At 66.9% G+C, this 179,670-nt stretch carries 173 protein-coding genes, 1 tRNA gene, 1 other RNA gene, 2 pseudogenes and 1 riboswitch; of the genes and pseudogenes, 88 read left to right on the top strand and 89 right to left on the bottom strand.

Annotated elements, in window-relative coordinates:
* The 5 genes and pseudogenes from E5679_RS13540 to E5679_RS13520 all read left to right on the top strand — a co-directional run.
* Nucleotides 1-125 (top strand): annotated as a pseudogene (locus E5679_RS13540) (xylose isomerase); the annotation flags it as partial.
* A 37-nt stretch (nt 126-162) separates the two neighbouring features.
* Nucleotides 163-1,620, top strand: coding sequence for a xylulokinase (locus E5679_RS13535; protein WP_138416698.1), 1,458 nt, complete (start codon nt 163-165; stop codon nt 1,618-1,620).
* Nucleotides 1,617-2,861, top strand: coding sequence for a D-arabinono-1,4-lactone oxidase (locus E5679_RS13530; RefSeq protein ID WP_138416696.1), 1,245 nt, complete (start codon nt 1,617-1,619; stop codon nt 2,859-2,861). The genes E5679_RS13535 and E5679_RS13530 overlap by 4 nt, the downstream gene beginning before the upstream one ends.
* A gap of 148 nt (nt 2,862-3,009) precedes the next feature.
* Nucleotides 3,010-3,444, top strand: a complete 435-nt coding sequence (locus E5679_RS13525) for an SRPBCC family protein (protein WP_138416694.1) — start codon at nt 3,010-3,012, stop codon at nt 3,442-3,444.
* Nucleotides 3,445-3,711: 267 nt separating this feature from the next.
* Nucleotides 3,712-3,960, top strand: a complete 249-nt coding sequence (locus E5679_RS13520; RefSeq protein WP_138416692.1) for a hypothetical protein — start codon at nt 3,712-3,714, stop codon at nt 3,958-3,960.
* Nucleotides 3,961-3,986: 26 nt separating this feature from the next.
* Here E5679_RS13520 and E5679_RS13515 read toward each other — a convergent pair whose 3' ends face one another.
* From E5679_RS13515 to E5679_RS13505, 3 genes are read right to left on the bottom strand one after another with little or no spacing between them, the layout of a single operon-like run.
* Nucleotides 3,987-5,357 carry an MFS transporter gene (locus E5679_RS13515; RefSeq protein ID WP_138416690.1) on the bottom strand — a complete coding sequence of 457 codons (1,371 nt, stop codon included), beginning with the start codon at nt 5,355-5,357 and terminating at the stop codon, nt 3,987-3,989.
* A 2-nt stretch (nt 5,358-5,359) separates the two neighbouring features.
* Complete coding sequence (locus E5679_RS13510) at nt 5,360-6,373, bottom strand: PDR/VanB family oxidoreductase (RefSeq protein ID WP_138416687.1); 1,014 nt, start codon at nt 6,371-6,373, stop codon at nt 5,360-5,362.
* 2 nt (nt 6,374-6,375) lie between these two features.
* A complete protein-coding gene (locus E5679_RS13505) occupies nt 6,376-7,485 on the bottom strand; it encodes an aromatic ring-hydroxylating oxygenase subunit alpha (RefSeq protein ID WP_138416685.1) in 1,110 nt (369 codons plus the stop codon).
* Nucleotides 7,486-7,604: 119 nt separating this feature from the next.
* Here E5679_RS13505 and E5679_RS13500 point away from each other — a divergent pair, with 119 nt between their 5' ends.
* Nucleotides 7,605-8,219, top strand: coding sequence for a PadR family transcriptional regulator (locus tag E5679_RS13500; protein ID WP_138416683.1), 615 nt, complete (start codon nt 7,605-7,607; stop codon nt 8,217-8,219).
* A 57-nt stretch (nt 8,220-8,276) separates the two neighbouring features.
* Here the strand turns inward: E5679_RS13500 and E5679_RS13495 are convergent, their stop codons facing one another.
* The gene (locus E5679_RS13495; protein WP_138416681.1) at nt 8,277-8,732 is read right to left on the bottom strand and encodes a MarR family winged helix-turn-helix transcriptional regulator; all 456 of its coding nucleotides are present in this window, start codon (nt 8,730-8,732) and stop codon (nt 8,277-8,279) included.
* Nucleotides 8,733-8,867: 135 nt separating this feature from the next.
* Between E5679_RS13495 and E5679_RS13490 the strand changes: the two genes are divergently transcribed.
* From E5679_RS13490 to E5679_RS13465, 6 genes are all read left to right on the top strand, one after another.
* Nucleotides 8,868-9,803 carry an SDR family NAD(P)-dependent oxidoreductase gene (locus tag E5679_RS13490; RefSeq protein WP_138416679.1) on the top strand — a complete coding sequence of 312 codons (936 nt, stop codon included), beginning with the start codon at nt 8,868-8,870 and terminating at the stop codon, nt 9,801-9,803.
* Nucleotides 9,804-9,805: 2 nt separating this feature from the next.
* Nucleotides 9,806-10,693: an amidohydrolase family protein gene (locus E5679_RS13485; RefSeq protein ID WP_138416677.1), complete on the top strand. Its 888-nt coding sequence runs from the start codon at nt 9,806-9,808 to the stop codon at nt 10,691-10,693.
* Nucleotide 10,694: 1 nt separating this feature from the next.
* Nucleotides 10,695-11,930: an acyl-CoA dehydrogenase family protein gene (locus E5679_RS13480; RefSeq protein WP_138416675.1), complete on the top strand. Its 1,236-nt coding sequence runs from the start codon at nt 10,695-10,697 to the stop codon at nt 11,928-11,930.
* A 67-nt stretch (nt 11,931-11,997) separates the two neighbouring features.
* Entirely contained in the window at nt 11,998-12,459 is a 462-nt protein-coding gene (locus tag E5679_RS13475) for a MaoC family dehydratase (protein WP_138416673.1), read from the top strand.
* Between the two features lie 42 nt (nt 12,460-12,501).
* A complete protein-coding gene (locus tag E5679_RS13470) occupies nt 12,502-13,827 on the top strand; it encodes an MFS transporter (RefSeq protein ID WP_138416671.1) in 1,326 nt (441 codons plus the stop codon).
* A 10-nt stretch (nt 13,828-13,837) separates the two neighbouring features.
* Nucleotides 13,838-15,412: an acyl-CoA synthetase gene (locus E5679_RS13465; protein ID WP_138416669.1), complete on the top strand. Its 1,575-nt coding sequence runs from the start codon at nt 13,838-13,840 to the stop codon at nt 15,410-15,412.
* 198 nt (nt 15,413-15,610) lie between these two features.
* On the opposite strand, the gene E5679_RS13460 is transcribed toward E5679_RS13465, so the two are convergent.
* Nucleotides 15,611-16,417, bottom strand: a complete 807-nt coding sequence (locus E5679_RS13460) for a DUF1206 domain-containing protein (protein ID WP_249336127.1) — start codon at nt 16,415-16,417, stop codon at nt 15,611-15,613.
* 202 nt (nt 16,418-16,619) lie between these two features.
* Between E5679_RS13460 and E5679_RS13455 the strand changes: the two genes are divergently transcribed.
* The 3 genes from E5679_RS13455 to E5679_RS13445 all read left to right on the top strand — a co-directional run bounded on the left by E5679_RS13455 (nt 16,620) and on the right by E5679_RS13445 (nt 19,554).
* Complete coding sequence (locus tag E5679_RS13455; protein WP_138416665.1) at nt 16,620-17,906, top strand: adenylosuccinate synthase; 1,287 nt, start codon at nt 16,620-16,622, stop codon at nt 17,904-17,906.
* A 182-nt stretch (nt 17,907-18,088) separates the two neighbouring features.
* Entirely contained in the window at nt 18,089-18,670 is a 582-nt protein-coding gene (locus E5679_RS13450) for an RNA polymerase sigma factor (RefSeq protein ID WP_138416663.1), read from the top strand.
* Nucleotides 18,667-19,554: a hypothetical protein gene (locus E5679_RS13445; protein ID WP_138416662.1), complete on the top strand. Its 888-nt coding sequence runs from the start codon at nt 18,667-18,669 to the stop codon at nt 19,552-19,554. The genes E5679_RS13450 and E5679_RS13445 overlap by 4 nt, the downstream gene beginning before the upstream one ends.
* On the opposite strand, the gene E5679_RS13440 is transcribed toward E5679_RS13445, so the two are convergent.
* Complete coding sequence (locus E5679_RS13440; protein WP_138416660.1) at nt 19,551-20,300, bottom strand: FadR/GntR family transcriptional regulator; 750 nt, start codon at nt 20,298-20,300, stop codon at nt 19,551-19,553. The genes E5679_RS13445 and E5679_RS13440 overlap by 4 nt on opposite strands.
* 222 nt (nt 20,301-20,522) lie before the next feature.
* Between E5679_RS13440 and E5679_RS13435 the strand changes: the two genes are divergently transcribed.
* From E5679_RS13435 to E5679_RS13415, 5 genes are all read left to right on the top strand, one after another.
* Entirely contained in the window at nt 20,523-21,911 is a 1,389-nt protein-coding gene (locus E5679_RS13435) for an MFS transporter (RefSeq protein WP_171042380.1), read from the top strand.
* A gap of 104 nt (nt 21,912-22,015) precedes the next feature.
* Nucleotides 22,016-22,453 carry a CoA-binding protein gene (locus E5679_RS13430; RefSeq protein WP_138416656.1) on the top strand — a complete coding sequence of 146 codons (438 nt, stop codon included), beginning with the start codon at nt 22,016-22,018 and terminating at the stop codon, nt 22,451-22,453.
* 72 nt (nt 22,454-22,525) lie between these two features.
* The gene (locus tag E5679_RS13425) at nt 22,526-23,356 is read left to right on the top strand and encodes a polysaccharide deacetylase family protein (RefSeq protein WP_249336126.1); all 831 of its coding nucleotides are present in this window, start codon (nt 22,526-22,528) and stop codon (nt 23,354-23,356) included.
* A gap of 106 nt (nt 23,357-23,462) precedes the next feature.
* Nucleotides 23,463-23,861, top strand: coding sequence for an MmcQ/YjbR family DNA-binding protein (locus E5679_RS13420; RefSeq protein ID WP_138416654.1), 399 nt, complete (start codon nt 23,463-23,465; stop codon nt 23,859-23,861).
* The gene (locus E5679_RS13415; RefSeq protein ID WP_138416652.1) at nt 23,858-24,481 is read left to right on the top strand and encodes a tetratricopeptide repeat protein; all 624 of its coding nucleotides are present in this window, start codon (nt 23,858-23,860) and stop codon (nt 24,479-24,481) included. Before E5679_RS13420 ends, E5679_RS13415 begins: the two co-directional genes overlap by 4 nt.
* An 81-nt stretch (nt 24,482-24,562) precedes the next feature.
* On the opposite strand, the gene E5679_RS13410 is transcribed toward E5679_RS13415, so the two are convergent.
* Both E5679_RS13410 and E5679_RS21295 read right to left on the bottom strand, forming a co-directional pair.
* Entirely contained in the window at nt 24,563-25,963 is a 1,401-nt protein-coding gene (locus tag E5679_RS13410; protein WP_249336125.1) for an NAD-dependent succinate-semialdehyde dehydrogenase, read from the bottom strand.
* 41 nt (nt 25,964-26,004) lie between these two features.
* Nucleotides 26,005-26,934 carry a hypothetical protein gene (locus E5679_RS21295; protein ID WP_249336124.1) on the bottom strand — a complete coding sequence of 310 codons (930 nt, stop codon included), beginning with the start codon at nt 26,932-26,934 and terminating at the stop codon, nt 26,005-26,007.
* 25 nt (nt 26,935-26,959) lie between these two features.
* Here E5679_RS21295 and E5679_RS20885 point away from each other — a divergent pair, with 25 nt between their 5' ends.
* Together E5679_RS20885 and E5679_RS13405 are read left to right on the top strand one after the other, a co-directional pair.
* Nucleotides 26,960-27,133 carry a hypothetical protein gene (locus E5679_RS20885; protein WP_171042379.1) on the top strand — a complete coding sequence of 58 codons (174 nt, stop codon included), beginning with the start codon at nt 26,960-26,962 and terminating at the stop codon, nt 27,131-27,133.
* Nucleotides 27,093-28,517 (top strand): outer membrane protein assembly factor BamB family protein, encoded by a 1,425-nt coding sequence (locus E5679_RS13405; RefSeq protein ID WP_138416649.1) that lies wholly within the window; start codon nt 27,093-27,095, stop codon nt 28,515-28,517. Before E5679_RS20885 ends, E5679_RS13405 begins: the two co-directional genes overlap by 41 nt.
* Nucleotides 28,518-28,587: 70 nt before the next feature.
* Here the strand turns inward: E5679_RS13405 and E5679_RS13400 are convergent, their stop codons facing one another.
* From E5679_RS13400 to sfnG, 3 genes are read right to left on the bottom strand one after another with little or no spacing between them, the layout of a single operon-like run.
* Nucleotides 28,588-29,088 (bottom strand): CoA-binding protein, encoded by a 501-nt coding sequence (locus E5679_RS13400; RefSeq protein WP_138416647.1) that lies wholly within the window; start codon nt 29,086-29,088, stop codon nt 28,588-28,590.
* Nucleotides 29,085-30,479 (bottom strand): O-acetylhomoserine aminocarboxypropyltransferase/cysteine synthase family protein, encoded by a 1,395-nt coding sequence (locus E5679_RS13395; protein WP_138416645.1) that lies wholly within the window; start codon nt 30,477-30,479, stop codon nt 29,085-29,087. Before E5679_RS13395 ends, E5679_RS13400 begins: the two co-directional genes overlap by 4 nt.
* On the bottom strand, nt 30,479-31,663 hold the full coding sequence (sfnG, locus tag E5679_RS13390) for a dimethylsulfone monooxygenase SfnG (RefSeq protein ID WP_212746951.1): 1,185 nt from the start codon (nt 31,661-31,663) through the stop codon (nt 30,479-30,481). The genes E5679_RS13395 and sfnG overlap by 1 nt, the downstream gene beginning before the upstream one ends.
* A gap of 275 nt (nt 31,664-31,938) precedes the next feature.
* Between sfnG and E5679_RS13385 the strand changes: the two genes are divergently transcribed.
* Nucleotides 31,939-33,159 carry an acyl-CoA dehydrogenase family protein gene (locus E5679_RS13385; protein ID WP_138416643.1) on the top strand — a complete coding sequence of 407 codons (1,221 nt, stop codon included), beginning with the start codon at nt 31,939-31,941 and terminating at the stop codon, nt 33,157-33,159.
* Nucleotides 33,160-33,174: 15 nt separating this feature from the next.
* On the opposite strand, the gene E5679_RS13380 is transcribed toward E5679_RS13385, so the two are convergent.
* Nucleotides 33,175-34,164 carry an ArsR/SmtB family transcription factor gene (locus tag E5679_RS13380; RefSeq protein ID WP_138416641.1) on the bottom strand — a complete coding sequence of 330 codons (990 nt, stop codon included), beginning with the start codon at nt 34,162-34,164 and terminating at the stop codon, nt 33,175-33,177.
* Between the two features lie 92 nt (nt 34,165-34,256).
* Between E5679_RS13380 and E5679_RS13375 the strand changes: the two genes are divergently transcribed.
* Complete coding sequence (locus tag E5679_RS13375) at nt 34,257-34,655, top strand: hypothetical protein (RefSeq protein WP_138416639.1); 399 nt, start codon at nt 34,257-34,259, stop codon at nt 34,653-34,655.
* 54 nt (nt 34,656-34,709) lie between these two features.
* Here E5679_RS13375 and acs read toward each other — a convergent pair whose 3' ends face one another.
* The gene (gene acs / locus E5679_RS13370) at nt 34,710-36,662 is read right to left on the bottom strand and encodes an acetate--CoA ligase (RefSeq protein WP_138416637.1); all 1,953 of its coding nucleotides are present in this window, start codon (nt 36,660-36,662) and stop codon (nt 34,710-34,712) included.
* Nucleotides 36,663-36,841: 179 nt separating this feature from the next.
* Nucleotides 36,842-36,953, top strand: a riboswitch (SAM riboswitch).
* 40 nt (nt 36,954-36,993) lie between these two features.
* On the opposite strand from acs, the gene E5679_RS13365 reads away from it, so the two are divergent.
* From E5679_RS13365 to E5679_RS13350, 4 genes are all read left to right on the top strand, one after another.
* The gene (locus tag E5679_RS13365; RefSeq protein ID WP_138416635.1) at nt 36,994-37,479 is read left to right on the top strand and encodes a flavin reductase family protein; all 486 of its coding nucleotides are present in this window, start codon (nt 36,994-36,996) and stop codon (nt 37,477-37,479) included.
* 96 nt (nt 37,480-37,575) lie between these two features.
* Nucleotides 37,576-38,484 (top strand): oxygenase MpaB family protein, encoded by a 909-nt coding sequence (locus E5679_RS13360; protein WP_138416737.1) that lies wholly within the window; start codon nt 37,576-37,578, stop codon nt 38,482-38,484.
* Nucleotides 38,485-38,573: 89 nt separating this feature from the next.
* A complete protein-coding gene (locus E5679_RS13355; RefSeq protein ID WP_138416633.1) occupies nt 38,574-38,867 on the top strand; it encodes a DUF503 domain-containing protein in 294 nt (97 codons plus the stop codon).
* A 290-nt stretch (nt 38,868-39,157) separates the two neighbouring features.
* A complete protein-coding gene (locus E5679_RS13350) occupies nt 39,158-39,958 on the top strand; it encodes a hypothetical protein (protein ID WP_249336131.1) in 801 nt (266 codons plus the stop codon).
* Nucleotides 39,959-39,999: 41 nt separating this feature from the next.
* Here the strand turns inward: E5679_RS13350 and purL are convergent, their stop codons facing one another.
* The 3 genes from purL to purS are packed head-to-tail and all read right to left on the bottom strand — an operon-like array spanning nt 40,000 to nt 43,336.
* On the bottom strand, nt 40,000-42,315 hold the full coding sequence (purL, locus tag E5679_RS13345; RefSeq protein WP_138416631.1) for a phosphoribosylformylglycinamidine synthase subunit PurL: 2,316 nt from the start codon (nt 42,313-42,315) through the stop codon (nt 40,000-40,002).
* A complete protein-coding gene (purQ, locus tag E5679_RS13340; RefSeq protein ID WP_138416629.1) occupies nt 42,312-43,088 on the bottom strand; it encodes a phosphoribosylformylglycinamidine synthase subunit PurQ in 777 nt (258 codons plus the stop codon). The genes purL and purQ overlap by 4 nt, the downstream gene beginning before the upstream one ends.
* A complete protein-coding gene (gene purS / locus E5679_RS13335; protein WP_138416627.1) occupies nt 43,085-43,336 on the bottom strand; it encodes a phosphoribosylformylglycinamidine synthase subunit PurS in 252 nt (83 codons plus the stop codon). Before purS ends, purQ begins: the two co-directional genes overlap by 4 nt.
* 88 nt (nt 43,337-43,424) lie before the next feature.
* On the opposite strand from purS, the gene E5679_RS13330 reads away from it, so the two are divergent.
* On the top strand, nt 43,425-43,811 hold the full coding sequence (locus E5679_RS13330) for a YchJ family protein (protein ID WP_138416625.1): 387 nt from the start codon (nt 43,425-43,427) through the stop codon (nt 43,809-43,811).
* Here E5679_RS13330 and E5679_RS13325 read toward each other — a convergent pair.
* The 3 genes from E5679_RS13325 to E5679_RS13315 all read right to left on the bottom strand — a co-directional run bounded on the left by E5679_RS13325 (nt 43,808) and on the right by E5679_RS13315 (nt 50,260).
* On the bottom strand, nt 43,808-44,758 hold the full coding sequence (locus tag E5679_RS13325; RefSeq protein ID WP_138416623.1) for a 3-methyladenine DNA glycosylase: 951 nt from the start codon (nt 44,756-44,758) through the stop codon (nt 43,808-43,810). The genes E5679_RS13330 and E5679_RS13325 overlap by 4 nt on opposite strands.
* 173 nt (nt 44,759-44,931) lie before the next feature.
* The gene (locus E5679_RS13320) at nt 44,932-49,752 is read right to left on the bottom strand and encodes an NAD-glutamate dehydrogenase (RefSeq protein ID WP_138416621.1); all 4,821 of its coding nucleotides are present in this window, start codon (nt 49,750-49,752) and stop codon (nt 44,932-44,934) included.
* Between the two features lie 46 nt (nt 49,753-49,798).
* Nucleotides 49,799-50,260: a MarR family winged helix-turn-helix transcriptional regulator gene (locus E5679_RS13315; RefSeq protein WP_249336123.1), complete on the bottom strand. Its 462-nt coding sequence runs from the start codon at nt 50,258-50,260 to the stop codon at nt 49,799-49,801.
* 77 nt (nt 50,261-50,337) lie between these two features.
* On the opposite strand from E5679_RS13315, the gene E5679_RS13310 reads away from it, so the two are divergent.
* The gene (locus E5679_RS13310) at nt 50,338-50,562 is read left to right on the top strand and encodes a hypothetical protein (protein WP_138416617.1); all 225 of its coding nucleotides are present in this window, start codon (nt 50,338-50,340) and stop codon (nt 50,560-50,562) included.
* Nucleotides 50,563-50,676: 114 nt separating this feature from the next.
* Nucleotides 50,677-50,868: a hypothetical protein gene (locus E5679_RS13305; RefSeq protein WP_138416733.1), complete on the top strand. Its 192-nt coding sequence runs from the start codon at nt 50,677-50,679 to the stop codon at nt 50,866-50,868.
* A 97-nt stretch (nt 50,869-50,965) separates the two neighbouring features.
* On the opposite strand, the gene E5679_RS13300 is transcribed toward E5679_RS13305, so the two are convergent.
* From E5679_RS13300 to E5679_RS13275, 6 genes are all read right to left on the bottom strand, one after another.
* A complete protein-coding gene (locus E5679_RS13300; RefSeq protein ID WP_138416615.1) occupies nt 50,966-52,279 on the bottom strand; it encodes an aspartate kinase in 1,314 nt (437 codons plus the stop codon).
* A gap of 72 nt (nt 52,280-52,351) precedes the next feature.
* On the bottom strand, nt 52,352-53,374 hold the full coding sequence (locus tag E5679_RS13295) for an isopenicillin N synthase family dioxygenase (protein WP_138416613.1): 1,023 nt from the start codon (nt 53,372-53,374) through the stop codon (nt 52,352-52,354).
* Between the two features lie 75 nt (nt 53,375-53,449).
* Nucleotides 53,450-54,049, bottom strand: coding sequence for a recombination mediator RecR (recR, locus tag E5679_RS13290; protein WP_138416611.1), 600 nt, complete (start codon nt 54,047-54,049; stop codon nt 53,450-53,452).
* A gap of 41 nt (nt 54,050-54,090) precedes the next feature.
* Entirely contained in the window at nt 54,091-56,775 is a 2,685-nt protein-coding gene (locus E5679_RS13285) for a DNA polymerase III subunit gamma and tau (RefSeq protein ID WP_476712889.1), read from the bottom strand.
* Nucleotides 56,776-56,881: 106 nt separating this feature from the next.
* Nucleotides 56,882-56,978: signal recognition particle sRNA small type (gene ffs, locus E5679_RS13280), an RNA gene on the bottom strand.
* Between the two features lie 44 nt (nt 56,979-57,022).
* Nucleotides 57,023-57,664 carry a hypothetical protein gene (locus E5679_RS13275; protein ID WP_138416607.1) on the bottom strand — a complete coding sequence of 214 codons (642 nt, stop codon included), beginning with the start codon at nt 57,662-57,664 and terminating at the stop codon, nt 57,023-57,025.
* A 72-nt stretch (nt 57,665-57,736) separates the two neighbouring features.
* On the opposite strand from E5679_RS13275, the gene E5679_RS13270 reads away from it, so the two are divergent.
* Both E5679_RS13270 and E5679_RS13265 read left to right on the top strand, forming a co-directional pair.
* Nucleotides 57,737-58,492 carry a response regulator transcription factor gene (locus E5679_RS13270; protein ID WP_275092553.1) on the top strand — a complete coding sequence of 252 codons (756 nt, stop codon included), beginning with the start codon at nt 57,737-57,739 and terminating at the stop codon, nt 58,490-58,492.
* Nucleotides 58,489-59,835 carry a HAMP domain-containing sensor histidine kinase gene (locus E5679_RS13265; RefSeq protein ID WP_138416605.1) on the top strand — a complete coding sequence of 449 codons (1,347 nt, stop codon included), beginning with the start codon at nt 58,489-58,491 and terminating at the stop codon, nt 59,833-59,835. The genes E5679_RS13270 and E5679_RS13265 overlap by 4 nt, the downstream gene beginning before the upstream one ends.
* On the opposite strand, the gene E5679_RS13260 is transcribed toward E5679_RS13265, so the two are convergent.
* The gene (locus tag E5679_RS13260; protein WP_138416603.1) at nt 59,813-60,148 is read right to left on the bottom strand and encodes a hypothetical protein; all 336 of its coding nucleotides are present in this window, start codon (nt 60,146-60,148) and stop codon (nt 59,813-59,815) included. The two genes, E5679_RS13265 and E5679_RS13260, sit on opposite strands and share 23 nt — an antisense overlap.
* A gap of 109 nt (nt 60,149-60,257) precedes the next feature.
* Here E5679_RS13260 and E5679_RS13255 point away from each other — a divergent pair.
* The 4 genes and pseudogenes from E5679_RS13255 (at nt 60,258) to E5679_RS13245 (ending at nt 62,194) form a co-directional block, all read left to right on the top strand.
* Nucleotides 60,258-60,342, top strand: a tRNA-Ser gene (locus E5679_RS13255).
* A 272-nt stretch (nt 60,343-60,614) separates the two neighbouring features.
* Nucleotides 60,615-61,166, top strand: a pseudogene (locus E5679_RS21605) (M23 family metallopeptidase); the annotation flags it as partial.
* Nucleotides 61,167-61,285: 119 nt separating this feature from the next.
* Nucleotides 61,286-61,684, top strand: coding sequence for a hypothetical protein (locus E5679_RS21290; protein ID WP_249336122.1), 399 nt, complete (start codon nt 61,286-61,288; stop codon nt 61,682-61,684).
* 9 nt (nt 61,685-61,693) lie between these two features.
* Nucleotides 61,694-62,194 carry a glutathione peroxidase gene (locus E5679_RS13245; RefSeq protein WP_138416601.1) on the top strand — a complete coding sequence of 167 codons (501 nt, stop codon included), beginning with the start codon at nt 61,694-61,696 and terminating at the stop codon, nt 62,192-62,194.
* A gap of 10 nt (nt 62,195-62,204) precedes the next feature.
* Here E5679_RS13245 and E5679_RS13240 read toward each other — a convergent pair whose 3' ends face one another.
* Complete coding sequence (locus tag E5679_RS13240) at nt 62,205-63,095, bottom strand: hypothetical protein (protein WP_138416599.1); 891 nt, start codon at nt 63,093-63,095, stop codon at nt 62,205-62,207.
* 69 nt (nt 63,096-63,164) lie between these two features.
* On the opposite strand from E5679_RS13240, the gene E5679_RS13235 reads away from it, so the two are divergent.
* The 3 genes from E5679_RS13235 (at nt 63,165) to E5679_RS13225 (ending at nt 64,793) form a co-directional block, all read left to right on the top strand.
* Nucleotides 63,165-63,764, top strand: a complete 600-nt coding sequence (locus E5679_RS13235; RefSeq protein ID WP_138416729.1) for a TetR/AcrR family transcriptional regulator — start codon at nt 63,165-63,167, stop codon at nt 63,762-63,764.
* A gap of 72 nt (nt 63,765-63,836) precedes the next feature.
* A complete protein-coding gene (locus E5679_RS13230) occupies nt 63,837-64,136 on the top strand; it encodes a type II toxin-antitoxin system VapB family antitoxin (RefSeq protein WP_138416597.1) in 300 nt (99 codons plus the stop codon).
* Between the two features lie 15 nt (nt 64,137-64,151).
* Nucleotides 64,152-64,793, top strand: coding sequence for a LytR C-terminal domain-containing protein (locus E5679_RS13225; RefSeq protein WP_138416595.1), 642 nt, complete (start codon nt 64,152-64,154; stop codon nt 64,791-64,793).
* Here the strand turns inward: E5679_RS13225 and E5679_RS13220 are convergent.
* From E5679_RS13220 to E5679_RS13180, 9 genes are all read right to left on the bottom strand, one after another.
* Entirely contained in the window at nt 64,790-66,250 is a 1,461-nt protein-coding gene (locus E5679_RS13220; RefSeq protein WP_138416593.1) for an aminotransferase class I/II-fold pyridoxal phosphate-dependent enzyme, read from the bottom strand. The genes E5679_RS13225 and E5679_RS13220 overlap by 4 nt on opposite strands.
* Nucleotides 66,251-66,300: 50 nt before the next feature.
* Nucleotides 66,301-67,101: a sigma-70 family RNA polymerase sigma factor gene (locus E5679_RS13215; protein ID WP_138416591.1), complete on the bottom strand. Its 801-nt coding sequence runs from the start codon at nt 67,099-67,101 to the stop codon at nt 66,301-66,303.
* A gap of 229 nt (nt 67,102-67,330) precedes the next feature.
* Complete coding sequence (locus E5679_RS13210; RefSeq protein ID WP_138416589.1) at nt 67,331-67,975, bottom strand: TetR/AcrR family transcriptional regulator; 645 nt, start codon at nt 67,973-67,975, stop codon at nt 67,331-67,333.
* A gap of 129 nt (nt 67,976-68,104) precedes the next feature.
* Nucleotides 68,105-69,148 carry an NAD(P)-dependent alcohol dehydrogenase gene (locus tag E5679_RS13205; RefSeq protein ID WP_138416587.1) on the bottom strand — a complete coding sequence of 348 codons (1,044 nt, stop codon included), beginning with the start codon at nt 69,146-69,148 and terminating at the stop codon, nt 68,105-68,107.
* A gap of 97 nt (nt 69,149-69,245) precedes the next feature.
* Nucleotides 69,246-70,133 (bottom strand): TolB family protein, encoded by an 888-nt coding sequence (locus tag E5679_RS13200; protein ID WP_138416586.1) that lies wholly within the window; start codon nt 70,131-70,133, stop codon nt 69,246-69,248.
* A 57-nt stretch (nt 70,134-70,190) separates the two neighbouring features.
* Nucleotides 70,191-71,195 carry a sugar phosphate isomerase/epimerase family protein gene (locus E5679_RS13195; RefSeq protein ID WP_138416584.1) on the bottom strand — a complete coding sequence of 335 codons (1,005 nt, stop codon included), beginning with the start codon at nt 71,193-71,195 and terminating at the stop codon, nt 70,191-70,193.
* Nucleotides 71,196-71,275: 80 nt separating this feature from the next.
* Entirely contained in the window at nt 71,276-72,421 is a 1,146-nt protein-coding gene (locus E5679_RS13190; protein WP_138416582.1) for a Gfo/Idh/MocA family protein, read from the bottom strand.
* Nucleotides 72,418-73,536 carry a Gfo/Idh/MocA family protein gene (locus E5679_RS13185; protein ID WP_138416580.1) on the bottom strand — a complete coding sequence of 373 codons (1,119 nt, stop codon included), beginning with the start codon at nt 73,534-73,536 and terminating at the stop codon, nt 72,418-72,420. Before E5679_RS13185 ends, E5679_RS13190 begins: the two co-directional genes overlap by 4 nt.
* On the bottom strand, nt 73,533-74,294 hold the full coding sequence (locus tag E5679_RS13180) for a sugar phosphate isomerase/epimerase family protein (protein WP_138416578.1): 762 nt from the start codon (nt 74,292-74,294) through the stop codon (nt 73,533-73,535). The genes E5679_RS13185 and E5679_RS13180 overlap by 4 nt, the downstream gene beginning before the upstream one ends.
* 233 nt (nt 74,295-74,527) lie before the next feature.
* Between E5679_RS13180 and E5679_RS13175 the strand changes: the two genes are divergently transcribed.
* A complete protein-coding gene (locus E5679_RS13175) occupies nt 74,528-75,709 on the top strand; it encodes an ROK family transcriptional regulator (protein ID WP_138416727.1) in 1,182 nt (393 codons plus the stop codon).
* Between the two features lie 24 nt (nt 75,710-75,733).
* On the opposite strand, the gene E5679_RS13170 is transcribed toward E5679_RS13175, so the two are convergent.
* On the bottom strand, nt 75,734-76,372 hold the full coding sequence (locus tag E5679_RS13170) for a nucleoside/nucleotide kinase family protein (protein WP_138416576.1): 639 nt from the start codon (nt 76,370-76,372) through the stop codon (nt 75,734-75,736).
* A 95-nt stretch (nt 76,373-76,467) separates the two neighbouring features.
* Nucleotides 76,468-77,109 (bottom strand): SAM-dependent methyltransferase, encoded by a 642-nt coding sequence (locus tag E5679_RS13165; protein ID WP_138416574.1) that lies wholly within the window; start codon nt 77,107-77,109, stop codon nt 76,468-76,470.
* Between the two features lie 138 nt (nt 77,110-77,247).
* Between E5679_RS13165 and E5679_RS13160 the strand changes: the two genes are divergently transcribed.
* From E5679_RS13160 to E5679_RS13145, 4 genes are all read left to right on the top strand, one after another.
* Entirely contained in the window at nt 77,248-77,436 is a 189-nt protein-coding gene (locus E5679_RS13160) for a DUF1918 domain-containing protein (protein ID WP_138416572.1), read from the top strand.
* Between the two features lie 106 nt (nt 77,437-77,542).
* Nucleotides 77,543-78,637 carry a baeRF2 domain-containing protein gene (locus E5679_RS13155; protein ID WP_138416570.1) on the top strand — a complete coding sequence of 365 codons (1,095 nt, stop codon included), beginning with the start codon at nt 77,543-77,545 and terminating at the stop codon, nt 78,635-78,637.
* Between the two features lie 28 nt (nt 78,638-78,665).
* Entirely contained in the window at nt 78,666-79,634 is a 969-nt protein-coding gene (locus E5679_RS13150) for an aldo/keto reductase (protein WP_138416568.1), read from the top strand.
* A 118-nt stretch (nt 79,635-79,752) separates the two neighbouring features.
* Nucleotides 79,753-80,331 (top strand): hypothetical protein, encoded by a 579-nt coding sequence (locus E5679_RS13145; RefSeq protein ID WP_138416566.1) that lies wholly within the window; start codon nt 79,753-79,755, stop codon nt 80,329-80,331.
* Between the two features lie 78 nt (nt 80,332-80,409).
* Here E5679_RS13145 and E5679_RS13140 read toward each other — a convergent pair whose 3' ends face one another.
* Nucleotides 80,410-81,264 (bottom strand): type IV toxin-antitoxin system AbiEi family antitoxin domain-containing protein, encoded by an 855-nt coding sequence (locus tag E5679_RS13140; protein WP_138416564.1) that lies wholly within the window; start codon nt 81,262-81,264, stop codon nt 80,410-80,412.
* Between the two features lie 82 nt (nt 81,265-81,346).
* Nucleotides 81,347-82,066, bottom strand: coding sequence for a DsbA family protein (locus tag E5679_RS13135; protein ID WP_138416562.1), 720 nt, complete (start codon nt 82,064-82,066; stop codon nt 81,347-81,349).
* 73 nt (nt 82,067-82,139) lie between these two features.
* On the opposite strand from E5679_RS13135, the gene E5679_RS13130 reads away from it, so the two are divergent.
* Nucleotides 82,140-83,279: an acyl-CoA dehydrogenase family protein gene (locus E5679_RS13130; RefSeq protein ID WP_138416561.1), complete on the top strand. Its 1,140-nt coding sequence runs from the start codon at nt 82,140-82,142 to the stop codon at nt 83,277-83,279.
* A 124-nt stretch (nt 83,280-83,403) separates the two neighbouring features.
* On the opposite strand, the gene aceB is transcribed toward E5679_RS13130, so the two are convergent.
* Together aceB and aceA are read right to left on the bottom strand one after the other, a co-directional pair.
* Nucleotides 83,404-85,083: a malate synthase A gene (aceB, locus tag E5679_RS13125; RefSeq protein WP_138416559.1), complete on the bottom strand. Its 1,680-nt coding sequence runs from the start codon at nt 85,081-85,083 to the stop codon at nt 83,404-83,406.
* 44 nt (nt 85,084-85,127) lie between these two features.
* Nucleotides 85,128-86,429, bottom strand: a complete 1,302-nt coding sequence (gene aceA, locus E5679_RS13120; protein WP_249336121.1) for an isocitrate lyase — start codon at nt 86,427-86,429, stop codon at nt 85,128-85,130.
* A 128-nt stretch (nt 86,430-86,557) separates the two neighbouring features.
* Here aceA and E5679_RS13115 point away from each other — a divergent pair, with 128 nt between their 5' ends.
* Nucleotides 86,558-88,048 carry a helix-turn-helix transcriptional regulator gene (locus E5679_RS13115; RefSeq protein WP_138416555.1) on the top strand — a complete coding sequence of 497 codons (1,491 nt, stop codon included), beginning with the start codon at nt 86,558-86,560 and terminating at the stop codon, nt 88,046-88,048.
* Between the two features lie 12 nt (nt 88,049-88,060).
* Here the strand turns inward: E5679_RS13115 and E5679_RS13110 are convergent, their stop codons facing one another.
* The 3 genes from E5679_RS13110 to E5679_RS13100 are packed head-to-tail and all read right to left on the bottom strand — an operon-like array spanning nt 88,061 to nt 92,466.
* The gene (locus E5679_RS13110) at nt 88,061-90,385 is read right to left on the bottom strand and encodes a hypothetical protein (protein ID WP_138416553.1); all 2,325 of its coding nucleotides are present in this window, start codon (nt 90,383-90,385) and stop codon (nt 88,061-88,063) included.
* Between the two features lie 6 nt (nt 90,386-90,391).
* Nucleotides 90,392-91,033, bottom strand: a complete 642-nt coding sequence (locus E5679_RS13105; protein ID WP_249336120.1) for a peptidoglycan-binding protein — start codon at nt 91,031-91,033, stop codon at nt 90,392-90,394.
* A gap of 56 nt (nt 91,034-91,089) precedes the next feature.
* On the bottom strand, nt 91,090-92,466 hold the full coding sequence (locus E5679_RS13100; protein WP_138416551.1) for an MFS transporter: 1,377 nt from the start codon (nt 92,464-92,466) through the stop codon (nt 91,090-91,092).
* A gap of 163 nt (nt 92,467-92,629) precedes the next feature.
* On the opposite strand from E5679_RS13100, the gene E5679_RS13095 reads away from it, so the two are divergent.
* The 3 genes from E5679_RS13095 (at nt 92,630) to E5679_RS13085 (ending at nt 95,715) form a co-directional block, all read left to right on the top strand.
* On the top strand, nt 92,630-93,334 hold the full coding sequence (locus tag E5679_RS13095; protein WP_138416549.1) for a response regulator transcription factor: 705 nt from the start codon (nt 92,630-92,632) through the stop codon (nt 93,332-93,334).
* Nucleotides 93,331-94,752, top strand: coding sequence for a sensor histidine kinase (locus E5679_RS13090; protein ID WP_138416547.1), 1,422 nt, complete (start codon nt 93,331-93,333; stop codon nt 94,750-94,752). Before E5679_RS13095 ends, E5679_RS13090 begins: the two co-directional genes overlap by 4 nt.
* Before the next feature lie 81 nt (nt 94,753-94,833).
* Nucleotides 94,834-95,715, top strand: coding sequence for a TAXI family TRAP transporter solute-binding subunit (locus tag E5679_RS13085; protein ID WP_138416545.1), 882 nt, complete (start codon nt 94,834-94,836; stop codon nt 95,713-95,715).
* Nucleotides 95,716-95,718: 3 nt separating this feature from the next.
* Here the strand turns inward: E5679_RS13085 and tgt are convergent, their stop codons facing one another.
* Nucleotides 95,719-96,951: a tRNA guanosine(34) transglycosylase Tgt gene (tgt, locus tag E5679_RS13080; RefSeq protein WP_171042377.1), complete on the bottom strand. Its 1,233-nt coding sequence runs from the start codon at nt 96,949-96,951 to the stop codon at nt 95,719-95,721.
* Nucleotides 96,952-97,005: 54 nt separating this feature from the next.
* Here tgt and E5679_RS13075 point away from each other — a divergent pair, with 54 nt between their 5' ends.
* The 3 genes from E5679_RS13075 to mctP all read left to right on the top strand — a co-directional run bounded on the left by E5679_RS13075 (nt 97,006) and on the right by mctP (nt 100,395).
* Nucleotides 97,006-98,259, top strand: coding sequence for a serine hydrolase domain-containing protein (locus E5679_RS13075; RefSeq protein WP_138416541.1), 1,254 nt, complete (start codon nt 97,006-97,008; stop codon nt 98,257-98,259).
* 118 nt (nt 98,260-98,377) lie between these two features.
* Entirely contained in the window at nt 98,378-98,728 is a 351-nt protein-coding gene (locus tag E5679_RS13070) for a DUF3311 domain-containing protein (protein ID WP_138416539.1), read from the top strand.
* Complete coding sequence (gene mctP / locus E5679_RS13065; RefSeq protein WP_138416537.1) at nt 98,725-100,395, top strand: monocarboxylate uptake permease MctP; 1,671 nt, start codon at nt 98,725-98,727, stop codon at nt 100,393-100,395. The genes E5679_RS13070 and mctP overlap by 4 nt, the downstream gene beginning before the upstream one ends.
* Nucleotides 100,396-100,398: 3 nt before the next feature.
* Here the strand turns inward: mctP and E5679_RS13060 are convergent, their stop codons facing one another.
* From E5679_RS13060 to E5679_RS13045, 4 genes are all read right to left on the bottom strand, one after another.
* Nucleotides 100,399-101,538 (bottom strand): DUF6707 family protein, encoded by a 1,140-nt coding sequence (locus E5679_RS13060; protein WP_138416535.1) that lies wholly within the window; start codon nt 101,536-101,538, stop codon nt 100,399-100,401.
* 91 nt (nt 101,539-101,629) lie between these two features.
* Nucleotides 101,630-102,169: an NUDIX hydrolase family protein gene (locus E5679_RS13055; RefSeq protein WP_138416533.1), complete on the bottom strand. Its 540-nt coding sequence runs from the start codon at nt 102,167-102,169 to the stop codon at nt 101,630-101,632.
* Nucleotides 102,170-102,179: 10 nt separating this feature from the next.
* Nucleotides 102,180-102,833 carry a VOC family protein gene (locus E5679_RS13050; protein ID WP_138416531.1) on the bottom strand — a complete coding sequence of 218 codons (654 nt, stop codon included), beginning with the start codon at nt 102,831-102,833 and terminating at the stop codon, nt 102,180-102,182.
* 40 nt (nt 102,834-102,873) lie between these two features.
* On the bottom strand, nt 102,874-104,316 hold the full coding sequence (locus tag E5679_RS13045) for a DUF5129 domain-containing protein (RefSeq protein ID WP_249336119.1): 1,443 nt from the start codon (nt 104,314-104,316) through the stop codon (nt 102,874-102,876).
* Nucleotides 104,317-104,407: 91 nt separating this feature from the next.
* Between E5679_RS13045 and E5679_RS13040 the strand changes: the two genes are divergently transcribed.
* The gene (locus E5679_RS13040) at nt 104,408-104,998 is read left to right on the top strand and encodes a YdeI/OmpD-associated family protein (protein ID WP_138416528.1); all 591 of its coding nucleotides are present in this window, start codon (nt 104,408-104,410) and stop codon (nt 104,996-104,998) included.
* Between the two features lie 34 nt (nt 104,999-105,032).
* Entirely contained in the window at nt 105,033-105,314 is a 282-nt protein-coding gene (locus tag E5679_RS13035; protein WP_138416526.1) for an acylphosphatase, read from the top strand.
* A gap of 7 nt (nt 105,315-105,321) precedes the next feature.
* Here the strand turns inward: E5679_RS13035 and E5679_RS13030 are convergent, their stop codons facing one another.
* The 5 genes from E5679_RS13030 to E5679_RS13010 form a co-directional block, all read right to left on the bottom strand.
* The gene (locus E5679_RS13030) at nt 105,322-106,104 is read right to left on the bottom strand and encodes an MBL fold metallo-hydrolase (RefSeq protein ID WP_249336118.1); all 783 of its coding nucleotides are present in this window, start codon (nt 106,102-106,104) and stop codon (nt 105,322-105,324) included.
* 22 nt (nt 106,105-106,126) lie between these two features.
* Entirely contained in the window at nt 106,127-107,341 is a 1,215-nt protein-coding gene (locus E5679_RS13025; protein WP_249336117.1) for an ABC transporter ATP-binding protein, read from the bottom strand.
* Nucleotides 107,338-108,828, bottom strand: a complete 1,491-nt coding sequence (locus E5679_RS13020) for an ABC transporter permease (protein WP_420821073.1) — start codon at nt 108,826-108,828, stop codon at nt 107,338-107,340. The genes E5679_RS13025 and E5679_RS13020 overlap by 4 nt, the downstream gene beginning before the upstream one ends.
* A gap of 132 nt (nt 108,829-108,960) precedes the next feature.
* Nucleotides 108,961-110,016 (bottom strand): iron ABC transporter substrate-binding protein, encoded by a 1,056-nt coding sequence (locus E5679_RS13015; protein ID WP_138416524.1) that lies wholly within the window; start codon nt 110,014-110,016, stop codon nt 108,961-108,963.
* Nucleotides 110,017-110,195: 179 nt separating this feature from the next.
* Nucleotides 110,196-111,308 carry a glycoside hydrolase family 76 protein gene (locus tag E5679_RS13010; RefSeq protein ID WP_138416522.1) on the bottom strand — a complete coding sequence of 371 codons (1,113 nt, stop codon included), beginning with the start codon at nt 111,306-111,308 and terminating at the stop codon, nt 110,196-110,198.
* A 210-nt stretch (nt 111,309-111,518) separates the two neighbouring features.
* Here E5679_RS13010 and E5679_RS13005 point away from each other — a divergent pair, with 210 nt between their 5' ends.
* Both E5679_RS13005 and E5679_RS13000 read left to right on the top strand, forming a co-directional pair.
* Nucleotides 111,519-112,316, top strand: coding sequence for an SDR family NAD(P)-dependent oxidoreductase (locus E5679_RS13005; RefSeq protein ID WP_138416520.1), 798 nt, complete (start codon nt 111,519-111,521; stop codon nt 112,314-112,316).
* A complete protein-coding gene (locus tag E5679_RS13000; RefSeq protein ID WP_138416518.1) occupies nt 112,313-113,494 on the top strand; it encodes an acyl-CoA dehydrogenase family protein in 1,182 nt (393 codons plus the stop codon). The genes E5679_RS13005 and E5679_RS13000 overlap by 4 nt, the downstream gene beginning before the upstream one ends.
* Before the next feature lie 120 nt (nt 113,495-113,614).
* On the opposite strand, the gene E5679_RS12995 is transcribed toward E5679_RS13000, so the two are convergent.
* On the bottom strand, nt 113,615-114,451 hold the full coding sequence (locus tag E5679_RS12995; RefSeq protein ID WP_138416516.1) for a DUF1684 domain-containing protein: 837 nt from the start codon (nt 114,449-114,451) through the stop codon (nt 113,615-113,617).
* A 48-nt stretch (nt 114,452-114,499) separates the two neighbouring features.
* Nucleotides 114,500-115,162 (bottom strand): LysE family translocator, encoded by a 663-nt coding sequence (locus E5679_RS12990; protein ID WP_249336116.1) that lies wholly within the window; start codon nt 115,160-115,162, stop codon nt 114,500-114,502.
* Between the two features lie 34 nt (nt 115,163-115,196).
* Here E5679_RS12990 and E5679_RS12985 point away from each other — a divergent pair, with 34 nt between their 5' ends.
* Nucleotides 115,197-115,505, top strand: coding sequence for a hypothetical protein (locus E5679_RS12985; RefSeq protein ID WP_138416514.1), 309 nt, complete (start codon nt 115,197-115,199; stop codon nt 115,503-115,505).
* Nucleotides 115,506-115,577: 72 nt separating this feature from the next.
* Here the strand turns inward: E5679_RS12985 and E5679_RS12980 are convergent, their stop codons facing one another.
* From E5679_RS12980 to E5679_RS12970, 3 genes are all read right to left on the bottom strand, one after another.
* On the bottom strand, nt 115,578-116,084 hold the full coding sequence (locus E5679_RS12980; protein ID WP_138416512.1) for an O-acetyl-ADP-ribose deacetylase: 507 nt from the start codon (nt 116,082-116,084) through the stop codon (nt 115,578-115,580).
* Between the two features lie 111 nt (nt 116,085-116,195).
* Nucleotides 116,196-116,921 (bottom strand): SDR family oxidoreductase, encoded by a 726-nt coding sequence (locus E5679_RS12975; RefSeq protein ID WP_249336115.1) that lies wholly within the window; start codon nt 116,919-116,921, stop codon nt 116,196-116,198.
* Between the two features lie 10 nt (nt 116,922-116,931).
* On the bottom strand, nt 116,932-117,849 hold the full coding sequence (locus E5679_RS12970; protein WP_138416510.1) for a pseudouridine synthase: 918 nt from the start codon (nt 117,847-117,849) through the stop codon (nt 116,932-116,934).
* Nucleotides 117,850-117,991: 142 nt separating this feature from the next.
* Between E5679_RS12970 and ppc the strand changes: the two genes are divergently transcribed.
* Nucleotides 117,992-120,823, top strand: a complete 2,832-nt coding sequence (gene ppc, locus E5679_RS12965) for a phosphoenolpyruvate carboxylase (RefSeq protein WP_138416508.1) — start codon at nt 117,992-117,994, stop codon at nt 120,821-120,823.
* 127 nt (nt 120,824-120,950) lie between these two features.
* Entirely contained in the window at nt 120,951-121,373 is a 423-nt protein-coding gene (locus tag E5679_RS12960) for an Hsp20/alpha crystallin family protein (protein ID WP_138416506.1), read from the top strand.
* A 30-nt stretch (nt 121,374-121,403) separates the two neighbouring features.
* Here E5679_RS12960 and E5679_RS12955 read toward each other — a convergent pair whose 3' ends face one another.
* The gene (locus E5679_RS12955; RefSeq protein WP_171042376.1) at nt 121,404-122,084 is read right to left on the bottom strand and encodes a response regulator; all 681 of its coding nucleotides are present in this window, start codon (nt 122,082-122,084) and stop codon (nt 121,404-121,406) included.
* Nucleotides 122,085-122,209: 125 nt separating this feature from the next.
* Here E5679_RS12955 and E5679_RS12950 point away from each other — a divergent pair, with 125 nt between their 5' ends.
* The 3 genes from E5679_RS12950 to E5679_RS12940 all read left to right on the top strand — a co-directional run bounded on the left by E5679_RS12950 (nt 122,210) and on the right by E5679_RS12940 (nt 123,953).
* Nucleotides 122,210-122,539, top strand: coding sequence for an SHOCT domain-containing protein (locus tag E5679_RS12950; RefSeq protein WP_249336114.1), 330 nt, complete (start codon nt 122,210-122,212; stop codon nt 122,537-122,539).
* Between the two features lie 89 nt (nt 122,540-122,628).
* Nucleotides 122,629-123,234, top strand: coding sequence for an ArsR/SmtB family transcription factor (locus E5679_RS12945; protein ID WP_138416502.1), 606 nt, complete (start codon nt 122,629-122,631; stop codon nt 123,232-123,234).
* Entirely contained in the window at nt 123,231-123,953 is a 723-nt protein-coding gene (locus E5679_RS12940; RefSeq protein ID WP_138416500.1) for an SRPBCC family protein, read from the top strand. Before E5679_RS12945 ends, E5679_RS12940 begins: the two co-directional genes overlap by 4 nt.
* 4 nt (nt 123,954-123,957) lie before the next feature.
* Here the strand turns inward: E5679_RS12940 and E5679_RS12935 are convergent, their stop codons facing one another.
* From E5679_RS12935 to E5679_RS12925, 3 genes are read right to left on the bottom strand one after another with little or no spacing between them, the layout of a single operon-like run.
* Nucleotides 123,958-124,761, bottom strand: a complete 804-nt coding sequence (locus E5679_RS12935; protein ID WP_138416498.1) for a DNA-formamidopyrimidine glycosylase family protein — start codon at nt 124,759-124,761, stop codon at nt 123,958-123,960.
* Complete coding sequence (locus E5679_RS12930; RefSeq protein WP_138416496.1) at nt 124,754-129,559, bottom strand: ATP-dependent helicase; 4,806 nt, start codon at nt 129,557-129,559, stop codon at nt 124,754-124,756. Before E5679_RS12930 ends, E5679_RS12935 begins: the two co-directional genes overlap by 8 nt.
* 37 nt (nt 129,560-129,596) lie before the next feature.
* Nucleotides 129,597-130,241: a DUF4232 domain-containing protein gene (locus E5679_RS12925; RefSeq protein WP_138416494.1), complete on the bottom strand. Its 645-nt coding sequence runs from the start codon at nt 130,239-130,241 to the stop codon at nt 129,597-129,599.
* A gap of 449 nt (nt 130,242-130,690) precedes the next feature.
* Between E5679_RS12925 and E5679_RS12920 the strand changes: the two genes are divergently transcribed.
* Nucleotides 130,691-132,049, top strand: a complete 1,359-nt coding sequence (locus E5679_RS12920; protein ID WP_138416492.1) for a wax ester/triacylglycerol synthase domain-containing protein — start codon at nt 130,691-130,693, stop codon at nt 132,047-132,049.
* Here E5679_RS12920 and E5679_RS12915 read toward each other — a convergent pair.
* The 7 genes from E5679_RS12915 to E5679_RS12885 all read right to left on the bottom strand — a co-directional run bounded on the left by E5679_RS12915 (nt 132,022) and on the right by E5679_RS12885 (nt 138,137).
* Nucleotides 132,022-133,137 carry a sulfite oxidase gene (locus tag E5679_RS12915; RefSeq protein WP_138416490.1) on the bottom strand — a complete coding sequence of 372 codons (1,116 nt, stop codon included), beginning with the start codon at nt 133,135-133,137 and terminating at the stop codon, nt 132,022-132,024. The two genes, E5679_RS12920 and E5679_RS12915, sit on opposite strands and share 28 nt — an antisense overlap.
* 118 nt (nt 133,138-133,255) lie before the next feature.
* Nucleotides 133,256-134,416, bottom strand: a complete 1,161-nt coding sequence (locus E5679_RS12910; protein WP_138416488.1) for a cation:proton antiporter — start codon at nt 134,414-134,416, stop codon at nt 133,256-133,258.
* Between the two features lie 9 nt (nt 134,417-134,425).
* Nucleotides 134,426-134,812 carry a hypothetical protein gene (locus E5679_RS12905; protein WP_138416486.1) on the bottom strand — a complete coding sequence of 129 codons (387 nt, stop codon included), beginning with the start codon at nt 134,810-134,812 and terminating at the stop codon, nt 134,426-134,428.
* A gap of 76 nt (nt 134,813-134,888) precedes the next feature.
* The gene (locus tag E5679_RS12900; protein ID WP_138416484.1) at nt 134,889-135,299 is read right to left on the bottom strand and encodes a low affinity iron permease family protein; all 411 of its coding nucleotides are present in this window, start codon (nt 135,297-135,299) and stop codon (nt 134,889-134,891) included.
* A 125-nt stretch (nt 135,300-135,424) separates the two neighbouring features.
* Complete coding sequence (locus tag E5679_RS12895; RefSeq protein WP_138416482.1) at nt 135,425-137,047, bottom strand: GMC family oxidoreductase; 1,623 nt, start codon at nt 137,045-137,047, stop codon at nt 135,425-135,427.
* Nucleotides 137,044-137,688, bottom strand: coding sequence for a gluconate 2-dehydrogenase subunit 3 family protein (locus tag E5679_RS12890; RefSeq protein ID WP_138416480.1), 645 nt, complete (start codon nt 137,686-137,688; stop codon nt 137,044-137,046). Before E5679_RS12890 ends, E5679_RS12895 begins: the two co-directional genes overlap by 4 nt.
* A complete protein-coding gene (locus E5679_RS12885) occupies nt 137,685-138,137 on the bottom strand; it encodes a hypothetical protein (RefSeq protein WP_138416478.1) in 453 nt (150 codons plus the stop codon). Before E5679_RS12885 ends, E5679_RS12890 begins: the two co-directional genes overlap by 4 nt.
* Before the next feature lie 78 nt (nt 138,138-138,215).
* Here E5679_RS12885 and E5679_RS12880 point away from each other — a divergent pair, with 78 nt between their 5' ends.
* The gene (locus E5679_RS12880; RefSeq protein WP_249336113.1) at nt 138,216-138,701 is read left to right on the top strand and encodes a MarR family winged helix-turn-helix transcriptional regulator; all 486 of its coding nucleotides are present in this window, start codon (nt 138,216-138,218) and stop codon (nt 138,699-138,701) included.
* Between the two features lies 1 nt (nt 138,702).
* Here E5679_RS12880 and E5679_RS12875 read toward each other — a convergent pair whose 3' ends face one another.
* The 3 genes from E5679_RS12875 to E5679_RS12865 are packed head-to-tail and all read right to left on the bottom strand — an operon-like array spanning nt 138,703 to nt 141,049.
* The gene (locus tag E5679_RS12875) at nt 138,703-139,020 is read right to left on the bottom strand and encodes a hypothetical protein (RefSeq protein ID WP_138416476.1); all 318 of its coding nucleotides are present in this window, start codon (nt 139,018-139,020) and stop codon (nt 138,703-138,705) included.
* Nucleotides 139,017-140,036, bottom strand: a complete 1,020-nt coding sequence (locus tag E5679_RS12870) for an SDR family oxidoreductase (protein WP_138416474.1) — start codon at nt 140,034-140,036, stop codon at nt 139,017-139,019. Before E5679_RS12870 ends, E5679_RS12875 begins: the two co-directional genes overlap by 4 nt.
* A 35-nt stretch (nt 140,037-140,071) precedes the next feature.
* Nucleotides 140,072-141,049, bottom strand: a complete 978-nt coding sequence (locus E5679_RS12865; protein ID WP_212746950.1) for an aldose 1-epimerase family protein — start codon at nt 141,047-141,049, stop codon at nt 140,072-140,074.
* Nucleotides 141,050-141,198: 149 nt separating this feature from the next.
* Here E5679_RS12865 and E5679_RS12860 point away from each other — a divergent pair, with 149 nt between their 5' ends.
* The gene (locus tag E5679_RS12860; protein WP_138416472.1) at nt 141,199-141,771 is read left to right on the top strand and encodes an ATPase; all 573 of its coding nucleotides are present in this window, start codon (nt 141,199-141,201) and stop codon (nt 141,769-141,771) included.
* A 25-nt stretch (nt 141,772-141,796) separates the two neighbouring features.
* Here the strand turns inward: E5679_RS12860 and E5679_RS12855 are convergent, their stop codons facing one another.
* Entirely contained in the window at nt 141,797-142,834 is a 1,038-nt protein-coding gene (locus tag E5679_RS12855) for a LacI family DNA-binding transcriptional regulator (RefSeq protein ID WP_138416470.1), read from the bottom strand.
* Between the two features lie 122 nt (nt 142,835-142,956).
* Between E5679_RS12855 and E5679_RS12850 the strand changes: the two genes are divergently transcribed.
* From E5679_RS12850 to E5679_RS12835, 4 genes are all read left to right on the top strand, one after another.
* A complete protein-coding gene (locus E5679_RS12850) occupies nt 142,957-144,300 on the top strand; it encodes an NAD(P)H-dependent oxidoreductase (protein ID WP_138416468.1) in 1,344 nt (447 codons plus the stop codon).
* Nucleotides 144,301-144,389: 89 nt separating this feature from the next.
* Nucleotides 144,390-145,421, top strand: a complete 1,032-nt coding sequence (locus E5679_RS12845; RefSeq protein WP_138416466.1) for a DctP family TRAP transporter solute-binding subunit — start codon at nt 144,390-144,392, stop codon at nt 145,419-145,421.
* 26 nt (nt 145,422-145,447) lie between these two features.
* A complete protein-coding gene (locus tag E5679_RS12840; protein ID WP_249336112.1) occupies nt 145,448-147,346 on the top strand; it encodes a TRAP transporter large permease in 1,899 nt (632 codons plus the stop codon).
* Entirely contained in the window at nt 147,343-148,242 is a 900-nt protein-coding gene (locus E5679_RS12835; RefSeq protein WP_138416464.1) for an NAD(P)-dependent oxidoreductase, read from the top strand. Before E5679_RS12840 ends, E5679_RS12835 begins: the two co-directional genes overlap by 4 nt.
* 2 nt (nt 148,243-148,244) lie before the next feature.
* On the opposite strand, the gene E5679_RS12830 is transcribed toward E5679_RS12835, so the two are convergent.
* The gene (locus E5679_RS12830) at nt 148,245-148,775 is read right to left on the bottom strand and encodes a hypothetical protein (protein ID WP_171042375.1); all 531 of its coding nucleotides are present in this window, start codon (nt 148,773-148,775) and stop codon (nt 148,245-148,247) included.
* A 150-nt stretch (nt 148,776-148,925) separates the two neighbouring features.
* Between E5679_RS12830 and E5679_RS12825 the strand changes: the two genes are divergently transcribed.
* Nucleotides 148,926-149,660 (top strand): class E sortase, encoded by a 735-nt coding sequence (locus E5679_RS12825; protein ID WP_171042374.1) that lies wholly within the window; start codon nt 148,926-148,928, stop codon nt 149,658-149,660.
* Between the two features lie 162 nt (nt 149,661-149,822).
* On the top strand, nt 149,823-150,401 hold the full coding sequence (locus E5679_RS21600; protein ID WP_420821072.1) for a DUF6993 domain-containing protein: 579 nt from the start codon (nt 149,823-149,825) through the stop codon (nt 150,399-150,401).
* On the opposite strand, the gene E5679_RS12820 is transcribed toward E5679_RS21600, so the two are convergent.
* The gene (locus E5679_RS12820; protein WP_138416457.1) at nt 150,402-151,115 is read right to left on the bottom strand and encodes a CPBP family intramembrane glutamic endopeptidase; all 714 of its coding nucleotides are present in this window, start codon (nt 151,113-151,115) and stop codon (nt 150,402-150,404) included. It lies immediately after the preceding gene.
* 91 nt (nt 151,116-151,206) lie between these two features.
* Here E5679_RS12820 and E5679_RS12815 point away from each other — a divergent pair, with 91 nt between their 5' ends.
* From E5679_RS12815 to E5679_RS12795, 5 genes are all read left to right on the top strand, one after another.
* Nucleotides 151,207-152,637, top strand: a complete 1,431-nt coding sequence (locus E5679_RS12815) for a tyrosine-protein kinase domain-containing protein (protein ID WP_138416455.1) — start codon at nt 151,207-151,209, stop codon at nt 152,635-152,637.
* 2 nt (nt 152,638-152,639) lie between these two features.
* Nucleotides 152,640-153,221 (top strand): arsenate reductase/protein-tyrosine-phosphatase family protein, encoded by a 582-nt coding sequence (locus E5679_RS21595; protein ID WP_138416453.1) that lies wholly within the window; start codon nt 152,640-152,642, stop codon nt 153,219-153,221.
* A gap of 33 nt (nt 153,222-153,254) precedes the next feature.
* On the top strand, nt 153,255-154,373 hold the full coding sequence (locus tag E5679_RS12805; protein ID WP_138416451.1) for an acyltransferase family protein: 1,119 nt from the start codon (nt 153,255-153,257) through the stop codon (nt 154,371-154,373).
* A 39-nt stretch (nt 154,374-154,412) separates the two neighbouring features.
* Nucleotides 154,413-155,156: an SGNH/GDSL hydrolase family protein gene (locus E5679_RS21590; RefSeq protein ID WP_138416449.1), complete on the top strand. Its 744-nt coding sequence runs from the start codon at nt 154,413-154,415 to the stop codon at nt 155,154-155,156.
* 84 nt (nt 155,157-155,240) lie between these two features.
* Nucleotides 155,241-156,551: an O-antigen ligase family protein gene (locus E5679_RS12795; protein WP_171042372.1), complete on the top strand. Its 1,311-nt coding sequence runs from the start codon at nt 155,241-155,243 to the stop codon at nt 156,549-156,551.
* A gap of 327 nt (nt 156,552-156,878) precedes the next feature.
* Here E5679_RS12795 and E5679_RS12790 read toward each other — a convergent pair whose 3' ends face one another.
* The 9 genes from E5679_RS12790 to E5679_RS12750 form a co-directional block, all read right to left on the bottom strand.
* Nucleotides 156,879-157,376, bottom strand: coding sequence for a serine O-acetyltransferase (locus E5679_RS12790; protein ID WP_138416445.1), 498 nt, complete (start codon nt 157,374-157,376; stop codon nt 156,879-156,881).
* Between the two features lie 20 nt (nt 157,377-157,396).
* Entirely contained in the window at nt 157,397-158,206 is an 810-nt protein-coding gene (locus tag E5679_RS12785) for a glycosyltransferase (protein WP_138416443.1), read from the bottom strand.
* Nucleotides 158,203-159,240: a glycosyltransferase gene (locus E5679_RS12780; RefSeq protein ID WP_138416442.1), complete on the bottom strand. Its 1,038-nt coding sequence runs from the start codon at nt 159,238-159,240 to the stop codon at nt 158,203-158,205. The genes E5679_RS12785 and E5679_RS12780 overlap by 4 nt, the downstream gene beginning before the upstream one ends.
* Nucleotides 159,218-160,456, bottom strand: a complete 1,239-nt coding sequence (locus E5679_RS12775) for an MATE family efflux transporter (protein ID WP_138416439.1) — start codon at nt 160,454-160,456, stop codon at nt 159,218-159,220. Before E5679_RS12775 ends, E5679_RS12780 begins: the two co-directional genes overlap by 23 nt.
* Before the next feature lie 161 nt (nt 160,457-160,617).
* Nucleotides 160,618-161,727: a glycosyltransferase gene (locus E5679_RS12770; RefSeq protein ID WP_171042371.1), complete on the bottom strand. Its 1,110-nt coding sequence runs from the start codon at nt 161,725-161,727 to the stop codon at nt 160,618-160,620.
* 29 nt (nt 161,728-161,756) lie between these two features.
* Nucleotides 161,757-162,617, bottom strand: a complete 861-nt coding sequence (locus E5679_RS12765) for a glycosyltransferase family 2 protein (RefSeq protein WP_249336111.1) — start codon at nt 162,615-162,617, stop codon at nt 161,757-161,759.
* A gap of 77 nt (nt 162,618-162,694) precedes the next feature.
* Nucleotides 162,695-164,170 carry a sugar transferase gene (locus E5679_RS12760; protein WP_138416435.1) on the bottom strand — a complete coding sequence of 492 codons (1,476 nt, stop codon included), beginning with the start codon at nt 164,168-164,170 and terminating at the stop codon, nt 162,695-162,697.
* 138 nt (nt 164,171-164,308) lie between these two features.
* A complete protein-coding gene (locus tag E5679_RS12755) occupies nt 164,309-165,541 on the bottom strand; it encodes a glycosyltransferase family 4 protein (protein ID WP_275092552.1) in 1,233 nt (410 codons plus the stop codon).
* Between the two features lie 104 nt (nt 165,542-165,645).
* Nucleotides 165,646-166,116, bottom strand: a complete 471-nt coding sequence (locus E5679_RS12750; protein ID WP_249336109.1) for an LbetaH domain-containing protein — start codon at nt 166,114-166,116, stop codon at nt 165,646-165,648.
* Nucleotides 166,117-166,512: 396 nt separating this feature from the next.
* Here E5679_RS12750 and gmd point away from each other — a divergent pair, with 396 nt between their 5' ends.
* From gmd to E5679_RS12725, 5 genes are all read left to right on the top strand, one after another.
* On the top strand, nt 166,513-167,556 hold the full coding sequence (gene gmd / locus E5679_RS12745; protein ID WP_138416429.1) for a GDP-mannose 4,6-dehydratase: 1,044 nt from the start codon (nt 166,513-166,515) through the stop codon (nt 167,554-167,556).
* A gap of 19 nt (nt 167,557-167,575) precedes the next feature.
* A complete protein-coding gene (locus tag E5679_RS12740; protein ID WP_138416702.1) occupies nt 167,576-168,520 on the top strand; it encodes a GDP-L-fucose synthase family protein in 945 nt (314 codons plus the stop codon).
* Between the two features lie 95 nt (nt 168,521-168,615).
* Nucleotides 168,616-170,346, top strand: a complete 1,731-nt coding sequence (locus tag E5679_RS12735) for a DUF4012 domain-containing protein (RefSeq protein ID WP_171042370.1) — start codon at nt 168,616-168,618, stop codon at nt 170,344-170,346.
* A gap of 78 nt (nt 170,347-170,424) precedes the next feature.
* The gene (locus tag E5679_RS12730; protein ID WP_138416425.1) at nt 170,425-171,018 is read left to right on the top strand and encodes a hypothetical protein; all 594 of its coding nucleotides are present in this window, start codon (nt 170,425-170,427) and stop codon (nt 171,016-171,018) included.
* A 174-nt stretch (nt 171,019-171,192) separates the two neighbouring features.
* Nucleotides 171,193-172,539: a UDP-glucose dehydrogenase family protein gene (locus E5679_RS12725; RefSeq protein WP_138416700.1), complete on the top strand. Its 1,347-nt coding sequence runs from the start codon at nt 171,193-171,195 to the stop codon at nt 172,537-172,539.
* 9 nt (nt 172,540-172,548) lie between these two features.
* Here E5679_RS12725 and E5679_RS12720 read toward each other — a convergent pair whose 3' ends face one another.
* Together E5679_RS12720 and E5679_RS12715 are read right to left on the bottom strand one after the other, a co-directional pair.
* A complete protein-coding gene (locus E5679_RS12720; RefSeq protein ID WP_138416423.1) occupies nt 172,549-173,415 on the bottom strand; it encodes an SDR family oxidoreductase in 867 nt (288 codons plus the stop codon).
* Nucleotides 173,412-173,867: a nuclear transport factor 2 family protein gene (locus tag E5679_RS12715; protein ID WP_138416422.1), complete on the bottom strand. Its 456-nt coding sequence runs from the start codon at nt 173,865-173,867 to the stop codon at nt 173,412-173,414. Before E5679_RS12715 ends, E5679_RS12720 begins: the two co-directional genes overlap by 4 nt.
* Nucleotides 173,868-173,942: 75 nt before the next feature.
* On the opposite strand from E5679_RS12715, the gene E5679_RS12710 reads away from it, so the two are divergent.
* From E5679_RS12710 to E5679_RS12695, 4 genes are all read left to right on the top strand, one after another.
* Entirely contained in the window at nt 173,943-174,611 is a 669-nt protein-coding gene (locus tag E5679_RS12710; protein WP_138416420.1) for a TetR/AcrR family transcriptional regulator, read from the top strand.
* Between the two features lie 182 nt (nt 174,612-174,793).
* Entirely contained in the window at nt 174,794-175,726 is a 933-nt protein-coding gene (locus E5679_RS12705; RefSeq protein ID WP_138416418.1) for a patatin-like phospholipase family protein, read from the top strand.
* 30 nt (nt 175,727-175,756) lie between these two features.
* Nucleotides 175,757-176,083 (top strand): ArsR/SmtB family transcription factor, encoded by a 327-nt coding sequence (locus E5679_RS12700; protein ID WP_138416416.1) that lies wholly within the window; start codon nt 175,757-175,759, stop codon nt 176,081-176,083.
* Nucleotides 176,080-176,997 (top strand): cation diffusion facilitator family transporter, encoded by a 918-nt coding sequence (locus tag E5679_RS12695; protein WP_138416415.1) that lies wholly within the window; start codon nt 176,080-176,082, stop codon nt 176,995-176,997. Before E5679_RS12700 ends, E5679_RS12695 begins: the two co-directional genes overlap by 4 nt.
* Nucleotides 176,998-177,003: 6 nt before the next feature.
* Here the strand turns inward: E5679_RS12695 and E5679_RS12690 are convergent, their stop codons facing one another.
* Nucleotides 177,004-178,236, bottom strand: a complete 1,233-nt coding sequence (locus tag E5679_RS12690; protein ID WP_138416412.1) for an MFS transporter — start codon at nt 178,234-178,236, stop codon at nt 177,004-177,006.
* 221 nt (nt 178,237-178,457) lie between these two features.
* Here E5679_RS12690 and E5679_RS12685 point away from each other — a divergent pair, with 221 nt between their 5' ends.
* Both E5679_RS12685 and E5679_RS12680 read left to right on the top strand, forming a co-directional pair.
* Nucleotides 178,458-178,763: a hypothetical protein gene (locus tag E5679_RS12685; RefSeq protein WP_138416411.1), complete on the top strand. Its 306-nt coding sequence runs from the start codon at nt 178,458-178,460 to the stop codon at nt 178,761-178,763.
* A 176-nt stretch (nt 178,764-178,939) separates the two neighbouring features.
* Nucleotides 178,940-179,670: endolytic transglycosylase MltG (locus tag E5679_RS12680; RefSeq protein WP_249336108.1), on the top strand; the 731-nt coding region annotated here is incomplete at its 3' end.

Here is a 179,670-nt window from a genome sequence, read left to right as displayed (position 1 = left end):
CGGCTGACCTGCTCGCGGACGCGTCCGCGTTCGAGGCCTTCGATGCCGAGAAGGCCGCCGAGCGCTCCTACGCCTTCATCCGCCTCAACCAGCTCGCCCTCGAACACCTCACCGGCGCACGCTGACCTGCCCCTGCTAGACCTGCCCCCGAAGGACGCGAACATGCCGCTCGTTGCCGGAGTCGACAGCTCCACCCAGTCCTGCAAGGTCGTGATTCGCGACGCCGAGACCGGGGCGCTTGTGCGCTTCGGCTCGGCGCCGCACCCGGCCGGAACCGAAGTCCACCCGGACGCGTGGTGGGACGCGCTCCAGACCGCCATTGCGGCCGCGGGCGGGATCGACGACGTCGCCGCCATCTCAGTCGGCGGGCAACAGCACGGCATGGTCTGCCTCGACGAGGACGGTGAGGTTGTCCGGCCTGCGCTGCTGTGGAACGACACGCGGTCTGCGGCGGCGGCTGACGCCCTTATCAAGGAGGCGGGCGAAGGCGACGCGGTCGCCGGAGCACGCTGGTGGGCCGAAACGACGGGCACGGTTCCGGTCGCGTCGATCACCGCGACCAAACTGCGGTGGCTCGCCGACCACGAGGCGGAGAACGCCGCGCGCACCGCGGCGGTGTGTCTCCCGCACGATTGGCTGTCGTGGCGGCTGGCCGGCCACGGGCCGAAGAGCCAGGGACTCGAGGCTGTCCTCGGGGCCCTCACGACGGATCGCTCCGACGCGTCGGGCACGGGCTACTTCTCTCCCGTGACGAACCAGTACCTCCCGGAGGTCCTCGAACGGACCCTCGGCCACGTCCCTGTGCTTCCGCGGGTGCTGGGGCCGCTCGAGTCGGGAGGGCAGAGCCCTGCCGGAGCCCTCATCGGCCCCGGCGCAGGCGACAACGCGGGCGCGGGCCTCGGCGTGGGCGCCTCGGTGGGCGACGTCGTCGTCTCTATTGGCACCTCGGGGACGGTCTTCGCCGTCGCCGTCCAGCCGACGTCGGACCCCTCCGGGCTCGTCGCCGGCTTCGCCGACGCGACCGGGCACTACCTCCCGCTCGCGTGCACGCTCAACGCGTCGCGGGTGCTCGACGCCACGGCCAAGCTGCTCGACGTCACCCTCCCCGAGCTCACGCAGCTCGCGCTCGCGGCGCCCGTCGGCGCCGGTGGGCTCACGCTCGTGCCGTACTTCGAGGGTGAGCGGACACCGAACCTGCCGGATGCCACAGGCTCGCTGCAGGGCATGACGCTGGGCAACTTCACGCGGTCGAATCTCGCCCGGGCCGCCGTGGAAGGCATCGTCTGCTCGCTCGCCGACGGCCTCGCCGCGCTCACAGCGCAGGGAGTGACTGCGGAACGCATCATCCTGGTCGGCGGCGGAGCGCGGTCGGAGGCGGTCCAACTCGCCGCGGCGGCAATCTTCGGGCTCCCGGTGCTGGTTCCGGAGCCGGGGGAGTACGTGGCCGACGGCGCAGCACGCCAAGCCGCGGCCGTCCTCCTCGGGCGGTTCCCCGAGTGGGAGAATGCGGGGGCGACGACGATCACCGCGCCTTCCGCACCAGACGTCCTCGCGCGATACCGTGCCGCGGCAGCTGCTCTCTACCCGATGACCGCTTCGTCCCCGAAGGAAGCACAATGAAGAACTGGGCTGGGAATCTCGAGTATTCGGCCGCATCCGTAGAGCGGCCGGAGTCCGTCGAGGAGCTCGCGGAACTCGTGGGCTCCGCGCAGCGGGTCAAGGCGCTCGGCTCGCGGCACTGTTTCAACGACGTGGCGGATACGGACGGCCTGCAGGTCGTGCTGGACCGTCCGGCCGGTTCGGTCGAAGTGGATTCCGAGCGGCGCGTCGCCCGCGTCCCGGGCGGGATCACGTATGGCGACCTGGGTCTCGCGCTCGAACGGGAGGGATTCGCCCTGCACAACATGGCTTCGCTCCCGCACATCTCCGTCGCGGGGGCCGTGCAGACCGGGACCCACGGTTCGGGGATTTCCAACCCAGCGCTCGCCTCGGCTGTGAAGGCCGTCGAGTTCGTGCGTGCCTCGGGCGAGGTGGAACGGCTCGAGGAGGGCGACGGCGACGAATTCCTCGGCAGCGTCGTGGGGCTTGGCGCCCTGGGGATCGTGACGGCGCTCGAGCTCGCGGTCGAACCGACCTACAAGGTGCGGCAGCAGGTCTTCGAGGACCTGCCCTGGGAGACTGTGCTCGCCGATTACGACGCAGTGGCCGGGGACGGGTACAGCGTCTCGCTGTTCACCGACTATGCCGGGGACACCGTGCCCCAGGTGTGGCGAAAGGTGCGGCTCGATTCGGAGCCCGGCCCCGCCCCGTCGTCATTTTTTGGAGCGCGGCCCGCGACCCGCGCGCGCCACCCCCTGCCCGAGATGGACGCGGTGAACTGCACCCAGCAGCTCGACGTGCCGGGGCCGTGGCTCGACCGGCTGCCGCACTTCCGGCACGAGTTCACGCCGAGCGCTGGCGACGAGCTGCAGACCGAGTACCTGCTGCCGCGCTCTTCGGCCGCCGAGGCGCTGCAGGCCGTGCGCGGCCTGGCGGGCAGACTCGCGCCGTTGCTGTTCGTCTCGGAGGTTCGGACGATCGCCGCAGACGAGTTCTGGCTCAGCCCCTCGTACCGGCAGGACAGTGTGGCGTTGCACTTCACGTGGCGGCCGATGCAATCCGAGGTCGAGGCGTTCCTTCCAGAACTGGAGGCCGCGATCGCCCCCTTCGCCGCTCGACCGCACTGGGGGAAGCTGTTCACGGTTCCGTCCGCTGACCTCGCTGTGCTGTATCCGCGTTTCGCGGACTTCCGGGAGCTCGTCGCCAAGCGCGATCCGGACGGCAAATTCCGCAACGCGTACCTCGACCGCATCCTCGCCTAACCCCCCCCGTCTCGGGTACGCCAACTCACCCTTTTGGGCGTTTCGGGTGCGCCAACTCACCCCTTTTCACCGTCTCAGGTACGCCAACTCCACCAGTCCTTGGCGCGCTCTGTCCGTCGGAGTACTTTGTGGCTCGAAGGAGGTTGGCATGACGGACTCAGCGAGGGATGCGATGGCATCGGCGACAATCGCAGCAAGCCCTGAGGCAGTGTGGGATGCCCTGACGAACCCGGATCAGATCAAGAAGTACTTCTTGGGCACGAACGTCGAGACGACGTGGGAGACGGGGAGCCGAATTACTTTCAGCGGCGAATGGCAGGGAAAGGAATATCAGGACCACGGTCAAATTCTCCATTTCGAGCCGCCCCGTCGGCTGCGCATCAGCCACTACAGCCCCCTGAGCGGAAAGCCGGATATTCCCGAGAATTACCACACTGTCGAATACCGCGTTGAGGACGATGGGGATGGCACCACCAGGGTGACCATCATTCAGGGGAACAACAGCAGTGAAGGGGAAGCGGCCGAGTCGGAGAAGACCTGGCGGCTCGTCCTCGGCAATCTGAAGGAGCTGCTGGATCGATGAAGAGAATCTTCCGCGCCGTGCTGGTGGCCGCCCTGCTCGTTGGGGTCCGTTTCGCAGTCGCCTCCCTCCGCAAGAGGGCCCGACGGAGTATCAAGCATTCTCGTCGGAACATGAAGGGTTCCCGTCGGAGGATGAAGCGTTCGCTCCGTCGCCTGCGGAAATGAGGGGTCCGTCCTGCCACCCCGGCCCGACGTCTGTGGGTACAACCACGTCTCCTCCGGGTATCAGTGACCCATAGGGGCATCTCTTGCTGGGAGGGCGTGTGCGATGAACGAGATGGAAGCGTGGTTCGAAGCGCAGAGGGTGGCGGGCGAAGCACGCGTCAGTTCCGGCATCGAGATCGCTGCCATCGGTATCGTTCTCTTCTTCTTTGGGATCACCGTGCCGATGCGCCCGAACGTGAGCATTCTGATGTCCTTCGCCTTGGTCATGATGGCGTTCGTCATGATCGTCTCCGGCCGGAAGAAGGCGCGGCTGGCGATGGAGGGCCTTATGCGCGAGTTGCAGCGCGGGTGACCCCGCAATGGGTCATGTCATTGACGCTAGCGGGTGTGTGGCAGGCTCACGGATGACGGTTCGCCTTGGGAGACGCCCGAGGGAGAGCCGGATCGCGGCAGGAGGAAGACGGCCGCCGTGGCGATGAGCACGATGGCTCCCACGCCGAGGTACAGGCCGCTCGGGGTCCACCCGGCGTCCAAGAGTGCGCCGGTGGCGGTGGGCGCGAGGATCGCGCCGGCTCGGCCGATCCCAATCCCCCAGCCCACGCCCGTACTCCTGATAGCCGTCGGGTAGACCGACGGGGCGATCACATACAAGCCCGCAATGCAGCCGTTGATCAGACCGCCAAGCACCACGCCGATCGCAAAGGCGAGAACCAGAATTCCCGCGGCAGAGATGAAGACCGCTGTCGCGATGGCGGCAAGGACTGTGAACCAGATCATCACGGTTCGACTTGCCCATTTCGAAGCGAAAGCTCCAAAGAGAACCGAGCCGACGGTGCCCCCAAGAGTGAGCGCCAGGCCGCCGACCACGCCTTGGCTCTCGGTCATTCCCGCGGTGACGAGAAGTTTCGGTGTCCAGCTGTTGACGAAGTAGAAGCCGAACATCACCGCGAAGAAAGACACCCAGACCAAGAGGGTGGAGCGACGATTGGAGGCATCGAACAGGCTGCTCAGGGGGTTCCGGGCCGGGGCAGCCGAGCCGACGCGCACTGTCGGTGCTCCTTCCACGAACGCCGTCTCGGCGAGTCGGAGCCGGCGAGCGAGCCGCCTGAGCTTCGCGTCATACCCCCGCGGCCGCCGAGTGAGCAGGAAGTCGACGCTTTCGGGGGCAAGCCCGAACGCGAGCGCGAGCAAGAGGACCGTCACGAGTCCACCGCCGAGGAAGACCGCATGCCAGCCGAACTGCGCCTGCAGCCACACAGCAGCCCCTCCGCCGAGGGTCGCCCCGAGCCCATAGCCTGCGGTGACGATGCTGATGGCCAGGCTGCGCGAGCGCGTGGACGAGAATTCGCTGACCAGTACGTTCGTGCACGCGAGAATGCCGCCGACGCCGAGCCCTGTCACAACCCGCCAGAGGCCCAGGGGGACAGCGCTTGTGGCGGTCGCGGACAGGAGCATGCCGGCGGCGGAGGTGGCGACGGAAGCGAGGAGCGTGGGACGTCGGCCGAACCTGTCCGCAATCGGGCCGATGAGAAGGGACCCGAGGGCCATGCCGACAAGCCCCGCGCTGAGCAGGAGGCCGAGCTCGCTGCCAGTCAGACCGAAGTCCTTGGACACTCGCGCGGACGTGAACGCCATGGCGAGGACGTCGAAACCGTCTACGGCGTTGAGGAGCGTGCAGAGGGCGACGATGGCCCACTGGCCTGCGCCCATGGGGGACGTTTCGATGCGCGCCCGGAGATCGGTGGTCATGTTCAGCTCACCTCGATGCTGACGACGGCGCGCCCGTTGCCACTGAGGACGGGGGAGGAGCCGAGGGGATTCTTGGCAATGACACGGGAGACGCAGCAGCACATCTTGGCGGAGGCCTGCTGCTGGCGTTCGCTGTAGAAGACGTCGCGGTGGTCGATGTCGCCGCGAAGCTCCAGCACGTCGACCTCGCAAAGGCCGCATTCGCCTTTTCGGCAGTCGAACATCATGTCGGCTCCCGCGGCTTCGAGGGCTTCGAGCATGGAGCGGTCTTTGGGGACGAGGGCTTCGATGCCGAGCCGGGGAATCCGTACAACGAACTCCTGAGGGTCGAACCATCCGCTGTTGCCGAACGTCTCGTAGCGAAGGTTCGGCAGACTCAGCTCGAAGTCCTGCCAGGAGCGCCGGACGGCATCCATGAGCCGGATCGGACCGCACATATACAGCTCGGTGTCCAGATCGAGGCCGCTGACCAGCGCCGGCACGTCAAGCTGCGTTCCTTCCGCGTCGACGTGCACCTCAAGCCGGTCACCATGCTCAGCAAGGAGCTCGTTGAGGTAGGCCATCGCGTCGCGGCTGCGTCCGGCGTAGACGAACCGGTAGTCGGCGCCGAGTCGGGCGAGCTGGCGGGCCATGCCGAGGACGGCGGTCACCCCGATTCCACCGGCGAGGATGACGTATCGCGGGGCCCCGACGCGAAGTGGGAAGTTCTGCATGGGTTGGGTGATGGCCACGTCGTCCCCGGCCACGAGTCCGTGCATGAAGATCGATCCGCCGCGGGAGGCGGGCGTCCGGAAGACTGAGAGCGCAAGGCGCCTGCCGTCGTCGTTCGTTTCCACCACGGAGTAGGACCGCACCTCCCGCTCCCCATTGACGACGACGGCGACATCCACGTGGGTGCCGGGCGCCGCCGCCACGGGGGCATCCGGCTCGATGACGATGCGCCGGATCCCGCGGGCGACGTCGAGGGTTTCAACGACCCGGCCCTTCTGCCAGACGGCGCTGGAGTTGGCGGCCATGATCAGGCCCCGACCGGCGCGGGCTGCTCCGCCGTGGAGGATGCGAGGCGCCCCTCTGCCTCGAGCATCCGCTCGATGAGCCTCCGGACCCACATGCCGCCAGCGTCGATATTGAGGCTGTAGAACTCGTAGTCGGGATTGGCGTCAATGGCCGCCTGTTGGGCCTTGAGCATGGCCTCGTCCTCTCCGAACACACCGTGCACGCCGTTGCGGAGTTGAGTGGTGATGAGCTGGCTCTCAAGGCAGTAATTGCGCATAAACGCCCAGAAGTAGTGGCACGTCTTGTCCGTTTCCGGGGAGATCGTGTTCATGACGTAGCCGTTCACGCCTTGGCTGCGGTCGCCGTCGAACGCTCCCGTCCCGGCCCTGGCGACGCCGACGTCGATGGTGATGGTCGACGGCGCCTCGAAGCGGATGATCTGCCAGCGGTCCACCCGGCCCTCGAAGCCGGGAAATTTGTCGCGCATGTTCTTCAGCCAGAACGGCGGTGCCTCAATGTCGAACATCCAACGCGAGACGGTCACGGTGCGTTCGTCGTGGGTGACCTTGAAATCTGAGGCGCTGAGCTCCTCCTGCCCGATCGAGGAGGAGTGGACGAACTCCTCGTGCGTGAGGTCCATCAGGTTGTCGAGCACGAGCTGGTAGTTGCAGGGGGCGTAGATCGTCTCGCCGTCCCCGGCCCAGTCCGGGGAGCTCATCTGATGCATGTCCGGGATGAGGGCCGGGTCGGCCTCCTTTGGATCTCCCAGCCAGACCCAGGCGAAGCGGTAGCGGTCCACGATTGGGAACGAGGGAACCGTGGCGGAGGGGTTGATGGTCTCCTGCGCCGGCATCGACGTGCACCTGCCGGCGGAGTTGTAGGTGATGCCGTGATACGGGCACTGGATCTCATCACGGCCCACCGTCTTTCCCATCGAAAGCGGGGCGAGGCGGTGCCAGCAGGCGTCGGCCAGAGCGACTGGACGGCCGTCCTCGGTACGAAAGAGCGCGAGCGGGCGGCCAGCAATGGTGCGCGCGAAGGGCTTGCGGGTGAGCTCGTAGTCCCAGCCGGCGACGTACCAGGCGTTGAAGGGGTGGGCGAGGGTCTTGTTGGTGGTGCGAGTGGTAGACATCGGTGTCCTTTCCGTCCGCGTTGACGGTGCCGACTATCTATCGCCATAGATAGTCTGTGAAGTAAAACACACTCTATCTATGGATATAGATAGTTGCAAGAGGCGGATAGGGTAGCCACGTGAGCCTCAGGAACGCGCTCTTGGCGATGCTGACGTCGCAGCCCATGACGGGCTACGACGTGTACAAGAACTTCCAGACCTCGGTCGGCTACGTGTGGCATGCCCCCGACTCACAGATCTATCCCGAGCTGCGCCGCATGGAGCAGGACGGCCTCATCCGCGGCGAGAGCGTGGCCTGGGGGAAGCGGGGCACGAAGAAGCGCTACTCCATCACCGAGGCTGGAGTCGAGTCATTTCAGCGCTGGCTCAATGAGCCGCCCGATTATCAGCGGGAGCGCGATCCTATCCGCCTGCGGGCCGCCTACCTCGAGTGGGCTGACCCGAAGGCGTCCATGGATTTCTTCACGGCGCATATCGCCTATCACTCCGCTCGAATCGATGACTGGAAGGAGATGATCCGCACCCTTCGCGACCACTCGAATCCGACGCTCGCGAAGCGCATTGAGGGCAAGCCTCCAGAGGACGCAGATCGGATTACCGCCTACAAGGTCTTCGCTTATGAGGGCATGATTGCCCGGGCGCGCGCCGAGATCGAATGGGCCGAGGGCGGGTTGGACTTGGTCGGCAAGCTGGAGAAGACCGACCAGGCGAAACCGCTAGATGACCCGCAATAAGGGCAGCCCATTTCGGGGCCCGATCTGATATCCGAAAGAGATAGTCATCGTCAGGCGTTAGGCCCAGAGGGCCTTCCGCAGGAGCTTCCGCAGGGTCGCCGCCTCCGCATCGGTGAGTGCGGCGAGCTGCTCGTGCTCGCATGCGGCAATCGCGGCGGAAGCCCCAGCATGCAGGCGCTCGCCTTCGGGTGTCGCGAGCACGATCTTCTGCCGTCGGTCGGTGCGCCCCTGTTCCCGGTATACGAGTCCGCGTCCCTCGAGTTCGTCCACGAGTGCCACGATCTGGCTCGGGTCCAGGCTCAGGAACTCCGCGAGCTCGCGCTGGGTCGGTTCAAGTCCGCTGCAGGCGAGTCGCAACACTGAGTACGAACGCTCCCGCAGACCGAACTCAGCCAGCGCCTTGTTGTTGAGCACCGACCCAGCGGCGTGCAGCTTTGCAAGGAGGAGGCCGACGTCGTCGGCAATCGCCGCCTCCGCAAGCCGCGGCACCACAGCCTCGTCCTGCACACTCACGCGAGCCTCCAAACATCCTCAGAACCAATCGTTGACATTTTCAATGATCCGTCCTTTCATGGATCGTGACAAGGGTCTCATGGCCGAGGAGCCGAACCAATGAGACCGAGCAGCACGAGTGCGAGGGAGCACGGGATGAGCCTGGCAGGCAAGGTAGCGATCGTCACCGGAAGCGGGCAGGGGCTCGGCCTGGCCTACGCGAGGCAGCTCGCCCGGCAGGGGGCCGCCGTGGTCGTCAACGACGTCAACGAGGAGACGGCGGCTGCTGCGGTCGCGCAGATCGAGGCCGACGGCGGCAAGGCGACCGCCGTCGTCGTCCCCGTTGGCTCGACGGAAGCCGCGAAGGCGCTCGTGGACGGCGCGGTGAACGCGTTCGGCCGCCTCGACATCCTCGTCACGAACGCGGGGATCCTGCGGGACAAGAGCCTGCTGAAGATGACGGACGAGGACTTCGACCTCGTGATCAACGTCCACCTCCGCGGCACCTTCACCTGTGTCCGCGAGGCGTTCTCCTACTTCAAGGCCAACAGCATCCAGGGCCGGATCATCACGATCGGTTCCCCGACCGGACAGCGCGGGAACTTCGGCCAGACCAACTACGCCGCCGCGAAGGCGGGCATTGTGGGCATGGTGCGCACGTGGGCGCTGGAGATGAAGAAGGCCGGCGTGACGGTCAACGCCGTCATCCCCGTCGCTGCGACCGCGATGACGAAGACCGTCCCGTACTTCGCCAAGGCTGTCGAGGCCGATGAGCGCGGCGAGGCCATGCCGGCGTTCTTCCGGCACGGTCTCGGCTTCGGAACGGCCGACGACGTCGCCGGCCTCATCGCGTACCTCGCCTCCGACGAGGCAGCCGGGATCACCGGCCAGGCCATCGGCGCCGGCGGCGACCGCCTCCAGGTCTGGACCCACCCCGAGCCGGCGACCACCGACTACCGCGAGGGCGGCTGGACCTACGAGGCGCTCCAGGAGCGCGGCGCCGAGATCATCGGCGGGCACCTGCAGAGCGTGGGCGAGGAGTTCCTGCCGCTGCCCGAGAACCTCCAACCCGCCCCCGCAGAGGCCCACTGACCATGCCCCGCTACGAGCTCGGGATCGACGTCGACAAGCTCGACGCGATCGACATGCACGTCCACCTCGAGGTGGACTCGTGCGGGCACACGTCCCTCCCGGCGGCCCTGACCGAGGCCTCGGCAAAGTACTTCAAGGCCGAGGACCGCTCCCCGAGCCTGGACAAGATCGCGGACACGTACCGCGAGCTGAACATGGCCGCCGTCGTCTTCACGGTCGACGCACGGACGCAGCTCCGCCACGAGCCCAACAGCATCGAGGATCTCATCGAGGGCGCGGCACGCCACAACGACGTCCTCATCCCGTTCGGCTCCGTGGACCCGCGCACCGGGGAAGAAGCGATAGCCCGCGCGAAGCACCAGGCGCTCGAGCTCGGCGCGCGCGGTTTCAAGTTCCATCCGTCCCTGCAGGGCTTCGACCCCTCCAGCGAGGAGTTCTACCCGCTGTGGGAGGCGCTCCAGGAGCTCGGTCTCCCGGCCGTCTTCCACACCGGGCAGAACGGTATGGGCGCGGGCCTGCCCGGCGGGCACGGGATCAAGCTGCGGTACTCGAACCCGCTCCTGCTCGACGACGTGGCCGCCGACTTCCCCGGCCTCACCGTGATCATGGCCCACCCATCCGTGCCGTGGCAGGAAGAGGCGAACTCGATCGCCACCCACAAGGCGAACGTCTTCATCGACCTCTCCGGCTGGTCGCCGAAGTACTTCCCCGAGTCGCTGGTGAAAGCCTCGAACTCGGTCCTGCAGGAGAAGGTCCTCTTCGGCACCGACTTCCCGCTCATCACCCCGCAGAAGTGGCTCGGCGCCTTCGCCGACCTCCCGCTCAAGGACGAGGTGCGCCCCAAGATCCTCAAGGGCAACGCCGTGCGCGTGCTCGGGCTGGGGGAGTGAGATGAGTGCGACGACGGAATTCGCCGCAGGCGTGGTGAGCGCCGCGGGCCTGGGGAGTCGCCTCTACGAGGTGGCCGACTGGTACGACGCCGAGTCCCTCCTCACGGACGACGAGCGCCGGGTCCTTGGCCGGCTGCGCACGTTCCTCGACGAGAAGGCGCGCCCGCTTCTGAGCGAGTACTGGGAGCGCGGCGAGTTTCCCGAGGAGCTGCGGCAGCCGCTCGTCGATCTGGATCTCATGGAGCCGGCCGAGCTCGTCTCTGACGGACAGCCAGCCCGGGGGATCTACCAGGGCTTCCGCATCTTCGAGCTCGCCCGCACCGACGCATCGCTCGCGACGTTCTACACGGCACAGGCCGGGCTGTTCCGCACCGCGATCCGGGTCGGCGCGTCGCCGGAGCAGCAGCGGGAGTGGATGCCGCGCGTCGTCGACTTCTCGCTCAAGGGGGTCTTCAGCCTCACCGAGCCTGAGCACGGATCCGACATCGCGGGAGGGCTGGCGACGACGGCCAGGCGCGAAGACGACGGCGGGTGGGTCATCGACGGGGCGAAGCGCTGGATCGGCGGGGCCGCCACGGCGGACGTCCTCGCCGTCTTCGCGCGCGACGTCGCCGACAGCCAGGTCAAGGCGTTCCTCGTCCCGCGCGAGGCGCCCGGCGTCGTCGTCGAGAAGATCCACCGCAAGACGGCGCTGCGGATGATGCAGAACGCGCACATCACCTTGGACGGCGTCCGCGTCACCGAGGCGGACCGGCTCCACAACGTGAACTCGTTCAAGGACGTCGCCGCGATGCTGCGAGCCATGCGCTCGGACGTAGCGTGGATCGCCACGGGCATCCAGGCCGGCGCCTTCGAGGCCGCTCTCAGGTACGTGCGCGAGCGCGAGCAGTTCGGGCGGAAGCTGGGCTCCTTCCAGCTGGTCCAGGAGAAGCTCGCCCGGATGCTGGGCAACGTGACGGCGAGCCTTTCGCTCGTCGTCCGGCTCACCGAGCAGCAGGAGCGCGGGATCTACCGCGACCAGGACTCCGCGCTCGCGAAGATGCAGACGTCCCTCGCCATGCGCGAGACCGTCGCCTTGGCGCGGGAGGTCGTCGGCGGCAACGGGATCACGCTCGACACCGACGTTGCCCGCTTCCACGCCGACGCCGAAGCCGTCTACTCCTACGAGGGCACCCACGAGATCAACGCCCTCATCGTCGGCCGGGCACTCACCGGCGCCAGTGCCTTCGCCAAGTAGCTGTACCCGAAACGCCTTTCCCGCCAATTAGCTGTACCCGAAACGGACAGAAAACAGGAGACCTTCCATGACCCAGCCCCGGCTCGTCGTCGACTTCGACAAGCTCCTCACCATGACCGGCGCCGACCTCGGCGCGACTGACTGGCTTGAGATCACCCAGGACCGCGTGAACCTCTTCGCCGACGCGACCGACGACCACCAGTGGATCCACGTCGACCCCGAGCGTGCGAAGGATGGCCCATTCGGTGCCCCGATCGCGCACGGCTTCCTCACCCTGTCGCTGCTGATCCCGTTCTGGGGCGAGCTGTTCGACGTCGAAGGTGTCACCACGAAGGTCAACTACGGCCTCGACCGTGTCCGCTTCACCTCACCGGTGAAAGTCGGGTCGAAGGTGCGCATGGTCGGCCAGATCGCCGAGGTGACCGAGGTCAAGGGCGGCGCCCAGATCAAGGTCAACGCGACGATCGAGATCGAAGGCCAGGAGCGTCCCGCCGTCGTCGCCGAATTCCTCGCCCGGTTCTACAAGTAACCCCTGGTTCAACAACCAACCCCTCCTCCCATAGGACGAACCATGTCTGGAACGACCCAGCTCACGCAGATGAGCACGGCCGCGCGCCGCAAAGAAGCCCGCACGGTCATCCTGTCCAGCTACTTGGGCAGCACCATCGAGTTCTACGACTTCCTTCTCTACGCGACGGCCGCGGCGGTCGCCTTCCCCAAGGTGTTCTTCGCCGGCGCCGACCCGTGGGTCGGCGTCATTGAGGCCTACGCGACTTTCGCCGCCGGTTATGTGGCCCGGCCTCTCGGCGGCGTCATCTTCGGCCACTTCGGTGACCGGATGGGGCGCAAGGGGATGCTCATCGTCTCGATGACGCTCATGGGCCTTGCCTCAGCGGCGATTGGCCTCATCCCGGGAGCCAACCTGATCGGGCCGTGGGGCGCCGTCGTCCTTGTACTCCTGCGCGTGCTGCAGGGAATCGCCGTCGGCGGCGAGTGGGGCGGCGCCGCGCTCATGGCGCTCGAGCACTCGGATCCGAAGCGGCGGGGGTTCGCCGCGTCTTTCGTCAACGCCGGCGCCCCGACGGGCGCTGTCCTGGGGACCGTCATGATGGGGATCGTCTCCGCGCTGCCCGGTGACGCGTTCCTCGCATGGGGTTGGAGGATCCCCTTCCTTACTTCGTTCGCGCTGCTTCTCGTCGGTCTCTTTGTCCGCCTGAGGATTTCGGAGAGCCCCATCTTCGCTGCCGCGGTGACGGCAGAAGCGAACGGGCCGGCCAAGCGGAAGCTCCCGCTGCTCGAGGTGCTCCGTCGGCCCAAGGCGCTCGTGTTCATCATGCTCGCCGGGGCGGCCGGATTCGGCCTGCAGGTCGTGCTGCCGACGTTCTCGGTGACGTACGCGGTCTCGAAGGGAGCCCCGCAGCAGGGCGTGCTGTACGCATTTGCCGCGGCGTCGGCCATCTCCATCGCCTTCGTGCTCTTCGGGGGCCGCCTCTCAGATCGCTTCGGTCGCCGTCCCGTCATGGTCACCGGCCTTGTGCTGTTTGTCGCGTTCCTGTTCCCGATGTTCGCGCTGCTGGGCTCGGGCAACGTGTGGCTCGTGCTGCTGGCCTTCACGCTCGCGCTCATGTTCCACTCGACGCTCTACGGCCCGCTCGCGGCGTTCGTCTCGGAGCAGTTCGGGACGACGTCCCGGTACACCGGTGCCGCGCTCGGCTACCAGCTTGCGACCCTCATCGGGGCCGGCTTCACCCCCGGCATCGTGGCCTCGCTGTTCCAGGGCTCGGGCCACAGCATCGGTGCCGTCGTCGGCTTCCTCGCCGCCCTGTCCCTCGTCTCCGCGGTCTTCATCCTCCTCACCCGCGAATCGAAGGACAATGACCTCACCACCGTCCGTTAGGAGGGACGCTGTGCACAACAACGGAGTTGGTTCGTGGCTCGAGCGGCGCCTCGCAAAGTCGGGCCCCAAGGCGGCGCTGATCGCGGGGGAGCGGAGCATCACCTATGGGGAACTCGCCGAGCGGGCGCGCCGGCTCGCGCAGGCGCTGCGCCGCCGCGGCGTGGCTCGCGGGGATCGGATCGCGTACCTCGGCGAGAACGATCCGGCCTTCGTCGAGACGTTCTTCGCGACTGGGCTCCTGGGGGCCGTTTTCGTGCCGCTCAACACGCGGCTCGCCGCCCCCGAGCTGCAGTTCCAGCTCGACGACGCCGGTGTCCGGCTCCTCGTCAACGCCGGTCGCCTTGAGCCGTTGGCCGCGGCCGCCGTCGAGGCCACCGGGGTGCAGCGGCGGCTCGTCGTCGCCGAGCCCGCCGAGGTCGGGTCCGCTGGCGCCGAGGTCGGGTCGCCTGAGCGCGAGGTCGGGTCCGCCGTCGTCGAACGCTATGAGGAAGCGCTGCAAGCAGCGCCCGCCGAACCGATCGACGAATCGGTGTCGCTCGACGACGGCGCGATGATCCTCTACACCTCGGGCACCACTGGGCGGCCGAAGGGTGCGCTGCTCACGCACGGGAACATCACGTGGAACTGCTACAACGTCCTGGTGGACACGGATCTCGCCTCCACGGATGTCGCTCTCATGATCTCGCCGCTGTTCCATGTGGCCTCGCTCGATATGGGCCTGCTGCCCATCCTGATCAAGGGCGGCACGGCCGTGCTGGAGCAGAAGTTCGAGCCGGGCCGGGCGCTCGAGCTGATCGAACGCCACAGGGTCACGACGCTCAACGGCGTGCCCACCACGTTCCAGATGCTCGCCGAGCACCCCGCGTGGCCGACGACGGACCTCACCTCGCTCACGAAGCTCACCTGCGGCGGCTCCGCGATCCCGGCGAGCGTCCTGGCCGCGTACGACGCACGCGGGATCGAGTTCGCCAACAACTACGGCATGACCGAGACCGCCCCGGGCGCGACAACGCTCCCGCGCGGGCGTTCCCGCGACAAGCTCGGCTCGGCCGGCCTGCCGCATTTCTTCACCGATATCCGCATCGCCGACCCCCTTGGTGAGGTCCTCGCCCCGGGTGAAGTCGGGGAGATCCAGATCGCCGGGCCGAACGTCATCAAGCAGTACTGGAACCGGTCCGACGCGACGAGAGATTCGTACGCGGACGGGATCTGGTTCAAGTCCGGCGACATGGGCTACCGCGACGACGAGGGCTTCCTCTACGTCTCCGACCGGCTCAAGGACATGATCATCTCCGGCGGCGAGAACATCTACCCGGCCGAGGTCGAGGCCGTGATCGTCGAGCTTCCGCAGGTGGCGTCGGTCGCCGTCATCGGGGTGCCCGACGAGAAATGGGGCGAGGTCCCGCGCGCGATCGTCACCTTGCGCGAGGGTGCGGAGCTTACGGACGACGACGTACGAACTCACCTCGACGGACGGCTCGCCCGGTACAAGATCCCGAAATCGGTCGTGTTCGTGGAGGAGATGCCCCGGACGGCCAGCGGGAAGATCCGCAAGGCAGAGCTCCGCAAGCAATACGCCCTCTGACCGTTTCGGGTACAGAACGTTTCTGTACCTGAAACGCCTGAAAAGGGGGAGTTTCAGTACCCGAAACGCCTAGAAAAGGGGGAGTTTCAGTACCCGAAACGCCTGAAAAGGGGGAGTTTCAGTACCCGAAACGCCTGAAAAGGGGGAGTTTCAGTACCCGAAACGCCTGAAAAGGGGGAGTTTCAGTACCTGAAACGGCTAGAAGTTGGCGTATCTTGCCCTGGCCGCCGAGTAGACGCCGTAGCAGGCGAGCCCCACGGCGACTGCGCCCAGGATCCAGCCGCCGTAGGGCTGCCCGGCGAGACTCTTGAGAGCGCCGTCGAGCCCGCTTTGCTGGCCTGGGTCGTGCCGGAAGGTCGCCACCAACACCAGAATGCCGACGACGGCGAGCGCCACGCCCTTCGCCACGAAGCCCACGCAGCCGACCACCTTGACCCACGACGGAACGTGCGGCGTGGGCTGGGCGTCCTTGCCGAGGAACGAGCGCGTCACGCCCCGGAAGCCGAAGTACCCGCCGGCTCCGAGGAGGATGAGGCCCGCAACGACGAGGACGACAACGCCGAACGGCGCGCCGAGCAGCGTCGCCGTGATCTCCTTCGACTTCTCGCTCGAATTCTTCCGGTTCCCCAGCGCGAAGCTGACGAAGAGCGCGGCCAGAGCGAGATAGGCGATGCCGGTTCCGAGCGGCCCGAGTCCCTTGACCGGCGAGCCGTGCCGCTGCCACTCGGCGACCCATTCGAGGACCATCCACACAGTGAGGGCTGCGCAGCAAACGGCCCCGCCCCACAGGATCACGGGGCCGCCCGGCGCGGAGGCGATCTGCTCGACGGCACCCGTCTGATCCGCCTGGCTGTTCTGGCCGAGGGCAATCTGGGCGGCAAGCCACGCAATGAGCACGTGGAGGAGCCCGACGAAGACGAACCCGGCCCTCGCCACGCCCTTTGCGAGAGGTGAACGCGTGACCTTCTCGGCCTCGCGCTCCGCATTCCGAGCATCGTTCTCCACCGTGGCCTCCCGGGGGTGCGTGTTTCCGGGTATGTTTCCCCGTCTTCGGCAGACCATGCACGCTTCGGTAGACTTGGGTGGCAAGAGCCCCGGCACTCTTGCCGCGCAGCGTTATCCGTGGCGAGCTGCGCGAGAGAGGCGGGGCTTTACGCATGCAGGCTGTCGGCCACACGGGCCACAGGCGGTACCCGGGGAGGAATCCATGCCAGCAATCGTGATCGTCGGAGCCCAGTGGGGCGATGAGGGCAAGGGCAAGGCGACGGATCTTCTCGGCGGTCGCGTGGACTATGTCGTGAAGCCGAACGGCGGCAACAACGCGGGGCACACCGTCGTCGTCGGCGGCCAGAAGTACGAGCTCAAGCTCCTGCCAGCGGGCATCCTCAGCCCCAACGCGATCCCGATCATCGGCAACGGCTGCGTGGTGAACCTCGAGGCGCTCTTCGAGGAGATCGACGGGCTCGAGGCGCGCGGCGGCGACACCTCCCGTCTGCGCATCTCGGCGAACGCCCACCTCGTTGCGCCTTTCCATCAGACGCTGGACAAGGTCACGGAACGCTTCCTCGGCAAGCGTGCCATCGGGACCACGGGGCGTGGCATCGGCCCCGCGTACATGGACAAGGTGGCCCGTCTGGGGATTCGCGTCCAGGACGTCTTCGACGAGTCGATCCTGCGCCAGAAGGTCGAGGGCTCGCTCCGCCAGAAGAACGAGCTGCTCGTGAAGGTCTACAACCGCCGCGCCGTCGGCGTCGACGAGACGGTGGATTACTTCCTCGGGTTCGCGGATCGCCTGCGCCCCCTCATGATCGACTCGACGTACGAGCTCAACAAGGCGCTCGACGACGGCAAGGTCGTTCTCATGGAGGGCGGCCAGGCGACGTTCCTCGACGTTGACCACGGCACCTACCCGTTTGTGACGTCGTCGAATCCGACGGCGGGCGGCGCCTCGGTGGGCTCGGGCATCGGCCCGACCCGCATCTCCCGCGCGATCGGCATCATCAAGGCGTACACGACCCGCGTGGGTGCCGGCCCGTTCCCGACCGAGCTGTTCGACGAGATGGGCGCCTACCTGCAGAAGACCGGCGGTGAGTTCGGCGTGAACACGGGGCGCCCGCGCCGCTGCGGCTGGTACGACTCCGTGCTCGCGCGCCACGCCTCCCGCGTCAACGGCTTCACGGACTACTTCCTCACGAAGCTCGACGTGCTCACCGGCATCGAGCGGATCCCGGTCTGCGTGGCGTACGACGTCGACGGCGTGCGCCACGACGAGATGCCCATGACGCAGACGGAGTTCCACCACGCCAAGCCGATCTTCGAGTACTTCGACGGCTGGACCGAGGACATCTCGGGGGCGAAGTCGCTCGACGATCTCCCCGCCAACGCGCGCGACTACGTCCTCGCCCTCGAGAAGCTCTCCGGCACCCGCTTCTCGGCGATCGGCGTCGGTCCCGACCGCGACCAGACGGTCGTGGTGCGCGACCTCATCGACTGACGAGGCGCCGGAAACCGGAAGAAGTCGGGACGAAAGGCCCTCAAAAAAAGTTCTGCCACCGCGTAACCTCCGCGGCGCTTCGAGCGATAACCTAGTTGAAGCCGGGTTGGAATCTGTCCCCCATCATGTTCCAGCCCGGCTTCTCTGTGTCCGGGGACCTCTCCCTTTAGACTGGGACGGCCATGGCGAGTACTCAACGGAGCGGCCGCACCGGGCCCGATGCGCTCACAGACGACGACCTTGTGGCGGGCGCCCATGAGGAGCCCGAGCTCTTCGCGCGCATTTACGCCGCGCTCGCCCCGGCGGTCGTCGGCTACTTCACGGGGAGGGGTGTCGAGGACCCCGAAGCGCTGATGCAGGACGTGTTCCTCAGTGTTCTTCCGCGGGTGGGAAGCATCGCCGGAGGTGTCGCGGGGCTGCGGACATTCGTGTTCTCCGTGGCGCACGCGCGAGTCGTCGACCATTACCGAAGAGTCGAGCGCCGGCCCCAGAGCGTGGACTACGACCCGCTCCTAGACGAGAGGGCCGCGCCGTCCGCGGAGGCGGAGGCGCTCATGCGCACGGGGCAGACGGACGCCCAGCTGCTGATCGGCGCCCTGAAGCCGGAGCAGCGTGACGTCCTCATGCTCCGGATTGTGGGGGAGTTGAGCGTCGACGACGTCGCCAACGTGCTCGGCAAGACGCCGGGCGCCGTCAAACAGCTTCAGCGGCGGGGGCTCAAAGCCCTCCGCGAGATGGTTTCGGAAGGGGTGAGCGCACTGTGAGCAGCGAACGTGGACATGAGGCTCCGCACGAGGTGGTGGCGGAGATCCTCGCCGACGCAGGGTTGGCGTACGACGACGATCTGGGCCTTGCGCTCGAATCCCTCCGCGCGCTGCGCCCGGCCGCGGCGCCGAAACCGAGCGGTGCACTGGCCGAGCTCCTCGCACTCGGCACGTCGGGGAATGGCGCAGGGACCGCCTCCAGCCGGGCCTCGCGCCGTGCGGCAGACGTGGCCCTGGAGAAGCTCGCGCCGCGGGAGCCCGCCGTCGTCCGTTTCGCGCCCCGCAAACGGCACAGGGGTGCCATCATCAGCGCTGCCGTTGTTGCCGGCGTCGGCCTCGGCGCGTCCGGCGTGGCCGCACTCGGCGGGGTGGACTATTCGGCAGATGGCCCTCAGGCCGTGGGGCCCGTCGTCACGGCGCCGCTTGCGAACGGGCCGGACATCCGACCTCAAGTGCCCGTCTCGACCCCGCAGGAAGCCCCAGTCCCGGCGCCATCGGTCGGCATTCAGTCCGCGCAGACGCCCGCTCCTGCAGGAGCTACGGCCGTGGGTGAAGCTGTGGCCAGCGGCCCCCGCCATCGTGCGACACCTGCAGACGAGGTCGTCGCGGAGGCTGCCGTGGCCGTCGAGCGGGTGACTCCCGCCGCGCCGGCGGTTCCTGCTGGGCGCCATGTTGCCGCCGCTGTGCCCGCTCCTGATGTTGTCGCCGTCCAGAACGCGGCGGCCAGGGCGATTGCGGCTCAGGTGTCGGCTGCAGTCTCCAGAGCGGCCGGTGCCGCTCAGGCGGCGGGTGCGGCCAAGACGGTTGCGGTTCAGGCGGCAGGTGCAGCACGTGCCGCAGTCCACGCTCAGGCGGCTCGCAGCGCTCGCCACGTCTGGCGCTAGGAGCGTTCCTCCGGCGGCCGCGAGAGCTCCCGCATCTCCGCGATCGCCCGATCCATGATCGCCTCCATCGCAGCGTGGGCGTCATCGGGACGCGAGTGCTGGATGGCCACGGCCACATCCATGTGCCGCTGGAGCGCCTCGAGGTGCGGACGCTCGGGCATGAGCCCATAGTGAGTCCGGCCAGCCAGGCCCTCAGCGATGAGCGGGTGGAGGGCCGAGAACATCTCGTTGCCGGACGCCACGAGGATCAGCCGATGGAACTCGATGTCGAGCTCGAGGAATCTCTCGCTGGCCGTCTCGTTTCCGGCGACCCATAGCTCGCCCGCAAGGGCGAGGATCTCAGCCGCCTGCTCTTGGGGCGCACGCGTCGCGGCCAGCTTGGCGGCCTCGGGTTCCACTGCGATGCGGAGCTCGGTCAGCGACTGGATCTGAGCAAGCCGGCCCGAGGTTTCGAGCCGCCAGCGGACGACTTCCGGGTCGTACACATTCCATTCCGAGCTCGGGAGGACTTGAACACCGACTCGGCGCCGCATGGTGACAAGACCCATCGACGCGAGCACCCGAACGGCCTCGCGCACCACTGAACGGGAAACGGCGCAGCGTTCTTCGAGCTCCTCGATCTGGAGCACGCTGCCCGCAGCGAGGCTCCCGTCGGCGATGGCCGACCCCAAGTCCTCGAGCACCTTCGCATGGAGACTGCCCGAAGGCGGGCCCTGAGCGGACGAATGGTGGGGGCCTGAGGGCATTGGAACTCCTGGGAACTGCCTCGATCACATCCTCAACATCATAGCTGTTGCGGTTGTCACACATTTAGGTATGATCTAAGCCGCATCTGTGGGGACATAAGCAGATGTAATCCACCATCAAGGAGTGACTATGGCGTCAACCCAACCCGCCTCGCCGGCTGGTGCAGCGCGCGCCAGTCTCCTGCGAGAAAGGCAATGATGGACCAGGCCACCCTGAGAAGGTTGTCCGATAAGGCAACCGAGGTCCTCCTCAACAAGAACGGCACGGCATCCAGCGTCCGCGGCGGCTGGATGATGATTGCCACGATCCTCATCGAGGCGTGGGATCTGTATGCGATCTCCTTCGTCCTCGTCTTCATCAAGGCCGAGTACCACCCGAACGACTTCGAACTCGGCCTCCTCACCGCTGGCGTGCAGGGCGGTGCGCTCATCGGTGCCGTCATCGGCGGATTGATTGCCGACCGGCTGGGGCGCAAGCGCGTCTTCATCCTCACGATGGTGCTGTTCATCGTGCTCGCGATTGCTCAGGGCTTCTCCCACAGCGTGTGGGATCTGATCATCATGCGTATCCTGATCGGCATCCCGCTCGGGTCCGACATTTCCAACGGATACGCCTACATCATGGAGTCGATGTCGAAGGGCGCCCGCGAAAAGATGGGCAGCCGTTGGCAGGCGATGTTCGGCCTCGGCGAGGTCTTCTCGATCGTTGTCATCACGATCATGTACATCACGAACATGGACCACGGTGTCCTGTGGCGAGTCGCCCTCGCCATTGGTGCGGTTCCCGCGTTCATCCTTCTCCTGGCCCGCCTCGACCTGCCGGAGACGCCGCTCTCGCTCATTCAGCGCGGCAAGTTCGTGAAGGCCAAGGAAGTCTCCCTCAAGCTGTTCCAGGATCCGCTCGAGATGCTCCCCAACCAGGACTACGAGCTCGAGAAGCCCAAGGTCGGCGACTTCCTCAAGGTCATCTGGGCTGACAAGACCAAGCGTCGGGCCACGATCTTCGCCTGGATCTCCAACGCCTGCCAGGGTGCTGAGTTCACGGCGTTCGGGTTCTACCTGCCGGTCATCCTCGTGACCGCCGGAGTGGGCGTGGCCTCGAACTCGAACATCACGGGCACGAACCTCGTGACCGCGCTGATCTATGTTCTCGCCACCGTTTCCGGCTTCCTTGCTCCGACCATGATTGCCAAGACCGGTCACCGCGGCGTGGCGATGTGGGGCTACGGCCTCGCATTCGCGGGCCTCGTGGTCGGCGCGTTCGCGCTCGGCGCGAACATCCAGTGGCTCATCGTCCTGGGCGCGGCAGTGCTCATGTGGGGCCACTACTGGGATGCCTCGAACGGCATGACCATCGCATCGATGGTCGCGCCCGCGCGCTTCCGGGCCACGGCGTCGGGCTTCGGCTACGTGTTCGTGAAGGCTGCCTCGTTCTTCGGCGCCTTCGTGTTCCCGCTCATGACCACCGGCTGGGGCAAGGTCGGCGCGACACTCGCCGTCGCCGTCCTCTCCCTCATCGGATTCCTCGCAGCCAAGTTCATCCTCCCCGAGGTCTACGGCTACGTGGAGCGCGAGGCGACGGCCAGCGAGCTCGAGGCAGAGCGCGCCTAACCCCGCCCGAAGTGCACGGCGGCGTGGCCCCCACGAGGGTCGCGCCGCCGTCGTTCGTTCAGATTCTGGCTTTATTTCCAGCATCTCCGGGTAGTGTTTCGGGTATGGGACACGTCAACGATCCCGAGGTCATCGAACGGCTCATGTATGAGCCGGGGCGATGGGCGGTGGTGGGCCTGAGCCAGAACCACTGGCGTTCCGCCTATTCGGTGTCCGAGTTCCTGCGTGACGATCTGGGACATCAGATCATCCCCGTGAACCTCCGCGGAGAGGACGTCCACGGTGAGAAGGGCTACGCGAAGCTCGCCGACATCCCTGCCGAGCTGCAGCCAATCGACGTCGTGGACTGCTTTGTGAATTCGCAACGGGTCGGTGACGTCATCGACCAGGCGATTGCCGTCGGGGCCAAGGCAGTCTGGCTCCAGCTCGGAGTCAATGACGAAGCCGCGGTGGAGCGTGCGAAAGCAGCCGGGCTTGACGTTGTTGTCAACGCCTGCCCCGCCCAGGAAGCGTGGCGACACGCCCGACGTCGTCACGTTTGACTTGTTTCCCCGTAGTTCATGCGCTGTGCGTAATCTCGGATTGATCCGTTCGCTCCTCCTCCTAGGGAAGCCATGCCCGCCGCCCCCTTTTCTGCGCCGCTGTCACGTCGCAAGGCACTGACGTTCCTGGGCACCGCCGCCCTCGGCGGGACGCTTGCCTCGTGCGCGAGCGCGCCTGCGCCCCAGTCCGCCCCCTCGAGCGCTCCGAGTCCGGATGATCCCAACGTCCTCCTGACGGTCCATGATCCCGATGCGACGACCGATCCGGTGCCGGCCGCCCCCCAGTTCGCGTCGGACTTCAAGCTCCCGCCGATCCAGAACGGCTTGGTTCCCGTGATCACCCGGGTGGCCACGAAGCAGCCCGTCGTATTCCTCACCATCGACGACGGCGTGACAAAGCGACCGGAGGCCGTCGCGCTCATCAAGAAATACGGCTATCCGATCACGATGTTCCTCGCCAAGAACTTCGTCCAGGACAATCCCGACTTCTTCCGGGACTTCATGCGGGATGGGGACTTCGTCGAGAACCACACGGTCAGCCACGACACGGGCATGTCCACGAAGCCGTACTCCTATCAGCTGGCTGAGATCCAGGGGATGCAGGAGTACGCGAAGGCCACCTTCGGCAGGCTCCCGACGCTGTTCCGCCCGCCCGGCGGCGCCTACTCGAACACCATGCGGAAGGCCTGCGCCGACGCTGGTATCCGCGCGCTCATCGACTGGGAGACCAAGTCGAACGCCGGGAAGATGGACTACCAGTACGGCAATGGGCTCCGCCCGGGCGACATCGTCCTCATGCATTTCCGGCCCGAATTCGCGGACGACCTCGCGGCGTTCCGCGCGGCCCAGCTGTCCGCAGGGCTGACGGTGGTGAACCTCGAGCGGTTCATCGGGGCGGAGTAGGTCCCTCTTCCCCTGGTATCGACTGCTCCATAACTGTCGTTTTCGCGGCTCAAAACGTCACTTGTGGAGCAGTCGATGCGCCGGCTTCGAGGCTAGGCTGAGGCTCATGGATGCCGATGCTGTGAGAGAGCTCTGCCTGTCCTTCCCCGGTGCCTACGAGGACTATCCCTTCGGCCCCGAGACAGCCGTGTTCAAGGTGCGCCCGCCCGCATCGGCGGGGTACGCCGTCGAGCCCAAGGTGTTCGCGCTCATGCGCCCGGAACAGCGGCCACTGTCCATCTCGCTCAAATGCGACCCAGTGCTCGCCGTCCAGCTTCGTGCTGCGCACCCAGAGATCACCGGCGCATGGCATCTCAACAAGAAGCACTGGAACGGGGTGCGGCTGGACGGGGACCTGAGCGACGAAGCGATCCGGGACATGGTCGAGGACTCCTACGACCTCGTGGTCGCGTCGCTCCCCAAGGGGCAGCGCGAGGCGCTCGGCTGGTCGGGGCTGGTCCGATGACGCTGGATCAGTCCGCGTTGGACCACCTGTGGGACTTCCAGGATCCGGCCGCGTCTGAGAAGGCCTTCCGCCGCGCACTGGAGGATCCAAGGTACGACGGCGTCGAGCGGGCTGAGCTGGCCACGCAGCTTGGGCGGGCCATCGGCTTGCAGGGCCGCTTCGAGGAGGCCGACGCGCTTCTCGACAGCATCAGCAGCGAGCAGGACCCCACGATTGCCGTGCGGGTCCTCCTTGAACGAGGCCGGGTGCTGAACTCCGCCGGGCATGCTGCTATGGCCGTTCCCCTCTTCGAGCAGGCGGCCGAGCTCGGAGAGCACCTCGGCGAGGAGTTCCTCACTGCCGATGCGTTGCACATGCTGGCCATCGCCGACGAGGCACATGCCGAGTCGTGGGCGCGCGCCGGGATCGAGTACGCTTCTGGCGCCCACAGCCCTCGAGCGCAGCGCTGGTGCGTCTCGCTCCACGGGAATCTCGGCTGGCATCTTCTTGACGCGGGCGAGGCGCATCGCGCGCTCGTCGAGTTCCAGCTGGCGGAGCAGTGGGCGGAGCGCGTCGGGACGCCCGATCAGGCTGAGTGGGCCCGCGAGGGTGTTGCCGCGTGCCGGACGGCGGGCGCCTGACATCCCTCATCGACTGCTCCAGAACTGTCGTTCTGAGCGCTCAAAACGACAGTTTCGGAGCAGTCGATTGGGGTGGGGGCATCAGCTGGCGACGTAGAAGAGGCGCTTGTTGACGAATTCGTCCATGCCGAGGGGGCCGAGTTCGCGGCCGAAGCCGGAGCGCTTGACGCCGCCGAAGGGGATCTCTGCGCCCTCGCCGGCGGGGGTGTTGACGTTGGCCATGCCGACCTCGAGACGCTGGGCGAGGCGGGCAGCGCGGTCGGTGTCGGTGGAGAAGACGGAGCCGCCGAGGCCGTAGGGGGTGTCGTTGGCCAGACGGAGGGCTTCCTCCTCGTCGGAGACCTTGTAGACGACCGCGACGGGCCCGAAGAGCTCCTCGCGGTACGCGCGCATCTCGGGGGTGACGCCGGTGAGCACGGCGGGGGAGAAGTAGGCGGTGCCGTCGTCGGCGAGGTCGCCGCCGGCGTGGAGGGTTGCGCCCTTGGCGACGGCGTCGCGCACCTGTTCTGCGATCGTCTCCGCAGCGCCGCGGGAGGACAGCGGGGCGTACGTGCCGTCGTCGTCCTTGCTGGGGTCGCCGGGGGTGAGGTTCTGGGCGCGCGCGGTGAGCTGGGCGACGAAGTCCTCGAAGATGCCCTCGGTGACGATCATGCGCTTGTTGGAGTTGCAGGCCTGGCCGGTGTTCTCCATACGCGTGTCCCAGGCGGTGTCGGCGATGGCCTTGGGGTCTTCGGCGTCCAGGACCACGAAGGGGTCGGAGCCGCCGAGTTCGAGCACGGCCTTCTTGAGGTTCTTCCCGGCGAGCTCGCCGATGATGGCCCCGGCGCGCTCGGAGCCGGTGAGCGAGACGCCTTGGATGCGGGGGTCGGCGATGATCGCAGCGATCTGGGCGTGGCTGGCGAAGAGGTTCACGTAGGCGCCCTCGGGCGCGCCGGCGTCGGCCAGGAGCTGCTCGATCGCCAGAGCGGATCGGGGGCAGTTCTCGGCATGCTTGAGGATGATGGTGTTGCCGAGCATGAGATTCGGCGCCGCGAATCGAGCCACCTGATAGTACGGGTAGTTCCAGGGCATGATGCCCAGGAGCGGGCCGATGGGGAGCTTCTGCACGACCGCCCGGCCGCCCGAGAACGTCTTGATCTCCTGGTCAGCCGCCAGCGTCGGGCCCTCCGTGGCGAAGTAGCGGAAGATGTCCGAGGCGAACTCGGCCTCGGCCTTCGCTTGGGAGAGGGGCTTGCCCATCTCGGTGGTGATGATCCGGGCGAGTTCCTCGGCCCGCTCCGTGAACAGCTCGGCGGCGCGGAGGACGACCTTGCCGCGGTCCTCGATCGGAACGTCCTTCCAGCTCTGGTACGCGTTCGTGGCGGAGGAGAGTGCGTTCTCGACATCGGCGTCGGTGGCGGTCGGGAACGTCTCGACGACTTCTCCAGTGGCGGGGTTGAGGACTCGGTAGCCGGGTTCGGCGGAGGTTGTGGTGGTAGTCACAGACCAAGCATGGCATGCAACTTCTGTCACCTGCCAGTGCCTCAGCTCAACCCGTGCATCCCTCGAACCCGCACGCCGAACAGGATGAGCCCGCGTTCGTCCTCGATTGTCTGCCCCTGAGCCTGAGCCTCGCGCGAGAGCCTGAAGGCCTCTGGCACGGCGTCCGGCGGGATCTTCGCGGCGAAGTCCGCCCCGTGCCTGGACGCGAGGTGGTAGAGACCCTGCTTGACCTCGCTCGGAGTTGACGCGTCGATTCTGAACCGCTCGATCCATTGGCTGATCGCTTCCGCCGGGATCGCCCGGCCTCGGTCCGCCTGCAGGGCGGCAAGCATCTCGGCCAGCGTGCCGTCGTCGTCCTCTGCTTCGAGGAAGCGCGTGATGCCGATCTGCAGAAGGTCCTGCAGCGCGATCCTGCGCTCTTTGATCGCCGCCCAGACCTCCTTGTCCGAGCGAAGCTTGGCCAGCAGATCCTCGCGCAGCTTGCCCTCGAAGCCCTCGGGGTCCTCGTAGAACGTCTCGGGGGAGTGCTCGAACCGGTCGAGCACGTCGCGTGGCAGGGCGGACCACCGCAGGGCTGCCTCGGCCACCTCCGCATTGTCCTCGATGAGGTCGTCCAGCTCGGCCTCTTCGAGGAACGCGACGGCCTCGTCGGCATCGATTATTCCGGCGTCGAGAAGCGCGACGGCGGTCTCCGGAGTCGCAACCGACAACACCTCGCAGAACGCGTACGGCGTCGTGGCGAATTCGAACTCGACTTTGCGCCCGCTCGTCGTCGAGCGCCTGGCGAGGGCATCGAGCAGGGCATTGCTGTGCCCGAGGTCGCGGGCGTGCGTGGTCACCAGGCGGTGGTGCACGTCGTACGACGGAACGTCTGGGAATCGGTTCTGGGCTGGAGAGGGACCCACTCCTTCGAGGGTAGTCCAGCCGTGGCCAGAAGTTTTGGCGCCTGTCAGGAAGGGCAGGTGGATCATGAAGGTATCGACGGAAGGATGGACCATGACTGAGGAACCGCGCGAGGAAGGGACCCCCGCAGAGGGCCAGGAGCGGCTGGACGGACTCCAGCGGGACACCGGCGTCGCCTCGGACAAGGGCAACGAGAAGGCCGAGGACCTCGAGGACAAGGCCTACGGTGGCGACGACGACACCCCGGACGTTCCCCTGCCCGGGTAGGGGAGGCCGGGCGCTTGCGCTCGCGGCGGCCATGCTCGCCGTCGTCCTCTCCGCCTGCTCAGGGCAGACGACGACGGCGGCACCCACCGCTTCTGCGGTCAGCCCCCTGACCGCGTCCCCCGGGGTGCGTACTCCTCAGCCGCTCGACGACGGCGACTGGCCCACCTACCACCGGGACTCAGCCCGCACCGGTGCGGCGCCGTCGTCGCCAGCTTTGGGCACGCTCCGCGACGCGTGGTCCGCTCAATTGGACGGCGCCGTGTACGCCGAGCCTCTCGTGGTGCACGGCCGGGTCATCGCCGCGACCGAGGCGAACACGGTCTATGCCCTTGACGCCTCCGACGGGCACGTCGTGTGGAAGCGGAACGTCGGACCGCCCATGCCGCTCTCTGCCCTTCCGTGCGGGAACATCGACGCGCTGGGCATCACGGGCACGCCCGTCTACGATCCGGCGACCGGACTGGTCTTCGCCGTGGCGGAGCTCTCTGGGGGCAGTCACGTGCTGGTGGGGCTCGACGCCGCGGACGGTTCGCTCGTGGTGCAGCGCGAGGTTGAGCCGCCGCGGGGCGACCGCCTCGCGTACCAGCAGCGGGCGGCGCTCGCGCTCCTCGACAACCGCGTCTACATCGCCTACGGCGGGCTGTACGGAGACTGTTCCGACTACACCGGCACCGTGCTCTCGGTGCCGACGACCGGCGACGGCACGATCGATTCCTACGTGGTGCCGACCGCTCGCGAGGGCGGGATCTGGGCGCCGGGCGGGCCGGCGGTGGACGGCTCGCGGCTGCTCGTGGGGGTCGGCAACGGCGAGTCGACCACCAGCTACGACGGCTCGGACTCCGTCCTCTCGCTCGACGCCTCGCTCAAGCGAACGGACTTCTTCGCGCCTTCCGGGTGGGCCCAGGAGAACGCGAGCGACACTGATCTGGGATCGATGACTCCGGTTCGCGTGGGCTCTTACGTCTTCATGGACGGAAAGGGAGGCACCGGCTACCTTCTCGCCGCCGATCACCTTGGGGGCATCGGTGGCGAGGCAGCGAAGGCGCAGGTCTGCCGGGCGTTCGGTGCGCCTGCCGTCACGGGCATGACCGTCTACGTCCCCTGCATCGGCGCGCTGCGGCAGGTGAACGTCACCTCGCCTGCCGGAATCCAGCTTGGCTGGCGGTTCCCCTTGGGCGCGGCGGGCTCGCCCGTCACCGGCGGCGGGGCGGTGTGGGTGGTCGACTACGAGACCGGGAATCTCTTCGCACTTGATCCGGGAGACGGTCATGTTCGGCAGCAGACCCAGCTCGGGCCCGTTCCGCACTTCGTGACCCCGACGATCTCCGGAAGTCATGTCTTCGTGGGGACCCTTAAGGGCGTCACAGCCTTCGCATGGGGTTAAGACCTTGCGCCGTCAGCTTTGCGGGGTGTGCACCCTGCAAAGCTGACGGCGCAACAGGAGAGACGGCGAGCTAGGCGAGGACCTGCCGCTTGCTCGAGATGACACCCGTGTTGAAGCCCGCCAGGTGCAGGCCTCCGTGGAAGCGGGCGTGTTCGATCTTGACGCAGCGGTCCATGACGACGTTCATCCCGGCGGCCTCGGCGTCCGCCGCAACCCCTTCGTGCCAGGAGCCGAGCTGCAGCCAGATCGTCTTCGCGCCGATGGCCTTGGCCTCCTCGAGGACGCCGGGGAGGTCGTCGTGCTTGCGGAACACCTCGACGAGGTCCGGGGTCTCGGGAAGATCCGCGAGCGAGGGGTAGACCGGCTGGCCGAGGATCGTCTTCACGACCGGATTCACGAAGTACACCCGGTACTTCGTCGACGAGAGCAGGTACGTCGCGACGAAGTAGCTCGCGCGGCTCGGCTTGTCCGAGGCCCCGACGATCGCAATGACCTTGGTCTCCCGCAGGATCCGGAGGCGCTCCGGAGCCGAGGGGCCTACCCAGGCGCGTTGGCTGAGAGCGGTGGTCACTTTGCGCCTCCCTTCGAAGCTCCGGCGACGCTTCGGTCTTGGACACTAGGCACAGCGCAGGCCTCGCCGTCGTAGGTCGGGGCGGCGAACTCCGCCTCCAAGTCGTCCAGCTGCGAAGCCTCCAAGGCCTGGTCCAGGTCCCAGAGGATGTCCTCGACGTCCTCAAGCCCGACCGACAGTCGGATGAGGTCCTCCGGGACGCCGGCAGCGACGAGCTGATCCGCGGAGAGCTGCTGGTGAGTGGTCGACGCCGGGTGCAGGACGAGCGTGCGCGCGTCGCCGATGTTGGCCAGATGGCTTGCGATCTGGAGCGCCTCGATGAAGCGCGCACCCGCCTCGCGGCCGCCCTTCACGCCGAAGCTGAATACCGACCCGACGCCGAGCGGGAGGAGCTCCTTCGCGCGCTCGTGCTGCGGGTGCGAAGGCAACCCGGCGTAGTTCACATAGGTGACACGCGGGTCCGCGGCGAGCCATTCCGCGACGCGTTGCGCGTTGGCGAGGTGGGCGTCCATGCGCTGCGGGAGCGTCTCGACGCCCTGCAGGAGCTGGAACGCCGACTGAGCCGGGAGCGAGGGCCCGATGTCGCGCAGCTGCTCCGAACGGAGCTTCGTCAGGAAGCCGTACTCGCCGAAGTTGCCCCACCACGAGACATTGCCGTAGCTCGGCACGGGCTCGGTCATCGAGGGGAACTTGCCGTTGCCCCAGTTGAACGTCCCGCTTTCGACGACGACGCCGCCCAAGGTGGTGCCGTGCCCGCCGATGAACTTGGTCGCCGAGTGGATCACGATGTCGGCACCGTGCTCGATGGGCCGCAGGAGGTACGGCGGGGTGAGCGTCGAGTCGACGACGAGCGGGACTCCGTGCTCATGTGCGACGGCGGCCAGCCCGGGAAGGTCGGCGATGTCGCCGGAGGGGTTGGCGACGACCTCGGTGTAGATCGCCTTCGTGTTCTCCCGGAGCGCTGCCTTGAAGTCAGCTGCCTCGGTGCTGTCCACGAACGTCGTCTCGACGCCGAAGCGGCGCAGCGTCACGTCGAGCTGCGTGATGGTGCCGCCGTACAGCTTCGAGGACGCGACGATGTGGTCGCCCGCTTGGGCGAGCGCGGCGAACGTGATGAACTCGGCGGCCATGCCCGACGACGTCGCGACCGCGCCGATGCCGCCCTCGAGTGAGGCGATGCGCTCCTCGAAAGCTGCGACGGTCGGGTTGCCGATGCGGGAGTAGATGTTGCCGTACTTCTGGAGCGCGAAGAGGTTGGCGGCGTCGTCGGTGTCCTTGAAGACGAACGACGTCGACTGGTAGATCGGGACGGCGCGGGCTCCGTGCTCGGCGTCCGGCGTGCCGCCGGCGTGCAGAGCGCGGGTCCGGAAGCCGAATTGACGCTCGGCCATCAGGCGCTCGCCCCCGCTTCGGCGAGATCGGTGACCGGCAGCAGCTCGGTGTTGAGCTCCGTGCCGTTCTTGCGGGCCAGGTCCGCCTCGAGCTCGCGCACGATCGGGAGCACGTCGCGGCCGAACGCCGCAAGCTCCTCCTGGAAGTGCAGGTAGCCCGTGAGGAACAGGTTCACGCCGATCTTCTTGTACTCTACGATCCGCTCGGCGATCTGCTCCGGCGTGCCGATGAGCTTCGTGCGGAACCCGTCGTTGTACTGGACGAGGTCCTCGAACGTCGAGTCCTCCCACATGCCCTTGCCGTCCTTCGTGGACTGGCCGGCCTCCTTCACGGCGGCGGCGAAGCCCTCGACGGCGGGACGGTGGGCCTTCTCGATGATCTCGCGCAGGGTATCGTGCGCTTCCTTCTCGGTGTCGCGGGCGATGACGAAGCCGTTCAAGCCGAACCGTGGCGCTTGGGGAGCCTTCCGGCCCTCCTTCGCGGCAGCCAGCACGCCCGCAATGTTGGCCTTGAATCCTTCGATGTCGCGACCGTTCGAGAAGTACCAGTCGGCGGTGCGGCCTGCGGCGGCCTGAGCGGCGGTGGAGTTGCCGCCGAAGAAGATCTCGGGGTGCGGTCGGCCCTCGACGCTCACGGGCGCAGGGTTCAGCGTGAAGTCCTTGATGTTGTAGTACTTGCCGGACTGCGAGTAGCCCTGCTCGGTCCACAGGCCGCGGAGCACATTGATGAACTCCTCGGTGCGGACGTAGCGCTCGTCGTGCTCGAGCCACTCGAGGCCGAAGTTCACGAACTCGTCCTTGAGCCAGCCCGAGACGATGTTGACGGCCGCACGGCCGTTCGAAATGTGGTCCGCCGTGATGACGAACTTCGCGAGGACGCCCGGGTGCCACATGCCCGGGTGCACGGCGGCGATGACCTTGAGCCGCTCGGTCGCGCCGAGGAGGGCGAGCGAGAACGAGGTGGCCTCGTGCTGCTTGTCCGCGCCGTAGCTCGCAGCGTAGCGGGTCTGCGAGAGGGCATACTCGAAGCCCGAGTTCTCTGCGATGCGTGCGAGCTTCTTGTTGTACTCGAACTCCCAGTTGGTGCGCTGCTCGATCGTGGAGACGACGAGGCCTCCCGAGACGTTGGGCACCCAGTAGGCGAACTTGAGGGGGGTCTCGAAATCGATGACGTGATCGGACACGGTTGCGCTCCTTAACTCGGGCGCGACGCGAGCGGGGGACACTCACCATCGCTTCTGGCAGTAGCACCTTTGACGTCGCCGGCTTTGGTCGGCGGACGAGCCAGGGTTGCTGCGGCGTCACAGATCCAGATCTCTCAGCCGCTCGGGATGGGTCATTGCGATTGTGCTGAATCACACCGTAACGATGCAAATTATTTCGTCACACTCCGATCGGGCAACCCCTGCCGAATATAGTTCGACGGCGCGCCCGGGGGTGGCGGGCAGGAGGAGGGAACATGACAGGCTCGTCTCGGCACGAACAGGCCTACATCCAGCTCGCGGAGCGCTTTCGGCCGGTGTTCGCGCGGATTGCAGAGGGCGCTGTGGAGCGCGAGCGGAACCGGACCCTGCCCTTCGAGCAGGTCGGTTGGCTCAAAGACGCTGGGTTCGGGCGGCTTCGCGTCCCGGTGGAGTACGGGGGCTTCGGGGCTTCCGTGGAAGACCTCGCGCGGCTGCTGATCGAGCTCGCAGCCGCGGACTCGTCGGTGGCCCACCTGCTGCGCTCGCACTTCGCGTTCGTTGAGACCGTGTCCCTTCAACCCGAGGCATTCCGCACCCGCTGGTTCAGCCGCATCGTAGAGGGGGCGATCTTCGGCAATGCCGCCACCGAACGCGGCGGCAACGCGCTCGGCACGGTCCAGACGCGCCTGGTCCCAGCGGCGGGCGAGGGCTACCTCCTGACCGGCGAGAAGTACTACACGACCGGAACGATCTTTGCCGATTACGTGGCGGTCATGGCCTCGATCGAGGGAGAGTCCGGCCGCCTCTACGCGATCGCGCCCACAGATCATCCCGGCGTCGAGATCCAGGACGACTGGGACGGTTTCGGTCAGCAGATGACCGGCACGGGTACCGCCGTCTTTCGCGATGTGCCGGTCCCGGGCGAGGACACCGTTCCCCGCACCGAATCAACCACGCACGAGCCGGCGTTCCTGCAGCTCATGCTCCTGACCGTCCTCGCAGGTATCGGCAAGGCGGTCGTGGCCGACGCCTCCCAGCTCGTCGCCAACCGCACGAGGACGTTCAGCACCGGCTCGGGCCAGCTCTACCGCGAAGATCCACTCATCCTCCAGCTTGTGGGACAGCTTGCGGCGAAATCCTTCGCTGCCGAGTCCGCCGTCGTCGCGGCCGCGCGCGAGCTTGACGCCGCCATTGCCTTGGGCGAGCAGGCGACCCCGGAGGAACGCTATGCGCGCGGCGCCGTCGCCGTCGACCTCGCCCAGGTCGCGGTTCCGCAGCTCGTGATTGACGCAGCCCAGCAGCTCTTCGACACCGCGGGCGCGTCCGCAGTAGCTCGCGGGAAGGCGCTCGACCGGCACTGGCGCAACGCCCGAACGGTGGCCACGCACAACCCGGTGGTCTTCAAGGCCCGGGGGCTTGGCGACTGGTTCGTGAACGGAATCTCCCCCGTCGCACTGCACAGCATCGGTGAGGCGAAGGCCGCCGCGGTGAGCTGAGGCGCGTCCTCCACCTCACGCGCGGGCCAAGAGCTGCTCGCCCACCTTGCCACGCTGGTAGAACACTTCGCGGCCCGCTCGCACCGGCTCGGTGAGCCCCGACTCGGCGAGGATCTTCAAATGGCTGCTGACCGTCCCGGCGGCAAGGTCAAGAGCGCAGGCGAGCTGCGTCGTCGTCATCGGGACGTCGAGCTGCGCGAGGATCTGGGCGCGCGTCCGCCCGAGAAGCCGGGAAACGGGGCTCTCCTGCGTCTCCCGCGTCTTCTCCCAGAGGCGCCCCACGCCGCGCGGTGCGTACGTGATGGTCGGCACGAAGGGCGCCGTGTGGAGCACGAGCGTGGAGGGCCAGACGAACGCGGTCGGGACCAGGACGAGGCCGCCCCCGGGCTTGGGGCGGTCGCTCGCTTCGCAGTCGCGCATGATCTCGAGGCCCTGCTCCGTGGGCCGGATGCTCGGGTGCAGCGTCTTGAAGACTTCCTGGATGCCGTAATGCGCGAGGTCCTCGAGCCGTGAATCGATGTCCGCGAGCAGCACCGAGCGCAGGCGCGGCCAATAAGGATCGACGGCGGTCGCCCAGTACCAGCCGAGGGCGGCGGTCACGCGGCGGACGCCGGCGTCGACGTCGTCGCGGAACTCAGCGATGACCCGTCGCCCGTAATCGGGGAGCTCGCGCTTCTCGAGGAACGCGATGTCCCGCCGCCACAGTTCGGCGGGCACGGCCGCCACGGCGGCGAGCGTCTCCGGGAATGAGTCCTGCCGCGTCGGTGTGGGAGTGAGCGAATCGGCGATGAAGCCCTTCGGCTGCACGAGCGTCGTGAGGACCCGGAGGTGGTCCTTGGCTTTTCTCTCGGTGGAGTCTGCCAGGCGCTTCTTCGCCTCCTCGATCCACGGCCGGTGCAGCGGCGTACCCTGCTGCAAGGCGCGCAGGCTCGTGACGGTCTCCCACATCGGGGACGCCTCGAAGCGCACGCGGGTGAGGTCTTCGCTCGTGAGTCGGATGAGCATGGAACCAGCGTAAGAACGGCGCGGCGCCGGGTCGAGGATTCGGGGAGAACCGAATCGTTTCGCCCTTCTCGACCGGCGCGCAGACTGCTGACATGAGCACCACAGACACCCGCACTCCCGCCTCTCACGCCGTCGAATCACGGGCCGCAGCGACTGCTCCCGTCCGCCATCCGCTTCGTCCGATTCCGCGTCGCCTGGCCCGAAAGCCGCATGGCGACGGCGGTGGTGTCGCCTTGGTTGCGCCGTCCTCCGTTCCTCGCCGGCTCGAAAGCCGTCCGCTCGTCGCGCCCACGGCGCTCCCTGACCACGCCGGCGATCTGATCGGCATGCCGGACTTCGTCCGCGTTCGCCGGGCTCTGGGGCGGGCGTGGTCGTGGCTGCGGGAATCGTTCGAGGCGGCAGGGGCCGTCGACGCGCGGCTGCGCGAGCGCCGCGACGACGACGCCCTGCGGATGGCGCACTCCGGCGCCTCCCCGGCACGGCTCTTCTGAGCCCGGACCCTGCGGAGGTGACGGCGCAGCGCTTGCGCCGTCACCTTTGGAGGGTCAGCGCGCCGCGAGAACCTTCTCGATCTCCGCGATGCAGGGCTCGTTCTGGAGGCTCGTGGTGTCGCCCAGCGGCGTGCCTTCGAAAAGCTGGGTGAGCAGCCGCCGCATGATCTTCCCCGAGCGCGTCTTGGGAACATCAGGGACGACGACGATCTCCCGCGGCTTCGCGATCGGACCGATCTCCCGTGCGACGTGGGCGCGGAGGGCGCTGGCGACGCTGTCCCCTTCGGTCTTGGCATCGTCGGCCGCGGCGCTGGCCGCCTCGCGGGTCAGCACAACGAACGCCGCGATGGCGTGGCCCGTCGTCGGGTCGGCGACCGGGCACACGCCGGCCTCGACGACCGAGGGATGCGAGACGAGCGCCGATTCGATCTCGATCGTCGACATGCGGTGGCCGGAGACGTTGAGCACGTCGTCGGTGCGCCCGAGGATCCACGTGTCGCCGTCGTCGTCGAACTTCGCGCCGTCGCCCGCGAGGAACCAGCCTTGCGCCGCGTACTTGCGCCAGTACGAGTCGAGGTAGCGCCGGGGGTTGCCCCACACGGTGCGCGCCATCGCGGGGCCGCTCTCGGTGACCACGATGTTGCCCTGGACGCCCGGCGGGACGCGGACGCCGTCGTCGTCCACGATGTCCGTGGCGAGCCCGGGCAGAGCCCTCGTAGCACACCCGGGCTTGAACGAGGCGTCGGTGGGCCACGGTGATAGCACGGTTGCGCCAGTCTCGGACTGCCACCAGGTGTCCACCATCGGCACGCCGCCCGGCACATCGCCGCCCGCCTCGCGCCCCAGGTTCGAGCGCAGCCAGCGCCACGCCTCCGGATTGACGGCCTCGCCCACGGTGCCGAGGACCCGGATGGAGGAGAAGTCGTAGTCGGCGGGCACGCCGTCGGGGAACCAGCCCATGAGGGAGCGCACCAGCGTCGGCGCCGTGTAGTAGCTCGTCACGCCGTAGCGCTGGATGATCTCGAAGTGGCGTCCCGGGTGCGGGGTGTTGGGCGTGCCCTCGAAGATGACTTGCGTGACGCCGTTCGAGAGCGGCCCATACATCTCGTAGGTGTGGGCCGTGACCCAGGCGAGGTCGGCGGTGCACCAGTGCACATCGGCGTCCCGCAGCGCGGGGTCCGGGTTCGAGAAGAGGAACTCGTGGCTCCACGACGCCTGCGTGAGGTAGCCGCCCGTCGTGTGGACGAGGCCCTTCGGCTTCCCCGTCGTGCCGGAGGTGTACATGATGAAGAGCGGCGTCTCGGCGTCGAACGCCTCCGGTTCGTGGGTCTCGGGCTGCCCGTCGACGAGCTCGTGCCACCACACGTCACGGCCCGGGGTCCAGGCGATGTCGGAGCCGGTGCGCCGGATCACCACGACGTGCTCGATGCCGTTGTCACCCGCCGCAGCGCCTCCGCGCACCGCTGCATCGGCGTTCGCCTTGACGGGCACGGCCTTCCCGCGGCGGTACTGGCCGTCCGTCGTGACGAGGAGCTTGGCGCCGGTGTCCTCGACCCGGAAGCGCAGTGCCTCAGCAGAGAAGCCGCCGAACACAAGCGAATGGACGGCGCCGATGCGCGCGCACGCGAGGGTGACCACCACCGTTTCGACGAGCACCGGGAGATAGACGACGACGCGGTCCCCCTTCCGCACGCCGAGCGCCTCCAGCGCGTGGGCGGCCTGGGCGACTCGGCGCTGGAGGTCCGCGTAGGTCACAGCGAGGCGGTCGCCCGGCTCGCCCTCGAAGTACAGGGCGACCTTCTCCCCTCGGCCCGCGGCGACGTGCCGGTCAACGCAGTTCACGGCGGCGTTGAGCTTGCCGCCGTCGAACCAGCGGATCTCGGGCGGAGTGTCACTTTCGAGATCCGCAGGCGTCCACGAATGTGCCGAATGCCAAGGCTCAGCCCACTCGAGCCGCCGCGCGGCGTCCTCCCAGAAGGCGATGCGGTCGGGCGTGGCAGCGGTCATGGAGGTCCTCCGAAAGGTGTGGCGGTGCCTCCACTAAACGCCCACGCAAGTCCAGCAGCCAAAGCCCGCTGCGCAACACAGCGTCACGGAAAGTCACGAGTGGACGACCACTAAGTTGTGTGTCCGTGTTACGGACAGGCTTTACCTCTCCAAAGTTGCTTCCGTAGGGTGAATATCAGGATCAAGAGTCCCGGCGTGAAGCTCTGGCTGGCCGGGCGGCAACCCTCTCCCGTAGTGGGGTGCCCCAGATGAGGATCCGGTCGCGGCGACCGTCCGCGGCAAGTACGGCGCCCGGCCACCCGGGCGTCCGGCCGATTGCTGGAGGAAAGCCATGACCGTCACATCCGTGGACCAAGCCGTCACCGGGGCGGACCTGCGCCGCGCCATGGGGCATTGGGCCACCGGGATCTCGGTCATCACGACCCAGAGCGAAGGAACCCTGGCTGGCCTCGTGAGCAACTCGTTCACGTCAGTCAGCCTCGACCCGCCTCTCGTCTCGTGGGCCGTGGACAAGCGCTCCTCGTCGTTCGATGTATGGAACACGACCGACAACTTCGCCGTGCACATCCTGTCCGAGGCCGATCGGGGACTCGTGCAGCGCTTCGTGGCGAAGGGAACGGACAAGTTTGCGGGACTGGCCTGGGAGCCCGGCGTGCTGGGCTCGCCGATCGTGGCCGCCGACGTCCCGCGCATCGAGTGTCGCCTCTGGCAGCGGGTGGACGCGGGGGACCACGTGATCCTGATCGGCGAGGCAGTCAGCGTCTCGGATCCGGAGAGCTTTCATCCCCTGACCAACCACGTCTACTGGGCCAAGTAGGCCCGCCCGCCGGGGACGAGGGCGCCCTCGTCCCCGGCAGGCGTCCGCCCTGTGTTGCCGGGTCAGCCCCCACCGCGCCACCCTTGAAATGTGAGCATCGACGTTCTCGCACCGCTGCGCCGCCGACTGCGCCTGACGTTTTCCGGCCAGACCGACGGTGTTCCCGACTGGGAACTCGCCCTCGAGGACGGGGATGATGCAGGCTTCTTCCCGCCGGACTCGGTGACGTGGCGGGTCCACAGCGACATGACCCCGATCATGGGCGGCATCCGCGCCCTCCTCACCCAGGCCCTGCACCCCGGAGTTCTCGCGGGCGTCGTGGACCACTCGCACTACCGCGAGGATCCGCTCGCTCGGCTCGCGGGCACGATCCGCTGGATCTTCACCGTCACCTACGGGGACACCGTCGCCGCGCGACGTGCGTCCCAGCACGTGCGGCGGGTGCACGAGGCCGTGGTCGGGCAGTACGTCGACGGGCGTGGGGTCCGGCGGCGTTATTCGGCGAACGAACCCGAACTTCTCGAGTGGGTGCACCTCGCCTTCACCGACGCGTTCCTCGGCTCCTACGAATACGTCCGCGGCCCGCTTCCGGCCTCCGAGGCAGACGCCTACGTCGCCGAGTGGGCCATCGCTGCGGAGCTCATGGGCGTTCCCGATCCGCCCAGATCCTTCGCCGGCCTGCGCGAGCGGATGGACGCGTACGACGACGGTGCCCGCCTTTCCGGCGGCCCCCGCGTCGACGACGTGGTCGGCTTCCTCCGGAACCCGCCCCTCGACCCGTTGCTCGTCCCAGGCTACCGACTGCTCTTCGCGGCTGCTGTTGACTCGATGAACGATCGGTATCGTGACCTTCTCGGACTGCGCCGCTCGTCGCTCGGCCCCCTCCCGCTCCCGGTGCGACCGGCCGCCCAAGCCACGCTCGCCGTCGTCGGCCGCGCTTTGGGGAGCACCGGCCCCAGTGAGGCTGCCGCGCGCCGCCGCCTCGCACGCCTGGGCGCCCTCTAACCCCACCCACCCCGTTTCGGGTACACCAACTGCGCCCCTCATCCATCTCAGGTGCACCAACTGTCACGGGCACGGGAAGAATGGGCAGCATGTGGATCGCGTGGATCGAATTCGACCTGCTCCTCGGAGACGTTCACTCGCTCAAGGAGAAACGCGCAGTCGTCCGCCCGATCGTAGGGGAACTGAGACGGCGCTTCGACGTCTCAGCTGCGGAAGTGGACGATCAGGACCTCCACCGCCGCGCCCGCATCGGCGCCGCCCTCGTCTCCGCAGACCGAGCCCATGCAGTCGAGGTGCTCGACGCCGTCGAACGCTTCGTCGCCGGACGCCCGGAGGTGGACCTTCTGAGCGCGCGGCGGCGGGAGCTGCACAGCGAGGACTAGTCCCCCTTGCATCGACTGCTCCATAGGTGTCGTTTTGAGCCTCCAAAACGACACCTATGGAGCAATCGATGAGGGGCTGTGGATAACTCTGATGCCGTCGGCCGGGCTTCTGATCGGATTGGTCTATGAAGACTCCTCAGCCCCTGCCCGGAGCCCTTGCACTTCGCCCGTTCACCGTGACTGAGGCGGTCGCTTCGGGCGTTAGCTCCCGACGCTTGCGTCATCCTTCCTTGCGTCCCCTCGGGCGTGGAATTCGGGCGCCCAGCACGACGACGGAGCTCCCCTTGAGCGTGTCCGTGCGGCCGTTCGTCGAGGTCAACGATCGATGCGCGGCTTCGCACTGGACCGCGGCGGCGCTGTTCGGGCTCCCTGACTTTCCAAAACGCGGTCCGGACGGGTACCACGTGATTCGGCCTGAACGCGCGGCCCACCTGAATCGGCCGCACATTGTGGTCCACCGCGCGAAGCTCTTCGAAGACGAGGTGACTCTGAAGGAGGGCATCTGGGTCACGACCCCGGCACGTCTCTGGCTCGATCTCGCCGAGACTCTGAGCCTGGACGACCTCGTCGCGCTGGGCGACGCGTGTGTCCGGGTCCCGTATCCCGAACTGGACGACCGATCTGAACCATGCTGCACAGTCGAGGACATCAGACGGATCATCGCTCGGCACAGGGGCAAGCGCGGGATCCGGAAGGCGAGGCTCGCCGTCGAACTCATCAGGGTGGGCGCAGACTCTCCCCAAGAGACGCGCCTGCGTCTCGCATGCCTGCGGGGAGGGCTTCCGGAGCCGCAACTCAACGTGCAGCTTGTGGGCCCGGGCGGCATCCGCGGGCCGAAACCGGACGTTGCCTTCACGGAGTTCCGAGTAGGGGCCGAATACGAAGGCGAACACCACGGCGGCGGGGACCAGGTGGTCCGCGACATCACGAGGTCAGAGCGCTATGCCGAAGTTGGCTGGACCGAAGTGCGCATCTCGAAACGACACATGACAGACGACTGCAAAGCTGCCGTGGACAAGATTCGTCGGGCGCTGTTTGCGAGGGGCTGGCGTCCGGGCGGAAAAACGACTGCTCCGCAACTGTCGTTATGAGCGCTGAAAACGACAGTTACGGAGCAGTCGATGCTGATTTCTCAGCCGAAGTACTTCGGCAGCGTTCCCTCGTGGGCCTCGCGGAGCTCCGCGATCGGAAGGTCGAACTGGCCCTGCACCTCAAGCGAAGTGGCGAGGACGTCGACGACGCCGAGGCGCACCACCGGGAAGCGGCGGGCAGTCGCCATGTCGTTGAACCGCACCTCTTCGGAGCGGGGGACGGCGACGACGGCACGCGCCTGCGACTCGGAGAACAGCGCCGTGAAGGCGTCGACCCCGTCGCGCTCGCAGAGCTCCTCGAGGGCCACACGCGCGCCGACGCCGAAGCGCAGCACCATCTCGGACAGGGCCGCGGCGAGGCCGCCCTCGGAGAGGTCGTGTGCGGCGTCGATCATGCCGTCGCGAGAGGCGTTGATGAGGATCGCGGCGAGCGTCTTCTCGGCCTCGAGGTCGAGCTTCGGCGGGAGGCCGCCCAGGTGACCGCGCAGGTTCGCGAACTCCGAGCCGTCGAGCTCGTCGCGCGTGGTGCCGAGCAGGTAGATGGCCTGGCCGTCCGCGTTCTGCTGCCAGCCCGACGGCGTGCGGCGGGCGACGTCGTCGAACTTGCCGAGGACGCCGACCACAGGGGTGGGGTGGATCGCCGTCGTGCCCGTCTGGTTGTAGAGCGAGACGTTGCCGCCGGTGACCGGGATGCCGAGGGTCTGGCACGCGTCGGCGAGGCCGCGCACAGCCTCGGCGAACTGCCACATGACCTCGGGGTCCTCGGGGGACCCGAAGTTGAGGCAGTCAGTGACGGCCATGGGGACGGCACCCGAGGTGGCGACGTTCCGGTACGACTCCGCAAGGGCGAGCTGCGCGCCCGTGTACGGGTCGAGGTAGGCGTAGCGGCCGTTGGCGTCCGTGGAGATGGCGACTCCGAGGCCGGTCTCCTCGTCGACGCGGATCACGCCGGCGTCGTCGGGGGAGGAAAGCGTCGTGTTGCCGCCCACGTAGCTGTCGTACTGCTTGGTGACCCAGGACTTGTCGCACATGTTCGGCGAGGCCATGAGTTCCAGGACGGCTGCCTTGAGCTCATTGCCGGAGGCAGGGAGGCCCTTGCCCGCCGCGGAAGAACGGAACGCGTCCTTCTGGACCCCGTCGAGCCACTCCGGCCGGTTGAACGGCCGGTTGTAGACCGGTCCCTCATGCGCGACGGTGCGGGGATCGACGTCGACAATCGTCTCGCCGTCCCAGGTGATGACGAGGCGGCCCGAGTCGGTGACCTCGCCGAGCCACGAGAACTCGACGTTCCACTTCTCCATGACCTTCTCGAACTCGGCCACGTTCTCCGGAGTCACGACCGCCATCATGCGCTCCTGCGACTCGGACATGAGGATCTCGCCCGGGGTGAGGGTGGGGTCGCGGAGGAGGACGTTCGTCAGCTCGACGCGCATGCCGCCGTCGCCGTTCGAGGCGAGCTCCGACGTCGCGCACGAAATGCCAGCGGCGCCGAGGTCCTGGATGCCCTCGACGAGCGAGTGCTTGAAGAGCTCGAGGCAGCACTCGATGAGGACCTTCTCAGCGAAGGGGTCGCCGACCTGGACCGCGGGGCGCTTCGACGGTTTCGTGTCGTCGAAGGATTCGGACGCCAGGACCGAGGCGCCGCCGATGCCGTCGCCGCCCGTGCGGGCGCCGAAGAGCACCACGCGGTTCCCCACGCCGGACGCGTTCGCGAGGCGCAGGTCCTCGTGGCGCAGGACGCCGACGGCGAGTGCGTTCACGAGCGGGTTGGCCTGGTAGACGGAGTCGAAGACGACCTCGCCGCCGATGTTCGGGAGGCCGAGCGAGTTGCCGTACCCGCCGATGCCCGAGACGATCCCGTGCACGAGGCGCGGGGTGTCCGGGTGATCGATCGCGCCGAAGCGCAGCGGGTCCATGACAGCCACAGGGCGCGCGCCCATCGAGATGATGTCGCGGACGATGCCGCCGATCCCCGTCGCCGCGCCCTGGTACGGCTCGACGAACGAGGGGTGGTTGTGGGACTCGACCTTGAACGTGACCGCCCAGCCGTCGCCGAGGTTGGTCACACCGGCGTTCTCGCCGATGCCGACCATCATGTCCTTCTTCATCTCGTCGGTGAGCTTCTCGCCGAACTGGCGGAGGTGCACCTTCGAGGACTTGTACGAGCAGTGCTCGCTCCACATGACCGAGTACATCGCGAGCTCGGCAGCGGTGGGTCGGCGGCCGAGGAGCTTGACGATCTCCTCGAACTCGTTCTGCTTGAGGCCCAGCTCGGCCCACGGCAGCTCGACGTCCGGCGTCTCGGCGGCGTGCTCGACAGTGTCGATGTTGAATTTGGGGGCAGTCTGCGTGCTCATTTTGCCTCCACGAGCTGGCTCAGGACGGACGTGAAGAAGCCAAGGCCGTCGGTGCTGTAGTGACCGTCCGCGCCGAGGGGAGCGAAGCCGGGCTCGACGGCGTGCTCGGGGTGCGGCATCAGGCCGACGACGTTGCCCGCCGCGTTCGTGATGCCGGCGATTCCGCGGCGCGAGCCGTTCGGGTTCCAGCCGACGTAACGGAACGCAACGCGACCCTCGCCCTCGAGCTCGTCGAGCGTCTTCTCGTCGGCGACGTACTGGCCGTCCTGGTTCTTGAGGACCACGGTGATCTCCTGGCCCTCGTCGTACTGGTTGGTCCACGCAGTCCGGTTGTTCTCGACGCGCAGGACCTGGTCGCGGCAGATGAACTTCAGGTGGTCGTTCTTGACCATCGAGCCGGGAAGCAGGTGCGCCTCGGTGAGGATCTGGAAGCCGTTGCAGATGCCCAGCACGGGGAGCTTCGCGTCCGAATTGGCAGCATCGACGATCTTCGCCATGAGCGGCGCGAATCGGGCAATGGCACCGGCACGCAGGTAGTCGCCGTAGCTGAAGCCGCCGGGGAGGACCACGGCGTCGACATCGCCCAGTTCAGTGTCCGCGTGCCACAGAGCGACCGGCGTTCCGCCGGCGAGCTTCACGGCGCGGGCGGCGTCGCGGTCGTCGAGGGTGCCGGGGAAGGTCACCACTCCGATCTTCGCTCCAGACAGTCCGCCGGAGAGGGGAGCTTCCTCGGGCTTCCCCCCGAGGTCGGCGATCAGGGGAGTCTCGCTCATGCGTCGAGCACCTCGACGTTGACCACGTCCTCGATGACCGGGTTGGACAGCATGGTCTCGGCGGCGTTACGGGCCTGCTCGAGGATCTCGTCCGTGACCGGGCCATCGACGGTGAGCTCGAAGCGCTTGCCCTGGCGGACACCGCTGAAGGCCGTGAAGCCGAGCCGCGGCAGCGCCCCGACGATCGCCTTCCCCTGAGGGTCGAGAATCTCGGGTTTCGGCATGACATCGACAACGATCCGGGGCATCAACGGGCTCCTGTGATTGGGGGGAGTTGCAACCCGATTCTACCGGAGCGGCCAAGGGGCGCCGGAATCGCGGCAGTAGTGTAGCCCCATGACCCTCGACCCCGGTGCACGCTGCCCCTGCGGCAGCGGTGACACCTACGGTGACTGCTGCGGCCGCTTTCACGCCGGGACCCCCGCTCCCACCGCCGAAGCCCTCATGCGGTCCCGCTTCAGCGCCTTCGCGACGGGGAATCCGGAGTACCTTCTCGCCACCTGGCATCCCTCAACCCGCCCAGCCACCCTCGATCTCGACGATGATACGCAGTGGCGACGCCTCGTCGTCGTCCGTACCGAGGCCGGCGGCCCCTTCGATGACCGTGGGATCGTCGAATTCGCAGCGCATTATGCGGGCGACGGCGGTCGTGGGGTTCTGCGCGAGACCTCGCGCTTTGTGCGTGAGGACGGTCGCTGGTTCTACCTCGACGCCTTGGCTTAGGGAAGCACGCCCACCAAGGGTGCGATCGCCGTCGTCAGGCGTTGCCGCAGAGCGGAAGCCTCGGCCGCGAAGGACCGCTGCGCCTCGACGTACTCGGCCTTCCCTGCCGCAGTCTCGATGCGGATGGGTTCGTAGCCCCAGTCGGCGAGGTCGTAGGGCGACGCCTTCATGTCCATCTCCCTGACGCGCCACGCGAGCTCGAAGCAGTCCATCAGGAGCTCGCCCGGCACCGCCGGACCGAGCTTGTAGGCCCACTTGTAGAGGTCCATGTTTGCGTGGAGGCAGCCGGGCTGCTCGAGGTGCCGCTGGGTCTCGCGGGTGGGCTGCAGCTCGTTCCGCGGGGCGGCGTCAGGGGTGTAGAAGCGGAACGCGTCGAAGTGGGTGCAGCGGATCTTATGGTCCTCCACCACCTGATCCGTCCCCTCCGCCCCGAGTCGCAGCGGCAGGTACTCGTGCCGGATCCCGAACTTCTCCGAGTGGTACACCATGGCCCATTCGTGAAGCCCGAAGCACCCGAATTGCGCGGGCCGCGACGCCGTCCCCCGCAGGATGGTGTCGCAGAACCGCACCGTCTCCTCGCGCTCGCCGAGGTAGGCGGCGGCGTCGAGCACGACGGCGGACGTCCGCTCCGCGACCTCCGCCGCCTCCCGCTCGGCGTCCGTGAGGGGGCGGTAGTGCTTCCACCCCGCACGGGCGACGGCGGCGTCCCCCAGGAGCGCGACCCCCGCGCCCGGGTGCCAGCGCCCGAGCTGCCCAGGTTTGTGCGTGTAATACGTGAAGAGGAAGTCCTCGACGGGGTGCTTCTTCCGCGCGTTCCGCCGCTGGACGAACGGCTCCGCGAATCGTGCCGCCCGCGCGGCGTGGGCCTGGGCGCGCGGGAGCCAATCGTCCTCCGGGAGGGCGACGAGAGGTACGACGGCGGGCGCGGCCTGAGCGGAGAAGGGCACCGATCCATTATCCCCGCTCGTCAGGTTCCCCAACTTTTGGGCCTTCCTCACCAGCTTTAAGCTTCAATCCGCGGCGGGTTGCTCGAGTTCACCTGCGGGTCGCACCGTCGTCGTTCTCAAAGCTGGGGAAGTTGGGCGCGTCTCTGGGGACGTCGGCCAAGGGACCGTGCCGTTCAGGTCCGGACAAGGGTCCTCAGGAGCTTGAGCACCACCGACAGCGACGTGATGCTGACCGGTCCGGGACGGATGACCTCCGCGAGCGAATCCTTGATCCTGGCCAGCTGCTCCTGATGCCCGCGCTCCCATTCGATGATCCGGTCAGCCGGGTCGGCGAACAGGGCGTGCTCGGCGTGGCCGGTTGTCTGCATCACTGCGATCGTGATGTCGGCGACCACGGAGTACACGTCGTCGCGCAAGGCCGCCCTGGCGAGCGCCTCCCACCGGTCCTCGCGGGGCAGGTCGGTGATGCGCAACAGCAATTGTGCTGCCCGGAGCCGGGAGAACACGGCCCAGTAGAGGTCAGCGATCCGCTCGACAGGCTCGTCGACCTGCTCGGAGATGAGCGAGATGTCCAGGAGCCCGAAGCTCTCGAGGATGTCGGCCGCTCGGCGGGCCATGTCGTGAGGCAGCCCGAGAGCGTCCCAGTACGCCAGCCGCGCCTGAACCCGGTCGGTGTCTTCCCCGAGGAGGTAGTCCGCGGTCGAGGTGCGCAGCCGTTCGAGGGTGGGCAGGATGCGGGCGAGCGCTTGGTGCAGGGGTTGGTCGCGGTGGTCGTGGGTGACGTACCAGCGCGTTGCGCGGTCGAGGGTCCTCCGCATGTGAACGGCCAGTTCGGCGGCGTGTTCGCTGGGGAACTCGGGCGGCAAACCGGCGACGCGATCCACGAAGCCCTGGAGGTCGTAAGCCTCCCGCGCCACGATGAATCCTCTGGCGACGGCGGCTGGGGTCGCCGTCGTCTCCTCGATGGCCCGGAAGGCGAAGGTGATGCCGCCGAGGTTGATGATGTCGTTGGCCAGGACGGTGCAGATGATCTGCTGGCGCAGCGGGTGGGTGGGCAGGTCGGGGCCGAAGCGTTCGACGATCTGGCGGGGGAAGTAGTCCTGGAGGGTGCGGTCGAACCAGGGGTCGTCGGCGAGGTCGGTCTCGCCGAGTTCGCGGGCGAGTTCGATCTTGGCGTAGGCGGCCAGGACGGCGAGTTCGGGAGCGGTGAGGCCGTGGCCGGCAGCGAGGCGGGCGTGGAGCTCGGCTGTGGTGGGCAGGGCCTCGAGGGTCCTGTCGAGGTCGGCGGCCTTCTCAAGCCAGTCCATGGCACGTTCGAAGCCCGGGCTCCAGTTCAGCACGAGGGCCTGGTCATTGCGGAGCAGGGTGTTCTGGTCGCGGTTGTTCTTCAGCACGTGGGCGGCAACGTCGTCGGCGAGGGAGTGCAGCAGGGGCGCGCGTTCGGCGGGGTCGAGTTTCCCGGCGGCGATCATGCGGTCCAGGAAGATCTTGATGTTGACCTCGTGGTCGGAGCAGTCCACACCGGCGGAGTTGTCGATCGCGTCGGTGTTGAGCAGGACCCCGTTCAGGGCGGCCTCGACACGGGCGCGCTGGGTGAGTCCGAGGTTGCCGCCCTCGACCACGACCCGGGCGCGCAGCTGGGCGGCGGTGATGCGGATGGCGTCGTTGGCCTTGTCCCCGACCTGAGGGTTGGCCTCGGCGGTGGCCCTGACGTAGGTGCCGATCCCGCCGTTGTAGAGCAGGTCCACCGGGGCGGAGAGGATCGCCTGGATCAGCTCGTGGGGTGGCATGGCCGCCGCCGTGCCGGGGATGCCGAGGGCCGCCCGCACCTGAGGAGTGAGGGGGATGGACTTGGCGGTGCGCGGGTAGACGCCGCCGCCTTCGCTGATCAGGGCTTGGCTGTAGTCGGCCCAGGAGGAGCGGGGGAGGTCGAAGAGCCGCCGCCGTTCCTTGAACGAGAGTGCCGGGTCGGGGTCGGGGTCCAGGAAGATGTGGCGGTGGTCGAACGCGGCCACCAGACGGGTGTGCTCGGAGAGGAGCATGCCGTTGCCGAACACGTCCCCCGACATGTCCCCGATTCCGACGGCGGTGAAATCCTGGGTCTGGCAGTCCACCCCGAGCTGGCGGAAATGGGCCTTGGCGGATTCCCAGGCGCCGCGGGCGGTGATGCCGAGGCGCTTGTGGTCGTACCCGATGGAGCCACCGGACGCGAACGCGTCCCCGAGCCAGTACCCGTACTCCGCGGCGACGGCGTTGGCGGTGTCGGAGAACGCGGCGGTGCCCTTGTCCGCGGCCACGACGAGGTACGTGTCGTCCTCGTCGTGCCGCACGACCCGTTCAGGGGGCACGATGCGGCCCTCGGGCAGGGCCAGATTGTCCGTCACATCCAAGAGGCCGCGGATGATGTCCCGGTAGGCCTCGGTGCCCTCGGCCAGCCACGCTCCCCGGTCCGTCTCGGGGTCGGGGAGCCGCTTGGGGTAGAAGCCGCCCTTGGCCCCGGTGGGGACGATCACGGAGTTCTTCGCGATCTGGGCCTTGGCCAGGCCCAGGACCTCGGTACGGAAGTCCTCCCGCCGCTCGGACCACCGGATGCCGCCGCGGGCAACCGGCCCGAAGCGCAGGTGCACCCCTTCCACGCGCGGGGAGTAGACCCAAACCTCGAACCGGGGCCGCGGGTACGGGGCCCAAGGCAGGTGGGAGGGCTGGAGCTTGAAGCTCACGAATCCCCGCCCCCGGTAGAAGTTCGTCCGAGTGGTGGCCTCGATCAGGCCCAGGAACGTCCGCAGCAGCCGGTCCGCGTCCAGGGAGGCCACCGCCTCGATCGCCTCCAGCGCCGCCGCCCGCGCGCCCCCGGTCTCCCGCAGCCGCTCCGCCGGGCGCACCTTCGGATCGAACCGGGCCCGGAACAGGCCTAGCAGCGCGTGCGTCGCCTCCGGATTCCCCAGCAGTGCATCGATGATGAAGTCGTACGAGTTCGTCGTCCCCAGCTGCAGCAGATACTTCGCGCACGCCCGCAGGATCGACACCTGCCGCCAGTCCAGGCCCTCTCGCAGGATGAGGGCATCGAAGCGATCGGATTCGGAGTCGCCACGCATTGAGGCATCGAATCCCTCTGCGAGGAGAGAGCTGGTCGCCCCCGGATCCACTCCCCGTGGATAGGTGACGCCCAGGTCGTAGAGGAACAGCGGGCCAGCGTTCGCGCGCCGGATCTCGAACGGCCGCTCGTCCTGCACCTCCAGTCCCAGATTGTGGAAGAACGGCAGGATGCGGGTCAGGCTCGGCGCGCTCGTCAGATACAGCCGGATCCTGGCTCTGCTCCGCGTCTGAGCCAGGGCCGAAGTTGGGGCCGAAGTCGGGCCCGAAGCCTCGGCCCGCATGACGGCCAGAAGCGGATCTCCCAGCGGCCTCCCACCGGTGCCGTCCAGGTCGAACTCTTCGAACCGCCGAATGTCCTCGACTGCGTCCTCGGGCTCAAGCTCCGCGCGGTAGCTCGCCGGGAACGCGTCCGACCACAGCGGCGACAGCCGCGCCGCCCGGGACGCCGGAAGCTGGGCCCGGAGCGCTTCGTCCAAGCCCTCGCCCCACGTTCGTGTGGCCCGCACGAGGCTCTTCTCGAGCGTCGGCGCGTCGACGTCGGGGGATGAGCCCTCGGACGGCATCAGGAGGCGGAAGAAGACTCGCGCCAGGAGGCCTTCGCTCAACCGAACGTCGAATTCGAGGGAGGCAGGCCGGAATGCGTGCCGGAGCTCCTGTTCCATGCGCAGCCGGGCCGCGGTGCTGTATCGGTTCCGCGGCAGCAGGACCAAGGCCGTCACGAGCCGCCCGCGAGGATCGGGACGCAGGAAGAGCCGCGTCTGACGGCGCTCCTGCGCCCGGAGGATCTCGCTGGCGAGACGGGCCAGCCCCGGGACGTCGATCTGGAACAGCTCGTCGATCGGGAAGGACTCGAGCGCCGTGAGCAGCTCGGTCGACTCGTGCGAGCCGCGCGCGAACCCGAGGAGTTCCTGGACGGCGGCGACCTTCTCCCGCACCACCGGAACCCGCCGCAGCGACGGTCCCGCGGCCCGCAGGGCGAATAGCCCGACGAAGCGGCGTTCACCCTGGGTAGCCCCATCCGGAGCGAACACTTTCAGCCGCAGCTCATCCAGGTACCTGGGGCGTTCCACCGAGGAACGGAGCTCCGATGTCACGAGTGAGAGGACTTGGTCCGAGCCGTCCGGCAGGTCGTCGTGCTCGGGAGGGCGATGCCGGCGCAGCAGACCCAGCCCCGAGCCGGGCCGTCGCTTCAAGACCTCGCGGCCCTCCGCCGTCGTCCGTTCGTAGTCGCAGGCGCCGAGGAGGATGAAGTTGCCGCGGTCCATCCACGCGAGCAGCTCGGCGAGCTGGTCGGCGGGCGGCATGCCGGCGCTGGGGAGGGTGTCCAGGGTATCGACGGCGGACGCGAGTCGGTCTCGGAGCGCACCCGCATCTTGGGCAACGGCGCGCACGTCCGCGATGATCCGCTCGAGGCGCAGCCGGAGCTTCTCGGCGCTCGCCTCGTCAGGCAGCCTCGGGATTTCTGCTGCGATCCAAGCTTCGGCCCGATCCCCGTCCTCTCGGCCGGGGTGTCGGTCGCGTGTCGGCGGGCCCACTGGCAGCCCAGATCGGCGCGCAGCGCGGCGGACGCCCAGCAGTTCGTGGTTGGCCGCATCGCGCGACACCACCAGGATCGGATGGATCAGGAGTCGGATGCTTGCGTCGTGTCGCGTGAGTTCCGCGGTCACCGAGCGCACGAGGTGCGGCAGGTCGTCCGCGACGACGAACACCACGCCGGCCTCGCGCTCATTGACGACGGCGACCCTCGCCTCCCCGGGTGCCCGCACCGAGGCGAGGGAGAGATGCGCGCGGGCCCTGTGCTCGAGGACTTCCAGACTGTAGTCCTGGAGGTCCTCGACGGCCACGTGCTCGTAATAGTCGGCGAGGAACTCGTCGTCCGTCTCGAGTGGACCGTCCACACTTCATGATGGTCACGTCGGTGCGCAGCGTCCAGAGGACGTGGGATCAGGTGCGGCTGGCCTGGGCTGCGGAGATGAGCTTCATCATCGACTGGTGCAGCTCAGACGCGTCCTCCCGTGTGATGCCGAGGCGCGCCATCATGGTCGGCGGGACGCCGAGGGCCTTCTCCCGCAGCTTCCGTCCCTTGTCGGTGAGGGCCACGTCGAGTGCTCGCTCATTCCCGGCCTGCCGCGAGCGGGTGACGAGGCCGGCTTCCTCGAGGCGCTTGAGCAGCGGCGTGACGGTGGCCGGTTCGAGCAGGAGCGCGTCGCTGACGTCGCGGACGGTGCGCGGGCTGCGCTCCCAGAGCGCCAGCATCACGAGGTACTGCGGGTGGGTGAGTCCCATGGGCTCGAGGACCGGTCGGTAGGCTGCGACGACGCTCCGGCTTGCGACGCTCAGCGCGAAGCAGAGCTGCCGCTCCAGCAGCAGGTCGTCCTCCGCACGCAGGTCGTTGTCGACGCTCACGCTGAACTCCTCCATTAGTTAGTGCACTAATAATCAGGGTACTATGAATGCGCACCCGAGGATGAAAGGCGGAAGACATGGCCGAGGAGAATTTCGCGCAGCGATTCATGCGCGTCACGGGGAAACTCCGATACTTCTTCGGCCCGGCTCACCGCGGCACCACCGAGGGCGAGATGACGGCCGAGAACAAGGCCCTGCTGGCTCAGCGAGAGGCTGAGGCGCAGCAGTGGGAGACCGTCACGCGGCCCGATGGCAGCACCTACGTGGTCCCCAAGGACCCGGAGGATCGCTCCTTGCGTTGATCGGCCTCTGAGACTTGCGTCACCTCCGGCGTAAAATGACCGGTGCGGGAGGGGGTGATGACATTGCCCGATTCGCAGAAGAAGAGCGAGCACGCACGCGAGGCTGAGCACCGCATGCTGAACAAGTTCATGCACGCGGCGGAGCACGCTGCAGCCGTGTGGGGCCCCGCGGCCCATGGTGACCCCGACGCCCCTGTGGTGCACAAGCACGACGCCTTCGAGGACGCGTCCGAGGAAGATCTCCGAGGCTTCGAGATCGTCACGGATTCGGAGGGCCACCATTACGCCGTGCGGAAGAACCCCTGACTGCCTGCTAAGAAGCCTCAGCAAAGACAAACGGACGACGGCGGGTGCGCACCCGCCGTCGTCCGCCTTCCTGTGCCCATCGGCACCCGGGCGAGGCTCAGCGGCCGGTGCCGCCGTAGACGGTTGCCTCGGTCTCGGCGTCGAGCTCGAACGCGCTGTGGATCGCCCGCACTGCGGCGTCGAGCAGGTCGGCGCGGGTCACCACGGAGATGCGGATCTCCGACGTCGAGATCATGTCGATGTTGATCCCGGCATCCGAGAGCGCCTTGAAGAAGGTGGCCGAGACGCCGGGGTGCGAGCGCATGCCCGCTCCAATGAGCGAGAGCTTGCCGATCTCGGCGTTGTACTCGATGTCTTCGAACCCGATCTCGTCCTGGGCTGCCCGGAGCGCGTTGAGCGCGGTGGCGCCCTCGATGATCGGAAGCGTGAACGAGATGTCCGTCTTGCCGCGGCCGAACGTCGAGACGTTCTGCACGATCATGTCGATGTTCGAGTTCGCCTTGGCGATCACCTGGAAGATCGCGGCCGCCTTGCCCGGGATATCGGGAACGCCGACGACCGTGACCTTGGCCTCGGAGCGGTCGTGCGCGACACCGGAGATGATGGGCTGTTCCAAGGCGACTCCCTCGCTGATCTTGATCTTGTCCTCGGGGGAGGGCAGCACCCACGTCCCCTCGTTGTGGCTGAAGGAGGACCGCACGTGCAGCGGCACTCCGAAGCGGCGCGCGTACTCGACGCAGCGCAGGTGGAGGATCTTCGCGCCCGAGGCGGCGAGCTCGAGCATCTCCTCGCTCGAGATCGTCTCGATCTTCTTCGCGGACGGCACTACGCGCGGATCGGCGGTGTACACGCCGTCGACGTCGGTGTAGATCTCGCACACATCCGCCTCGAGCGCCGCCGCAAGCGCGACCGCCGTCGTGTCCGAGCCGCCGCGGCCTAGGGTCGTGATGTCGTGGCTCTCGCGGCTCATGCCTTGGAACCCCGCGACAATTGCGATGTTGCCCTTGTCCAGCGAGGTGCGGATGCGGTGCGGGTCGACGTCGATGATGCGTGCCTTGCCGTGCGTCCCGTCCGTGATCATGCCCGCCTGGGAGCCCGTGAACGACTGGGCTTTGTGGCCGAGCTTGTTGATGGCCATCGCCAAGAGCGCCATGGACATGCGCTCGCCGGCGGAGAGGAGCATGTCCATCTCGCGGGCAGGTGCACTGTCCGTGATCTCCGCGGCCAGATCGAGGAGCTCATCGGTCGTGTCGCCCATGGCAGACACGACGGCGACGACCTCGTGGCCCGCCGAGCGGTAGTCCACAATGCGCTGCGCGACCCGCTTGATGCCCGCCGCGTCCGCGACGGACGAGCCGCCGAACTTCTGGACGACGAGTTGCTTGGCGGGCAGCACAGGCGGAAGCGACATGCGGGCACACTCACAGTGATGTAGGAAGGGATAGGCAATCGCCCCACATTCTATCGGAGCGTCGAAAAGCGCCTAAACCAACTCCGGATAATGAAGCCGCGCCGTCTCCGGGTGGGCGCGCAGCCAGCCCTTGAGGACGTTCTCGCCGTACACGGACAGCATGGGGTTGTTCGGGTCGTCCGAGACGCCGCGGGCCTCGGCGGCGAGTTCAGCGGGAAGGATGACCTTGTCCACCTTCGCGTCAAGGCGCGGGGACCAGAAGAACGGGACCGAGTACCGGTCCACGTTCGCGGGCGGAGCCGTGACACGGTGGATGGTCGCCATGAGGTACCCGTCGGTGGCGACCTCGAGCATCTCACCGAGGTTCACCACGAGGGCGCCCGGCGTCGGCGGGACGTCGATCCATTCCTCCTGGCCGTACGGCTGCACCTCGAGTCCGCCCACGGAGTCCTGGAGCAGGAGCGTCACGAAGCCGTAGTCCGCGTGCGAGCCCACGCCCTGGTCGCCGGCCTCCGGGACCACGCCGCCACCCACGTAATGCACAAGCTTGCCCATCCACGCCGGCGTACCCGAGAACTCGTTGTCGAAGTAGTCCTCCGGGAGGCCGATCGCCACCGAGATGGCCGACAGCAGTTCTGCTCCCACCTGTGACATCAGCTCGGCCCACTCCATGGCGGCCTTCTCGAGGGCCGGGAAGTTCGCGGGCCACTGGTTGTGACCCTGAAGGCGTAGGTAGGGCTGGTCCGCCGGGACGCTGTCGAGGGGCTCCCGGTCGGGGCCGTAGTCGATCTGCTCGCGCGAGTCGGCGCGGCCCTGCGTCACCTCGGTGCCGAGGCGGGTGTAGCCACGGAACTGGGCCGATGACCGGTTGTCCAGCGCGAGGCGGTCCTCGAGCGGGAGCTTGAAGAACTCGGCGACCGTCTTCAGGAGTTCCTGGTCCTGCCCGGGGCGCCCCCCGTAGCCCACGACTTGGAAGAACCCGACGTTGTGCGCCGCATCCCGCAGCGCGTCGATGAACTCGGGGGTGAACGAACCGTTCTCATCCCTCGCGGTAGCCAGATCGAGGACGGGGACTGACGTGCGTGGTGTGCTCATGCCTTCCAGCATGCTCCCCATCAAGATGGCGTCGTAACGTTTTGTCACACGTCATCTGGCGTCATCTTGGCCCGATTAGCCGATAGCGCTGCGGCGTCCCTCGAACGCACGGCCGAGCGTGATCTCGTCGGCGTACTCGAGGTCGCCGCCCACGGGCAGTCCGGAGGCGAGGCGGGTCACCTTGATGCCGATGCTCTGCAGCATTCGGGCGAGGTAGGTCGACGTCGCCTCGCCCTCCAGATTCGGGTTGGTCGCGATGATGATCTCCGTGACGGCCTCATCGTTGAGGCGGGTGAGGAGCTCGCGGATGCGGAGCTGGTCCGGCCCGATTCCCGCGATGGGGTTGATCGCGCCTCCAAGGACGTGGTATCGGCCCCGGAAGGCTCGCGTGCGTTCGACGGCGAGCACGTCCTTCGACTCCTCGACGACGCAGATGACGCTCGGGTCCCGCCTCGGGTCCCGGCAGATTGCGCACGTCTCCTGCTCGGACACGTTGCCGCAGATCTGGCAGAACTTGACGCGTTCCTTCACCGCGGTGATCGCGGTGACGAGCCGCTTCATGTCGTCCGGATCGGCCTCGAGGATGTGGAAGGCCAGCCGTTGAGCCGACTTCGGTCCGATGCCGGGGAGCCTTCCGAGCTCGTCGATCAGATCCTGGACTGCGCCTTCATACACCCCCTAACGCTACCGCCTCGCGCTCCTGCCGGAGCACGCTGCTACCGCGGAGGGATGACCGTGCCGTCCAGCCCGCGCTCCTCGATCAGCTTCCCGCCGAGAATCCGCTCCACGGCGGCACGGCCGAACAGACCGGAGGCCTCGATCGTCTCATCGTCCGCGCTGGGGATGTCCTCGACGATCGGCTGCTTCTCGCGCTCCACCGTCCGAACGGGCGCCGACGATTCCACCTGCTGGGCGGCCCGCCTGGACAGGCGCTGGTACATGCTCAGACGCTCGCCGCCGCCGTCCGTCTGCGGAGGGCCCTGCCGCTCCGGGGCGGGCGGCTGGGCCGCCGCGGGCGCGTACGACGGCGGCGCTGCGGCGGGTGCCGACCCCTCGGGGGCGCTGTCATTGGCTTGTTCGCCGCGCGCGGTGTTCGGCTGGTTCCCTACGGTCCAGACGCCCGGCGACGATTCCTGCGCGTAGGCCCACGGGTCGCGCGACGCGGTCTTGGTCTCGGGTTCGTCACGGCTCTTGGGCGCGGGCCCGGGCTCGGGCTTGCGCGCGGGCGCGCTGGGAGCGGGAGTCCGCCGTGCGCCGGTGTCCTCTGGCAGAGGTTCGTCCCAGTCGGCAGGGGGCTCCTCGTCGGCATAAGGGATGTCGGCGTAGGGGTCCGCCGATCGCGAAGGCTGAGCTGTCCCGCGCGGAGCTGCCTCCGCCTCTCGGGGTTCCGAGGGGGCTGGTTCTGGTTGGCCGGCTTTGGGCCGAGGCGGCTCTGTCGCTGGGACCGTGGGCACCGGGGCATCAGAAACCGGAGCCGCAGGGGCAGGGGCAGGAGGCGCAGGGGCAGGGGCAGGGGCAGGGGCGGCGGGCGCGGGGGCGAGGCCCCAGGCGATATCGGCCTCCGAGGGTGCGGCAGGCGGGGTTGGGGCCGTGGGTGCTGCCGACGCCGATGGCCGCGCCGGGGCGGGCGAAGGGGACGCCGGAGCGCTTGTGCGCGCGCGGGAGTCCGTGGGTCTTTCAGACGGTGCTTTTGGGCCCGCCTCAGCCCCTCTCGCGGGAGCGGGAGAAGGACCGTTGCCGCCGACTGTCGCATCGACCTGAACGTCGACACCGAGCACCTGCTGAACGGCCTTCCGCACATTGTCGGGATGATCGCTGCGGGTGAACGAGTTGACTGAGCCGGAATTTGCGAAGGCGAGGGTGAGGGTCTTCCCGTCGAACCCTGCGATGTTCGCGTTCTGGCTGACCAGAATCCAGGTGAGGCGCTTGATCGACGTGAGGGCGTCGAGGATCTCCGGCCACGCGCGGCGGAACATCTCGACGCTCCCGGCGCCGCCGCTCGTCGCGCCCTGTGGCGCCGAGGTCGGGGTGGGCGCCGCCGAGGTCGGGCCCTGTGCCGCCGAAGTCGGTGCGGGTGCCGCCGAGGTCGGGCCCTGTGGCGCCGAGGTCGGGGCGGGTGGCGCCGACATCGGTGCCTCCTCACGCACCGCTCCCTGAGGAGGCGCCACGGGAGCAGGAGGCGCCACGGGAGCAGGAGGCGCTGCGGGAGCCGGGGGCTCCACGGGCGCAGGCGCCACCGGAGCCGCGGCAGCCGGCGCCGCCTCGGTGGGGGCCGTCGTCTGGGGCTGCTCGAAGGAGAGCCGCCGTTCGAGCCGATCGAGTCGCGCCGCCACGCCGTGATCGCCATCGGCGCCGGGCAGCATGAGCCGCGCACACAGGAGCTCGAGATGCAGTCGGGGCGAGGTGGCGCCGGTCATCTCGTTGAAGGCAGCGTTCGTCACGTCGGCCGCTCGCGAGAGCTCGGCGGCGCCGAGGGCCTGAGCCTGGGTCCGCATGCGCGCCAGCTGGTCCGCGGGGACACCGCGGAGAATCGACTCGGCGGCGTCGGGAAGGGCGCGCACGATGAGCAGGTCGCGGAAGCGCTCCAGCAGATCCTCGACGAAGCGCCGGGGGTCGTGCCCCGTCTGGATCACCCGGTCGACGGCACGGAAGACCGTAGCGGAATCGCCGGCCGCCACCGCGTCGATGACGTCGTCGAGCAGCGCCGCGTGAGTGTATCCGAGCAGCGCGACGGCGAGCTCATAGTCAATGCCGCGGCTGCCGGCTCCGGCCATGAGCTGGTCGAGCACGGACAGTGAGTCGCGCACGGAGCCGCCGCCAGCCCGCACGACCAGCGATAGCACGCCGGGTTCGACGGCAACATGCTCCTCGGCGCACAGCTTCTCGAGATAGGCCATGAGCGGCTCGGGCGGAACGAGCCGGAAAGGGTAGTGATGCGTGCGCGAGCGGATGGTGCCGATGACCTTGTCCGGCTCTGTCGTCGCGAAGATGAACTTGATGTGCTCCGGCGGCTCCTCGACGATCTTGAGCAGCGCGTTGAAGCCGGCCGACGTGACCATGTGGGCCTCGTCGATGATGAAGATCTTGTAGCGGTCCCGCACAGGGGCGAAGGTCGCGCGCTCGCGGAGGTCCCGCGCGTCGTCGACGCCGCCGTGGCTCGCGGCATCGATCTCGATGACGTCGAGCGACCCGGAGCCGCCGCGCGCCAGCTCGACGCAGCTCGGGCACACGCCGCATGGCTCCGGCGTCGGGCCCTTCTCGCAGTTGAGGCAGCGCGCAAGGATGCGGGCCGACGTCGTCTTGCCACAGCCGCGCGGCCCGGAGAAGAGGTAGGCGTGGTTGACGCGGTCCTTGCGCAGCGCCGTCATGAGCGGCTCGGTGACGTGCTCCTGCCCGATCACGTCCTGGAACGTGTCCGGCCGATACCGGCGATAGAGGGCAGTCGGAGAACTCACAGAGAAAACCCTACCAATCCGGACCGACACCGAAGCCGGTTATCCACAGGCATGAAAAGGCCCCTCATGCACCCGCCAGAGCCCACCTACCCTTGCTACCTTCCGGTCCTGGGGGAGTTCAGCAGGATGACGCCACATGAGGGGCTGGGTTTCATCTTAGCGGAGTTCCGCGCGGGCCTCGAATCGGCCGGTTTCAGCTCCCCGCCGAGGGGCTTGGCGACGGCGCGGGAGACTTTGCCGGCGCCTTCTGGATCGCTTGGGCGAGCTTCTGAACTTCCGGTCCGTAGGTTCCATTCAGCGCGTTGTCCTTGACCGCCTGCGCATCAGAGACCTCTTGGTCTGCTGCTGCGCCGGCGAGCGTCCAGAGGTCCTGCTGCATCTTCGCCGGCAGATGCCGGAAGGCAGCGGGGAAGCGGTTGACGGCGGCACGGGCAGCCTTCTGCGCGTTCGGGCCGTACTGGGCAGTGCCATCTTGGCGGATGATGACGGCGAGCACTCGCCGCAGTGCCGCCCGCGCCGGATGCTTCGCCGCCCCAGCTGCCGCCCCAGCGGCAGAACCACTGGCCGACGGCGACGGCGTGGCTGCCGCTGCCGGCTCCACGAGCGCGGCGGGCTGGGCGACATCGGGGGCGAGGTCGTCCAGCGAGGTGAGGCTCGCGAGGCTTTCGTCGTCGCCGGCGGCCTGCGTCGTGCTGTCGGCTGCGGCCTGCGGCTGAGCCTCTTGAGCGTGGAGGGCCACGGCGATGCCTCCTCCCGCGAGGAGTGCTGCCGCGAGCGTCGAGGCGATGCCCGCGGCCCAGCGGCGTCCGGATTTCCTGGTCTGGTTTCCTTCCATGGCGTCGATGGTGGCAGCGGTCCGCAAGCGCGGTGTTCGGCCCGTGTTCGAGGAATGTAAAGTCTCGCGTCGGTGCCCCTCGAGACTGAGCCGAGTGGCGTCGTCGTGCGCTTGAATGGTCCCGTGGACAACTCCGGCGAGGGGCGCGGGCTCGTGCTCGTGGTGGAGGACGAGCACGCCATCGCCGACCTTGAGCGTCTGTATCTGGCCCGCGCAGGCTTCGGCGTGCACGTCGAGCGCGACGGAGCCGCGGCGCTCGCGAGGATCCGTCAGCTGAGACCGGTGGCGATCGTGCTCGACGTGGGCCTCCCCGGGCTCGACGGCGTGGAGATCTGCCGCCGCCTCCGTGAGGAGGACGATTGGACGCCCGTCATCTTCGTGACCGCGCGGGACGACGAGGTGGACCGTGTGCTCGGCCTCGAACTGGGCGCTGACGACTACCTGACCAAGCCGTTTTCGCCCCGCGAGCTCGTGGCCCGGGTGCGAAGCGTCCTCCGGCGAGCCTCCGGACCCCAGGGACCGCGCATCCTCACGGTCGGACGGGTGCGTCTGGACCTGGGACGCCGCACGGTGGAGGCAGACGGCCTGCCTGTGCAGCTCACCGCCATGGAGTTCGACCTTCTGGCCCACCTCATGTCCCAGCCCGGCCGCGTGTTCAGCCGCGAGCAACTCCTCTCTGCGGTGTGGGGACAAGCGGACTATGGCGGCGGGCGCACGGTGGACGTGCACGTCGCGCAGCTCCGCGCGAAGCTCGGCGAGGCGAGCCCGCTGCGCACCACGCGTGGCGTCGGCTACAGCGCGTCGACGGACGGTTCGGCCGCGCCGTGAAGGCCTGGCTCCGATCGCTGTATGCCCGGGTCACCCTTGTGACGGCGGCTGTGGCCGCGGTGGCCACGCTCGTGGCCGGGCTGGTCGGCGCTCAGCTCATCCGCGCCGCGGCTGTCGACCAAGCCCGCACGAGTCTCGCGCGCGAGGCCCAGGCGCTCAGCGCTTCCGGTTCCGTGACGGACCTCGCGTCGTTGCGCGAGGTCGCGGTCGGCGAGGAGGGCCGCATCGCGCTCGTCGAGCCGGACGGGACGGTCACGGGGGCCGGCCGGCGCCTGGTGAGCCAAGCGGCGATCAAGAAGATCCTTGCGGGCCAACCGGTCTCTCAGACAGAAACCGTCGCCGCGACGCCGGTCGTCGTCGAGGCCCGGCCGCTCGCTTCTGGGGGCGGACTCGTGCTCGTGGAGCCCGTCTCGGCCGTCAACCAGGCAGCGGGCGCGCTGGTCACCCGGCTCCTCTGGGCGCTCGTCCTCGGGTTCGCGTGCGCCGTCCTCGGCGGTGCGCTGGTGGCACGTTGGGTCGCCAAGCCGCTCGTGCGTCTCGCGGGTGCGGCACGGCGGCTCGCCGACGGCGAGCGGGGCGTAGCGGTCGACGGCGGAGGCCCCACCGAGGTTGCGCAGGTGTCGCATGCGCTCGCCTCGCTCGACGCGTCGCTCGCGGCGAGCGAAGGTCGCCAGCGGGAGTTCCTCCTCTCGGTCTCGCATGAGATGCGCACGCCACTCACCGCCCTCCGCGGCTACGCCGAAGCGCTCGCGGACGGCATGATCCCGGAGGAGGACGTCCCCCGTGTGGGCCAGACACTGGGGTCCGAGGCGGGCCGGCTCGACCACTTCGTGAGCGACCTGCTCGAGCTCGCGCGACTCGAAGCGGACGACTTCCGCGTGGACGTTCAACCCGTGGACGCTGCCCTGATTCTGCCGGCCGTCCTTGAGGCGTGGCGCGGCGTGGCTGGGGCCGCCGGCGTGCGACTCCGCGTGGACGTTGCCGGACCGCTTCCGGTCCTCACCGACGCACGGCGCCTCCGACAGCTTCTCGACGGGCTCGTCGAGAACGCGCTGCGTGTCGCTCCCGCCGGCGCGCCCGTGGTGCTCGCCGGGCGGCGGGAAGGCAACGCCGTCGTCCTCGAAGTGCGCGACGGCGGTCCGGGCCTCAGCGAGGACGACCTCGCCCACGCTTTCGAGCGCGGCGCGCTCCGAGCGCGCTATGCGGGGGAGCGTGCCGTGGGAACGGGGCTGGGACTCTCAATCGCGCACCGTCTCGCGTCCCGTCTCGGCATCCAGCTCACGGCTGGTCGCGCACCGGAGGGGGGCGCGTGCTTCTCGCTCAGGCTTCCGACGGCAGGCTGATGTCAACGGGGAACGTCATGAACGCGGGCGTTTCATATGGATGTGCCGCGATGAGCGCGCTGACGATCCTGTTCCGCTGACCGCGCGGGTAGATCGCTTCGATGCGCGTCTCGGGGACCTGTTCCGGCTCGCCCACCGTTCCGATGGCAGGGCTCGCGCCCTGGAGGGGAGTGAAGCGTCCCATGCCGTCGACGCTGAAGCTGCAGGCCGCGTAGTTGCCGAGCCGACCAGCGCCCGCAGCGGCGAGCGCGCTGCGGAGGGCGTCGGCGTCCGGCGTCGGGACGTAGACCACAAGGCAGTCGAACTCCTCCATGCCGGACAGTCTGGCACGGGTCGATTCGGCGCTTCTGGGAACCTCGGGTATTCTAGAGTCTGCTCTGCACGGGGTGCTCGTTCGGGTACGGCTGTGCGCGGAGCAATCTGGAGGATTCGCCTAGCGGCCTATGGCGCACGCCTGGAACGCGTGTTGGGTTCACGCCCTCGGGGGTTCAAATCCCCCATCCTCCGCTTTCGTGGCAGAACACCCCCGGGCTTCGGCTCGGGGGTGTTCTGTCTTTCAGAGAGTGCCTAGGCCGTGGCGCAAAAGTGCACCTCTGCTGTCAGTTGTTTGACAACCTAGAGAAGCGCTGTGTGACGCTGAGCAGTGCTAGCGGTAAGCCGAGGCTACGCCCAACAATGGAAGCATTCGGCCCATGGCGCAAGACTGATTGGGGAGTCGCGTGGAGCTGTCACAGCGTAGAAGCGGTCACATCGGCCGACGGGATTTCGTCCGCATCGTGATGCCCGTGGCATTCATCGTGGGCTGCGGAGCCACTCCCGCGTTTGCCGATTCGGGTGCCAGCGATTCGGTGAAGGCCGATCCCAACGCTGTGCTGGTCTTCGATCGTGCCGGGGTCAGTTCGATCCCCGCAGGCAATCACTCTGGTGCTGTAGTCGTCGCCTCCTCCGATCTCCCGCGTCCCGCTCAGGGGCAGCTCTATGCTCCTCTCGAGACGCTAGTACCCACTTCTCCCTTCGGCTATCGCATCAATCCCCTGACCGGGCAGCCGGGGGAGTTCCACTGGGGCCAGGACTTCGCCGCTGCCGACGGCACCAGGATCTACTCGGCCGACGCCGGAGTGGTGCGTGCCGCCGGGTGGCATCCGTGGGGCGGCGGCAACCGGGTTGAAGTCGACCACGGGAACGGCCTCGTCACCACGTACAACCACATGAAGGCCGCCGCGGTGAAAACCGGGGACAGCGTCGAGTCCGGGCAGGTCGTGGGTGTCGTGGGGCAGACGGGGAGCGCCACCGGGCCACACCTGCACTTCGAGACAATCCTGAACGGCCACTACGAGGATCCGATGCAGTGGAAGTTCCTGCCCCTCCAGCAGAAGAATCCCGTCGGCGACCTCACCCTCACGGACTACACGCCCAAGGACGGGCAGCCGGCACCGGGCCAGCCGACGCAGTGGAGCATCCCCACCCAGCTCAGCGAACCGGCTCCGAACGAGCAGATCCAGAAGGCGCCGGCTCCGACGCCGCCCGCACCTCCCGCTCCGGCGGCTCCGACGAAGTCCACCACGCCGAGCCCGTCGCCCTCGGGCACGGGAAGCTCTGCGGCGCCGTCGCCTACTCCGTCCTCGACGCCGACGTCAGCTCCGCCTCAGACGAGCACGCCTACCCCGACGCCTACGAGTTCCCCCACCGCCGCGCCGAGCCCGACACCGACGCCAACCGCCACGGCATCGCCGACGACTGCGGCCGCGTCGTCGCCCACGACCTCCTCATCGACGCCCGCGGCGACCGTCACCTCAACGCCAACGCCGGCCCCATGACCAGCGATGGCTCGGCGAACGGCCGCGGCTAGACTTGTCCGGTGACTTTGCACGAAATTCCTCTGACGCTCAATGACGGCACCGAGACGACTCTCGGCCGCTTCGAGGGCTCTGCTGTCCTGGTCGTCAACGTCGCCTCGAAGTGCGGCTACACGAAGCAGTACGACGGGCTCGAGAACCTCAACCGCACCTACCGCGACCGCGGGCTCGTGATTCTCGGCGTCCCGTGCAACCAGTTCGCGGGGCAGGAACCGGGATCTGACGAGGAGATCGAGGAATTCTGCCGCCTCAACTTCGGGGTCACGTTCCCGCTCGCCGCGAAGGCGAACGTTCTCGGGAGCGACCAGCATCCGCTGTACGCGGCTCTGACCCGTTTCCCGGCCGGCGACGAGCACGGCGAGAAGGTTCGGTGGAACTTCGAGAAGTTCTTGATCGATCCCTCGGGTGAGGTGGTCGGCCGGTTCCGGTCGGCGGTGACCCCAGACGCTCCGGAGCTCCTCGACGCCATTGAGGCGGCCCTTCCCGAGCGAGTACGCGCCTAAGCGGCGCAGCCTAGCGCGTGGCGAGCAACGCCTTGCGCCACTCGCGTAGGAAGGCCAGCCCGGCGTCGTCGTGAATTACCTCGGCGCCCAGCCCCAGATAGCCGGCGGTGAGGATGTCGTAGGGCTTCTGGGGGACGCCGTCCTCGGGCCGGACGTCCACGTGGGCAACCTCGTGGTCGTTGTGGTGCAGCCAGTCGGCCATCGCGTAGTCGGTGCGCGAATCGCCCATGGTGAACCAGGCCTGCGGGACGATCCCATCACGACCCAGCAGTTCGCATGCCCGGCTCGCGCCCAGATCCTTGCCTAGCCGCACCGACTCGATGTCCGTGGAGATGATGGTGGGGTCGACACGGAAGTCGACGGTGTCGTCCTGGCCGGGGGCATGGTGGTCCAGCCGAACGGCGCCGAGACCGCGGCGGGCCATCATCGCCATGGCGTCGGCGTCGAAATGCTCCTGCACCTCGCGATACCTGCTGTTGTGGACGTCGAGACGCTGCTCCACGGACACCATCGCCCGCTTCGTCTCGTCGAAGAACATGAAGTCTGAGTAGGACTCGGCTACGAGCTGCCGGATGTCGTCGGCGAAGTCGGACGGGACGGACAGTTCACGGTCCACGTGGACCGGACCCGCCCCTGAGCTGGTGAACGAGAACCACGTGGCGCCCTTCTCGCAAATGGCGTGCACAGTGAGGGAATCGGGCATCCCGGCTGCGGTCATGGGCTCCATGACCTGCTGTGCGATGAACGTGTCGGACCGCCCGGTGTTGAAGATCAGCGGGATTCCGGCCTCCCCCAGTTCCAGCAGGAGCGCGATGATTTCTTCTTGGACGGTTCGGGTGACGGGGCTCGCGATGGGTCCATCGACGTCGAGAAGGAGGGCAAAAGGGGGACGGGTCTCCATGAGCTCATTCTTTCAGCCCCAAGATGGGTTGCCGACGCGCGACGTGGGTAGGTAATCGGGGTGGCGGCGATGACTGGGTCCGGTCGGGCGGCGACCAAGAGCAGGCAAGCGCACCAGCGCATCCTCGATGCCTCGTTCGAGCTGTTTGCGAAGCGGGGCATTCGCGCGGTGGGCGTCGACGAACTCATCGAACGTGCAAATGTGGCGAAAGCCACGTTCTACAGCCATTTCCATTCCAAGGACGAACTCGTCCTGGCCTATCTCGAGCGCCTTCACGAAGCGCGCAGCAAGTCGATCGACGCGGCGATCCGCGCGACGGACGACGGCCCCACTGCGTTGCTGGCGGTCTTCGACGTGTTCGCCGAGGCGGTCAGGCCACACATCAACGATGGAAGTTCGTTCGTCCATGTGCTGCTCGAAATGGGCCCTGAGCATCCCCTGGGGCGGGCAAGCGCGGAATATCTCACCCGCACCCGGGAACAGATCGCGGCCCTGGCGCGCTCAGAGGGGCTGCGCGACCCGGAGGGGTTCGCGCGCAAGGTTCTCATCCTCCTCGAAGGGGCCGTGGTCGCGGCCGTCGAGGGGGACGAGGAAGGAGTCGAGCAGGCACGCCAGATGGGCGCGCTGCTCATCGGCCTGCACAGCGGGCCGACCAGTACTGGCGCGTAACCGTTCGGCCACAATCCTCCGGGGCGCGCAGTTCGGCATGACGCGTGAGGCAGCCGTGCCTACGCTAGTCGCGTGATCTTCAAAGCAGTGGGGGACGGGCGCCCGTATCCGGACCACGGGTACCACACGCCCAAGGACTGGGCCGCGCTTCCTCCGCGACCGGTACGGCTCGACGAGCTCGTCACGACGAAGCGGACCTTGGACCTCGAAGCCCTCCTCGCCGAGGATTCCACCTTCTTCGGCGACCTTTTCCCGCACGTGGTGCAGTACCGCGGGGTTCTCTACCTCGAAGACGGGCTCCACCGCGCACTGCGCACCGCCCTGCACCAGCGGACCGCGATCCACGCCCGCGTCCTGGACCTGGACGCCTGACGCGGAGGCATCACGGTGAGCCGGAAGCCCAAGGACCTCACGGTATGGCATGGGCACCACGTGGTCGACGGAAGCGAGCTGCGCTCGCAGTTCGCACCGGATCCCGACAGTCCGCGGCTGCTCCGCAGGATCTGGCACGGCTTCATGCTCACGCTGCTCGTGGCGATCGTCGTCTCGGGTGCTTGGACGGCGTGGGCGATCCTGACCGGCAACCTGGTTCTCCCGCAGGCGGCCCCTAGCGCGTCTGCGACGCTCGGCTGTCCCCAGGGCCCCTTCGACTACGCCGCGCCTGACTCGGTGCACGTCAACGTCTACAACGCGGCCGCGAAGGAGGGCCTGGCCCGTGCCGTCGCGGACCAGCTCGCCCAGCGGAAGTTCGCCGTCGGGAAGGTGGACAACGCGAAAGGGGCGGGTTCCACCTCTGCCCTCATCGTGTCGGGACCTGCGGGCGAGAGTGCAGCGTTCACGCTCCAGCGCAACGTCCCGGGGAGCGTCTTCTCTCTCGACTCGCGAGGCGACGCGAGCGTCGACCTCGTCCTCCTGCCCTCGTTCAAGCAGCTCCAGGAGGTCTCTCTCGTGGACCAGACTCCCGGGCCGCTGATGTGCGCGGGCGCCACGCAGAGCCCTCAGGTCCCGGTGACGCCCGCGCCCGGCTAGGCCCTCACGACGCGGATCGTCTTGACTGTCGGGTCAGCGGGGTCTGGCAGCACCATTCCGGCTTCCGCGCCCGTGCGGAGGTACTCGACCACGGCCGCGTTGATCCGCTCGCCGGGCAGGATGGCAGGAATTCCCGGCGGATACGGGGTGATCTGCTCGGCGGCCACGCGGCCGGCCGCCTCGTCTGCGGGCACAACCTCGACAGGTCCGAAGAACGCCTCCCGGGGCAGCATCACGGTGTCCATTTCAAGGTCCGCAGAACTCGGCAGGGATACCGGCGAGGGCGTGGGCAGCGACGGTGCTGCCTTGGCGAGGTCGGTCAGCGCCTGCACCAGACGGTCGGCCGTGTCGTCGTCGTCGGACTGGCTCAGGGTCGCTTCGATCCGTCGGTGGTCGTTGAGGCCGACGTCGACCCGCGGTTCAGCGCGGAGCCAGTCCGCGGCCTGATAGCCACTGATCCCCAGCTCTGCCACGTCGATGAGGACGTGCAGCGGGTCAAGGTCGTGCGACGCTTCGGCGCCGACCAGCTCCTCGGTCACCGTGTGCAGCCCGTCGATGGCGTCGATCTTGGTGCGCAACCCCCGGGCCAGGTCCAGGGCTCGCCCGAGAAGGTCGTGGCCGCGCTCGACCATCTGTCGCCGCCAGCCGTCGATCGCCGCGTAGAGCATGACGTTCGAGCTTGTCGTGGCAAGCAGGTCCGCGCACTGGGAGAGCCTGATCGGGTCCACCAGACCGCCCTGGAGGTGGTACACCGAGCCCTGTTCGAAGCCCATGCCCATCTTGTGCACGCTCGCCACGCAGATGTCTGCGCCGGCCGACATGGCCCACGTGGGAAGGTCCTCGTGGAACGGCAGGTGGGCCCCCCACGCCTCGTCGACGATCAGCGGCTTCCCGCGCCGGTGGCAGATCTCCGCGATTGCCGAAAGGTCCGCGCAGGTGCCGTAGGGAGTTGGACTGACGATGAGCGCGGCTGAGGCGTCAGGGTAGCGCTCCCACATTGCCTCAACGGTCTCCGCCGACGGCGGATGGGCGATGTGCAGTTCCTCGTCCCAGGTCGGCCGGATCCAGCGCGGCTGCAGTCCGGAGAGGATGAGCCCGGCCGTGACGGACTTGTGGGCGTCGCGGCCGATGAGGATTTCGCCTGATCCCCGGGTGACGGCGAGGATCGCCGCCTTGACCGAAAGCGAACTGCCGCAGGTCGAGAAAAAGGCATGCTCGGCGCCCACGGCGTCGGCCATCAGCTCCTGAGCCTTCTTGAGCAGCCCGCCGGAAGACTTGCGATCGTCGAGCCCGGCGGTGGCCAGCAGGTCGGAACGGAAGGGATCGAGGCCCAGTGCTTCGACCGTGCGCTCATCGGCGCCCCTGCCCTGCCTGTGCCCGGGTGGGGTGAACCCGTACCTGTCCAGGCGATGGTATTCGTTGATGCCGTCAAGGATCGGTGCCTCGCTGTGGTCCATACTCCAACCCTTACCCGGCCAGCCCCCGGCCCACCAGCGGGCGGTTTCCCTCAGGCCGACATGCGACGGCGGAGCCGGTCCAGGAGGCGGCGCAGGAGCCGGGAAACCTGCATTTGGCTGATCCCCAGCTGCTGGGCAATCTCCTCCTGCGTCAGCTCCTGGCCGAAGCGCAGCCGCAGCAGGCGGAGGTCTTGATCGGAGGCGCCCTCGAGAGCGCTCGCGAGGGCGTGCAGGGACTCGACGCGCTCGAAACCGGGATCTTCCGAGGCTGGGACGACGCTCAACCGGCGGCTCTGAGGTTCCCCCGGGTCGTCGGTGTGCTCGATCGTCTCGGGGACCATCGAGGCGTCGGCGATCTGGGCCTCGGCGACTTCCGCGACGCCGACGTTCAGCTCGCGGCTGAGCTCGAGGGTCGTCGGCTCGTGGCCGAGTGATTGGGCCAGACCGGGGCGAGCAGCGTTGACCTTCAGCCGCATTTCCTGAATGCCGCGCGGGGGGCGGACGATCCAGGACTGGTCGCGCAGGTAGCGCTTGATCTCCCCGCTGATGGTGGGCACGGCGTAGGGGACGAACCCGTGGCCCAGATCGGCGCGGTAGCGGTTGGCGGCCTTGATGAGTCCTAGCCGGGCGACTTGGCGGAGGTCTTCGGGATCGTGGCCCGGGCAGTGGAAGCGCCGGGCTACGGCATCGGCCACGCCCAAGTACTCGATCGCGAGATCGCCTGCGGCCTGCGCTCTGGCCAGGGTCTCCGGGGGTGCAGTCTCGGGAGGGGGCGTGGTCTCGGTCCACGGCCCCGAGAGCGTCTCGTCGATGGGGCGCACGGTCGCGTACAGAGGATGAACGAGAGTCATGGTGGTCTCCAAGCTGGGGCGAAGCGGAGAACCGAGAAGAAGCACCAAGTCGGCCCGTCCCAGTGGAGGTCGACTGCTGCGAGGCCTGAACCGAAACCGGCCAGATGCCTCGTGCCCCGAGGTCCGCGCAGCTCCTGCATGACTGCGCCTGTTCTCATGACGCTAAGAGCAGACAGACGATTCTGTCTACCCCTGAACGTATGTTCGAGCAGCAGAGCTTCTTAGGGTGTCAGAGGAGCTGGGAGCTTTCCTGTGCCCTGATGGGGCGGCCGTCCTCGTCGAAGCGTGCGCCCACCCCCAGTTGGATGAAGCGGACTGTGGCCTCGGTGTGCCGCGCGGTGTCAGCATCCCTGCGTCCGCGATCCGCGCTTGCGGCAAGGGATCCGAGGACGAGCTGGGCAAGCTCCTCGAGATCGGCCTGGGGGATGAAGCCCTCCTCCATGCACGAGAGCAGGATGTTGCGCAGCACGGTGTTGAGCTCACCGACGTGGTCGCCGAGTTTTGCGAACGACGACGGCGACAGCACCGCCCGCATAGCGGGCCCGGGCGGGAGGTGGCGCTGCGAGAGGTCCTCGACCTGCGCCCGGATGTAGACGGCGAGGCGGTCCACCGGGTTGTCGAGTTTGCGCAGCTCGTCCTTGAGCTCGCTCAGGAACCTGCCGGTCTCATCGAGGGCGTAGCCGATCAGCAGCTCCTCGATGTCGGCGTAGTAGTTGTAAACCGCTGTGCGCCCCACCCCGGCCTGACGCGCGACGTCCGTCATCGTGAGCCCCGGGAGGCCGCGCGTGAAGAGGAGCTCGCCGAAGGCATCGAGAATCCGACGCTGGGTGATGGCTCGTTGCGCGGCGTTCGATTCGGCCTGAATTCGGGGCATAACCACATTTTAGGTCGTTGTGTCACTAAAAGGGTGAGCACAAGCTGTGACTCGGCCAAGGACGACGACGGCCCCGCACCGCGCTGGCTGGGGCCGCCGTCGTCGTTGGTTCCTGGAGTCTGGTTTCGCTCAGGCGAAGGTCGCCGCGTCGATGACGAAGCGGTAGCGGACGTCGGAGGAGAGCACCCGCTTCCACGCCTCGTTGATGTACGAGGCGTCGATGAGCTCGGTGTCCGGGACGATGTTGTGCTCGGCGCAGAAGTCGAGCATCTCCTGGGTCTCGCGGATTCCGCCGATGCTCGAGCCGGCGAAGGAGCGGCGGTTGCGGAAGAGCGTGAAGACGGTCACCGGGAGGGGCTCGGCCGGGGCGCCAACGTTCACCATCGTGCCGTTCCTGCGGAGGAGCCCGAGGTAGGCGGCGAGGTCGATCGGTGCAGAAACCGTGTTGACGATGAGGTCGAAGCTGTTCTTGAGCTCCTCGAACGTCGTCGCGTCCTCGGTGGCGAAGTAGTGGTCCGCGCCCAGGCGGAGGCCGTCGTCCTTCTTCGACAGGCTCCGGGAGAGCACGGTGACTTCGGCGCCCATGGCGTGGGCGAGTTTGACTGCCATGTGGCCCAGGCCGCCCATGCCGACGACGGCGACCCGCTTCCCGGGTCCGGCCCCCCAGTGGCGCAGGGGCGAGTAGGTCGTGATCCCGGCGCACAGGAGTGGGGCGGCGGCGGCGAAATCGAGGGACTCGGGAACGCGAAGAACGAAGTCCTCGTCCACCACCACATGGGTGGAGTAGCCGCCCTGGGTGATGGTGCCATCGCGATCGACGCTGCCGTAGGTGCCGACGTTGCCGTTGAGGCAGTACTGCTCCTCTCCGGCGAGGCAGTTCTCGCATTCCTTGCAGGAGTTGACCAGGCAGCCGACGCCGACCCGGTTGCCTACCGCGTGCTTGGTCACCTCGGAGCCGACCTCCGCGACGAGCCCGACGATCTCATGCCCTACGACGAGCGGGTGCTTCACGGGTCCCCACTCCTCACGGACGGTGTGGATGTCGGAGTGGCAGATGCCGGCGTACCTGATCTCGATCAGCACGTCTTTCGGGCCGACGTCCCGGCGGGTAATGGTGACCGGCTCGAGAGGGGTGTCGGAACTGGGGGCTGCGTAGGCGTTGACGGTGAGCAAGGGTTCTCCTTGAGTCGTTGGTCTTGCCCTTCCATCCAACCCGGTGCGGGCGGATCCAACGAGGGCTCTGATGATCCGGGGTCTGGCAGTACCCCTTTCACCCCTGTACCCGGTGGAGGGGATAGGCAACGAAGGCGAAGCGGTCAGAGCCGGGGGACCAGCTGTTCACGTTCATCGTGCCTTGTCCCCCGAACAGCGCGTAGTTCTCGATCGAGGTCGGCCAATCCTCGGTTGAGACCACGTTCACGCGAACGTCGAGGTCAGCGGGGTGCCCGCGAGTTCCTGGTGGGAAGGACACGTAGGCGGCGAAACGGCCGTCGGGGGAGAGGTGCGGGAACCAGTCGACCGAACCGCTTTTCACCAATAATTCGGGAAGGCCGCCTTGGGCATTGATTCTGGCCAATTGCGCATGACCGGGGTCGGTGGTGAATGATTCGGTGTTGAAATAGATCCACGTGCCATCGGGCGACCATTCCGGACCGTCAAGGTGGCCGGGGCCCGTGTCGATTGTCCTGGAATTGCCCCCGGGAGAGGACGAACCGATCACGAGCCGACCGGGCTCCGAGAAGTCGGACATTTCAACCCAGGCGAGTTCGCCGCCGTCGGGACTGACGCCGTGGAGGAAGTGCCACACTCCGTCGTCCGCCGTGAGGCGCTCCACCGGGCCTCCGTTCAGGGCTCCCTTGTAGATCTGTCCGTCCGCGGCGGACATGTAGATGGATCTTCCGTCGGGCGAGAGGACGTGATCGTTGTTGATCTCGGGGAGGCGGTCGAACGGGACTTCGCGGAGATCAGCCGTGTCAACATCAATGGTCCAGAGAACGCCGTGGCCATTGACATAGAGGAAGCGCCCGTCGAGGGACCAATTCGGAGCCTCGAGCAGGATGTCGTCGGTTTCGAGGAGCAAAGTCGGGGTCCGCATTGTGGGGCCGCCGATCCAGACCTGAGAACGCTGTCCTGAGCGCAATTCACGATAAGAGTTCATGTGCTCTCTCCAAAAGGTGCGCCCTCCCAAACGGTTGCTGACGGCGCAACGACGGGGTCAAGCTTGGTTGCTGAAGGCGGCGTCGAAGGAGGCGGTGGAGGGGGCGAAGTCGAACTTCTTCAGGGCCGTGAGGGCTTCGGGGGCGCCTTGGAGGCGGTCCATTCCGGCATCCTCCCATTCGATGCTGATCGGCCCGGTGTAGCCGATCGCGGTCAGGGCGCGGAAGGCGTCCTCCCAGGGGACGTCGCCGCGGCCGGCGGAGACGAAGTCCCAGCCGCGGTGGGGGTCGCCCCAGGGCAGGTGGGAGGAGAGGATCCCGGCCCGGCCGTTGCCCATGCGCATCCGGGTGTCCTTGCAGTCCACGTGGTAGATCCGGTCCGCGAAGTCGGAGATGAACGCGACCGGGTCGATGCCCTGCCACATCATGTGGGAGGGGTCCCAGTTCAGCCCGAACGCCTCCCGGTTCCCCACCGCCTCCAGGGCCCGCCGGGTGGACCAGTAGTCGTAGGCGATCTCGCTCGGGTGGACCTCGTGGGCGAAGCGGACCCCGCATTCGTCGAAGACGTCCAGGATGGGGTTCCAGCGCTCGGCGAAGTCCCGGTACCCGGCCTCGATCACCTCGGCCGGGACGGGCGGGAACATGGCCACGTACTGCCAGATTGAGGAGCCGGTGAACCCGACCACGGTGTCCACCCCGAGGGCGCGGGCGAGGCGGGCGGTGTTCTTCAGCTCCTCCGCCGCCCGCTGCCTGACGCCCTCGGGGTCCCCGTCGCCCCACACCCTGGAGCCGACGATGGCCTGGTGGCGGAAGTCGATCGGGTCATCGCACACGGCCTGGCCCTTGAGGTGGTTCGAGATCGCCCACACCTTCAGGCCGTGCTTCTCCAGGATCCCGAGCCGCTCGGCGATGTACGCCTCGTCGTCCCACCGCCACGCGTCCAGATGCTCGCCCGAGACGGCGATCTCGAGCCCGTCGTACCCCCACCCCGCCGCGAGCCCGGCGACCTCCTCCAGAGACAGGTCGGCCCACTGGCCGGTGAACAGAGTGAACGGGCGGGGCATGAGGTTCTTCTCCTTGCGTCGGTATCTGTACCCGAGTCGGTGTGGGGCGTCGGTATCTGTACCCGAGTCGGGGAGGGGGTCTACAGCTGGACGGCGGTGGACTTGGCGGCGGCGGATTCCTCGATCGCGGCCAGGACGCGCTGGACCTGCAAGCCCTCCTCGAACGACGGCGAGGGCGGGTTCCCGTCGCGGATCGCGAGCAGGAAGTCGCGCGCCTGGTGGACGAAAGTGTGCTCCCAGCCGATGATGTGGCCCTGCGGCCACCACGCGTCCAGATAGGGGTGCTCGGGCTCGGTCACCACGATCCGACGGAAGCCCTGCTCGGGCGCGGGGGCGGTGGCGTCGAGGAACTCGAGCTCATTGAGCCGCTCGAGGTCGAACGCCAGTGCCCCGTCCGTGCCGTAGACCTCGACCCGCAGCGAGTTCTTCCGCCCCAGCGCGACCCGGGAGGCCTCGACCGAGGCGATCGCCCCGCTGGCCAGGGCCAGCGTGGCCCAGGCGGCGTCGTCGACTGTGACCTCTTCCAGGGCACCGTCCCGTCCCGGCCGCTGTCCCACGAAGGTGTGCAGCCGGCCCGAGGCCTCGGTGACGGTGTCGGAGAGGAGGAACTGGACCTGGTCGATCGCGTGCGAGGCGATGTCCCCCAGCGCCCCGGACCCGGCCGTCTCCTTCCGCAGCCGCCACGTCATGGGCGACTCGGAATCGGCGAGCCAGTCCTGCAGGTACGCCGCGCGCACCTCCCGGACCGTGCCGAGCCGGCCGTCGGCGATGAGCTGGCGGGCGTAGGCAAGGGCCGGGACCCGGCGGTAGTTGAACCCGACCAGTGACTGCACTCCGCGGGCCCGAGCCGCAACGGCGGCGGCGACCATGGCCTCGGACTCGGCGAGGGTGTTCGAGAGCGGCTTCTCCACGAGCACGTGCTTGCCGGCCTCGAGCGCGGCAATCGCGATCTCGGCGTGCAGCCACCCCGGGGCGCAGATGTCCACGATGTCCACATCGTCCCGGGCGATCACCTCGCGCCAGTCGGTCGCGGACTCCGCCCACCCGTAACGGGCCGCGGCCTCCGCCACGGCCTCGGGGTCCCGGCCCACGAGCACGCGCTGCTCCACGGCGGGGACGTCGAAGAACGCCCCCACGTTCCGCCACGCCTGCGAGTGGGCCTTGCCCATGAACGCGTACCCGATCGCGGCGACCCCCAGGGGGCGGCCTGCCTGCTGAGGGCTCACGCGAGCACCCCGTCGAGGGTCGCCTGCTCAGGCGCCCAGTCCTCGGGCAGGGGAGCGGACGAAGGCGCCGAGCTGACGACGTCGGTGAACGCGCCGGACTCGATGGATTCCGAGACCGAGACCATGGTGTCCAGCACGTGGTAGGCGAGCTGGCCCGTGGCCCGGTGGGGGACGCCGGTGCGGATCGAGCGGGCCATGTCCAAGACCCCCATTCCGCGCCCGTTGGCCGGTCCCGTGGTGGGGACCTTGGTCCACTCGTGCTCGCCCGCCTTGCAAATCTCCAGGTCTCCGTCGAAGTAGTTCGGGTCCGGCAGCGACAGCGTGGCCTCGGTTCCGGTGATCTCCACGAAGCCCATCCGGGTCCGAGGGGATTGGAAGCTGAAGATGCTGTGCGAGGAGGCACCGGATTCGAACTCGGCCAGCGCGCTCACGTGCGTGGGGACCTCGACCTCGAATTCCTCGCCAGCCTTCGGCCCGGACCCGATCACCCGGGTGGCCTTCGCCATATTGCCCAGCGCCGCGACGCGTCGGATGCTGCCGAAGGTCTGGATGAGGGCGGTGAAGTAGTACGGACCCATGTCGAACAGCGGGCCAGCCCCGCGCTGGAACAGGAACGCAGGATTCGGGTGCCACGACTCCGGGCCGGGGGTCTGGAAGACCGTCTGGGCGGTGAGCGGGGTGCCGATGTCGCCGCGCTCGATCACGCGCCGCGCCGTCTGCAGGCCCGCCCCCAAGAAAGTGTCCGGGGCGCACCCGAGGCGCAGGCCGGCGTCGTCCGCCTCCTTCAGCAGACCCAGCCCGCTCTCCCGGTCAAGGGAGAACGGCTTCTCGCTCCACACATGCTTGCCTGCGCGGACCGCGGCGGTGGCGACCTCGACGTGCGCTGCGGGGATCGTGAGGTTGACGATGATGTCCACGTCGGGATGGTTGAGGGCCAGCTCCGGCGTCCCGTGCTCGGCGATCCCGTACTCCTCGGCGCGGGCCTTTGCCGCTTCGGGGAACAGGTCCGCGATCACATGGACCTTCAGGTCAGGGAACTTGGTCAGGTTGTCCAGGTACTGCTTGCTGATGACGCCCGCGCCGATGACGGCGACGCCCACCGGGCCGCGGCTCATCGCGCCGCCTCCGAGGTGCTTGCCGCGGCGGCGCCCGCTTCGAGATACCGCAGTGAGGCCGCGACGCCTTCGAAGATGTCACCGGAGTAGTCGTCGAACTCCACGACGCCGACCTCGAGGTTCTTCGCGGCGGCAATCACGCCCCAAATGTCGACCTCGCCCTGGCCTGCGGGAAGCTGGGCCTTCCTGTCGTCGTTCACTGGGCCGTCCTTGATATGGATGGCGACGACACGATCGCCCAGACGCTTGAGCAGCGCCACGGGATCTTCCCCGCCGACGGCGGCCCAGTAGGTATCCACCTCGAGGACGACCTCGGGGTCGAGCAGAGACGCGAAGTATTCGAGCGCCGTCGTGCCCTCGATCTTCGAGGCCAGCTCCCAGGCGTGGTTGTGGTACCCGACGCGGATTCCGTGCTCCGCGCCCTTCTTCGCTGCCGCGTTGAGCCGCTCGGCGGTGTCGCGGATCGAGTCGGCGTCCTGCCAGTGCTCTGCCGGGATGTATGGATCGATCACGGTGCCGATGCCGAGGCGCTTGGCCGCTGCGAAGATCTCCTCCTGATCCGACGAGAGCAGCGGGGCGTGGCCGGTGGGAGCCGTGATGCCGTTCTCCTCGAACGCCGCGGCGAACTCCTCGGCGCGCTCGGCGAACTTGTAGGGCTCGACTTGGGTGTAGCCGATCTCGGCGAGACGTCTGATGGCGCCGGGCAGGTCCTTTTCAATTGCGTCACGGACGGTGTAAAGCTGGACTGAATAGGCCATGGGGACAGTGTCCTCTCGCTGGAGTGAGTGGTCGAGACGATGACCGGCGGGACCGTGAGCTGCTTCACTTTGAGCCTAAAGACACTTTTGACGATTGGCAAGCAAAAGTCCTCCTATGTGGACAACCTTTAGCATGGTGGATTTGCGGAAGTGCCTGTGAAACACTGACCGTCATGGCTGACGAGCGACGCGGTGGGCGCCGAGTCTCCGAAGAGGCAACGCCCAGCGAGCAGATGCTCGCTGCGGCCATCTCGCGCACCGGCGACTTATTCCAGCTCTTGCGCGACGGAAAGCCGTGGACCCGGGCCGAATTGGCCATGACGACCGGGCTTGCCCGGTCAACGGTCGCTGGCAAGGTCGATCTCCTGCTGAATTCGGGCTTGATCGTCTCGGTCGGCGAGGCGCTCTCCAGTGGAGGCCGACCTCCGTCACGCTTCGCGTTCCACGCTCAGGCACGTTCAGTGCTCGCGGTCGACGTCGGGGCGAGCCACGTCCGGGTCGCCCTGACCGATCTCAAAGGCGAGGTCCAGGCCGAGGAGCGCACTGCCTTGCCGGTCGCAACGGGACCCGAGCCGGTCCTCGGTCACGTTGTGGAAGCGGGAAAGCGCCTTCTGGCCTCGTCGCGCAGACCCGAGAGGCTGCTGGCCGGCGTCGGCATTGGACTTCCCGGGCCCGTGGAACATGCAACGGGCCGACCCGTCAAACCGCCGATCATGCCCGGCTGGGACGGCTTCGACGTCGTCGGCTTCGTCCAGCGCGGCTTCGCGGTGCCAGTCCTTGTGGACAACGACGTGAACATCATGGCGCTCGGAGAGCGGGCCGCGTTCTGGCCCGACGTCGATGACCTCCTGTTCATCAAGGTCGCCACCGGCATCGGGTCTGGGATCATCAGCAGCGGTCAGCTGCAGCGGGGTGCCGATGGAACGGCAGGCGACCTCGGGCACGTCCGGGTCTCCCGCGGCGACGGCGTGGTCTGCCGGTGCGGCAACATCGGGTGCCTCGAGGCGCTCGCCTCGGGCGCCGCCGTCGCCAGCTTCCTCGCCGCGGAAGGTGTGGATGCCAGCAGGGGCGCCGACGTCGTCGAACTGGCCGCCCATGGAAACCTCGCGGCGATCCAGGCCTTGCGGCAGGCCGGGCGCGACATCGGCGAGGTCCTGGCCACGTGCGTCAACCTCCTCAACCCCAGCGTGATCGTCCTCGGAGGATCGATGGCTGCGGCGGGAGAGCACATCATGGCAGGAGTCCGCGAAGTCGTGTACCACCGTTCGCCGCCGCTTGCGACGACGAATCTCCGCATCGTCCTCTCGCGCGCTGGCGAGCGGGCGGCCGTCATGGGCGCCAGCCAGCTCGTCTCGCAGCACGTGCTCTCGCCCTCCGGCATCGAAGCGACGCTGACGGCGATGGCGACTGCGTGACCGCCTGGGAGGCGCAGCTTTCCCTCACAGGACCCGGAGCACGCGGTCGGCCCGCGACGCCATCGCCTCGATGAGCACGGCGTTCTCCTCGTCGGAGCCGAGCGCCCAGGCACGGGCGTCGTCGGGAGCCTTCCCGAAGGCGACGTGCCGGGCTACGAGACGCTCCCTTCGCAGCTCCGGGTCCGCGTCCAGGAACCAGCACTCGGTGAGGGACGCGCGGACCCGGGGCCACGCCCCCGAGTCGGCGAGGAGATAGTTCCCTTCGGTGACCACAAGCGGAACCTCAGCCGGAACAGGAATGCTGCCCGCAATGGCCTCCTCGAGCGCCCGATCGAAGCTCGGCGCGTATACGGTCTCGCCGGGAAGCTGGCCTCGGAGGCGCTCGAGGAGCACGGCGTAGCCTGCGTCGTCGAACGTCTGGATCGCGCCCTTGACGTTGCGGAGCCCGCGGGAGGCGAGCACCGCGTTCGCCAGATGGAAGCCGTCCATCGGCACGAGGACGGCACGATCAGGACCGAGCGCCGAGACGATGCGTTCCCCGAGCGTCGACTTCCCGGCGCCGGGTGCGCCGGTGATGCCCAGAATCGCCCTCTCTCCCGACGCAGCCAATGCGGCGGCGAGGTCAACCAGCTCGGCGGCGTTCGCCGTCGTCGTGCTTCTCACGCCATTGCCATCCCTGTGCACCTCGAAGAAGAAGGGGCTGCTGCCTACGAGCCTAGCTCCGAGCTCCCATCTTCACGGGGAGTTCGGCGGGGCGGTTAGCGGCGCCGGGCTTTGAGCACCGCGTCCGTCATGATGGCGGTCTGGCCTTCGGGACCCGTCACCTCGCGCCCGTCGGAGGCACTCGTCTCGACCTCCCACGCGTCGGCGCGGAGGCCCAGCGAGACGGCGAGCTCCTCCGCCGTCGGAAGCTGTGCCTGCTCGGCCTCGTCGTGCCCGTGTCGGGACCACGGCGGGAACGCGACGTGCCCCACGACGAACAGCAGCCCGCCCGGAGCCACCGCCTCCGACGCCCGGCGGAGGATCTGCTCGCGCGGGAGCTCGATGGGGGAGTGGAGGAACTCGGCCGAAATGAGGTCGAACTCGCCCTCCGGCGTCCACTCGGTGAGATCACGGCGCAGCCAGGTGATCCGCTGGGCCACGCCAGCCTCCTCCGCGTGCTGTGCTGCGCGATCGAGGGCGACGGCGGAGATATCGACCGCCGTGACCGTCCAGCCGCGCTCGGCGAGCCAGATCGCATCCGCCCCCTCCCCGCAGCCGAGGTCAAGGGCCCGGCCGGGGGCGACCATGGTGATTTCTCGGACGAGCGACGCGTTCGGTTTTCCGCTCCACACACGGTGGCGCTCGCTGTAGAACTCGTCCCAGAACTCGGAAGGGCGCGGCTTGTCGGCGGTGTCCATGCACCACTCCTATCGGTGGAACGGCCGCAGCGCAAGGGAACCTGCGGCTTCGTCGGAGGCCCTCCGCAAGGGCTTCGCGGGCCCTTCCGCGCGGCGGTGACCCTACGTAGGCTCGTGGGTCTAAGGAGGTGATCCACGATGAACGCAGTGCAAGGTGATCGGATCGTCATCCGCGGCCGAACCGTAGAATCGGCGGATCGGCACGGAGAAATCGTCGAGGTCAAGGGTGCCAATGGAGAGCCGCCCTACCTGGTCCGCTTCGACGATGGGCACGAATCTGTGGTGTACCCCGGAGGGGATTTCGCCGTCGAGAAAGCACACAGCTGATTCCTGCGCCGGCCGATTCCCGCGTGGCTCTTTTGCCGCGGGAATCGCCGTGCGTGAGATCGCTCCGCGCGGGTAGGGCGAACGTATCGAATCGAGGAGGAAGCACATGCATGCCCTGAGGGACTTCGCCGAATCGCTTCGGGAGAGCGGCCCGTGGTGCACAGTCCACGCGGACGTGAGCACAGGGACGGTCAGCAGCCTCGAAGCCACCGAGGTGCTCGGTGAGAACATGGCCCGCCAGCTGGTTGATGCGGGGGCGCGCGAGGAAGACGCCAAAGCGGCCGAAACCCTCGTCTGGTCGGCGAAGGGGACGGCGGGCCCCGTCTCCCGCTTCGTCCTCATCCGGCAGGGCGAGGTGGTGGTCAACGAGATCCTTCCCGGCGGGACGACGCAACCCCTCGTGGAATGCGCGCCGATTCCGAACCTCCTGCCGCTCGCCGCCGTGCGGGGGTCCGACGTCGAGTACCTCGTGGTGGAGGCGGAGCGTGCCGAGGCGAAGATCAGCCGCTTCCGCGCGTCCACCCGGTCGCCCATCGAGAGTCAGGAAGTGACCGGCGAGACGGAGAACATCCGGAAGGTCCCGGTGGGAGGCTGGTCTCAGGGCAAGTACCAGCACCGGACCGAGGAGATCTGGAAGCGCAACGGTGCCGATGTCGCCGCCGAGGTCAACCGCCTCGTCGAGGACGGAGGCATCCAGCTCGTGGTCCTTGCGGGCGACGAGCGGGCGCGCCTCATGGTGCAGGACGCGCTGAGCGAGCGGGCAGCCGGGCTCGCGCAGACCGTGGACATGAATTCCGCCGCCGCCGGCGCTGACCGCGACCGGTTCGAGGAAGCGGTGGACGCCGTCGTCGCGGGCGTCGCCGCACGGCGCCAGCACGAAATGCTCGAGCGGCTCGTCGGCGGGCTCGGGAGCGTTGCGGCCGGCGGCTGGGCCGAGACCCTGCGCGCCCTCCAGGAGGCGCGGGTGGACACCCTGCTCCTCTCGCCCGAGGCGGCCGAGGGGCGCAGGCTTCTGGCGCTCGGGGCTGAACCCTGGATCGCGAACGACGAGTCCGAGGCCCTCGGTGCTCCGGTCCTCGGGAGCGTGGACGCCTCCGCGGCGCTCCTCCGGGCTGCTGTGCTCACGCGCGCGGACACCGTGCTGTTCCCGCGGGGCGCCCTCGATTCGGGCGAGGCCGCGGCCGCAATCCTGCGCTGGTAGAGCTCTGCCCCTCAGAAGAAGGAGAACTGTGCATTACACGCGTCTCGGAAAGACTGGCCTCGAGGTCTCGCGCCTCGCGATCGGCTGCATGAGCTTCGGCGATCCGCAGCGGGGGAACCATCCCTGGAGCCTCCCCGAGGAGGAGAGCCGGACCCTCATCAAGCAGGCCGTCGAGGCTGGTATCAACTTCTTCGATACCGCAAACGTCTACTCGGCGGGCAGCAGCGAGGAGATCGTGGGCAGGGCCCTGAAGGACTTCGCCGACCGCGACTGGCTCGTGATTGCGACAAAGGTTCACGGCCGGATGCACGAAGGTCCGAACGGCGGGGGCCTCTCGCGCAAGGCGATCATGTCGGAGATCGACGCGAGCCTGCAGCGCCTCGGCACCGATTACGTGGACCTTTATCAGATCCACCGCTGGGACCCGCACACGCCGATCGAGGAGACCCTCGAGGCCCTCCACGACGTGGTCAAGGCTGGAAAGGCCCGGTACATCGGGGCGTCGTCGATGTGGGCCTGGCAATTCTCTAAGGCCCAGCACCTCGCGCGGGCCAACGGCTGGACGCCCTTCGTCTCGATGCAGGACCATTACAACCTGCTGAATCGGGAAGAAGAGCGGGAGATGCTCCCGCTCTGTGCAGACGAGGGAGTGGGCGTAATCCCGTGGAGTCCGCTCGCCCGCGGTCGCCTCACCCGCGAATGGGGCACGACGACGGCCCGCACCGAGAGCGATGCGTTCGGGAGCCGGCTCTATCCGGAGGGCGACAAGGAGATCGTCGAGGCCGTGGGCCGCGTGGCCGAGCGCAGGGGCGTTCCCCGCGCGCAGGTCGCGTTGGCGTGGGTCCTGCGGAATCCCGTGATCACGGCGCCGATCGTCGGCGCGACCAAGAGCTCGCACCTCACCGACGCGATCGCCGCCCTCGACGTGCAGCTCGACGATGCCGAGGCGGCGGAGCTCGAGCAGCCGTACACCCCGCACGAGTCCGCGGGATTCTGAGATGACTAACTTGTAAACATTGCAACAAGTTCCGTTTTGTCCCTTTCGCCATTCAGTTGATTTTGGCTACGGTGAGCGTGCCTGACGTCAATCGACCGAATCTGTGGGGGACCCAAAAATGTTGAAGAAGGCTTTCGCTGCCCTGATCTTCGCGCTCGTCGCCTTGGTGGGGATTCAGCCCTCGGCCGCGACCGCCGCCGACAACACGCACACCGGCTACGTTCCGAACCGCACCATCACCATCACGGGGCTGCCCATTCCGGGTGGGACGATCGTCATCATCTTCGCCCCTGGGTCCTTCCGCCCCGGGGAACACGTGACGGTCATCGTCGGGGGCCGAACCGTAGGCGGGGGACATGGCCACGGCGTGACTCTTGGCGCCTTGAAGGCGGAGGTCCCGGGTCTGGACAAGGAGGCCTCGGCCGACGGGTCCCTCAAAGTCACCATGACGCTCCCCGAGGACGCGGTCGGAACTCAGACCATCACGGCGACGGGGGCCGAGTCCGGCAACGTCGGCACGGCAGCCACCACCGTGGTGCCGCAGGACGTGACGCCGAACCCCGCCCCGCCCGCCGTCGTCGGCGCCAACGCGCCGCTGCCGCTGCTGCTGGCCTGGGTCGGCGCCGGGGCGCTCATCCTGGCCGCCGCAGCCGCCGGGACGCTCGCGTTCCTGCGGCGCCAGCGGCGCGCCGTCTGAGGAGCCCGTTTGATTTCGACCGGGATCGAAATCCCTGCATCGGCGTGTCCGCGCGACACGCCGATGCAAGGGCCCAATTCACCGATCGATCCCGGTCGGAAACCCGAGCATCCGGGTCACCTCTGAGACGAAGAGCTCCGGCCGGTACACCACGTCGGCGTACCCGTAGCGGAAGACTGGATAGCCGGCCAGCTGGGCCGCTCGATCCCGACGTCGGTCCTTGTCCCGCTGACGACGCTCCTCGTGCGTCTTCCCGTCGAGTTCGAGGATCAGCCGTCGCTCAACGAGCGCATCCACCCATCCGACTCCCGAAATCTCCACCTGCGTTTCAACCTGCAAGCCGGCTCGCCGGAGGTGGGTCCGCCCAAGGGTCTCGAGGGGCGACTCCGATCCCGTGTCGACGAGGTCCAAGACGCGCCGGGCTGCGGCGTTCCGGCTACCGGGCAGACGCTCCCGGATGAAGTCCAAGGAGAGGCCCCGATTCCCAGCGGACTCGGCGATGAGCAGGGCCTCCAGCTCCGGGAGGCACCGGAGCGAGTGAAGTACGACGTCGGCCAGCCCCGCCACCGGCGCGTACGGATCGGGCGGCACCCACGTGTCCCGGTGAACCACGGCATCGGGCCGGCCTTCGCCCGTTCGCCGCAAGAGGTGGAAACGGTCTGGCAGCTGACCCGGGGGCACGAGCGTCCACAGGCCGTGGAATGTCGCGCCGGAGACGCAGGTCAGAAGCGAGCGAGTCCGCCTCGCTGCGACGTACACCGGGTCCGCACCCGGGACGGCATAGAGCCCCTTGCGCACGCGAACGAGTTCCCCTCGTCCGACGGCGTCCGCCACCTCGCGCTCGGAGACTCCCCTTGAGAGCAGATCGCGGAGACGGCAGACGCCGTGGAACAGCCTCATGACATGGTTCAGCCGGTCGAAAGAATCCCCCATGAGCCCATCCTCGGGGCCTTCGCCATCGCATCACCGCCGGATCGGCGACTATGTGGACAAGTCCCGGTCGGAACCCGGGCGGTCAGCAGCCGTCCGGGCCGCAGACCTCGCCGTTGAGCTCGTCGGTGTGCGTGCGGTCGCCCACCATCACGAGCGGGTTCGACTCCCGCCACGCCGTCTCGAGCGCCTGCGCGAACAGCTCCGACGGCTGCGCGCCGGAGATGCCGTACTTGTTGTCGAGGACGAAGAACGGCACCCCCTGAATGCCCAGCACCTGTGCCTGCCGAATGTCGGCGCGGACAGCGTCGCGGTACGTGCCGCCGTCGAGCGCTGCGGTGATGTCCTCCTCGGCGAGCCCGGCGGCGCTGCCGATCTCCACGAGAACCTCGCGGTTCCCGATGTTGCGCCCCTGCTCAAAGTGCGCCGAGAGCAACGCCTCCTTGACGGCGTCGGCCGCACCCGCCGGACCACGCGCGGCGGACAGGTGGATCAGCTCGTGGCCGGGGAAGGAATTGGCGACGACGATGTTGGCGAAGTCGTAATCGAGGCCTTCGGCGGCGGCGACTTGGGTGACGTGGTCGAACATCTGCGCAACTTGGGCGGGCTGCATTCCCTTGCGCTGGCTGAGGTACTCAAGCTCGGTCCCGTCGTAATGCTCGGGGAGCGAAGGGTCGAGCTGGAAGCTGTGCCACGTCACCGTGACCTGGTCCTTGAAGGGGAACGCCGCGAGGGCTTTTTCAAAACGGCGCTTGCCGATGAAACACCACGGGCAGGCGATATCGGACCAGATGTCTACGTTCATGAAAGCTTCAAGTAATCCGTGCGCGGGGATATTCCCTCTGTTCTTGCGGCCCATCGCGGGCAAGACTGACGTCATGACGTTCCAGCTCACGGAGGACCAGCAGGCACTCATCGACACGGTCCGCGATTTCGCCGCCGACAGGATCGCCCCGCACGCGCTCCAATGGGACGCAGAGAAGCACTTCCCGGTGGACGTGCTGCGGGAGGCGGGCGAGCTCGGACTCGGAGGCCTGTACGTGGCCGAGGACTACGGGGGCACGGGACTCTCCCGGGCCGACGCCGTCCTGATCTTCGAGGAGCTCGCGAAAGCCGACCCCACCATCGCGGCCTACATCTCCATCCACAACATGATTGTGTGGATGGTCGATTCGTTCGGCACCGACAAGCAGCGCGAGGAATGGGTGCCGCAGCTCGCGTCCATGGAGTCGCTCGGGAGCTACTGCCTCACGGAGCCCGGGGTGGGTTCGGACGCCGCGGCCCTCATCACCAAGGCGACCCGCGAGGGCGATGACTACGTCCTCAATGGCGTCAAGCAATTCATTTCGGGGGCGGGAACGTCGGCTCTGTACATCGTCATGGCGCGGACGGGCGCGCCCGGCGCGAGGGGGATCAGCGCGTTCCTGGTGCCGGGCGGCGCTCCCGGCCTGTCGTTCGGCCTCAACGAGAAGAAGATGGGCTGGAACGCCCAGCCCACGAGCCAGGTGGTCTTGAAGAACGTCAGAGTCCCCGCGGAGAGCCGCCTCGGCGAGGAGGGCGCGGGCTTCGGGATCGCGATGAAGGGGCTCAACGGGGGCCGGCTCAACATCGGCGCCTGCTCCTTGGGCGGAGGCCAGGCGGCGCTCGAGAAGACGGTCGCCTACCTCAAGTCGCGCACCGCCTTCGGGGGCCGGCTCGCCGACAAGGAGGCTCTCATGTTCGACCTAGCGGACATGGAGATGAAGCTCGAGGCCGGCCGCAGCCTCCTCATGCGCGCCGCGGAGGCCCTCGACCGGAACGATCGGGACGCACTCCGGCTCTGCGCGATGGCGAAGCGCGTGGCCACGGATGCGGGCTTCGAGGTGGCCAATCAGGCGATCCAGCTGCACGGCGGCTACGGCTACCTGCACGAGTACGGCGTCGAGAAGATCGCCCGCGACCTTCGCGTCCACCAGATCCTTGAAGGCACGAACGAGATCATGCGCCTGATCGTGGGGCGCATGCTGGTGGAAGGCTGAGGGGCCGACCCGCGCAGCACCACTACGCTGATCGACCCCTCAACTGTTTTTCCCTGACGCCGGCCCCCGACTTTCGGGGTGCGTGTTGCGAGTGGCGCGTGCCGGCGTCGGGAAGTCTCCGCCCCTACACGACGGCCAGCGCACGCTCCGGCTCGGGCAGCCCTGCCTCGTACTCGTCCTCCTTGCCCGCGGTCTCGCACAGGTAGCGGGCGTAGGCCGGGAGGGTCAGGAAGGTCGGGAACTCGGGCGCGAGGGCGACTTCCTCGAAGATCTCGTGGGCATCGCGGAAGCGGTCGCCGTCGAAGCGCTCGAGCTTGGCGAACTCCTCCTCGAACAGCTCCTTGACCCACTCGCGGGTGATCACCTCGCCCTGATCTGTGATGGCGTGCGCGTAGATCCACTGCCAGATCTGCGAGCGGGAGATCTCCGCCGTCGCCGCATCCTCCATGAGGTTGTGGATGGCGACGGCGCCGCTGCCGCGCAGCCACGCTTCGATGTACCGGACGCCGACCTCGATGTTGTTCCGGATGCCGGCCTCGGTGATCGTGCCGGTGCAGGTGCTGAGGTCGATCAGAGCCCGGTCGTCGGGGATGACGTCCTCGCGGAGGCGGTCGATCTGGTTGGGCTTCTGGCCGAGCACCGAGTCGAAGACCTCGCGCGCCACGGGGACGAGGTCCGGGTGGGCCACCCACGAGCCGTCGAAGCCGTCGTTTGCCTCGCGCGCCTTGTCGGCGCGGACCTTCTCGAAGGCGATCGCATTCGCCTCGGGATCCTTCCGGTTCGGGACGAACGCGGCCATCCCGCCGATCGCTGCGGCTCCTCGCCGGTGGCAGGCGCGGACAAGTTGCTCCGTGTAGGCGCGCATGAACGGCTGGGTCATGGTGACCTGGCCCCGGTCGGGGAGCACGAACCGCGGCCCGCGGGTGCGGAAGTTCTTGATGATGGAGAAGATGTAGTCCCACCGGCCGGCGTTCAAGCCCGAGGCGTGCTCGCGGAGCTCGTACAGAATCTCCTCCATCTCGAATGCCGCCGTGATCGTCTCGATCAGCACGGTCGCCCGGATGGTGCCCTGCGGGATGCCGAGCAGGTCCTGGGCGAGGACGAACACGTCGTTCCACAGCCGGGCCTCGAGGTGGTTCTCGATCTTGGGCAGGTAGAAATACGGGCCCTTGCCGGCTGCGATGAGGCGCGCGGCGTTGTGGTAGAAGAACAGCCCGAAGTCCACGATCCCGCCCGCGATCGGCTTGCCGTCGATGAGCATGTTCTTCTCCGGCAGATGCCACGCCCTTGGCCGGACGACGATGGTGGGTCGCTCCTCGGCCGGGCGCAGCCGGTACTCCTTGCCCTCGGGGGTGGTGAAGTCGATGCGGTCGGTGAGGGCGTCGATGAGGTTGATCTGGCCCTGGATGACGTTCCGCCACGACGGCGTCAGGGAATCCTCGAGGTCCGCGAGCCAGACCTTCGTGCCCGAGTTGAGCGCGTTGACGGTCATCTTCCGTTCCACGGGACCCGTGATCTCCACGCGGCGGTCCTCGAGGCCCGGCGCGGGCGGGGCGACCCGCCACGACGGGTCGTTGCGGATGTGGGCCGTCTCGGGCAGGAACTTCGGGTCCTGCCCCTTCCGAATCGACGCCCGGCGCGCGTGTCGGGCCTCGAGCAACTCCTGGCGCCGCTCCGCCGTCGCCCTGTGAAGCTTGGCGATGAACTCGAGCGCGCCCGAGGTGAGGATCTCGTGCTGCCGCGCGAGCGGCTGCGCGGTGAGCGTGATGCCGTTGATGGTGAAGCCGTCACTGTAGGTGTTCATGGGAGGTCTCCTGGTGAACCGTGAGCTCAGCGAACTGAGCGCTGTCAGTGGAATTGGCCCTCTTCGGTGGATCCCACCAGGGCAAGGGTGCTGGCGTTCGGGTTCAGCGCCGTGGAGACCAGGTCGAAGTAGCCGGTGCCCACTTCGCGCTGGTGCTTGGTCGCGGTGTAGCCGCGGTCCTCGGAGGCGAATTCGCGCTCCTGGAGCTCGACGTACGCGCTCATCCCGTTGCGGGCGTAGCCGTGGGCGAGGTCGAACATCGAGTAGTTCAGGGCATGGAAGCCCGCAAGGGTGATGAACTGGAACTTGAAGCCCATCGCGCCCAGCTCGCGCTGGAACTTCGCGATCGTGGTGTCGTCGAGGTGCTTCTTCCAGTTGAACGAGGGCGAGCAGTTGTAGGCCAGCATCTGGTCCGGGAACTCGGCCTTGACCGCCTCGGCGAACTTCCGCGCCAGGGCCAGGTCCGGGGTGCCGGTCTCCATCCAGATCAGGTCCGAGTACGGGGCGTAGGCCTTGGCGCGGGCAATGCAGGGCTCGACGCCGTTGCGCACCTTGTAGAAGCCCTCCGGCGTGCGCACCGGCTGTCCCCCTTCGCGGAGGATGAATTCCTGGTCCCGCTCGTCCACGTCCGAGGTGATGAGGGTCGCGGCCTCGGCGTCGGTGCGGGCGATGATGACGCTCGGCACGCCGGCGACGTCGGCGGCGAGCCGAGCAGCATTGAGGGTGCGGATGTGCTGCTGGGTCGGGATGAGCACCTTGCCGCCGAGGTGGCCGCACTTCTTCTCCGAGGCCAGCTGGTCCTCCCAGTGCACCCCGGCGGCGCCGGCCTGGATCATCGACTTCATGAGCTCGTACGCGTTCAGCGGCCCGCCGAAGCCGGCCTCCGCGTCCGCGACGATCGGTACCAGCCAGCCCTCGACTGAGGCCTTCCCCTCGGAGAACTCGATCTGGTCAGCCCTAAGGAGCGCGTTGTTGATCCGGCGCACGACGGCGGGCACGGAGTTGGCGGGGTACAGCGACTGGTCCGGGTAGGTGTGGCCCGAGAGGTTCGCGTCCGCGGCGACCTGCCAGCCCGAGAGGTAGATGGCCTTCAGTCCGGCCTTGACCTGCTGCACCGCCTGGTTGCCGGTCAGGGCGCCGAGGGCGTTGATGTAGCCGGTGCCGTTCTCGCGGCCCTCGGTCACGGCCTTCCACAGCTTCTCCGCGCCTCGGCGGGCCAGTGTGTGCTCCTCGACAACCCGCCCGCGCAGCTTCACGACGTCCTCCGCCGTGTAGTCACGCTGGATTCCATCCCAGCGGGGATCGGCGGACCACTCGAGCTTGAGGGCTTCAGCTGCTGCGTTCATCGTTGTCTCCTTCGACCTGAACCTCATGAACGGGAACTTCTTCGTGACATCAACTTTTCCGGCTCTGCAACCCCTCCGGTAGAGAAAAGTTCTGGAAAGAAACGCCGTTCTTCACGTATTCTCAAAAAATGTTGCCTGCAGCCTCGTGGACTCGCCCTGCCGAACTGTCCGCCGCCGCCCGGAAGGGCGGAGACGTCGACGTGATCAGCCTCGGCCGCCGAGTCCGTCACCTCCGCAAGGCCGCCGGCCTGACGCTCGAAGAGCTCGGCACCGCCGTGGGCGCGGCGGCGAGCCAACTGAGTCTCATCGAGAACGGCAAGCGGGAGCCGAAACTCGGGCTGCTGCAGCAGCTAGCGGGCGCTCTCGGCGTGGGCGTTGACCAGCTGCTCGGCGCGGAGCCGCCCAACCGGCGGGCGGCGTTGGAGATCGAGCTTGAGCGCTACCAGCGCAGCCCGCTGTACGAATCGCTCAATCTGCCGAAAATCCGTATTGGCTCGAGGACGCCGTTGGACGTTCTCGAGTCCCAGCTCGGCCTGCTCAAGGAGCTCGAGCGCAAGCTCAACGAACAGATCGCGACGCCGGAGGAAGCCCGGCGTGCGAACGGCGAGTTGCGCCGCATGATGCGCGAGCGGGGGAATTACTTTCCTGAGTACGAGGCCCAGGCGCAGAAGGTCCTGAAGGCGGTCGGCTATGCGGGGGGCCCTCTGAGCCAGCATCTCATTTCGGACGTCGCGAGCCACCTCGGCTTCACCCTTCACCATGTGGGCGATCTTCCGCATTCCACGCGTTCCGTGACTGATTTGAAGAATCGCAGGATTTATCTCACGCACAATCAGCGCTCGGAGCACGACCCCCGCTCGGTCCTCCTTCAGGCGCTCGGCCACTACGTCCTGGGCCATGAGACGCCGCAGAGCTATGGGGACTTCTTGGCCCAGCGCGTCGCTACGAACTACTTCGCCGCCGCGCTCCTGCTGCCCGAGCACACGACGGTTGAGTTCCTCCAACAGGCAAAGGCCCGCAAGGAGATCTCGGTCGAGGACCTCCGCGACGCCTTCGCTGTCAGCTACGAGACCGCAGCACATCGGTTCACCAATCTCGCGACGCAGCACCTCGGTATCACGACGCACTTCCAGAAGACCCATCAGAGCGGCATCATCTACAAGGCCTACGAGAACGACGGTGTCAATTTCCCCATGGACCACACCGGGGCCATTGAGGGCCAGCCGGCGTGCAAGGCCTGGACGAGCCGCGCGGTCTTCGACGTCCCGGACAAATTCAGCTCGTACAGCCAGTACACCGACACGGTCAACGGAACGTTCTGGTGCACGGCCCGCACCGAGCGGAGCTCAACAGGCGAGTTCTCCCTGAGCGTGGGTGTCCCCTACCAGCACGTCAAGTGGTTCAGGGGGCGAGAGACGACGGCGCGCGCCACCTCACGCTGTCCCGACCCCTCGTGCTGCCGGCGCCCTCCCGCCGAGCTGAGCGACCACTGGGCCGGAAGCGCCTGGCCCTCTGCGCGGGCTCATTCCCACCTGCTCGCAGCCATGCCGCCGGGCGCCTTCCCCGGTGTCGATGAGACCGAGGTCTACTCCTTCCTCGAGGCCCACTCGGGCACCTGAGGGATCCTGGAGTCAGCTCGGAGAGGCGGTTGCCACAGGGACGGGAGTCTCGGCGGGAGCCGGAGATTGCGGTGCCGCGGTGGGTGCAGGGGCCACCGTCCCGGAAGAAGCATCGATGCCGGGTGCAATCGGAAGTTGAGGCTCTGGCGTCGTTGGCGCGGTGGCCGTGCCCGGCGCAGCCGGTGAGGCACTGGAACCGCCGCTCGCCGACGTGCCGGTCGCTGCCGTCACCGTCGGCGTCGGGCTCGGCGTAGGGCTAGCCGAAGTCTGATGAGTCGCCGACGGGTCCTGCTCGACAATCTGCCGAATCCGGGAAATGTACTGGTTCAGCTGATCCTGTAGCTGCGAGAGCGGAACGGTCTGGATGGAGGCCTCGAACCTGCCGATCTCGTCCCACACCTTCGCCAGTTCTTCCATTCCGGCAGGGCTGAGGGGTCCATCCAGAGTCAGGACGAGCTGATTTGCGAGGGCGACGGCGAGGCACTGGGCGCAGTTGTAATTGGCGGCCACGGCCAAGTTCTCGGGGACCACGGCGTTGACCTGCCCCACGATCAGCACCACCTGGAACGCGACGGCGACCGCGGCGCAGTCCCGACAGCTGGCAAAGGCGTACGCCTCGTTGGTATTGAGCGCCACCCCGTCCTCGACCCACACCATTGCGAACGCGACGTCGTAGACCACCGATCCGTCCTGGGTGTTCACTGCCAAGGCCTGGTTCCCGCCGCTCTGGGGCGGCAGCGGCTTGCTGAAGGGAAAGACCCAGGCCGGGGCGTGAGCGGGACCGGTTTTCGTGGTGGTCGTCTGGCTTGGCCGAGGGACGAGCACCATGGCCAACCGCGGCTTGTCCGCCGTCGGCCTGGCAACTCCCTCGGGCCAGACGGCGGCGAGGCGGCCCTTTTGTCCCTGCACGAGCCGGTCGGTCCTCGGAGGGGCGACGCTGAAGGCATCGGTGACAGCGCCGCGCTCGTAGGGCTGGATCGGCCGATAAGTTGATCCCGTCGGCCACCAGACGGCAGCGAGCACTGCAAGGACCGTGACCCCCGCGACGGCTGAGAGCGTGCGCTGAACCGGGTGCCCCCGAGTCTTCCGCCATGTCCTTTGGACACCTTGGCTGGCCATCCGAAGGAAGATGAGCCCCATTCCGAGGACGGGGAGGGCCGCGGCGAGGATCATGACAAGTTGCGCCCCGGCCTCCATCAGGTCGCCACGGCTCGAAGCCGCAGTCAGGGCTGCACCCCGGTGCGCAACGCTCGCCCAAGCGGTGGCCAACACTCGCGGGAGCGTGATGGCCATGAGCACAACGCTCCCCAGCAGGACGGGGACTACGACCAGAACCCAGAGGGTGACGATGGCCCGGGCCCATGGCTTGAGAACCTTTGTCTCGGGGTGGCTCCAACGCCACGGCAGCAGGCCGAGCAGAGTCGGCCGGATGCGGTGGAAGAGATCGGGGACTCCGGTGACGTCCGCGAGCACGTGGTACCCGTCGAAACGGACCAGCGGCGTGAGCTGGCGGAGCATCTGCAGGATCTGGGTGAGGATGACGAGGAGCAGCGCGTCGTAGCGGGTCACCCACCAGACGCCGCCGATCAGGACCGTGACAATGGCGTTGAAGTAGAGGCCGCCGAGGTCGGTGCGGATGCGGCCGCCGCGCCCCAAACGGTAGGAGTCCGTCACATCGGTGTAGAAGGCGGGCCAGAAGAGGTAGAGGCCTGCGCCCATGGCCCCCGGCGTGGCCCCGCCGTAATGTGCGGCAGCGGCATGCCCAAACTCGTGGAATCCGGCGGAGAGAATGGTGACGGCGACGACGAGCAGCAGAAAGCCGGGGTTCTCGAAAGCCTGATAGGTCGCCGAGGCCAGGCCCTTCTCGGCCAATAGCCACCAGCAGACGAACAGGAAGACCGCCACTACAGGGGCCACAACGAGTGGCTGGAACAGAGGCGCAAAGGGTGCCGTCAGTCGACGCGTCTTCGCTTCATCGGTCACCGTGTACCGGAAGCGCAGGCTGAGCAGCGGATTCGACCGTTGCACCTTCGGCTGCGACCCGTCCGCCAGCGTCAGCAGCCCCAGCGGGCGCAGCCGTGAATCGATGAGCGTCTGGATGTTCTCCGCCGTCACGCGGCGGCCGAGCTCGTGGCTCACTCGGTCCGCTAGCTCGGTGATGCTGCTGTTGCCGTCCACGGCGGACAGGACGGAGTAAAGCAGCGGCGTCAGCTGAAGGGTCTGGCCATCCCCGCGCCGCACGAGCGCGGGAGCGGTCCGGTAGCCAGAGCCCTTCAGCTCGCCGATCAGTTCGAGGCCGTCGGCACGAGCCGGCACATGCTCTTGGACGACCGCCATGCCGGCCTACTGCTGAAGATCCGAATGCTGCTCAGACGTCGCCGTAGCAGCTCCGTCGATGTGTTGGGTGATGATCGCCTGCTGCTGGGCATCGGCGACGGCAGTGCTGTCGACGGTACCGATGTTCGCTGCGACCCCGGCATTGATCGGAGCGGCCACATTGGCATTCGCTGCCACTGCACCGTTGATCGGAGCAGCGATACCGGCATTCGCGTCGAGGTTCACGTCGACGTTCAGGAGGCTGCCGTCGGCAACAGCGGTCGGGTCGGTGGTGGTCGTGGTGGTGGAGGTCGGATCGCTGGTCGGAGCCGGCACCGGAGCTGTTCCTTGATCGATGTTGCTGTCCTGGACGGAGTTGGCCGTCGCGTCGGCGTTGATGCCCTGATCGATCAAGGTGCCCTGATCGGCAATCCCCGCAGAGGTGGACCCCACCGAGAGGACATTGGCTGAGGCCGAGGCATCGATGGGCGCCGCCACATTCGCATTGGCGGCGACCCCCAAATCGATCGGCGCCGCAGCCTCGATCCCGAGATTCAGGTCTGCGTTGAGGTCAAGGATCGAGGCCACCTCCTTGTCCGGCAGGGGGGTGATGCCCTCTGCCGCGAGCTCCTCGTCGGACAACGGCTCCATGTTCTGATCGTCCTTCATCGCATGCTCCCTTCGGACGCGCTCCTGCCGCCGTTGGTTTCCCAGAAGAACGCCGTTCAATCAAGCCGGCTCGTCGCTCGCGTGCTGAAGGCTTCGCCGAATTCGTCGTCGAGCGGAGTCTGCTTCTTGTTCCCCAAGAAGAACACGTAGACGACGAGTGAGATCACGATCGTGATGGTCACGTACGTGAAGAGCCACTCGTTGTGGCCTGAGCTCGAGAGCCACTCGCCGATGAACGGCACCGTTCCGCCGAAGAGGGAGTTCGCAACGGCGTAGCCCAGCCCGACGCCGAGCGCGCGCACCGAGGAGGGAAACAGCTCGGCCTTCACGAGGGCGCTGATTGAGGTGTAGTTCACCACGATCACCAGGCCTGCGAGCATGAGCAGGAACGCCATCACAGGGTCCTTGACCCCGGCGAGCGTTGACATGATGGGCCAGGTGAAGATCGCGCCGAGCACGCCGAACGCGATGAGCTGGGGCCGGCGGCCGATCTTGTCCGAGAGGAGCCCGAACACGGGCTGGAGCAGCATGAAGACGAAGAGGGCCCAGAAGTTGATCACCGAGGTCTGGGTCTTCGGGATCTTCGAGACGCTGTTCATGAAGCTCAGGATGTACGTGGTGTAGAGGTAGAACGCGCACGTTCCGCCCATCGTGAGGAAGACGACGACGAGGAACGCCTTCCAGTGCTTGGTGAAGAGCAGCTTGAGGGAACCCGGCTCAGTGCTGCTGGGCGTTTCGGCGGCTCGCGCCTGCGCCGCCTTGACCTGTTCGTTCGGGATGGTCTCGTCCATGGTGCGGCGCAGCCACAGGACGATGAGGGAGGCGATGGCGCCGATCACAAACGGAATCCGCCAACCCCACGCCTTGAGCTCCCCTTCGCCCAGAAGGCCCTGGAGCACGACGAGTGAGAGGAGCGCGAGCACCTGACCGCCCACGAGGGTCACGTACTGGAAGCTCGAGAAGAAGCCACGGCGCTTCGCCGTCGCCACCTCACTCATGTAGGTTGCGCTCGTTCCGTACTCGCCCCCCACGGAGAAGCCCTGGAGGAGGCGCGAGAAGTACATGAGAATGGTGGACCAAACGCCGATCTGCGCCATTCCCGGCAGGACCGCCACGAGGAGCGAGCCAACGCCCATGAGGCTCACGCTGAGGGTCAGCGCGGCACGACGACCGCGACGGTCCGCGAATCGGCCAAAGAACCACGAGCCGACGGGCCGCATGAGGAACGTGAGCGCGAACGTCAGATACGCGTCGATCTGGGCCTGGACTGGATCCTTCGCGTTGAAGAAGTAGCTCGCGAAGTACGCCGAGAACGCCGCGTAGACGTAGAGGTCGTACCACTCGATGAGGTTGCCTGCTGATCCCTTGAGCGTGTTGGCGATGGCGCGCCGCGTCTGCGCGGCGCCGCTCATCGCCTCATGGGTGATGGTCATAGCTGTACTCCCTGCTCGGCGCCGCCCTCGGCGCCTGTCACCCGTTCACGCTAGGGGTGACACGGAACACAGCCCAAGCTCGGCCGTGAAGTCCTAACACTTCCTTAGGACTCGGGCCTTCCGGGCAAGGAGTAGTCTCTGCCAAGGAGCCGGAGGTAGGGGTATGCGCGTGCTGATCGTCGAGGACGACGACGCAATGGCCGGCGCGCTCACGGCCTCCGTGCGCTCGGCGGGCCATCAGGCAACTCGGGTGAGCCGGGGCGCGGACGCCCTCCTCGCCCACCGCGATCAGGAAACGATCCTGCTCGACCTGGGCCTGCCGGACCTGGACGGCCTCGACGTCCTCCGGAAGCTGCGGCAGGTCACGCACGTGCCGATCCTCATCCTGACGGCCCGCGACGACGAGCGCAGCGTGGTTCTCGGCCTCCGCTCGGGCGCGGACGACTATCTGGTGAAGCCCGTCAAGCTCGTCGAACTCCTGGCGCGCATCGAGGCCGTCGCCAGGCGAGTCGTCCGCGGTAGCGGGGTCGAGCGGCGGCAGTTTCACGTGGGCGAGGTAAGCATCGACCTCGACAGGCGAGCGGCCGCCGTCGGCCGCCGGGAACTCCAGCTGACCGCCACCGAGTTCGACCTCCTCGCACTCCTTGCGAGGCATGCCGGTCTAGTGGTGACGCGCGAGCAGATCCTCGACGCGCTCTGGGGGGACGCGTTTCTTGCCAACTCCCGTTCCCTCGACGTGCACCTCACGGGGCTGCGGTCCAAGCTCAAGCTCCCGGGATTCATCATCAACGTCCGCGGAGTCGGGTACCGGGTCGAGGGAGACGCCAGCGAGGGCACTGCGCATGAGGACGGGAGCGCAGCCCGATGAGGCTGCGGGTACTCGGCATCTTGAGCCTGTTCTCGATCCTCGTGGTGGCCGCTGTGTCCGCCTCGATCCTCGCCTCGGTTAGCAGGGAACTCACCCAAGAACTGCAGATCAACCGCGTTGCGACGCTCAACCGGTTCGCTCAAGTCGCCGACGACGCGACGTCGAGCGGAGACAGCAACCAGCTCCAACGCGAGATGGCCCGCTACTCGGAGCTCTACGGAGAGGGGATCGTGGTCCGCACTCCCCAGACCACCCTGAGCTCGGGCGGCGTCAGCGCTGACCAAAGGGAGGTGCGAGACGCCCTCGCCCGCGCGCGCCTCAACCTCAACGACACGACGCTCGAGCCCCTCCAGCCATTCGGCCCACGCTCGGAGGTGATTGCCCGCTCGTTCGGGACGGCGAACCAAGTGCTGGGGGCGGCGGCGCTCGACGTCGATCTGGGTGCTGCCCAGCAGAAGCTGCGGGAGCGCTGGCTGCAGGTGCTCCTGGGAGCGTTCGCCGTGTGGGCGCTCCTGCTCGTCGGGGCGGAGCGGGTCACCGCGTGGGTCCTGCGGCCAGTGCACAGGCTCACAGCCGCCGTCGTCGACTTCGAAGAGACCGGGCGAGCCGCGCGCCTACGCGAGGAGGGACCGCCGGAACTCCAGAGGCTGAGCAGCGCGTTTTCGACGATGGCCGAGCACATCGGCGCAAGCATGCAGGCCCAACGCCAGCTCATCGCGGACGCCTCGCACCAGCTGCGCAACCCGATCGGCGCCCTCCGCCTGCGGGCGGACCTCCTTGCCCTCGAGCTCGAGACCTCTGCCCAGCGAGCGGCGGCGGCAGGCGTGACAAGCGAACTCGAGCATGTCGAGGAGATCCTCGACGGGCTCCTTCGCCTCGCAGCTGCCGAGCACCGGGTCCAGGAAGGCAAGGCGCCGGGTAGAGCGGGCCCAGATTTCGATGAGGGCGCCCGGCCGCTGGATCCATGGACCGTCCTTCAGGAGGCCGTCGAGCGGGCGGAGCCAGCGGCCTTTCGGGCTGGCGCCCGGCTTGTGCTCGCCGATCCGCCCGAACCGCCGGTGAGGATCTCCTGCAACAGCATGGACCTCTCAGACATCATTCGGGAACTGCTTGAGAACGCGATCAAGTACGCCTCGGGCGCGAACATCCGGGTCAGCGTCAGTGAGCGGGAGGGCACTGTGACGCTTGAGGTGGCCGACGACGGCCCCGGGCTCTCCGCGGACGAGCTCGCTGCCTCGACCACGCGGTTCTGGCGGTCTCCGCAACACCGGGACACGCGGGGCACGGGCCTCGGACTCACGATCGTCGAGCGTCTGGCCGACGCGAACGGCGGGCACTTGGTCCTGACCCTGGCGGAGCCGCACGGGCTCGTGGCGAAGGTCGAGTTCCCTCTTTACGAGGAAGCCGCCAATGCCTGAGACGGTGTCGCGTCGCCATGCCCTGCGGCTCGGTCTCGCGGCAGGCGTCGCGGGCCTCGAAGCTGCCGCTCGACCGCCTGCATGCCCGGTCCACGCCTCGACTCCCTTGTGGTGGCGGGTGGCGAGTCAGGCGGTTTCTACCTTGAGTTCGCCACCCTTCTCGCGGCATCCCTCGAACGCCATGGCCTCGTGCGAAAGCCATCAGCGCTGGTCACCGGCGGAAGCCTGGACAACATGGACCGGTTGGCACGCGGCGAAGCGACTGTGGCCATCGCCCTCGCCGACGCCGCCACAGAACGCATCGGAGCGGAGGCGCAGGCGGAGTCCTCATCGGCACCGAGGCTCGTCGCCCTCGGAAGGGTGTACGAGAACTATGTCCACTGCCTCGTGCGCGCGGACAGTGGGATCACCGCGATGGGCGACCTCGGAGGACGCACCGTCGGCCTCGGGGCTCCCGGGGCAGGGACCGCGCTCACGGCGCGCAGGCTGCTCTCAACGGCGAGGCTCAGTGTCCGCGAGGAAAACCTCGGCCTCAACGACGGGCTCGCGGCCCTGCGGAGCCAGAGCATCGAGGCGCTCTTCTGGTCGGGAGGCGTGCCCACAGCGGCTGTCGCGGCAGCCGCGAAGGAGATCGGCCTCAGGCTCCTCGACCTCTCGGCGCTCATTGCACCCGTCCGGGCCCGCTACGGGGAGTTCTACGATCGGGTGTTGGTCCCGGAGGGTGCCTATGAGGGAGTGCCGTCCACGTGGACGGTGGGAGCAGCCAACCTCCTGCTCTGCCGGGCCGACCTCGACGGCGACGTAGTCCGCGGCACAGTCGACCTTCTCCTGAGACGCGCGAACGAGTTGGTGCCCGCGTCAAGCCTCGGTGTCCAGTTCCTCAGTCCCGAGACCCTCATCAACACGGCCGGGATTCCCCTGCACCCCTCGGCCGAGGAGGCCTACCGCGAGTTCCACGGCTGAGGCTCACCTGCTGTAATACCGTCCCAGCGTCTCTTCCTTGAAATCCCAGAAGGTGCCGTCCTCGATCGAGGTGCGGGCGCCGTCGACCATTCTCACCACGAAGCGCTCGTTGTGGATCGAGATGAGGGTGTGCGAAAGGAGCTCTTTTGCCTTGTAGAGGTGGCGGATGTAGGCGCGCGAATAGTGCTGGCAGGTGTAGCAGTCGCAGCCCTCTTGAAGGGGACCCCAGTCGCGGCGGTATTTGGCTCCCGAGAGGTTGAAGCGGCCCTCGGCAGTGTAGAAGGCTGAGTTGCGGGCCACCCGCGTGGGGGAGACGCAGTCGAAGGTGTCGGCGCCGGCCTCGATGGCGGCGAAGATGTCGTCGGGTTCGGAGATGCCGAGCAGGTGCCGGGGCTTGTCCTCGGGCAGCTCCTCCGAGCACCAGCCCACAATGGTGCCCAGATTCTCCTTCTCGAGGGCGCCGCCGATGCCGAAGCCGTCGAACGGCATGGCGCCGAGATCACGACACGCCTTCCGGCGCAGATCCTCGTACTGGGCGCCCTGGATCACGCCGAACAGCGCTTGATACGGCCGGTGCGACCGCTCCTCCGTGAGCCTGAAGTGCTCGGCCACGCAGCGTTCCGCCCACCGCCGCGTTCGCTCGAGCGACTCCTCCTGATACGCGCGGGAATTCTGGAGGGTGGTCAGCTCGTCGAACGCGAACATGATGTCGGCACCGATCTGATGCTGCACGTTCATGGAGATCTCAGGGGAAAAACGGTGCTTGTCGCCTGTGAGGTGACTCTTGAACCACACGCCGTCCTCGTCGACATGGGCGAGGCGCTCTTTGCCCGGGGCAACCGCATCGTCGCCGTGCTCGTGGCTGCTCACGCCCTGCATGTCGATGACCTTCTTGAAGCCCGAGCCGAGGCTCATCACCTGGAAGCCGCCCGAATCCGTGAAGGTGGGACCCGACCAGTTCATGAACTTCCCCAGTCCACCGGCCTCGTCGAGGATCTCCGGCCCCGGCTGGAGGTACAGGTGGTAGGCGTTCGCGAGGACCGCCTGAGCTCCAAGGTCGCGCACGGACTCGGGGAGCAGCGCCTTGACGGTCGCCTTGGTGCCGACGGCGATGAACGCCGGGGTCTTGATCTCGCCGTGGGGCGTCGTGATCGTGCCCGTCCTGCCCAAGGTTGAGCCCAGACGGGTGTCGACGCGGAAGGAGAACTCGGATTGGCGAGGGTGGGTGTTGGGCACTCCTCTAGTCTGCCGCACAGTTACAGCACAGCCGGCGCCCCTAACCTCATCGCCATGAGGCACGCACGACCACGACGCAGGCGACGGCGGCTCAGGATTGCCGCGATCGCCATGGCCGGGCTCGTGGTGGTCATCGGTTCGGCAGGCCTCGCGAATGTGAACGCACGGGCGGGTGCCGCGAGCGCTCCCTCGCACGCCCGTCAGCCCTCCCCGCCCCCGACCGCGGCCACGCCGGTCCCTGCCAAGACGCCCACGCCGGGGACGACATCAGACAGTTCATGGAAGCCTCTGTCCTCGGACATCACCGGAATCGTCTCGCAGTTCCTCTCGGGTCAAGGCGCCGCCGGCATCGCCGTGGCCGTGTCGAGGGGAAACGCGAGATACGCCACGACCCTGGGGGATGCCGCGGAGGGCGTTCCGTGGTCTACGGACACTCGTTCCGCATACCGCAGCATCACGAAGAGCTTCGTGGGAACGGTAGTCCTCCAGCTCGTGGCCGAAGGGAAGCTGAGCCTCGACGATCCGATCTCGCGCTACGTCCCCGAGTTGGCCCAAGTTCAAGGTGGTGACGCCATCACCGTCCGCATGGCCCTCGAGATGAGGACCGGCCTGCCGGAGTTCTCCGGCACCGAAGGGTTTTCCGGAGAGCTCAACACCGACTACACGGGATCCTTCACGGACGACCAACTGCTCGGCTACGCCTTTGCCCAGCCCCTCGACTTCGGCCCGGGCAGCCAATACGAGTACAGCAACACCAATTTCGTGCTTCTCGGGAAGGTCATCCGGGCCGTGACCGGGCAGGCATGGGACCAAGCGGTCCAGCAGCGCATCATTTCGCAGCTCGGCTTGAGCTCCGTCGCCTACTCGGCCAGCGACGTCGCGACGCCCTATGAGGTCTCGGACGTGGGTCTTGAGAGCCTCGCGCAGGTGAGCCCGTCCCTCTATGGGGCGTCCGGAGGCCTCTTCGGCAACATCGGCGATCTGCTGCGCTGGGGCGCCGCCCTCGGTTCCGGCCAGTTCCTGCCGGCCGGCCTCCAGCAGCAGCGCCTCACGGCCATCTCGAATCCGAGCGTCGACGACCCGGGCAGCCCAGACTACGACGCCTATGGCCTGGCGGCTGGCGAGATCGACGGCTGGTGGGGCCACACGGGCACTGGTCTGGGCTACGAATCCCTCACCATGTACCAGGCCAGCACCGGCACGACCGTTGCCATCCTCATCAACACCCAGCTTCCCAACCCCAACGGGCCAGCGATCCTCTTCAAGGAACTCGAGCCGTCCCTCGCGTCTCAGCCCCTTTCGGACTGAGTCAATCTGCGGTACAAAGACGGCGGGGGACGACAATTGCGCCTCCGTCCTGCTGCTTTTGGGACCCCACGATCTGGGTATCCCTCAGGCACCGGGACGGCTCGACAAGGAGGTCCTGATGTCCGGTCATGACAGTCCAGCGCCCGACCAGCGCCCCATTCCGGCGGTGGCACCCAACGGATTGACGCGCGATACTCCAACACGAGCTCCGGCCAAGCCTGCGCCCTACGTCATCGCAGGGATTCTGTTGGCGGCGGCCATCGTGCTCCCGCTCCTGCCGCAGACCTATTCGTTCGATTCGCCGCGGCTTGGCGGCATGCCGTTCTTCTACTGGTACCAGCTGCTGTGGGTGCCGATCTCGGCGGGCCTCAGCGGCCTCGCCTATTGGCTGGTCACCACAGAAGACCGACGACGGCGCAGAGAGGCTCGCGTGGGCACAGCCGGATACGAGGGCGGTGAGCGGAAATGAGGGACATCAACTGGGTCGCGCTCATCATCGTGGTCCTGTTGTTCGTGATCGTCGCGGTCATGGGCTTCATGGCCGCCAGATGGCGCCGGAGCCAGGAATCGACAGGACTGCACAGCCTCGACGAGTGGGGCCTCGGCGGACGCGGCTTCGGCACCTGGATCACGTGGTTCCTCCTCGGCGGCGACCTCTACACGGCGTACACGTTCGTGGCGGTCCCGGCAGCCATGTGGGCCACCGGCGCCGTGAGCGGCTTCTTCGCTGTGCCCTACACGATCGTGCTGTACCCGATCATCTTCATCATCATGAGCCGCCTCTGGTCGGTCTCCCACCGGCACGGGTACGTGACGTCGGCGGACTTCGTGGGTGGACGCTATGGCAGCCGGTGGCTGTCGCTCGCCGTCGCCATGACGGGGATCGTCGCGACCATGCCGTACATCGCCCTGCAGCTCGTGGGCATCAAGGCCGTCCTCACGGTACTCGGCCTCGGAAGCTCGCAGAACGCGCTCCTGACGGACCTTCCGCTCATCATCGCCTTCGTGGTCCTGGCCGCCTACACGTACACGTCTGGCCTCCGCGCCCCGGCGATGATCGCCGTCGTCAAGGATCTGCTGATCTATCTCGCGGTGATCGTGGCGGTCATCTACCTGCCGATCAAATTCGGCGGGTGGGACTCGATCTTCGGGGCTGCACAGACGAAGCTCAACACAGTGAGCCAGGCGACCGGGAAGCCGGCCGGCGTGTTCATCCCCGGCGTTTCGAGCTACTCGGCGTACTGGACGCTCGCGCTCGGCTCGGCCATGGCGCTGTTCATGTACCCGCACTCGATCACGGGCGTGCTCGCGTCGAAGGGACGCAACACGATCCGCCGCAATGCCGCCGTCCTGCCGCTGTACTCGCTCATGCTGGGCTTCCTCGCCCTCCTGGGCTTCGTGGCGATCAAGGCCGGGACGAAGCCGACGGACCTCGACGGCTCCACGAATCCGCAGCTCGTGGTCCCGCAGCTGTTCATCGACCACTTCCCGGCGTGGTTCGCTGGCATTGCGCTCGCCGCCATCGCGATCGGCGCACTGGTCCCCGCGGCCATCATGTCGATCGCGGCCGCGAACATGTTCACGCGGAACATCTACCGGGACTTCTTCAAGCCGGACGTCGATGCCAAGACGGAGGCGAACGTCTCGAAGATCGTCTCGCTCGTGGTGAAGGTCGGGGCACTCATCTTCGTCATCGCGATGGACCAGTCCACAGCCATCAACATGCAGCTCCTCGGCGGCATCTGGATCCTCCAGACATTCCCGGCCGTCGTCGCGGGACTATACACGCGCTGGTTCGACCGCTGGGCGCTGCTCATCGGCTGGGCCGTCGGCATCACCTTCGGGACCATCTCGGCATACAGCGTGGTGAACCCCGTGACCAAGGCCCACTTCGGCGGCTCGACCGCGGCGATCCCCGGCACGGACATCTCGGTGTACATCGCGGTGTCGGCGTTCGTGCTCAACCTGATTGTCGCCGTCGTCCTCACACTTGTGTTCCGCGCGCTCAAGGTGCCGCAGGGCGAGGACCTGACCCGCCCGTCCGACTACGGTGCCGACGAGACCGACCCGAAGGTCGCCCAGATTGAACGCTCGCAGCGTTTCGTGGAGCCGGGCGGCCCGTCGCCGGTCGCGTAGGGGTCAGCGCCTGACGACGTCGAGCTCGATCTGGATCCGACGGTCGAGCTCGGCGTCGTCGAACGCCTCCGAGCCCCCGTGGGCGCGCAGGTGGAGGAGCGTGTCGAGCCGGAGGATGCGCCAGTTGCGCTCCTCGGCCTCGTCGCGGGCCTCCGCCGCCCGGGCGACCTCTTTGTCGTAGAGGTTCGGCTCGTTGAGCGTGCGCTGCCGGACGCGCGCCGCCATCCGCGCACGGAAGGGGTCTTTCTCGGCGGTCTCGGGCGCGCGCAGGAGCACCGAGTAGGCCGCGGCGCGGTCAGTCTCGTTGCGCTCGCGGGCGAGATGGTGGGCCAGCGCAAGCCCGGACTCGACCGAGGACCAGCGTCCGGGATTGCCGTCGAACGGCACCACGGCGAGCAGGTCCGCGATCTTGAGGGCGTTCTCCGCGTCGTTCTGGCCGACGTACAGCTCGTAGGCGAGATCGCGCAGGTCCTTGAGGCACGCCCCCGACTTGGGATTGATCCCCTTCACCAGCCGCTCCGACAGTTCGTGCACGGCGTGCCGGCCTGGGTGCACTGCGTCGATGTGCCGGATGAGGTTTTCCGGCTCGCCCTCGAGCGGCGGGATGTGGCGGAGCTGGGAGCGTGGCGGGTTGGGGTTGGCTGCGCGCACCTTCCCCGGAACGACGACGACGTCCCCCGTGTCGAGCGTGATCGAGACCGGCTCCGCCGCGGGTTCCGGCTCCGGCTCGGCCTCCGCCTGCTCCTCGCCGAGGTCGGGGCCCCCACCGCCGAGGTCGGGCCCCACGCCGCCGAGGTCGGGCCCTGTGACCCCGAGGTCGTGGCCCACGCCGCCGAGGTCGGGCTCAGGCGCCGCCGCCGGGCCCGCGAAGAGCAGGTCGGCGGGCCGCGTCGGGCGCGGCACGGCAATCCGAACGGACGTGCCGTGGGCCACGCGAAGGTTCATGTGGTTGTCGAGCACGGCGAAGTACAGCGCTGGGTTGTCGTAGTCATCGAGGACGGCGTCCACCTCAACGACGTGGGCCGTTGTCTCGCCGTCGGGCAGGACCAGCCGATGCCCGGAGCTGAGCTCCGAGGCGTCGATGCTTCGGAAGTGCTCGGCGGGGTTCGACCCGCTCTGCTCGGATTCACGGCGAAACTGCATTCAGGCCTCCAAGTCGCTGTCGGTCCGCCGCCCAGTCTATAAAGATGCGGTAACGGCCGGGGCGAGGCGCGCCTGAGCGCGCGGCTGAAAGCTAGCCGGCCACCCCTGCGAAGGCGAGCGCCTGGCGCACGAGTTCGCCGCGCCCGCCCATGAATTCGGCCTGGACCGGGCCGCTGAGCACGTCCGCCGGGGACATCCACGTGAGCTCGAGCGCGTCCTGCCGCGGCTGGCACTCGCCCGCCACGGGGATCACGTAGGCGAGGGCGACGGCGTGCTGCCGCTCGTCCGTGAACCCCGTCTGCGACGGCGAGGGGAAGTATTCGACGACGGTGAACGGCACCGGGCTCACCGGAAGCTGGGGGAGCGCGAGCGGGCCGAGGTCCTTCTCGAGATGGCGCAGGAGTGCTGCGCGGATGGTCTCCTTGTAGAGCACGCGACCCGAAACGAGGGTGCGCATCATGTTGCCCTCGTCGTCGGCCTGCAGCAGCAGTCCGACCTCGTTGACATACCCCAGGGGGTCGAGGCGCACGGGGACCGCCTCGACGTAGAGCATCGGCAGTCGATTCCTGGCCTCATAGAGGTCCTCCGGGGAGAGCCAGCCAGGATAGGGGTCGGGTGTGCGCACTGCCATGACTAACTTTCTACAGCATGGGGTGGCTGGGAGTCATGACCGTGAAGGCGAGGCCCGGGCCATTGACCTCAAGGTGCGACTGCCCGACGGTCACTTGTGCCCCCGCATCGGTGAGCTTTTGTGCCACGGCGACCAAGTCGCCGTCGTACTCGAAGCAAAGCGGGCCAGAGCCGGCGGCGTCGGCGGGGCGCACGCTGAGGACGCCCCCGTTCTTCGCCCGAAAATCGCCGGCTTCCGCGGGCTTCGCGCCTATGGCGGCCAGTGTCCTTCTCGCCGCGGCGGCGTCGGGCGTGAGCCACACTGCGCGCACGGTGATCCGCTGGTCAGCTTCTGCGCCCGCTGGGGCGTGGATGGTCCGGTGGGCGAGGAATTCGAATCCGTCGCCTCCGCTGATGGTCACTACATCATCGAGGACGACGGCGGCGCCCCCCGCCTCAAGCGTGCGGCGCGCGAACTCCTGGGGGTCGCGGATTTCGACGGCGAACTCGGCCGTTCCGTCCGCTGGCAGTCCCGCGTCGACTCGCCGCAGTTCAACCCGGCCGCTTCCCGCTTCGAGAATCGCCGAACCCGAGCCCTCCTCGGTCGCCACCAGGCCTAGCGCTGCAAGGACCCGTCGCGCGGAGTCGAGGTCGGACGTGAAGAACGTGGGGCGGACGCGAAGCACCGCCTCAGTCTAGGGCGGCGGGTCTGAATAGGCGCAGGGACTAGAAGCTCGAGGAACTGCCGGAGCCCGAGAAGCTTCCGCCGGTGCTCCCATAGCCGGTGGTGGCGCCTCCGCCTCGCGATGCGGTGACGCTGCTCACTCCTGAGTCGAGGCCGGAAGTGAACATCGGGACAGAGACGAAATAGTACGACGGGTAGATGGTTCCGAGGATGTTCGGCTGTGGGGGTCGCCGATGGTTCTTGGTCCCCTTGCGTGCGGTCTCCATCTTGTTGCGCATGACCTCTGCCTCGCGCTCGTTCTTGGCGAAGCCCGCGATCACTGTAGCGGCATGATCTTCGAGCAGGCAGGACAACTGGGTCCGCGCCTCCCTAAGGCGGTCCAACGCCCGTTCAGGCTGAAGGGCTCCGTCGGCCAGCTCAGCGCTCCACTGTTCGAGGTCCTGACAGCTCCGGTCCCGGAACGACCGCAGCGCGGCCGCCGTCGCCGAGTCCCCCTGCCCGTGGTGTTCGCTGAGCAGCTCGTCCAGCCCTTCCAGGTCCTTGCGGAAGGGAGCGACTTGGTGTTCCCACGCCGCACGCCAGGTGCTGCCTCTGTTCAGCAGCGCGTTGGTGTCCGCGATGACGTCGTCCAGCGCGTCGAGTTCCGCGGCGGCATTGGCGTATTCGCGTGCCAACTTGAGGGACTGTCGGTGACCCAGCTTCGCCGGGGTGAGGGCATGGACGCGACGGGAGAGCTGGGTCGCCGCCTTGTAGCGGTCCAGGAACGTGAGGTGCTTTTCCAAGACGAGGCTTCCGTAGCTCGAGGAACTGGGGATGGTGCTCGCGTTCAACTCGGTGACGTCCAGATCCGTGCTCACGCTGGAGTAGCTGCGGTCGCCGCGTTCTATCTCCCGGCGGCTTGCCGACCGCGTGACTGCTCGCACCGTGAGCCAGCCGGCGGTGCCGAGGGCCAGAGCGCCACCGAGAGACCATACGGCGATCGCGGCACCGGTGGAGCGGTACCACGGCTGATTGATCAGTTCGGCGCCGCGGCGAATCCCGGCGATGGTTCCGTCTGTCCACTGCGCGTCGCGGAAGAGGTCCTTGGTGGCATTCTGGATGTCTGTGCGCTGGTCGAGGCTGACTTTTCGGTCTTCCCCCATGTACGTTCCCACGTGCCGGCCTACGGGATCCAGCGCGAAGATGAACAGCCCGTTGGCCCATTTCTGCCCGTCAGCGCTGATCCACTCGGGGTGGTTGGCGCGGGCGAACCGCAGCACTTCCTCGTTGAGGTTGTCCTCGGCCCTGCCGTTGTAGGTGTAAACGGCCACGGTCGTCGGTTCGTAGAACTCGAGCTTTCCCACCGCCGAGATGAGGGAGTTGTGGTCGAGCACGCCGGCGTGGTCCTCGACGACGATCGCCGCGGGCACGACGGCGAGCGCGGCAGGACTGCCTGCGAGCAGCATGATGAGCGCCAAGGCAAGGGCTCTGAACGTCTTCTTCACAGCGATTCTCCCGGTTCCCGACTTCAAAGGTCGCACGCCCGTCCGGGGGCCGAAAGGGGATTAGGTCATCTCTCGGGTCTAGGCTGACCCCATGGCCCCCGAGCTTCCCGAGCTGCTGCTGCCCGACGCGGACGCCTGGCGCGCATGGCTTGCCGAGAACCACGCGACGAGCCGCGGCGTGTGGCTCGTGCAGCACAAGAAGGGTGGGGCCGTCACGAGCCTCACCTACGAGCAGGCGCTGGATCACGCCCTGTGCTTCGGGTGGGTGGACGGCCAGATCGGCCGTCGCGACGAGGGCAGCTACGTCACGCGCTTCACGCCGCGCGGACCCAAGAGCAAGTGGTCGAAGCTCAACGTGGCCAATGTCGAGCGGCTTGAGGCGGCTGGCCTGATGACTGACGCGGGGCGCGCTGTGGTTGAGTCCGCGAAGGCTGACGGGCGCTGGGAGATGGCCTACGCGGGCCAGGCGACGGCAGAAGTCCCGGACGATCTCGCCACGGCGATCGCTGCGAACCCCGAGGCGCAGGAGATGTTCGGGGCGCTCACCTCCGTCAACCGCTACGCCATCATCTATCGCCTCGGGACGGTCAAGAAGCCCGAGACGCGGGCCCGGAAGATCGCGGAGTACGTCGACATGCTTGCGCGGCACGAGACGATCTACCCGCAGAAGCGACGTCCCTAGCCCCAAGCTGCCAAGGAATAGCACACTGAGTCCCATGAAATCTCCCGAAGCGCGCCTGCACGCCACCGTGAAGGGCATGGTCCAAGGCGTCGGGTTCCGCTACTGGACGCGCGGCGAAGCGGACCGCTTGGGGCTCGTGGGAAGCGCCGGCAACAAGCTCGACGGAACGGTGGAGATCGTGGCTGAGGGGAATCTCGACGACGTCGAGCAGTTCCTGAAGTGGCTTCAGTCCGGCGACACCCCCGGCCGCGTGGATGGGGTCGAGGCAACGATCGGGCCACCGACCGGAGAGTTCACCCGGTTCTCCGTCTGGTGAACGTGAGCTAGACCCAGCCGCGCAGGTAGTCGAGCTGCGCCGCCACCGAGAGTTCGGCCGCACGCCGCACGGAAGGGTCGACGTCGGCGTACACCAGGTCTGTGACGTCCCCTGCCGGCGCGTCGTGGCCGAGTCGGGCGAGCGCTGCGCGGATCTGGTCGAGGCGTTCCTCGCGGTGCGCGATATACGCGCGGGCGACGGCGGCGAGGTCGGGCAGCACAGGGCCGTGCGCCGGGAGGACTGTCTTCTGGCCCAGTTCCTCGAGCCGCCGCATCGAGGCGAGGTAGTCGCCCAGGCGACCGTCGGGGTAGGAGATGACGGTCGTTCCCCGGCCCAGGATCGTGTCGCCGGTCAGGACGGAGCCGCGCCCGCCGTCGTCGTCCGCCAGATGGAGGGACACGGAATCCGCGGTGTGCCCGGGGGTGGCGAGCACCTCGATCCGCACGCCGGCCGCGTCGATGAGCTCGCCGTCGGCCAGGGCGGGCGCGTCGAAGCACAGGGCGGGGTCGAGCGCGCGGACGGGCGCGCCGGTGAGCCGGTGGAATTCCGCCGAGCCCTCGGTGTGGTCGGGATGGTGGTGCGTGATGAGAACGAGCTCGACCCGTCCCGCGGCCGCGAGCTCCTGGAGGTGAGCAGCGTCGAGAGGCCCGGGGTCGACGACGACGGCACCCGCCTGACCCGACGCTCCCAGAACGTACGAATTGGTCCCGTCGAGGCTCATCGGTCCCGGATTGGGAGCGAGGCGATAGCGCGTGAGCTCGGAGCTGTGGACCCAGCGGTTGTCAGTCACGGCGCAAGCCTATCCAGTGAGCCTACTCGGCGAGGCGGCTCGGCCCCGCAGCGGGCTCCCCCAAAGGGAACGCGACTCCCTCGCCGATGACCTTGAGCGCGAGGTCCATGCCCTTGCGCGCCATGGCGGCGTTCCAGTGGCGGATCGTGATGACCTCCCCGCCGCCGGGGACCCTCGAGTCCAAGGCAAGGTCGGCCGGGCGGTCCGCGAGCTTGATCCGCACGGAGGACTCGGGGCCGAAGTAGTCCCAGTCCAGCACGGTCCCGTGGATGGGGGAGTCGCTCGCGATCCGCACCTGCTCGGGCCGCAGCATGATCTGGACATGGCCCTGCGTGGTGGGGTGCCGCACCGGGATGGGCCCGAGCGAGCACATCGCGAGGCTGCCTTCGAGCCAGGCGTCGAGGATGACGGCGTCGCCCAGGAATTCGGCGGTCGCCCGGTCCGCGGGGCGCGTGTAGACGACGAATGGGTTGCCGATCTGCGCGAGCTTGCCGCCTCGCATGACGGCGACTTGGTCGGCGAAGCTCAGTGCCTCGGCTTGGTCGTGGGTCACGAGGATCGTGGTGACGCCCGCCTTGGCGAGCACCTTCGAGACCGCGCGGCGGGTCGCCACGCGCAGGCCGGCGTCGAGCGCCGAGAACGGCTCGTCGAGCAGCATGACCTCGGGCTCGCGCGCCATCGCCCGCGCGAGGGCGATGCGCTGCTGCTGGCCGCCCGAGAGCTCGTGGGGGCGGCGCTTCGCGTAGGAGCCGTCGAGCGCGACCATCTCGAGGAGCTCCTCGACGCGCGCGGCGACCACCTTGCGCCCCCGGTATTTTCCGTGGTCGAGCCCGAATGCAATGTTCTGTCCCACGGAGAGGTGCGGGAACAGGGCGCCGTCCTGGGCCACGTAGCCGATGTTGCGTCGGTGCGCCGGGACCCATCTCTCGCCGGCCACGGCCTCGCCATCGAGTGTGATCCGCCCGGCGTCGGGGGACTCGAAGCCTGCGATGAGCCGCAGCAGCGTCGTCTTGCCGGACCCCGAGGGGCCCACGATCGCGGTCGTCCCTCCGCGCGCCACGTGCAGGTTGATGCCCTTGAGCACCTCGTTCCTCCCGCCGCGGGAGCCGCCCCGGCCGAACGTCTTGGTGACGCCTTCGATCTCGAGGTGATGGTCCGCGGTGTCGGCGATGGAGGGTGCGACCCGCGGCTCGGGGAGCCGGGATGCAAAGGTCGGGGTGGGGCTCTGTTCGGTCACTGGCCGGCCGCCTTCTTCGACTGCTGGAACAAAAGGTAGGTCATGGGCGCGGAGAGCAGGATCATGAGCAGCGCGTAGGGGGCCGCGCCCGCGTAGTCGATCCCACTCGAGAGGCCCCAGAACTGGGTGGCGAGCGTGCTCGTCCCGGTCGGTGCGAGCAGGAGCGTCGCCGTGAGCTCGTTGACGATGGCGAGGAACACGAGGGCGGCACCGCCCGCCGTCGCGGGGGCCGCCAGCCGCAGGGTCACGCGGAAGAACGCCGCCATGGGCCGCCGGCCGAGGGCCCGTGCAGCCTCCTCGAGCTCCTTCGGGGCCTGGGCGAGGCCCGCGCGGAGGCTCACGAGCGCCCGCGGGAGGAACAGCAGGACGTATGCCACGATGAGCAGGAGCGTGCTCTGGTAGATGTCGGGGACAAAGCGCAGTGCCACCGTCACGAACGCAAGGGCAAGGACGATGCCGGGCATCGAGCTCGTCACGTAGTTCGCGAGCTCGAGGGACTTCGAGAGCCAGCCGGGGAAACGCACTGCGAGCCACGAGAGCGGGAAGGCCGCCGCCGTCGTCGCTATTGCGCCGAGGAGGCCGAGCCACAGGGTCTGGCCGAGCGCGGCGGCGAGGTCCGCGGTCTCCCAGATCTCCGCGCCGCCGCTCACGAGCCACCGCCCGATCACCCAGCACGGGACGCCGAGCGCGAGGACCGCAAGCACCAGAAGGCCCAGCTGGGCAGGTAGCTGCCAGGCGCGGAGAGAGAGGCGGGTCGGCGCGGCCTGGGCGCCGGAGCCGAGCTTCGCGTACCGGGCGTTGCCACGGGCGCGGGCCTCGATGACGAGCATGACGAGGCACAGCGTCACGAGGACGCTCGCGAGCATGTTGCCCGCGGCGCCGTTGAACGTCGAGCGGTACTGCTCCATGATCGCCGTCGTGAACGTGTCGAAGCGGATCATGGCGAAGGCGCCGTATTCGGCCAGGAGGTGAAGGCCCACGAGGAGCCCGCCGCCGGCCACGGCGATGCGGAGCTGCGGGAGGATCACACGGAAGAACACGCGCCACGGGCCAAGCCCGAGCGAGGCTGCGGACTGCTCGATGGCCGGGTCGAGCCGCGAGAGTGAGGCCGCCGCTGGGATGTAGACGAGGGGGTAATAGGAGAGCGTCGCGAGCAGGACGCCCGAGCCGAGGCCGGACATCGACGGCACCACCGAGACCCACGCGTACGAATTCACGAACGCCGGGATGGCCAGCGGCGCTGCCAGGAGGACGGCCCACACGCGATGGGCCCGCAGCTTGGTGCGTTCAACGAGCCACGCGCCCGCCACCCCCAGCACGAGGCACAGCGGCACCGTGATGAGCACCAGCCAGACCGTGTTGCCCAGCAGCTCGAGGACCCGCGGCCGGAAGATGAGCGCGACGGCGGTGTCCCAGCCGGTCGCGATCGTCATCGCGATCACGAAGCCGAGCGGAACCAGCGAGACCGCCCCGACCAGGAGGCTCAGGACAAGGACGGTCCAGGGCGCCCCCGTCCTGCCTCGACGAAGGGTGCGGACGGCCCTCAGCGGGCGGAGGGTGGATCCTCCGCCCGCTGAGGGCGACCGGCGTGCCGGCTTGGCTGGTGCTTGGAGCAAGGGTTAGAGCAGTCCTGCCTGGGTCATGAGGTCGGTGACCTTCTGCGAGTTGAGCTTCGCGGCGTCCACGGCGGGCGCCTGGAGGTCCTGCAGCGGCGTGAGCTTGGGGTTCGCAGCAACCCCCGAGCCGACCGGGTACTCGAAGGAGGAACCCGTCTGGAGCACCTTCTGCCCGTCAGAGCCCGTGATGAAGGCAAGGAACTTCTGGGCCGCGGTCTGGTGCTTGCTCGAGGCGAGCACTCCGCCGCCCGAGACTGACACGAACGCGCCCGGGTCCTGATTCTTGAAGTAGTACAGGCCCACGTTCTTCGAGTTCTCGCCCGTCTTCGCCTGGTCGCCGAACCAGTAGTAGTGGTAGATGACGGCAGCGTCGACCTCGCCGGCATTGACCGCCTTCATGGCCGTGCTGTTGCCCTTGTAGGCTTTCGAGTTGTTCTTCATGGCCTTGAGCCAGTCGAGGGTGGCGCTCTCGCCCTTGAGCTGGAGCATCGCGGAGACGATGGCCTGGAAGTCGGCGCCCGACGGCGAGGCGGCCCACCGCCCCTTCCACTCCGGCTTGGCGAGGTCCATGATCGACTTCGGGAGGTCGCTCTCCTTGAGCTTGTCCTTGTTGTAGGCGAAGACGGTGGAGCGGGCCGCGATGCCGACCCACTTGGCCGTGGACGGGCGGTACGCCTCGGGGACGTTGTTCTTCGCATCGGTGCCGGGATCGCCGAAGAGTCCAGCGTTCTCGACGGCGCTCATCGCCGGGGAGTTCTCAGTCAGGAAGACGTCCGCGGGGGAGTTCTTGCCCTCCTGGATGATCTGCTGGGCCATCTCGGTGTCATCGCCGTTGCGGAGGTTGACCTTGATGCCGGTCTGCTTCGTGAACGCGTCGACCCACGCCTGCGTGAGTTCCTGATGCTGCGCGTTGTAGACCGTGATGGTGTCGCCGGAGCCTGAGCCGGAAGCGCCGGAGGACGCCGAGCCGGAGCTCGTGGCGCCGCCGCACGCGGTGAGGCCCAGAGCGGCCACCGCGGCGAGCGCGATGCCGGTGAGGGCCTGGGAGCGGATCTTCACAGAAGGTCCTTTCATTCATGGGGCGCGGTGATGGCATTTCGACGTCGAGGGGAAGGATGCTCGGAGCCGGGGGCGTTCGCTTCCTTCGAGAACGACTGTAGGTTAGCCACACCTAAGTACGCGTCGATTCTGGCGTAATTGTGACCTAAATCACATCAATTACGCAATTTTGATGTTTCCTAATTACCGTCTGCTGCCAGAGTCGCCGCTGCTTCGAGCAGCATCCAGGCTTGGAGCTGCGTACAGAGCTCCACTGGGCTCCCCGGCGGGTACGACGACGTGGCAGCCTCGCCCGGGTGGGCCGGGAAAACCATCTGGTGGTCACGTTTGTCCCGCCCCTGCCAGATCGCCTCGGCGGTATCGACGACGAGGCGTCGCGCCGTGGCCCTGGTTCCCTCGGGCAGTCGCCGGTCAGCCGCCGCGACTGCGAGATAGCGTCCCAGGATCCCCATGAAGAGGCCTCCATCTCCGCCCCCGTGGGCCTTCACGCGCCCTAGCTCGTCCGTGAGGCCGGCGTCGACCGCATGGACGAGCTCCTCGGCCGGTCCAAGGTTGCCTCCGCCGAGTTCCAGAAGTGCCCCGAGGACCGGGCCTTGGTTGTAGGCGTAGACGGCGCGGTCGAGGCGCGTTCCGCCGTCGTTTTCGAGGTGGAGGCCGTCGAGGAACAGTCCCAATTCGGGGTCCAAGAGGTTCCTGTAGAGCCAGTCGACGAGCGCCTGGGCTCGTTCGGTGTCTCCCGTCCGCGCGAAGAAGAGGGCGGCGGGGCCGGTGGTGGCTGTGTTCTTGTACTTCCGGCGGGTGTTCCAGAACATGCCCCCGCCGAGGTCGTCGGTATGGCCGGCCCTGAGCTTCTCCGCGAGGACCTGAACGGCGTCGCCGGCCGGCGGGAGGCCGCTGCCGGTGAGCTTCCGGGCCAGCCCGTCGGTTCTCGCCGAGGCCAGCGCGAGCCATGCCATGTCGTCGAAGAACAGGTTGGGGAACCGGCCGAAGTTCCGCAGCCGGATCCCCTTCAGGTGGCGCTGTGCGAGGGCGAGCGACGGCGGAAGGCCTTGCTCCGGGGCGGCGTCGCCGGTGCGGAGCTCCCGGAGCGCGGCGTCGACGAGGCAGTCCAGCAGGTGGGCCTGCCACCAGTAGTGCCACTCGCTCCACGGCAGCTGCGGTCGAGGGTGCGGCGCCCACACCCACGCGAGCCACGTCCCGCGCATCCCGAGGAACTCGTGCCCGAAGGCGCCCTTGACTGACTCTGCTGCGGCTCGGGCGCGTGCGTCCAGGGACTCCTCCGACGTCTCCATTACCCCCACGCTATCCCCCCGCTCGCGAAACCTCGGGGTTCCAGCGAAACCCTCGGCTGCAGCCCGGGGTCTGGGTGCATGTCCGGGGTTTCGTGATCGCCGCCCCGCGGAACCCGAGGCCCTCGCCGCTGAGCACCCACGTGACGCTTGTCACCCCTTCCCGCTAGGATGAGCCCAGTTAGTCGTCATTAACTGAAGTGAGGGGAAGCCATGCAGCTCTCTGGCGCGACAGCGCTCGTCACGGGCGGGGCGTCCGGCCTCGGCGCCGCGACGGTGCGACGACTGCACGAGGGGGGTGCCGCCGTCGTCATCGTTGACCTGCCGGGGAGCCGCGGCGCGGAGTACGCCGAAGAGCTCGCCGCCAAAGGCGCGCCCGCCGCGTTCGCCCCCGCCGACGTGACGGACGAGGATCAGGTGGCGGCCGCCGTCGACCGCGCGGTGGGGAGCGAGCATTCGCTGCCGCCGCTGCGCGTCGTGGTCAATTGCGCGGGCATCGCGACGCCGGGAAAGGTGCTCGGGCGCGACGGCGTGCTCCCGCTCGAGCAGTTCGAGCGCGTGGTGCGCGTGAACCTGTTCGGGACGTTCAACGTGCTGCGCCTCGCGGCCGCGGCAATGGCGCAGACGGATCCGGTGAGCACCGAGCTGGGCGGGCCGGAGCGGGGGGTAATCGTGAACACGGCGTCGGTTGCCGCGTTCGACGGCCAGATCGGGCAGCCAGCGTACTCCGCCTCCAAGGGTGCGGTGCACGCGATGACCCTCCCCTTGGCCCGGGAACTGGCACGTTCGCTCATCCGCGTGGTCACGATTGCGCCCGGCATTTTCGAGACGCCGATGATGGCAGGTCTGTCGCAGGAGGCGCAGGAGTCGCTCGGGAAGCAGGTGCCGCACCCGGCGCGGCTGGGTCGGCCCGCCGAGTACGCGAATCTCGTGGCCCACATCGTGGACAACGCCATGCTCAATGGTGAGACGATCCGCCTCGACGGAGCGATCAGGATGGCCCCGCGATGACCCTCCCCGACGCTGACTACTACGACGTCCAGGCGCTCCTCGACCGGCGCGAACGCGCGAAGCTCGCGGAACTCCGCGACTTCCTCGCCGCCGAGGTGGCGCCCCACGCTCAGGGCTGGTGGGACCGAGAGGAGTTCCCTTTCGAGCTCCTTCCCAAGCTCGGTTCGCTCGGCCTGTCCACGCCGCACCGCGCCCAGCCCGACCGCCCCGCCTACTCTCGGCTCTTCCACGGCCTCGTCATCGCGGAGCTCACGCGCGCCGACACCTCGATCGCCACGTTCTTCATGGTCCACCACGATCTGTTCGTCGAGGGGCTTCAAGCGTTCGGCACCCCGGAACAGCGCGAACGGTACCTCGCCGACGCCATGGCCCTCCGCGCCACGGGCGCCTTCGCGCTGACGGAGCCGGAGCACGGGTCGGACGTCGCCCGCGGCCTCTCGCTGCGCGCTCGCCGCGAGGGGCAGGACTGGGTGCTCGACGGCGCCAAGCGGTGGATCGGCAACGGCACCTTCGCCGATCACCTGCTCGTGTGGGCGCGCGTCTCCGACGGCCCGGATGACGGCCAGCTCCGCTGCTTCATCGTCGCCGGGGATTCCGCGGGGCTTACGCGCCGCAAGATCGAGCACAAGATTGCGCTGCGCACCGTCCAGAATGCGGACCTGGCGTTCGACGGCGTTCGGGTCGCCGAGGCGGATCGCTTCCCCGGCGTCGCGTCGTTCGACGACGCCCGGACCCTCCTGCTCAGCTCGCGGCTCCTCGTCGCCTGGCAGGCCGTGGGGCAGCAGCTCGCGGCGTTCGACGTCGCCCGGAAGTACGCCGTCGAGCGGGAGCAGTTCGGGCGGCCGCTCGCCTCGTTCCAGCTCGTGCAGGGCCAGCTCACGCAGATGCTCGGCAACGCGACGGCGTCGATGGCCATGCTCGCCCAGCTCGCGCGGCTTCAGGACGCGGAGGAGGCGACGATGCCGCGCGTTGCCCTCGCGAAGGCCTGGGCGACGGCCCGTATGCGCGAGACTGTCGCCCTCGGCCGGGCGATCCTCGGCGGGAACGGGATCGTCTCCGATTATCGGATGGCCAAGATCTTCGCCGACGCCGAGGCCGTCTACACGTACGAGGGCACGTTCGAGGTCAACAGCCTCATCGCAGGCCGCGACGCGACGGGCGTCTCGGCCTTCACCTAACCCACCCCCACCTCCTGTTTCGGGTACAGATAATGCCCTCCTCAGCCGACTCGGGTACGGCTAATCTCGTGGTCTCGTACCCGTGGTGAAGGAGAGGCGACTTATCTGTACCCGAAACGGTTAGGGTTCGGGGTTCGGCATCTTCTCTCCGGCCTCGACGGGGAGGTCCAAGGAGTTGTCCCTGACGGGCATCGGGCACGTGCCGTACGGCGTGAACGCACTCGGATAGTTGATCGCGCGGTTGAAGTCGAGGATGACCGTGCCGTCCGGGCGAGGTTTGGCTGTGGTGACTTTGCGCCAGTCGTCGGTGGTCTTGCCGTTCGTCTCGTCGTGGAACGTGATGGTCAGGTCGCCGAGGCGGCGCTGCTCGGCCTGAAGTCGGTACTCGTGGCCGTTCCGGTGGAACACGACTTCGCCGGCCGAGAGATGGATGCCGTCCACGAGCGGGTTCGCTGTCGAGATGGGGACCTCTCGCGGCTCCGGATACGGCTCCCACGTGGCCTCGATGACCCAATCGGGATCGAAGTCGTAGACCGGAACCCCGCGGAATTCGGTGAGGGTCGGCGATTCCGAGTCGCGCGTGCGGATCGCGTACCGGCCGCCGCGCATCACGAGTTCCACAAGGATGGGCCCGTACCGCACCCAATCGAGTGATTCCTCGTTGGCGAGGTGGGCGCTGAACGTCCCATCGACAGGGACGCCTTCCTCGTCGAAGACCAGACCCTCGTCCGCCCGAGCGGTCAGCACTGCCGTCTCGAGCCCCACCGACTCAGAAGTGGACCAGAGTCCCGGCACGAATTCGACGGGGGACGGTTCAGGGTCGAGCCATTGGAGGGAGGTCAGGGTGAGCCACCCGTGCTCCTCGGCGAGGGCCTTGTTGCGGTTCTCGCGGAAGCGCTGCCAGCGGGCGAGCTGCTCGGCGTCGGTGCCGGCGTTCTGCACAGTGGTGTCCGTCATGCACCCACCTTGGCCCTGCCGAAGCAATCCGGCAAGGCTTTGCGCCGGTCAGGCGCGACTAGCCTCGAGCACGGCCGCCACGCCGAACGCCCCGAGCACCGTCCCCGTCACGCGGTCGATCCACTTGCGGAACGAGGGCCCCTCGAGCCATCTCCGGAAGAAGTGGGCCGCGCCGACGACAGCGATGAACCAGATGATCGCCTCGACGTTGCTCACGACGGTCAGCATGAGGCCCATCCACACGGGCGGGACGCCCGGGACGAGGAACTGCGGGATCACGGCGATGCAGAACATGCCGTACTTCGGGTTGAGCAGGTTCGAAACCAGGCCCTTAGTCCAAGTTCGCCCGAGCGGCTCGTACGCGAGGTGAGCGAGTCCCAAAGGTGCCTCGCCGCCGTCGTTCGTTGTGCCCCCGCCCTTCCCAAATGACGCACGCCACAGGGTCACTCCGAGCCACGCCATGTAGGCGGCGCCGGCGTAGCGCAGGATGTCGTAGGCGACCGTGGAAACGGTCAGCAGCGCCGAGACGCCGGTCGCCGCAGCGGCGCCCCACACGAACGCCCCCGAGATCATTCCCAGCGCGGCCACGTACGCGTGTCGCCGGCCCTGGCTGAGCGTGTAGCGGAGCACGAGGGCCGTGTCCGTCCCGGGAATCACCGTGATGAGCGCGGCGAGCGCGGCAAAACCGAGCAGGGAGTCTTGGAGCGTCACCTGTCAAGGATAGGTCGCGCTTAGAGTGGCCTTCATGCCCAGCTACCGCGCCGTTCTGCAGATCACAGGCCTCCGGCCAGGCAACCCGCCCGAGCGCGTGATGGAGGCCGCGGCCGAGGCTCTGGGCTCGCGACACCTGGTCGAGGCAACCCAGCTCAACGTGGTGCGGGGCGTTCCCGAGATCACCCTGCGCTTCCTTGTCGAGGCAGCGAACGACGACGACGAACTCGCCGCGGCGCGCGAGTCCGCCTTCGCGATGCACGACGCCGTGGAGGACGTCGCGACGACAGGTCGCCTCAGGCTGTTGCGCCAGCGGCGCGGGAAGTGGGTGCCCGTCGGCTGATCGACTGCTCCACGACTGTCGTTATGAGCCCCCAAAACGTCAGTTATGGAGCAATCGATGGGGGAGTTGGCGTCACGAAGCGGCCACGAAGACGTCCGCCATGTCCGGCGTGCGGAGGACAAACTCAACCAACTCGACGGTCTCGGTGTCAGCTCCACGGACCGCGTCCACGGCGGTGCGAGCGACCACGCGGGGGTCCCAGCCGTAGATGCCAGCGGAGATCGCCGGGAAGGCGACGGACGTTGCGCCCAGCCTGTCGGCGAGGGTAAGGCTCTCCTCGAAGGCGGAGTGGAGGAGGTCCGGGTCTCGCTGCCCGGCATGCCAGTTGGGGCCGACGGTGTGGATCACCCAGCGGGCCGGGAGCCGGAAGGCGGGGGTCGCAACGGCGTGCCCCACGGGGAGCCCGTCGCGGTACTCTTTCTCGCGCAGTGCCTGGCACGCCGCAAGGAGCTCTGGGCCGGCGGCCCGATGGATGGCGCCGTCGACCCCGCCGCCCCCGAGGAGCGAACTGTTGGCGGCGTTCACCATCGCGTCGACTCGACGGGTGGTGATGTCACCCGTGACAATGTCGATCCTCATGCGACCAGTTTGTCCCATAACTGGATTTGCGCCAATGGTCCCTGAGGGAACGAGGGAACGAGGGAACGAGGGCACTGAGGCGCGAAGTCGGGGAGTCGCCCCGCGGAAGCCTTACCGCTGCCCGATGGGCGTGATGACGAGCTCGTCGATGCGGACGTGCGGCGGGCTGTCCAGGACGAACTGGACTGAGCGGGCCACGTCCTCGGCACTCAGCATGGACGCGCGCTGTTCCTCGCCCGGCACATTCGGCCGGAGGGACAGGAACTCGGTGTCCACGTCGCCGGGACAAAGGTGGCACGCCTTGATCCCATTTGGGCCCTCCTGGTCGTTGAGGGACGCCACGAGCATGCCGAGCGCCGCCTTGCTCGACATGTAGGCGGCACCCGCGCCCGGGGTGAAGCGCCACGCGGAGTACGAGGAGACCACCACAATGCCGCCACGCCCGAGCGACCTCATCCCTGGGAGCACCAGGTCGATGACGCGGGCCACGGCTGTGAGGTTGGTGTCGACAATGGTGGAGAATTCCTCCAGGGACTGGTCCGCCCAGGTCCGCCGTGGGGCGTTCAGTCCCGCGGCAATGACGACGTCGGTGACTGGACCCCATTCGTCGACGATGCGGTCGTGAGCTTCGCGCAGCGCGTCAATGTCCCGCACGTCGACCGGAACCTCGAGCGCTTCGCCTCCCTCCTCACGGAGGGCTTCGGCAACCGCGGCGACCGCCTCGGCTCGTCGCCCGCTGACCGCGACCGTCCACCCGGACCGAGATGCCGCGAGCGCCGCCGCACGTCCCATGCCGCTTCCGCCGCCCGTGACCCACAGAATCTGTTGATTTCCCACGGACGCAACCCTAGACCGCCGGCGCTTCCTTCAGTTCGAGCTGGCTGCGGAACTCGATCTCGCGCCCTGTGAACGGATCGCGGAAGCGGATCGCGCGGGCGAGGAGCTGGAGGGGCTTGTCGTAGTCGTCGGGCGCCTTGTCGAGGAGGACGGGGTAGAAGGGGTCGCGCAGGATCCCCAGTCCCAGCCCGGCCATGTGTACGCGGAGCTGGTGCGTCTTGCCCGTATGGGGCTCGAGCCGGAACAGCCCGCGATCGGCCGCAGCACGGGCGAGGCTCACCCGGGTCTCCGCATTCGGCTCGCCCTCCACGACCCCCGCGAGCAGGTAGTCGCGCGACTTCACCATCCGGTTGCGCACGACGACGGGCGAGGCGAATCGCTGGGCCGTTTCGGGGCCGATGAGCGACACGCATTCGTACTCCTTCTCCACGTGCCGCCGCTCGAAGAGCACCTGGTACTTCCCGCGCGTCTCGGGGTTCGCGGCGAAGAGGAGGACGCCGGCGGTCATCCGGTCGAGGCGGTGGATGGGCACGAGGTCCGGGAGGTTGAGTTCGTTGCGGAGCCGCACCAGCGCGGACTCCTGGATGTAGGTGCCGCCGGGCGTCGTGGGGAGGAAGTGGGGCTTGTCGACGACGATGAGATGGTCGTCGCGGTGGAGCACGCTCAGCTCGACGGGGAGCCGCGCCTCCGTCGGGAGGGTCCGGTAGTACCAGATGAAGGTGTGCTCATCGAGAGGGGTGCGCCGATGCAAAGGCGAGCCGTCCGCCGCGACGATCTCGCCGTCGTCGAACCTCCTGAGGATTCCCTCGGGGTCCACGTGCCCCCAGCGGTGCAGCATGTAGTCGAGCGCCGTCTCCCACGGTCCCTCGGCGGGGAGGCGCAGGCGTGTCGCGTTGACGCCGTCGCGCACGGGGAGGGGGGATTTCACGGCTTCAAGGATACCGGGCCAGCATGCGGACGCCCCGAGCGCGCGCGCAGAACGCTGCGGTATCCTCAGGCGCTGAGTAAACCCCCAGGCTCACAGTATCCGGCGTCGCGTACGAGCCCCGAATCCCCTGTGGAGTGCCCGCATGCCCCCGTTCTCCTCGCTTGACCACGCAGATGTGACCTCTGGTCCGGGCCCCGCGGCCGAGCTGCGCGCCGACGTCCGCCGCGTCTCGACCCTCCTCGGCGAGTCCCTCGTCCGGCAGCACGGGCCGGAGCTTCTGCGGCTCGTCGAAGAGGTGCGGCTCCTCACGAAGGAGTCCAAGGAAGCAGCGCGGGGAGGCGCGGGTGCGCTGGGGCCGTGGAACGCGGCCGACGTCGCAGCCCAGGTCCGCGAGCTCCTCGCCTCCCTGCCGCTCGACGAGGCGACTGAGCTGGTGCGCGCCTTCGCGTTCTACTTCCATCTTTCGAACGCCGCTGAGCAGCTGCACCGGGTGCGGGAGCTCGGCGAGCGTCGCGAGGACGAGGGCTGGCTCGCCGCCGCGGTGCGGGACATCGCCGAGCAGGCTGGGCCCGAGGTGCTTCAGGAGGTCGTGGACTCGCTCGATGTGCGTCCGGTGTTCACGGCGCATCCTACCGAGGCATCGCGACGCTCGGTCCTGGACAAGCTGCGTGCCGTTTCCAACATCCTCTCTGTGCCTTCGGCCGAGGGCACAGGCCTTCGTCACCGGCAGGACCGCCATCTGGCCGAGATCATCGACCAGATGTGGCAGACGGACGAGTTGCGGCAGGTGCGGCCCACGCCCGTCGATGAGGCACGCAACGCCGTCTACTACCTCGGGCAGATCCTCACTGGGCCGCTCCCCGAGGTGCTCGACGAGCTCTCCGGCCGACTCGCCGAGCACGGGGTCACTCTTCCCGCGACGGCGTCGCCGCTGCGCTTCGGCTCGTGGATCGGCGGCGACCGTGACGGCAACCCGAACGTCACCCCCGATGTCACCCGTGAGATCCTTGCGCTCCAGAATCAGCAGGCCGTGCGGATCGCTGTGCAGCTCGTGGACGAGCTGATCAGCTTCCTCTCGAACTCGACGGCGCTCGCCGGCGCCGAGCCCGAGCTCCTCGAGTCGATCGACGCGGACCTCGCCAAGCTGCCAGGCCTCGACAAGCGAGTCCTCGAGCTGAACGCGCAGGAGCCGTACCGGCTCAAGCTCACGTGCATCAAGGCGAAGCTCCTCAACACGGGCCGCCGTGTCGCCGCTGGGACGGCTCACGAGCCGGGCCGCGACTACGCCGCGACGAGCCAGCTCGCCGAGGACCTCGCCGTGCTCGACCGTTCCCTCCGCCTGCACGCGGCACAGCTGGCGGCCGACGGCGTTCTGGCCACCGTGCGCCGGGTCGTCGCCTCGTTCGGACTCCACCTCGCGACGGTCGACATCCGCGAGCACGCTGACTACCACCACGAGGCCGTGGGGCTCCTCCTCGATCCGCTCGGCGAGCTGTCCCGCCCGTATCTCGAGCTCCCGCGGGCCGAGCGCCGCCGGGTCCTCGCGCTCGAGCTCGGAAGCCGACGCCCACTGTCCGGGCACCCGGTCGAGCTGCCGGGCCACGCGGCTCGTGTGTACGAGACGATGCGCGTGATCCGTCAGGCCCGGCGCGTGTACGGGCCGGACGTCATCGAGACGTACATCGTGTCGATGACCCGCGGCGCCGACGACGTCCTGGCCCCCGCGCTCCTCGCCCGCGAGGCCGGCCTGGTGCGGCTATACGGGGATGCGCCGTACGCGCACATCGGCTTCGCGCCGCTGCTCGAGACGGTCGAGGAGCTGCGGGCCTCGGCCGAGATCATCGACCAGCTGCTCTCGGAGCCGGCATACCGCGAGATCGTGCGCCTGCGGGGCGACGTGCAGGAGGTCATGCTCGGGTACTCGGACTCCAACAAGGAATCCGGCGTGCTCACGAGCCAGTGGGAGATCCACAAGACGCAGCGCAAGCTCCGCGATGTCGCAGCTCGTCACGGCGTGAGGCTGCGGTTGTTCCACGGGCGCGGCGGCTCAGTGGGCCGCGGCGGAGGCCCGACCTACGACGCGATCATGGCCCAGCCGAACGGGGTCCTCGAGGGCGAGATCAAGTTCACCGAGCAGGGTGAGGTGATCAGCGACAAGTACTCGCTGCCCGAGCTCGCGCGGGAGAACCTCGAGCTGTCGCTTGCAGCTGTCATGCGCGGTTCCGCCCTTCACCGCGCCCCGCGCACCACCGTCGACGAGCGGGAGCGCTACGCCGACCTCATGGACCTGATCTCCGACGCCGCTTTCGCGAGGTATCGGAAGCTCATCGACGATCCGGACCTTCCCGCGTACTTCGTTTCCTCGACGCCGGTTGAGCAGCTCGGGCAGCTCAACATCGGCTCCCGGCCCTCGAAGCGGCCTGACTCCGGTGCGGGGCTCGAAGGCCTCCGCGCCATTCCGTGGGTGTTCGGCTGGACGCAGTCGCGCCAGATCATCCCAGGCTGGTTCGGCGTCGGCTCGGGGCTTCGCGCCGCGCGGGAGGCTGGGAAGGACGCGGAGCTCCGCGAGATCATGGAGCGCTGGCCGTTCTTCCAGTCGGTCATCTCCAACGTCGAGATGACGCTCGCGAAGACCGACCTCGAGATCGCCTCGCACTACGTCTCGTCGCTCGTGCCGCGCGAGTTGCACCACATCTTCGAGGACATCCGTGCCGAGTACGAGCTCACGGTTGTCGAGGTGGAGCGGCTGACGGGGGAGCGGGACCTCCTCGAGGCAGCGCCGACCCTCAAGCGCACCCTGGAGATTCGCGACCAGTACCTCGATCCGATCAGCTACCTCCAGGTCGAACTCCTGCGGCGCATCCGCGAGCAGGCCGACGCGGACGTTTCGGGCAAGGAGATCGACGAGCGGCTCCAACGCGCCCTGCTCATCACGATCAACGGCGTCGCGGCTGGCCTTCGCAACACGGGGTGACCTCAGGTTCCGACCTTTCGGCCGTTCCGAACTGAGGCCACCTCGTTCCAGACTGGAAGTGGCAAGGGGCGGTGCCTCTTTGCTGCAGGGTGCTGGACATTGAGGTGCGTCAGGAGAGGGAGGCACGATGTCAGATTTGACCAGGTGGTTCGACCCGCGCAAAGGCCCGTTCGATCTGTTCGAGCGGCTCTTCGAGGGTGAGGGAGGGACATCGGGGATCAAGGTCGAGGAGCACATGGACGGCAACGACCTGGTGGTCCGCGCTGAGCTCCCCGGCGTTGACCCTGAGACGGACGTCGACGTGAGCGTCGCGGACGGTGCGCTGACGATTCAGGCGCGCCGCGAGGAGAACCAGGAGCGCAAGGAGAAGTACGGATACCGGAGCGAGTTCCGGTACGGCTCGTTCTCCCGTACGGTCAGGCTCCCCGAGGGGGCCACTGCGGATGACGTGAGCGCGACCTATACCGACGGCGTCCTCGAGGTCAGGGTCCCCGTCCCCGAGCAGAAGGCGCAGCAGATTTCGACCAAGATCCACGTCAAGCGCGCCTAGCTGGTCTTGCCCATTCAGCGGGAGTCAGGTCTATCGAGGGACTTGGCTCCCGCTGTCATGTGCCCGGTTCTGCGCGATGAAGAGCGCGGCCTGGGTGCGCCGTTCGTAGCCGAGCTTCGCAAGCAGCGACGAGACGTAGTTCTTGACCGTCTTCTCCGCGAGAAACAGCTGAGTCCCGATCTCGCGGTTGGTCAAACCTTCGCCGATGAGCTCGAGGACCCGGCGCTCCTGGGGGCTCAGGAGCTCAAGACGGGGGTCGACGTGTACGGCGGGAGCCAGCCCGGCTACGATCTTGGCCTTCACCGCAGGGTTGAACAACGACTCTCCACGGGCGGCCCTCCGCAACGCCGTCACCAGTTCGGTCCCGCGGATCTCCTTGAGCACGTAGCCACTCGCCCCCGCGAGGACGGCACCGCGGAGCGACTGGTCGTCGTCGTAGCTCGTGAGCATCACACAGGGGAGCGACGGGTCGACGGCGTGCACGTCCCGGCACACCTCGATGCCAGTCCCGTCGGGGAGCCGGACGTCCAGCACTGACACGTCGGGGCGGAGGGCGGGGATTCGGCGGGCGGCCTCGGCGGCGCTGCCTGACGTTCCGATGACCTCGAAGCCCTCGTCCTCGAGCAGCTCTTGCAGGCCGCGACGGACCAGCTCGTGATCGTCCAGGATGAAGACCCGCAGTCTGCCGTCCTGATTCTCTGCGTTCGGCATGACGTGTCCCTCCGCCATTCTTCCGTGCCGGCGCCGACTCCTTCAGCTGCTCCATTCTTTCCCAGCTTTCCCAGACTCAATAGGGACTTTGGGTCGTACTCTGTGGTCAGGCAGGCTGCATTGTCGTGGCCCGCCCATGGGACGGAGGTCTGGCGATGATCTACTCGGGCGGCATGGGCGTGGGTGGAATCTGGCTCATCATCCTGCTGGTGATCGTGATTGCGCTGCTCGTGCTCATCGCGGTGCGGCTCTTCACCGGTCCCGCTCAGCACTGGGACAGGCGGACACCCCCGCCCGCTGTCCCCCCGATGCCCGGGCATCCGCCGGGCATGCCCCTCGACACGCCGCCTGCGGCTCAAAACCGGGCCAGGGACATCTTGGACGAGCGACTGGCACGGGGCGAGATCACCCCTGAGCAGTATCGGGAGCTGAGGCGGGCGCTCGAGGAGCAGTAAGCCGGACCGTTGCTCTGCGTTCGGACAGGAGCGCACCGACTGTAAATCTGGCCTTGACAAAAAACTTTGTCGGTAGCCACACTGGAGGCATGCAAGAGGTCATCGTCATCGAGGACGCGGCTGCGGCCGCCGTGAGTCTGGATCCGCTCCGGGCCACACTCCTGCGCGAGCTCGCGGAACCGTCCTCGGCGGCCGGCCTCGCCGCGAAGGTCGGCCTTCCCCGCCAGAAGGTGAACTACCACCTGCGCGCCCTTGAGGAGCACGGTCTCGTGGAGCTCGTCGAGGAGCGGCGCAAGGGCAACGTCATGGAGCGCGTGCTGCAGGCAACGGCGGCGGCCTACGTCATCTCGCCGGCCGCGCTCGCAGCGGTGGAGCCGGACCCCATCGGCCTCCGCGACCGCTTCAGCGCGTACTGGCTCTTGGCACTCGCCGCGCGAATGGTCCACGAGGTCGGCCGTCTGATCAGCGGCGCGACGGCGGCGAAACAGCAGCTGGCGACCTTCGCGGTCGACGGGGAGATCACCTTCGCCTCCGCCTCGTCCCGTGCCGCCTTCGTCGAGGAGCTGGGCCGCGAGATGGCCCGCCTCGCCGCGAAGTACCACGAACCCCACGCGCCCGGCGGCCGCAGGCACCGGCTCGTCGTCGCGCTCCACCCCAGTCTCAAAACGGAACCCCACGAGGAGATTCAGCCATGAGCCACGAATTCGAGATCGTCCAGGACGTCCTCATCAAGGCAACGCCCGAGCAGATCTGGAAGGCCGTCACCGAAAACACATCCGCCTGGATGTTCCCCACTGAGCAGTGGCCGGCCGTCCGGACCGTCGACGACTACCCCAAGCACCTCGTGTCCCGCATGGAGGGGCCGGACGGCTGGTACAACCAGCTCGAGCACGTTCTCACCCCAGGCCCGGACGGCACCTACCTGCACTACGTCCACTCCGGGGTGATGACGGACAACTGGGAGCAGCAGTACGACGGCGCCGCCAAGCACACCGTCTTCTACCTCCACACCCTCGGCCAGTACCTCGAGCACTTCGACGGACGCGCCGTCGCCTACAGCGAGGTTCGCGGCCCCGATGCGGCCGCGGAGCCCGACGCCTTCGAGCGGTTGGTAAAGCACCTCGGCCTCGACGCCTCGATCGCGGGTGAGAAGCGCGAACTACCCCTCCCCACCCTCAACGTCGTTGCGCCGGACCACATCGAGACCACCATCGATTTCCGCAACGACAATTTCCTCGGCCTGCGCACCGAGAATGCGCTCATCCGAGTCTTCGGCCGCAACGCGTTCGGCGACCGCGTGGGCCTCACCGTCCACGATTTCTCGCTCGACGGCGCCACCCCGGAGGAACGAGCCGAGCGCGGGCAGGCGAACACCGCGGCGTGGACCGAGTGGCTCGCGGACATCTACGCCTGACGCATCACGGCGCGGGCTGGCAGCGCGGGCAGAAGTAGATGTCCCGCTCCCGCTGCACGTCCTCGCCGAGGGTCCCGTGCTGGATCCGCGTGTGGCAGCGCAGGCAGGGCTGCCCGGCCCGACCGTACACCCACGAATCATTCCGCGGCCCGAATCCGCCGGTCGTGTTCCGCGAGCGGCCCTTGTTCGCCTCGAGCAGCCGCTTGGCGGTCGCGATGAGACCCGGGAGGTCCCGCACCGCAGAAACCGGCGCCGCAGGGTGGACCCGCGCGAGGAAGCACAGCTCGTTCCGGTAGATGTTCCCGATCCCAGCGAGGTTTCGCTGGTCCAGGAGCGCGAGGCCGACGGCGCGATCCGGTTGCGCTCGCAGGTTCGCCTCCGCTTGGGCCGGGTCCCAGTCCGGCCCGAGCAGATCGGGCCCGAGATGGCCGACGACGGTGCCTTCCTCCGCGGTCGGGATCACCTCGAGCACGCCGAGAGAGAAGCCGACGGCGCTGACACCGTCCTCAGCTCTGAGCACAGCCCGCGCTGTATGGGCCGGTTTCCTCCATCGCTCGCCCGGCCCGTAGACCTGCCAGCTCCCCTCCATCTTGAGGTGCGAGTGGATGCTGAGTGGGCCTTCGCCGTCGGGGGCGGCCAGACGGTGCAGCAGGTGCTTTCCCCGAGACACGACCTCGAGGACGGTCCAGCCGGTGAGGTCGAGGGTCGCGAACGCGGGGACCCGGAAGTCGGACTGCGTGAGCCGCTTCCCAGCGAGGGCGGCGTGCATGCGGGTGGCGGCCTGCCAGACGTTATCGCCTTCAGGCACGGATCCGCACTCCTCGTGGCGTCGAGTAGGCGCCCGCGGAGGTGAGGGCGTGGGCCAGGGGCGTGTCGAGCAGGTCCCGTCCGTTGACCTTCTCCATGACGAGCTTGTCGACGGCGCCCGATCGGACAACCCCGACGAGCGCCTCGGCCGCAGGACCCAGCACCTCGGGGTCGTCCGTGAAGGCGAGCAGTGTCTTGCCGCCGCGCTCCACATAGAGGGCCAGGCCGCCGTCGACCATCACCACGAGCGCGCCGGCCTTCCGCCCCGGGCGGTGACCTGTAGCGGCGTCGGCGACCTCCGGCCAGGCGAGGGCGGCGCCGTAGGGGTTGGCGGGGTCCGTTGCGGCGAGGGCGAGGCTTCGTCGTGGCCGGGAGGGGCCGTCCTGCTCGGACACGTCGTCCCGAGAGTAGGAGCGGAGCCGGTCGACGGTCGCAGGGACGGCGAACTGTGCGGCCCCGAGCTTCTCCACGAAGTAGCCGCGGCGGCACTTCCCGGCTTCCTCGAGCCGCGACAGCACCTTGTAGAGCAGCCCGAATCCGCCCGTCACATCCTCAGCCATGACCGATCCGCGGGTGAGCACGCCGTACCGGTCCATGAGCAGCTCGGCGAGGGCGTGGGTCTTGATGGTCGGGTCGAGCTGGACCTGCGGCACCGCCGACCAGCGGCCGGCGGCCATGGGCGGAGCCGCGGTGGAGGGAGCGTCGAAGCCGAGCCCGGCGACGGCGCCAAGACGCCCAACGCGCGGAAGGCGACCCCCGCGCAGAGAGGCCCCTCGGCCTCCGCCGTACGTCCGGGCCCGCGGCGTGCGGGAGGGCTGACGGTGGGCCGTGTGGCCGCCGTCGAGCATTGCCCGCACGGGTGCGAAGGTGTCGCCGGTGACCCGGCCCGCCCACACGAGGTCCCAGAGCGCCTGCATCGCGGCCTCGTCGGTCAGCACAGAGTCCGGGCCCCCGGCTGCTTCGGCAAGCTGCCGGAAGAAGTAGCCTCCGCCACCGGCGAGGAAATCGAGGAGGCGCTGCTGGGCGTCGTCGGGCGTGAAGTCTGGATCGGGCGAGAGCGTCAGCGGTGCGGAATCCGCGAGGTGCAGGCTGACCCAGCCGTCGTTCCCAGGGATCGCGCCCGCGCCGGTCCACAGGATCTCGCCGCTGGCCATGAGCTCGTCGAGCAGCGAGGGCGAGTAGTCGGAGACTCGCCGCCGCAGGACCAGGGACTCCCAGGCGCTGGCCGGGATCGGCACCCCGGCGAGCTGGTCGACGACGGTCAGCACGCCGTCATGCCCCCGCAGTGACCCGCGCCCCTCCTCGCCGATGTGCTGCCACGCCGCGAGGAACCGCGCGAAAGTGGGCTGGTCCACGGGCTCGACGTCAGCCCGCAATGCCGCGAGCGACCGCCGCCGGATCCTCCGCAGCACCTCCGCGTCGCACCATTCGCCGGCCTGCCCGGTCTTGGGCGCGTCCCCCGTCGCGGGCCGGAACGTCCCCTCGATGACCCGGCCGTCCGCGGCGAGCCGCTTGAGGGTCGAATGGACGACGGCGACCCCGAGTCCCAGCCGCGCCGCCGCCTCGCCTGCGGTGAACGGACCGTGGGTGCGGGCGTAGCGGCCGACGAGGTCACCCAGTGGATCCGCGACCGGCTCGATGAAGGCGAGCGGGACGCCGATGGGGAGCGGGACGCCGAGGGCGTCCCGGAGCCTGGACGCGTCCTCGATCGCGGCGTAGCGCTCGTTTCCGGCGATCGAGACGGCGAGGGCGCGCTTGCTGGCCACCAAGTCGTCGAGATACGTGCCCGCGTCTCCGTCCTCGGACTCCCGGAGGCGCTCGGCGACTTCCGCGACCGACAGCGGGCCCAGAAGCCTCAACAGGTCCGCTGTGCCCTCGACCCCGGCGAGCTTGCGGTCCTCAGCCAGCCGCTGCAGCTCGCGTTCGGTCTGCTCGATGACTTTCGAGTCGAGCAGTTCGCTCAGCTCGGCGCGGCCGAGGAGTTCGTTGAGGAGCGTCGAGTCGAGGGACAGGGCGGCGGCGCGGCGCTCGGCGAGGGGCGAATCGCCCTCGTACAGGAACTGGGCCACGTAGCCGAAGAGGAGCGACCTTGCGAACGGGGACGGCTGCGGCGTAGTCGTCTCAACGAGCCGGAGCTCGCGCCGTTGCATTGCGGCGGCCACGTCCTTGAGGGCCGGCAGGTCGTAGACGTCCTGGAGGCACTCGCGCACGGCCTCGAGGATGATGGGGAACTGCGGGTATTTCTTCGCGACGTCGAGCAGCTGGGACGCGCGCTGCCGCTGCTGCCAGAGGGGCTGGCGCTTCGCGGGGTTCTGTCGGGGGAGCAGGAGCGCCCTCGCCGCGCATTCGCGGAAGCGAGCCGCGAAGAGCGCTGAGCCGCCCACTTCGTCGGTGACGATTCCCTCGAGCTCCTCCGGCTCGAACACGAACAGCTCCGCCCCCGGCGGCTCGTCCTCCATCATGGGCACGCGCAGGACGATGCCGTCGTCGGCCGCCATCGCCGAGCCGTCCACGCCGTAGCGCTGGCTCAGCCGTTGGCCGATTGCAAGCGCCCACGGCGCGTGAACGGGCATGCCGAAGGGGGAATGCAGCACCACGCGCCAGTCGCCGAGCTCGTCCTGGAACCGCTCCACCACGAGGGTCCGGTCGCTCGGCACCACGGACGTGGCCTGCTTCTGCTCGTCGAGGTACTGGAGGAGGTTGCTGGCTGCAAACGCGTCGAGGCCCGCTGCCTCGATCCGGCCGAGCGCCCGCTCGCGGTCCGCGCCCGAGACCTCTCGCTGGAACGCACCCAGGGCGCGGCCCAGCTCAACGGGCCTGCCCACGCCGTCGCCCTTCCAGAAGGGGAGCTTGCCCGGCTGGCCGAACGCAGGGGAGACGAGGACGCGGTCGTGCGTGATGTCCTCGATCTTCCAGCTCGTGGCGCCGAGCGCGAACACGTCGCCCACCCGCGATTCGTAGACCATCTCCTCGTCGAGCTCGCCCACGCGGCGCCCGCCGCGCGCGGCCTCCCGTGCCGATCCCTCCTCTTCCGTGCCCACGATGTACACGCCGAACAGCCCGCGGTCGGGGATCGTTCCGCCCGACGTCACAGCGAGCCTCTGTGCCCCCGGCCGGCCCTCGATCGTGCCCTCGTCCCGGTCCCAGATGATGCGAGGACGCAGCTCGGCGAACTCGTCGCTCGGGTACTTGCCGGACAGGAGGTCGAGCGTGGCCTCGAACGCCGAGCGTGGCAGGGTCGCGAACGGCGCCGAACGGCGCACCACGTCGAACCACTCCTCGACGTCAACGGGCCCCAGTGCTGTCGCTGCCACGGTCTGCTGGGCCAGGATGTCGAGCGGATTCGCCGGGATGCGGAGCGCCTCGATCTGACCCGCGAGCATGCGCTCGACGGTGATTGCCGTGTGAACGAGGTCCGCTCGGTGCTTCGGGAACAGGACACCCTGGCTCACTTCGCCGACCTGGTGCCCCGCCCGACCCACGCGCTGCAGCCCGGAGGCGACCGACGGCGGCGACTCCACCTGGATCACGAGGTCCACGAGTCCCATGTCGATCCCGAGCTCCAGACTGCTCGTCGCAACGACGCACCGCAGCCGCCCAGACTTGAGATCGTCCTCGATCTGGGCGCGCTGCTCCTTCGACACCGAGCCGTGGTGTGCGCGCGCCAGCACGGGGTCCGCACCCGCCGTCTGGCCCGCTTGCGCCATCATCTCCGCGGGCGTCCTCGTGGCGGGCTTCTCGGGAACCGGCTCGTCCCAGACCGACGCCGCGAGCTGCCGCTCGCCATAGATCTCGTTGAGCCGCCCGGTGAGCCGTTCGGCCAGTCGACGTGAGTTCGAGAAGACGATCGTCGAGCGGTTCGCGAGGATGAGGTCGACGATCTTCTCCTCCACATGCGGCCAGATCGAGGCCTGCGGCTGGAGGCCGGTCGCCGGACCAGTGTCGTGGGCGGCGGCTGCGGCCTGAAGGTCGCTCATGTCCTCCACAGGCACAGTCACCGTGAGCTCCCAGGTCTTCGCGGCGGGTGGGGCCACGATCTCGCAGGGAGCCTGCCCCGCGAGGAACTGCGCGACGATCTCCCGCGGCTCTACCGTTGCCGAGAGCCCGATGCGTTGCGCCGGCTTCGGCAGAACCGCGTCGAGCCGTTCGAGCGAGACGGCGAGGTGGGCGCCGCGCTTCGTGCCCGCGACCGCATGCACCTCGTCCACAATGACCGTCTCGACGCCCGCGAGGGTCTCTCGTGCTTGCGACGTCAGCATGAGGTACAAGGATTCCGGCGTGGTGATGAGGATGTCCGGGGGACTGCTCAACAGTGCGCGCCGATCGGACGCCGAGGTGTCACCAGAGCGCACGCCAACGCTCACGTCTGGGACGGGGGAACCGAGCCGCCGCGCCGTCTGGGAGATCCCGATGAGCGGGGCGCGCAGGTTGCGCTCCACGTCCACACCGAGCGCCTTGAGCGGCGAGATATAGAGGACCTTGGTGAGGTTCTTGCTCTTGGACGCACGACGGCGGGGGCGGGCCAACCCCGGCAGCGCACCGTCGTCGTCGGCCTCTTGGGCGGGGGCTGCTGACTCGTGCCGCATGAGGCGGTCAAGGGACCAGAGGAAAGCGGCGAGGGTCTTGCCGGAGCCTGTCGGGGCCACAACGAGGGCGTGCCGACCCGACGAGATCGCCTCCCAGGCGCCCGCCTGAGCCGGGGTGGGCTCGCGGAACGCCCCCAGGAACCACTCGCGGGTGGCCGCGCCGAAGCGCTCGAGCACCCCAGCCGTGGGGGCGGGAGCGTTTCCGGGCGTCATGGGACCATCATCCTCCACCCGCCCGACAGAATAACGGCTACATCGGCTGGAAGGCCTTGAGGGTCAGGAGGTGGATGCCCGCCTCGCTGCACGCAGTCTGCGGGTCGGCGATGAAGAGGGAGCCGTAGTCCTCCGGCGGGTAGATGCGGAGGCCCGCGGCCTGGACCTGGGTGCAGCTTCCCGCGTAGAGGCCGGGCTGGGTGTAGCCGAAGTCTGCGGCTCCGGCTTGCCCCGGGTTCAACACGATGTCGACGACGGCCGCGGACGTATCGCGGTCCGCAGGAGCGCCGATGGGGTCACCGGTGGGACCGTTCGTCAGGGACAGGCCCGCGAAGCCACTCAAGAGGCACGGAGTGGAGCCGGTGTTGGTGAGCACGATCTTCGCGTAGACGTGGCCGGCGGCCCCGCCTGCCCCCTGACCCAGGGACGCCGAAAGCTGGGTCGAGACGCATCGCGCCGGAAGTCCGCCAGCGTTCGCGCTCGACGTGGGCGCCGCCGTCGTGCTCGAAGGCGCCGACGCGCTCGGTGAGGACGAAGCGGACGCCGACGCGGACGTCGTCGGGCTCGACGTGCTCGGGCTCGCGCTCGTCTGGCCGGTGGCGTTATTGCCGCATGCGGAGAGGGAGAGGGCGCTGACGAGCAGCGCGGAGGCAAGAACCGCGGGGCGCAGAAGGCGTGTCACAGTCCCACGATTCACTCCAGTAACACCAGCGTCAAGTAGTGACAGCTTTTGTCACAAGAACGTTAGGAACGGGGCCGCGACCGAAGGGGCGACGAAGAGAGGAAGAATTGCGTGACTGATTCGAGGTCAAGCACGACGGCGCCATGTGGTCGAACTCGAACGATGCCATCGGGCAGGCTACGCCTACGTGTTACTCCTTGGCGCTGATCCGGTCAGGTATCGTGGGGCCTGCAAAGGTTCCACCCCGCCGATAAGAACCCCTGGGTTCTGCCGCCTGGCTAGGCGGGGTGGTCGTTTTTCATCGAGTCCCCGCCGACGTTTGATTCCGATATGTCGAACATGCGGCAATGCCGGAGGTGGGCGTCCGCGCGGTGCGCGTTGTGGATAACCCGAGACGAAACGGGCCGTTCGGCACTTGGGTGGAAGGCCCGGGCGCCTCAAGCTGAAGCATGCGGCCCAGCATCGATCGCGTCACGCCCAACGACCTGACCGTGATGGCCTCGGACCGCGGCCCGGTTCCGATGCACATGGCGGCGATCCTCGAGTTCGCTGAAGACGGTGCCGCGGCCCCCGACTTCGCTGAGATCTCGGCCGCCCTGGCCCAGCGGATCCGGCGGGTGCCGCGCCTGCGTCGTCGCCTCCTCAAGACGCCGCGGGGGTGCGGGCGACCGATCTGGGCAGACGACCCGGACTTCAGCGTGGCGCGTCACTTCTCTGAAGAGGTCGTCGCCGACGGCCGCGAGGGAGTCCTTCGCGTCGCCGCCAGCCTGGCCTGTACGCGTCTCCCTGCCGACCGGCCGCCCTGGACCGCTCGGTGGATTCGGGATGCGTCCGGCGGGCCGCCCTCGCTGGTCTTCGTGCTGCATCATGCGATGGCGGATGGCTTGAACGGGCTCGCCGTCCTTGCCGCGCTGGGCGATGGCGGCCGGGAGCCTGAGCACGACCGCTTCCCGCAGCCACTGCCTCGCCCAGGCGAGCTCGGCAGAGAGGCCTGGCTACACCGCGTGGCCGCGTTGCGTCACGCGCCGACAGCACTGGCCCGCGGCCTCCGCGGTCTGCGTGAGCTCGGGCTCTCATCACGCCACCGCCTGCGCGCCACGCCGACGTCGTTCAATCGGCCCACGGGTCCCCGCCGCCGCATCATGACCGTCACCCTGCCCCTGAGACAGATCCTCGACGCGGCCCACGCCCGCGGCTGCACCCTCAACGACCTGATCCTTGTGGCCGTCGCGGGGGCGATGGCGTCCGTTCTTCGCTCCCGGGGCGAATCACCCGGGCCGTTCGTGGTGTCCGTGCCCATCTCCTCAGGAAGAGGGACCGACGTGGGCCGGCTCGGCAATGCGGCCGGGGTCGCCCCCGTCGAAGTGCCGAGCGCTCCGGATCCCGAGGTTCGACTGCAGCGCGTCGTGGAGCAGACCGTGGCCCGCAGAATGGCGGCACGAGGTGCGGAGGCGCGCGGAACGTCGGCCGGTCCCCTTGGCGTGGTCTTCCGGGCGTTGGCCCGCGTGGGGGTCTTCCAGCGCTACATCGACCGGCAGCGGCTCGTGAACACGTTCCTCTCCAACATGCGGGGCCCGGCCGAGTCGATCAGTATTGCCGGGCACCGTATCGCTTCGATCGTGCCGATCACCCTCACCCCAGGAAACGTGGGCGTCTGCTTCGCCGTGGTCTCCTACGCCGGAGAGCTGGTAGTGACCGTCCTGGCGGACCCGGACATCGTTCCGGACATCGCCGAGCTGACCGGCGGGCTCTCGGACGAATTGCGCAGCCTTACTGAGCCCTACCGCACCTCTACCTCGACCACCTGAACGGAATTGTTCCCCATCCCGCGCAGGTTCCAGGGCGTCTCCAGAGGCTGCACGGCCCCCGAGGAATCCGTGGCCCGCACGGCCAGAGCATGGACCCCCGGCGTCGCCACCCACGGGAACGACCACCCCACCCATGCGAAGGCGCCAACAGAAGCGTCGAGATGCGCGTCAGCCCACACCCCGTCGACGGCAACCTCGACCCGGGCAATACGACCGTCGCCGGACCACGCTCGCCCCCGCAGCATCGTCGGCCCTGCATCCACGATCCGACGCCGCGTCAGGAAGTCCGGAATCCCGGGAGGCACCATGAGCGAACGGACCCTGATCCGCGAGACGGGAGTGCCGCCGTCGTCCGCGTCCTGCTGATAGCGGTAGGCAACGGCCTGCTGGTACCCGGCGAAGGGCTCCGTCGAAGCGGAGATGGACCGGAGCCACTTGACGCTCGCCATGCCGTACCAGCCCGGCACGAGGAGTCGCACGGGGAAGCCGTGCTGAGGCGGCAGGGGGCGGCCGTCCATCTCGTAGGCGAGGAGGACGTCGTCGGCCATCGCGTCGGCAACGGTGAGGCTACGTGCGTACTGATGCTCCACGCCCTCCTGCACGCCGCGGTCCTCGCCCTCGAAAACCAGCTCGACGGCGTCGGGCAAGAGCCCCGCCTCCGCGAGCAGCGGCGCGAGGGGAGTGCCGGTCCACTCCGCGGTGCCGAACGCGCCGAGGTCCCAGGGCTGGCTGATGGGACGTGGGTTCAAGCGCGAGCGGCCGTTGCCCGCGCATTCGAGCGTGACGGTCAGGGTGCGCCGCGGCTTGCGCTGGAGGTCGCTGAGCGTGAGCGTGAGCGGGTGCTCGACGGCACCGCCGATCGTGAGTCGCCATGAGACCGGGTCGATCTCGGGGACGTCGAAATGCGTGAGCACGTAGTGCATTCCGGGCGGCGTGATGGGCCAGCGGAGTGCTTCGAGGGGCGCTTCGTGGTTGCGGAGGCCGAGGATGAGCTCCTCGTGCGAGACGGGTGCGGGAGGCGGCGGGGGCGGAGGCGCAGGGGGAGTGTGGTGCTGCGGCCGGTGCTGGGCGGTGATCTTGGCTCGCATGCAGTCAGTGTGGGCGCGCCCGCCCCGGATCTCAATGGCTGCTTGTCCGCGCGGAACCCGCTCCTCCGCGCCGGACCCGGCGCGGAGGAGCGGGGAAGCCGCGGCTATGCTCCCAACCTCACGAAACGCTGGTCTCGGGCACCGCGGCCCCCGACGGCGGCCGGCGCGCGGCAAGACTTGCGGCCGCCGTCGTCGTCAGGATGGTGACGAGCGCGCCCAGCAGCAGCGCGGCGTCCTCGCCGGGTGCCAGGACGCCGAGGCCCCGCCCGATGGTCGCCGCCGCGACCGGCACGCCGAGCTGTGCGGCGGAGGCCGTGGCGAACGCGAGCGGCAGCCCCGCGAGCCGCGCTGCAGCATGGGCGACGACGGCGCCCACCCCCAGCAGGAGGCCCAGTCCGATCATCTCGGGATGGCCGGCGAGCTGGCGGAGGTCGATCGACGCCCCGAGCCATACGAAGAACACCGGCCCGAGGAATCCATCGTTGAGCGCGAACAGCTGCCGCGCGAGCCGCCGCGGCTCGCCCACCGCGGACACGGCGAGCCCGAACGCGAAGCCCGCGAGCATGATCGAGACGCTGAAGAACACGGCGAGCCCCGCGAGCGCGAAGAGGATCGCGAGCTGGATCCTCAGCTCGAGCGCGAACTTCCGCTCCTCGGAGAGGTGATGCACCCGCTGCCGCGCGCCGTTGGCTTCGAAGTGCCTCAGGAGCCACCAGACGACGACGGCGCACCCCGCCACCGCGAGCGCCCCCAGAGCCTTGGGGCCGGCGTGGGAGGGGTCGACGGCGAGCGGGAGCGCGACGATGGCCGCGACGTCCGCGAGGGCTACTTGGGCGGTGAGCTCGAGGACCGACGGCCCTTTGAGTGCGAGGGAATCGAGGATCGGCAGGACGAGCGCCGCGGACGAGGAACCCATGAGCACCGCATACAGGGGTGCCTTCGCGGAGCCGAGCAGCAGGGCGATCCCTGCGCCGAGCGCGATGGCGACGACCGCGACGAGCGCCGCCCGCAGCGCGCCCTTGCCGATGGCCGCGCGGATGGTCCGGTCGCGGATGGGCACGTGGGTGCCGGAGACGAACATCATGAGCGCGAAGCCGATGTCCGCGAGGAACGTCAGCGTCGAGTTCCCGGAGTCGACGCAGTTGAGCAGGGTTTTCCCGACGACGACGCCGGCCAGCAGCTCCCCGAGCACGAGCGGCAGGTGCCACGAGCGTCTCGCGGCGAGCGCGGGCCCGAGGAGCGCGACGACGCAGATGAGCGAGAGCTCCGCGAAGGACAATGCGGAGCCTCAGTCCACGGCCGCTGGCAGCTCGGCGATCTTCACCGGAATGTCCGTGTTCTCGTCAGTGTGGTAGCTCGCGCAGACGCGGTGGTAGCCGTCCGCGATCTGGAGGGGGAAGCCGAGCGCGAGGTTCCCGCGCACCAGCAGGATCGGGGAGAGCTTCTCGCCCCGGCGGATCTTCTCGAGGTCGGCCTGGACGTGGGGGTTGTCCTCGTTGAGCAGCTCGAGCCGGGAGGCGCGCAGGATGTCCTTCGCCTTCTGATGGGTGACGGGCGCGTCCTTGAGGGCCTTGACGATGGATTCGACTTCGTCCGGGTTGGCGACCAGGGCCAGATACGCGGCGGCCGCCGGGTAGTCGTGCTTCTCCGGCTCCTCGAGCCATTTGACTGACACGGGCTGCTCCTTTCGGCGGGGCTTGCCGCATCATACGCCGCGCCGGAGGCCACCCCTAGGCGAAGAACTCACCTCTTCAGGCGTCTCCCCCGGAGGAGGCGCCGCTGGGTTCCTTCGACGCTTCCTCCTCCAGGAGCTTCCGCTGCTTGTCGAGCTCCTTTTCGCCTTCCTGTTCCGCCTCGTACAGCTTCGCGTTGCTGATCTGCAGTTCGCGCATGATGGCGTCGAGCTTGAGGTGCAGCGCGGCGGTGTCGCGGTTCTGGGTGTTTTGGATGATGAATACCATCAGGAAGGTCACAATCGTGGTGCCCGTGTTGATCACAAGTTGCCACGTGTCGGAGAAACCGAGGAGCGGCCCGGTCAGCGCCCAGGCGACAAGGACGGCAACCGCCGCTGCGAACACCCACGCGTGGCCGAGAATCTTCGCGGTCTTCGACGTGAATCGGGTGAAGAAATCGGGCTTGCGGCCCTCGTCTGCGCTGGTCACTGTGCTCTCATCACTCCTGACTGTTGTGGGGCAGGAATTCTTGGGCCTTGGTCTTGACCCCTTCCCTAATAATGCACTGGCGAAGGCGTGAGAGCAGGTAGTCGGCCACGGTCTGGGAAGCCATGTCAGTCTCCTTTTACGAGGATTGCTGCGGTGCGGGCCGCGAGGGCCATGATGGTCAGGGCCGGGTTGGCGCTGCCCTGCGTGGGCAGCACGCTCCCGTCGGTGATGTAGAGGTTGGGGATCGCGAAGCTGCGGCACGAGGAGTCGACCACTCCGTGATGTTCGTCCGCCGCCATGCGCGCCCCGCCCACGAGGTGGGCGTAGCGCTTCACTGTCATGGTCTCCTCGGCGCCGGCCGCGGTGAGGATGCGCTCCATGACGGACTGCGCAGCCTTCAGCAGCTGCTGATCGTTTTCGCATTGGCTGTACGAGAACTTGGCCACCGGGAGCCCGTGCCGGTCCTTCTCCTCGGAGAGGGAGACGCGGTTCTCCGCCAGGGGAAGGAACTCGCAGAGGGCGCCGAGGCAGGCCCAGTGGGGATAGTCGCTCATGTAGCGGCGCAGCTCGGCACCCCAGTGCCCTTGGGCCATGACGTGCTCGGCCCACGTGATCGGAAGCGGCGAGACGGTCTGGATCGAGAAGCCGCGCTTGTATGGCTTCGACGGGTCCGTCTCGTAGAACTGCTCAGTGCTCACCTCCGGCGGGGGCGCCTTGTACATCCGCACCTCTGCGGCGAACCGCCCGGCCGTCTGCGGCGCGCCTTGGACCATGAGGTAGCGGCCCACTTGGTCGAAGTCGTTGCACATCCCTTCCGGGAAGCGCGCGTTGGCCGAGTTCAGCAGGAGCCGCGGGGTCTCGATGGAGTAGCCGGCGACGGCGACGATCCGGGCGCGCTGGAAGCGTTCGACGCCGGCCCGAACGTAGTGCACCCCGGTCGCCTTCCCGGTCCGCTCGTCGAAGCCGATGCGGGTCACCATGGAGTCCGCCCGCACCTCGGCGCCGTGGGCGAGGGCGTCCGGGATGTGGGTGATGAGTGGGGAGGCCTTGGCGTTGACCTTGCAGCCTTGGAGGCAGAAGCCTCGGTAGATGCAGTGAGGCCGGTTGCCGAAACGGCCGTTCGCGATGGCCACGGGCCCGACCTTCGCGGTGATCCCGCTCGCGAACGCGCCCCTCAGGAAGATCTCGCCGTTCCCGGACACCGGGTGTGGCCGATACGTGTACTTGTGCGGGTCACCCCACGGCCAGGCCTCGCCCGCCACCGGGAGCTCCTCCTCGATGTCCTCGTAGAAGGAGCGGAGATCTGAATACCCGATGGGCCAATCGGCGCCCACGCCGTCCGCTGTGAACGTGTGGAAGTCGCTCGGATGGAACCGCGGCGTGTAGCCCGCGAAATGCACCATCGAGCCTCCCACCCCGCGGCCGGAGTTGTTCGAGCCGAGCGGGACGGGATCTGTGCCATCGATGACCCGCGGCTCGGTCCAGTAGAGGTGATGCGATCCGGCCTCGTCGCTGACCCAATCCCGTTCAGGGTCCCAGAAGGGCCCAGCGTCGAACCCGACCGCGGTCCACCCGGCGCGGGCCAGACGCTGCAGCATCGTCGACCCGCCGGCGCCGCAGCCCACGATCGCAATATCCACCTCGTCCTGGTCCTCGAAGCGCCGCATGTCCTTCCGCAGCCCGTGGTCGACCCCGGGACGTGGCGGGAGCAGCCAAGCCGAGGAGTTGCGCTCGCGGACGGCGCTCATCCGTCGCCTCCCGCGTTCGCTGCGGGGTCTTGGGCCGGGCGCGCGTCGCGCACCTCGAACGGCTCGAGCCGGTCGAGGCCCAGATTCTTGTACCCGCGCGGGTACGCGGGACCGGGGAAGCCAATCTCGTCCCACGCCCAGGGGTGAGAGTAGAAGGCCGTGCAGGCATAGCGGGTCCAGAGACTCCACACCCTGGCCGCCGTCATGCCGTGCCACTTGGCGTACCCGAGATCCTGGACGGCCCGGAGCAGAGACGCCTGCTGGTCCAGCGTCACCTCGGGGAAGCCCTGGCCGTGCCGCTCGGTCGCGTCCTGATCCAGGGCCGCGAGCGTCTCGCGCCAGGCCTGGCCGTCTTCTGGCAGGTCCGCGTACCGCCATCCGTCGGTCTCCGCCTCGGCCAGACGGCTGTCCACCATGTTCACCACGGGAACTCGGGGGTCCGAGTGCTGGTCGAGCAGCTGATCGAACAGTGCCCTGGCCACGGCCTCTTCCCGTGCCGTGAAGAAGCGGATATCCGGCGGGAGGCCCAGCCGGACCAAGACAGCTCCCTGCGTCGCCCTGTCCCAGTGGTCCGACTCATCCACCGAGCTGAAGCCGGGGTAGCGTTCACCGCCATCGCGCGGTGACAGGGGAAGGCTCACTTCTCCCTCCTCAGCACCGCGGCGAGCAGTCCCATCCCGCCGACGAGGGTCACGAGCAGGGGAGCAAAGAGCGGCGGACCCATCTCCACGTTGTAGCGCAGGTTCGAGAACCCTCCGGGCTTCTGGGCGATGCCGCGCAGATGCAGGTACGTGCCTTGGAGGCCGTTGGCCACGATCGCAGCGCTGGCCACGGGCAGCGCGGTCTTGGCCATCCGGCGGCTGAACACCCCCGCGACCCCGGCGGCCGCGCCGACGGGACCGAGCGCCACGGGCGCCCACATCCACGGATTGCCGAAGCTCGCCTTATCGTGTTCGAGGTAGATCTCGGCGGCCGTCACCAGGGCGCCGGCGGCCGTCAGCGCCGAGAGGGATCGCTCGAATCGGCCTGTCTCGACGTTTCTGAGCAGCCGGTCGATCCCGTGCCGGACGTCGTCGGGCGTGTTTCGCATCTGCGGCTCCTTTCCTACAAGACGACTGTGGTTGCGCAAGCTTTGCGATGACGCAACGGACGGGGCGATACTGGGCGTGTGGAGAAAAGTACCTTCCGGGGTCGACGTGAGCAGGTCGACGCCGTCCTGCGAGCGGCAGATGTGCTGCTCCACGTGGCCGCACAGTCGGTGGTGGAGGTCGAGGACATCGTCACTACCCCGCAGCTCCGCGTCCTCGTGCTCATCGCGCTCCAAGGCCCGCAGAACCTCGGCGCCGTGGCCAGGGAGCTCGGAGTGCACCCCTCCAACGCAACGCGCACCTGTGAACGCCTGGTGGTGGCCGGGCTGCTCAGCCGCCGGGAGGACCCAGCCGACCGCCGCTTCCTCCAGCTCGATGTCACCGATTCCGGACGCGACCTTGTGGAGTCCGTGATGGAGCATCGCCGGAAGGCGATCGCCCAGGTCATCGAGAACATTCCGGCCGCCTCCCGCGAGAGCGTCGCCTCGGCGATGGCCACCTTCGCGAACGCTGGGGGAGGGCTCGGCACCGCGGACGGCCGATTCACCCTCGGCCTCAACAGCTGATTCACCGGAATTCCCCGGCCGCAAACGCAAGCGCGATCGCGGCATTCACAGTCGCGGCCCGGCGCCGTTCTGGGTCGAAGGCGGCGAGCCCCACCATCGTGAGCGCGTGCAGCGTGTCCACACCGCCCCCGAAGTGGTGCACTGTTCGCCCGCCGCGGGCTGTCACGGCGGCCTGCAGGAGGTGCCGCGCGCCGAGTATCCGGATGGCTTTCCGCGCGCGGGCGTCCGGCGTGGTCCCGACGAGCAGACGCTCCACCGTCCCCGGAAGGAGCAGTTCGGCGGCTCCGTAGGCCGCCCGAAGCGTCTCGAGCGGCCTCATCGCGAAGCCCGCCCCATGAGGGTGCCGACGGCGGCCGCGGCCCCTGCGAGGACCGCACCCGCCGCCGCGGCCACCACGCCGTGATGCTGCGAGGCCATGAGCTGGTAGCTGCGGGAGGAGGATTTGTTGTCGAAGATGCCGTGGGTCCCGAAGTCGCGCGAGGCGTCGGCGGGCTCCCACAGGTTCACGGGCTGGTTCGGGTCACGACGGTCCGGGGTCTGCTGGGCCTTGAAGCCCGTCTTCGCAAGATAGCGGTCCAGGACCCCGGGCATGATCGCGTTGGCGATGAGGGTGGCGGCTGTGCTCCCGCCCACCCAGTACTCGCGGCGCTCGGGATGCGCGGCGGCGTGGACCACGCCCTTCGCCGCGATCTCGGGCTGGTAGATCGGCGGGACCGGCTGGGCCTGGTTCGGCAGGCGTGAGAGCACCCACGAGAACTGCGGGGTGTTCACGGCCGGCATCTGCACCATGGTGGTGCGTATCCCGCTCTTCTCGTGCAGCAGCTCGGTCCTGAGCGATTCGTTGAAGCCCTGGATTGCGTGCTTGGCCCCGCAGTACGCGCTCTGCAGCGGAATCCCGCGGTACGCGAGCGCCGAGCCGACCTGCACGATGGTCCCGCGGTTCCGGGGTCGCATGCGCTTGAGCGCCGACATCGTTCCGTACACGTACCCGAGATAGGTCACCTCGGTGACCCGCTTGAATTCGTCGGGCTTGATCTCGTCGAACTTCGAGAACACGGACGTGAAGGCCACGTTCACCCACACGTCGATTGGCCCGAGCTCGCGCTCGACGCGCTCCGCAGCGGCGTCGAGCGCTTCCGCGTCGGCGACGTCCACCGAAATGGTGAGCGCGCGCCCGCCCGCGGCCTCCACCTCCGCGGCAGCCCCAGCGAGCCCGGCCTCGCCGCGCGCAAGGAGGGCGACGGCGTCGCCCTCCTTCCCGAAGGCGATCGCCGACGCGCGGCCGATCCCCCCGCTCGATCCGGTGACGACGACGACGCGACGTGCTCTGCGCATGTGGACTTCTCCTTCGGCTTTCGCGGGCATGAGGGTCATTCCCCTCGGGCTGCTGGTTCCGGTTCAATCCCCCACGTCCCGGTGTGTGATTCCCCGGGTGCAAGCGTGATGAGCCCCTCGCCCGAGTTGAAGGCGTTGGGGGCGCAGGTCATCGGCTCCACGCCGAGGCCTGTGCGGCGGCGGTCCTCCTGGGGGAGGGTGTCGCCGGTGAAGATTTCAAAGTAGGGGTAGCTCTCGTCGATCCATAGTGCGATCTGTGCCGAGCCGTCGGGGCGGGCGAGGTGGACGCGGGCCCGGCCGTCGTCGTCGCGCACGAGATCGGTGAAGGTGACGTCGATGTGCCGGTCCCCGAGCGGCTGAAGCTCGCGGAGGTCATACTGGGTGCCCTCTACGCTCTCCCGACCGGTGGGGATGCCCTCCTCGTCCACGGGCAAATAGACGGAACCGGGGACGCGCACCAAGGCGGGGTCGACGTGCGGCGTGCCCACGCTCAGGTAGGGGTGGGCGCCGGTGCCGTAGGGGCAGGGCGTGCTGCTGCGGTTGATGGCTGTGGTCCGCACGGTGAGACCGTCGGCGTCGAGCGCGTACTCGAGGTGGCATTCGAGCGCCCACGGCCAACCCTGGCACGCATGGAGAGTGTGCGTGAAGCTGATGCTGCTCTCCGTGCTGTGCTCAACTTCCCAGTTGGCCCAGCGGGTGAGGCCGTGGATGGCGCCGCCCTTCTCGGGCTCGCTCAGGTCGAGTTGCTCGGTGCGTCCCTGCCACGTGTAGCGGCCGCCGGCGATCCGATTCGGCCATGGGATGAGCGATTGACCGCGGGCCCCCGTGCACATCTCGTGCTCGGCGTAGCCGTCGAGCAGCGGGCGGCCACCCACCTCGTACTGGCGCAGGGCGGCACCCACCTCCGTCAGGAAGGCGCGCTGGTTTCCGAGCGAAATGGTGTGCTGCCGTCCTGAGGGAAGCCATGTCCCGTTCAGGGCGGGCCTTGAAGACCCGGGATCTGGCATGTCCATGAGGCTGCCTCCTCCTAAGTGGCGATCGTAGCGCAATGGTTGCGTACCCGCAACGGATGGAGTCAAACAGACTCCGGGCCGACAGGGAGCGCACTGATTGCTCAGACGCAACTGTTGCTCTACCGTTGCCGCATGGCTGATGCCGACGAATTCCAGCCGCACGTCCTGCGCGAGTACGCCATGCCAACGGAGCAGGCAAGACGACTCTTGTCGAACGAGTCCTTCTGCCAGCCACCGGTCTGCCTTTCATCAATGCGGATGTGATCGCCCCGCGAAAATGGCCAGATGCGGAATCCGAGCATGCCTACGACGCTGGGCGGGAAGCCGCGCAGCAGCGCAACAAGCTGATTGCAGTCGGCGCCTCATTCATCAGCGAAACGGTGTTCAGCCACCCGAGCAAGATAGAGCTTGTTGAGCAGGCGGCTGCCCATGGCTATCTTGTGACCCTGCACGTGATCCTGATTCCCGAAGAGACCACGGTCCATCGAGTAGGCTACAGGGCTTCTCGCGGCGGCCACGGAGTTCCCGGGGCCAAGATCCGAGGGCGCTACGCCAGGCTTTGGGCCCACGTTGCAGCGGCACGCGCAGTTGCCGACAGGACGAGGTTCTACGACAACAGCAAAGCCTCCAGCCCCTTTCGGCTGGTCGCTGTTTATGAGCATGGCGTTGAGGCGGGGGAATCCCAGTGGCCCAAATGGACTCCGCCCGCGCTGCTGCACTGACGTCCTTGGCGACGGTGGTTTGAGATCAGGGTGTGGGCGTCCGCTGGGCGGCCGCGGCGCTGCTGGAGCGCCGGACGAACTCGGCGTCGACCTCGACCCGGCGGCGTTGCTCGGGGAGGAGGCCCTTGGCCCGCCCGACGGCGAGCTCGACCGAGTGGACGGCCAGCATGTCGATGGGCTGGCGGATCACCGTCAGCGGTGGGGAGACGAGTTCGGTCCAGGGGTTGTCGTCGAAGACGACGAGGCTCAGGTCCTCAGGCACCCGGATCTCCGACTGCTTGATCCTCCGAAGTGCAGAGCGCACCTGGGCAGTGTTCCCGACGATGATGGCCGAGGGCGGTTGGGGTTCGCTCAGCAGCACGCCGATCGCGTCGCCTCCGGCGTCGCCGCGGAAGGGGATGTGGTGGATCAGCTCGTCGTCCACTGCCAGTCCAGCGGCTTCCATGGCGCGCCGGAACCCGGCGACGCGGTCGCGCCCGGTCGAGGTCGTTGCGGGGCCCGAGATGAAGCCGATCCGGGTGTGGCCGAGCCCGATCAGGTGGTTGGCGGCCGTCTCGGCCGAGGCGTCGTTGCGGATCGTGACGACGTCGATCCCCTCCAGTTCGTCGATCTCGCGGTCCACGAAGACGACGTTGACCCCGAGGTCTGTTAGGCGCTTCCACTTCTCCAGGTTGTCCCCGGCCGGAGTGGCGATGACGGAGGCGACGGACCGCTCGATGAGCGTGTCGATCGATTCGGCCTCGAGGTGCTGGTCCTCCTGGGTGGTGAGCAGGACCACGTGCACCCCGCGCGCTCTGGCCTCCCAGACGACGCGGTCGGCGAGGCGCGCGAAGAAGGGGTTGGCGAGGTCGGCCAGGAGGAGGCCGATGGTGGACCTTGTGCGCTGCTGCAGCTCGCGGGCCGCGGCGCGCGGATGGTAGGCCAGCCGCTCGATCACCTCGACGACCTTCGCCCTGGTGTCCGGTGCCACTGGCCCGGTGCCCTCGTTCAGCACCCTTGAGACGACCGCCACGGAGACCCCCGCCTCGCGAGCGACGTCACGGATGGTGGCTGGCTTCTTCACCGGCTCCTCCTCGCTTCGTAATGGAAAGACTAGATGCTCCGTCACGGTGATTGACGTCACGATCCTTCCGCTGGTACAAAAGTGTAACCGTTACCACTGATGCCGCCAACAGGAAGAAACCCATGAACCTCCACTCCCTCCTCGAGCAGCGCGAGGCCGCCGGCCGACCGATCCGCATCGGCCTGATCGGCGCTGGCCGCTTCGGAACCATGTATCTCTCCCAGGCGCGCAACATCCCCGGGGTACACGTTGTCGCCATCGCGGACATCAACACCAAGCGTGCCCGGGGCGCGCTTGAACTCGTCGAGTGGCCATCGGAGGCGATCGCGCCGACCCTCGAGGACGCGCTCGCCCGCCGCGCCACCGCCGCGGTCTCGGATGCCTCCGCCCTCTTCGACGCTGAGATCGACGTGATCGTCGAGGCGACCGGCAATCCGATCGTGGGCATCGACCATGCTCTGCGGGCCATCGGCTCCGGCAAGCACATCATCATGGTCACGGTGGAGGCGGACGCCCTCGCCGGCCCGGCCCTGGCGCGCCGGGCCGAGGAGGCTGGGGTGGTGTACTCCATGGCCTACGGAGACCAGCCGGCCCTGATCATGGAGCTCGTCGACTGGGCCCGGACCTCGGGCTTCGAGGTGGTGTGTGCCGGGAAGGGCGCGAAGTACCTCCCGCACTACCACGAGATGAACCCAGACAACGTCTGGGAGAACTGGGAGTTCTCCAAGGAGCTCACCGATTCCGGCCAGCTCAACCCCTACATGCACACCTCGTTCCGCGATGGGACGAAGGCTGCGATCGAGATGGCGGCGGTCGCGAACGCGGCTGGCCTTGTCCCCTCGGATTCCGGCCTGACTTTCACCCCGGGCAACGTCGAGGAGATCGCTACCATCTGCCGCCCCTCGGAGGTCGGGGGAGTGCTAGCCCGCGAAGGTTCGGTCGAGGTGATGTCCAGCGTCACCCGCGAGGGCGACTGGATCCCGTTCAACACTCAGGAGGGCGTCTTCGTGGTGGTGAAGGCCACGAACAAGTACGTCTCCGGATGCTTCACCGAATACCCCTGGCACCCGGACCCCACCGGCCAGTACGCCGCGCTCTACCGCCCCTACCACTACGTGGGCCTCGAGCTGAACATTACGGTCGCCAACGCGGTCCTGCGCGGGATCCCCACCGGCTCTCCGAAGGGCTTCTACGGGGACGTCGTCGCCACCGCGAAGAAGGACCTCGCCGCCGGCGAGTTCCTCGACGGGGAGGGCGGGTACACAGTCTGGGGCAAGCTCGTCTCGGCCGAGACGTCCGTCCGCGAAGGCCTCCTGCCCGTCGCGCTCGCCCACCATGTCGAGCTCAGGAACAGCGTCCCGAAGGGCGCCAGCGTGAAGTGGGACGACATCGTCATCGACGAGTCCCTGGCCCAGGCGCTCCAGCTGCGCCGCGAGACCGAAGCCCTCATCCGGGTCACAGTCTGACTCGAAGCGCCCTCCGGGCCCCTCGTTCGGCCTCGTCGATGCCACTGTTTCCAGAGCACAACCTTCCAAAGACGAAAGGACCACATTCCATGACCAGACGACTTGGCGCTTTTGCCGCCGTCGCCGCTGCCTCCGCTGCTGCCCTTGCCCTCGCCGGCTGCTCCGGGGGAGCCTCTGCCGCCAGCGCGAGCAGCGTTGAGGTGAAGCTCTCCATCCCAGACCCGATCGGATCCTCGGTGGGAGTCGCCGCCCAGCACTTCGCAGACGCCGTGAAGAGCAAGTCCAACGGGTCGGTGAAGGTCACCGTCATCCCCAACGGCACCAGCTTCGGCGGCGACCAGAACGCGGCCGTGAGCCGGGTCCAGAGTGGCTCGCTCGATGCAGTGATCCTCTCCACGTCCGTCTACGCGGCCGCCGACAAGAAGATGAACGCGGTGAGCCTGCCCTACCTGTTCTCCTCTGTGGACCAGGAGGTGAAGTACCTGAACGGGGCTCCGGGCAAGGAGCTGCTCTCCGACCTGGCCCAGAACGGCACGAAGGGCCTGGCCATGCTCTCGCGGACCCCGCGCGAGGTCACGAACTCGGTCCGGCCCATTCAGACCCCCGATGACCTGAAGGGACTGAAGATCCGTGTTCCCGGGAACCCCCTGTGGACCAAGTTCTTCGGCGCGGTGGGGGCCAGCCCGACTCCCATGGCGTTCTCGGAGGTGTACACGGGCCTGCAGACCGGGGCGATCAGCGGCCAGGAGAACCCGGTGGAGGTCCCGGCGACCAACAAGTTCGCCGAGGTGCAGAAGTACCTCTCGATGACGAACCACATGATGGACGCGTTCGTGCTCGCGCTCAGCGACAAGAAGTGGAGCAGCCTCGACTCCAAGGCGCAGCAGGCCCTCCAGAGCGCGGCCGAGGACACTGCAACGTTCAAGACCAAGAACGACGCGGACCTGGCGGACCAGCAGGTCAAGCAGCTCCAGTCCCAGGGCGTGAAGGTCAACGACGTCAGCGCCGACGGCCTGGCAGCGTTCAAGAAGGTCGCCCGGTCCCTGTACCCGGACTTCGCCGACACGGTCGGCGGCGCGGACTTCCTCAAGAAGACCGTCGACTTCGTCGACGGCCAGTGACGGCACCAGACCCCATGGGCGTGCAGATGAAGACAGTAGTCGACGAGAGCACAGGCGTCGTCAGGGAACAGGAGCAGCGCCAGCCCGGCGTCGAGATCGCCTGGAGCGGAGCGAGGTGGCTCGACACGACCCTCGAGGGCGTGGTCGGGGGCGCCATCGCCGTCGAGTTCGGCGTGGTCCTGTTCAACGTCCTGATCCGGCTCGTGACCGGCAACTCGGTTACCTGGACTCAGGAAGTCTCCGAAATCGCGCTGTACACCGCAGCGTTCATGGGAGGAGCCATCGCCTATGCCCGCGGGGCGCACATGTCGATCCAAGTCCTCTCGGACCGCCTCCCGGCATCCTGGCGCCCGTACCAGCGCGCCTTCGTGGACTGGGTGGTGTTCGGCATCGCCGTCGGGATGCTCGCGCTGTTCGTGCCGGTGCTCGTCCAGCGATCCCACGAGTCGACCCCGATCCTGAACATCCCGGCGTCGTACCTCTCGCTGCCCTTCGCCCTCGGGCTGGGCCTGATCGCCTGGTTCGCCCTGGCAAAGCTCGCCCGCCAGCCGCGGCGCGCCGCGCTTGCCTGCCTCGGCATCGTGGCCATCCTCGCAGCCGGTGTGTTCGCGCTGCAGAGCGCCACCCAGGCGATGAGCTCCGATGCGCTCCTGATCGCGGTGCTGGTCTTCCTCTTCGTGGTGCTCTTCCTGGGCGTGCCCGTTGCCTTCGTCCTGATGCTCGGATCGGGGGTCTACATCCTCTGGGGCGGCCTCTCGGACCTCTCCGCGGTGCCGGTCGGGATGCAGTCGGGAGCCAATTCCTTCCTTCTGCTGGCCATTCCGTTCTTCATCCTGGTCGGGGCCCTCATGGGCCGCGCCGGCCTCACCGCGCCCCTGGCGAAATTGGTCGACGTCGTACTGGGTCGCATCAGGGGCGGGGCGCTGATGGCGGTGGTCGTCACCATGTACGTCTTCTCGGGGATCTCCGGATCCAAGGTGGCCGACGTCGCGGCGGTCGGGACGACCATGCGCGACATGCTGGAGGAGCGCAAGGTGAGCCGCGGGGAGGTCGTCGCCGTGCTCTCGGCCTCGGCCATCATGGGCGAGACGGTGCCGCCGAGCATCGTCCTGCTCATCCTCGGATCCATCACGTCCCTCTCGACCACGACGCTGTTCATGGCCGGCCTCGTCCCCGCGGCGGTGCTGGGCCTGTGCGTGATGATCCTGGTCTTCTTCCGCGCCCGCGGCACGGCCCGCGCCGCGCGCACCTCCCTGGCCGAGAAGGGACGCTCGGTCGGCTTGGCCTTGCCGACGCTGATCCTCCCGGTCGGGCTCGTCGCCGGGATCGTCACCGGCATCGCGACCCCCACCGAGGTCTCCGCGCTCGCCGTGGCCTACGCCGTCGTCCTCGCCTGCATCTCCCGCTCCGGGCGCCTTCGCCTCTCGTGGGAGTCGCTGCGCGAGACGGTCACCACCGCGGGAATGGTGCTCTTCATCATCGCCGCGGCCGCGCCCTTCGCCCAGACGCTGGCCTCGGCGGGCGTCTCGGCCGCGATCGCCGACGCCATGGCGGGCCTGTCCGGCTCGACCTTCCTGTTCATGCTGGTCAGCATCGTGATCCTGATCGTCATGGGCCAGCTGCTCGAAGGCATGCCCGCGGTGCTGATCTTCGCCCCGCTTTTGCTCCCGATCGCGGTCCAGTTCGGCATCAACCCCGTGCAGTACTCGATGGTCCTCGTCATGGCCATGGGGATCGGCTCGTTCGCCCCGCCGGCCGGCATCGGCTTCTACGTCGCCGCGGCCACCGGCCGGGAGAGCGTCGAGCGCAGCACCCGGCACTTCCTGCCCTACTTGTGCGTGCTCTTCGCCGGCGTGCTCCTCCTCGCCCTGGTGCCGTGGTTCACCACCGTCCTGCCGACCATGATGGGGCTGAGCATCCAGTGAACGAGCCGATCAAGCCAAGCGTCTCCCTTCTGGGGCTTGGGCGGATGGGCAAGCCCATCGCCGAAAGGCTCCTCTCCTCCCAAGGCCGCTTGACCGTCTGGAACCGCACTCCGTCCAAGGCCGACGATCTGGCTGCCCGGGGCGCCCGCCTTGCTGTCACGCCCGCGGGCGCCGCCGCGGACATCACCCTGACCGTCCTGACCGACCTGTCAGATGTGATGGCCGTTCTCCACGGCGAGGACGGACTCCTGGCCGGCTGGAAGCAGGCGGACCTAGATCGACCCGTCCTGGTCATCCACGGCACCGTCTCCCCGGCCGGCGTCGCCGCCCTCGCCGAGGAGCTCGCCCGTCAAGGCATCGGCGTCGTAGACGCCCCCCTCAGCGGAGGGGTGGCCGGAGCCGAGACCGGCACCCTAAGCGTGATGGTCGGCGGCCAGGACTGGGCAGTGGCGAAGGCCATGCCCGTCCTGGAGGAAGTCGGTTCCACCGTGGTCCACTTCGGCCCCCCAGGCGCCGGCGAGATCGCCAAAGCCTGCAACCAGGTCGTCGTCGCGAGCACCGTCACAGCCATCTCAGAATCCCTCGTCCTTGCCGACGCCTGCGGCCTCGACCGGGCCCAGATCCTCCGCGTGCTTGCCGGCGGGCTTGCGGACTCCGAGGTGCTCCACCAGAAGCGCGACCGCTGGCTGGACCGCAACTTCACCGGCGGCGGCAGCGCAGCCAACCAGCTCAAGGACCTGCGCTTCGCCGCCGAAACCGCCGGAAGGAAGGGCCTGCGCCTGCCCCTGTCCCTCACCCTCAGAGAGGCATTTGAGCAGATGATCTCCCAAGGGCTCGGCGACCTCGACCACTCAGCCATCGAGCTCACGCTCGCCCAGGTCCGCGCGCAGCCGTAGCGCTAGCCGTTCTTGGCGGAGGCCGGGTGGAAGCGTCCCCGGGCCGTCGATCGCATCACGTCGGAGAGGTCCTGGACCTGCTTGAGGGCGCGGTCGTGCAGGTGTTCCATCTGGAAGGCATCGAGCCGCACGTCGTCCTCGGAGAGAATCAGGAGGGTCTCCCAGAGGAGGGACTTCCCCGTGACGGCGCTGATCAGCGACTCAAGTTCGAGCTGGCCCGTGTGGCCGCCGGGGGAGTGGCCCGGGTTGAGTGGGTCGATCTTCGAGACTTGCGCGCCGACCCAGGCCGCGGCCTTCTTGTAGGCGGGGAGGTCGAGCCCGAGGCCTTGGATGATCCGCTCGAGCTCGTCGCGATCCTCGCTGATCTCACGCGCTAGGCGTTCGATCGTAGGGCCATGAGGCGTGCCAGACCAGACCTTCGTCGCCTCCTCGAAGAGGTGCTTTCCGGAGGAGGCCGCAATGAGGTGACTGTGAAGATAGTTCGCCAACATGTCGTCGTCGACGGCTCCGGTGATCTCTTGTGCATCGCTCATGGTCGGCTGTTACCCGCGCGCTCTCAGGTAAAGCCGGGCACCGTGAGCAAGCCCCTGTATTCTCGTCAGTGGCCGGGGGAGGCACTGCTATTGGGGAGGACTGTGTCGGCGAGGCGGGGTGGCAGACCGCGGTCCGGAGTGATCGGGGCCGTGGGTATTGTGGGAGAACTCCTCATCACTTTTGCGGTGATCGTGGGGCTGTTCATTCTCTGGTACGCGTATTTCAACCCATGGGTTGTAGGAATTCACCAGCAGCAGGTCGCAGCCGAGCAGAGCCGCCAGCTCACCCAGCAGTTGCAAGCGCAGGTGCCGCAGCAATCGCCCTCACTGAGGCCTTCCGAGCAGCCCGCTGCGAACTCGGCTCCCGCAATTCCCGTCATGGCGCAGCCTGCCGCAATCGCCGACACCATCGGCGTCATCTACATTCCACGCCTCGGAGACGACTGGCGACGCATTCTCCGTGAGTCCGTGGACACCGAGCGGGTGCTCAACAGCACCACGGCCGGCGTTGGCCATTACACGGGCACCGCGATGCCGGGCGGCGTGGGGAACTTCGCCGTGGCCGCTCACGACATTGGGTACGGCAACAGCTTCCTCAATCTGAGCAAGCTGCGCGTGGGGGACAAGATCTATATTCAGACTTCGCTCGGCTGGTACACGTACACGTTCCGCAATTTCCAGTTCGTCCAGCCTGACGCGGTAAACGTGCTCAACGCCGTGCCCACGGTTTCGAAGACCGCCGCGAGTGATCGCTTCATCACCCTGACCACCTGCTATCCGGCGATCTTCCCGCCTCTCGAGCGAGTAGCGGCGTACGGGACGTTCGTGGGCTTCGACAGCGTACCGCCGGCCGAACTGGCCCCCATTCTTGCGAAGGACGGCTGACGTGTACCGAGCTCTCTGGAGACTCCTTCCCGGTCCCGCCGTCCTGAGAATCCTGATTCTTTTCGTCTTGTTTGTGGGGATTCTCGGCGTCCTCGACCAATGGGTTTTCCCGTGGGTGGCAGCGACGTTCGTCGATAACCAGGGAACGATCGGGGTCGGCTCGTGAGTGGCGTCAAGGAAGAGGTGCGCAGTTCTGAATCCGTGCGTCCCGGGCGCCGTAGGCCACGGATTGTTGCTTGGGCTGTCGTTGTCGTCCTCGTGCTGGTATCCGTCGGGGTAATCATCTTTGCTGGGACAAAGGACCTCGCTGGGTTGGCTATCGGTAACACGAAACCGAGCGCGGCAGCAGCCCCATCAGCCTCGGCTGCTGTTACGCAGGCTCCGTCGGCGCCAGCTTCGGCTCTGGCGCGGTTCGATCCATCAGGGGCCGACGAAGCAAACCTGCAGCTCTTCAAAGGCCAGCTGACGAAGGCAGCTCATTCGGCGTCAGCGGACTCCGTTACGGCGAAGGTTCTGACCGACGCGCTGATCGGTGCCGGATTTGATGCGGCCGCGATGCAGCACAGCGGTGATCAGACGAGCGCCAAGCTCCAAGCGCCGACTCTCACGGTCTCAGTACGCCTGCAGAATTCGTGTCTCATTGGGCAATTCATTCGGTCCGATGCGAGTGTCGCCACGGAGCTGGCCGCTCCAATCGAGACGGGCGCATGCCTCATCGGGCAATCGGTTCCGGTCAAGTAATCAGGCGGGCCAGGTCAGCAGGACGCCAAGGCCGTTGAACACAACGTGGCCGACGACGGCGCCTCCCAGGCGGTTTGTTGCGGCTGCCATGGTTCCCGCCAAGAGTGCGAAGACGAACGTCGATACACCGGCGAGCATCGCTTCCTCAGGCTGCGCAATGAGCAGCAGCGCGTGAACCAGCGCGAACGCCAGCGATGTGAGGATGACGGCGGCTGTCCACTTTGTGACCGGGCCTAGGGGTTCGAGGAGGGCAGCCGCGCTGCGCTGGATGAGCCCTCGAAAGTAGACCTCCTCAAGGACCGGCGCGATGAGCACCGGAGCGATGATTCCGAGAGCCACTGTCTGGGCGATCGGCGCCGCGATAGCGCTAATCGTCGGCTGCTGACTGAGGCCGGTTGATCCGACCACCGCGAGTCGGAGAACGGCGTCGACCGATCGCCCAACGAAGCCGATCCCGACGCCCCAGACCAGGTCGATTGGGCGGAAGCGCAGCCCGAGAAGCGCCGACGTGGCCTGCCTGCTAAGTCCGCGGAAAGCGAGGACAAGAACCAGAATCGTTGGGACCCAAGCGACCGCGTAGGCGGCGAGGTTCAACAGGACGGAGTCGGTGGGAGGAGCCAGAGTCTCGAGTCCCCATGCGCCCAGAAGGGTGGTCAGCAGTCCGACTCCAGCAAGGAGGAGATGGCGGGGGCGCGCCGCTGTCAGTGTGTCCATGGTTCTCCACAGAGTCCGTAACGGAAGTTGACCTATGGCAACATATGTGTGGGCACGGAGTGCAACCGTGTGACACCGGGGGAGGGCCCTTTTGGAGCTTAGAGATTACATTCGCATCCTACGCGCGGGATGGATCCTGATCGTCGTTATGGCGTTGCTTGGCGTGGCGGGTGCGGTAGGCTTCTCCATTCTGACGAAGCCTCAGTTCAAGGCTTCGGCTCAGGTATTCGTCTCGACTCAGTCGGGGGGGAGCGTCCAGGACCTCGTTCAAGGGAACACGTTTACCCAGCAGCGTGTGAAGACCTACGCCGGTCTCGTGACGACCCCGATAGTCTTGCTCCCCGTCATTTCGAATCTCCATCTGTCGATGACTGCGGATCAGTTGGCCAAGGGCGTGACCGCAACCGCCCCCCTGAACACGACTCTCATTGAAATTTCCGTCGTTTCGCCTGATCCCGTAATGGCTGCGAACATTGCAAATCAGACATCAGATAGCCTGACGAAGGTCGTCCAAGAGATTGAGTCCACTGGTTCTAGCGCCTCTCAGGTTAAGTTGACCAGAGTCATGGAGGCAGAGGTCCCTTCCTCACCTGTGTCGCCAAACGTTCCTATTAACCTCGTCCTTGGCCTTGCGGCGGGCCTCGTTTTCGGATTGGGAGCGGCCGTGCTCAGGCATGCCTTGGACAACCGGGTCCGGAGCGAACGCGATGTGGAACTTGTCAGCAGCGCCCCAATTCTCGGGGGGATCACCTTCGACGCCAAGGCGCCGAAACGGCCGCTCATCGTCCATGACGATCCGCGCAGCCCCCGCGCCGAGGCTTTCCGAACATTGCGGACGAACCTGCAGTTTGTTGATGCCGGAGGGGACGGATCCCGTAGTTTCGTCATTACCTCGGCCATGGAGAGCGAGGGCAAGAGTAGCACTGCGTCAAACCTGGCGATTGCATTAGACAATGCGGGTCACAAGGTTATCGTGGTCGATGCGGATCTGAGACGTCCAAAGCTGGCCCAGTACATGGGGTTGGAGGGCGCCGTGGGACTCACCGATCTGTTGATTGGGCGGGCAGATATTGAGGATGCCGTCCAACAGTGGGGTCGAGGCGGCCTCCATGTGCTTCCGGCGGGAAGTATTCCGCCCAACCCCAGCGAACTCTTGGGCTCCGCCGCAATGCACTCGCTCATGCAACGGTTGGAGGACCAATTTGACTACGTTCTCTTCGACGCGCCGCCTCTGCTGCCTGTTACCGACGCCGCCGTGCTCACCAAGACGGCAGGTGGGGCTATCGTCGTAGTAGCGGCGGGCAGAACCCACCGAAGCCAGCTCAGTGCGGCGGTCACATCCCTTGAGAACGTTGGAGCGCGAGTCTTCGGGTTTGTCTTGACGATGCTTCCAGTACAAGGACCCCACGCGTACGGTTACCAGCAGTATGGCTATGGTCCGGTTTACGCTCAAGACGAAGTGACGACGGGAAAGATCTCGCGTCGAATGTCGCACCGGCGAGTGCGCGGACTTATAGGCTAGGAATGGTAGGACGAGACCTAAGGGTCCTCTTCGTATGCGAAGGAAACCTCTGCCGTTCGCCGCTCGCCGAGCAACTCCTACGGGCGCGGATGTCTGGGTATCCAGTAATCGTGTCTAGCGCAGGTTTAGCTGCAATGGATGGGCTTCCAATGCCCGAAGAGGCGGCTGAGTTGTGCCGGCGCTACGGAGGGAATCCAGAAGGGCACCGATCGCGGTTGTTGACCGAAGCGCACCTCCGCGAGGCCGATCTGGTGCTGACTGCGACCAGGGCGCAGCGCGGGTCGGCTGTTCAGATGATGCCGCGAGCCTCAAGGCGCACCTTTACTATCCATGAGTTTGGGCGACTCCTCAGTTTTATGTCGGACGAAGAACGGCGTCACGATGGTGAGCCACAGGATCTAGTGGAGCGAGTGCGTTCAATCCGCGGGTTAGCGCCTCCTCCCGAAAACCACGAACAAGACGATTTGCAGGATCCGTATAAGCGATCGAACGAGATCTACGAACTGGTAGGCTCCCAGCTGGACTCGGATATTCGACTCATTTCACAAAAGATATTGAGTGGTTGGACAGGCCGCAGACCTTGACCGGTATGGAGAGGCCGGAATGGGAGGGGAAAGATGGGGGAAACGGCCCTCGTGGCGCCCGGCATGAAGCGTCTTAATCTGCCTCTAACCGCTTCACTTAATACTGCGAGAGCTCTGGCTGCCATCTACGTCGTTTGCCACCATCTGGTGATGACATCCGGTTGGTCCGGCGCCTGGACCAACATCTTCCGATTCGGGCAAGAAGCCGTCATTGTTTTCTTCCTGCTCTCAGGGTTCTTGATCTTTCACGCAGAGCACGGGAGAGTTTCGGACGCTCGTGGGTATTACTTGCGACGACTCCGAAGGATCTATCCCGCACTCATGTGTGCGCTGATGATCTCCATCATAATCGCCGGATTGAATGGGACCATCGTACGTGATTTCAACATTTGGGCGTTGCTTGGAAATATTGCAGCATTGCAAGATGTTTCGGCGCTGAAACCCGGTGTGGTGGTCGACGGGTTCCTTGGAAACAGCCCCCTGTGGTCCCTGTCTTACGAGGTCTTCTTCTATCTCATGTTTCCCCTCGTCATCACCATCTATTCACGGATCGGGCGAGGTCGTACTCTAGCAATCATCGCGACAGCGTCGGTGATCGGGTACGCGTCCTACCTGGTCTTCCCGAATCATCTTTCGCTCGTCTGCGCATACTTCTCAGTCTGGTGGGGCGGAGCATACCTCGCAGACATTCGGGGTAATTCCGCCCTTTCCATCCGTGGAGCCCTTCCGGTGATAGCTGCACTTTTGGCTTTGTCGATTGCGGCTCTCCTGGGTGTCTTTGTGTTTGGGCTTGGAGATCCGGGCGTTTTTCCGATGCTTCCCCTTCGCCATTTTGTTTTTGCATCGGCCTGTATTGCGCTGTGTGCGAGCCCGGTCGGTGTGTGGCTCGTCCGTGCGGGCGCCCATGGGGGGTCCCCCGCCGCGTTCGTCGCATCGATTTCATATGGTCTCTACGTGTTCCACTACCCCGTTCTGATTCAGTGGCGCGGGGCGCGCACCCCGACGGGACTCATTGTCGGGTTGATCGTTCTAATTGCTGCAGCCTACATCTGTGACCGAAAGCTGGATCTAATCCTTCCTAAACCACGTCCAGGGGGCTGGCAACGGCGGGATGCTGACGAGGCGGAGGCTCCGGGAACGCGCGTTGGTTAACATCGGTCCGAAGAGGGGTTTCGAATTGGGGGGACACTTATGCGTCCGACGCGTTTACAGTTGATGGGCCTTGTGGCTCTCTTTATTGTGGTGGTCGTAAGTGTGGCGTTCGCGTTCGCGAAGACCTCCGCTGATCGAGAGGCTATTCAGCGCACCGCTTCCTCATACACGCCGGCTCCGTTATACGCGTCGCAGCCGTCACAGAAGCCGCTCACGGTGGCATTCATCGGTGACTCGTATACAGCTGGCTCGGGCGTTGGCAGTCAGGCTGCCTGGCCGACGCTGCTCGGAGTCTCCAAGGGTTGGGTTGTTGTCAATAGCGCTCGCGGTGGTACCGGCTACCTAAAGGGTTACGCCTCCGGAGGACGGAACGCATGCGGCCAAGACATATGCCCAAACTACCCGGCAATGGTCGCCGATGTCGCACAGGCGTCACCTGACGTGGTGATTGTGTCTGGCGGCCGAAATGATGGGACAAAGCTCACTCCGGACTTGGGGAGGAATATCGCAGCCACCTTCGCAGCGCTCCGGAAGGCACTCCCTCTCGCGAAGATCGTTGCTCTATCCCCTATTCTCGCAGCTGATGACACAGCCACGAGCTTTCCTGAGGTGAAGCCCGCGGTGAGGTCGGCGGTTGAAGCAGTGGGGGGAACATACGTGGATTTGGGGCCCGTATTTGGTGGCCACCCTGAGCTAATCAGTGCGGACACAGTGCAACCAAATGCGGATGGCCAGAAGGTGCTGGCCGACACGGTAGGCAGGCTCCTGCCGCCGCTGCGCTGATATGAAGAAATACTTTCCTCTCGGCTATTTGGGCGCCGACGGCGCGGATACCGAGTCCTTTGTCTCATGTGAATGGGGGGAAATATGCCCGTGAAACCCGACCGCGGCTCGATCTTCGTTGTGGCCCTATTCGCATGGGCTGTCCTGCCTGCGGCTGCCCAAAACCTCCTTAACGCACGCACGCAGATCTCTGTTCAATTGCAGACTGAAACCTCCCCGCTCGCGATGCAGCTCGGGAGCGCCCTCCAGGTCGCCGTAATCCTCGTTGCTCTGGTCGTGGGAGGGTTCAGCCTGCGTCGGTTTAGGGGCGGATTCGCGCTCATCATCTATCTGCTCCCGTGGGTCGCAATGACGATCGCGACGGCATACATGGAGCATCGAATCAGCTATACCAGCGTCATCTACCCAGTGGCTGGGGTGGTGGCGGGTTCACTTGATGACCCCAAACGGGTTCTGCGGACAATCGGAAGTCTCGCGTCCTTGCTTGCCATCTCTTCGCTCGTGCTCGCGGTCGCAATGCCCGGTGCTGCACTTATGGAGCAATCCCCAGGGGTAGACAAAGGAATCATTAGCAGCCAGCTTCTCGTTGGCCCGCTGTACCACCCTAACCAACTCGGCGAGTCTTTGGCACTAGGCCTCCCGTTCGTAGCATTTATCGTGCGTCGTAGATGGCGGTGGATGGGCTACACGGTGGTCGCTGTTGCGCTTCTTTGGAGCGGGTCGAGGACATCGCTCGTAGCAGCTGGCGTCGGTGTTCTCGCGACGATACTTTGGCTCAGCATCCGGAAATACGGTAAGAAGGCTGCGTTTTCTCCGCTCGGACTCTACATACTGAACGTCAGCGTTTTCATCACGGGCGCTCTCGTTGTCATTACGTCGAACGCGGAGAGCTTCACCGGACGGGGCCTGATCTGGGCTGGGTCGCTCGACCAGTGGGCGACCAGCCCGATGCTCGGCAAGGGCGTCCAAATATTTGCGGAGCTCGCTGAGATCCAGAACGATGTCGGCTCCGGCGCCTTCCACGCTCACAACATGTACGTTCATTTCTTGATCACCTGCGGCCTCGTCGGTCTCGCCGGACTGGTCCTGTTGTACCTCGTGGCGCTCGGTCGGGGCAGTAGCCTGGGTCGAGCTGGGATCATTGCACCATCTGTCTGGGTGTTCGTATTCATAACGGTTGGATGGCTCGAGGTGCCCACAGACCTTTTTACGCCCGGAACCGAGGTCTGGGCTATCTGGATCCCGTTAGCCGTCGTTACGATGGGGAAATCTGCTTTCGACACTAGTTGTGCGCGAAGCAACGTGGGGAATCGCGACACAGGATCTGTATCGGTGATCATGATCGGGGCGATCGATCATGAGATCGACCGTGAATCGAGTAACGCTCGCCGCTGACGTCCCTTCAGATGAAATAAAGCTTCCTTCGAATTAGCGCTTCTGAGCACCAGACGTGGCCCAATAAACTTCTGTGGATTTTAGCGAACGTTTGCTTGTCTCTGGTGCAACTTGGACCTAACCCGAGCGGGAAGTTGAACTCCCGTGATGTGGTGGACGGTGTGATATGTCTTGCTCGCTCATAGACTTCCAGTTCTTGACAATGCTACAAGTGAGAAAACCCAACGACGACGTATTGAAGCTGCCCGAATGATGGCCTCGAGAGGACGGAGTTGGATCACGACTCATTGGAATACTCAAGAGTGGGAGTTGCGCGAAGGGTCGTCCTCACTGCGACCGAGGCTCAAGCAGATCGCGGACGTGGTTCGGAGCTAGGGGCTTGACTTGAGCGGGGTTGCCGATAGCAAGACTGCCTGGTGGCACGTCGCGCGTGACCACAGCACCAGCAGCAACCATGGACCCTTCGCCTATCCTCACGTTGCCGAGAACGGAGGCACCGACTCCGATTATGACGTCCCTTCCTATGCTTGGTGTCCCTTCATGACTCCCCCACGAGTTGCCCAGGGTAACTCGGTGGAACACCAACGCATCGCCTTCGAAGCGGGTCCCGGGGTGAATGACCACCCCTTCGCCATTGTGAAGAAGCACCACGCCGTGGGCTATTTCCTCCCAGATCGGGAGTTCAGCGCCGAAGAGAGCTTTGATCACCCACCACATCAAACCGGGCAGCGCTGGAATGTGGGCACGTTTCATCGCTATTGCCGCACGCCACAGTCGAGTGCAGTGCATGTGATGGCTGAATCGACTCTCGTCCAAGCTTGTCACTTCCGTTTCTTTTACAGGTTTCAGCGCAGCCCAGCGCGCCTAAGTGCGCGGCCCGTAGCTATTTTCGCTGCGTTTGCGACCGCAATTGCCGTGCTTGCAGTCAGATCAATCGATGTTGCGACCGGTCGATAATTGAAGAGACTTCTTCTGACGCGATGAAGGAGGAGTTGATTCTTCCACGGTCCTATCTCGGATACGCCTCCTCCGAGATAGCCGATTAGTTCCTTGTCGAAAATCCGTGGACGCGCAACCATCCCGCACTTCACAATGAATGCGTAATCGGCCGCAGTACCGTGTTGAAGGTCGTGTCCGCCGAGAGCGTTGAAGATGTCGCGTCTGAACCAGCAGGCCTGATGGCAGTGGGGCTGGAGTCCGACCACGTGATTGAACCATGAGTGAGGCGTATTGGGAATCCTTGTTGGAGTGCCCGCGCCGCCTGCAAGGTTGAGTGCTCCAGAGACCCACCAAGCGTCCTCCGCGCCCTGATCCGTTTTTTGGAGGCATGAAAGTAGTTCGACATACCCAGCTATGTCGATGATGTAGTCACCGGCGTTCAGAAAGTGAATCCAGTGGCCGGAAGCAAGTGCCGCCCCTTTATTCATGGCGTCGTAGATTCCCGCGTCAGGTTCCGTGACCAGAACATCGGGAAGCTCAGACCTCCTCAGGACTTCGACGGTGTCGTCCGATGAATTTCCATCAATGGCTACAAATTCCAGACTGCAAGCCTGATCGTGAAGGGCGCGTTTCAACTCCTTGATGGACTCTAGGGTCGTGTCTAGATTAGGGCCAGCATTGTATGTGACCGTGATGATGCTGAGCGTAGGTATCATGCGAGGCTCTCCAGTGCCTTCTTCCAGGAGTCTGATGAGGATCTTTCTCGTTCCTCGAAGGTAACGCTGAAAGTATCCCAAGGACTTTCCAAGAACTTGTCTATCAATCTGGCCAATCCTGCTGCATCCTTCGATAAACTCGATGAGTTTAGCAAGGCATAGGTGCCTGGTGAATCGTAGGCGAGAACAGGGGTTCCAATTGACAGGGCGAGGTTGATCGATCCACTTTCAGTGACAGATGTATATGGGGCGATCATAAGGCGACACGTGCGGAGTGCGGTGGAAAGCTCTTTGTCGCTCAATCTGTGGCCCCTCCCAGGGGTGATGAGCTTTCTCTCGTCGCCCAACCTCTTCGAGAGGCTCTCAAGCTCGTGTTCGGGGGCTGGGCCCAACAGTAGAAGATCCCAGGAGGCATCGGACATAGATGCTACGTCAGATAGATCGTCGAAACCCTTGTCCCGCCTAAGGGCGCCCACAAACGCTAGTCGCGGGCGATTTCCCGCCTCTGTGATCTCGTCCTGAAAGGCCAGGTCTCGGATCTGTCGGTACGGAGGATGAACAACGATTTGCACCGGATAGCGTGACCGCCTGACCATCGGCGCCAGTCGGGCTTGATGGACTAGGACGCGGGCATGCTTCTCGAGGAACTCCTGCGAGCGGCGGGCCCAGCCATTTCGCCCTCGCCCTTCGACAGGGTTGTGGTGGACGAAGGCGGTCTTCCCGCCGGCTATTGCTCTCAATCCGAAGACCAAGCCGTCCCAACTGTCCCTCGTCCATACAACCACCAAGGGATCCCGCATCCGACTCATCGCGAGGCGCAGCGGGAGGACGACGCGCCGAATGAAGCCGATAAGTCCGTGAAGGCCTTGTCCCGGCAATAGCCCAAGCTGAACGCTGGTGGACGGCGGGATGGAGCTGACCTGTTCCTCTGAAATCCAGAGTCTTATGCGGAATCCCGATCCAGAAAGGATCCGAGCGAGCTCTCTCCCGTAGGGATTGAGATGGTTGGGATCATAGACTGTGACTGATTTCACGCCGTGCGTCCTTCCTAATGTGCCGGAGAACGAGCGCAATTCCGGGAACCAACTGAGCTAGTCCGACGCCGATTACGGTGGCCCAAACGGCAGATGGAGTACCAAAAACGGGAACGGTCACCAGACTGATGCAGGCAATGAGGGCGAGCGCAAAGACGCTGCAGAGGGCTTGGATGCGGAGTGCGGCGTCCCATGTTAGGAACATTCCGGCGGGTTGGTGTGCGGCCATAACCAGGAGCAGAGCGCCGAAGGCAACTAGCAATCCGGTGCCGACGTGAATCTTTCCTCCCGATACGACGTTGGCCAAGAGCGGAGCGAAGAGCACATAGCCAGCGAATGCCAATATGCCTATCGAGGCCATCAGGCCGAACGCCTTCGTCCAAGCTTCGGCGGCCGCTCTGCGGTCAGAGGCAAATATTGGCCACAGGCTGATCGAACCGTTTGAGATCACGCTGTAGCACGGAAAATACAGCTGGGCCGCCAACGCGTACTGAGCAAGATCTGAACTTGCAAGATTGGAGACGAAGTAGCGCTGCAACTGTACACCCAGTGGAACTGCTATAGAGATAATGAACATTGGGACAGCCGCGCCGCGAAGAGTCACCCGGGGCAGTCCGAAGCCGCGTTCCCATAGAGGCCAGTTCAAACGTTTGGTCCCTAGGAAATAGGCAAGAGCTGAACTGATGAGAACCCCAGTAGAAGGGCCGACTGAATATACGAGCGGATCGACGTCCGCTTGAATGAGGATGGCTGTCACGGCTAATGAGCCGACAGGGCCGAGGACCCCAATCACGGTCGCCGTGTGATTGGCCCCCGCGCCGATGAGAATGCGATTCCCCACGCTAAGGGGAAGCGCGAGTGCGAATGGCAGGATGGCTAGGGTAGGAATCCACTGCTGAAATCCGGGGGTAAGTGGCACGTTCAGAAGCCTGGACCATAGGCCTCCCAGAGATACGGCACCTCCGACGGCGAGCAGAGATAGAGCGGATAATGAAAGGACCTTCATCGCCTTTCTCACCACAGCGCGCGCGACTCTCATCTCCGCATCGGATCTGCTCGATACAGCAACGGCGTTGACGACGCTCGCTCCGACCCCGAGATCAGCGAAAGGTACAAGCATGAAAAGAGACGCGATCAGCATCACAAAGCCGAAAACTTGTGATCCGGAGTGATGAATCACGAGCGATGTGAACAATAAGGACGCGAGCGCTGTCACCGGGAGAGTTGCTACTTTCGCCAACGCGCCTCGTCCGACACCACCCAGCAGGCTCCCGTGTCCGGATGTGTTTGTAGGAAGCTTGTTCACCCGATATCGGCGGCCCACAATCGGGGAGTCTCTAGTCCCACGTCTCAAAGGTTCAGACTGCTGATTCATGGTCACTTCAGCTTTGGCTTGTCCGAGTCGGCAGAAGCGAGGCTCAGACCGCAAGTCGATCCCAGCGCATCAAGCCACTTGCAGGCCGCAGACTCCCAAGAATAAGTTTGCTCTGCGAACGCGCGTGCCACCCTGCGCGCCTCAGCTCGGTCACGAGATAGCAGCTCCTTCACAGCGTCGGCCAAGTCCTGGGGTGAGGTCGTGACTAGTCTGGATCCCGCGAGGAAAGGCAATCCTTCCGACGCAGCAACCTCGCGGCTGCAGATAGTGGGAACCCCATGCGCTAAAGCTTCAGCGACGCTGATTCCGAAGTTCTCATCTTCGCTCGGCAGAATAAAGATGTCGGCATTTTCGAAGGCGGCTCGCTTCGCGGCTCCCACCTTCTGCCCGTGAAAATGAACCAAGTCGGTTACCTGACACACACTCGCCTGATTCTTTAGCCTACGCACATCCTCGGCGCTTCCGGTACCGACAATGTCTAGTTCTACAGGAATCCCCTGCGCAACGAGCTCTGCCACCGCTTCTATAGCCAAATCGTGTCTCTTTTTTCGGGTAATTCGTGACAGCAAGAGCAGGCGGGGGGGTGTACTCCACTCGCCGGCGTCCGAGATTCCATCCGGAATTGGCGTTCCGACGCCGGCAGCAACCGCCGATGACCGAGGGAACTTTGCTAAAAGCTGCTCTGCCTCGATGCGAGATCCGGTAACAAACGATTTTATATACCGGCGAATGATTCGACCGGCGGTCGCATCGAAGAATGCCTTCTTTCGCACCGAAAATTTCTGCTGTCGTTTGGTGAGAGAGCCGTGAGGCGTGATGACGACGGGTATTCGGGTGATAGCGGCAATAACTACAGACGGCAACACCCAACCCAGATAGTATCCGTGGACTATTACTGCATCAGCCTGACGAATATTTGAGATTAAATGCCAAATGTTCTCAACCCTTTTAGGTCGACATTTCGGCACCGGTCCCGCGGAGCCATCATAGGATGCTAGAACCGATTCTTCGACCGTCCCACGGAACCACAAGAGTCTCGCGGTGACATCCTCGATCTGATTGAGCGTTACGTTCAGTTCAAATGAGTTTCTAGCGGGGCCGCCGTCAGCCACTGACAGCGTATTGACAAGTTGTACAAGTTTCATTGGTTCGCAGCTCGTCGTTGACGCAAAATCTCACGCGTTTTCAATCTTATTTGCCAATAGTAGAAGCTCAATGCGAAAGCATAGTCGAAACCAGCCTGCCCGTCTCGCCACCCCTGTTTAATGAAGTAGCTGTAGACAAAAAAGGCTATTGGCTTGAACGGTATTCGGTCGAAAATTTGACCTTGTCTGCTCCTCAGCCGGCTTACGGAGGAATGTGAGGCAGGGTTTGTGCGCAAGTAAGCTTCCCAGTCCGAATACCTGTTATGGCGGTCGAACCAAGTCCGCACCGGATCTACGTCATCATGAATAATAGAGCGTGTTGCTTGGGCTATGGTTCCTGTGACTGTTGGCTGATAGTGGCCCTCAACCTCGCCTATCCCTGGAGCCTCCAAGTCGTCGACTTCCGGAAACCTGACGTGTTCTGGTCGGAGAAGAGCGCGTTTGACCACGCGATGGCCGTGAACCAGATGACGGCCAGAAAAGACGTAGGTCAAAGGGATATCCACCGCGACTGCCGTGGCGTCCCATTCGGAAAGCCTTGTTCGGATCTCGTCGATGAGTTCCGGGCTTGGCCTCTCATCAGCGTCCAGCATCAATACCCAGTTGTTTGCTACGTTTACGTTTTCGAGCTGCCATTGCTTCTTCTTCGGGTATCGCCTGTTCCACGTGAAGTTCACAACGCGAGCCCCGTGTTCTTGAGCGATCGCGGCCGTGCGGTCAGTGCTATTTGAATCGACTACGACGACCTCACCGAAGCTTGCCAAGGCTTGAAGGCACTGTCCAATCCCGGCTTCCTCATTCTTCGTTTGGACAAGAACTGACACAGGGATGCGGGGGCGGGAAATCGTGTCGCTCACTTGTGGCTCCTACGAGAGTAACTGTCCATGTTGCCCGGGATGCGCGCGCCCCGGTCAGAGGTGATTGCTGAAGGCATTTAGTACGCTCCGCTCTTGCGCAGGACTGCGCGGACCGTCCTCACGAGGATCATGAGGTCCTGTGTCATTGACCAATTTTCGACGTAGTACAGATCGAGGCGGAGTGAGTCTTCCCAAGAGAGGTCGCTGCGGCCGGAGATCTGCCACAGACCGGTGATTCCTGGCTTCACGAGTAGACGGCGGTGAGAGAAATCGTCGTAGCTGGCAACCTCTGCGGGCAGTGGCGGTCGAGGGCCGACGAGGCTCATTTCGCCTCTGAGCACATTGATGAGCTGGGGTAGCTCATCGGCTGAGTATCGACGCAGCACTCTTCCGAACGGAGTGACCCGCGGGTCGACCTTCATCTTGAAGAGGGGGCCGGCTCCCTCGTTATGGGTGCGCAGACCTTGAAGCTGACGTTCAGCATCGCGGTTCATTGACCGGAATTTGAACATCTCGAAAGTCATGCCAGCTTTGCCCACCCTCTGTTGGCGGAAGAGTGCGGGTCCAGGGCTTTGTGCGCGCACGAGAAGTGCGATGACGGCCATGGGCACGGAGAGCAGCGCCAGGAGAATGCCGGCTACGGCGATATCGAAAGTGCGCTTGATGAAACGCTTTGAACCTTCGAGCTTCGGGGTGGTCACGTGAATCAACGGAAGGCCGGCAACGGGTTGAGTGTGGATACGCGGTCCAGCAACATCGGTAAGGGCTGGAGCCATGATCATGCCGATGTTCCGTGCCGCGAGTTGCCACCCGAGTTGGCGTAGATGGGTCGGATCGAATTCCGCCCCGGAAGTGATGGCCACCGTGGTGGCACCTGACTCCTCGATGGCACTGAGTACGTCGGCGACCGATCCTCCCCGCCCTACAACGCGAAGCCCTCCATTGGGATCGGACTTTGCCTCGTGGGATGAAACCTCGGGAAGGTGTGCACCCACTGGGAGATAACCTGCCTCGGGATGCGCCGCAAGCTGCCGATGGAGGTGCTTCGCCGGGTCCGGCCCACCTATCAAAAGCACTCGTTGGAGTCCCTGCCCCCGCTGTCGTTTGGCAACGAGGGCTGCTCGAACGGTCCAGCGGGCGGCAAGCAGACTCGAGATCCCGAGGGGGAGCGCGATAGCGACGTACCCGCGAGCGGTGTCCAATTGAAAGACGTAAGAGACAATCGCAACGCCACCGAAAAGCCAGAGCGTGGAAGTGATCACCCGTTTGTACTCTTCGGGACCGTAGCCCAACACCCGTTCCTCCCGGCTTCCCCAAACCCCGAGAATGGCCCACCACGCGCCGATAATCAGGATGGAGACTAGGGTGTAAGGCGCACGATGGCTCGCTATGTCCAATGATTGTTCGCTGACACCAAAACGCGCCAGTTGGGCACCGATGGTGGCCCAGATAATGCACAGGAGATCAACAACCAAGATCCGGCGTTGTGTTGTGGCGAGTACCTGAGCGAAACTACTTGCAGTTCGGAGATCAGCCTGCTGCGCGACACTCATGTCGATGGCCTCTCAGGCCATAGCTGCGTAATGCCATTGGTGTCACGCCGTTTCACCAAACGCCGAGTCCTGATCACGTTATTCTCCGGCATGTTTCCCCCAATGGATTTCAGAAGAGTCTAAAAGACGTGCAGACGCTTAGAGACCTCGGTCCTCGATTGGGGCATATGTTGACCTAGCAAGGCCCTCAAGCCACCGAGAATATGTCGTGATTGCCCGCTTCTCGGAGAGCACTGATTCTGCGTATGAAGGGCCAGCGGCTCCGAGGTCTGCGGCTTCGGCAGGGTTGGCCGCAAGATGTTCTACCGCCCGCAGGAGGGCGGACGGCCGCTGCGGATCAATCACCATGCCAGCGCCAGACGCCCTTATTTCGTCCGCTGTAGCACTCTGCGGATCCGTGGCCGCAACAACAGGAAGGCCTGTTGCAAAGTAGGAGGTCAGTTTGCTCGGAACGCTCATCTCGCGCAGCTGCGGGCGCTCATTGACGATCAGGACGTCTGCCGCTCGCAGTGCGTCGGTGTATTCCTTGTCGCCGAACGGTTTGAGGAACGACAGTGACGAGATGCCCTCGCTCGCTGTTTGCAGTGCCTCTCGCCGGTTGCCATCGCCCAGGAGGATGAAGCGGACTTGGCTTGAGAAGGCGTCGGCGAGCCGCGCGGCCTCAACGACGTTTTCTAGCCCCTGCTTGACGCCCATATTGCCGGCGTGGAGGGCGATTACTTCGTCTTCGGCCCAGCCCAAGCGCTCTCGAACGGCTTTGCGATCGAAATCGTCCGTGTGCCGGATATGCGTCCAGTTGCGAATGACACCGACTGCCGATGGAGAGACCGAGAGCTCCTCGATCGCATAGTCGCGGAAGCGTTGATGGATCACGGTGACTGCACCACAGGCCCCAAGGATCTTCGCTTCGGCCCATTTCATCGCCTTGGTGGTGAGGGCACCCCCACCAGTCTCCTCGAGACCTCGGCTGTAGAGGTCCTGAATCCAGATTGCGACCGGAACTCTCTTCAACCGTGCTTTGGCAATGGCTAGTGCCGAGGAGAAGAGGCCCGGACTGACGACCAGGACGACATCGTGGCTGGATCCCCAACTCCGCAACGCACTGTGCAGGCCGAACGTGAGCTCCATCAAGAGTCGATTGAGCATCTTCGGGACCGCCGGAACACTGTGGCGCAGACGCCGGACCTTCACCCCATTGATCATCTCGGCGGCTGCCAAACCCGAATAGCCTGGCGAAATCTGCCAACTCGGGTAGTGAGGATAGCCAGTGATGACTTCGACCTGATGACCTTGCGCCAAGAGGCCTTCGGCCAATTTCGTTGTGTAGGGGGCATTCCCTGTGGGCTCTGGCGCGTAGTTGAGGCCTATCACGAGAACAGAAGGTAAGCGACCAGCCGGGCTAGCGCCTGGGCCCAGAGCGTTCGAACGACGGTCCCTGGCACCGTCATGCGCCTTTCGTGTGAGGGAGGGGGCGGTCATGGCTTGGTCTTCACAGGATTGTTGAATCGGATGCCGAGCGCAGAAGCCTGAATCGGACTTCCCCAGATCGTGTTCTCCGGAACTTCGCCCGTAACAACCGTTCCCGGAGCGATGAGTGCCGAACGGCCGATGCGAGTTCCACCAAGCACAATGCACCGCGAGGTAATCCATGCTCCGGCTTCAACATGGACCGGCTTAGTGATCAGCGCCATGTCCCGACGGTGAGCATGGCTCCCCGTCGTGATCAACGTTTCCTGGGAGATTGTCACGTCGTGATCGATGTACACGTGGTCCTGATTGTGGAACCACACGCCCTCCCCGATCCAGCAGTCCTTGCCGATGTGGAGCTTCCAGGGAAAACGGATGCGGGTCCGTGGGCGGAAGACAACCCCATCCGCAATTTCAGCCCCGAATGCCTTGAGAGCCGCCGTGCGAAGGCGCGAGCTGACTTGCCAAGGGTTGGTCACGAGGAGAAGCTCGGCAACTGCCCACAGATATACGACAGCCTTGGGACGATCCCAGCTCTCCCCAGCGCCGGGCGCTCGGCCGAGACTGATGACAGGCGCTGCGTCCTCCTGCACCGGGTCAGCGTGCACGAATGTTCCCCCTAGGACTGAACCGATCCCTCCACGCCGGAACGTTATCACTGCTCAGTCGATTGCGTATCTTAAACCCGTCACTATCGGCTCAGTAGTCCGTGAAGTAAGTCTCAGTACCCTTCGACTTCATTTCAAGGTTAGTCACACACTACGCAGATCTCGTACGATGACCCTGTCTCAGTGGTCAGCGGACGACCCGACGGCTGAGCTGGGGCGCGAAGGCGGACACGATCGCGTGTCCTCGTGGGGGAAAGGACATGGCCAGTGACAAAGAAGGCCTTCATCACGGGTATTACGGGACAAGACGGCTCGTATCTTGCCGAACTGCTGCTCTCGAAGGGCTATGAGGTTCACGGTCTCATTCGACGCAGTTCCACCTTCAACACATCACGCATCGACCATCTGTACGTCGATCCGCACGACGCGAACGCCCGCCTGTTCCTGCATTACGGAGACCTCAGCGACGGCGCGCGTCTGGTAAGCCTGCTGGCAAGTCTCCGCCCGGACGAGGTCTACAACCTTGCTGCTCAGTCGCATGTTCGGGTCTCCTTCGACGAGCCAGAGCACACCGGCGACACAACAGGTATTGGCTCCGTTCGCATGCTCGAGGCGGTCCGCCTCTCGGGGATCCACACTCGCTTCTACCAGGCGTCGTCTTCGGAGATGTTCGGAGCGGCCTTGCCGCCGCAAAGCGAGACGACTGCCTTTCACCCGCGCTCCCCGTACGGCGCTGCAAAGGTCTACAGCTACTGGATCACCAGAAACTACCGCGAGGCCTACGGGATGTTCGCGGTGAATGGCATCCTCTTCAATCACGAATCGCCGAGGCGCGGCGAGACCTTTGTTACGCGCAAGATTACAAGGGCGGCCGCGGCCATCAAGGCCGGCCTTCAGGAGCACCTATACCTCGGCAACCTCGACGCCGTTCGTGACTGGGGGTATGCGGCAGAGTACGTCGAGGGAATGTGGCGCATGCTCCAGGCCGATGAACCGGACGATTTTGTCCTCGCTACTGGTCAGAGCCGCACCGTGCGTGATTTCCTCGACATCGCCTTCGGGCACGTGGACCTTGATTGGCGGGACCATGTGCGTTTCGACGACCGCTATCTGCGGCCTTCTGAAGTCGATGCCTTGATCGGCGACGCAAGCAAGGCGCAGGAGAAGCTGGGCTGGGAGCCGACCGTTGGTCCTGACGAGCTCGCCCGCCTCATGGTGGATGCCGATCTCGAAGCGCTGAAGTTCCCGCAAGGCTCGTGGATCGACTCGGTGGAGCTCGAAAGCTGGGGAGAGACGGTTGTTGTCCGCTGAACTGGAATTCGCGCCGAAGATGCTCCCGCGTGATGCGCGGGTTTATGTGGCAGGCCACCGCGGCCTTGCGGGCTCTGCAATCTGGCGCCGGCTGGAGGCGGAGCGTTTTTCGCGCCTCATCGGACGCACCTCCGCGGAACTCGATCTGAAGGACCGGAGCGCCGTCTTTAAATTCTTCGAGGAGGAACGGCCGGAGTACGTCTTTCTCGCGGCAGCGAAGGTCGGCGGAATCCTTGCGAATAACACCTATCCAGCTGACTTTCTGAGTGAAAACCTGCAGATCCAGGTCAACGTGATGGACGCGGCGGTTCAGTATGAAGTCCAGCGCCTGCTGTTCCTTGGATCATCCTGCATCTACCCGAAGTTCGCTCCGCAGCCGATCAACGAGGACGCGCTCTTACAAGGGGACTTGGAACCAACCAACGATGCCTACGCGATCGCCAAGATTGCCGGCATTCTCAACGTGCAGGCGGTGCGCCGCCAGCACGGTTTGCCGTGGATTTCAGCGATGCCAACGAATCTATACGGTCCAGGTGACAACTTCTCGCGCCTCGGTTCACACGTCCTTCCAGCCATGATCCGGCGCTATGAGGAAGCGCGGCTCGACAAGGTGAGCTCGGTGACCAACTGGGGAACTGGAAGCCCCCGCCGCGAATTCCTTCATGTCGACGACTTGGCGTCCGCCCTCCTACATCTGATGGAGAATTACGACGGCGCCCAGCACGTCAACGTTGGAACTGGCACCGACGTCGCGATCAAGGAGCTCGCCGAGGCAGTGGCCGAAGTGGTCGGCTTCGAGGGTTCGACCGAGTGGGATGACACCAAGCCGGACGGTACACCCCAGAAGCTCCTCGACGTTTCGAAGCTCAATGCGACGGGATGGTTTCCGACGATCACTCTCGAGCAAGGGCTCCAATCCACTGTCGCTTGGTTCCGCGAACACACGGAGGACCTGCGTCGGTGAACAGGCACTCGGAAGCGCCCCTGCGGCGTAGCCGGGCCATGCCGAGGCTACGTGGGCGCAAGCGCGTCTGGCTGCTGGCAGGCGTAGGGGTCATCTTGGTCGTTATTGCCTGTTCCGTCTGGCTGGGCGCGAGAGCCCTTCTCGCGCAGCGTGAGATTGCTGAGTCCGAACGTCTTGCCAAGGTAGTGCAGACGCAGCTTCTTGCGGGCCAAGCCGACCAGGCCAAGGAGAGCGCGGCCAGCCTCACGTCCCACGTTGATTCAGCCAGAGCCTATGTGACTGATCCCTTGTGGCAGGTCGCCGGACTCCTGCCGCTCATCGGCACGAACTTCTCCGCGAGCGCAAAGATGACGGCGATCCTCTCGGATGTCGCCCATGGTGCGGTTTTGCCCCTCTCCAGCGTGGCTTCAAACGTCAATCCCTCGACCATAAAGCCTGCCAACGGCGCACTAGATCTCGGGACGCTTGTTGCCGCGCAGCCTGCCATTGCGCGGGCGAATGGGGTCCTTCACAACGCGTACGTGGATGTGACTTCGTTGGAGCCCGGCTTCGGAGCGTTACCCCAAGTGATTGACGGCGTCGATCGGTTCAAAACTGTTCTGAGTGACGCGTCAGAGCAGGTTTCTGCAGCCGACAACGTAGCCGGGATTCTGCCGTCGATGCTGGGGGACTCTCGTCCACGAACTTATCTCGTGCTGTTTCAGAACAACGCCGAGTTGCGGGCAACCGGCGGAATCCCGGGAGCAGCAGCGGAAGTCAGGGTTGATCACGGCCACATCACTCTCGGCCGGCAGACCGCGGCGAAGGACATTCGGAAGTTTCCACAACCGGTTCTCCCACTCGCTGACCAGACGAAAGGGCTGTACGGCGAGATCACGGGCCAATACTTCCAGGACGTCAACCTCGTTCCGCAGTTCCCGCTCACGGCTCGCCTTGCCGGGGAGATGTGGAAGCAGCAGTTTGGGACCCAAGTCGACGGAGTCATTTCCCTCGACCCAGTGGCTCTTGGTTACATCCTGCAGGCAACTGGGCCCGTGAAGCTTCCCAGCGGAGACGTTCTGGACAGCAGCAACGCCGTGCGCCTCCTCCTGAGCGATGCCTACGCGAAGTACGAGGGACTGGTCGTCCAGAAGGACGACTTTTTCTCCGCCGCCGCCGCGTCGGTCTTCTCGAAGATCTCGGCTGGCGGGTTCCAGCCAAAACCGATGATTGATGCTCTCAACCGCGCGGGACGAGAGCGACGCCTTCTGGTGTGGAGCTCAGACCAAAAGGAACAGGAAGTCATCGAGAAGGCCAATGTCTCCGGTGCGCTTCCACCTCCCAGCCCAGCTCAGGGGACGTTCGGCGTCTATTTGAACGACGCTACCGGATCAAAAATGGACTACTACCTGCGCGAGACGTATCGCGCGGGCGGGGTCGTGTGCAGGGCTGACGGACGGCCGACGTGGGAAGTCGAGATAACTCTGACAAACGCGGCGCCGGCCGATGCCGCGAAGAGCCTCCCTGAATATGTGACTGGTGGCGGAGCATTCGGTGTGCAACCGGGCTACGTAAAGACCCAAGTCAACGTCTATGCGCCTCCGGCTGGAATCTTCACAAACGCTTGGCTCGATGGGGCACCCCTTGATGTTCACCGGGATATGGACTCTGGCTACCCAGTGGCTCAGACCCAGACGCTTCTCGCACCTAGGCAGAGTGCGACTCTGAAGTTCCAATTCCTAGGGGCTCCAGGAGCGGATGCGAAGCCGAACCTCGTTTCGACACCTACTGTTAACAATTTTCAGAAGTCCGACTTGTCACTAACGTGTCCAGATGTTGTACGCTGATGTCTCAGTAGACTCACTCGTCGGGGGCTGTCGTAGACCCGATATTCAACTATCGATTAAAAGACTGGGGACCTTGTCATGTTGAAAAAAGCCCTCGCCGTACTGGCTCTGGCCGGTCTGGCACTCTTCGGAACGTCGACCGCGGCCAATGCTGCTGGTTACGTTCCTAGCGGGAACGTCACCGTTACGGGGAACGCGGCGCCTGGAGGCACGGTTACCGTCAACTTCGCGGCCGGTTCGTTCTCAGGCAATGAGTCTGTGGCTGTCTCGGTCAGCGGCAACACCGGCGTCACCCTTTCTGTGGTGAAGGCCGCGGTCCTGACATCGTTCACGAAGCAGGCAGCTGCCAACGGATCGCTCTCTGTGAACGTGACGTTCCCGACTGACGCCTCTGGCACCTACACGCTCACCGCCACGGGCCTGACCTCAGGCAACGTTGGCACGGCTTCGATCACCATTGTCCCGGCTGCCGGCGGCACGCTCGCCAACACTGGCGGCACCGCCGCAAACACCGGCACTCTGGCCAACACCGGTGGCTCGGAGCCTGCTCTGGCCAACACGGGCGCTACGCTCCCGATGCTCATGATCTGGATCGGCGCCGGCGCGCTGATCCTCGGCGCAGCGATCATTGGCACGCTTGCCTTCGTTCGCCGCCAGCGTCAGAACGCCTAAGTAGCTTGAAGTGCTCCAGCCCGGTGCCACTGGTGCCGGGCTGGAGTTTTTAAGCAGAGCGGCCAGAAGCAACGAACAATCGATATATAAATCGCGTGTTCAGAAAATCCGGCTGTGCAGAATGACACGTTTGTGACAACCCTGTCGAGGCGTCCTGGGGGAAGCGGGGGAATGATGAAGATCAGCGTAGTGGGAACCGGCTACTTGGGGGCGACGCATGCGGCCTGTTTGGCCGAAATGGGCTTCGAGGTTGTTGGTCTCGACATCGACCCGCTGAAGATCGCAGCCCTGGCCAATGGCGAGCTGCCGTTCCATGAGCCCGGGCTGCCCGAACTCATCAGAGAGCACGTGGCCAACGGTCGTCTTCGGTTCACGACTTCTTACGAAGAGATCGGCAGCTGGGCGGATCTTCATTTCCTCGCGGTTGGTACTCCCCAGCGTGCAGGGGAGCAAGCCGCTGATACTTCCTTCGTCGAAGACGCTGTTCGGTCGCTCGCGGAGAACATCCCTCGTTCCGCTCTCATCGTCGGAAAGTCGACAGTTCCGGTCGGAACAGCGCGTCGCCTTCAAGACATCTTGCAGCTGCACCGCCGCCCCGGGGCGGACGTTGGCCTCGCCTGGAACCCTGAGTTCCTGCGAGAAGGCTTCGCCGTGAATGACACCCTGTCTCCCGATCGCATAGTGCTCGGCACAGACGATCCCGAACACGAGGCTCTTCTCAGGGCTGTCTACGCGAAGCCCATCAGGCAGGGGACTCCGGTCATCGTCACCGACTTCGAGACGGCTGAGCTCGTGAAGGCTGCCGCCAACGCCTTCCTCGCCACGAAGATCAGCTTCATCAACGCGCTTTCCGAGATAACGGAAGTCGTCGGTGGCGACATCCGTACCCTCGCGCAGGGAATTGGGCTTGATGCCCGAATCGGCGCGTCCTTCCTTCGCGCCGGTCTTGGCTTCGGTGGGGGATGCCTGCCGAAGGACATTCGCGCGCTTCAGGCGAGGGCGAGCGAGCTGGGGCAGGAGCGCAGCATGCGGTTCCTCAGCGACGTCGAGGAAATCAATCTTCGCCGTCGCGAGCGGGCCGTCCATCTCGCGACCTCGATGCTGGGTGAGCTCGTTTCCAGCAAGATCGCAGTCCTCGGCGCTGCGTTCAAACCGAACAGCGACGACGTCCGTGATTCGCCCGCCCTGGACGTCGCTGTTCGGCTCTTTGATGCTGGTGCTGACGTGGCGGTCTACGACCCGAAGGCCAACGCGAACGCCTCCCGACGCTTCCCTCGACTGACCTACGCCGAGAATGTCGAGCAGGCTGTCGCCGAGGCGGACCTTGTCATGGTCCTGACGGAGTGGAAGGAGTTCGTTGAGCTCAGTCCGGAGAACCTTCAGCTGCTGACGTCAGCACGGAAAATCATCGACGGGCGGAACGTGCTCCGGGCGGAGGAGTGGACGGACGCAGGTTGGGAGTTTGCCGCCCTTGGCCGGAAATACGCCCCCGCCTATGAGTATTCGACAATCGGCGTCTGACTCGCACGATCACCCAACCAACTGCCTCAACCCCACCACCGGAATGTCCGGGTACAGCTCCCTTCCCGGTCGAATGTCGAACTCGGCCCCGCCGCTGTTCATCCAGAGGGCTGCCTTCGACATTCGGGCCATGAAGGGTGAGAAGGGTCGGGCTGCGACCGACATGAGCCGCAGGGCGCCGAGCGGGATGTGCTGAATTGAGGCCTGAGGCGAACGGGAGTGAATCGCGTCCGCCAGCTCGTTGAAGGTGTGCGTCTCGGTGCCCCAGTCGACCGTTTGGCCTTTCAGCGATCCCTCGCGCAGAACGCGGCGCACCAATTCGGCGGCATCCGCAGTTGAGGTGAACGTGACTGGCGCCTGGCCGGAGCCGAAGACCACGATGCGCCCCTTGGTCGGCAGCTGCTCGGACATGGTCACAAGGAATTGGTCGAGATTCGCGCCCATTCGGATTGTCGTCCAGCCGATTCCCGAACTCCGCAAAGCATTTTCGGCCGCCGCCTTCATCCTCAGGAACTCGATGGGCCCATCTGGCGCGGCCCCGTGCATGGACATCATCACCAGATGTTCCACCCGGGCTTTGGCCGCAGCCTGAATCAATTGCAGCGCCCCGTCCCGATCGACAGTCCTCGGACTGCCGTCCTTCTTCAATCCGAATCCCGACGCCGCAAAGACGACCTTCCGGCATCCCTCCACCGCGCGGGCGCAATCCGCAGCAGAGGCGAGGTCGCCGCGAAGGAGATCAACGCCGTCGTCCGCTCGCTCTGGGAACGGCAGCGAGGCGCCGCGCGCGAAGATGCGGACGGGCTCGCCGTCGTCCTTAATAAGGGGAACCAGCGCGGACCCGAGGCGGCCGGTGCCGCCAACCACCAGGATCATGGCGCGGAAGGCGCCGGAGCCTGCGCGGCGGTCACGGAGCGGACGGCGGCGTTGACGTCGCCGGAGTCGTATTCCACGGGTTCGAGGTAGAAGCGCACCACGGCGAGTTTGTCGTCGCGCACCGTGAAGATCGCGACGCCGGCCTGCTCAATGCGGACACCGTCGCGGCGGGTTCCCGTGGAACCCCATTCGATCCAGACCTTTCCCTCGGGGTCGACGGCGACATCGTGGACCTCGAGGGTCAGGTCCGGAATGCCGGCAAAGATGGACGTCCAATTTGAACGGACCTGCTCCCGGCCGCGGAAGCTGCGGGCCGGGTGGACGGGAGTGATGTTCTCGTAGTCCTCGGCGAATTCGAGGACCATGGCGTCGAGATCGTGCTGGGCGGCCGCGGCGAACATGCGGCGGACAGGCCCTTCGGGGAGGCGGCCGAGGCCGCCATCAGGTTGCATGGTGGGCTCCGGAATGAGAGGGGCGAAGGCTATGATTTCAATACAGCTAGCTGTATTGATTGGAGTGTAGATCCGGTGAGTTCGGCGGTCAATGGGGGAGAGCGCACGGGCAAGGCGCGCGCCTACGATGCCTCACGCCGCCGTGCCCTCGCCGAGGAAGCGCGCCGTAACGTCCTCGCCAAAGCGCGCGAACTCTTCCTCGACAAGGGGTACGGGGCCACGACGATCGCGGAGATCGCTCGCGCCGCCGGCGTCTCGCCCGAGTCGGTGTACAAGAATTTCGGCGGGAAGCCCGGACTCGTGCGGGCCATCCATGAGCAGAGCCTCCTGGGGGCAGGCGGGACGCCCGCGGAGGAGCGCTCGGATCAGGCCCAGCTCACTGCCACCGATCCCCGGGCGCTCATGGACCAGTTCGGCCGCTTCACCGCCGAGATCAGCCCCATCGGCGCGCCGATCGTCCTCCTCATCCGCGACGCCGCCGCGAGCGGCCACCCCGGCATGGCGGACCTCCTCCGGGAAATCGACGACTCGCGGTACCGGCGCATGCTCCACAACGCGCGGCAGCTGGTGGGCCGCGGGCTGCTTCGGGTGGGGCTGAGTGCCGAGGACGCCGCGGACGTCATGTTCGCGAGTACGACGGCGGAGCTCTACGAGAGCTTGGTCCTCAAGAGGGGCTGGGGTGCTTCGCGATATGGGGAATTCATCGCGGCGCTGTTGAGAGCGAATTTGCTGGGGGATCGGTGAATCCGGCCATCGCGACGGGCTGCTTGGCGTGCTAATGTCCCATCTGGTCGCGAATTTGCCAGCAGGAGGTGAGACCCATGAATGCAGTATCCGCAATGGGTGCTCCCCTGCCGTCCACGATCCGCGGCTGAACTAGCCGCCACTGGGAGCGCCGAACAGGCACCTTTCGAAGGAAGACTCCCATGAACACCACGCCATCTTCTTCTCACCCCACACACCCGCTGGCTCATCCCACAAAGCGGGCCCTGGTTCTCGCCGGCGGAGGCGCTGCCGGCAACGCCTGGGAAATTGGCCTCATTGCTGGCCTCGCCGAGGCCGGGGTCGATGTCACCAATGCCGATCTCATTGTCGGGACGTCGGCCGGATCGACGGTCGCAGCCCAGATCACCAGCGGGACCCAGCCGTCCGAGCTGTACGCGGCGATCCTCGCCGAGGTGCCGCCCGCCCGCGCCGGCGGTCCCGGACGGGGACCCGCTCCGAGGGTTTCGGGCGCAAGCTACATGGAATGGTCGGACGCCATCATCGCCTCTGCCGAGAGCCCCGCGGATATGCGCCGCAGGTTGGGTGCCGCGGCCCTCGACACGGATGCGTCTGAGGGCGCAAGCGCGTCCCGCTGGCGAGACATCGTCGCCGCTCGGCTTGCCAACCATGACTGGCCCGAGCGGCTCGTGCTCATCGCGGCCGTCGATGCCCGAACCGGGGAACCAATCGCGTTCGACCGAAACAGCGGAATCGACCTCGTGGATGCCGTGGCCGCGAGCACCTCGGCGATGATGCCCTACCGCATCGGCGAGGACCGCTACCTCAACGGCGGCTACCGGCGCAGCGAGAACGCGGACCTGGCGGCCGGATATGGCCGGGTGCTTGTGATGTCGCCGTTCGGCGGCAGGACGCGGATGCCGCTCGAGTGGGGCATGGACCTCACCACCCAGGTCAGCGAACTGCGCGCCGCCGGCAGCCGAGTCGAAACGGTGTTCCCGGACGCCGGGGCGGGCGACGTCTTCGACGCCAACGCCTTGGATCCCTCGACGCGGCCGCAAGCCGCCCGAGGCGGCTACGATCAGGGCCGCGCGCTCGCAGAACGACTGGCCGAGTTCTGGGCTGACCCGTCGTAACGCTACACGAACTCCTGTAAGGTTTTACAGGTGGAGACCTTGACGACGAACGGCGTTCTGGCGCGCTTCGGGAAGGCCCTCGCAGACCCCACCCGGTCGGCCGTTCTGATGCGGCTCAAGGACGGCCCGGCGTACTCGGGCGATCTGGCCGAGGGGATTGGCGTGAGCCGGCAAGTGCTGTCGAACCATCTGGCGTGCCTCCGCGACTGCGGCCTCGTGGTCGCGGAGCCGGAGGGACGGCGCGTCCGCTACGAGCTCGCCGACCAGAAGCTCGCCCACGCGCTCGAGGATCTGCTGAGCGTGATCCTGACCGTCGAATCCGTCTGCACCTGTGACGTGCCGGAGTGCCCGCAATGAGCGGACACCACGACCACTCGCACGCCCACGCGACCGACGACCACAAGCGGCTGCTCGCCGCCCTCTGCGTGACGGTGCTGATCCTGATCGCAGAGGCCGTCGGTGCCGTGTTCTCCGGGTCGCTGGCCCTGCTGGCCGATGCGGGGCACATGTTCACCGACGCGTCGGGGCTCGTGATCGCCCTGATCGCGGCGTCGCTCGCGCTCCGGCCGCGCACGCCCGAGCGGACCTGGGGCTACAAGCGCGCCGAGATCCTCGCTGCCGGCCTGCAGGCGGGGCTGCTGCTCGTGGTCGGCGGCTTCGTTCTCGTCGAGGCCATCCGCCGACTGATCGAGCCGCCCGAGGTCGGTTCCTCGGCCATGCTCTGGTTCGGCGTGATCGGCTTGGTGGGCAACGCCGTCGCCCTCGCGGTCCTCGCGGGCGGCCGCAAGGCGAGCCTCAACCTGAGGGCCGCCTTCCTCGAGGTCCTCAACGACGCGCTTGGCTCGGCCGCAGTGATCATCGCCGCCATCGTGATCGCGCTGACCGGCTGGACGCGCGCCGACGCCCTCGTCTCGCTGCTCATCGGGGCGCTCATCGTCCCGAGGACGCTGCGACTCCTCAAGGAAACCGCGGATGTCCTCCTCGCCGCCACCCCGAAGGGCCTCGACCTGCGCAGCGTGCGCGACCACATCCTCGCCCTGCCACACGTTCTGGACGTCCACGACCTGCACGCGACCCTCATCGGCACCGGCACTCCGGTCATCACGGGGCACGTGACGCTCCGGGACGAGTGTCTCAAGGACGGGCACTCACAGGAGATCCTCGCCCAGCTCCAGCAGTGCGTCGCCGAGCATTTCGACCTGCCGGTGGAGCATTCAACCTTCCAGCTCGAGACCGCGGCCCACCGCGACCAGGAGCAGCTGCACCACTGAGGGTGCTCAGCGCCGCCGCATCCTCCCGAGCACCCAGGCGAGGCCCGCGAAGGCAACCAGGTTCGCCGCAATAATGACGACGACGGCGACGCCGGGTTGGATTCCGTAGGCCGCTCCGAGGATGCCGCCCGCCACGAGCAGGCCCAGGCCGCGCACAAGGGCGAGCCACCCGAAGGCGACCGCGCGGGAGCTTGAGGGAACGAGCTCGGTGATGACGGCCTTGACCGTGGAATCCAGGACGCCGTTGACGACTCCCCACACGGCCGCGCCCGTCCACACGAGGGCCGCCGTGTTGCCGAACGCGATCGCCGCGACGGCCGCCGCGACCGGGACCGCGAGGAGGACGAGTGGACCGCGCCGATCGTAGATCCGGCCGACAACCAGGCCGCTGAGCCCGTCGACCGCCATCGCCACCGCGAAAACCACCGGCACCAGGGCGTCGCTCAGGAGCCCCGTGGTCTGGGCGTGGAACGCCATGAGCGGGAACGGAGCGACGCCGAAGGACAGCACGGCGACAGCCGCCGTGTATTGCCAGAAGCGCGCGGGGAGGGAGGCGCGGGAGGCGGGCTCCGTCGTCGTCCGCTGTTCTTGCGAGCTCTCCGCTGCCTCGGTGCCGTGCTCGTAGGCGGCCGGGTCGGGTACGCGGGACCGCAGCCAGAAGAGCAGGGCGAGTACGAGCACCCCGGGCACGGCGAGGACGCCGAAGGCGAGGCGATAGTCGCCCTCGCGCCACGCGAGGACGGCGGCGAGGAGCAGGGGGCCGAGCATCGCGCCCGTCTGGTCGAGCGCTTGGTGCACGCCGAAGGCGCTGCCGCGACCCGTGCTGGTCGAGGCGTGCGAGAGGAGGGTGTCCTTGGCGGGGGAGCGCACGGCCTTGCCGAGACGCTCGGTGCCATAGAGGAGAAGGGCCGGGGCGATCGCGCCGGTCGCCCCGATGAACGGGACGCTGAGGACGGTCAAGGCGTAGCCCGTGATGGTCCACGCCCAATAGTGGGCGGTCTGGCGCACCGCATAACCCGAGACAACGCGGAGACCGTAGCCGATGAATTCCCCCGCCCCCGCAACGAGGCCGACGACGGCGGCACTCGCCCCGAGCGTCCCCAGGTAGGGGCCGATGATGCTGCGCGCCCCTTCGTAGACCATGTCCGCCAGCAGGCTCACGATCCCGAAGGCGAGCACGAAGTGCCAGGGCCGGAGAATGGGCGGGCGTTCTTGTGCGGGAGTGCGGCCGGTGGGCATGGCTCCCATTCTTCCAGCCGCTGGTTCTCGAGGCGGCAGGTGAGTACTTAGGTGATTGCGCGTGACCGGCCGCGCGGAATCGAGTAGCCGCTACTCAAGACTCGGGCATTGGCCCGCGCGCAGACTTGAATCATTGGGGGAAGGCAACACTCGGGGGAGGAAAGGTGTACGCAGAACGTGCAATCGTGATCGATGCTCTGAGGGTCCTCAGGGCTTGTGGCTTGACCGACGGTGCCGCCGGGCCGCCCACCGGGATCGAGGCCAGAGACGAAGAATCTCAGGCTGAGATTGTCGGCCAGGCCATCGCTGCGATGAGTTCCGACGCCTGGGACGGGCTCTCCCACCAGCAGCGGCAGGTCCTGCTCATCGCCCAGGCTACGGTGCGGCATTATCGGGGGCGCTCCGGCAACGACGGGCGGGGTGGGTCCAGGCAGCTTCCGCTCGGGTATCTGGGCGAGTCGAGGCGGCGGATCAGGACGACGGCGTCCGGCGGCGTGCGGGTGATCATCGACTCGGTGCACCGATAGTTCCTGATGTTTGGATGACTCCATGAGCGGGTATCTTTCTTGTTGCGCTGCGACGCCGCGTGAACGAGACAGGAGCCCCCACCCGGGTGAACACCCCCAGGAGTCAAGAACCGTCCTCTGGCGCCCCAACGACCTCGGCCACCGGCCCTGTCGGAACGGAGGCGCAGGGGGACTCCGTGCACCCCGCTCTCACCTCGGAGCCTGCTGCCGAGAGGTCCGCCGCGCGCGCTTTGAAGCCTCGCTCGAGGCGGCCCCATCGGGCCTTCCGCCATGCCGCGATCGCCATGGCCGTTGCGATAGCGCTGGTCATCGGTGCTTCCGTTGTGGGTGCCCTGGCACTGCGCTCGGTCCTCGGCATGGACAAGATCAGGGACTACCCCGGCCCGGGGTCAGGTGAGGTCGTGGTCACCGTCCAGCAGGGCGATGGCGTCCTCACCATCGCGCAGGAACTGCAGAAGGACGGCGTCGTCGCCGACGCAGACACGTTTGTCCGCGCCTTCGGCGACGCCGGCGGAAAGATCCATCCGGGTGATTTCACGTTCAAGAAGCAGATGAAGTCCTCGGATGCGGCGCAGGTGCTGGCGGGGGACAGCGCGAAGGTGATGTATTTCGCGCTCAGTGCTGGGCTGCGGGTGAATGAGTCGCTGGACATCATCGCGAAGTCGGCGGGGGTGGACCGGAAGGACCTGGACAAGCTCAATGCCCAGCCGGGGCAGTTCGGGCTGCCGGCGCAGGCGAAGAACCTGGAGGGGTATCTGGCGCCGGGGGAGTACCGGTTCCCGGTGGGGACTTCGGCGAAGGACATCCTCACTGCGCTGGTCTCGGGCACGGTCGATGAGCTCAAGAAGGATGGGATCACGGATCCGGGGAAGCAGTACGAGGTGCTGACGGTGGCCAGCATCGTCCA

Origin of the sequence: Sinomonas gamaensis (assembly GCF_005876955.1) — a bacterium.
Taxonomy (GTDB): Bacteria; Actinomycetota; Actinomycetes; order Actinomycetales; family Micrococcaceae; genus Sinomonas; species Sinomonas gamaensis.
The sequence above is the reverse complement of the archived record's forward strand: the minus strand, read 5'-3'. Positions and strand labels throughout refer to the sequence as shown.

What these genes read in the sequence shown, in the direction of transcription:
- E5679_RS13535 (WP_138416698.1), top strand. Translation starts at nt 163, where the DNA reads ATGCCGCTCGTTGCCGGAGTCGACAGCTCCACCCAGTCCTGCAAGGTC.
- E5679_RS13530 (WP_138416696.1), top strand. Translation starts at nt 1,617, where the DNA reads ATGAAGAACTGGGCTGGGAATCTCGAGTATTCGGCCGCATCCGTAGAG.
- E5679_RS13525 (WP_138416694.1), top strand. Translation starts at nt 3,010, where the DNA reads ATGACGGACTCAGCGAGGGATGCGATGGCATCGGCGACAATCGCAGCA.
- E5679_RS13520 (WP_138416692.1), top strand. Translation starts at nt 3,712, where the DNA reads ATGAACGAGATGGAAGCGTGGTTCGAAGCGCAGAGGGTGGCGGGCGAA.
- E5679_RS13515 (WP_138416690.1), bottom strand. Translation starts at nt 5,357, where the DNA reads ATGACCACCGATCTCCGGGCGCGCATCGAAACGTCCCCCATGGGCGCA.
- E5679_RS13510 (WP_138416687.1), bottom strand. Translation starts at nt 6,373, where the DNA reads ATGGCCGCCAACTCCAGCGCCGTCTGGCAGAAGGGCCGGGTCGTTGAA.
- E5679_RS13505 (WP_138416685.1), bottom strand. Translation starts at nt 7,485, where the DNA reads ATGTCTACCACTCGCACCACCAACAAGACCCTCGCCCACCCCTTCAAC.
- E5679_RS13490 (WP_138416679.1), top strand. Translation starts at nt 8,868, where the DNA reads ATGAGCCTGGCAGGCAAGGTAGCGATCGTCACCGGAAGCGGGCAGGGG.
- E5679_RS13485 (WP_138416677.1), top strand. Translation starts at nt 9,806, where the DNA reads ATGCCCCGCTACGAGCTCGGGATCGACGTCGACAAGCTCGACGCGATC.
- E5679_RS13480 (WP_138416675.1), top strand. Translation starts at nt 10,695, where the DNA reads ATGAGTGCGACGACGGAATTCGCCGCAGGCGTGGTGAGCGCCGCGGGC.
- E5679_RS13475 (WP_138416673.1), top strand. Translation starts at nt 11,998, where the DNA reads ATGACCCAGCCCCGGCTCGTCGTCGACTTCGACAAGCTCCTCACCATG.
- E5679_RS13470 (WP_138416671.1), top strand. Translation starts at nt 12,502, where the DNA reads ATGTCTGGAACGACCCAGCTCACGCAGATGAGCACGGCCGCGCGCCGC.
- E5679_RS13455 (WP_138416665.1), top strand. Translation starts at nt 16,620, where the DNA reads ATGCCAGCAATCGTGATCGTCGGAGCCCAGTGGGGCGATGAGGGCAAG.
- E5679_RS13450 (WP_138416663.1), top strand. Translation starts at nt 18,089, where the DNA reads ATGGCGAGTACTCAACGGAGCGGCCGCACCGGGCCCGATGCGCTCACA.
- E5679_RS13440 (WP_138416660.1), bottom strand. Translation starts at nt 20,300, where the DNA reads ATGCCCTCAGGCCCCCACCATTCGTCCGCTCAGGGCCCGCCTTCGGGC.
- E5679_RS13430 (WP_138416656.1), top strand. Translation starts at nt 22,016, where the DNA reads ATGGGACACGTCAACGATCCCGAGGTCATCGAACGGCTCATGTATGAG.
- E5679_RS13425 (WP_249336126.1), top strand. Translation starts at nt 22,526, where the DNA reads ATGCCCGCCGCCCCCTTTTCTGCGCCGCTGTCACGTCGCAAGGCACTG.
- E5679_RS13420 (WP_138416654.1), top strand. Translation starts at nt 23,463, where the DNA reads ATGGATGCCGATGCTGTGAGAGAGCTCTGCCTGTCCTTCCCCGGTGCC.
- E5679_RS13415 (WP_138416652.1), top strand. Translation starts at nt 23,858, where the DNA reads ATGACGCTGGATCAGTCCGCGTTGGACCACCTGTGGGACTTCCAGGAT.
- E5679_RS21295 (WP_249336124.1), bottom strand. Translation starts at nt 26,934, where the DNA reads ATGATCCACCTGCCCTTCCTGACAGGCGCCAAAACTTCTGGCCACGGC.
- E5679_RS20885 (WP_171042379.1), top strand. Translation starts at nt 26,960, where the DNA reads ATGACTGAGGAACCGCGCGAGGAAGGGACCCCCGCAGAGGGCCAGGAG.
- E5679_RS13395 (WP_138416645.1), bottom strand. Translation starts at nt 30,479, where the DNA reads ATGGCCGAGCGTCAATTCGGCTTCCGGACCCGCGCTCTGCACGCCGGC.
- E5679_RS13385 (WP_138416643.1), top strand. Translation starts at nt 31,939, where the DNA reads ATGACAGGCTCGTCTCGGCACGAACAGGCCTACATCCAGCTCGCGGAG.
- E5679_RS13380 (WP_138416641.1), bottom strand. Translation starts at nt 34,164, where the DNA reads ATGCTCATCCGACTCACGAGCGAAGACCTCACCCGCGTGCGCTTCGAG.
- E5679_RS13375 (WP_138416639.1), top strand. Translation starts at nt 34,257, where the DNA reads ATGAGCACCACAGACACCCGCACTCCCGCCTCTCACGCCGTCGAATCA.
- acs (WP_138416637.1), bottom strand. Translation starts at nt 36,662, where the DNA reads ATGACCGCTGCCACGCCCGACCGCATCGCCTTCTGGGAGGACGCCGCG.
- E5679_RS13365 (WP_138416635.1), top strand. Translation starts at nt 36,994, where the DNA reads ATGACCGTCACATCCGTGGACCAAGCCGTCACCGGGGCGGACCTGCGC.
- E5679_RS13355 (WP_138416633.1), top strand. Translation starts at nt 38,574, where the DNA reads ATGTGGATCGCGTGGATCGAATTCGACCTGCTCCTCGGAGACGTTCAC.
- purL (WP_138416631.1), bottom strand. Translation starts at nt 42,315, where the DNA reads ATGAGCACGCAGACTGCCCCCAAATTCAACATCGACACTGTCGAGCAC.
- purQ (WP_138416629.1), bottom strand. Translation starts at nt 43,088, where the DNA reads ATGAGCGAGACTCCCCTGATCGCCGACCTCGGGGGGAAGCCCGAGGAA.
- purS (WP_138416627.1), bottom strand. Translation starts at nt 43,336, where the DNA reads ATGCCCCGGATCGTTGTCGATGTCATGCCGAAACCCGAGATTCTCGAC.
- E5679_RS13330 (WP_138416625.1), top strand. Translation starts at nt 43,425, where the DNA reads ATGACCCTCGACCCCGGTGCACGCTGCCCCTGCGGCAGCGGTGACACC.
- E5679_RS13310 (WP_138416617.1), top strand. Translation starts at nt 50,338, where the DNA reads ATGGCCGAGGAGAATTTCGCGCAGCGATTCATGCGCGTCACGGGGAAA.
- E5679_RS13305 (WP_138416733.1), top strand. Translation starts at nt 50,677, where the DNA reads ATGCTGAACAAGTTCATGCACGCGGCGGAGCACGCTGCAGCCGTGTGG.
- E5679_RS13300 (WP_138416615.1), bottom strand. Translation starts at nt 52,279, where the DNA reads ATGTCGCTTCCGCCTGTGCTGCCCGCCAAGCAACTCGTCGTCCAGAAG.
- E5679_RS13295 (WP_138416613.1), bottom strand. Translation starts at nt 53,374, where the DNA reads ATGAGCACACCACGCACGTCAGTCCCCGTCCTCGATCTGGCTACCGCG.
- E5679_RS13275 (WP_138416607.1), bottom strand. Translation starts at nt 57,664, where the DNA reads ATGGAAGGAAACCAGACCAGGAAATCCGGACGCCGCTGGGCCGCGGGC.
- E5679_RS13260 (WP_138416603.1), bottom strand. Translation starts at nt 60,148, where the DNA reads ATGGAGGAGTTCGACTGCCTTGTGGTCTACGTCCCGACGCCGGACGCC.
- E5679_RS13240 (WP_138416599.1), bottom strand. Translation starts at nt 63,095, where the DNA reads ATGGAGACCCGTCCCCCTTTTGCCCTCCTTCTCGACGTCGATGGACCC.
- E5679_RS13235 (WP_138416729.1), top strand. Translation starts at nt 63,165, where the DNA reads ATGACTGGGTCCGGTCGGGCGGCGACCAAGAGCAGGCAAGCGCACCAG.
- E5679_RS13220 (WP_138416593.1), bottom strand. Translation starts at nt 66,250, where the DNA reads ATGGACCACAGCGAGGCACCGATCCTTGACGGCATCAACGAATACCAT.
- E5679_RS13215 (WP_138416591.1), bottom strand. Translation starts at nt 67,101, where the DNA reads ATGACTCTCGTTCATCCTCTGTACGCGACCGTGCGCCCCATCGACGAG.
- E5679_RS13210 (WP_138416589.1), bottom strand. Translation starts at nt 67,975, where the DNA reads ATGCCCCGAATTCAGGCCGAATCGAACGCCGCGCAACGAGCCATCACC.
- E5679_RS13200 (WP_138416586.1), bottom strand. Translation starts at nt 70,133, where the DNA reads ATGAACTCTTATCGTGAATTGCGCTCAGGACAGCGTTCTCAGGTCTGG.
- E5679_RS13195 (WP_138416584.1), bottom strand. Translation starts at nt 71,195, where the DNA reads ATGCCCCGCCCGTTCACTCTGTTCACCGGCCAGTGGGCCGACCTGTCT.
- E5679_RS13185 (WP_138416580.1), bottom strand. Translation starts at nt 73,536, where the DNA reads ATGAGCCGCGGCCCGGTGGGCGTCGCCGTCATCGGCGCGGGCGTCATC.
- E5679_RS13180 (WP_138416578.1), bottom strand. Translation starts at nt 74,294, where the DNA reads ATGGCCTATTCAGTCCAGCTTTACACCGTCCGTGACGCAATTGAAAAG.
- E5679_RS13175 (WP_138416727.1), top strand. Translation starts at nt 74,528, where the DNA reads ATGCTCGCTGCGGCCATCTCGCGCACCGGCGACTTATTCCAGCTCTTG.
- E5679_RS13165 (WP_138416574.1), bottom strand. Translation starts at nt 77,109, where the DNA reads ATGGACACCGCCGACAAGCCGCGCCCTTCCGAGTTCTGGGACGAGTTC.
- E5679_RS13160 (WP_138416572.1), top strand. Translation starts at nt 77,248, where the DNA reads ATGAACGCAGTGCAAGGTGATCGGATCGTCATCCGCGGCCGAACCGTA.
- E5679_RS13155 (WP_138416570.1), top strand. Translation starts at nt 77,543, where the DNA reads ATGCATGCCCTGAGGGACTTCGCCGAATCGCTTCGGGAGAGCGGCCCG.
- E5679_RS13145 (WP_138416566.1), top strand. Translation starts at nt 79,753, where the DNA reads ATGTTGAAGAAGGCTTTCGCTGCCCTGATCTTCGCGCTCGTCGCCTTG.
- E5679_RS13140 (WP_138416564.1), bottom strand. Translation starts at nt 81,264, where the DNA reads ATGGGGGATTCTTTCGACCGGCTGAACCATGTCATGAGGCTGTTCCAC.
- E5679_RS13135 (WP_138416562.1), bottom strand. Translation starts at nt 82,066, where the DNA reads ATGAACGTAGACATCTGGTCCGATATCGCCTGCCCGTGGTGTTTCATC.
- E5679_RS13130 (WP_138416561.1), top strand. Translation starts at nt 82,140, where the DNA reads ATGACGTTCCAGCTCACGGAGGACCAGCAGGCACTCATCGACACGGTC.
- aceB (WP_138416559.1), bottom strand. Translation starts at nt 85,083, where the DNA reads ATGAACACCTACAGTGACGGCTTCACCATCAACGGCATCACGCTCACC.
- aceA (WP_249336121.1), bottom strand. Translation starts at nt 86,429, where the DNA reads ATGAACGCAGCAGCTGAAGCCCTCAAGCTCGAGTGGTCCGCCGATCCC.
- E5679_RS13115 (WP_138416555.1), top strand. Translation starts at nt 86,558, where the DNA reads ATGTTGCCTGCAGCCTCGTGGACTCGCCCTGCCGAACTGTCCGCCGCC.
- E5679_RS13110 (WP_138416553.1), bottom strand. Translation starts at nt 90,385, where the DNA reads ATGGCGGTCGTCCAAGAGCATGTGCCGGCTCGTGCCGACGGCCTCGAA.
- E5679_RS13105 (WP_249336120.1), bottom strand. Translation starts at nt 91,033, where the DNA reads ATGAAGGACGATCAGAACATGGAGCCGTTGTCCGACGAGGAGCTCGCG.
- E5679_RS13100 (WP_138416551.1), bottom strand. Translation starts at nt 92,466, where the DNA reads ATGACCATCACCCATGAGGCGATGAGCGGCGCCGCGCAGACGCGGCGC.
- E5679_RS13095 (WP_138416549.1), top strand. Translation starts at nt 92,630, where the DNA reads ATGCGCGTGCTGATCGTCGAGGACGACGACGCAATGGCCGGCGCGCTC.
- E5679_RS13090 (WP_138416547.1), top strand. Translation starts at nt 93,331, where the DNA reads ATGAGGCTGCGGGTACTCGGCATCTTGAGCCTGTTCTCGATCCTCGTG.
- E5679_RS13085 (WP_138416545.1), top strand. Translation starts at nt 94,834, where the DNA reads ATGCCCGGTCCACGCCTCGACTCCCTTGTGGTGGCGGGTGGCGAGTCA.
- E5679_RS13075 (WP_138416541.1), top strand. Translation starts at nt 97,006, where the DNA reads ATGAGGCACGCACGACCACGACGCAGGCGACGGCGGCTCAGGATTGCC.
- E5679_RS13070 (WP_138416539.1), top strand. Translation starts at nt 98,378, where the DNA reads ATGTCCGGTCATGACAGTCCAGCGCCCGACCAGCGCCCCATTCCGGCG.
- mctP (WP_138416537.1), top strand. Translation starts at nt 98,725, where the DNA reads ATGAGGGACATCAACTGGGTCGCGCTCATCATCGTGGTCCTGTTGTTC.
- E5679_RS13060 (WP_138416535.1), bottom strand. Translation starts at nt 101,538, where the DNA reads ATGCAGTTTCGCCGTGAATCCGAGCAGAGCGGGTCGAACCCCGCCGAG.
- E5679_RS13055 (WP_138416533.1), bottom strand. Translation starts at nt 102,169, where the DNA reads ATGGCAGTGCGCACACCCGACCCCTATCCTGGCTGGCTCTCCCCGGAG.
- E5679_RS13040 (WP_138416528.1), top strand. Translation starts at nt 104,408, where the DNA reads ATGGCCCCCGAGCTTCCCGAGCTGCTGCTGCCCGACGCGGACGCCTGG.
- E5679_RS13035 (WP_138416526.1), top strand. Translation starts at nt 105,033, where the DNA reads ATGAAATCTCCCGAAGCGCGCCTGCACGCCACCGTGAAGGGCATGGTC.
- E5679_RS13010 (WP_138416522.1), bottom strand. Translation starts at nt 111,308, where the DNA reads ATGGAGACGTCGGAGGAGTCCCTGGACGCACGCGCCCGAGCCGCAGCA.
- E5679_RS13005 (WP_138416520.1), top strand. Translation starts at nt 111,519, where the DNA reads ATGCAGCTCTCTGGCGCGACAGCGCTCGTCACGGGCGGGGCGTCCGGC.
- E5679_RS13000 (WP_138416518.1), top strand. Translation starts at nt 112,313, where the DNA reads ATGACCCTCCCCGACGCTGACTACTACGACGTCCAGGCGCTCCTCGAC.
- E5679_RS12995 (WP_138416516.1), bottom strand. Translation starts at nt 114,451, where the DNA reads ATGACGGACACCACTGTGCAGAACGCCGGCACCGACGCCGAGCAGCTC.
- E5679_RS12985 (WP_138416514.1), top strand. Translation starts at nt 115,197, where the DNA reads ATGCCCAGCTACCGCGCCGTTCTGCAGATCACAGGCCTCCGGCCAGGC.
- E5679_RS12980 (WP_138416512.1), bottom strand. Translation starts at nt 116,084, where the DNA reads ATGAGGATCGACATTGTCACGGGTGACATCACCACCCGTCGAGTCGAC.
- ppc (WP_138416508.1), top strand. Translation starts at nt 117,992, where the DNA reads ATGCCCCCGTTCTCCTCGCTTGACCACGCAGATGTGACCTCTGGTCCG.
- E5679_RS12960 (WP_138416506.1), top strand. Translation starts at nt 120,951, where the DNA reads ATGTCAGATTTGACCAGGTGGTTCGACCCGCGCAAAGGCCCGTTCGAT.
- E5679_RS12955 (WP_171042376.1), bottom strand. Translation starts at nt 122,084, where the DNA reads ATGCCGAACGCAGAGAATCAGGACGGCAGACTGCGGGTCTTCATCCTG.
- E5679_RS12945 (WP_138416502.1), top strand. Translation starts at nt 122,629, where the DNA reads ATGCAAGAGGTCATCGTCATCGAGGACGCGGCTGCGGCCGCCGTGAGT.
- E5679_RS12940 (WP_138416500.1), top strand. Translation starts at nt 123,231, where the DNA reads ATGAGCCACGAATTCGAGATCGTCCAGGACGTCCTCATCAAGGCAACG.
- E5679_RS12930 (WP_138416496.1), bottom strand. Translation starts at nt 129,559, where the DNA reads ATGACGCCCGGAAACGCTCCCGCCCCCACGGCTGGGGTGCTCGAGCGC.
- E5679_RS12920 (WP_138416492.1), top strand. Translation starts at nt 130,691, where the DNA reads ATGCGGCCCAGCATCGATCGCGTCACGCCCAACGACCTGACCGTGATG.
- E5679_RS12915 (WP_138416490.1), bottom strand. Translation starts at nt 133,137, where the DNA reads ATGCGAGCCAAGATCACCGCCCAGCACCGGCCGCAGCACCACACTCCC.
- E5679_RS12895 (WP_138416482.1), bottom strand. Translation starts at nt 137,047, where the DNA reads ATGAGCGCCGTCCGCGAGCGCAACTCCTCGGCTTGGCTGCTCCCGCCA.
- E5679_RS12885 (WP_138416478.1), bottom strand. Translation starts at nt 138,137, where the DNA reads ATGCGAAACACGCCCGACGACGTCCGGCACGGGATCGACCGGCTGCTC.
- E5679_RS12875 (WP_138416476.1), bottom strand. Translation starts at nt 139,020, where the DNA reads ATGAGGCCGCTCGAGACGCTTCGGGCGGCCTACGGAGCCGCCGAACTG.
- E5679_RS12870 (WP_138416474.1), bottom strand. Translation starts at nt 140,036, where the DNA reads ATGCGCAGAGCACGTCGCGTCGTCGTCGTCACCGGATCGAGCGGGGGG.
- E5679_RS12865 (WP_212746950.1), bottom strand. Translation starts at nt 141,049, where the DNA reads ATGGACATGCCAGATCCCGGGTCTTCAAGGCCCGCCCTGAACGGGACA.
- E5679_RS12850 (WP_138416468.1), top strand. Translation starts at nt 142,957, where the DNA reads ATGAACCTCCACTCCCTCCTCGAGCAGCGCGAGGCCGCCGGCCGACCG.
- E5679_RS12845 (WP_138416466.1), top strand. Translation starts at nt 144,390, where the DNA reads ATGACCAGACGACTTGGCGCTTTTGCCGCCGTCGCCGCTGCCTCCGCT.
- E5679_RS12840 (WP_249336112.1), top strand. Translation starts at nt 145,448, where the DNA reads ATGAAGACAGTAGTCGACGAGAGCACAGGCGTCGTCAGGGAACAGGAG.
- E5679_RS12830 (WP_171042375.1), bottom strand. Translation starts at nt 148,775, where the DNA reads ATGAGCGATGCACAAGAGATCACCGGAGCCGTCGACGACGACATGTTG.
- E5679_RS12820 (WP_138416457.1), bottom strand. Translation starts at nt 151,115, where the DNA reads ATGGACACACTGACAGCGGCGCGCCCCCGCCATCTCCTCCTTGCTGGA.
- E5679_RS21595 (WP_138416453.1), top strand. Translation starts at nt 152,640, where the DNA reads ATGGTAGGACGAGACCTAAGGGTCCTCTTCGTATGCGAAGGAAACCTC.
- E5679_RS12805 (WP_138416451.1), top strand. Translation starts at nt 153,255, where the DNA reads ATGGGGGAAACGGCCCTCGTGGCGCCCGGCATGAAGCGTCTTAATCTG.
- E5679_RS21590 (WP_138416449.1), top strand. Translation starts at nt 154,413, where the DNA reads ATGCGTCCGACGCGTTTACAGTTGATGGGCCTTGTGGCTCTCTTTATT.
- E5679_RS12795 (WP_171042372.1), top strand. Translation starts at nt 155,241, where the DNA reads ATGCCCGTGAAACCCGACCGCGGCTCGATCTTCGTTGTGGCCCTATTC.
- E5679_RS12785 (WP_138416443.1), bottom strand. Translation starts at nt 158,206, where the DNA reads ATGATACCTACGCTCAGCATCATCACGGTCACATACAATGCTGGCCCT.
- E5679_RS12760 (WP_138416435.1), bottom strand. Translation starts at nt 164,170, where the DNA reads ATGAGTGTCGCGCAGCAGGCTGATCTCCGAACTGCAAGTAGTTTCGCT.
- E5679_RS12740 (WP_138416702.1), top strand. Translation starts at nt 167,576, where the DNA reads ATGCTCCCGCGTGATGCGCGGGTTTATGTGGCAGGCCACCGCGGCCTT.
- E5679_RS12730 (WP_138416425.1), top strand. Translation starts at nt 170,425, where the DNA reads ATGTTGAAAAAAGCCCTCGCCGTACTGGCTCTGGCCGGTCTGGCACTC.
- E5679_RS12725 (WP_138416700.1), top strand. Translation starts at nt 171,193, where the DNA reads ATGAAGATCAGCGTAGTGGGAACCGGCTACTTGGGGGCGACGCATGCG.
- E5679_RS12720 (WP_138416423.1), bottom strand. Translation starts at nt 173,415, where the DNA reads ATGATCCTGGTGGTTGGCGGCACCGGCCGCCTCGGGTCCGCGCTGGTT.
- E5679_RS12715 (WP_138416422.1), bottom strand. Translation starts at nt 173,867, where the DNA reads ATGCAACCTGATGGCGGCCTCGGCCGCCTCCCCGAAGGGCCTGTCCGC.
- E5679_RS12705 (WP_138416418.1), top strand. Translation starts at nt 174,794, where the DNA reads ATGAACACCACGCCATCTTCTTCTCACCCCACACACCCGCTGGCTCAT.
- E5679_RS12695 (WP_138416415.1), top strand. Translation starts at nt 176,080, where the DNA reads ATGAGCGGACACCACGACCACTCGCACGCCCACGCGACCGACGACCAC.
- E5679_RS12690 (WP_138416412.1), bottom strand. Translation starts at nt 178,236, where the DNA reads ATGCCCACCGGCCGCACTCCCGCACAAGAACGCCCGCCCATTCTCCGG.